Here is a 227,191-nt window from a genome sequence, read left to right as displayed (position 1 = left end):
TGCGCGGCGGCTCCGGCGGCGGGCCGATCTCCTCGAACTTGCGCAACCGGGTCCGGGCCGCTTGGTAACGGGAGGCCATGTCGTCGCTGCGCGCGGCGTACTGCTGCAGGTCCTGTACCAGCTTCCTGAGCTGGGCGTGCTTCTCGGCCCAGCGGCGGCGCAGTTCCTCGAACCGGGCGAACCGCTCCTGCCGTGCCTCGTGGAAGGAGCCGAAGCCGCCTCCGTGCACCCAGACGTCGGAGCCGGCCGGTCCCGGCTCCACCGCGACGATCCGCCCGGCTGCGCGGGCCAGCAGCTCCCGGTCGTGCGAGACGAACAGAACCGTCTTGCCGGTCTCGGCGAGCCGCTCCTCAAGCCATCGCTTGCCCGGTACGTCCAGATAGTTGTCGGGTTCGTCCAGCAGGAGGACCTCGTCCGGACCGCGCAGCAGCGCCTCCAGCACGAGCCGCTTCTGCTCACCACCCGACAGGGTGCGCACCTGGCGCCACTGCGCTTTCTCGTACGGCATCCCGAGCGCGGCCATGGTGCACATGTCCCATAGGGTCTCCGCCTCGTAGCCGCGCGCCTCCGCCCAGTCGGCGAGGGCCTGGGCGTACTTCATCTGGGCGGCCTCGTCGTCCACCGTCATCATGAGGGTTTCGGCCGCGTCGACGGCCCGGGCGGCCTGCTGGATGCGCGGCGGCGCCACCGACACCAGCAGATCGCGGACCGTGGTCTCGTCCCGCACCGAGCCGACGAACTGCCGCATCACCCCGACGCCGCCACTGGAAGTCACGGTGCCGCCGTGCGGCTTCAGCTCGCCGGACAGCAGGCGCAGCAGCGTAGTCTTGCCGGCGCCGTTCGCCCCGACCAGGGCCGCCACAGCTCCCTCGCCCACCCGGAACGACACGTTCCCGAGCAGCACCCGACCGTCGGGCAGGTAGTACTCGAGGTGAGAGGCCTCCAGATGTCCCATCTTTCCTGTGTCCTTGTCTGCTGTACGGATATGGCGTGGGTGCGCCGGCGCGCTGTGTGGGCGGGCGGCCCCCAACCACGGTGCCAGGCGGGCCTGGTCGACGGCTGCTCATTATTTTCCCGGCCGCCAGCGGCCGGGGCCCCGGAGCAACCGCTCAGGCGTTGTAGAGGTCCGGTTCCGCTGGATCGGGGTGGGTCGAGCCGGGGGTGCCGGCCGGGGCCGTGAACCGGTGGCGTACGGCGAAGGCGACGGCGGTGCCCGCCAGCAGGGCGGCGACCGCGGCGACGAAGGCCGCCCAGGTGCCGTAGGCGCCGACGAGGAGACCGCCGAGTTGAGCACCGACGGCGGTGCCGACGACGTTAACGGTGATGACCCAGGTGAATGCCTCGGTGATGGCGCCTGACGGGGCCGTGCGCGCGACGAGTTCGTACTGCACGACCGTCACCGGGGCATAGACCAGGCCGCCGAGGGCGAGGGCCAAGCCTATCGACCAGTTGTCCCAGGCGAGCAGGGGCAGTGCGGTGAGCGCGGACAGGAGGAGCAGGCCGATGGCGAGGGTGCGTTCGGCGGGCCAGTCCCGGGTACGGCTGCCATACCAGAGCCCGCCGACGACCCCGCCGACGCCCCAGGCACCGAAGATCAGCCCGACGCTGTCCGCGGAGCCGTGTTCCTCGGCAAAGGCGGGCAGGGCCAGGTTGAACACGCCCGTGGACACGGCCGCGCAGACCAGGACGGCCAGCAGCCGGACCAGGCCCGGCGAGCGCAGCGCGCCCAGCAGGTCGCTCTCGGTCTCCTCGGCGCGCCAGTTGCGCGAGGCTTGCGTGGTGGCGAAACCGATGGCACCCACGCCCGCCAGAACCCCGCCGACGACCAGGGCCGTGGCGGGGGTTCCCCAGAACAGTATGCCGCTGAGCAGCAGCGGTCCGCCGATGAAGAAGATCTCGCTGAGCACCGCCTCCAGGGAGAAGCCCGCCTCCCGGCCGCTGGTGGGCAGCGCGCTCCACAGCGACCGGACAGAGCCGCTGATCGGCGGGATCGTGGCGCCCGCGACGCTCACGCACACCAGCTGCGGGAGGCGGGCGTCAGGCGCCATGCACACCAGAGCGATCAGTGCCAGCGGGTGGACAACACCGGTAAGGAGGAGCAGGGGAGTTTGGCCGTGCACGTCGACGCGGCGGGCGACGATCGGCGCAAGCACCGCACCGCCCAGCGAGTAGCAGGCCAGCAGCAGGCCCGCGGAGCCGTAGCCCGTGCCGCGCGAGGTGGCGAACATTACAAGGGCGAGCGTGACCAGGAACAGCGGGAACCGACCGACGATGCTCCACAGCAGTGGAGCGCGCATGGCCTTGTCGCTCAGGACGCTGAGGAACCGGTTCCCGGCGGGCGGGGGCTTGGAGTCGGTTTCAGTGGACAGCTCTTCGGGCCTGCTGTCGGATACGGCGTGGGTCATGGCATTCTCTCGGTTCTTGTGGGGACGGTCCGCCGGGCAGGAAGGTGCCGTTCAGAGCGCGGCAACGACGGCGGCGATCTCCTTAGCGAACAGGATCTGTTCCGCCTCGTCGAGTTCCGGGGTGAGCGGTATGCACAGGGTGCGGCTCAGCCCGTCGCGAGTTGCGGCGAAACCGTCCCGGCTCAACGGCGCGTAACGGTCGTCGCCGTCGGCCAGGTTCCACGGGAACCCATCCGCGTACAGCGAGGCGCGGCCCGCCACCACCGGGTGCTCAGGCAGAAGGTACTTGTCCAGAGTCCAGCAGGGCAGCCCCCGTTCCTCCAGCCGCTCCATGGCCCGGTCTCGCAGATGCCGCGACTCCAGCAGCAGCCGCACGCTGGTCTTGACGTCACCAGGGCGCTTGGGGATCACGGTGACGTCCGAGCGCTCGCCGAGCGCCTCCAGCGTCAGGGCGTAGTGCCGCTCCAGCGAGGAGAGGATCTCGTCCAGCCGCCGGAACTGCTGGAGCTGTACGGCGGCCACGGCCTCGTTGGCACACAGGTTTTCGCCGTAGAACGCGCCGGGGTTCCAGCCCGGGTACTTGCCCTGCTCGCGGGCAGAGCCATGGTCGGTGTAGGAGCGCAAGACGTCCCAATGGGCGGGGTCGCGGACCACGACCAGGCCGCCCTCGCCGGAGGTGAGGATCTTGGCGTGGTGAAAGCTGAACGTGCCCGCATAGCCGACGGTGCCTGCGTGCCGTCCGTCCGTGTGGCGTCCGCCCATGGCCTGCGCGCTGTCCTCGATCAGGTACGGCACCCGCTCGGGCAGGTCGACGACGGTGCCCTCCATGTGCGCCACTACCACTCGCTCCGCGTCCGCGGGCAGCAGCGAGGCGTCCAGGCCGAACCGCTCATCGACGTCGACGAGGACCGGAACCAGTCCGCAGGACAGCACGGCACCGGCCACCGCGACGAACGTGACCGCCGGTATGTACACCGGGTCGCCGACCCGCGGTCGGGTGCCCATCAGCGCCACACGCAGCGCTTGTGTGCCATTCGGCACGGTCAGCGCCCGCCCCGCGCCGAGCCGTTCGGCCGCATACGCTTCCAGCAGGTCGGCGTTGCTCGGTGCAGGGGCGCTGTAGCGGAAGAGGACCTTGTTGTGGAGGGACCGGTGCAGTTCGGGGGTGTCCCCCAGGGAGAGGTAGTTGGCGCCGTAGGGGAAGGGACGCAGCATCAGCAGGCTTCCGTTCGAGGTGGGTGGACAGGGGCTGCGGGGAGAGGCCGCGTCAGAACGGGGCGAGCAGGAGCTGCCGGACCTGACGGGCGACACGCTGGGCGCCGCGCCGGTCGTCGCCGGCGTGCTCCAGTGCCCGGGAGATGCGGTTCCAGAGCAGGTCGGCACTTCGGACGGCACGGTCGGCCGAGGTGTCCGGTGCGTCCGCGTCGAGCACCTCGATGTCGGCCGCCTCCGTGATCCCGGCAAGCCGACCGGCCTGGTCCGCGTCCAGCGCCGGGAGCAGCAGCAGCGGGACCCGAGCGGCGTGCGCCTGGTTGACGGCGGTCAGCAGGGGCGAGGAGACCAGCAGCGACGCCTCGGCCAGCAGCCGCTCCGTGGCAGCCTCCTCGACCCCTACGACGGGCAGCGCGCCGGTGACCTCTCCGGCCGCGGACAGCAGGGCGGACCGCGCGGGCACCGGCGCGTCCAGGACCACGCCGAGCAGCGGTTTCCCGTCGTACCGTGCCGCTTCCGCGGCGGCGCGCAGGGCCGCGCCCGCCCGGGCGACGGCCGCGTGGTCGTCGGGGTGCAGATCCGGTGTGGACAACTGGACGACCGCGCCGCGCGCCGCACGCGCCCGGGCGGCCCGGGGCGGGGCGATCGTGCCGACGGTGTGCACGCCCTTGGCGCGCTGCCCGCCCAGCCAGCCCGGCCGGTGCAGGCAGCGGACGGCCGACGGCGGCCAGGCGTCGCCGGGCGGGGGACCACCGGAGGCGACGAATACGACTGGCACGCCGGAGGCGCTCAGGCGCGCGGCGAGCACCTCGTCGTCGCACACCACGGCGGCGCCGGGGGCCGGGCCTGTGTCCGGCTCACCGGTCAGCTCGACTTCGGTGAGGTGGGCGCTGACATGGCGCAACGCGGCCCGGGACTCCAGCGTGGGCCGGGCGGCGGCGAGCACGCGCAGCCGCGGCGGGGCGGGATGCGGGGCGGTGGTGGGTGAGGACATGGGTGGCTCCGGGCGCGGTCGGTTGCAGACGCGGGCGTGAGGGGAAAGCGGGGCCGTCAGTAGCTCCAGGCCGGTACGGCGCCCATGCGGGCAAGGTCGTCGCTGTAGCCGGCGGCGGTCGCGGAGCAGCCGCCGCACATCGTCGGACCCTGCTGCTTGAAGAGATCCGCGTGGGTGCGGAAGACCGGGCTGTCGAGCATGACCTTGCCGTCACCGGTGCGCAGCGGCGCGCCGCCGGGGCCCTCGTCCCCCTCCTTGTGCGGGAGGCAACTGCACGAGAACATCCGGCCGTTCTTGCCGTCCAGGTAGATCACGTCGTCGGTGACCAGACACAGCGGCTCCGATGCGCGCGGCGGCAGGGACTCCTCGAAGAAGGCCTTCTGCTCCTCGGGTGTCTCGCCGTAGAAGCGCTTGCCGAGCGGTACGAGCGTGGTGGTGGGGTCGGCGGTGTAGATGGGCTCGCAGGCGGCGATGACCTCCTCCGCCGACGGATAGTGGATCTCACGGTCCAGCTTGATCGCGGACAGCTCCCACTGCTGGACGCCGAGGTCGGTCAGCACCCGCTGCAGCTCGGGCATCTGCGCGAAGTTGTGCGGTCCCACGACGGAGTTGACGCGCGGGATGATCCCCAACTCCTTTGCCCGGCGCAGCCCTTCCAGACCGTTGTCGAACATGCCGGGAGAGCGGCGGTAGACGTCGTGGGTGGCGGCGGAGGAGCCGTCCAGGCTGACGATCACCTGGGCCAGCCCTGCGTCGGCGAGCCGGTCGACGAAGCGGGGCAGGAACATGCCGTTGGTGATCAGCGACATGCGCATGCCGTGCTCCGTGCCCAGGCGCACCAGTTCGACGACGTCCCGGTGCATCAGCGGCTCGCCGCCGGTGAAGCGGACGTAGCCCACCCCCTTCTCCACCGCCTCCGGCAGCAGTTCGGCGAAGTCCTCCGGGCTGAACCGGTAGGTGTCCCGGGACAGGGCGAACTCGCACATGAAGCAGTCGGCGTTGCATGCCTCCAGCACACGGATGAACAGATACCGGTGTCGTTCCTGCATGATCGGTCAGCCTTTCAGGAAGGGAGGTCGGCGGGGCGGTGACTGGTGCCGCGGCGTGCCGCGGTGGCCAGCACGATGTCGGCGACTTGGGCCGCGCCGCCGGTGCCGACCAGCCGGGCCAGGGCGGTCCATTGGCCTTGCTGCCGCTCGACCGCGGCGAGGCAGGCGCCGATGCGCTCGGTCAGGGCCGTGCGGACCGGCGCGGGGGTGCGGGCGGCGCGCGCGATCCCGCCGTAGATCAGTTCCAGGGCGGCATCCTCGCCGGGCGATCCATCGCCGTCTGCGACGTCACCGGGTGCCGTGACCAGGCGGGCGTCGAGCACCTCCTGGGCGCGGAACACCTCCTCGGGCCACTCGGCGACCGGCGCCTCGGTGGCCTGCGCGTAGAAGGAGGCGTTGAGGATCTGGCTGATGTTCTGCGGGGGCAGGCACACCACGGGCACCCCGCGCGTGCTGGTCTCCAGCAGCGTGGTCAGACCGGGGGAGGTGAGCAGGACGTCGGCCTCGGCGATCTCGGTCAGGAAGCCCTGGTGGCCGAGGGCGCCGCTTCGTACGTCGAGGCCCGCCGGAACGGTGATGCCGTCGAACATCCCCTCGGGCACGTTGCCGCACAGCGTGACCTGCCGGGTGCCCCACGCGGCGAGAGCGTCAAGCGCGGCCGGCACCGTCAGGGACAGGTAGGCGGAGGGATCGTCCAGCAGCGGTGACAGCAGGCCGCCCAGGCTGACCACCGCGCGGCGTTCGCCGGCCCGCCGCATCTCGCGGCCCGTCCGAACCGGCCCGGGGACAACCACTGACTCGACCCAGCGCAGGTTCTCCACACGGGCCAGCACGGGCCAGGCCGGACCCGGCAGCCCGGGAACCAGCTGCGCGCAGTAGGCGCTGGCTCGCAGCGGCAGGCTGTCCAGATCGTCCTTCGTCCACAGGAACGGCAGGCTGTCGACGAACACGACGGGGCAGCCGGCGTCCTCCAGCGCCGATGCAGCGGCCCGGTCCAGGACGCACACGGCGACGTCCAGGGACCGCTCGTCCACCAGGGCGCGCAGCGCCCGCGCATCCGTGAGGTCGACGTCGTGCCACTCTTCGACACCGTGGCCGCGCACGATCTCGCGGCCGAGCCGCGAGCCGAGCCCGACGAAGCGCACGCAGTCGCCGAGCTCCGCCCGCAGCGCGTGCACGATCGCACCGAGCTTTCCGGCGCTGCCCCAGCCGAACTCGACACCACAAAGGGCGACGGTCACGGCGGTGGGCGACTTGGCGCGGCCAGCGGCCGTGGCGAGTGTCCGCAGAAAATTCGTCATGCCGGCACCACCGTTTCCGCAGTGGCTGGCTCCGCCACGGGCGTGTCGGGGCCGTCCGTCGCGTGCCGGTGGTAGGCCAGGGCCGGGTCCAGCTCCGGTGCGCTCCACGGCCCCGGCCGGACGCCGAGACCGGCCGCCCAGTCCAGGGCGGTGCCGACCGCGCCGCCGAGGCCCTGCGCGGACCAGCTGCCGTCGAACGGCAGCTGCAGCACCGGGGAGATCTCGCCGAGTGCCGAAATCATCGGGCTGTAGGTGGTGCCGGGGTCGAGCAGCAGGGCGACGGGCTTGCGCAGCGCGGAGGCCCAGCCCAGTTCGAGCGCGACGCCCGTGGAGGGCGGGGTCCCCGGGTAGGCGAGCACCAGGTCGGCACACTGCATCGCGCGGAAGTCGGAGGGGACGCACTCCTGTGGGGGCAGACCCCACTCGCCCCACCCCTCGTTGTGGTGGGCGTTGAAGACTGCATGCCCGGCGTCGAGAAGTGCCTCACGCAAGGCCGACAGCCGCTGCCGCCACTGCGGACGGACCACGCCATCGGCCGGATCGATGAACTGCACGAACGGCGCGGCGAGAAAGACACGCAGGCCACCGGTGAGGCCGTCGCCGATGCGCCGGCCGGCTGCGGTGTGCGCCGCGGCAGCGGACGTAGGGGGCAGGGGAGTGGTGCCGCTCATGCCTGCTCACCCGCCTCGGTCAGCCGGTCATACTTCAGGGCATTACCGCGTGCCAGCTCCACCGGGTAACGCTGCTCGTTGAGGGCGAGCTTCTCGCGGGCGGCCGCGAGCAGGTCGATACCGGCCGAACGGGACAACCGCAGCAGATAGTTGAGGATGTCGGCCAGCTCGTGGGCGAGTTCGCGGCGGAACTCGGGGTCCTCGAAGGGGCGTGCCGCGGCCTCCTCCGGGGTGAGCCACTGCAGAAGCGCCAGCAGTTCCCCGCTCTCGCCGCCGAGGGCCATCGCCAGGTTCTTGGGGTTCTGGAAGGCGTCCCAGCCGCGTGCGGCTACGAAGGAGTGCAGTTCGACGGCGTACTGGTCCAGGTCACTCATGTGCGTCTCCGGTGCGGTGTGGCGCTGCGGGCAAGGTCAGGCCCCATTGAACGATGCAGGTGTCGGGGTGGTACGCGGCCGGCATCAGGCCCTCCAGGGACCAGCCGCGGCTCTGCATGAGCGCGGTGATGGCGGGATCCGGCGGCTGGTGGGTGTAGAGCTTGCGACCGAGCCCGCGGTACAAGTCGGGCAGCTGGTCCAGGAGCTGGGCGAGGACCGCTGGATGGTCCGCGCACAGCGGCATCAGCTTGACGGACAGGCCCTTCTTCGGGCCGGCGGCGGCCACTCCGCGCACGGTGTTCGTTTCGTCCACCGCCACATGGATGATCTTGAACTTCTGGTTGAGATCACCGTGGTGGCGCCGGTCATGCCCGGCAATCAGCGCGTCCACCCAGTCCGCGCTCACACCCCGGTACGCGGGCTGCATCGCGCGCAGCACGAGCTCACGTAGCCCGGGCGCGTCCTGTGGCCGGAACAGGCGGATGCGGGCGCCGCTCACGGCGCCGCTGTAGTCGTCCCCGGCGGGCTCCGTGCGCAGGGTCAGGTCCTTGTAGAGCATGTGCTCGGTGCTGTCCGACTTGTACTGGCCGGGCGCGCCGCCCGCCAGCACGAAGCCATGCCAGAGGAAGAAGTCGATCGCGGCGGTGTTGGCGGCGGCGACCGTGCAGTAGAGCTGCCGGGCGCCGGCCTCGCGGGCGAAGTCCTCCGCCGCGCGCAACAGGGTGGTGCCGAGTCTGGAGCGGCTGCGGTGCTCCGGCACGAGGATCAGCGGACTGATCTTCACCGTGCCCTGACGCTTGACCACCAGGTGCAGCACACCCAGCCGCTCGGCGTCGGGTGTGTCGTCCGAACACAGCATGAAGGTGCGCTGGGAGTGGGAGAAGTGGCCGAACGGGTCGCGTCCGGAGGCGAGATGCGCATCGAGGACGCGATCGGCGTGCGCGGCGTGGTCACCGTCGTAGAACAGGCTGAGCGTGCTGGTGAAGAGGGACCTGAGGAAGTCTCGGTCGCCCTCGCCGGCCGCGCGGATGCGCGGGGAACCGGCCTGGGGCGGCTCAGTCGTGGGCATGGGCGCGTGGGGCGGGGCTGTCACCGTGTGATCACCTTGGTCTGGGTCGCTGGGCTGCTGTCGCTGTTCACGCCAGGTGCCGTCCGGCCGAAAGGTCCCGCATGGCACGGGACTTGCGTATGTCCCGGGTCGGCACGGTCCTCTTCAGCCAGCGGTCCGTGCCATGGGACTCCGCATCGTGGTCGCGGTCTGCCGCGGGAACACACGCCCTGTCGTCACCGCGCGCCCGCTGCGGCGGGCGCCGAGACATCCGGGACAGGGCCTCGGCATGACCGCGGCTCGCTGGTTCATGGCAGGACGCTAGGCGCGATCGGACAAAGTTGTCAATCTTTTTCTGAACCTTGTCAAGCTTTGGCAATTGATCTAGCTTCGATCTGACCGAACGGCCGCACCGGCTTCCCGGGATTCCCGTTCCGAGCCGGTCCGACACACCTGCCAGCCTCCGGTGGGCCTACAAGCACCACCACATCGCATTCGGGGGAATGCTGCATGAAGCACGCTCGTCGTCGCACTACCACCGCCGTCCTCGCACTCGGGGTGGCAGCCGTCCACTCCGGCACCGAGGGCCGCACGGTCCAGGCCGCGCACGTGAGGATCGACTGGCCGTAACCTGCGGGGTTCGCTGCGAGGGTCTGCGCCCTGTGTGGTACGGCGTCGCGGCGCTGGCCTTGACCTTCAGGGCATCTGTGGTGACGGGCTGACCTGTGAGGAGCGTCCAGTGCGACGGGCTGTGGCCTGCGTGGTGGGCGGCTGGGGTTATTGCTCGTGATCCGAGGACGCGCGCCGGACAGCCGCAGCCGGCCCCCGCTCGCCGCGACGGGACCGCTCTGCGTGCCGACCTGGGACGGGGCGGGCCGCCGTGCGGCGTCCCACACCGGACGGAGCTGTCCGGGCGGGGCGTGTGCAGCCCGCAGTCCCGTTGACCGGCCCCGTTTGCCAGGTCGCCGCCGTCCCCTCACTGCCGGGGTTGCCAAGCGTTGACAACCCCTGTGTTCGCCACTGAAGATGGTCCCGTTCACCGGTGACCAACAGGCTCAGGGGTTGGCTAACAGGCTCAGGGATGGCTAAGTGCTCGAACAACCCGAGTTCGGACAGCTATTGAAGACCCTCCGGCAGGAGCGGGGCCTGTCCCAGGCCGAGGTTGCCCAGGGAGGCATGTCCACCGCGTATCTGTCACGCCTGGAGTCCGGGTCCCGGCGCCCAACCGCTATGGTGCTCGACCACCTCACCCGGCGACTGGGCGTGCCCGTGTCTGTTTTCCAGGGCATCCACACCTCGCTGCTGGGTCAGGCCCTCGCCTCCGCCAGTTCCTCGGATGATACCGACGACGCTATCCGCATGCTCGGCGAGGCCGTCCAGGCGGATAGCGGCGAGGATCTCTCCCTGCGCTGGCTGTCCCTGTGGAAGCTGGCCCAGCTGCACGCCAAGCGGGGCGAGCGCCAGCACGAACTCGCCGCGGCACGCGAACTCACCGAGCTTAGCGACCGCCTCGAGGTATCCACCCTCCAGGTGCGCTCCCGCACTCTCCTCGCCCGCTGTTTGCGTGCCGTCGGTGACATCGACGAGGCCCGCGACGTCGTCCAGAACGTCCTCCGTACCGCCGGCAGCGGGGCCGTCCCAGTGGCAGACACCCTCCGCACCCAACTGGTGCTCGTCTCACTCAAGGCGGAGTCGGGCCTGATCACGGAGGCGCGTCGGCTCGCCGACCAGCTGCTGGAACCGATCGACGTCCTGCCCCCCGTGCTGCGTGCCGAGGCCCTGTGGTCGGCCGCCAACGTACGCATCCGCCAGGGTGACTACCCGGGCGCCGCCCAGATGTTGCAGCGGGCCCTGACCGAAGTGCCCAGCCACGACGACCTGATGCTGCGGCTGCGGCTGGCCGCCTCTTCTTTGTACCTGCAGATGATCCCGCGCCGGGTCACCGAGGCCCAACAGTGGCTGACCGAGGCCGAACGCGCCTTGAGTCTCTTCGGAGGCCCGCTGCACCGCCAGGAGCTTCTCGTCATTAAGGCCCATCTCGCCTTTCAGCAGCGGGACTTGGTGCAGGCAAAGAGGTTGTGCGAACAGCTCACAGACGCCCTGCCGCAGCTGACCTTCCGCGACCGGATCCGGCTTGAGGTCCTCGCCCAACAGATCCGCATCCTCGAGGGCTACCGTGAAGTCGGCGTCCGCCGTATCGAGGAACTCGCCCAGGAGGCCCAGAGCGCCTCCAACGTCCACCTGGCCTCTGAGATCTGGCGCACACTGGCCGAGACCCTGGCCTGGGCCTCGGAGAGGCAGGCCGCCCCCAGCCTCCGGCAGCCCTCGAACTTCCACGAAGGAGTCACCCGCTGACGCAGTCCGCGCTCCACGCTGACGGGACGGCGGTCCCGGCCCCCTCCCCCTTCCTGACGGTGGACGACCCGGCCACGTACACCGCGGCGCAGGTGCTGTGCCACTGCGGTCGGCCCGCCGAGCGGTACACCCGCAGGGCCCTGGTGCCCACCGCACTCGACACCGAGTGCGTCATCTGCCCGCGCTGCGGGGACGTCTCCTTGCGCCTGCCCGGCGCGCCGACGGTGCTGGTCTACGCCGACGACGAGGGGCCCCAGGGCGGCACCCTCCGGGTACGGCTGGTGGTTCGCGGCGCCCGCACCGGCCCGCTGCGCCTCGGCGTCTACGTTCCGCGCTACCTGCGCGCCGACTGCGCGGTGGAGCCGGCCCTGCACAGGATCCGCGTCGCGCCCGATGAGGACCGTGAGGCCGAGTTCACTTTGAGTCTGTCCGCCGACACCTCGCCGCAGGCCTACTACCTGACCGCGTACGCCGTGCAGGATCTCGCCGTGACGATGGCACGCCGCCACTTCGGCGTCGTACCGAGCCGTCCCGGACGTGCGTGCCCCCGTCTTTCCACCTCGACCTAACGGAGCCCTACCAGTGCCTTGGCCAAGAGGCGCCAGATGTCGGCGGCGAGATCCACGCTGCCCTCGTCACGGGCGCTCGACGCCACTCGCTCGAGAGTCTCTGTACCTTCTGTGGTCTTTCCTTCACTGATGAGGAGTAGGCCCTCCAGCGCCGCCAATCGCGCTTTGTCACGGTAGGTAAGCAACAGCGTGGAGCCGTGAAGGGCTTGGTAGCCCGCCCTGGCGTCGGCCAACCGGCCTTCGTGGTAGGCCAGGTAGGCAAGGAGAAGCTCCATCTCCTGCCGGTACAGGGGGCTTCCGGTGATCCCGACCGCGTTGGAGACCTCGATGAGCCGGCGGCGCGCCATCTCGGTGTTGGGTGGAGACAGTTGCAGAAACAGGGAGGCGGTCGCGAGCCTGGCGCGGAGCCAGAGATTCGGATCGTGGTGAGTGGTGAGCAGTTGCAGCACTTCTTCCAGGTGCCGCTCCGCGGTCGCGTAGTCGCCCAGACGCACCCGGACGGTTGCCGACGCCCACAGTGCCTCGACCCGCAGGTCGAGCCTGTCGTTCGGGACGAGCTCGCGCAGTTCGTCCGCGTAGGACAGGGCAGTGGTGAGCTGTCCGTCCTCGGCCTCGATGGAGATCATCGTAATCAGAGCACCGGCGATCTCGGGCGCGTCCAGCGGCGTTCCGCGAGCGATCTCCAAGGCCCCTGTCGCGATCTCCCTTGCCCGACGCATCGCTCCTGTCGCCCGGAGGGAGCGGCCCAGCCGGGACCGGGCTCGGGACCTCAGATCATCGAGCCCCAGGTCATCACTGAGTGAGACGAGGCGTTCCAGATAGTCCTGTTCCTCTTCTCGGCATCCAGTCCGTCCTGACACATCAGCCAGCAGCCAAAGAGCCTGGGCGCGAAGCAGCGGGTCCTCCTCGGGGTCGAGGGCCCCCTGGTCCGCCAATGCCTCCACTGCCGCGTCCGACCCCGCGGAGGTCGCGGAGATGAGTGCCCGTGCAAGCGAACTGACTTCACCGGGCTCTCCTGAGAGCTCCTCCACAGTGATGTTCAGTCGCTGGGCGAGGTAGGCGACCATCTGCGCGGTGGGCGGCCTGGCGCCGGATTCCAGGCGGGAGAGATAACCCGGCGACATGCCTTCACCGGCAAGGGCCGCCTGTGACAGGTGTCGCTCGGTTCTCAGTTGCTTGAGGCGGCGCCCGAAGTCGGGCTGCTTCAGAGATTCCACGTTCCACTCGTCACATCGTTGCCAGGTTTGGCGAGGTATTGAAAATTTCTGGCACCACAGTCGTGCCGAGGGGGTCTGTACCCACTACTTTAGGACACACAGTGATGAAGCTTCGTACGCTCGCCACAGTGACCCTCCTCGCCGAGGGTGATCTGCACTTCGCCACCTGAGCCGAGGCCCGGCTGAGGCTCTGGCACGTTGAGCTGGACCCGCGAGATGATCTTGATCGCCTCGGGAGCCGCGCGGCATCGAGGTCGCCCACGAGACCGTCCGCCGCTGGTGCGCCAATCCAGCCAGGGGTACGCGAGCCGGTGCGCCGGCGCTGCCCGTGGCCGGGGGGCGAATGGCACCTGGACGAGGTCTTCGTCACGATCAACGGCAAGTTTCCCTCCAGGCACATCGTAGGCAAGCGAAGTTGTCAAGAGTTGACAACTTTTTGTCAACTGAAGCAACATCATCTCAGTGCCGAGGATCTCCCAGCTGTGCGGCCGGGGCTCCTTTCGGCTAGCGCAACTGTGGCAGGGCTCGACCGCTGCCGCTGGACCACAGGAGATACGGAGGAGGGTCTCGATTGTCAGCCCTTCATGCACACGTGGAGCACCGGACCATGGCAGACGCTGATCGGCGCGGCGCACCACCCCTGAACGGCCCGGGGCAGCCGGTCCCCAGGACCCTCGCCGACCACCTGGCGAAGTACGCTTCGCTCACACCCGACGCGCCGGCCATCCAGCATGGCGATGCCGTGCTGACCTACGCCGAGCTCGACGAACAGGCGACGCAGCTCGCGATCCGTCTGCGAGACCTAGGCGTCGCGCATGGAGCGCGGGTCGCGGTGGAGATCCCGCGCTCGATCGACCACTTCGTGGCGCTCCTGGCGATCTTCCGGGCGGGCGGGGCCCACGTCCCGATCGATCCGGGCCAGCCGGCCGAGCGCAGGCAGTCGATCGTCGAAGCCGCACAGGTCCACGTTCTCATTGGTCGAGGCCTGAGCGTTGAACGTCTGCCGGCGTTCGCGGCGGCGGCGCCCGATACGCGTGATCTCGCCTACGTCATCCACACTTCGGGCTCGACCGGAACGCCCAAAGGCGTGATGGTCAGCCACGAGGCGTTCCTCCACCACCTGACGAGGGTCCGGGACGTCTACGGTTGCCGCTCCGGCGACCGGATCCTGATGCTGGCAGGCCCGGTCTTCGACGTATCGCTCGAGCAGATCGGCCTCGCGGTCCTCAGCGGGGCCACGCTTATCCTGCCCGACGCCGATTTCTGGATGCCGCAGGAGATCCCCGACAGGATCGCGGAGCTGGGCATCACGGTGGTCGACATCTCTCCGGCCTACCTCCGCGAGACGCTCGCCCACGTGGAACGCCGCGATCCCCGGCTGCGCACCCTGCGGCTGCTGAACATCGGCAATGACGTCATCCGCTATGGGGACCTCCAAGAGTGGTTCGCCAAGGACGTTCCGGCGGATGTCATCTGCTGCTACGGGCCCACTGAGGGCACGATCACGGCCACGGTGTACCCGGTCACTCCGGCGATGGCTGAGGGCAAGGAGCCGTCAGCGTCGGTCCCGATCGGGTCGCCGCTCCCCGGGACCCGTGTCCATGTGCTGGACGAACAGCTGCACCCCGTCGAGGTCGGTGCTGTCGGGGAACTGTTCATTTCCGGGCCGCGAGTCGCCGCCGGCTATCTGAACCGCGCCGAGGAGACCGCCGCCCGCTTCCTGCACGATCCGTTCGCGGGTGACTCCGGTACCCGCATGTACCGGACCGGGGACATGGTCCGCAGGCGGTCGGACGGCGTTCTTGAGTTTCACGGCAGACGGGACGGCCAGGTCAAGATCCGTGGTTTCCGGGTCGAGCTCGGCGAGGTGGAGCACGCTCTGCGTACTCATCCGGGCGTCCGCGCGGCTCACGCTCAGGCCGAAAAGGACCGCGACGAGGTCGCGATCACGGCTTACGTCGTGGGAGAGGTGGATGTGCGGGAGCTCGCCGAGGACCTCCGCAAGCGGCTCCCGGGCCACATGGTCCCAGCGAAGTGGGCAACGCTCGACGCGCTGCCCTTCACGCCTGGGGGCAAGGTCGACCGGGCGGCGCTGCCCGCCGCCGGGCCTATCGTCGCCGACCCGAAGGGGGCCCGGTCCCTCTCTCGCACCGAAGCCGAGCTCTCGGACATCTGGGAGTCGCTGCTGGGCACTGCCCCGGCCACTGGGAAGGATGATTTCTTCGATCTCGGTGGCGATTCGCTGAAGATCGCACGTCTCAGTGCGCGAATCGGCGCGGTGTTCGGAGTCCGGGTTCCGCTGCGTCAACTCATGGAGCACAGCCGTCTGTCGGATCTCACGGAGCTCGTGGAGGACCTGGTACGGCGCGACTCTGCCCGTCCCGCCGCCAAGGAGACCTTCAAGACGCGTTCCGCAGCGTTCGACGTGACGATCTCGGTCAGCGATCCAAAATTCCTCGGGACGCCGATTGGTCACCGTCGCACCTGGATGCTGGAACGTTCTCTCAGCGAATTCCAGTCGGATCTGGAGCATCTGGACCGGCTCGTCGCGTCGCAGACACGCGGCGTCGACCGACCTGTCATCAACGGGGCCTGGGATCGGAGCGGAGCTCGATACACGCCCTCGCAGCTGGTCATCGAGGGCCAGGAGGTCATGCAGGACTGGGAGCGCCCGCTGATGCGGGCAATGGCGGCCCACGTCACCGAGAGCCGAGGGCACGTGCTGGAGGTGGGCTTCGGCATGGGAATCTCGGCCACCTTCATCCAGGAGTTCGGAGCAGCTTCCTACACGGTCATCGAGCCGAACGAAGACGTCACCGTCGCCTTCGAACGGTGGCGCGAAGGCTACCCGGACCGCGACATCCGGCTGGTTCGCGGGTTCTGGGACGAGGTGATCGACCAGCTCGGACAGTTCGACGCGATCTTCTTCGACACCTATCCGACCAACGAGCGCGAGTATCGCGACACGGTCGTGCACAGCACCAACTACGCGGAGAACTTCTTCGAGGCGGCCGCCGCCCATCTTCGGCCCGGAGGCGTCTTCTCCTACTACACCAACGAGATCGACACCGTCGGACGCTCCCACCAGCGCAGCTTGCTCAGGCATTTCTCCTCGTTCTCGGTGGAGGTGGTGCGCGATCTCGCGCCGCCGAGTGACTGCACCTACTGGTGGGCCGACTCGATGGTCGCCGTCAAAGCCGTTAAATGAGAGAGGCGGATACACGCATGCCCCCCAAGACACTCGTGACCTATGTGCTGAGCGAAGAAGACAACGAGGCGCTCGACGCTGTCATCCACGACATTGTACGAGCGGGGCACGACCCGAGGTCCGGTGACCTGTACGACCTTGCGTGGCGGTATCTGGCCGGCGTCCCCGCGGGTCTACGCGAGGCGCTGAGCGGTTTCCGCAACGCGGAGACCGGTAGCGCGTTCGCGATCCGAGGCTTCCGCCTGGACCCGGACGGGATCGAGCCAACCCCGGCGAGCTGGGCCGACCCCGACTCGTTGCGGAGAGAGGAACTCTTCCTCGCACTTACCGGTATGTGCCTCGGCGAGGTCTACGGTTGGTCGACCCTCCAGAACGGCAGTCTGATTCAGAACGTCCTGCCCCTGCCGGGCGTCGAGCACGAGCAGAGCGGCCACAGCAGTGACGTCCTGCTCGGGTGGCACACCGAGGACGCGTTCCATCCCTATCGGTGCGATTATGTCGGCCTGCTCGGCATCCGTAACCTCGACCGGGTCCCCACGACGGTCGCCTCGATTCGGGACATCGAGCTCAGCGAAGATGCCAAGAAGATCCTCTCCGAGCCCCGTTACGTGATCTATCCCGACACCGAGCATCTGGGTCAGACCCCAGACGACGGGGCCCATTTCGGCCTGTCAGAGATCCAGAAGCTGCGGGACAATCCGGAGCCCGTGGGCGTCCTCTTCGGTCACCCCGACGAGCCTTACCTGCGACTTGACCCCTTCTACATGACGACCTTCGGGACCGACCCCGAGGCCGAGGAGGCGCTCAAGGAGATCTGCGAGAAGCTCATGATCTCTGAGTACGACGTTGTTCTCGAGCCAGGCGACATCGTCTACGTCGACAACTTCACCGCGGTACACGGCCGACGTCCCTTCCGCGCGAGGTACGACGGACGTGACCGCTGGCTCAAGAAGCTTACGGTGACAAGGAACCTTCGCCCTTCGCGCGGTCTGCGTCGCTCATCCTCCTGCCGAGTGATCGGCTGAGGTAGGGGATCTGTGCTGCGAACGGGTGCATGAAATGCGGCGTCTGCGCTAGGGGCCAACTTCTGTCAGCTGTCGGGCGCACGGCACGTGCTCGGCGTGGGCAACGCAACGCCGAGCTCGGCATCTGGTCCTGCCCGCGACGAGGCCGAGGGTGGGAGATCGGGTCCGCCTCCCGGCGACGACGTTCGCCGCGACCGCAAGTGCGGTGCTCTCCTGCGGTTTGATCCCGTCTGTCGATGTTGACGATAGGTTCCTGGTGGATACCAACCTGCTCTCGGGCGGCGCCGAGCGTGTGATCGTGGTCCATCTCGACGGCAGGGTCGTCGGCATTTCCCATGTCCGCTGCGTCATTCAGGACTGCGCCCAGGCCATGGGCGCAGTCCACCCAGACAGTGCCATAGCCGGCACCAAGGGTTTCGCAGGAGTCTGCAGCTTTACCACTCCAAGTTGCTCACTTCGGGACAGTGCGGACTGGCGCATGTCCGTGAGACCGCGGACTGGAAGACCATGCGCAACCACCACGACCACTGCTCGCAGCAGTTGCCGGCAAGGCGACTCGAAGCTGGACGTGCGCAGCGTCACGCCGACCGCCGAACACCGCGACGGATTCCTTCGGCTTCTGGAAGAACGATCCATTCCGACATTTACGCTCGATCGGTACTTCCTCCCCGACCACCCTGTCCTCAGAGACCGCAAGTCGCTCTACTCCGACAGCTTCCCCTGGAACCTCGTCGAGGGCGACTTATGCGCGATCTCCCGTGACGGATTCCGCCCGGACCAGGGACCCACTGGCCCCAACGTTCAGCATCCCGGTCGCACCCCGTGCTCGTCCGAAGAACAGATCCACTTCAGCGGCCTCGTCCGCTCCGTCCTCTCCGGAGAGAAGTCATGCGTCCCTGTCTCCTGCTCGTCGATGGCCGACCGGGCACCTTCACCGATCATGTCCTGAGCCGAGACGATCTCGACCTCGTGCTCTTGAGGTTCGAAGAACACCTCTCCTCACTGCCCACTGACCACCTGCTGCGCACGGCGGACATCCCCACGTTCACCATCGCCGCCGACGCCGACATCCGGCGGGAGGCTGAACGCTACCTCACTTGGGTGGCGGGGCTCCCGGCACGACCAGCCCACTTCTGCAACCCACAGGAGCCCCTACAGGAGATCTCCCAGCGGTTCGCCGGCCTCGTTGGCCTGCCGCACCTCGACGCCGAGCAGGTCGCCTGGGTCCGGGACAAGACCGCAATGAAGCGGCGGTTCCGGGAAATCGGCATCCCCTGTGCGGAGTTCTCTGAGGTCGCGGATGGCGACGAAGTCCTCGGCTTCGCTGCCGCGCACGGATGGCCACTCATCCTCAAGCCGGTTGATGGCTGGTCATCTATCGATACCTACAAGCTCAACGACGAGCACGATCTCGCGAGGCTCCTTCCACTGCCTCCCTCACGGCGGTGGATGGTGGAGGAGTTCCTCACTGGACGCGAGTACCAGTTGTGCGCTCTCGTCGCTCACGGACGGGTCCTCGACACCTACGTCTCGTGGACGCCGTGCGCGCTGCTGGAGACCATCTACGGCGGCATCAACGGCTCCATCAGCCTCGGCGTCGACAATGAACTGGGCATCGACGAGAAGGAACTGGTTCAGCGCATCGTCGACGGTATGCGCATCGACCACGGCTACCTGCACATGGAGTTCTTTCGATCAGACGACGGCGGCATCCACATGAGCGAGGTGGGAGCCAGGCTCGCCGGCTGCGAGCTGCCCTCCAACCATGGGTTCGCCCGAAACTTCGACATGATGGCTGCGACACTCGACACATACCTGGGCCGCGTGCCATCACTGGAATACTCGACGCCGCGCTGTGCCGGAGACCTGTTGCTCCCCTACAAGCCAGGTCGCGTCGTCAAGGTCACGCCCCTGGAGACGTTGCTCTCAATGCCCGGGGTGGTTCACGGCCGGATGCATATCGCGATCGGCGACGACCTGTCGGATCAGCGGGCCTCCCACGCATCCTCCGGTTACGTGCAGATAGTCGGCCCGTCACGTCAGATCGTGGAGGACCGGATGAACGGGGTCTTGGACGCCTTCGAACTGGTGACGGAGGACGTGTCATGAAGGCCTCCGCTTATGGTCGTCTCTTCGCGAGACCGAAGATCAGGACCGCGATGTTCTGATCGTTCGTCGGGTGCCTCCCCCCTTCCTGATGTCACTCGGGATCGCCCTGTTCATGACGGCTAATGGGGGTCCTACGCGCTCGCTGGGCTGACGCTGGCCGTTTACACCATCGCTCGAATGCTTCTTACATTGCCCGACCAGGCAAGGTTGATGTTTGATGACAATCCTCACGAATAATAAATTCAGCGATGAAGCCTCACGGCGTCCATCAGATTCCGGGCCTCTCAGGTCGCACTGGAATTCCTTCGCCTGCTCGACGATCGCGAACTCCAGGCCATTCTGCGGCCTCGTAATCGCCTAGACGAAATAGCGATGCATGCCTGACAGCACTGCACACCCGCTGAGGTCGCAATCGTCGGAGCAGGGTTTATCGGCGGTGATTCACTCGGAGATGGAAGAGATGGTGGGAAGTTGAGAATTCGTCGCGCTCCGCGGACCTCGTCGGAGGTCTGGTTCCGCTGCCCCCGGCCCATACCCGGTGCCCAGGCGCGGCTCGTCTGTTTCGCGCACGCGGGCGGCTCTGCCGCGGCCTTCCACTCCTGGACCATGGGACCCGACGTCGAGGTGGTCGGTGTCCAGTATCCGGGTCGGGCCGATCGTTTCCGAGAACCATTTCCCGAGAATCTGGAACGGCTCGGCCGCGAAGTCGGCGAAGCGATCGCCACGCTGGACGAGCGCCCGACGGCCCTGTTCGGTCACAGCATGGGCGCTCTGGTTGCCTACGAGGCGGCTCGTTATCTTGAGGAGATCGGTCAGGCACCCGTTCATCTGTTCGCCTCGGCGTGCCGTTCGCCGCAGATCGCCGAAAGCAGACCACCTATCGCAGGGCTGGACGACGAGACCCTCGCCGCAGAACTGATGAAGATGGGAGGCACCGATGCTCTGGTCCTAGAGGATCTGGAGCTGCGCGATCTGGTCTTGCCCTATACCCGTGCAGACTTCACTCTGCTTGAGGCTTACGCGCCATCGGCGGAACCACTCGCAGTGACACCGGTTCTGGCGCTCAGCGCAATTGCCGACCCTTACGCGACCGGCGCGGAGATGGCCGGATGGTCGGAGGCCACGCAAGCCGGGTGCCGGATGGAGAGGTTCGCCGGAGACCACTTCTATCTGGTTCCGAGGCAGGAGGAGGTGCTCGCCATGCTCCGCGTCGCCCTGGGGGTGTAGGAGGGCCGGGGCAGAGCGGCAAGGGGAGGCTCCCTTGGAGGACTTCCTTATGCGGCTCGGACGCAGTACAACCGCCCTGTTGGACTCAGCTGATGATGACATCGCCCCGTTCTCGTAGGCCGTCGCCAGTGAGGCTGGCCAGCAGGAATGACTCTGGATCGCGTGCTAACCGTTCCCTTCAGGGGGCCTGAACAAGACATGTCCCGAAGGATGCCGATGCCACCGGCTCCGGGTCTTGACCTGGGCGGCGGGAAAATCGTCAAGATCACGCGGGAAACAGCAGGATCTGTGACCCGGACCGTGCAGGACAGGCGGGTTTCGTCGGTGCCCCTAGCGGGCGCCCCGAAGGGGCGCATTTAAGGGGCGCGGGGAACTGCGCGAGCAACCCAGCACGGTTCGCAGACGAACGGGGACCCCCGGAGGGTTTAGGGAAGGGGTGGGGTGGGGGCCAGGTAGTAGGTCTCGGTCGACGCGTCGTAGGCGTACAGCTCCCCGTACCGCCCCCAGTCCGTCGCCGTCTCCAGCTGCCCCTCCACCTGCTCACTCGTGAAGTGGTGCGAGAGGAGATCCCGGAAAAAGCCCCGCCGGAGCGTCGGCGTGCGCGTCAGGCTCGTCGTCAGCAGAGACACCAGCGGCACCGCCACCGCCGCCTCCGCGAACAGCCGCTTCGACTCCTGCACGTCCGCCCGGGCGAACGCCGAGCCCAGGGGGGTCAGGGACAGCTCCGCGCCCTCCACCTCGGCCAGACCGAGAAGCTCCAGCGCGTCGATCTGCGGCAGCAGGTCGTCCACCTCCAGGCCGAGCCCGTCCGCCAGATCCGCCACGTCCGAGCGATCGGCCTCGTGCTGGGCGAGGATCTCGGCCAGGCCGGAGAGGCCGTCCACCGACGCCGGGGGCAGCGGCGTGCTGCCCAGGGCGCTGCGGCCGGACAGCCTCGGCGCGTCCTTCGGGCGGCCCGTCATGACCCGGTAGACCTCGTCCACCAGATCCAGGAACCCCGCCGACCGGCGGTCCCGCGGCCGAGGCAGGTCCACCGCGAAGGCCGACCGGATCGTCCCGTACGGCCGCGCCCCCAGCACCACCACCCGGTCCGCCATCAGCACGGCCTCCTCGATGTTGTGCGTGACCAGCACGACCGCCCGGGTCGGGAACTGGCCCGACTCCCACAGCTCCATCAGCTCGCCGCGCAGGTTCTCCGCCGTCAGCACGTCCAGCGCCGAGAACGGCTCGTCCATCATCAGCACGTCCGGCTCGACCACCAGCGCCCGCGCGAAGCCGACCCGCTGGCGCATCCCGCCGGAGAGCTCCTTGGGGTACGCGTTCTCGAAGCCGTCCAGGCCGATCAGGTCGATGGCCTGGACGGCGGCCCTCGCCCGCTCCTTCCGCCCGATCCCCTTCGCCTCCAATCCCAGCTCCACGTTCTGCCGGACCGTGAGCCACGGCAGCAGCGCGAAGGTCTGGAAGACCATCGCCGTACCGGGGTTGGCCCCGGTCAGCGGCTCGCCCCGGTACGCGACCGTCCCCGAGCTCGCCGGGACCAGCCCCGCCAGGCACCGCAGCAGCGTCGACTTGCCCGACCCCGACTTCCCGAGCAGCGCGACGACCTCGCCCGCCCGCACCTCCAGGTCGATCCCGCCGAGCACGGGCAGCTCCCCGTCGGCCCCCGCGTACGCCTTCGTCAACCCGTGAGCGCTGAGCAGCACTTCTCCGGGAGCGGATGCGGTCATCTCGTAGGCCTCCTCAAGGTTTTCAGAGCGTGTAGCGCCGCTGCGCCACCCCGTGCAGCCGCCGCCACACCAGCCGGTTCAGCACCACCACGTACAGGCTCATCACCGCCACCCCCGCGATCAGCCGCGGGTGGTCGCCGGTCTCGGTGGCGTGGAAGACGTACGCGCCCAGGCCCGTCGCCGTCAGCGTCGTGCCGCCGAAGGTGACGACCTCGGAGACGATCGAGGCGTTCCAGGCGCCGCCGGACGCGGTGACGCCGCCGGTGACGTACGCGGGGAAGATCCCCGGGAGGATCAGCCGCCGCCAGCGCTGCCACCCGCGTACGCCCAGGTCGTCCATCGCCTCGCGCAGGTCGGACGGGATCGCCATGGCGCCCGCGACGGTGTTGAACAGGACGTACCACTGCGCGCCGAGCGCCATCAGCGCGACGCAGCCGATGTTCATGTCCACGCCGGTGCGCAGGAAGACCCACATGGCCAGCGGGAAGAGGAAGTTGGCGGGGAAGCTCGCCAGGACCTGGACGACGGGCTGGGCGATCCGGGCGAGCCGGGGCGAGAACCCGATCCGCACCCCGACCGGCACCCACACCAGCGTCGCCGCGATCACCACGACGGCGACCCGGGCGAGCGTCGCGAGCCCGAGCAGCAGCGGCTCGCCGAACACCCCGAGCCCGGTCCGCTCGTGGAGGTAGCGCAGCAGGCCGTACAGCCCCCAGCCGACGAGCGCGAGCAGGACCGCGCCGAAGAGCAGGTCGCCCGCGCGGCGGCGGGCCGGGTCGTGGACGAGCGGCCGGTCGTCGCGCCCGAACACGCGGGCGCCGCGCCCGACGGCGTCCCGCAGCGGACGGCTCCAACGCCCGATCGCCGTCGGCACGTTGGAGCGGCGCAGGAGGTCGAGCACGACCGACCGCTGGACCTCGCTCGCCTCGGACTGCTCGTTCTTGAACTTCTCCACCCAGGCGGTGAGCGGCCGCCAGAAGAGGAAGTTCACGCCGACGACCATGACGGCCGTGGTGGCGATGGCCCAGCCGATCTTCCCGAGGTCGCCCCGGGCGATCGCGGCACCGGCGTACGAGCCGACGCCGGGCAGCGAGTAGGCGCGGTTGCCGACGCTGATCGCCTCCGAGGCGACCAGGAAGAACCAGCCGCCCGCGAAGCTCATCATCGCGTTCCAGACGAGGTCGATCGCGCCGGACGGCAGCTCCACGCGCCAGAACCGCATCCACCGGGTGAACCCGAACGACCGTGACACCTCGTCGAGTTCGCGGGGGAGGGCGGTGAGCGTCCGGTAGAAGGAGAACGTCATGTTCCAGGCCTGCGAGGTGAAGATCGCGAAGACCGACGCGCATTCGAGGCCGAGTACGGAGCCGGGGAAGAGGGCGATGAACCCGGTGACGGCGACGGTCAGGAACCCGAGCACGGGCACGGACTGCAGGATGTCGAGCGCGGGGATCAGCACCCGCTCCAGACGGCGGCTCTTGGCGGCGGCGTACGCGTACACGAAGGTGAAGCAGACCGAGAGCCCCAGCGCGGCGAACATCCGCAGCAGCGAGCGGGCCGCGTCGTACGGCAGCCGCGCCGGGTCGGTGTCGGCGGTGGCCACGTCGGCGGGGTCGAAGGTGACGGTGGCGCCCTTGCCGGCCCGCAGGACGAGATAGCCGAGCACCAGGACGGCTGCGGCGACCACGAGGTCGGTCCAGAGGGAGCGGGACCGGCGGGCGAGTGGATTCATCGGGAGAACCGTACGGACGGGGAGGATCAGCTCGGAGTGGAACACACCGGCCGCTTCTGGGCGGCAGCCTGGCACATTATTGCGCACATACGCAACTACGGCCCGGGGCGGGGGCTCCCGGGCCGTAGTCGTGTGGCTGTGGGCTCAGACGGTGTACTCGTCCGCGACGGCCAGCGCCTCGTCGAGGACCGCGAGGCCTTCCTTGGCCTCGGCCTCGGTGATGTTGCAGGGCGGGACGACGTGGGTGCGGTTCATGTTGATGAAGGGCCAGAGGCCGTTCTTCTTGCAGGCGGCGCCGAAGGCGGCCATGGGGGCGGCGTCGGCGCCGGAGGCGTTGTACGGGACGAGCGGCTCGCGCGTCTCCTGGCTCTTGACCAGCTCAAGGGCCCAGAAGACCCCGGTGCCGCGCACTTCGCCGACGGAGGGGTGGCGGGCGGCGAGCTCGCGCAGCCCCGGCTCCAGGACGGTGGAGCCGATGTGGGCGGCCTGGTCGACGATGCCCTCGTCCTCCATGACGTTGATGGTGGCGACGGCGGCGGCGCAGGCGAGGGGGTGCCCGGAGTAGGTGAGCCCGCCGGGGAAGGGCCGCTTGTCGAAGGTGGCGGCGATCTCGGCGGAGATGGCGACGCCGCCGAGGGGTACGTACCCGGAGTTGACGCCCTTGGCGAAGGTCATGAGGTCGGGCGTGACGCCGTACAGATCGGCGGCGAACCAGGACCCGGTCCGCCCGAACCCGGACATGACTTCATCCAGGACGAGGACGATCCCGTACCGGTCGCAGATCTCGCGGACGCCGGCGAGGTAGCCGGGGGGCGGGGTCATGATGCCGGCGGTGCCGGGGACGGTCTCCAGGATGATGGCGGCGATGGTGCCGGGGCCCTCGAAGGCGATGGTGTCTTCGAGGTGGGTGAGGGCGCGGGCGCACTCCTCTTCCTGGGTGGTGGAGTAGAACGCCGACCGGTAGAGGAACGGCGCCCAGAAGCGGACGACGCCCGCCGAGCCGGTGTCGGAGGCCCAGCGGCGCGGGTCGCCGGTCAGGTTGATGGCCTGGGAGGTGGCCCCGTGATACGAGCGGTACGCGCTCATCACCTTGTGGCGGCCGGTGTGCAGCCTGGCCAGCCGGACGGCGTTCTCGACGGCCTCGGCGCCGCCGTTCGTGAAGAAGATCTTGTCCAGGTCGCCGGGGGTGCGCTCGGCGATGAGGCGTGCGGCCTCGGAGCGGGCCTCGACGGCGAAGGCGGGCGCGAAGGTGGCGAGCTTCCCGGCCTGCTCCTGGATGGCGGCGACGACCTTGGGGTGCTGGTAGCCGATGTTGGTGAAGACGAGGCCGCTGGTGAAGTCGAGGTAGCGGTTTCCGTCGTAGTCCCAGAAGTACGAACCCTCCGCGCCGGCGACGGCGAGCGGGTCGATCAGGCCCTGGGCGGACCAGGAGTGGAACACGTGCGCGCGGTCGGCGGCCTTCACGGCCGCGCCGGTCCGGGGGTCGGGTTCGACATGAGGGGTCATGGGGCCAGGGTAAGGAGTGGCAGGTGGGGGTGGGGATGGCCAGGTTGTATGGCGTGGGGCGCGGGGCTCGGCAGGTTGTCGGGTCCCACAGGCCCGCCCAGCGCGGCTCCATAGCCTCCGCCGTGCGAGTTCCGCCGCCTCGATCTCGTCATCGCCCGTCTCGATAAGCATCCGGGTGGATTTCTTCGCCCGCTCGGCTGTACCGACATCATCGGCACGGAGCAGATCACCTTTTTTCCATAAGGTCCGTGAAGCACGACCCTGACAGGTGCATTCCCGTGATGAATCATCACAAGGAGAAAATCCATGCGCTCTCCCCTTCGCACTCTCGCGGTGTCGGTTTCCCTGGTCTCAGCGGTGCTCGCCCTGCCGATCGCCGCCGGCTCTGCTTTCGCCGCCGCGCCGCACAGCACAGGGGCGGACACGGCGGAACCCCTACCGTGCCCGCCGTCTTGGGCCACGGAGTTCGGCCCCGAGTGGACGGCCAATGACCCGAATCAGCAGTGCGACGACGGGATCAACCCGGGCAACCCCAAGGCCAAGCCCCCCGTGCCCCCGAGTCCGGACCGGCAGACCTTCTTCCGCAACGGGACGAAGGCTCCTCGCGCCGAGGAGTTCTACGTCGTCAATGAGGGGAACTGCAAGGTCGTCGTGGTGGCGCTGCCCGAATCCCTTGCCAATACCGCCAACGCCAACGACCTCAAGAAGGCGGTAAAGGCGGCTTCGCTGGAGTTCTCGCCCAGCACGGATGCCGACGGCAAACCCAAACCCGAGACCGGCGCGCTGGAGGTTCCCGTCGGCGGAACCCTGCAAGCCTTCTGCGCCGACATGAAGAACGGCACGTGCAAGTTCCATGTCAAGGTGAAGTAGGCCCCACCTCACCGGGCACAACCGCCTCGAAGCCACGGCCACCACAGGAATCCGCGGACCACGACTCGCCGGTGCGCACTATCCTCACCCCGTTGATGCTCGTTCGATCGGGGGAGGCGGCGGGCCGTATGGAGCGACTGGGGAGCGGGGATCCGCTGGGGATCGGTGCGTATCGGCTGCTCGCGCGGCTCGGTGCGGGCGGGATGGGGCGGGTGTACCTCGCCCGGTCCGACCGGGGGCGTACGGTCGCGGTCAAGCTCGTGCACCGGGAGCTCGCCGAGCGCGAGGAGTTCCGCGCCCGGTTCCGGCAGGAGGTGCGGGCGGCCCGCCGCGTCGGCGGCGACTGGACCGCGCCGGTCCTGGACGCCGACACCGAGGCGGCCGTGCCGTGGGTGGCCACGGGGTATGTGGCCGGGCCCAGCCTCCAGACGGTCGTGTCCGGGGCGGGGGCCGGGACGGCCTCGGCCGAGAACGGAGCGGCCGGGGACGGCGGGCACGCGGCAGCCCGGGCCGACCGGGGCCCCGACCTCCACGGCCCCCTCCCCGAACGCTCCGTACGCATCCTCGCCCGCGGCCTCGCCCACGCCCTCCAGGACATCCACACCGCCGGGCTGATCCACCGCGACCTCAAGCCCTCCAACGTCCTGATCACCATCGACGGCCCCCGCGTCATCGACTTCGGCATAGCCCGGGCACTCGAAACCGTCACCGACGGCGGTCTCACCCGCACCGGCGCACTCGTCGGCTCGCCCGGCTTCATGGCCCCCGAGCAGGTCCGCGGCGACCGGATCACGCCCGCGTGCGACGTCTTCTGCCTCGGGTCGGTCCTGGCGTACGCGGCGAGCGGGAAGCTTCCCTTCGGCGGGAGCGACAGCGGCGTGCACGCGCTGATGTTCCGGATCGCGCAGGAGCCGCCGGAGCTGGACGGGGTGCCGGAGTCGCTGCGCGAGCTCGTACGCGACTGTCTGCACAAGACCCCCGAGGCCCGGCCCGCGCTCGCCGCGATCCTGGAGCGGCTCGGCCCCGAGGACGCGTCGTCGGGCCCGTGGCTCCCCGCCCCCCTGGTCGCCGAACTCGGCAGCCACGCCGTGCAGTTGCTGGACGTGGAGAACCCGGAGGGCGGCACGGCCCAGACCCCGGCCCCACCCCCGATGCCCGCGCTCCCGCCGGTCACCCCGACCCCGACGGTGGTCTCCCCCAACGGGACGGGATCGGGCCTCGCGCGCCCCGGATACGCCGCCCCCGCGCCCCCGCCCTGGGCCAACGGCGGCCAGCCCGCCCCCGCCCACAGCTACCCGTACCAGCAGCCGCACGCCGCATACGGCTACCCGCACCCGAACCCCACCTACGGTTACGGCCCGCCCCCGCCCCCCGAGGAGCCGCCGCGCCGCAGCGCCAAGTCGACGATCGCGCTGATCGCGGTCGCGCTGGTGGTGGCGATCGGCGCGGGCGGTGCGGTGTACGCGTACATGAACGACCCGTTGGAGAAGAAGGACGGCAAGGCGGCGAGCCCCTCAGCCACCAAGTCGCCCTCCAGCACACCCAGTTCGGGCGACAGTGAAAGTCCGTCCGCCTCCCCCAGCGCGAGCGCCCCCGGCGACATCCCCCGGAAGTACCTCGGCGCCTGGTCCGGCACGATCGACAACGACTCCGGCCGCAACAACCGCCACCTGGTCATCCGGCCCGGCAAGGTCGGCGACCAGGTCATGACACTCACGGCGGACGGCCCGCTGGACGGCGGCGGCACCTACCACTGCATCTTCCGCGCGTCCCTCACCGCGACCCCGCCCACCCCCGACGCCCCGCTCCGCCTCGGCCCCTCCACGGTCGAGTCCGGCCCGACCACCTCCTGCTCCCCGGGCGCGTCCACTACCCTCACGGTCCTCCCGGACGGCCGCCTGCGCCGCCAGAACGACGACACGGGCGAGCAGTTGACGTACGACAAGGTGCCGGAGGCGCAGTAGGCCCGCGCCTCCGACAGCCGATCACCGCGTCACACCGTCACCGGTGCGTCGATTCACCGGCCCCATAGGACGATCTTGGACGCCCTTGTCGGGCGCGAGGATCTGCTGCGCGACCGTGCGGAGCAGCAGCGTGTGGACGAACCGGTCCGCCGCCGTCGGCGGGCAGCGCCACGACAGCGGCCAAGTCGCGCCCCGCAGCGCCGGTACGGGTACGTAACTGATCCTCCCCGCCGCCGAATTGAACCGCGTCACGCCCGGCGGCCAGCTGCGGTGGGCGGTGCTGCGGGGCGCCACGAGGAAGTACACCCCGCGCCGCCCGGACGCCTCCGCCACGATCGGGCCCGGGTCGCCGCCCGTCATCTGCTCCAGCGCGTCCGCGATCCGCCGCCCGGCGTCACCGTCCACCCGTACGGCGTCGAATTGCACGCCCGCTTTTCGGAGCCGGAACCCGGAATCCGGAATCCAGTCCGGTACGGAATCGAGGTTTACGACGCGGCTTCGTGTATCCACGAAGACAGCTTCGCCCTGTCCCGCTAGCGTTTTCCATGACCGCACCGAGGGCGTCGCGCATGCGTTGATCTGCGTGAACTCCCTTCGTATGCAGTTGAATTCGGCGGGGCTGAGTTGAGACCGGTTGAGTCCGGTCGAGTCGAAATCGGTGGTCGAAAATGGCACGAGCGGAGAACAAGGAAACCGCAGGTCCGGTGGCCCGGATGGTCGCGGAGGTGGCGCGCACGCTGCGTCTGAGGAGGGGGTGGACGCAGGAACAACTGGGTCATGTATTGGGATTTTCCGCCGCGGCGGTGAGCGCGATGGAGACCCTCGCCCAGCCCGCGAGCGACGAGATGCTGGTGAAGCTGGAGGAGGTACTAGGGGAGGGCCTGGGGATCTTCGAGGGCGCCCGGAAGTACATGCGCCTGGAGAAGTATCCGGTGCAGTTCCAGAACTACTCGCTGCTGGAGCAGGAGGCGGTGGTGTTGCGGTTGTACTCAACCTTCGTCATCCACGGACTCTTCCAGACCGAGGCATACGCGCGGGCGCTCATCGGGGGAGGCTATCCGCCCCTGTCGGAGGAGCGGGTGGAAGAGCTGGTCGAGGCGAGGATGGCGCGGCGAGCGCTGTTCGACCGGGAGCCCACCGCGCTGGTCGAGGTGGTGCTGGAGGAGTCGGTACTCCGGCGAACGATCGGGAACGAAGAGGTCATGCGTGACCAGATGCGGCACCTGGCAGAGTGCGCCCAAAGGCGTAACGTGACACTCCAGGTCCTCCCGTTGGACGTCGGGCTCAGCAGCGAGCACGCGGGCGACAACGGCGGCATGACACTCGTGGAGACGCCCGAGCACGACCATCTCGTATACCTGGAGATCCAGTACGAGAGCTTGCTGATCACTGACCCTGCGAAGGTGAGTACTTTCGCTCAGCGCTATGCGAAGATCCGGGCACAGGCCCTGGGTCCTCGTGAATCGCTGGGTCTCATCCAGCAGTTGGCAGGAGAGCACAGATGAGCAACACCCTGCGGTGGTTCAAGTCCAGCTACAGCGACAGTAGCGGCGGCGAATGCGTGGAGGTGGCAGTCGAGTGGCGCAAGTCCTCGTACAGCAGCGACAGCGGCGGCGAGTGCGTCGAGGTAGCCACCTGCCCCCACGCCATCCACGTCCGGGACTCCAAACTGTCCGAGGGCGGCCCCACCTTCGAGGTCGCCCCGGACGCCTGGGCTCAGTTCGTCGGCTGGGCCGCCTGAGCGGCGGTCATGCTCGGGACGAGTTCGCGGAACGGGTCCGCCGACTCCGTACCCGACCTGCCGAACGGCGCGTCGAAGCTCCAGACCAGGAACAGCAGGAAGACGATCAGCCCGCTGAAGACACCGGCGAGCAGCAACTCCCTTGCCGAGCGGCGGATCTGGAGCGTGAAGATCAGCCCGATCGTCACCACGGCCCCGGCGACGAGGCCGAACCAGACGACCCCCGGCAGCGTGGACCCGGCGCTGTCGAGCCGCGTGTGCCGGGCGTCGTCGGCGGTGGCGATCTGGTCGAGCAGCGGCTGATAGGCCTGTGCCTGGAGGTCGTTGGCGGGCGCGCGGTGGGTGACGTCGGTGCGTACGGCCGCGAGCAGCGCGGCCCCGTCCGGCGACGGCTCCTGGCCCTGGACCAGGAGAGGCCATTCGGCCGACACGGTGTGGGCGGCGTACGCGCCGATCTCGCCCCGGATGCGGTCGCGCACGGCGGGCGGGTAGACGTCCACCCGCTGGCCGACCTCGTACAGCGCCTGGGCCTCGCGCTGCACGGAGTCCTCGGCCGCGCCCCGCGCCTCCCACACGCCCGCGATCGCGAGGCCGAGCACGATGGCGTACACGACGCCGACCATCATCACCATGTACTCGATGACGTCGGGCGTCTCACTGGGGTCCTCGGCGTCGGCCACGCGGCGGTGGCGCAGGACGGTGACGGTGAGGACGACGGCGCAGACGAGCACCAACGCGGCGACGAGTACTAGCCATTGCGACACGGGCGGGCTCCGGAACGGGATCGGGGGCGGAGGATTGCGGCGGCCAGGACGGCGGGGGTGGTGACGACGAGCATCAGCGTGACCGTGGAGAACCCGGCGGGGGCGGGGCGCTCGTGCGCGGTGGAGCGGTACGGGTGCGCGAGGCGGTGCACGGCCGCCGGATGAGCGGGGGCTTTCGCGACGGGCTGGGGCACGGGCACCACCGGCGGCCGCACCGGTTCCGGCGGGCGCGGGCGGGACGTCGGTACGCCGATCTGGGGCGGGGGCGCGAGCGCCCCGGGGGCGGGGCGGTCGGGGCGGGCCGCCGGCCGTACCACGGGAGGCGCGGCCACCCTCGGCGGGACGGGGCCCACCGGGCACTGCCCGGTGTCCGCGTACAGCTGCGCGGTGAGCGGGTTCAGTGCCACGGTCAGGCCGAGGCAGAGGAGCAGCTGACGGGTGATCACACCTGGCAGAACGATCACTCGGCCCCCGCGATACGGCCCCTGGGACCCCGGTTTGCCTGCGGGCCGGTGGGGGCTGGTCGCGCAGTTCCCCGCGCCCCTTATCGGCCCGGTCTTCGTCTGCAGGTAGTGGTGGGTTGCTCGCGCAGTTCCCCGCGCCCCTGAGATGCGCCCCTCCGGGGCACCCAGGGGATGCCGCGTAGCGGCATTTAAGGGGCGCGGGGAACTGCGCGAGCAACCCCCACCGGCCCGCAGACAAACACCGGGCCCGATCACCTGTCGCGCCCACCCCCGCTGTGCCACCATCCCGTCATGGAAGATCTGGCGGCGGGCGATCCGTCCCATATCGGTCCGTTCCGGCTGCTCGGAAGACTCGGGGCCGGAGGGATGGGGCGGGTCTATCTGGCCCGGTCGGCGGGTGGGCGTACGGTCGCGGTCAAGCTCGTGCGGGAGGAGTACGCGCACCGGAGAGAGTTCCGCGCGCGGTTCGCCCGTGAGGTGGCGGCCGCACGGCGCGTGGGCGGAGAGTGGACCGCGCACGTCCTGGACGCGGACATGGAGGCCGAGATCCCCTGGGTCGCGACGGCGTACGTGGCCGGGCCCAGCCTCCACGACGTCGTGGGGCGGGACTTCGGGCCGCTGCCGGAGCCGTCGCTGCTCGTGCTCGCCAACCGGCTCGCGCTCGCGCTGCACGCCATCCACGGCGCGGGCCTTGTCCACCGCGATCTGAAGCCGTCCAACATCCTGCTCGCCGTGGACGGGCCGCGCGTCATCGACTTCGGGATCTCGCGCGCGCTGGACGCGGTGGCTCAGAGCGCGCTGACGGCCACCGGGGCCGTCATCGGGTCGCCGGGGTTCATGTCGCCCGAGCAGGTACGCGGGGAGCGGGTCACCGAGGCGAGCGACGTGTTCTGCCTGGGCGCGGTGCTGGCGTACGCGGCGACGGGGCGAGTGCCGTTCGGCGTGCCCGACGTCGGGCACGCCGCGCTGATGTTCCGCATCGCGCACGACGAGCCGGACCTGGCGGGCGTGCCGGGTGCGCTGCTCCCGCTCGTACGCGCCTGTCTGCACAAGGACGCCGACCGGCGGCCCGCACCGGGGCTGATCGCCACGCGGACGGAGGCCGAGCTGCCCGCGCACGGGTGGCTGCCGGCGGGTCTGCTCGCCCAACTCGCCCGTCGCAGCGCACAGTTGCTGGACGCGGACACCCCGCGCACGGTCGTGCGGCCCCCGGCGTACCGGCCGCCCGTCCCGGAGCGCCCCCCGAACCTCCGCCACGAGCCACCGACGGGCTACCCGACCGGGCAGGCTCGGCCGGCCGGGCGCAGCTGGGGCGCGCGCCCCGCGCCCCGCCGCCGGCGCCGGCTCGCCGTCGCCGCCCTCGTATTGATCGCCCTCGCCGCCCTCGGCTGGTTCGTCGTACGCCCGCTCATCGGCCATGTCCTCGACGGCGACTCCGACAGTGCCTCCCCGTCCCCCTCCCTTGGCTCCCCCACCTTCGATTTCACCGGCGTCTGGGAGGGGTCCAGCTCGGGCTCGGCCATCCGCATGGCGGTCGCCGGGGACCAGCCCCGCGACGGCGTCGTGATCGACATCCTCGACGACACGCGGATGTGCGGCGGGGGGACGAACGTCCTGAGCCGGAAGGGTCCCGTGCTGAAGTTGAGCGCGTTCTCGTCCTCGGCGCACGAGATCCAGTCGCCCGGGAAGAGCCTGGGCGGCCGGGGCGGCTGCGAGCTCATCGAGGAGCAGAGCCTCGAAGCCGAGCCGGACGGCACGGTCCTCTGGTCGGCCGGAAGCCAGTACACCGCGATGCTGAAGCGGGCCGAGCACCCCGACTCGGCCGTGCCCAGCGGCTTCCTCGGCAGGTGGACGCGCACGCGCGGGGCGCCCGACGCGGACAGCCTGTTCGTCACCGTCACGCAAGGGGCGCTCGGCAAGGCCCTGGTCCGCGTGGACGGGACGACTGGCGGCAGGTCCTGCACGTGGAGGGCCGTCCTGTTCAGGGTGCGCGACGAGACGCGACTCGACGTCGCCCCGCTCCAGTTGGACCGCGGCAGGTCCTCGGGCGCCTGCGCCGACGGCACTCCGCGCACGTACCGGCTGCAGGACGGCACGCTGTGGCAGGAGCCCTCAGGCGACGAGAAGCAGTACGTGGCCTTCGCCCGGACCACCTGACGGACCGACCAGCCGCCCCCTTGCGGGGACTTGAGGCGAGCATGACGATTGACGGCATGTCGCAGCAGCCCACCGGAAGCAACAGCGGAAGCAGCGCAAGCAGAGGCACCGCCCGGCGTACGGTCCTGGCGGCGGCCACGGCCGGGGCGGCGGTGCTCGGGGTGCCCACGGCGTCCGCCGCCGACGGGCGGCGGCCGCCCGGCACCGCCCAGCATCCCCCGCCCGAACTCCGCGCGCTCCTGCGGGAGATCGACCCCGGCCGCATCGAGGCGACCGTCCGCAAGCTGGTGTCGTTCGGGACCCGGCACACCCTCTCCGCGCAGGACGATCCCGTGCGGGGCGTCGGGGCGGCGCGGGACTGGATCGCCGCCGAACTGCGCTCGTACGCGGCGGGGTCGCAGGGGCGGATGAGCGTCGAGCTGCAGTCGTACGTCCAGCCGCCCGCGAACCGCATCCCCGTGCCCACCCGCATCACCAATGTCGTCGCCACCCTGCGCGGCTCGGTCACCCCGGAACGCGTCTACGTCGTCTCCGGGCACTACGACTCGCGCAACAGCGACCCCATGAACGCCACCGCCGACGCACCCGGCGCCGACGACGACGCCTCGGGAGTCGCCGTCGTCCTGGAGCTCGCCCGGGTGATGGCGGGCCGGCGGCCCGCCACGACCGTCGTCTTCGCGGCGGTCGCGGGCGAGGAGCAGGGGCTGTACGGATCGCGCCACATGGCGCAGGTCCTCAAGAGCCGGAACGCCGATGTCCAGGGCATGTTCACCAATGACATCGTCGGCAGTCCGACCGCCGAGGACGGCACCCGCGACCCGCACACGATCCGGCTCTTCGCCGAGGGCGTGCCCACGGCCGAGACGCCCGAGGAGGCCGCCGTGCGGCGGTCGGTCGGCGGCGAGAACGACTCGCCCTCGCGGCAGCTGGCCCGGTTCGTCCGCGACACCGCCGACAACGACGCCACCGGGATGCGGGTGCGGGTGGTCCACCGGCGCGACCGCTATCTGCGCAGCGGGGACCACATCCCGTTCCTGGAACAGGGGTACCCGGCGGCCCGGTTCACCGAGCCCGCCGAGGACTACGCCCATCAGCACCAGGACGTGCGGGTCGTGGACGGGAAGCAGTACGGCGATCTGCCCGAGTTCTGCGACTTCGGATTCATCGCACGCGTCGCCCGGGTCAACGCCGCCGCACTGTGGACCCTCGCCCAGGCCCCCGGGACCCCGCGCGGCGTCAAGATCGTCACCAGCGCGCTCGGCAACTCCACCGAGCTGGTGTGGCAGCGCGGCCCGGAGCCGGACATCGCCGGGTACGAGGTGGTGTGGCGCGAGACGACCGCGCCCGAGTGGACCCATGTGCTGCGCGTCGGGGACGTCACGCGGTGCACGGTCCCGCTCTCCAAGGACAACGTGTTCTTCGGGGTGCGGGCCGTCGGCCGCGCCGGGCCGCGCAGCCCGGTCGCGTTTCCGGTGCCGCAGGCCTGACGGCCCTGACGACGGCGAAGGGGCCGCCGGTACGGGTGGATCCGTAACGACGGCCCCTTCGCCGGCGCGTCCTACAGGAACGAGTTGATCTCGATCGTCTCGGTCCGGCCGGGGCCGACGCCGATCGCGGAGATCGGCGCGCCCGACATCTCCTCCAGCGCCTTCACGTACGCCTGCGCGTTCTTCGGCAGGTCGGAGAAGGTCTGGGCCTTGGTGATGTCCTCGGACCAGCCCGGCAGCATCTCGTAGATCGGCTTCGCGTGGTGGAAGTCGGTCTGGGAGTACGGGAGCTCCTCGACGCGCTTGCCGTCGATCTCGTACGCCACGCAGACCGGGATCTGCTCCCAGCCGGTGAGGACGTCGAGCTTGGTGAGGAAGAAGTCCGTCAGACCGTTGACCCGGGTCGCGTAACGGGCGATCACCGCGTCGAACCAGCCGCAGCGGCGGTCACGGCCGGTGGTCACACCGCGCTCGCCGCCGATGCGGCGCAGGTCCTCGCCGTCCTGGTCGAACAGCTCGGTCGGGAACGGGCCCGCGCCGACGCGCGTCGTGTAGGCCTTGAGGATGCCGATGACGCGGCTGATCTTCGTGGGGCCCACGCCCGCGCCCGTGCAGGCGCCGCCCGCGGTCGGGTTCGACGAGGTCACGAAGGGGTACGTGCCGTGGTCGACGTCGAGGAGCGTGCCCTGGCCGCCCTCGAAGAGGACGACCTTGCCGTCGTCGATCGCGTTGTTGAGGATCAGCGTCGTGTCGGCGACGAACGGCTTGATCTGCTCCGCGTACTGGAGCATCTCTTCGACGATCTTGCCGGACTCGATGGCGCGCCGGTTGAAGACCTTGGCGAGGAGCTGGTTCTTGCCCTCCAGCGCCGCCTCGACCTTCTGCTCAAGGATCGACTCGTCGTACAGGTCCTGGACGCGGATGCCGACGCGGTTGATCTTGTCCGCGTAGGTCGGGCCGATGCCGCGACCGGTGGTGCCGATCTTGCGGGAGCCGAGGAACCGTTCCGTCACCTTGTCGAGGGTGACGTTGTACGGCGTGATCAGGTGAGCGTTACCGCTGATGAGCAGCTTGGACGTGTCGACGCCGCGCTCGTTCAGCCCGCTCAGCTCGGAGAGCAGGACCGCCGGGTCGACGACGACTCCGTTGCCGATGACCGGGGTACACCCCGGCGAGAGGATCCCGGAAGGGAGAAGATGCAGCGCGTACTTCTGGTCGCCGACGACGACCGTGTGGCCGGCGTTGTTGCCGCCCTGGTAGCGCACTACATAGTCAACGGATCCACCGAGGAGGTCGGTGGCCTTTCCCTTGCCCTCGTCACCCCACTGAGCACCGAGCAGCACAAGTGCGGGCACAGGCGTACACCCCTTCCGGGCGGGGCATGTCCAAGGTCAGGGGCTTGTCGCCGCCTCACCAATGTGCCCCGGAATAGACGAAGCCCCTGGCGCAATAGCGCAAGGGGCTCTTGCACAAAGATGCTACCCGAGGAAGGACCGAAGTGTCGGCTGCCGACCAGCTACTGGTGGTCATCGACCCGGTCGCCCGCCGTATCGACGGCGAGTCCGTACGGATCGCGAAAGATGTGCTGTGTGCGGGTGCACAGGCGAAAATATGCTGGCCGGAGGGGGTGGAGGAGTTCTCCCGTGCCCTCGCGCGAAGAGGTGCGCGGCGGCTCGTGGTGGTGGGTGACGACCGGGCGCTGCTACGTGCTGTGACGTTGCTGCAGCGGGAACGTGAGCGTGATGTCTGCGGCCCGGCTCTGGCGGTGGTGCCCGTGGGCACCGCCCCTCTGGTGGAACTTGCCAGGTCACTGGGGGTGCCGACGGGGGCGGTGGCGGCGGCGCGGGCGGTCCTGGACGGGTCCCCGCACCGGCTCGACCTGCTGGTCGACGACAGCGGGGGTGTGGTCCTCGGCGACCTGTGCATCCCGGCTGCGCCGCCAGCTGTGCGGGCTGCTGTCCCCACCGTCTGGGATACGTGCCGTTCGCTCGTCCGCACGCTGGTGCGGGCGCCGGTGCCTGCGGCTGTCGCCCACCGGTTGCGGGTCGAGGCGGACGGGGTGCTCCTGTCCGACCTCGACCGCCCGGTCGCGGGGGTGTCGGTCGGGTCCGGGGACGGGGTGGCGCATGTGGTGGTGTCGCGGGGGGTGGGGGTGCCGGGGGTGCGGGTGCGGGCGCGGGAGGTGACGGTGTCCGGCGATGGCTTCCGCTACCGGGCGGGGCAGGTGGTGGCGGGCCCGGTCCGCACGCGGACGTGGACGGCGGGAACGTGGACGCTGACACTGCCGTCCCCCACGCCACCGGTTGCCTGACCCCTCCGGGGGCTCCCCCACCCCGCCCCTTCCCGAAACCCTCCGGGGGTGGGCGGGCGCGGAGGCGGCCCCCGTCGCGGGGCCTGCGGCCCCTGCACCCTGGCCCTGTTCGTCTGCGGACCGTATGTGGCTGGTCGCGCAGTTCCCCGCGCCCCTAACCACCTAGGGGCGCGGGGAACTGCGCGAGCAACCCAGCACGGTCCGCAGACGAACCGGGGCCCGGGGCGCAGCCCCGAAAGCGGGGTGCAGGGGCCGCAGGCCCCGCCAGGGGGTCCGGGGGCGCAGCCCCCGGGAAACCACCCTTACCCCCACCCACCCCCGGAGGGTTTAGGGAAGGGGCGGGGAGGGGGCTGACCGGGCCGCTCAGGCCACCAGCTCCGGCTCCGGCTCCGGCTCAGCCGTCCGCTTCGGGTCCCGCATCAGCAGCGCCGCCAAGACCGCCGCCACCAGCACCCCGACCCCGCTCACCGCGAACGTCGTCGACATCGACGAGGTGAAGGCCTCGTGAGCCGTCCGTACCAACGACGGGTCACCACTCGCCAGCGCCCCCGCGATCGAGTGCCGAGCCGCATCCGGCGCGTCCGACGGCATCTCCCCCGCGAACCCACTCGACAGCATCGACCCAAGGATCGCGATCCCCAACGCCGTCCCCGCCTGCTGGATCGTGTCGTTCAGCGCCGACCCCACCCCCGCCTTCTCCGCCGGAATCGTCCCCATCAGCGCACCGACCGCCGCCGGCATCGCCAGCCCCGCCCCGAGGCCGAGCAGACCGAGGGCGATCGCCGGGACGGTGAAGCCGGAGGACGCGGTCACCGTGGTGAGGAGCGCGAAGGACGAGGACATCGTCAGCATCCCCGCCACGATCAGCCACCGGTTACCGAGACGGGCGGCGGCCTGCGCCCCCACCGTGTTGCCGACCAGCGCCGTCACCGCCAGCGGCACGAACGCCAGGCCCGCCTTGACCGGCGAGTAGCCGAGGACGAACTGGAGGTACTGGGTGAGGACGAGCAGCAGCCCACCCGTACCGATCTGGACGAGCGCCAGCGACACCGAACCGCCGCTGAAGTTGCGGTGCTTGAACAGGACCAGCGGCACCATCGGCGCGGAGGTGGTGTTCTCCCAGACCACGAAACCGGTGAGGGCCACGACCGCGACCGCCAGCGTCACCAGCGAGCGGGCGCCGAACGCCCCGTGCTGCGGGATCTCGATGATCCACCAGATCAGCGCGGTCATCCCCGCCGCCGACAGCACCGCGCCCAGCGGATCCGGCTTCTGCCACGGCGCCTTCGACTCCGGCATGAGCAGCAGCCCCGCGAGGATCGCCAGCGCCACGACCGGGATGTTGATGAAGAAGATCGAGTGCCAGGAGAAGTGGTCGATCAGTACGCCGCCCAGCACCGGGCTGCCGACCAGACCGAGCATCGACACCGAACCCCACGCCGCCATCGCCTTGCCGCGCTCCTCCTCGTCGAAGACGGTGATCAGGATCGACAACGTCGAGGGCATGATCAGCGCGCCGCCCACACCCATCGCGACTCGTACAGCTATGACCTCGCCGGGATTCGTGCAGAACACCGCCGCCAGCGACGCCGCCCCGAAGAGCAGCAGGCCGATGATCATCACCTTGCGGCGGCCGAAGCGGTCACCGAGGCTGCCGGAGGTGAGCAGCAGGCCCGCGAACACCAGGATGTAGGAGTCGAGGATCCACTGCGTGTCCTGGGCGCTCGCGCCGAGGTCCTCCGTCATCGACGGCACCGCCACCGTCAGCGCCATGCTGTCGATCACCAGCACCAGCGAGCTGAGGCACAGCACGATCAGGATCCACCAGCGGCGTGGGTTGCGGGTTTCCATGGTTCTTCCTCTCGGCTGCGCACATCATTCCGTCAATGCGCACACTGTACGCAGACGCATACAGCGTGCGCAACCATCTATCCCTGTACGCTGGATGCGAACGTCGTACGCACGTACCGCCGCGAAGGAGTGTCATGGCCGCCAGGACCACCAAGGCGAACCCGATTCCGTCCGTCTGGGCCCGCCGGACGCGCGAAGCCGACCAGCCCGCGCTCAGCCGGGCCGCGATCGTCCGCGAGGCGGTCGTGATGCTGGACGCCGACGGCATCGAGGCGCTCAGCATGCGCAAGCTCGGCGCCCGGCTGAACGCGGGCGCGACCTCCCTCTACCGGCACGTCGCCACCAAGGACGAGCTGATGGAGCTCGCGGTGGACGAGGTGTTCGGGGAGATCGTCGTACCCCCCGCCGACAGCGCCGACTGGCGGGCGGCCACCACCGAGGCCGCCCGGTCCTTCCGCGCGACGGCCCTGCGCCACCGCTGGCTGGCCTCGGTCCTCGGCCAGGCGGGCCTCGCCTATCTGGGCCCCAACCTGATGTCGTTCTCCGAGCGGCTCGCCGCCCTCTTCGCGGGCGCCGGGTTCCCCGAGCCGGAGCGCGCGATCGAGACGGTCCTGTCGTACGTGATCGGGATGAGCACCACGGAGGCGGCGTGGCTCACCACGGTCGCCCGCTCCGGCGAGTCCGAGGCGGACTTCATCGCCCGCCTCATGCCCGCCGCGCAGCGGGCGGCGGCCGACCACGAGCACCTGGCCGAGGCGTACGCGGCGGAGGTCGTGGACCCGGCCGGGCTGCGCGACGGCAAGTTCGCGTACGGGTTGGAGGTCGTCCTGGACGGCCTCGCGCTGAGGCGCCCGGAGGCGCCCTAGACCTCTACCTCAAGACCGGTGAGGCCCCGGATCACGTACCCCGGCTTCCAGCGCGGCTCGGCGAGCAGGCGCATGCGCGGGGCCTCGCGCAGCAACAGGCCGAACGACACGGCCAGTTCGAGGCGGGCCAGGGGGGCGCCGAGGCAGTAGTGGATGCCCGCGCCGAAGCTGACGTGCCGGTTGTCGGCGGCGGGACGGCGTACGTCGAAGGTGTCCGGGTCCGCGAACGCGGCCGGGTCCCGGTTGGCGGACCCGAAGAGCAGCGCGACCTCGGAGCCGCGCGGGATCGTCGTCCCCCCGACCTCGATGTCGTCGAGCACCCACCGTTCGAAGAGCTGCAACGGGGTGTCGTAGCGCAGCAGTTCCTCGACGGCGCCGGGAAGGAGCTTCTCGGGTTCGGCGCGCAGCAGGGCCAGCTGCTCGGGGTGGCGGAAGAGCGTCCACCACCCGTTGGCCGTGGTGTTGACGGTGGCCTCGTGGCCCGCGTTGAGGAGCAGGACGCAGGTGGAGACCATCTCTTGCTCGGTGAGGCGGGTGCCGTCGGTGTCGTGGACGGCGATGAGGGCGGAGACGAGGTCGGGGGCGGGTGCGTGGCGCCGGTCTTGGATCAACTCCCTCAGATAGGCCGAGAATTCGACCGCCGCCGTGACCGCGCGGGCGGCGGTGTCCTCGTCCGGGTTGAGCTCGTACATCCCGCAGATGTCGGCCGACCAGGGCCGCAGGAGGTGCCGGTCGGCTTCGGGGATGCCGAGCATCTCCGCGATCACGGTTACGGGGAGGGGCTCGGCCACGTCGGCGAGCAGGTCCCCGCCGCCGGACGCGACGAAGTCGCCCACGAGGCGGGTGGCGATGCGCTCGACGACGGGGGCGAGTTCCTCGACGCGGCGGGGGGTGAACGCCTTGGCCACGAGCCGCCGGATCCTGGTGTGATCCGGGCCTTCCAGATCCAGAATCCCCTGGTCGTTGAGGGTGTGGAACGGCTCGTGCACCGGGGGTGGGGGCGTGCGGCCGAACTCCTCGTGGGTGAAGCGGTGGAGGTAGGTGCGGCCGAGGCGGCGGTCCCTGAGGAGGGCGTCGACGTCGGTGTGGTGGGGGATCAGCCACTGGTTGGTGGGGGTGTGGTGGTGGGTGCGGGCCGCTGCGCGGAGCGCGGTGTAGGCGGGGTAGGGGTCGGCTACGAAGCCGGCGGAGCCGGGTTGGAAGGGGCTGCTGGTGTCCATGGGGTTCCTTTCCCCACCCCACCCCTTCCCGAAAGCCCTCTGGCGGGCGGCCGGGTTCTTCGCCTGCGGGCCGCATGTGGCTGGTCGCGCAGTTCCCCGCGCCCCTAACTGCCTAGGGGCGCGGGGAACTGCGCGAGCAACCCAGCACGGTCCGCAGACGAAAGAAGCGGGGTGCAGGGGCCGCAGGCCCCGCCCAGGGGTCCGGGGGCGTAGCCCCCGGGAGACCAGCTCAGCCCCCACCCACCCCCGGAGGGTTTAGGGAAGGGGCGGGGTGGGGCCTGGCTACGACGGGGATACCAGGCGGGACTCGTACGCGTACACCGCCGCCTGCGTGCGGTCCCGCAGGCCCAGCTTCACCAGCACCCGACTCACATGCGTCTTGATCGTCGACTCCGCCACCACCAACCGCTCCGCGATCTCCGCGTTGGAGAGGCCCTGGGCGATCAGGACCAGGACCTCCGTCTCGCGGTCCGTCAGCTCTTCGACCTGGACCGCGCCCACCGAACCCCGCCGCACCGGCACCGACCGCGCGAACTCCGTGATCAGACGCCGCGTCACCGACGGCGCGAGCAGCGCGTCGCCGGACGCCACCACCCGTACCCCCTCCGCCAGTTGACGCGCGGACGCGTCCTTGAGGAGGAACCCCGACGCCCCCGCCCGCAGCGCCTGGTACACGTACTCGTCGAGGTCGAAGGTCGTCAGCACCAGCACCCTCGCCGACGTGTCCGCCGCCACGATCTCCCGCGTCGCCTCGATCCCGTTCATCTCGGGCATCCGGATGTCCATCAGGACGACGTCCGGGCGGAGTTCGCGGACCTTGGCCACCGCCTCCCGGCCGTCGACCGCCTCGCCGATCACCTCGATGTCCCGCTGGGCGTTGAGCAGGACCGAGAAGCCCTCGCGGACCATCATCTGGTCGTCGACGATCAGTACGCGGATGCTCCCGTCGCTCATGCCTCCTCCGCCGTCGCCGCCGTCACCGGGATGAACACCGTCACCTCGTAACCGCCGCCCTCCTCCACCTCGCCCGCCGTCATCTCGCCCCCCAGCATCGCCACCCGCTCCCGCATCCCCGTGATCCCGTGCCCGCTGCCCGGCGACGCCGCGGCCGGGCCCGTCGGCGGGCCGTTGACCACGCGCAGGCCCACCCCGCCCAGCACATAGCCGACCTCCACCCGCGCGGCCGCGCCCGGCGCGTGCCGCAGGGCGTTGCTGAGGGCCTCCTGGATGATGCGGTACGCCGACAGCTCGACGCCCTGCGGGAGTTCGCGCACCGCGCCCGTGACCGCCTTGGTCACGTCGAGCCCGGCGTCGCGTACGTTCGCCAGGAGCCGGTCGAGGTCGGCGAGGGTGGGCTGGGGCGCGTCCGGCGCCTCGTAGTCCTCCGCGCGTACGACACCGAGCACGCGGCGCAGCTCCGTCAGCGCCGCCACCGCGTTCTCACGGATCGTCGCGAACGCCTGCGTCAGCTCCGGCGGCGGGTTCTCGACGCGGTACGGGGCCGCCTCGGCCTGGATGGCCACCACCGACATGTGGTGCGCGACCACGTCGTGCAGCTCGCGCGCGATGGTGGTGCGCTCTTCGAGCACGGCCCGCTTGTCGCGTTCGACGGCCGTGACCGACTGCTGGACGGTGATCTTCCGCTCCGCGTCCCGGCGGACGTTCACGACGACGGCGATGAGGAGCAGGATCGCGGACGTGACGGCCATCGGCCCGTCGTCCGTGCCGACGCCGCCGCGACCGGGAATCCCCATCACCGCGCCGAGCGCCAGCGTGAGGACCCACATCCACACGGCGGTACGCGGCCGGGTGCGCAGCGCCACCACCACCATCACGGCGAGCTGCGCGAGGAACGCGCCCGCCGGCCACGGCCAGCCGGAGAAGCCGCTGCCGCCCGGCCTGAGCACGCCCAGGAGCACCGTGCTCGCGCACATCGCCCACCAGGCGCCGACCGGCCGTATCAGGGTCATGGCGACGGGCGCCCCGACGAGCAGGCCCATCGCCGCCCACACGAGCATGTACGGGCCCCCGCCCGGGCTCCCGTCGGTGTACATGATCAGCGCGGCGCAGAGCGCGACGAAGAGCACGGCCGCGTGCGGGCTCCAGGCGGCGTACCCGCGCAGCCGGTCGGGCAGACGGCGGGTGAGCGGGCCGTCCGTCCGCATCGGCGGCAGCGGCCGGTAGGCGAAGGCGTCCCGGAACAGGTCCCGGCGGAGCCCGCCGAACGCGTCCATGGCGAGCAGGAACTCGGGGCTGCGCCCGCCGTTGCCCGGCGTGCTCCCCGGCGGCTCGGAGCTGAGGGTCTCGGTCACGTGCCCACGGTAGGCGGGGGCGGGCGGCCGGGGCGTCCCCTGCGGTACGGATCCGACGGGGTCCGCCTCAGGTACTACAGCCGGTCGTTCAGTACGCCAGCTGGGCGATCTCCTCGGCGACGACCGCGCAGGCGTCGGCGGCGGGGTCGATGAGGGGGAAGTGGCCGACGCCTTCGAGCAGGGTGAACCCGACGGTCTCCCCCGCCCGGGCGGCGGCGTCGACGTACGCCTCGGCCACGGCCTGCGGCACGACGATGTCGTCCCGGCCCTGGACGAGGGTGGTGGCGACGCCGGTGGGGAGGAGGACGGCGGGGTCGGCGGCGGCTGCGCGCACGCCCAACTGCTGCTTCCCACCGATGAGTTGTGCGACAGCCCCATCGCAGACGTCCAACGCCACCGCCGTGGTGAAGTCGGCGATGGGGGCGAGGGCGACGACGCCGCGGAGGGAGGCGGCGGCGGGGGTGTGCCACGGGGAGCCGGGCGGCAGCACGTGGCGGGCCGCGGCCCACAGGGCGAGGTGGCCGCCGGCGGAGTGCCCGGTGATCACGGTACGGCGGAGGTCGGCGGCAGGGAGGTGGGTGCGGGCGAGTTCGGGGAGGGCGTCGAGGGCGGCGGCCACGTCGTCGAAGGTGTCCGGCCACCGTCCGGCGACGGGTCCTCGGCCCTGTTGCGGCAGCAGGCCACCCCGCCGGTACTCGACGTTGGCCACGGCGAATCCGCGCCTGGCCAGGAAGTCCACGAACGGGGTGAGGTGCGCCCGGTCGTACCGCTCGCGCCAGGCGCCGCCGTGGAGGGCGACGACGAGGGGGGCGCCGTCGGCGTCGCCTCTGGGTGCGTAGAAGTCGACGACCTGGTCGGGGTGGGGGCCGTACGGGGCGGTGGTGTCCGGGGGGACGGGTGGATGCGAGAAGGCCGCGGCGGCTTCGGCGGCGTCCCTGGCGGCGGGGTCGTGCATGGGGTCACCTTCTCTTGCGCGGGTCGGACGCGGACGCTACCAGGGGGTTCGCGGCCCGGGCCGAGCTATCGGGCTGCGCCCCGGCGGGTTCCCCCACCCCGCCCCTTCCCGAAAGCCCTCAGCCGGGCGGCTGGTTCTTCAACTGCGGGCCGGTGGGGGCTGGTCGCGCAGTTCCCCGCGCCCCTAACTGCCTAGGGGCGCGGGGAACTGCGCGAGCAACCCAGCACGATCCGCAGCCGAACGGAGCGGGGTGCAGGGGCCGCAGGCCCCGCCCAGGGGTCCGGGGGCGCAGCCCCCGGGAGAACCACCTCCTCCCCCACCCACCCCCGGAGGGTTTAGGGAAGGGGCGGGGAGGGGCTAACCCAGCGCTGTCGACAGCGCGCGTGCCGCCCTCTCCGCGTCCCCGAACCCCACGTACAGCGGCGTGAAGCCGAAGCGGAGGACGTCGGGGCGGCGGTAGTCGCCGACGACGCCCGCCGCGATGAGCGCCGCCATCACCGACCCCGCATCGTCGCAACGGAGCGCGACCTGACTCCCCCGCTCCCCGTGCGCCACCGGAGTGACAGAAGCAACCCGCCCCGCCGGCACGTACGCCTCCACGCACTCCAGGAAGAAATCCGTCAGCGCCAGCGACTTCGCCCGGACGGACTCGATCGAGACGCCCGTCCAGACGTCGAGGGCCGACTCCAGGGCCAGCATGGACAGAATGTCCGGCGTGCCCACACGGCCCCGCACCGCACCCGAACCCGGCACGTACTCCGCCCGCATCCCGAAGGGATCCTCGTGCGAGTTCCAGCCGGGAAGGGGCGAGTCGAAGGACGACTGGTGGTCGCCCCGTACGTACAGGTACGCGGGCGAACCCGGCCCGCCGTTCAGGTACTTGTAGGTGCAGCCCACCGCGAAGTCCACCCCGTGCGCCTCCAGGCCCACCGGCAGCGCGCCCGCGCTGTGGCACAGGTCCCAGACCGTCAGCGCCCCCGCCGCGTGCGCGGCCGCGGTGATGCCGGGCAGGTCGTGCAGCCGGCCCGTGCGGTAGTCGACGTGGTTGACCAGGATCGCCGCCGTACGCGGACCGACCGCCGCGGCCATCTCGCCGGGCGCGACCGCCCGGACCGCCCGGCCCGTCATCCGCGCCGCGGACCCCGCCACGTACCCGTCCGTCGGGAACGTGGACTCGTCGACCAGGATCTCGTCGCGGTCGGAGGGCGCCAGGCGCACCGCCGCCACCAGGGCCTTGAAGACGTTCACACTCGTGGAGTCGCCCACCACGATCCGGCCGGGCTCCGCCCCGACCAGCGGCGCTATGCGGTCGCCGATCCGCTCCGGCGCCGTCCACCAGCCGCTCTCGTCCCAGGAGCGGATGCGCAGCTCGCCCCACTCATGGGCGATGACCTCCTGCATCCGCGCCGGAACATGGCGGGGCAGCGCGCCCAGCGAGTTGCCGTCGAGGTAGACGGTCGCCTCGTCGAGCGCGAACAGGTCGCGGTGCTTGGCGAGTTCGTCTGCGGCGTCCAGCGCCGCGGCCTTGCCGGCCAGTGCCTCAGACATGGCTGCGCGCCGTCCACAGCTCGGGGAACACGTTCTTCGCGGCGCGCTTCTCCAGCCAGGCCACGCCCGCCGAACCGCCCGTGCCGGTCTTCGCGCCCATCGCTCTCCTCGTCGCCACCAGATGGTCGTTGCGCCAGCGCCACACCAGCTCGCCCACATCGGTCAACGCCTCGCCCAGGCGCACGAGTTCCCCGTTCTGGTCCCCGGCGTAAAGTTCCGCCCAGACCGCCTCGACCTGCGGCGACGGCTCGTACCGCTGGGAGAGGTCGCGGTCGAGGACGGCGGCCGGGACGGCGTACCCGCGGCGCGCGAGCAGCGCGAGCACCTCGTCGTACACGCTCGGCTCCTGGAGCGCCTTCTCCAGCTCGGCGTGCGCGCGCGGCGCGCCCCGGTGCGGCACCAGCATGGACGCCGACTTCTCGCCGAGCAGGAACTCCATCCGGCGGTACATCGCCGACTGGAAGCCGGAGCCCTCGCCGAGGGCCGCGCGGTAGGAGTTGAACTGTGCCGGGGTCAGCTGCCCGAGCGGCGTCCAGGACGCGTTGAGCGCCTCCAGCTCGCGTACGGAACGCTTGAGCGCGTCCACGGCCACCGGCACCCGGTCCTCGCGCAACGCGCGCGTGGCGGTCTCCCACTCGTGGACGATCACGGTGAACCACAGCTCCATGACCTGGGTGGTGACCAGGAAGACCATCTCGCCGGGGTCGTCCGAGCGCAGCTGCTGGAGGTGGGTGAGGACGTCCGCCTGGACGTAGTCCTCGTAGGGCGTGGTGCCCGCGAAGTCCAGATTGGGGGCGGCGGCCGGGTCGATGGCTCCGGCGGCGTCAGCGGCTCCGGCGGTTTCTACCGGTTCGGACATCTTTGATGACATCGCTGTCTCCCTGATGTGTCCGGGTAGCGGTCCGCCCCTTCCTTCATCGGCATCGGAGCCCCGGTCCCCACCCGCATCATAAGCACGCCCGGCCCACCCTCGTCAGGGCGCGGAAAGTGGCTTACGGCACGGCCGGGCCGTCCACGAACGCGCCGCCCCTGGAGTACGGCCACGCGTTGGACTTGCAGCCCTTCAGGCCCTTGATCTGCTGCATCATCACCGGCGCGGCCCTGCCCTCGCCCGGGCAGTCCATGTGCTGGTGGAAGCCGATCATGTGGCCGATCTCGTGGTTGATGATCAGGTGCCGGTACTCGGCGGGCGGCCCGTCGTACTGCGGCGAGCCCTTCACCCACCGCTTGAGGTTGACCACGACACCGCCCGCGACCTCGCAGTTCAGCTCGCCGTGGGTGTCGCCGTTGACCGCGCAGAGCCGGTCCGTGGTGGCCGGGGTGGCGATCTTTATGGTCACGTCGGCGCTGTCACCGCCGGAGACCAGCTGGAACCGGCCACGTCCGTGCGCGGCCCAGCTGCGAGGGTGGGCGAGTATCGCCTGGATCTCGGTGGCGGCCTGGCGCGGCGAGACGTCGACGCCGTCCTCGACGAGCACCTTGTAGCGGCGCAGCGGTCCACCGGTGCCGACGGGGGCGCCGGAGGCGCGGGCGGGGGTGAAGGTGCCGGGCCCGGAGGCGGGAAGGTCACTGCCCTTCTTCCCCGAATCGCTCTCCTTGTCGCGCTTCTCGTCCTTCTTCTTCGAAGGCTTCGGGGACGGGGCGGCCGGGAGGGGGGCGCGGGAGCCGAGGGGGGTCTCGGCGGCGTACCCGGGCTCGGGGGTGTCGGTGTCGCCGCCGCGCCACTCGGCGAGTGCGGCGCCGCAGATGAGGGCGAGGCCGAGGAGGCCGCCTACGAGGAGGAGGGCGCGCGGGTGGCGCCGGGCCGAGCGTCTGCCACGGCTACGGGGTCGGGGGTGGCCATGGCCACGACGGGCTCCGTTGCGGGCTGCTCGCTTGCCCAAGACAGACTTCTCCCCTTGTCACGGCTGGAGTTGGGGGGAAGAGGTGTGGGGCCTCGTGCGCCAGCGCCGGATGCGATCCGCGGTTTTCGTTGAGTTGTCCGGTAATCGATGGTGCGTGCGATCGTACCGTCCGTACGGGAGTTGTCCGGACGGTACGAATCCGCGCAGGTCAGCTCAGCGTGTCGGCGGCGAGCGGCGAGGAGTCCCGCAGGAACGTGGTGCAGCGCTCGAACTCGGCCTGCTCGCCGATGGCTTGGGCGGCGCGGGCCAGCGCGTGCAGGGCGCGCAGGAAGCCGCGGTTGGGCTCGTGCTCCCACGGCACCGGGCCGTGGCCCTTCCAGCCGGCGCGGCGCAGCGAGTCGAGGCCGCGGTGGTAGCCGGTGCGGGCGTACGCGTACGACTCGACCGTGCGGCCCGCGTCGAACGCGTCGTCCGCGAGCTGGGCCCAGGCGAGGGAGGAGGTGGGGTACTTGGCGGCGACGTCGGCGGGGGCGGTGCCCTGCGCGAGCAGGTCGCGCGGTTCGGGGTCGTCGGGGAGGTGGGTCGGGGCGGGGCCGCCGAGGAGGTTCTCGTGAATGGACATGGGTCCAGTCTGCCGCGTCCGCTTCCCACCGGGGGTTCGGCCCCTCCCCGCCCCTTCCCGAAACCCTCCGGGGGTGGAGGTGGCTTTCCCGGGGGCTACGCCCCCGGACCTCCTTCGTCTGCGGGCCGGTGGGGGCTGGTCGCGCAGTTCCCCGCGCCCCTAAAAGCGCCCCTCCGGGGCGCCCCGGGGATGCCGCGCAGCGGCATTCAAGGGGCGCGGGGAACTGCGCGAGCAACCCACCACGGTCCGCAGACAAAGCACGGAGTCTGGGGGCGGAGCCCCCGCCCGGCCGCCCGCCAGAGGGCTTTAGGGAAGGGGCGGGGTGGGGTCAAACCCCCCGGTCGCGCTCCAGCGGGGGCGTCACCCCGCACGACACCCGGCACTCCGGATGGCACACCCCCACCGGCGGACGGCGGACCGTCAAGAACGCCAGCACCGCCCCCAGCACCAGCACCCCCGCACACACCGGCATCGCCCGCCGAAACGTGGACCCGAACTCCGCCGCCGAGCGGTAGGCCGACGGGGACATGCCCGCCACCAGGGGCAGCGCGGCCACCGCGATCAGCCCCGCCGCCCGCGCCGCCGCGTTGTTGATCCCGCTAGCCAGACCCGCCCGCCCCGCGTCCACCGACCCGAGCACGGTCGCGGTGAGCGGCGCGACCAGGGTGACCATGCCCAGGCCGAGGACGACGACCGCGGGGAGCACGTCACGTACGTACGAGGCGCCCTCGCCCACCCGCAGCATCAGCAGCATTCCGGCCGCGCACAGCAGCGGCCCCACCGTCAGCGGTATGCGCGGGCCGATCCGCTCGCCCAGCGCGCCCGAGCGGGCCGAGAGCAGGAGCATCAGGACCGTGGTGGGGAGCAGGGCGGCGCCGGCGCCCAGCGCCGAGTACCCCGCCACCACCTGGAGCTGGAGCGCCGCCAGGAAGAAGAAGCCGCCGAACGCCGCGTACACGCACACCGTCACCACGTTCACCGCCGTGAACTGGCGCGACGCGAAGATCTCCGGCGGCAGCATGGGGTCGGGCAGGCGGCGTTCCAGGCGGACGAAGGCCACGCCCAGCAGGAAACCCGCCACCGCCGCGCCCACCACCAGCGGCGACGCGCCCTGCCCGGGTGCCTCGATCAGCGCGTACGTCACCAGCGCGAGCGCCAGCGCCCCGAGCACCGCCCCGGTGACGTCGAACCGGGCCGTGTGCACGCGCGCGTCCTTGGACTCCGGTACGTGCCGCAGCGCCACCGGGACGCACAGCGCGGCGAGCGGGACGTTCAGCAGGAAGACCCAGCGCCAGCCGGGGCCGTCCACCAGCCAGCCGCCCAGGAACGGGCCGACGGCCGCCCCGACCCCGCCGAGCCCGGACCAGACGCCGACGGCCTTGGCCCGGTCGTCGGGGTGGAAGCTCGCCTGGATGAGGGCGAGGGAGCCGGGGGTGAGGAGCGCGCCGCCTATGCCCTGGAGGGCGCGGGCGGCGATCAGGATGCCCGCGTCGGGCGCGATGCCGCACAGCAGCGACCCGGCGGCGAACCAGACGACGCCGAAGACGAAGACCTTGCGGCGCCCGTACCGGTCGCCCAGCGCCCCGCCCAGCAGGATCAGCCCGGCGAGCGTGAGCATGTAGGCGTTGACCGTCCACTGGAGGACGGCCATGTCCGCGTCCAGGTCCGCCCCGATGCGCGGCAGGGCCACATTGACCACGGTCGAGTCGAGCATCGCCATCCCGGACCCGAGCACGGTCGTCAACAGCACCCACCGCCCGGCCGCCGTGCCCATCCGTACGCTCATGCATCCACTCTCGCCGAACACACGAGACCCGGCACCCCCCGAGCGGGGGAGGCCGGGCCTCGTGCGGGGGAGCGCGGGCGATGGGCCCGCGCGCCGCTACTTCAGCTTGGTGCCGGTCGAGCGCAGGTTCGCGCACGCCTCGGTGACGCGCTTGGCCATGCTCGCCTCGGCGAGCTTGCCCCAGGTGCGCGGGTCGTACGTCGACTTCTTGCCGACCTCGCCGTCGACCTTCAGGACGCCGTCGTAGTTGCGGAACATGTGGTCCGCGACCGGACGCGTGAAGGCGTACTGGGTGTCGGTGTCCAGGTTCATCTTCACGACGCCGTTCTCCAGCGCGGTCGCGATCTCCTGCTCGCTGGAGCCGGAGCCGCCGTGGAAGACGAAGTCGAACGGGGAGGCCTTGCCGTACTTCGCGGCGACGCCCTCCTGGAGGTCCTTGAGGAGCTCCGGACGCAGCACGACGTTGCCCGGCTTGTAGACGCCGTGGACGTTGCCGAAGGAGGCGGCCAGCAGGTAGCGGCCCTTCTCGCCCAGGCCCAGGGCCTCGGCGGTGCGCAGCGCGTCGTCGACGGTCGTGTACAGCTCGTCGTTGATCTCGTGGCTGACGCCGTCCTCCTCGCCGCCGGTCGGGGTGATCTCGACCTCAAGGATGATCTTGGCGGCGGCGGCCTTGGCGAGCAGCTCCTGGCCGATGGCCAGGTTGTCCGCGAGGGTCTCGGCGGAGCCGTCCCACATGTGCGACTGGAAGAGCGGGTTCAGGCCCTTGGCGACGCGCTCGGCCGAGACCTCCAGGAGCGGACGCACATAGCCGTCCAGCTTGTCCTTGGGGCAGTGGTCGGTGTGCAGCGCGACGGTGATGTCGTACTTGGCGGCGACGACGTGCGCGAACTCGGCCAGGGCGACCGCGCCGGTGACCATGTCCTTGTTGTACTGGCCACCCAGGAACTCGGCGCCGCCGGTGGAGATCTGGATGATGCCGTCGCTCTCGGCCTCCGCGAAGCCGCGCAGGGCAGCGTGCAGGGTCTGGGTCGAGGTCACGTTGATGGCCGGGTAGGCGAACTTGCCTGCCTTCGCCCGGTCGAGCATCTCGTTGTAGACCTCGGGGGTTGCGATGGGCATCTGTCCGCTCCTTGTGATGTGCGGGGTGTGCGATATGTGCTGGCCCTGACCTGGGGGCGACGTCATCGTCGCGGCCCATCTTTCCAGACTCTGCGCCCGGCTCCACCCTGCGGACGGACAAGGGGGCGGCTGTTTCACGTGAAACAGCCGCCCCCTCGGGGAAAGCACAGGTCAGAGCCGGTACGGGTGGGCTCAGGGACCTAGGTCACCACTTTCGGAGTGCCCGTCAGGCGATCTTGCCGGGTACCCCGGACCGGTTACGGCCGCACCGGCACTCCGGGCATTTCGCCCGTTGCGCCAGGTCCTCGTTACGCCAGGCCCAGGTCGCCCAGCCGGTACCCCGTGAGGTACGCCAGACCCGCCTCGGCGATCGCGTCGGCCGCGCCCCGGTCGACGATCGTGGCCACGGCGACGACCTCGCCGCCCGCCTCGCGCACCGCCTCGACGGCCGTCAGCGGCGAGCCGCCGGTGGTGGAGGTGTCCTCGACCACCAGGCAGCGGCGGCCCTTGACGTCCGTGCCCTCGATCCGGCGCTGCATGCCGTGCGCCTTCTGCGCCTTGCGCACGACGAAGGCGTCCAGGCGCTGTCCGCGCGCGGCCGAGGCGTGCAGCATCGACGTCGCCACCGGGTCGGCGCCCAGGGTCAGCCCGCCGACGCAGTCGAAGTCCAGGTCGGCGGTGAGGTCGAGCATGACCTGACCGACCAGCGGCGCGGCCTCGCCGTCCAGCGTGATCCGGCGCAGGTCGATGTAGTAGTCGGCTTCCCGACCCGACGAGAGGGTCACCTTGCCGTGCACCACGGCCTTGTCCTTGATCTGCTGGAGCAGGTCAGCGCGTACGTCAGTCATGTCCGCCAGCTTAAAGGCGCCGCCTCAAAGGCGCCGCCAGCTCCAGGTCGTCGCGAGCTCCAGCGGGTCCACCGGCGTCACGAGCCTGGGGAGCGTGTTGAGGCCGTTGGGCGGGCCGGACTGGGGCTCCACGCACACCGCCTCCTCCTGCTCGTCGTAGACGACCACCCACTCGCTGCGGCTGGTCACCTTCAGCTCCAGCTGCTCCGGCCAGGTGAGGGTGACGTCGACGCCGTCGGGCATGCCGAAGCAGTCGTCCCAGGGGCCGGGCAGCGGGTCGATGCGGCGGCCGGTGGGCAGGTGGTCGTCGCCGCGCTCCTCCTGCCAGGCGGGGGTGAACCCGAGCCGTACGTCCTCACCGCCCAGGTTCCGCAGGAACCACGGGTGCCAGCCGACCTGCGCGGGGAAGGAGTCACCGTACGTCTCGACGCCCATGGTGAGCGTCAGCGCGTTCTCGGACAGCTCGAAGATCTGGGTGACGCGACCGGTGTACGGCCAGGGCTCGGCCAGGTCGTACGTGAAGTGGGCCTCCGCGTGGCCGGACTCGGTCTCACCGGCGCGCACCCGCTTCCAGGCGGTGTCGCGGCCGGTGCCGTGGATGGCGTGCGGCGGGGAGTTCAGCGGCAGCTGGTACTTGGTGCCGCCGTTGCGGAACTCGCCGTGCTCGATGCGGCCGCACCAGGGGACCATCGGGAACGAGCCGTAGTGCTCGCCCTGGCGCAGCACTTCCGTACCGCCGATGCGCAGGCTCTCGATCCGGCACCCGAGGTCCGGACGGACCGTCAACTCGACGTCGCCGGCCGCCAGCCGGACACTCTTGTCGCTACTCACGCCCCCGACACTACTTGCGTCACCGCACGCGCCGGAGCGCGCGCCGCCGTGTTGGCCGGAGTGGTGCGGTCAGCGGCGGCGGCGCAGCGCGCGTCCGACCACCACGGCGGAGGCGAGCGCCAGGGCCGCGGCCGGGGCGACCCAGCGCAGGGTGGCCCCGCCGGCGCCCGCCGGGGCGGGCACCGGTGCGTACCGCCCGCGCGGCGGTGCGTGGTCGACCTCCTCGGCGCTGCGCCCGATCATGGTCCGCCGCGCGTGCGCGGCCTCGGCCGGTACGTAGTCGGCGTCCCCGGGAACGTCGAACTCCTCCTCCGCGAGCGGATCGAGCGAGGGCGGCGGGACGACGGCGTCGAAGACGGAGTGGCCCGGGCCTTCGTGGGGCGCGGCGTCTTCAGCGGGGCCGGTCTCCCCACCGCCGGCCTCGGCGGAGGCCGCCCCGGTCCCGGTCCCCGAAGCGGTCGGCCCGGCGGGGTCCGGCTCACCCGCGCCCTCGGCTGCCCGCGCGTCCCCGTCCCCGGCGGCCCCGGCCCCCTCGCCCCGGCCTCCCGCGTCCGCGGCGAGCGCCGCGCCGAAACGGTCCAGCAGGCGGGCGGCCGACGCCCTGGCCCCTTCCGGGGTCGCCGTGGCGACGCGGCCGTCCGCCGTCGCCGTGGCGGTGAAGGACAGGCGGGTGCCCTCGGGCTCGGGGGTCAGTCGGAGGGTGAGGGAGAGCTTCGCCTCGCCGGTGCCGCGCGCCTCCGTGCCCTCCGCCTCCACGCCGAACGTGTCCTCGTCGAGCTCGGTGATCCGCAGCGTGCCCCGGTAGGTGATCGTGTGCCCCTCGACACGGAGCTTCAGCCGTCCGGCCACCGGTGGCTCGCCCGCGTCCTGCTGCAGGCCGGGGACGCAGCGGGCGACCCTCGCCGGGTCCCGCAGCGTCTGGCGGAGTGACTGGACCTCAACCGGAACGAACACCTCATGCTCCATGGGAAACGAGCCTACTCAGGGGTGGCCGTCACGTCTGCGCAAACTGCGCGACGGGCGGCGGCGAACCCCCCTCATCCCGTATAGCGCGGGTGGACCAGCGTCGACGGGGGCAGCTCGGCCTGGGGGCGGGCGTCCGCCAGGGGCTCCAGCTCGGGGGCGAGCGGGGCCCCCGGGGGCCCGGTCGGCGAGGCCAGGACGAAGCCCCAGTCGTGCGGGGCCTTCGTGGCGTCCGAGGCGCGGTCGGGGCCCGCCGTGAAGCCCGTGAGGCGGCCCGTCGCGCGGTACGGCACGGTCCACAGGCCCGCCGCCCGTACCGTCGACTCCACCGTCCAGTACGTGTGCTCCCGCGTCGCGACCGGGCCCGCGTGCACCACGATCCGCCCGCCCGGCGCCAGCACCCGCGCGGCGAGGCCGAAGAACTCCTCCGAGTAGAGCTTGGTGCTCGGGGTGATGCCCGGGTCCGGCAGATCGGAGACCACCACGTCGAACGGCCCGGTCGAACGGCCGGGACCCCTCAGCCAGCCGAACGCGTCCGCGACCACCGGCCGCACCCGCCGGTCGTCGTACGCATGGCCGTTCAGCGCCGACAGGGCCGGGTCGTTGCGGGCCAAGTCGACTACGCCCGCGTCGAGTTCGACCAGGGTCACCGAGCGCACGCCCGGGTAGCGCAGCGCCTCGCGCGCGGCGAGGCCGTCCCCGCCGCCCAGGATCAGCACCCGCCCGTGCGGGCCCGAGCCCATCGCGGGGCCCACAAGGGCCGAGTGGTAGCGGTGCTCGTCGCGGCCGCTGACGCGCAGCCGCCCGTCGAGGAAGAGGTCGAGCGAGCCGCCGGGGCCGCCGGTGCGGCTGCCGGTGAGGACGATCTCCTGCACCCCGGTCTGCACCGCGACCCGCACCTGGCCCCCGTACACCGCGCGCCGCGCCGCCTGCTCGAAGGCGCCGACCAGTGCCGTGGTCGTCGCGAGCACCGCGAGGACCAGCACGTTCGCCGCGAAGAGCCACCACCGCGCGCGGGGGGTGAGATCGCGCCGGAACAGCCACAGCACCAGCGCGCCGCCCGCCACCGCGTTGACCGCGCCGGTCAGCAGGGCGCCCGTCAACTGGCCGAGCAGCGGCAGCAGCAGGAAGGGGAAGGCGAGGCCGCCGACGAGCGCTCCCACGTAGTCGGCGGCGAACAGGTCCGCGACCGTGCCGCCCGGGTCCTGCCGGGAGACGCGCTGGATCAGGGTCATCAGGAGCGGGATCTCGGCGCCGATGAGCACGCCGATCGCGAGCGAGAACGCCACCAGTGCGTACCGCGCGCCGCCGAGCCAGGCGAACGTCGCGTACAGGACCATCGCCGAGCAGCCGCCGACCAGGGCGAGGGCCGCCTCGATCAGGCCGAAGCCGACGGCGGCGTGCAGCCGCAGCCGTTTGGCGAGCAGGGAGCCGATGCCCATGGCGAAGACCATCACGGACAGCACGACGGAGGCCTGGGTGACCGAGTCGCCGATCAAGTACGAGGCGAGGGCGACCAGTTCGAGTTCGTACACGAGTCCGCAGGCCGCGCAGATGAACACGATGCCGAGCACGATGAACCGCGCGGTGCTGCGCCGGGGTGCCGGCGGCGGGATGCCACAGGGCAGGACGGACACAGACGGTTCGATCATGATGGGAACGCTACGTCACGACTCGCTGACATCTTGTCACCCACAAGAGTGCAACTCGCGCACTGCGGAGGGAATTACGGTCCCCGGAGTGGCGGTACACCCCCTCCTGCCTGCACGCATTCTCAGAGCGCGACGGGCGCCGCCATCCGGACACCGACCCTCGTACGGGTCACCACCAACTGCCCTTCCTGCGGGTACGCGTGCCAGGTCCGCCAGCGCACCTGGCCCTCGCCGCGCTGCGCGAGCATCGCGGTGAACGCGTGCGGCGAGCCGGGAAACGTCCCTGCAAGACCGTTGGGGTGGTCCGCGACCAGCGCGAGGAGCTCCTGGGCGCGCCCCGCGAACGAGCCCCCGGACAGCGTCTCCACCCGCGCGGCGAACTCGTACTCCCACTCCCCGAGACGTTTCGCCACCCCGAGGGGCAGCGGCGTGCTGCTGCCGGGCATACAGGCGACGGTCTCCGAACAGGAGCCCTGCTCCTCTTCGAGGAGGACCTGGTGGGAGGCGCCGAGAAGCCTCAACTGGACCTTTGCGCCGGACAGTTCGAGGTTGAGGACGGCCAGCGCGGGCAGCGGCTCCCGGCCCAGAGCCCAGGCGAGGTCACTGGCACGCGTGTCGGTGTAGACGGTCTTGAGAGTCGTGAGCATGGGTGGGCTCCGCAAAAACACACATGTGGAGGGTGGACGACCGGGGTCACCCCGGAACCGGTGCGAGGGAAGGGGGGACCGCCCGCTCAGGTCCGCCCGGTGGGGGTCCGTGGGCTGCGTTCTCAACAGCGAGGGAATCATGAAGTGCGGGGCGCGCACAGCGTTTTTACCCAACTTGACGGGGTTTCCATCCCCTGGGATGCAACACGGTTCAACTGTTCAACCCGAGGGTGCACGTAAAGGCGCCCGGCGGGTGTCTGCCCGCCGGGCGCGCGGAAGGGGCGTGCGGGCGGAATCGGCTGCCCCGTGTCAGCCGCGACCGCCGCGCACCGTCAGCTGGAACCGCCGCAGCCGCCGCCCCCGCAGGACGAACCGCCCCCGCAGGATGAGTGGCCACCGCCGCACGAGTGGCCGCCGTGGTGGCCGTGACCACCACCGCTGCCGCCGCCGTCACCGGCCCACCAGGACCCGGAGGAGGAGCCGCCCGAGCCGGACGAGCGGCCCGATCCGGACGAATACCACCCCCGCCGCCACTTGGCGTTGCTTCCCCTGGTCAACCTGCCGACGACGTACCAGATCAGTACCAGCACGGCCCCCGCGACGACATATCCCATCTCCCCCACCGTCCTTCGTTCTTCTCTCGTGCGTGACAGGGGGATGCCCTCGGTCATCGCGCGCGAAAGCAGACTTGAGCAACTCCAGAGGTTCCGCGCAGGATGGCGGCCATGACCTCCAGCGCGCGCCCCCTCCTGAACCGCCGCCTCGCCGAGTTCGGCACCACGATCTTCGCCGAGATGTCCGCCCTCGCGGCGGCGACCGGAGCCATCAACCTCGGCCAGGGCTTCCCCGACACCGACGGCCCCGAGGAGGTGCGCGAGGCCGCCGTGCGGGCGCTGCGCGACGGGCGCGGCAACCAGTACCCGCCGGGCCCGGGCGTCCCCGAGCTGCGCACCGCGATCGCCGACCACCAGCGGCGGCGCTACGGGCTCGCCCTCGACCCGGACCGCGAGGTGCTGGTGACGGCGGGCGCCACCGAGGCGATCGCGGCCGCGCTGCTGGCCCTGGTGGAGCCGGGGGACGAGGTGATCGCCCTGGAGCCGTACTACGACTCGTACGCGGCCTGCATCGCCATGGCGGGCGGCACCCGCGTCCCGGTGACGCTGCGGCCCGAGGACGGCCGCTATGTCCTCGACCTCGACGAGCTGCGCGCCGCCGTCACCCCGCGCACCCGCCTCATCCTGCTCAACACCCCGCACAACCCCACCGGAACCGTGCTCACGCGCGCGGAGCTGACGGCGATCGCCGAGCTGGCGTGCGAGCGGGACCTGCTGGTGGTGACCGACGAGGTGTACGAGCACCTGGTCCTCGACGGCGAGCACGTGCCGATCGCGACGCTGCCGGGGATGCGGGAGCGCACGCTGACGATCGGCTCGGCGGGCAAGACGTTCTCGTTCACCGGCTGGAAGGTCGGCTGGGCCACCGGCGCGCCCGACCTTGTCGCGGCCGTCCGCTCGGCCAAGCAGTTCCTCACCTACGTGGCCTCCGGGCCCTTCCAGTACGCGGTCGCCGAGGCGCTGGCGCTGCCCGACGCCTACTTCACCGCGCTCCGCGACGACCTGCGGGCCAAGCGGGACCTGCTGAGCGAGGGCCTGGCGGCGGCGGGCTTCGGGGTGTACCGCCCGGCGGGCACGTACTTCGTCACCACCGACATCCGCCCGCTGGGCGGGGAGCTCTCGCACGGCGGCGACGGCTTCGCCTTCTGCCGGGCGCTGCCGGAGCGCTGCGGGGTGGTGGCGATTCCCAACGCCGTCTTCTACGACCACCGGGACGCGGGCGCGCCTTTCGTCCGATTTGCCTTCTGCAAGAGGGAGAGTGTGCTCGAAGAGGCCGTCTCCCGGCTGAAGGCGCTCGCGGGCTGAGCTCGCGGGGCAGGCCCGCGGGACCGACTACGCGCGCGCCCGGAGGTGCCCCCTGTCCGCCGAGATCACCGCCCGCGTACGCCGGTCCGGCGCCGCCCTGGCCACGCCGCGAAGGCTGACCGCGCTGCGCCGGGCGGCCCCCGCGCTGGGGCTGTTCGCCGCCGCCCGGCTCACCGGGATGCTGTGCCTGGCGGGGTGGGCCTGGCACCTGGGGCGCTCGCCGCGCGCGCTGCTCGCGACGACGTGGGACGCCGACTGGTACATCAAGATCGCGGCGAACGGCTACGGGCGGACGCTGTACTGGCCGGGCGGGGTGGTCCAGAGCGACCTGGCGTTCTTCCCCCTCTACCCGAGCCTGCTGCGGGCGGTGAGGACAGCGCTGCCGGTGGCGGGCGGCACGGCCGGGCTGCTGGTCTCCTGGACGGCGGCGGCCGCGGCGGCGTGGGGGATCTACGCGGTCGGCGACCGCCTGGCGGGCCGCCGCACGGCGACCGCCCTCGTCCTGCTGTGGGGCCTGCTGCCGCACTCCATCGTGCTGTCGATGGCGTACACCGAGCCGGTGATGACGGCACTGGCCGCCTGGGCGCTGTGGGCGGTCCTGGAGCGGCGCTGGCTGTGGGCGGGCGCGCTGGCGGCCCTGGCGGGCCTCTCGCGGCCGAACGCGGTCGCGGTGGCCGCTGCGGTCACGGCGGCGGCCGCGGCGGCGCTGTGGCGCGGCGGGCGGCCCGTACGGGGGGACTGGCGGGTGTGGGCGGCGGGGCTCGCGGCGCCGCTCGGCTGGTGCGGATACGTCCTGTCGGTCGGCGCCCGAAAAGGTGATCCGCTGCGCGGCTACTTCGCGGTCCAGGCCGACTGGACGTCGAGGTACGACTTCGGCCGCGGCTCGCTGCGCTTCGTACGGAAGCTGGCGACGGGGCCGTACGACCTCGGCTACACGATGGCGTTCATGATCACGGCGGCGGCGCTGCTCCTGTTCGCCCTGTTCCTGCTGGAGCGGCCGCCCCTGCCCGTGCTCGTCTACACGGCGGTGCTGGTCGTGATCACGGTCGGCGGCTCGGGCTTCTTCGAGTCGAAGCCGAGGTTCCTGCTCCCGGCCTTCCCGCTGCTGCTGCCGCTGGCGGCCGCGCTGACGAAAGCCCGGCCGAGGGCGGCGGTCACGGTGACCGCGGCCCTGGCCGGGCTGTCGTTCGCGTACGGGGCGTATCTGCTGACGCTGGCCCCGATGGCGCTGTGACTCAGGCGTCGTCGCCGGGGGCGTCGCCCTCGTCGTCGCCCTCGGCGTCCTTCTCCAGGCCGAGCTGCTCCACGAGCCACTTGTCGAACTCGATCGAGGCGCGGACCCAGCTGACGGTCGACGACACGAAGTGCTCCAGGGCGACGCCGGTGCCGATGAGCATCTGCGCCTCACCGATGAGCCGGACGGCGCCGTCGTCGTGGGTGTGCGTGTAGACCTTCGGCCACAGGGTGCGGCGGTTCCAGTCGTCGATCGTCTCCAGCAGCGAGAGCTTGTCGTCGATGCTGTGCGGGCGGTCGTAGAAGGTCCGCACCGAGAAGACCTGCTGGTCCTCCTCGCCGCGGAACATGAAGTACGTGCGGAACTCCTCCCACGGCGCGGCGAGGTCGCCCTCGTCGTCCACGACGTACTTGAGCTCCATCTGCTCCAGGAGCTGCTTGACCAGGTCCTGGTCGGGTACGACGGGCCCGGCCGGTCCACCGGTGGGCTGCGGGCCGGGCTGAGCCCCGAAATTCGGAATCGAGGACGGGTCGATGCTCATCGTGAATCTTCCTTCGTACGGTTCCGGTCATCCTCCCCCATGCCGGGCGGGGGCTGGCAACCCCCGCCACGGGTATCCGCTGACGGCTGACCGAATCCCCTCACCTGTGGCGCAGGTGCGTCAGCGCTTCGTCATGCGATCGGTGAGACACCACACCCCGGTGGAGGGATTGAGCAGGTGGTCCGTACCGGTGGGGTCCAGCTTCCGGGCCCGCCCGGCGGCCTCCTTATGGCGGCCTTGGTAGACGGCGAAATCGAGCCGGGTCTTGTCGTACCCCGGCAGGTGTTTCTGCAGGTGGGGCAGGAGCTGTTTGTACGTGGCGGCGTAGGCGCGGTGCTCCGTGAAGTGCAGCAGGAGCCAGAGCTCGAAGCACGGGTTGGACACGGCGGCCCTGATGCCGCAGCGCCGGGCGGCGGTGACGGCCTCGGGGACATCGGCGTACTGGTCCACGTCGAAGACGCACCACACCTCGTCGTAACCGCCCCGGTTCAGGTCACGCTGCTGACGGGCGTACGCGACGAGCTGCGTCGGGGAGCAGGCCTTGCCCCGGACCACGAGGGAGATCGCGGGGTTGCGCAGGTGGTCCCGTAACCCCTGCAAGTACTGGCGCTCGGTCTCCTTGCCGCCGCAGACGATCAGCAGGGTGCGGGACGACTGGCGGACCGGGCCGCGCCGACGGCCCGATCCCTCACGCGGGAACTGCCTTGCCATGCGCCCCCCAGTACTTCCTGACCATGTCCTCGAAGGCGGTCTCGGGCAGCAGCGGCACGGCGCCGTAGCTGCCGGCCAGGTAGCGCCGCTCGAAGTTCTCGCCCTTGCGCGGCTTGAAGTCGCTCAGCGGATAGAGCTCGGAGGCACCCGTCTTCGGGGCCTTCTCCACGAACCAGACCTGGTCCCGGCGCAGGACCTGCTCACCGAGCATGGTGCCGAGGAGGGAGGCGTCATGGGTGGTGAAGACGAGCTGGGCGCCGAGGGGGTTGAGCTCGGGGTTCTGGAAGAGGGAGAGGAGCTTGGCGGTGAGCAGGGGGTGGAGGCTGACGTCGATCTCGTCGACCCACAGGGAGGTTCCGTCCAAAATGGCCCGGAGCGCCATCGTCACCAGGTTCAACCAGGTCTTGGTCCCGGCCGACTCCGCGGCGGCGGGCAGCAGGAACTCCTCGTCCCCCACTTTGTGGACGAACTGAAGCGACCCCGAGGCCGCGTCCATCAAGGCCGTTTCGACCTCGTCCTGCGGGGCCCGGCCGTCCCGGAAGCGCAGCTTTCTGCCGAACTCGCTCTTCTCCGGGCTGCGCCGGATCCCGTGCACCCCGAGGTCGGCCGCCGTCAGGACGTCCGTCCCGACCGGCAAGCCCTCCTCGTCGAGGACCTGGTAGATCCAAGTGAGCACCGCCCCGGCCTGAGTGAAGAACTGGCGGTCGGAGTCCCCCACGACCCGGCGCCCCTCGGTCAGCGCTCTCCATACCGCCCCCAACTGCTCGTGCGACGCCTGTGCGGCGGCGGAGAGGTAGAGGCTGTTCGGCCGCACAGTCCGCTCGATGGCGACCCGCTCGCCGGTCAGCGTCGCGCCGTACGTCATCGCGGTGCCATCGCGCTCGAAGAGGACGCGCTTGCGCCCCTTGGGGTAGCTGTACAACCACTCCTCGGCCACGGCGGTGTCGGTCACAGCGAATCCGTACACGTACCGCACGCCGTCGAGAAGGATGTCCACCGCGTACGACGACCGCTCGTGACGGCTCGCGTGGTCGAGAAGGAACGGCCGCCTTGGTACGTCCGCCCCGGGCAGCCAGCGCGCCTGTGAATCGCGCACGGCGCGACCGAAGAACTCGAACGCGTCCACCATCGTCGACTTCCCCGACGCGTTCGCGCCGTAGATCGCCGCCACCGTCACCGCCGGCCGCTCGTCCTCGTAAGCCGGTACGAAGTTCAGTTCCTGCGGTTCACGCAGAGAGCCGTGGTTGGCGACACGGAAGCTCAACAGCACGTGCTACCACCTCCAAAACCCGCTTGTGAACAAGTGAATTGCAGGATTATGGCTCTGCTTGATCCTAGTCCCCGTTCGCGAACAGGAACAGGCCTGCCACCCGCGAGGGTGACAGGCCTGTCGGGGGCCCGGTCCGCCGGGCTACAGCGTCTTCCCCGTCGCCGCCCCCACGATCAGCCCGTCCCCGAACCGGTCGACGCGGACCGTGTCGCCGTCCTTGACCTCGCCCGCCAGGATCTCCTTGGCGAGGCGGTCGCCGATGGCGGTCTGGATGAGGCGGCGCAGGGGGCGGGCGCCGTAGGCCGGGTCGTTGCCCTCGTCGGCCAGCCAGGCCAGGGCCTCGGGGGTGACCTCCAGGGCGAGGCGGCGGTCGGCCAGGCGCTTGGCCAGGCGGGCGATCTGGAGCTCCGCGATGTGCGCCAGCTCGTCCTTGGTGAGGGCCGAGAAGACCACCAGGTCGTCCAGGCGGTTGAGGAACTCCGGCTTGAAGCTCGCCCTCACCACCTCCAGGACCTGCTGTTTCTTCTCGTCCTCGGAGGTCAGGGGCTCTACCAGGTACTGGCTGCCCAGGTTCGACGTCAGCACCAGGATCGTGTTGCGGAAGTCGACCGTGCGGCCCTGGCCGTCGGTGAGGCGGCCGTCGTCGAGGACCTGGAGCAGGACGTCGAAGACCTCCGGGTGCGCCTTCTCGACCTCGTCGAGCAGGACCACGCTGTACGGGCGGCGGCGGACCGCCTCGGTGAGCTGGCCGCCCTCCTCGTACCCGACGTATCCGGGCGGGGCGCCGACCAGACGGGCCACGCTGTGCTTCTCGCCGTACTCCGACATGTCGATGCGGACCATCGCCCGCTCGTCGTCGAAGAGGAAGTCCGCCAGCGCCTTCGCGAGTTCTGTCTTGCCCACGCCCGTCGGGCCGAGGAAGAGGAACGAGCCCGTCGGGCGGTCGGGGTCCGCGATGCCCGCCCTCGTACGCCGGACCGCGTCCGAGACCGCGCGGACCGCCTCGCCCTGGCCGATCAGGCGGCGGCCCAGCTCGTCCTCCATGCGCAGCAGCTTCTGCGTCTCGCCCTCCAGCAGGCGCCCGGCGGGAATGCCGGTCCAGGCGCCGACCACGTCCGCGATGTCGTCCGCTCCGACCTCGTCCTTGACCATGGTGTCTTTGGCGGCCTCCTGCTCGGCCTCGGACGCCTCCTCCAGCTCGCGCTCCAGGGTCGGGATCTCGCCGTACAGCAGCTTGGAGGCGGTGTCGAAGTCGCCGTCGCGCTGGGCGCGCTCGGCCTGGCCGCGCAGGTCGTCGAGGCGCTCCTTGAGCTCGCCGACCCGGTTCAGGCCCTCCTTCTCCTTCTCCCAGCGGGCGGTGAGGCCGCGCAGGTCCTCCTCCTTGTCGGCGAGGTCGCGGCGGATCTTCTCCAGGCGCTCCTTGCTCGCCGCGTCCGTCTCCTTGGAGAGCGCGAGTTCCTCCATACGGAGGCGGTCCACCGACCGCTGGAGCTCGTCGATCTCCACGGGGGACGAGTCGATCTCCATGCGCAGGCGCGAGGCCGCCTCGTCGACCAGGTCGATCGCCTTGTCGGGCAGGAAACGGGAGGTGATGTACCGGTCGGACAGGGTCGCGGCCGCCACCAGCGCGCTGTCCGCGATCTGCACCTTGTGGTGCGCCTCGTACCGCCCCTTGAGGCCGCGCAGGATCGCGATGGTGTCCTCGACCGTGGGCTCGGCGACCAGGACCTGCTGGAAGCGGCGCTCCAGGGCCGGGTCCTTCTCGATGCGCTCGCGGTACTCGTCGAGCGTGGTGGCGCCCACCATCCGCAGCTCGCCCCGGGCCAGCATCGGCTTGAGCATGTTGCCCGCGTCCATGGCCGAGTCGCCGCCGGCGCCCGCGCCGACGACCGTGTGCAGCTCGTCGATGAACGTGACGATCTGGCCGTCGCTCGCCTTGATCTCGGACAGGACGGTCTTCAGGCGCTCCTCGAACTCGCCCCGGTACTTCGCCCCGGCCACCATCGCGCCGAGGTCCAGCGAGACCAGCCGCTTGTTCTTCAGGGACTCCGGGACGTCGCCCTTCACGATCCGCTGGGCCAGGCCCTCCACGACCGCGGTCTTGCCGACGCCGGGCTCGCCGATGAGCACCGGGTTGTTCTTGGTGCGCCGGGAGAGCACCTGCACCACCCGGCGGATCTCCTGGTCCCGGCCGATGACCGGGTCGAGCTTGCCCTCGCGGGCCGCGGCCGTGAAGTCCGTGCCGAACTTCTCCAGGGCCTTGTACTGGCCCTCGGGGTCGGGGGTGGTCACCCGCCGTCCTCCTCGTACTGTCTCGAATGCCTCAAGGAGCTTCTTCGCCGTGGCGCCCTGCCGGTCGAGCAGCTCGCCGGTCCGGCCGCCCTTGGCGGCCAGGCCGATGAGCAGGTGCTCGGTGGAGAGGTACTCGTCGCCCAGCTCCTTGGCGCGCCGTGCGGCGTCGGCGATGACGGCCAGCAGTTCACGGTCGGGCTGCGGCGGGGCGACCGTGGACCCGGTCACGCTGGGCAGCGCGGCGAGCAGCCGCTCCGCCCCGGACCTCACGGCCGCCTGGTCGGCGTCGACGGCCGCCAGCAGGTCGACGATGTTCTCGTTGTCCTCGCCCGTGAGGAGGGCGAGGAGCAGATGCGCGGGCGTCAGGTCCGGGTGTCCGTCGGACACGGCCCGGTTGCTGGCCGCGTTGATCGCGTCCCGGCTCTTGTTGGTCAGCTCGGCGTCCACGTGCGGTCTCTCCTCCTCGGCGTAGGGGTCCGAACTCCATGACTCGTCCAGCGTACATAAAGTTGAGCCCATTCCGCTCAAGGTACGCCGGACGTGTTCGGCGTAGGTTTCGGCGCATGACCACGACCACGGAGCCGGCCGCCGCCCCGGCCACCCGCACCCGTACCCCTCTGGACCCCCGGCGGCCCGACGCGGCCTATCTCAGCTTCTGGCGCGAGCGGCACTTGTGCACGCTGACGACCCCGCGCCCGGACGGCAGCCCGCACCTGGTGCCGGTGGGGGTCACGTACGACCCGGAGGCCGGGGTCGCCCGGGTGATCGCCAACAGGTCGAGCAAGAAGGTCATGAACGTGCTGGCCGCGGGTCCCGACGGGGCGCGCGTCGCGGTCTGCCAGGTGGACGGGCGCCGCTGGGCGACTCTTGAGGGCCGGGCGTACGTGCGTACGGAGCCGGGGCCGATCGCCGAGGCGGTGGCGCGGTACGCCGAGCGGTACGGGCGGGTGCCGCGCGAGAACCCGGACCGGGTGCTGATCGAGATCGTCCTGGAGCGGGCGATGGGCAAGGGCTGAGAGGGTTCCGACCGTGCGGGCGCAGCACAGCGGCGCCACCGTGTTCAGGTCCACGATGGCGCCGCTGTGTGGGGGAAGCGCCTGAGCGATTTACAACGACGGGGGAATCGCTTCAGGCGCTGCGGGGGGTGGCGGTAGATGACTCGGGGTCGAACAGCTGGTGGTCACGCTGGTCCAGATTGACGAACACCATGCCGTACCTCACGGCACAGCGAATCGGCTGCGGCGCCCCTCGTGGCCGGCGGAGGCACCGGTAGGCACGGACGTCTTCGTCGTCCTCACGCGCGACCAGGATCGGCTCGCCGAACAGGGTGACCATCAACGAATCGCCACGGTGGGGAATCGCCGTGACGAGGTCGATGAAGTGCCACCCCGAGCGGTAGGCCGTGGCCATCTCGCGCCGGAAGACCCGGTCGTCCGGCGGGAGGCTCATGCGCCGACACCCGCGGGCGCGACCTCCCAGGTGGGCTCCACCGGAGCCGCCAGGACCCGCGTCACCGGCTTGTGCTCCCAGGTGGGCTCTCCCGGAGCCGCTACCGTTCCGTGGGACGGCTTGCTCTCCCACGTGGGTTCCCCACTCGCGGCGAGAGCGCAAAGAGCAGCCGTGACAACGGCTATAGCGCTGAGTGCTCGAACCATCCTGCTCATGGCCGATCTCCACCTCTTTATGATCATTCCCTCCCCCCGCGCATAAGACGATGGCTCACTCTGAGCGCTTCCACCAGCGAGGCCAGGCATCATGTTCCTGTAATTCAGGAGTATGAGGGGGGTGTAATCCGGTTGTATCAGGGGCACTTCGGACATAGCCATGGCCCTACAGACCTGTGCGAGATGGGCAAGACCCTCTACGCCACCGCGTTGCGTACCGGCGGAATAACTCGCACGGAAGCCCAGGCCGCTCCCTGTCTCATCGATCTCGCGCTGCTGCGACCCGATGCGGACGACGCGGAGCAGCTGCGGCCCGTCCCTCCCTCCGTCGTCCTGAACCAGCTCGTGCAGCCGCTCGAACGCGAGATTCAGGAGCGCAGGAAGCTGTCGATGTCGCTGGCCAGCACTTTCGAGCCATTCATGGCCATCACCAGCGAAGACGCGGCAAGCACCCATGCGATCACGGTCCTTGAGGGGCTCGAACTCATCAACGCGACGCTGGACCGCGTCATCGACGAGTGCACCAAGGAGCTGCTGACCATCCAGCCCGGCAGCGGACGCAGACCCGAGACCCTGGAGTCGGGCCTGCGGCGGGTCCAGCCGCTGCTCGACCGGGGCGTCGACATGCGCACCCTCTACCAGCACACCGCCCGCCACCACTCCGCGACGATCGGCTACGTGGAGCGCATCGCGCCGTACGGGCTTGAGGTGCGCACGCTGGAAGAGATCATCGACCGGCTGATCATCGTGGACCGGCGGGTCGCCTTCATCCCCGCGCGCAGCGACCGCCGGGTCGCGCTCGAACTGCGGCACGAGGGCCTGGTGCAGTATCTGGTCGGCGTCTTCGACCAGTTCTGGCTGCACGCGGTGCCGTGGGAGGAGGAAGTCGCGTACTCCCTCAAGGCGGAGGGCATCACGGGCGTCCAGCGCTCCATCGCCAAGCTGCTGGTGGAGGGGCACGTGGACGACTCGATCGCACGGCGGCTCGGTATGAACGTACGCACCTGCCGCGCGCACATCGCCAAACTGAACGCCGCTCTCGGCAGCGGCAGCCGGGCCCAGCTCGGCTACCTCATCGCCCAGTCCGGAATTCTGGAGCAGGACAACTGAACGCGCTTCCCACCCACGAGCCCGAAGAGCCGCTCGTGGAGTTCGACTCCGTCGCCGGTGCCGTGACCGTCTCCGGCGACGGTCTCCCCCGCGTCGAGCTGCGCCGCACCGGCGGCGAGCCCGACGCGCACACGCCCGTCGGGACCCGCGCCGCCGACCGGCTCGCACTCACCGTCGACGGCGAACCGGCCGGACTCGACATCGCCAAGGGGCGTCTGACGCGGCGCTCCTACCGGGTCGACGCCAGGTGCGGCGACGTCCGCTACCGGCTGGTCCCCGACTCGTTCGCGGGCAGCCGGCTGCTGCGCGACGGCCGCCGCCTCGGCACGCTCCAGTGCGACGGGGACGGGCGCGTCGACGCGGAGTGGCGCGAGAACGCGGGGGCGCTGCCGCTGGATGTGAGTGTCGGGTACGCGCTGGCCGCCGGGTTCGGTACGGGGGCGCAGCCGATGTGGATGACGGCGACGGAGATCGTGGCGGATCTGCTGAACTGACCAGCCCGGGGTTTGTCTGCGGGCCGTCTGTGGCTGGTCGCGCAGTTCCCCGCGCCCCTGAGATGCGCCCCTCCGGGGCGCCCAGGGGATTGCCGCGCAGCGGCACTTAAGGGGCGCGGGGAACTGCGCGACCAGCCCCCACCGAGCCGCAGACGAACACCGGGCCCGCCTACACCTGCGGGTGGCTCCCAGGTGGCTCCTCGTCGTCCGCGGCTCGGCCGCGCGCGCGGCCGCGCGGGCGGTGCGGCATCAGGTCCCTGCCGCGCGCCTCGCCGGTGCCGACGATCGGCAGGGGGTGCCCGGCGCGCCCGTCGGGGGACTGGGGGAACTGCAACAGCCGCCCGGGAGCGGGTGGTTGACCGGCCTCGGGATGCCCGGCCGCCTCCCGCCCGCCGTCGCGACCGGCGTACGCGTCCGCCTCCGGCCCGGCCCGCTGCGGTCCGTCGCCGGCAGGTCCGGACTCCACCGCCCGGCGGCCGACCCGGGCGTGCTCCTCCCAGCCCTCCCGGAACCAGCGGAGCTGCTCGCGCTGGAGCTCGTCGTCGGTGAGGACGCGTACGCCGTCGAGGCCGGCCTGCCGGACCTTCTCGCCCAGCTCGATCAGCAGGCCGCCCAACACCTGGGCCAGTCCGTCCTGTTCGGCCCCTGATCCGTCGCCGTCCGCCATCCCCGCCCTCCTTCACGCCCCCGGGCTGCCGGCCCCCTCGCCGCTCTCCGGCAGGAACGCCTTCGTCACGCGCACGAAGAGCTCCCGCAGTTCGGGAGGCACCCCCATGCGCCGGGCGGCCTCCTCGGGGCCGAGCGGCTGATGGCCATCCTGGTCCTGCCCGCCCCGGCTCACGGCAATCGGCAGATCGTCCTCGGAGAGCCGCCCCGACCGGATGAGCATGTCCCGCAGCGGTACGCCGAGCACGGCCGCCAGTCTGCGCATGGTCTCCAGGTCCGGCATGCTCTGGCGCTGCAACAGCCTGCTGACGGCGGCCCGGTGGACCCCGGCGTCGTCCGCGAGCTTCGACTTGCCGCCGCCGCGCGGACTGTCGATGTCGTAGTTCCGCAGCCGCATCAGGCGCTCGATCCAGGCGGCGAACTCGTCGAGCCCGCCCGCGTGGCCGCGGCCGCCGTCGCCGCGGTAGCCCTGCTCGTTGCGGGCGCCGGCCCGTGCGCTCGAACCCATGTGGTCGCTCTCCCTCGTCGCGGGGAACAGCGTACTCCCGGCGCACTCGCGTGCCAGTAGGTGCGCGCTCGCACGCAGAAGTCGCTTGCGTACGCGCACGCACCGTGTCACCCTGATCACGCGTTCGCAATTTGCCGAACTCGCGTTCCCATACGTGGGGAGGGGTTTGCACGTGCCCGCACACATGACCGCTCCGAAGACACCCTTGACCTCGGACTTATCCCGCTCGGCGGACGACCTCGACTGGCGCAGGGCCGCCGCCTGCGTAAACCTTCCACAGCGCTCCGTATTCACCCGTGTTCCCTCCGAGGCGGAACCGGTATTGCGAGCATGCAACCAGTGTCCCATCCGCAGGCAGTGCGAAGTGGTCGTCGACCCCGCGCACACCTTCTTCGACGGGGTGAGCGGCGGACGGCTCTGGCGCAACGGCCGCGAGGTCAAACGGACGGTGCGCACGTCCCGGCAGGCGGGGCGATGACCACCGAGGACGCGGGCGCGGTGTGGCTGGAGTCGCTGGCCCGCCGGTTCCCCGACCTCCTCGCGGAGCTGGCCCCTTCCCCGGCCGGCCCGCGCGAGCGGCGCGGCGGCTCCGCGCGCTCCGCCACCGCCCCGATCCGGCTGCACATCTCCGACGCCGTGCGGGACATCACCGACGGCGTGGTCGAGCTGGAGGAGGCGGTACGGGAGCGGCTCTGCCTGCGTCCGGCGGCCCCGGCCCCGGTGGTGGCCCGGCTGCGCCGCGTCGCCGGACTCCTCGACCGCGTACGGGAGTTGCCCGACCTCGCCGAGCACGTCACGGAGGAGACCCGGCGCATGGCCCGGCGCTGCGCCCGCGAGCTCGGGGACCCCGAGCAGATGATCCGGCTCGACGGACGCTGCCCCGCGTGCGGCTCGGTGTCGCTGCGCATCTTCCCGGAGCGCGGCGCCGTGCTCTGTGTGAACCCGGTCTGCCGCCATGTCGTGGAGACGGCCCTGGAGGAGGCCTCGTGAGCACGTGCCTGGTCTCGGGCGAGCTCGCCGCCACCGAGGTCGCCGTCTCGCCCGCGACCATCCGCAAATGGGTCCAGCTGGGCCATCTGAAGTCCGCGGGCCGCCAGGGGCGCAGGCTGCTGTACCGGCTCGAAGACGTATTCGCGGCGGAGCGTTCCGTACATCGCGACGAGATCGCATAAGGATTCCTTCCATAATCCCCATGGCCTCACCCGTCCCAGGGTGGGGCCATTTCCCATGCGGGCACACCGGCCCCAAACGGCCCTGGAGAAAGTCTGGTTGCGGAATCGGCGACCATGGATCACACTTGATGCAGCGGCAGAGCTGCGCCCGCATCCGGGGCGACGGGTCTGCCGTTTCGTATGGGCGCCTCCTGTCGGCGCTCCCTGGTCGCGCTCTTGTCGCGAAGATCGCATTCCGCCAATCCAACGGCGGAACACCGCAGTTGCACACCCTGGCGCATTAACCACCCGTACACCCGGCACACCGTCGACGCCCCTCACCCCCGTGGCTACGTTTTTCGCTCTCATTCGAGCAATTCACGCCAAGGGGAGCCCGAAATGGCGAGGACGGCGAGAACGACGCGAACGGACAGCGCGGAATCCCGCATTCACGGATGGCTGGTGCGGCACAGCATTGCCTTCCTGCGCCTCAGCATGGGCGCGGTCCTGCTCGGTTTCGGATTTCTCAAATACTTCCCGGACCTGAGTCCGGCCCAGGGGCTCGTCGTCGCCACGCTGCACCGGCTGACGGCGGGCCTGGTGCCGGACGTGGTGTCCGGAAGGGCAGCGATGGACTGCGTCGCCACCCTGGAGTGCTCCATCGGGCTGCTGCTCCTCGTCGGGCGGTGGATGCGCCCGACGGTCGCCCTGCTCCTGGTCCACCTCGTCGGCATCCTCACCCCGGTGCTCGTGCTGCCCGGGCGGATGTTCGGCGGGCCGCACCACATGCCCACCCTCGAAGGCCAGTACGTCCTCAAGGACGTGATCCTGCTCGCCGCCGGGCTCGTCATCGCCACCACGGTCCGCGGCAGTGCTCTGACCGTCCGCCAGCAAGCGCTGGACGGCAGCCCGGCCGGCGCCACCCGCGGCACGCCGGAGGGCATCCCGAAAGGAAACTAACCAATGGATCAGATCCTGTTCTGGAACGCGGTCGCCCTGGAGGCCGACCGAACGGCCCACACCACGGGCGCCCCCGCCGAAGCCGGCACCCGCGGCCCGTGCGGCGCCTCACGGGCGCTGGCGATGACCCATCTCGCCATGCACGACGCCTACTTCGGCATCCACCCCGGCCACGACTGCTACCTGGGCGGCTCGCTGCCCCAGGCCCCGGTCGGCGCCTCCTCCGACGCGGCGATCGCGGCCGCCGCGCACGCCACCCTCAGCGCCCTCTACCCGACCCAGAAGGACTACTTCAACGCCCAGCACCGGGCCGCCGGGCTCCCCGGCGGCCAGGGGACCAGTGACGGCCACGCCTTCGGCCTGCGGGTCGCCGGGGTGCTCCAGTCGCTGCGCAGGAACGACCCCGGCCTCGGCGACGACGGCTACGTGTACTCGGTCGACCACCTGCACCACCGGCCCGACCCGGTCGACCCGGGCCAGAGCCCGTACGCCGCGTTCTACGGCGCCCGCGCGCACCTGTTCGCGGCCACCACCCGCCACCACCTGGACGCCCCGCCGCGGCCGGGCACCCCGAAGTACCAGGCGGGGCTGCGCCAGGTGCGCGCCAAGGGCATCGCGCCGCATCTGATGGGCGCGCTGCCGGAGGACCTGAGGGCGAGCCGCCGCACCCAGCAGGAGACCCTCGTCGGCACGTTCTGGGCGTACGACGGGGTCGTCGGCCTGGGCACGCCGCCGCGCCTCTACAACCAGATCGTCCGCAAGGTCGCCGAGGCCCAGCACAACGACACCGCCAAGAACGCCCGGCTGTTCGCGCTGCTCAACACGGCCATGGCGGACGCGGGCATCCTGGCCTGGTACGACAAGTACTTCTACGACCTGTGGCGCCCGGTCGTCGGCGTCCGCGAGCACGACGCCTCCGCGGGCCCGGCCGGCACCGGCTCCGCCGCCCTGAGCACGGACGCCGACCCCGAGTGGCTGCCGCTGGGCGCGCCCAACACCAACAACCCCGGCGGCAAGGTCAACCGGACGCCGAACTTCCCGTCGTACCCCTCGGGCCACGCCACGTTCGGCGCGGCCGCATTCCAGTCGGTGCGGCGCTTCTACCACCAGGGGAATTACGGTCCCGACAAACTGGCCGAGGGTCTGGAATTCGTCTCCGACGAACTCAACGGAACCAGCACCGACCCCAATGGGATCGCCCGGACCCGGGTGGTCCGCACATTCCCCGGCGGGCTCTGGGACATGATCCGCGAGAACAGCGTCAGCCGGGTGTTCCTCGGCGTGCACTGGAACTACGACGGCTGGGTCCCCAACGCCTCCGGCGACATGGACCTGAATCTGAACGTCGGCGGTGTCCGGCTCGGCCTCGACATCGCGAACGACATCGCCGCGCACGGCCTGCGGGCCTCGCGCGCGGCCGGCCCCGCGGCCTAGCCCGCCCCGGGCGAATGAACTTTCTTCCCCGCGGCCGCAGGCCGCATTCCAGGAAACCCGGCACGGAAACGGAAAAGGAATCCACTGTGGAAACGAATGAGACCGTCGATGCGGTGACCGAGCTCGGATCCGGTCACTGCGGTGACAACCCGCCCCCGGCCACGTCCCGGCGCGGCGGCTTCGTCTACGTCATGAGCAACCAGGAGACCGGCAACTCGGTGACCGTGTTCACCCGTGACGTCTACGGCAACCTGACCCGCAAGGGCACCTACCCCACCGGCGGCCTCGGCGTCGGCCGCAGCTACGACCTGGAGGACGCCTCCGACGCGCTGATCTCGCAGGGTTCGCTGACCATCAGCGAGGACAAGCGGTTCCTCTTCGGCGTCGACGCGGGCAGCGACGAGGTCTCCTCGCTGGCCATCGAGGGCGAGCGGCTGCGCCTGGTCAGCCGGGTCCCCTCCGGCGGCGTGCGCCCGGTCAGCCTCACCGTGCACGGCAACCTGCTGTACGCGGTGAACGCGACGGACGCCGCCATCGCCGGGTTCACCATCGGCGACGACGGCCGGCTGACCCCGATCGAGGGCTCCCGCCAGTACCTCTCCGGCGGCGCGGCCGCGGGCCCCTCGCAGATCACCTTCACGCCCGACGGCACCCAGCTGGTGGCCACCGAGCGCCAGACCAACGTCATCGACGTCTTCCCCGTCGACGCCTACGGCCGGGCCGGGACCCCGGTGCGCAACGACTCGCACGGCCTCGCGCCCTTCTCCGCCACCTTCCACGGCGACTTCCTGCTGGTCACGGAGATCGTGGGCGGCCGCAACTTCCTTGGCTCGATGTCCACGTACCGGGTCAACCGGGACGGCACCCTGCGGGTGATCAGCGGCTCGGCCGACACCACCGAGGCCACCACCTGCTGGACCGTGAACAGCACCCTCGACCCGACCGTCATCTACGCGGCGAGCGCCCAGAGCGGCACCATCGCCGGGTACCGCATCAACGAGAACGGCGAGCTCACGCTCTTCCCGCCGGACGGCCACATCGCCACCGCGCGCGACCAGCACGCCACCCAGGACATGGCGATCAGTGAGGACGGCCTCTATCTGTACGTGATCGTCGCCGGGTTCGACGAGAAGATCGCCGACCCCCGGCTGCCGAATTACGCCGAGGGCACCCCGTACAGCAACAAGATGTCGATCGGCGCCTGGCGCATCGAGGCGAACGCCGGGCTGACCCCGCTGCGCGGCTTCGGCGTCCAGGACGACCCGCCGCGAGTGATCTCCACCGGCGTCCTGGCCCCGAGCATGGGCGGGCTGGCTCCGGGTTCGGAGGGCTTGGTAGCCATCTGACACTGATTGACCGCTGAAGCCTGATTACGCGTCGTGGTCCACGGCCGTCCCGCGAACGCCGGCCGTGGACCGCACTTCGCACGTTCTACGACGCCAGGACCGCCAGGTCCAGCCGCCGCAACCGATCCGGGTCGGCCCGCAGCGTGATCTCGGTGATCAGCCCGTCCACCAGGGTGAACCCGATGACGACCTTGAGGCACCCGGCCGGGGCCCACACCGCCCCCACCGTGCCCTCCACCAACGCCAGTTGAGCGGTATGGGCACGCCCCTTGAACGTCCCGGCCACCGCAAGCGCCCCCCGCACCTCGCCCATCGCACCGACCTCCACGGTCGCGCGGTCGGCCCGCACCACCACATCGGGGTCGAGCAGTTCGAGCAGCGCGTCGAAGTCGCCCGCGCGCGAGGCGGCGAAGAAGGCGTCGACGACCTCCCGCTGGCGGGCCAGATCCGCGTCCGGCACCGGCGCGGACTCCTGCACCCGGCGCCGCGCACGGCTCGCCAGCTGCCGGGTGGCGACCGTGGAACGCCCCACCACCGCGGCGATCTCGTCGAACGGCACCATGAACATGTCGTGCAGCACGAAGGCGATCCGCTCGGCGGGCGCCAGCGTGTTCAGGACGACCAGCATCGCCAGGCCCACCGAGTCCACGAGCAGCACCTCGTGCTCGGGGTCGCCCGGCTCCTCGTGCCCGCGCGCGTGGACCGGCACGGGCTCGTCGTACAGCAGCTCGCGCCGTGAGTCGCGCGAGCGCAGCATGTCCAGGCACACCCGTCCCACGACGGTGGTGAGCCAGCCGCCGAGGTTCTTCACACAGCTCGCATCCGTGCGGCTGAGCCGCAGCCACGCCTCCTGGACGGCGTCGTCCGCCTCGCTGAGGTTGCCGAGTATCCGGTAGGCGACGGCCCGCAAGTGGGTCCGGTTGGCCTCGAACCGCTCCGCCAGCCGGTCGCCCTCGTCCACGTTCACGGTCACTTCTTCCCCTGCCTCACCCGAAGAGGTGACACCGACTGTATCCGCTGTCCCGCCCCGCGGGTACGGCGATCCGACTCCCAACTGCGTTACGGATCAGGACATTTGATGGAGGTTCCATGGCCGTACCACCCGCATCATCCGCACCCGGTGTCACCCGGGTCGACGCGGCCCGCGCCCAGCGCCTGGAAGCGCTCGGCCGCGCCTGGGCCTTCGAACTGGGCGGCGAGGTCTTCGAGCTGCCCCGGGAGTTCACCCGGGAGAGCGCCCGCAGGCTGCGCGCGCTCGGCGGCGACGACCTCGGCGCCTCGCTCGAACTGCTCCTGGGCGAGGCGCAGTCCGCACGGCTGCGCCGCCACCGCCCCTCGCCCCACGACATCGAGGCGGTCCTCGCGTCCTGGGGCCGGGACACCGGGCTCGGCCTGGGGGAAGGCTGCGCCTCGGCGTGTACGTGGACGACAACGCCGAGGCGCTCGAAGCCGCGCTGCTGCGCCACTACGGCGTGGACCTCCTGGACTGGCACCGCGGCCGGCTCTCGTCCCGCCGCCTCGCCGTCCTGATCAGACACCTACCGAAGGAGCCGTCATGGTGAGCAGCGGCCAAGCCGAAGGGGTCGCGATCGAGCTCGAACGACTGCGGCGCGCGGTGGAGGTCGGATTCGCCACCACCCGGGGCGACCTGGCGCTGCTGCTCCAGCGCGCCGACCAGACCGACAAGACCCTCGGCGAACACGACGACCGCCTGGACGCCCTGGAACGCGCCCGCTGGCCACTGCCGTCGCTGGCGGCGCTGACGTCGATCGCCGCACTGGTGGTGACCTTGTGGCAGGGCACGGGCCATTGAGCGGGGTGGCGGCCCGAAGGGCCGTATCAAGGGGCGCGGGGAACTGCGCGACCAGCCCAGTACGGCCCGCAGCCAAACGACCGCGCGTCAGTCCGTCGGCCTCTTGGGCCGCCACACCACCAGCGCGCTGGTCTGCTGCACATCCTGGTACGGCACCAAGTCGCGCCGGTACGACGCGTGGACCTGGGCCTCGCGCTGCCGCATCGCGGCCGCCGCCCCGTCCACCGCCGACGAGAGCTCGGCGACGCGCTGCTGGAGCGCGGCCACCTGGTTCTCCAGCTCGATGATGCGCTTGATGCCCGCCAGGTTGATGCCCTCGTCCTGCGACAGCGCCTGCACCGTACGGAGCAGTTCGATGTCGCGGGCCGAGTAGCGCCGGCCGCGCCCGGCCGTGCGGTCGGGCGAGACCAGGCCGAGGCGGTCGTACTGCCGGAGGGTCTGCGGGTGCAGACCGGAGAGCTGAGCGGCGACCGAGATGACGTACACCGGCGATTCGTCGGTCAGTTCGTACGGATTGCGTCGTCGGCCGTCCATCTCATGCTCCCTTCGCGGCCTGGAACAGTTCTGCCCGCGGATCGTGCTCCGCAGTCGCCTCGCGGTACGCCTCCAGCGCGTCGCGCGCCTTGTCGTCGAGCTCCTTGGGCACCACGACCTCCACGGTGACCAGGAGGTCGCCGCGCGAGCCGTCCTTGCGGAGGGCGCCCTTGCCCCGGGCCCGCATCGTACGGCCGTTGGGCGTGCCCGCGGGGAGCTTCAGGGTGACCGGGGGCCCGCCGAGGGTCGGCACCTTCACCTCGCCGCCGAGCGCCGCCTCCACGAAGGTGACGGGCACGGTGACCGTGAGGTTGTCGTCCTTGCGGCCGAACACCGGGTGGCTGTCGACGTGGACGACCACATAGAGGTCGCCCGCAGGTCCCCCGCGCTCGCCCGCCGCGCCCTTGCCGCGCAGCCGGATCCGCTGGCCGTCGAAGACGCCCGCCGGGATCCTGACCTGCATGGTCCGCGACGACTTGGCGCGCCCGCTGCCCTTGCAGACGTCGCAGGGGTCCTGGGCGATCAGGCCCCGGCCCTTGCAGTCCACGCACGGGTCGGTGAGCGAGAAGCCGCCGCCGGTGCCGCGCGAGACCTGGCCGGTGCCGACGCACGTCGGGCACACCCGAGGCGTACCGTTTTTGTCGCCGGTGCCCGAACAGGCCTTGCAGGGGGCCTGGCTGGAGAGCCGGATCGGGACCGTGGCCCCGTCGACCGCCTCGGTGAAGCTGAGCGTCACCTCGGACTCCAGGTCCTGGCCGCGGCGCGGCTGGGTCCGGGTGCCCGTGCCCGTACCGCCCCGGTTGAAGAGGCCGCCGAACACGTCGCCCAGGCCGCCGCCGAAGCCGCCGCCACCGCCCGCCCCGCCCTGGGCGCCCCCGAAGAGGTCGCCCAGGTCGAAGTTGAAGCTGCCGCCTCCGGCACCGGGCCCGGCCCGGAAGCCGCCGTTGCCGAAGAGGGCGCGCGCCTCGTCGTACTCCTTGCGCTTCTTGGGGTCGCCGAGGATGTCGTTGGCCTCGGAGATCTCCTTGAAGCGCTCCTCCGCCTTGGCGTCGCCCTTGTTGGCGTCCGGGTGGAACTCGCGGGCGAGCTTGCGGTACGCCTTCTTGATCTCGGCCTCGGTGGCGTCCTTGGGGACGCCGAGGACCTTGTAGTAGTCCTTCTCGACGAAGTCCTTCGTGCTCATCGACGTCCCTCCTTCCGGACGGTCACTTCTTCCTCGACCGCTGCGTCAGCCCTTGTCCGGGCCACCGCTCTCCTCGTCGGCCTTGCCTTCCTTGCCCTCCTTCGCCGCGCCCGGCTGGGGCTCGGCGACGGCGACCCGGGCGGGGCGGATCGTGCGCTCGCCGATCCGGTACCCGGGCTGGAGGATCGCGACGCACGTCGTCTCGGTGACGTCCGGCGCGTAGCTGTGCATCAGGGCCTCGTGGACCGTCGGGTCGAAGGGCTCGCCCTCCTTGCCGAACTGCTGGAGGCCCATCTTCGCGGCGACCGTCTCCAGGGATTCGGCCACCGACTTGAAGCCGCCGGTCAGCTCGCCGTGCTCACGGGCCCGGCCGATGTCGTCGAGCACGGGCAGCAGCTCGGTCAGGAGGCCGGCGACGGCGATCTCCTTGACCGTGACGCGGTCGCGCTCCACGCGGCGGCGGTAGTTCTGGTACTCGGCCTGAAGGCGCTGGAGGTCCGCCGTGCGCTCGGAGAGCGCCGTCTGGGCCTGGTCCAGCTGTGCCGTCAGAGCGATCTCCTTGGCTGCGTCCCCGGCCGGGGCCGCCTTCTCCTCCTTGGAGGAGTCGGCGGCCTTCGGCTCGGCGTCTTCCTGTGTGCCGGAGGGGACGTCGGGCTTCTCCTCGAAGCCCGGGGTCTCCTCAGACATCAGGCCGCGCCGCCCTTCGCGTCACCGGGCTTCTCGTCGTCGACGATCTCGGCGTCGACGACGTCGTCCTCGGCCTTGGGGGCACCGGCGCCCGCGGCACCCTCGGCGCCGGCGGCACCCTGGGCGGCCTGCGCGTCCGCGTACATCGCCTGGCCGAGCTTCTGGGAGACGGCCGCGAGCTTCTCGGTCGCGGTGCGGATCTCCGCGGTGTCCTCGCCCTTGAGCTTTTCCTTCAGCTCGGTGACGGCGGTCTCGACCTCGGTCTTGACCTCGCCCGGGACCTTGTCCTCGTTGTCCTTGAGGAACTTCTCGGTCTGGTAGACGAGCTGCTCGCCCTGGTTGCGGGACTCGGCGGCCTCGCGGCGGCGGTGGTCCTCCTCCGCGTACTGCTCGGCCTCCTCGCGCATGCGGTTGACCTCGTCCTTCGGCAGCGAGGAGCCGCCGGTGACGGTCATCTTCTGCTCCTTGCCCGTGCCCAGGTCCTTCGCGGTCACGTGCATGATGCCGTTGGCGTCGATGTCGAAGGCGACCTCGATCTGCGGGACGCCGCGCGGGGCCGGCGGCAGACCCGTCAGCTCGAACATGCCGAGCTTCTTGTTGTACGCCGCGATCTCGCGCTCGCCCTGGTAGACCTGGATCTGCACGGACGGCTGGTTGTCCTCGGCCGTCGTGAAGATCTCGGAGCGCTTCGTCGGAATCGTGGTGTTCCGCTCGATGAGCTTGGTCATGATGCCGCCCTTGGTCTCGATGCCGAGGGACAGCGGGGTCACGTCGAGGAGCAGGACGTCCTTGACCTCACCCTTGAGGACACCGGCCTGCAGGGCGGCGCCGATGGCGACGACCTCGTCCGGGTTGACGCCCTTGTTGGCGTCCTTGCCGCCGGTCAGCTCGCGGACGAGCTCGGCGACGGCGGGCATACGGGTGGAGCCGCCGACGAGGACGACGTGGTCGATCTCGGAGAGCTGGATGCCCGCGTCCTTGATGACGTTGTGGAACGGGTGCTTGCAGCGCTCGAGGAGGTCGGCGGTCAGCTGCTGGAACTGAGCGCGCGTCAGCTTCTCGTCCAGGTGCAGCGGGCCCTCGGCCGAGGCCGTGATGTACGGCAGGTTGATCGAGGTCTCGGTGGACGAGGACAGCTCGATCTTCGCCTTCTCGGCGGCCTCGCGCAGGCGCTGGAGCGCCATCTTGTCCTTGGAGAGGTCCACGCCGTGGCCGGAGTGGAACTGCTTCACCAGGTAGTCGACGACGCGCTGGTCCCAGTCGTCACCACCGAGGTGGTTGTCACCGTTGGTGGCCTTCACCTCGACGACGCCGTCACCGATCTCCAGGAGCGACACGTCGAAGGTGCCGCCGCCGAGGTCGAAGACGAGAATGGTCTGGTCGTCCTTGTCGAGGCCGTAGGCCAGGGCGGCCGCGGTCGGCTCGTTGACGATGCGCAGGACGTTGAGGCCCGCGATCTCACCGGCCTCCTTCGTCGCCTGACGCTCGGAGTCGTTGAAGTACGCCGGGACGGTGATGACCGCGTCGGTCACCTTCTCGCCCAGGTACGCCTCGGCGTCGCGCTTCAGCTTCTGCAGGATGAAGGCGCTCATCTGCTGCGGGTTGAAGGTCTTGCCGTCGAGGTCGATCTTCCAGTCGGTGCCCATGTGGCGCTTGACCGAGCGGATGGTCCGGTCGACGTTGGTGACGGCCTGCCGCTTGGCGACCTCACCGACGAGGACCTCGCCGTTCTTGGCGAAGGCGACGACGGACGGCGTGGTCCTGGCGCCTTCGGCGTTGGTGATGACGGTGGGCTCGCCGCCTTCGAGAACGCTGACGACGGAGTTAGTCGTGCCCAGGTCGATGCCGACCGCACGTGCCATTTCGATTCCTCCAACTGACATCTTGAGTGGAACTGACTCAAGGATGCCTCACCTGTCCCGGGCGGTCAACAGAGCTGAGTCGGATCGGCTCAACTTTTATGGTGCGCTTAGGTGTGCCCGGTCTTCGTCTGCGGGCCGTCTGTGGCTGATCGCGCAGTTCCCCGCGCCCCTTAGGTAGTCGGCCGCAGCCGGAGAACTCAGCTCAGCCACAGGCTTTTAGGGGCGCGGGGAACTGCGCGAGCAACCCAGCACGGTCCGCAGACAAACGGTGGTTTTCAGGGGCGCGGGGAACTGCGCGACCAGCCACCCACGGTCCGCAGACGAACCGCGTCAAGCGGAGGGCGCCGCCTGCGCGGGAACCTGTTCAGACGGGTCCGGGGTGTCCTCCCGCAGCAGTACCAGCTCGCACTGGAGCAGGCGGCCGTCCCGCGGGTCCGCGAGCCCGGGACGAACCGACATCAGGGTCAGCCCCAGCTCCCCCCGCGCGAGAGCGAGCGTGTCGTCGAAGCCCGCCCCGCCCTCGTACAGCGGAACCAGCGCGGCGCCGGCCTGGATCCCGACGATCTCGTCCGCAAAAGAGCCCACCCCCCGCAGCACCTCCCGCTCGTACCCCTGCACCGCGAGCCGCACGAAGACCCGCTCGCCGGGGGCGGTGACGCCTTCCCACAGGCCGTCGAGCCGGTGCGCCTCGACGCTGCGCGTACCGGTGTACGCGGCGTGCGGCGCGGCCGCGCGGTGCCGGGGCAGCATCGGCAGCGCCGAGCTGCTCAGGCCCGCGTCGCCCGCGATGTTCAACATCAGCGGGCCGGTGCGGTCGGCGAGCGCGTACGGCAGGACCGACCAGTACGGGTCCTCGGCGGCCCGCAGCCGCAGCTCGGCGCGAGGTTCGCGGAGCGGCTCGAAGGAGACGATCCGGCCCTCGTAGCCGCAGCGCCGCAGCATCGTGCCGTACGCGCCGGAGTGCGCGCCGACGTCGAGGACGAGGTCGATCTCGTACCGCCGCAGCAGCCGGACCAGGCACGGCCCGTCGTCGACGGCCGGGGGCCGGGGTGTGCCGAGGCGGCGCAGGGTGGTGCGCGCGCGGTCCAGGAGGTCGTTGCTCACGCCGGTGCTCCTTCGCGGGCGGCGTCGGGGGCAGGTTCGGTACGCAGGGCCTCGTCGCCGTAGACCGGCACCTTCAGCAGCACCGCCACCGCGACCGCCGCGCCCAGCGCGAGCGGCAGCACGGCGGGCGGGGCGAGGCGGCCGTCGTGGACGAGCAGCGCGGTGACCGTCCCGGCGAGCGCGGCGAGCCCGAGGACGACCGCCGTGCCCTGCACGGTCAGGCCGCTGCGGCGCAGCCGGTGCGCGATGTGGTCGGCCGCGCCGTCGGCCAGCGCCCGCCCGGCGCGCCGCCGCGACACCAGGACCAGGACCGCGTCGGCCAGGACGACGGCGGTCAGGGCGAACAGGGAGGCGGCGGCCCGGGCCGGGTCGGCCTCGGTGTGGACGAGCACGGCGGCCGACGCGAGCAGGAACCCGGTGAAGAGCGAGCCGCAGTGGCCGAGCACGATCCGCGCGGGGTGCCAGTTGTGCAGCAGGAACCCGGTGAGCGAGGCGGCCAGGACGCTGAGCAGCAGGGCGAGCCCCGGCAGCGCGTCGGCGATGGCGCAGACGGCGAGCCCCAGCGCGGTCACCCCCGCCACCGTCCCCATCGCCCCGTCGGAGGCGTCGAGGAGGCTGAAGGCGTTGGTGACCAGCACGATCCACAGCACGGCGAGGGCCCCCGGGCCCGGCGAGAGCCCCGACGCCACGGCGACCACCACGGTGGCGGCGGCGGTCTGCACCCCGATCCTGACCCGGGCCCCGAGCGGGCGCAGGTCCCCGGCGAGGCCGAGCAGCGCCACGGCCCCGGCGGCGCCGATCAGTGGCCCCACCCCGTTCCCGAGCGCGGCGAGCCCGAGCACGGGACCGGCCCCGACCGCGCCGAGCGTGCCCACCGCGACCGCGATCCCGCCGAGGTTCGGGGTGCGGGCGGCGCGGGCGGCCCGGCCCCGGGCCCCGGCCCGCAGGGCGGCCGCGCGGAGCACCGGGGCCAGCAGCGCGGTGCAGAGCAGGGCGGCGACGGCAGCCGTGAGCCCGGACATCATGCGAACCAAGTTAGATTGTTATGTCCGTGTATGGGCTGAATAACACGATGGACATTTCAAAAGTGCCGAACCCTGTCCGACACTGGTCCCCGACCCTGGTCGGCGATCCGTCATCGACCCCGCTCACTGAGGGCCGCCTGAGCGACACAGATCACCGCGTGCGCGGCTACAGCGCCGCCGCATAAATGGGTACGCTCAGACGAGCTCGATAAGTTACTGCTTAGTAATCCCTGGCAGGCCCGAGGAGCCCCCACATGCAACTCGCCGCGATCGTTGTGTCGCTGGTCCTAATCGCGGTCGGCGTAGCGCTGTTCGGCCGTGCCGTCTGGCAGATCTACCGGTTCGTGCGGCTCGGCCAGCCGGTGCCCGCGGGCACCCGGACCGACGAACCCGTGCAGCGCACCGTGACCGTGGTCAAGGAGTTCCTCGGCCACACCCGGATGAACCGCTGGGGCATCGTCGGCGTCGCGCACTGGTTCGTGGCGGTGGGCTTCTTCTCGCTGCTGCTGACGATCGTCAACGCCATCGGCCAGCTCTTCCAGGCCGACTGGCTGATCCCGATCATCGGCGACTGGCTGCCGTACGAGATCTTCGTCGAGTTCCTCGGCCTGATGACGACGCTCGGCATCCTCACGTTGATCACCGTCCGCCAGCTGAGCAAGGCCGACAAGCCGGGCCGCAAGTCCCGGTTCGCGGGCTCCAACACCGGCCAGGCGTACTTCGTCGAGACGATCATCCTGATCGTCGGCGTCTGCATCATGACGCTGCGCGCCCTGGAGGGCGTCCAGCACCACGTCGACAGCTACGAGCCCGGGTTCTTCGCCTCGTACCCGCTGATCCTGGCCCTCAAGGGCCTGAGCCTGACGGCGATCCAGAACATCACCTACGCCGTCGCGGGCCTCAAGATCGCGGCGTCGTTCATCTGGATGATCACGGTCTCCCTCAAGACCGACATGGGCGTGGCCTGGCACCGCTTCCTCGGCTTCCCCAACATCTGGTTCAAGCGCGAGGCGGACGGCGACGTCGCCCTCGGCGCGCTCCAGCCGATGACCTCCGGCGGCAAGCCGATCGACTTCGAGGAGCCGGGCGACGACGACGTCTACGGCGTCTCCCAGATCGAGCACTTCTCCTGGAAGGGCATCCTCGACTTCTCCACCTGCACCGAGTGCGGCCGCTGCCAGTCGCAGTGCCCGGCCTGGAACACGGGCAAGCCGCTCTCGCCGAAGCTCCTGATCATGTCGCTGCGCGACCACGCGCACGCCAAGGCTCCGTACCTGCTGGCGGGCGGCGGCAAGGACATGGAGGGCAACGAGAAGGCGACGCCCGAGCAGCTGAAGGACGTTCCCGCGTCGGCCATCGCCGAGGCCGAGCGCCCGCTGATCGGCACCTTCGAGGAGAACGGCGTCATCGACCCGGACGTCCTGTGGTCCTGCACCACCTGCGGCGCCTGTGTCGAGCAGTGCCCGGTCGACATCGAGCACATCGACCACATCGTCGACATGCGCCGCTACCAGGTGATGATCGAGTCCGCGTTCCCGTCCGAGGCGGGCACGATGCTCAAGAACCTGGAGAAGAAGGGCAACCCCTGGGGGCTCGCCAAGAAGCAGCGCGTCGAGTGGACCAAGGAGGTCGACTTCGAGGTCCCGATCGTGGGCAAGGACGTCGAGGACCTGTCCGAGGTCGACTACCTGTACTGGGTCGGCTGCGCCGGCGCCCTGGAGGACCGCGCCAAGAAGACCACCAAGGCCTTCGCGGAGCTCCTGCACATGGCGGGCGTCAAGTTCGCCATCATGGGCGGCGACGAGAAGTGCACCGGCGACTCGCCGCGCCGCCTGGGCAACGAGCCGCTGTTCCAGCAGCTCGGCCAGGAGAACGTCGCCATGCTGAACATGGCGTTCGGCGAGGACGACGAAGACCCCGAGACGAAGAAGCCGAAGTCGTCGAAGAAGATCGTCGCGACCTGCCCGCACTGCTTCAACACGATCGCCAACGAGTACCCGCAGCTCGGCGGCGAGTACGAGGTCATCCACCACACCCAGCTGCTCCAGCACCTCATCGACGAGGGCAAGCTGATCCCGGTGACGCCGGTGGAGGGCCTGATCACCTACCACGACCCGTGCTACCTGGGCCGCCACAACAAGGTCTACACGCCCCCGCGCGAGATCATGTCGGCCGTCCCGGGCCTGCGCCAGCAGGAGATGCACCGCCACAAGGAGCGCGGCTTCTGCTGTGGCGCCGGTGGCGCGCGGATGTGGATGGAGGAGCGGATCGGCAAGCGCATCAACAACGAGCGCGTCGACGAGGCCCTCTCCCTCAACCCGGACATCGTCTCCACGGCCTGCCCGTTCTGCCTGGTCATGCTGACCGACTCGGTCAACGGCAAGAAGAACGACGGCCAGGCGAAGGAGTCGGTCCAGGTCGTGGACGTGGCACAGCTGCTCCTTGACTCGGTGAAGAAGCCGGTGGACGCGGACGCGGAGTCAGAGGCGGAGCCGGTCGCCCCCTAAGGGGCGCGGGGCTGTGACATTTGCGGCTCCGCCGCGTGGGCGCGACCAGCCACTGGCGGCCCGCAGACAAAGCACAAACACGGCTGTGGCCGGTCCTGCCCCCGAGGCAGCACCGGCCACAGCCGTTTTCCATGGGCGCGTCAGCGCTGCTGACCACGCCGGTGGTACAGGGCGAACCCAAGACCGGCCGCACCAGCCGCAGCCATTCCCCCACCCGCGGCGATGAGCGGCGCCTGGTTCCCGGAGCCACCGGAAACACCCTCGGCACCGGCCTTGACGCCGCCCTTGGGCACGACACCGGTCGCAGGCGCAACGGTCTTCTTCTGACCCTGGCCCTTGCCATCCACCACGTACTTCTCGATCAGCTTGCCGTGGAAGTCGTACACCCAGCTGTTGCCGCCGTGCTTGCCGTCGATGACGACGAACTTGTAGAAGCCCTTGCCCGCGTTGACGATCTTGTACGTCCAGCCGTCGTTCAGGGTCGACGGGTTCTTCAGATCGATCGAGCCGAGGAAGTTGCCGTTCGGCATGGAGATCTCGACGCGCGGCCCGTCGGTGGTCTTGATCAGCTTGGCGATGCGCCCGTCGGGCATCGTGATCCTGACGGAGGAGATGACCTTGGAGTCGGCCTTCTTCTCCTGCTTCTTCTCCGGCTTCTTGCCGTCGTCCTTCTTACCACCGTCGACCCACGAGGTGACCGTGCCGTCCGGGTTGAGGACCACGTGCAGACCGTTGTTCTCGCCGACCGCCTTGGAGCCGTTGGCCACGAGGGTGTCGAGCTTGCCGCCGTTCGCCCAGATCTCGGCCTCGTAGTGGTTCTGGCCGAGCTTGTAGACCTTGGCGACGGAGCCGTCGGCGAGCTTCACGGACTTCACGAAGGAGCGGACCTTGTCGGCGGTCTCGTCCTTCTTCGTGTCGTCCTTCTTCTCTTCCTTGGACTCGCCCTTCTTGGACTCGTCCTTCTTCTCGTCGTCCGTGCCGGGCAGAACCTGCGGCTTCTGCTCGTCCTTGGGCGTCTGCTCGTCCTGACCCTGGTTCTGGCCCTGGTCGGCCGGGCCCGGAGTGGAATCCGCAGCGAAGGCCGCGCCGGCCGGAAGGGCGAGGGCGGCGATGGCTCCGGTGGCGATGGCGGCGGTACGAATGGTGCGACGGGTGGCGCGCATATCGGTGGCTCTTCCTCGTAACTCGGCGATCTCGGTGTCGTGTTCGTCGTGTCTGTGGCCCTTTGTGGCGGCGACACCAAGAAAGTTACGAGGGGGATGTCTGGGTAATGCGTAGGCAATGTAACGGGCAACTGGTACTTGTCCTGCGGAAATGTAAATACCGCTAATTTCAACCAAAATGACACTCACCGCACCGGCCCGGCTACCCAGCGCTTAACCCTTGGCCCGCGATGCGGCATTCTGTGGCCCGTGATGAGGCCGGTGCGTATCCATAAAGCCGTGGCAGGAGTGGCCGCGCTGGTCGCCGCCGCCCTGTGGGGCGCGGCGGGGTGCGACTCCGCGTCCGCCCACCACCCCGCGCCCGGCGGCGCCACCACGGCCGCGGCCGCCGCAGCCGGGGGCGCGCCCCGGCCCGTACCGCACGGCCGGGGCAGCCACATCCCGTACGACTTCAACGGCGACGGCCACCGCGACCTCGTCGTCAACGACCTGGCCAAGGGCGACAGCCACGGCGACGACGCGGGCATCGCGGTCGTCTACGGCACCGGCTCCGGCCGCGCCCTCGACCCGGCCGCCCGCCAGGTCCTCACCACCCGCCGCGACGCGGCCCCGGTCGGCGGCGAGCCGCCCGCCACCTTCGACGCCGAGGCGGCGTGCGACCTGGACGGGGACGGGTTCGGCGATCTGATCGTCACGACCGACCCGCCGTACGACGGCATCGGCCGCCCGCCCGTGCCCCTCCAGGTCCTCTTCGGCGGCCCCGGCGGCCTCACCGGCCGCGCGGTCGTCCTCGGCATCCCCGAGCGGGCCCGGTACGGCAACGACTGGCCCGACCACCCCGTCTGCGGCGACTTCGACGGCGACGGCTCCACGGACCTCGCCGTCACCGCGACCGGCGGGCGCGTCAGCTTCCTGCGCGGCCCCTTCGCCCGCACCGGCGCCCCGCGCGCGGCGGGCGCCTCGCTGCCCGGGGGCGGGCCCGTCCTGGCCGCGCCGGAGCCGAGGGCGGACGCGAACGGGGACGGGTACGACGACCTGGTGGTGAGCGCGCCGGGCGCGCGGGCCCGGCTGCTGCTCGGCGGCCCGCGGGGCCCGGTGCGGCCGGGCGGCACCTACACGTACGCCCGGACGCCGAAGCTGCCCGCCACCGCCCTCCCGGGCGGCGGCCCGGCCCCCGTGACGGACGTCCTCCAGGTCGCGGACTTCACCGGCGACAAGGTGCCCGATGTGGCGGTACGCGTCCATCGGGGCGAGACGCGCGACCTGGTGGCGGTGTACGCGGGCGCGGGCGCCGGTGTACGGGAGAAACCGCTGGTCGGGTTCACGACGGCGGGCTGGGGCTGAGGCGCGCGGGGGCCTCCCGTGCGCCCCCCTCCGGGTCCCCCTAGGGGATGTCACAGCTCAGCCGCAAAGACGGCCGGTTCCCGGCCCCCCGGCTTGGCGACCCGTCAGAACAGGTACGTTCGAAGGCGTGGCAGGATTCAGGATGGGGCGCGGCCGGGACGACCGGAACCCGCGACGGCAACCGCAGCAGGGACAGGGACACGGCCGGCAACAGCAGTGGCCCGACCCCCAGCAGCAGCGCGCACAGCAGCAGTACGGGTACGGGCAGCAGCAGCCGTACCCGCAGCAGGGCGAGCCGGAGTACTTCGGCGACCCGTACGGCCAGGGCCAGGGCGGATACGACCAGGGCCGGCAGCCGTACGGGCAGGGGATGCCGCAGGGATACGCGCCCGCCCAGGACCCGTACGCCAACAACCCGGGCCACACCCAGGCCTTCAGCATCGGCGAGGACCCGTACGGCGCGGGGGCGACCTATCGCGCCGGTGCCGCCACGGCGCCGCCGTCCGGCCCCCGGCTGCGCTGGAAGGAACTGCTCAACGGCATCGTGATGCGGCCGGGGCCGACGTTCTGGCAGATGCGCGACTACCCCGTGTGGGGCCCGGCGCTCACCATCACGTTCCTCTACGGCCTGCTGGCGATCTTCGGCTTCGACAAGGCCCGCGCGGACGTCATCAACACGACGCTGTCGAAGGCCGTCCCGGTGGTCCTCACCACCGGCGTGGTCTTCGTCCTCGGCGGCATGATCCTCGGCGCGGTCACCCACACGATGGCCCGCCAGCTCGGCGGCGACGGCTCCTGGCAGCCGACCGTCGGCCTCTCCATGCTGATCATGTCCCTCACGGACGCGCCCCGGCTGCTGCTCGCCCTGTTCCTGGGCGGCGACAACGGCCTGGTGCAGGTGGTCGGCTGGGCGACCTGGCTGGCGGCGGGCGCGCTGTTCACGTCGATGGTGAGCAAGTCCCACGACCTACCCTGGCCCCGGGCCCTTGGCGCGAGCGCGATCCAGCTGGTGGCGCTGCTGAGCCTGATCAAGCTGGGCACGATCTAGCGGTCGCGGATACGCGAAGGGGCCCGGGGTTCGCATGAACCCCGGGCCCCTTCGCGTACGCACTTCTCCGGACTACGCGTCCAGAACCTGCCCCTCACGGCGTACGACGGGCGGCTCGACGCTCCACGGGAAGTTGATCCACTCGTCGGTGCGCTTCCACACGTACTCGCACTTCACCAGGGAGTGCGACTTCTCGTAGATCACGGCGCTGCGGACCTCGGCGACGTGGTCGACGCAGAAGTCGTGGACGAGCTTGAGGGTCTTGCCGGTGTCGGCGACGTCGTCCGTGATCAGGACCTTCTTGCCGGAGAAGTCGATCGCGTTGGGGACGGGCGCGAGCATGACGGGCATTTCGAGGGTGGTGCCCACGCCCGTGTAGAACTCCACGTTCACCAGGTGGATGTTCTTGCAGTCCAGGGCGTACGCCAGGCCGCCGGCGACGAAGACGCCGCCCCGGGCGATGGAGACGACGATGTCGGGCTCGTAGCCGTCGTCCGCGATGGTCTGCGCGAGGTCGCGGATGGCGCCCCCGAACTTCTCGTAGGTGAGGTTCTCTCGTACGTCGCTCATGTTCTCGCTGCCGCTCACACCTGGGTCCGATGGAAATTGAGGTACGACCGCGAGGCGGTCGGTCCGCGCTGGCCCTGGTACCGGGACCCGTACCGCTCCGAGCCGTACGGCGACTCGGCGGAGGAGGTCAGCCGGAAGAGGCACAGCTGCCCGATCTTCATGCCCGGCCAGAGCTTGATCGGGAGGGTCGCGAGGTTGGAGAGCTCCAGCGTCACGTGGCCCGAGAAGCCCGGGTCGATGAAGCCGGCCGTGGAGTGCGTGACCAGGCCGAGCCGCCCGAGCGAGCTCTTGCCCTCCAGGCGGGAGGCGAGGTCGTCGGGGAGGGAGATGACCTCGTAGGTCGAGGCGAGCACGAATTCACCCGGATGCAGGATGAAGGGCTCGTCGCCGTCCGGCTCGACGAGCCGGGTGAGGTCCGCCTGCTCGACGGCGGGGTCGATGTGCGGGTACCGGTGATTCTCGAACACCCGGAAGTAGCGGTCGAGCCGCACATCGATGCTGGATGGCTGGACCATGGATTCGTCGTACGGATCGATGCGGACGCGACCCGCGTCGATCTCGGCCCGGATGTCCTTGTCTGAGAGAAGCACGTCCCGAGGATACGCAGGGTGCGCGGGGCTGCCGTAATCGGACAGACCCGCGCGTGCCACCGCGTACCGGCTACTGCTGCTCGTCCGCCACCGGGACGGCGTGCCGCAGGCGGGCGCAGCGGGGGCACCGGAGCAGCCGGCCGGGCCCGATCCGCTCGGCCCCGAGCTGCTGCATCGGGAACGAATCGGCGGTGAAGACGTGCCCCTCGGCACAGCGGACGACGGTGCGCTCCAGCGAGTCCATCAAGTGGCTCAAGTCCCTTCCCCAAGAACAAGCATGGACGGAGAAACCACCACATTAAGGGATGAACGGGACGGCACTCCAGACGGCGCCCCGACGACGCGCCCCACCCGTGGACCCCCTGCACCGTACGCCCCAACTCCGGCCCCCGGCACCCGAATCCCGCCACCTCCACCCCCGCTTCACGCCACGTGGAACGCGAACGGCCCCCGGGCGGATACGCCGGGGGGCCGGCATGGGGTAGGGTGAGCAACGATGCGAATCCCCTTCGGGGGGATCGTTGCGCGAGTGTAGTTTAATGGTAGAACATGAGCTTCCCAAGCTCAGAGCGCGGGTTCGATTCCCGTCACTCGCTCCATAACAAAGGCCCTGGTCGGTGACTAGGGCCTTGTTTGTTGTCTGGACCAATTCAGGGCCGCGTGCCATTCGCGTGCCATAAGGCGCCGATTACCGCGACGAATCAGGGTGCGCAAGCCCCATTTCGGGGACCCAGCGCCGAGCCGTCTCGAATCTTGAGACGCATTTTCAGTGACCTGGATCACAGGCGCGCGGGTAGTGCCGGTGTCTGCACCTGCGAAGGACAAAAAAGGGTGGCCGCCGACGTGTCGTGTCGGCGGCCACCCCGTCTTCTAGCGGCGCCTGCCCGGCGGAGCGGCAGGTGAACCATCCGGCCGGTATGGCATGGGAGTTGGTGGGGGCGTCCGGGGCACGGGCTTCGCAGACGGAGGCGACTGGGTGAGCTCCTGGAGCTAGTCCGCGGTCTCGGCGCGTACCTCGGCCAACTGAGCGCGGGTGATCCCGTAGCGGAGGAAGTCCTCGTCCTTGAAGCGGGCGATGCGGGAGAGCATCCCGGCGAAGATCTGCGGGTCGAAGCCGTGGTCTTTCTGGGCGCCCAGGCTGAGGAGATGGGCACGGGTGTAGTGGCCGCTATGCAGGAGTGCGACGACGTCGATGAAGTCGCGGGCCTCCGCTCGGTCGAAGAGAGCCGTCACCTTGTTGGCTGCCACGTCGTCGCGATGCAGGACGGGGCCGATGGCCATCTCGACCGGTGGGTGCAGCCGGGGGTCCACCAGCAGCTCGACGAGGGTGGCCCGTTCGAGGTCGGCCTCGGGGTTGGTCGTCGGGTCGGTGACCAGGAGCTGTATGCGCGTCTCGCCCAGCTGCCTGACGGCGACCGCCAGGCCGGCGGACCTGTAGGCCTGGGCGACAAGCTCCACCGCCGGGGCGAGTTCGGCTCGCCGGTCCCAGGTGGTGAAGAGATCGACGTCATCGGAGAGCCGCTCCACCACACGGTGGGCGCGGACAGCCTGGCCGCCCCCGAGCGCGAAGCCGTGCTCGCGGGCCGCCTCCAGACCGATGCGGATCAGGCGCTGGTGCAGTTCGTCTTCCACTAAGCGGCGGCCGCCGCTCGCAGCTCGGGGAACCGGTTCTCCCACAGCGTCCGCAGTGCGGCAGGCAAGACCAGCACTGTCCACAGCCTGTGCAGCGTGCTGGCGTCGAGATACATCCGGAGATCCTCCGGGTCCTGGCTCTCGCGCAGTACTGTCTCGTACATCACGGCCACGTCGGCATCGTCGGTGAGGTCGAAGGGGCGGGGCGGGCCCCAGTCGAGTCGCTTGGGCAGGCAGACGGTGCCGCGCGTCACGCCGTTCAGCTCGTCGAGCGTCTCGGCGACGGCGTATCGCCGTGCTGACGCGAATCCCCAGGGCTGCCCGCTCATGTCTCCATGATGGCGCACCCCGCGCGGGACAGCAGCGGTTGTGCCAAGCCAGTAGCCGCCCTGCACGGTGAACAAGGTCGTCACGCTTCCTCCGCCTCCCTCGTGAAATTGTCGGTCGTCGCCTCGTCTCGGGAGCGGGGGACGAACGGGTGGATCGTCGCCCCTCCCGCTTCCTCCTGCTCGGCGACCTCGGCCTCTGCTTCCGCGCGCTGGCGACGGACGTCGACGTCGATGGCTCCGGCGAGTTTGCGCTGGTGCTTGCGCGTGGAGTGCTGGTAGATGAGCTGGGCGCGCTCCGATGAGTGGCCAGCGCGGACCATGAGGTCCTTCATCTTCGCGCCGGTATCGGCGGCGATGGTGTTGCCGGTGTGCCGCAGGTCGTAGAAACGGAAGCCCTCGTGCAGGCCGACCTGGTCGCGGGCCTTGCGCCACTTGCGGCCGAAGGTCGTGCCGCGCAGCCGGGCCCCACGCTCGCCGACGAAGACCAACCCCTCGGGGCCGGCCTCGGCGAACCATTCGAGGTGACGGCGCACATCCAGGTGCATGAAGCCGGGCAGCGCGATCTCCCGTTTCCCCGCGCGGGACTTGGGGTCGCCGATCACCCGGCGGCCGACGTTCAGCTCGGGCGCTGCCCTGCGTACATAGAGGGCACTGCCGTCCGGGGCGATGTCTTTGCGACGCAGCTCGGCCAGTTCCTCCGGCCGCATGGAGGCGAACGCGCCGAGCAGGACCATCAGCCGCCAGCGGATGCCGATCGCCTCGGCGACCGCGAAGACCTGCTCGACGGAGGCGACAGGGCGTTCGTCGGCTTCCTCTTTGCCCGCGCCGCGGATGCGGCAGGGGTTGCGGCGGATCATGTCGTCGTCGACGGCGGTCTCCATGACGGCCTTCAGCAGCCGGTACGCCTTGGCCACCTGCGTCTTGCCCGTGGCCTGGAGGCGCTCGGCCCGCCAGGTGCGGACCTTGGCGGGGCTGATGACGTTGACGTATTGCTGCCCGAACGTCGGGGCGAGGTGGAGCCGCAGCAGACGGCGGTACAGCTCGTCCGTCGTCGGCGCGACGCCGCGTTCGTCGATCCAGCGCTTGGCGTAGTCGGCGAACAGCACCTCGCCAGCTGTCGGGTCGAGCCAGTCGCCCCGCGACTGGTCGGCCTGCATCTGCGAGAGGAAAACCTCGGCGTCCTTCTTCGTCTCGTACGTCTCCGGCGCTGGGCGCAGGATCCCGTCCGTGCCGGGGTAGCGGGCCTGGTAGCGGCCGGAGGGCAGCTTGCGTATCGCGCCGAAGCTGCGGCGCGGCGCCTTCTGGCGCGGACGCCCCACTACGCCGCACGCCCGTAGCGGGAGCGCCGGGTGCGGACCGGCTCGACCGTCCGCTCCTCGATATAGGCGGCCAGAACGCTGTCGGCGATGCGGACGTGCTTGCCGACCTTGACGTAGCGGATGCGCCGCTCGGAGACGAGGCGCCGGATGAAGCGCTCTCCGACACCAAGGCGCTCGGCGGCCTCGACAACGCCGAGGAGACGGTCAGCCATGCGGGATCACCTCCTTCGCGGCGAGGAGGTACGGGAGAGCAGGGGGTGTGGCCGTTCGGCGCAAGGAGGTTCCTTCTCGGGCACGGCGAGGCGACTTCCGCAGATGCCGGGTGTTGATCGCTCAGATGCGGGCGAAGTGAAGTGGGCTGTGGCTCACGGGCGTTGGCGCACCCGGGTGCGAGCTGGCGGCCGGGCCGCTACGGGGCCTCGCTGAGGAGGTCGAGCGGGGAGACGCCGAGGGCGGCTGCGATGGCGACGAGGTCGTCGACATCGCAGCGGCGCTGCCTGCGCTCGATGCGGGACAGCATCGTGAAGGTCATCGGGCGGCCCAGCGCCGTCACGCGGTCGGCCAGCTGCCGCTGGCTGACACCGCCTGCGGCGCGGGTCCGTTCGATGGACCGGGCGGTTCGCTGCCCGGTCAGGCCGATTCCCAAAGGGATTTTGATCATGCCTATTTTGTAACTCTGGATTCCCGGTTTCGGAAACCGTGGATCCGCTGCTATATTCCGCGGCTTTGTTGTCAGGTCTCCTGCCGGACCAGTGCGCTGGGCGCAATATAGACCGGGATTCCCGGTTGGCGAAATCATCGGGGCGCGACGCGGGGCACTCCACCAGAACATCGACTCCGACCTGGCATGACGTCGGGCACGGAACCATGGATTGCCTGCCGTCCGAGTCTTACCGGTTGCCCCTTTTCGCCCCGTTGCAATGGCGGACTATTTCGCCAGCCGGGGATTCGGGCTTACTGTTTGGATCCCCCCGCAGGGACGTGTTCGCCGTCAGCTGTTTGATTTCCCGGCGAAATACTGGACTTGCGCGGGGCGGGTGTGGCTGTGTTGGCCATGCCCGAAAGCAAGCAGGCCCCCGGCGCGCCAACGCCGAGGGCCCAGAGTCCCCTACCGATATCGCCCGCATCTGAGCAATCAAGCGGTGGCGTCGCATGCCACCGGGTGAGGAACGTCTATGCCCCACAGTAGGGCCTGCACGGCACTACTCGCGCCCCTGTCCGCCCACTCCCCCGCGTCACCGGCCCTCGCCGCGAAGGCGGGGCGATAGGCGTGGCGCGGATCCGCACCATCAAGCCCGAAGCCTTCGAGTCCGAGGACCTCGCGAGCGTCTCGGTCACCGCGATGGTGACGTTCTTCGGACTGCTCACCCAGTCCGACGACGCCGGGCGCTTTCGCGACCATCCGGCGGTCATCGCCGGGCGGCTGTGGGCGCTGCGCCGCGAGCACACTCCCGCCGACGTCGCCGACGACCTGGAGCAGCTGGCCCAGGCGGGGCTGATCTGCCGCTACATCGGCTGCGACGGCAAGCGGTGGCTGCACATCGTCACATGGGACCGCCACCAGCGCATCAACCGGCCCTCCGACTCGCGACTGCCGCGCTGCCCGGCCCACGACGCCGTGAAGGCGTGCGGGGAATGCGAGCGCACCCAGTGCCCCGCCGCACACCGCGACCCGGCGCCTGCCGAAGGCACACCGGAGGCGTGCGACGCCGCCGAGTCCGCAGCCCTCTCGACGAGCGGCGAGGCGTCGGCGCCCCGCTTCGATATTGAGCTTGCGGCCTCCGAGAGCACCCACGCCGCAGCCGCCGACGCGCCCCAGACCTCCACCCCCGCTGTGACCCAGGCCACCAATCCCATGGTGACCCACGCCACCATTGTGGCGCCGAGTGTGACCCGGGCCACCACGATGCGTGTGACCCAGGCCACCATGCCGGTCGAGGTCGCGGCCGAAGCCGTTGCCGCACCCCTCGCCCCCGCGCCCACCGCCCCGGTTCCGCTGGATGATGAATCCGCAGGTCAGGGCCTTCCAGAGGATCAGGGCGTGGTGATCGGGGCCACATTCAGTGAGGCTTCACGTACTGGATCTAGGATCGTGGATCCTGGATCTTCCCGTAGGGGGCGCGCGGCGCCCGCGCCGCCTTCCGCTTCCGAGGGACAGCCGGGCGAGGCGGGTGCGGGTGAGTGGTCGGCCAAGCGGCTGATGAGCGAGTACATCCGCGCCTGCCCCGGCGGTCGCGCCCCGAAAGCGTTCCTCGGCCACCTCGGCAAGCAGATCCGGCTGCTGCTGGAGGAGGGCTACGGACCCGACGTGCTGCGCCCGGCCCTGGAGCGGCTGCGGGCCAAGGGCCTGCACCCCAGCGTGCTGCCCTCGCTGGTGAACGAGGTCCTAAACGCCGAGCCGGTCCTGGCGTCGTCCGGCTGGAGCACGTCGTCCGCCTCCGGCGCGGGGCCCTGGGGCCACGCCCCCTCCCCCACCACCGGGTACACGCCGTACCTCAACGCCAGCGAGCCGACCGGGATCTTCGGAGTCGCCCTGTGACCGCCCTCGCGGCTGGCCCGCGCACGAGCGGCGAGAGCCCGGCGATGGCCTGGATCGCCCGCAAGCTCGCCGAACGCAACATCACCCTCAACCCGACCACCCCCGAGGTGGACGCCCCGGAGCCGTCTCCGGCGCTGGAGGCCGCGCAGCTGCGCATCCCGATCGACTACCGCGACGCCCGCGTCTCGCACCCGCAGGTGGAGGCTGTGGCCGGTGCGGCGGTGGCGCCGGGCGATGATCCGCTGGCCCCGCAGTTCGGTGCGTCCGGGCGGCGCCGTATCGCCCACGGGCCCAGCCTGCTGCTGTGGGGTGACACCGGTGCGGGCAAGACCCACCAGGCGTACGCGGCGATCCGGTCCCTGACGGCGGCCGGGTGCGGTGTGCAATGGCAGGCGATCAAGGCCGCCGACCTGTACGGGCAGATGCGCCCCCGCAGCGGCACCGACCCCGAACCCCTGCTGCGCCGCATCATGCGCACCCCGCTGCTGCTCCTCGACGACCTCGGCGCCGCGAAAAACAGCGAGTGGACCGAGGAGATCAACTTCCGGCTGCTCAGCTGGCGGGCCGAGCACCACCTGCCGACGATCATCACCACCAACCTCGCCCCCGTCCGCACCGAGCGGACGGACCCGCGCCAGCCGGTGCTGCGCGCCAGGGTCGGCGACCGGATCCTGTCCCGCCTGTCGGGCATGTGCACCCCGGTCCATCTGGACGGCCCGGACCGCCGCTACCGCCCCGCCGCCTGACCGCCATCGCGCCCACGCGCCGCATCAACCCGGACCGGACCGAACCCGGACGGCAACCGGCGCCGGGCCGGACCACCGCACCGAACCCGGACCACGGCGAACCCGGACCGCATCCGACAACCCGGACCGAACTCGGACGGGACCGGACCCGGACCGGCCCATGGCGAACCCGGACGGGACGGAAACCGAAGGGAACCCGGACGGAGACGGGGATGGTCCGGTGCGCAGAACCCGGACGGAACCCGGACGGCTCCAGAAACAGGCCGGACGGCCCCACCGAACCCAGACGGCAACCCGGACGGCAGCGAACCCGGACCGGAGCCCGGACAACGCCTGGTGACCCGGACGACGGCGAACCCGGACGGCACCCGGAGCCAGGCCGGACCGCCGCACCGAACCCGGACAACAACCCGGACCGGAGCGAACCCGGACGCGAGCGGGGAACGGCCCCCCGGACGGGGCCGCGTCCGCGGACGGTGCGGGCGAAGGTCGCCGCCGGACGCCAGCGCCGCTCGGCAGCAGCGCCGCAAAAGCCAGCGCCCGCCACGCCTTGGGCGTGAGACAGGACATGGCCCGCGCCCTGTCCCGCCACTACGCCCGCTGCCTCATCTGCAACTGACCTCCACCCCCCATTGATAGGGCCCGAACCACCCGATGAACAACGCAACAACGCCCGGCTCGCCGAGCCCATACCAGCCCAGGACGCAAGCCGAATCCCTTGCTATGGACGGCAGTTCTCCGAACGGCATCGCGCTCCCAAGCGGAGCAAGTTATCCCTTTGGAGACTCCACCCTCGGCGGAGTCTCCAAAGGGTCCCCCGCCCCTGGAGGGCAGGGCCTCGTCCGGCGCCGGGGGACGCTGGACGAGGAGGCTGCGACCGGGGGCGGACCGCAGAGGGGAGAAGACCAGCAACCCGCCGCGCCGACGCGCAGCGCATCGTCGTCTGCGTCGTCGCGTGCGCGCCGACGCTCCTACCAGCGCCGCCAGCGTCCCCATGTGCGCACCACGCGTCTGAGCGACGACGAACTCGCCCGCATCACCGCCGCTGCCGCGGCTGCGGGTGTCACCGTCGCCGGCTTCCTGGCCCGCGCCGCCCTTGATGCGGCCCGTGATCTCGACCGCGCTGCCGCTGCAGTGGCGGGTGAACGCGAGCTGGTCGCGGAGCTGTTCGCCGCCCGCCGTCACCTCGGCCACGTCGGCAACAACCTCAACCAGCTGGCCCGGGCCATCAACTCCGGTGACCGCCCCGCCGATGCCCACCTCGACGCCGTCCTTGATTCCGTGCAGCGGGCCACCGCCCACGTCCAGGCCGCCACCGACCAGCTCGTCGACCACCACCCCGACCAGCACACTGGGGCACGTGCCGACCGGGGCGGGTGCGGGACTCAGCGGTTCAGGTCCCGGTACTCCTCCAGCATGCGGAGCCCAGGGGCCAGGAAGTTCCGCGTCCCAGAGCAACGCTGCTCATCAGGAAGCACCCATGTGTGCCAACACGACAAGCAGCAGACCACCCGCACATGCTCCGGATCAGTCTCGGCGCTGCTACCGCATCGTGGGCACCTCTGCATTGGGTCTCCCTACGCCGACAAGTCGAACTCGCCCAGCTTGGCACCGCCCAGGAAGTCGGTCCACTCAACCGCTGTGAACTCAACCGTCCGGCCAGTCTCCGAGTTACGGACGGCCACCTTGCCGGGGATGTTGGTCGCCACCTCGACACAGCGTCGGTCGTTCGGGTCGTACTTGCACACGCTCGACGTGTGGAACTCGAATTCAGGTCGCTCAGCCATCGTGCGTTTCCTTCCTCCGAAGAACGGGGAATCGGTCCCCGCACCGTCGTGAACTTGCTGGCCCGCCCGGCCGTCTCCGCCTCACGGGGCGTGCGACCGGGCGGGGGCTTACCCCGAACCCCCGGCTGGGGCGGGACCACTCGTGACAGTTGGTCTCACCGGGGGTCGGGAGTCTCAGACTTCGCCGTCCTTGGAGTACTTGCGGCGGGGCATGTTGCGGGCAAGCGGGTTGCGCGGGATGTAGACCACACCTGAGCGCACGTCCAGCGCACCGCCGCACTTGGTCCACCAGCCCTCGGGAGAGTCCGCGTACGGGCCGTCAGGGTCGTCTACGAGGTTCACGAGCACCGGGGTCGGTAACGAGCATGCGGGCTGCCTGTGCAGCCTCTCAGGGATAGTCGTCACCTCAGCCCCTCCGGCTCGTTCGCCGGGCGGAACGCGCCGGTCTCCCACGTTTCCCCGCCGTCCGGCGGTGCCAGCGTGACCATGCGTGTGTCACCGTCCCACGCAACAGCCTTCCCGAGCCGCCCGCCCGCCGTGTCCTTGACCAGCACGCCGGGGGCGGGAACCCACGGAGGTCCGGGTACCACTGCCCACATCAGAGCGACCCCACGGGACGCGTCCATACCTGCGCCTGCCACGTCTCCGCATCGGTCGGCGACCGCAACGCGGCAGGGTCTACCGCCCACTCGGCACCACCACCCGGCGGAACCAGGTACGCGACCCCCTCGAACAGCTTGCTTACCTCACCGATCCGGCCGCTCGTCGTGTCCACCGCGTACGCGCCCGTGGTGGGGGTCCAGTGGTCAGCCATGGTCTCTCGCCGTCCCCTCGCGTGGTCGTGCCGGGATCGTCCCGCTCGGCAGCGGGACCACGTAGGGGCATCCCTAGGGGCAAGTCGCCACCGCGTCCCCGTTCGCCATCCGTCTAGGGGCAGCCGTAGGGGCAAGATGGGCCCATGGCCATCGGGGAACTGATCACAGACCTTCGGAAGGCTCGCGGGTGGAGCCAGGGGCGGCTAGCGTCGGCGATCAACGACACCTTCGGAACGAACCTCGACCGGGAGTATGTGAGCCGTTGGGAGCGTTCCAAGGTCACGCCCGGCCCGTTCTACCTGCGGTGCCTGTCCGCAGTCCTCGACGTGCCCCTAGCAGTGCTTGAGGGTGAAGTGAAGCGCCGTACGTTCCTGACCGATGCGGCCGGAGCCGCCATAGCCCCTGTCGTGGCCTCGGACCTGCTGTCCGCAGGGTTCGCCGCCCGCCTGTCCGGCGGTCCCACAGCGGATGCCTGGGAGGCCAAGCTGGCCACGTACGGCACCGAGTACATGAGCCTGGGCGCCGCCGACATCCAGCGGCGGGTCAGCGCGGAACTGGTCACCGTGCAACAGCAGCTCGACACACCCCAACTCTGGTCTGCGGCCTCCCGGTTGATGACCTTGTACGCCAAAACGTTTCCGGGATCGGACGGCTCCAAGGCCGTCCACTGGTACCGCATGGCAGCCAAGGCCGTCGACCACTCTGGAGACGAGGCGGCACGCGTGTGGGTCCGGGGCCGCGCGGCCATCGCCCTGGGGTACGAGGGGGCGTCCCTCGGCGTTGCTGACATGCTGGCCGATCAGGCAATGGCGATCAGCGACAAGCCCTCGCTCGGGCTGCTGAACGCCATCTTCGGCAAGGCCCACGCGGCAGCGATCCGAGGAGACCACGACACAGCGCGGAGACTCATCGAGCAAGGTCGACGAGTCTTCGACAAGACGGGTTCGTACGAGCAAACCAGCGACTACGCCGTGCCCTGGTGGCGAGTCAACGTGTTCATCTCACTGCTTGCCGCCCGGCTCGGGGACGAGAAGACGGCCGTAGCGGCGCAGGACGCAGCACGGACAGAACTGCCCCCCACGCTGCCTCGATTCGCCACGCACCTTGCAATGCATCGCGGGCTGATGATCGCTCGGTCCGGGGACAGCACGGGAGGGGTGGCCTACTCGCGGGCCGCTCTGGAAGCCCTGCCCCCTGAAAAGCACTCCTTGACCCTCCGGCTCCTCATGGCAGAGGTAGAGGGCCGGCCGATGCACTGAGCGTGCGGCCACTGGGAGCCACCAGGCCACCTCCTCAGGTCGGGCAGCGCAGAGTTGGAGCAGGGGGATCGGAGCAGCGGTGCCCAGAACCCGGTTGAGCGCAGCCATCTGGACGTCGGCTGAACGCTCCTCCTGTTGCCGCCGACAGCCCGGCCAGGTGGTAGGTGATCCGCCGTCACTATCGGAGTGGTGACATCGCTCAACCCGCCTGCAGACGGCGATCGCGGCCCTTGTCGTAGCGCAGCCGGTCAATCAAGGGGCGGGGTGCAGAGCGGTGTGGGCGAGGATGGCGAGTTGGATGCGGTTGCTAGTGCCGGTCTTGAGGCGCAGGCGGCGCAGGTAGGTGTCGACGGTGTGGGGGCTCAGCTGCATGCGGCGGGCGATCACGTGGTCGGTGGAGCCCTGGGTGAGGTGTGTGAGGAGTTCCTTCTCGCGGGCGGTGAAAGCGGGCAACGGTGCAGTGTGAGCGGTCATGGCTGGCCTCCGTGTGCTGGTGGGTGTCGCAGGCGGCTGACAGGGCTGGTCGAGGGGTCACGGCCCCCAGCCGTTGCCGCTGCCGCCGTCGTTGCAGACTTGCTGCGGTCCTGACGGCAGGGCGCCGAACTCCTTCAGGAGGGCAAGGTCCTCCGGGCTGAACCGCTTCACGTACTCCTCGGCCGTGACCCAGTGGCATCGGGTCAGGGCATTGCCCTCGGCATGGGCGGCGGCCGGGGCGCCCAGGGCGAGCAGGGCCGCGGTCACGGCGGTGAGGGCGAGGCGCTTCAGCTTCACGAGGACTCCGTTGGTCGGTCGGGTGAGGAGAGGGCCCCGGAAACCGGCGGAACGGCCGGCGGGGACGTGTTCAGCATGGCCGCCGCCGAGCCCCTGCACCACATGTCCCACCTGTCACTAAAGTTGCGTGGCAGTAAGAGGAGCGGGGGACGAAGTGGACAAAGAGCTTCATCTCGGGATGTTGTCGGGCGTCGGTGGGGAAGCGGATCGGGAGGTCTACCAGTGGGTGGCCGAGCACCGCCGTCTCGACGCGGGGGCCGCGGCCGAGGCCCTCGGTCTGGACACGGCGGATGCGGCTGCCGCGATGGAGCGGCTGGTGGCGGCCCGGCTCGTCCAGGTCGACCCGGAGGAGCCCGGGACCGGGTATGCCGTAGCTCCCGAGGTGGCGGCCGTGCAACTGGCCGCTCCGGTGGAGGAGGAGATCCGGGCCCGCCAGCAGCAGCTCCTGCAGATGCGTCGGCAGTTGCAGCAGTTCACCTCCGCCTACCAGCGCGGGGTACAGGCCGCGGGCGGTGCGCTGGAGGTCGTCTCCGGCATGCACACGGTGCGCACCCTCATGACCCGGGCCGCCTCGGCCTGCCGCAGTGAGGTCTTCACCTGTCAGCCCGCGGGCGGCTTCCGCACCCCCGAGACCCTGCGCGACACGCTGGAGCGCGACCGGCCCCTGCTGGACCGGGGTGTCCGGCTGCGGGTCCTGCACCCCCACACGTCCCGCTTCCACGCCCCCACCCAGGCGTACGTCGCCGCCGCAACCGAGCTCGGCGCCGAGCACCGCACCGCGCACGAACTGTTCGGCCGACTCGTCGTGTACGACCGCGAGACGGCCTTCCTCCCCCTGAGCGATGGCAGCTGGGGCGCGGTGGTGGTCCGCGAACCGCACACCGTCGCCTACCTGTGCGAGCTGTTCGAGCAGGCCTGGGAGCAGGCCGCCGTGTTCGCGGACGCCGCCAGCCAGGGCCTGGAACAGGTCGCCCGCGAGATCGACCAGACCATCCTGCGGCTGCTGGGCGCGGGCCTGAAGGACGAGGCCATCGCGCGCCGCCTGGGCATGTCCCTGCGCACAGCCCGGCGCCATATCGCCGACATCATGGACCGCCTCGGAGCCGACAGCCGCTTCCAGGCCGGAGCGGCCGCCGCCCGAACCGGTCTCCTCGACCCCGACCCGCAGGACTCGATCGCTCCCTGAGCCGCGCTGAACCGGCCCTGCAGGTCTGCTACTGACGTTCACATGCAGATGGCGATCTCTGGAAATCGCAGTCCTTGATCGCCTTCACCCCAGACCTGCTCGCTCAAGTTCCCCACCAGCTCCGGCGTGCCGACCCCCGAGACGTGGCGGCCACGGTGACGGGGCCAATGCATGCACTCGGACGGGAGTGGGGTCGTGGGCTTAGCCGCGCCCCCTGGTCCCTCCACACCCCGCGAACCGGCTCCCCAGCCCTGTTGTCAGCCCGCCGCCGCCACCCATCAACTCACTTTTGCTGCCTGCCTGTTGCTGGCCCATACATGCCTAGGTGGTGACCGGACCGAGAGGCGGAAATCCGGGACCTGGTGACCGGGACCCCAGGTGCGGGGACGGAATCTCGCGGATTTTCCCACTGCTTCCCGGCGCGCAGGATTCTTCCTGTCAGCACGAACATCACGGGCCCAACCGCCGAACGGCATCCTTGGGGCCGCGACAGGAAGGAGGCGCCGGATGGGGCCCACGACTCAGGCTCCCGAGAAACCGCAGGAGATCTTCGTCCAGGAAATCGCCCTGTTCCTCTCGGTCCACCTCGGACGCGCTCCGGGCCTGCTGTGGCCCGAACACGAACCTTCCGCCCCCTACGACGCTGAATCCACGCTGCCCGCCGCCCTCGCCCACCACCTGGGCCGGGACGTAAGCGTCCTGACCAGCCCCACCGGCGCCCCGCACCGTCCTCACGCCGCCCCGACCGCACAGGACGTACTGGCCTACCAGCTCGACGGGGCCGACACCTGGCACATCACCCCGCCAGCCGGAAACCCGTTGACCCTGCGCCTGCGCACCGGGGAAATGCTGTATGCCCCGGCCGGATCCCACGTCACCACGCAGCCACTGCCCGGGTCCCGGACCCTGGTGCTCGCTCTCGGCCCCGCCCTTTGAACACGGGGCGAGCCGAGCCCCCGCCGGTCTCCTCGGCCCCGATCCGACCAGCGGCGGCCACCACGCCACCGCACCCCCGACCGCGCGACGGTCGCCGGCCCTTCGGCGCCCGCCTCAACGGCCAGAGCCGATCCACAAACACCCCGCCCGGGCGCTTCGCCGCGCCCGGCAGCCTCTGCGTATCGCCAATGGAGAAGACCATGCCCGAGAACTCCACCGTTCCCCGCCCGTCCCGCCGACCGACGGCGATCCGGACCGCCGCCGCCACCATCACCGCCATGATCGGCCTGTCCATGGTGCCCGCACTCGCGACCACGGCCTACGCGGACGGCCCGGACTGCGACCAGGGCGCCTTCTGCGTGTGGGAGGACGCCGACTTCCAGGGACGCAAGTTCACTGGGACCGGCGACGGCCAAGCCTGGTTCACCGGGGGAGCGTCCTGGCTAAACGACGTGGTGAGCTCGGCGAAGAACAACACCGGCAAGTGGGTCGGCGTCTACGAGGACATCGGACCGCAGAAGATCATCAGCTGCTTCCCGCCCAACACCCAGCTCGCGAACTTCCGGGACAGCAAGCTGGGCGACGCCAACGACAAGGCCTCCGCGTACGTCATCGGCAACAGCGAACAGGACGCGTGCGGCATCGCGACACAGGCCACCAGAAAGATCAACTGCGACGAGGCCAAGCAGGACCCCGGCGTATCGGCGTCCGTCGGCAGCGGGTTCGCGCCCGGCAGCAGCGGCAACGCCAGCAACCTGGCCCTGTCTGCGCTAAGCATGCTCCAGGACGCATACCGCACGAAGGCCCAGCGTGGCGCAACCGTCCAGAAGCTGGTCGAGGGCGCATCCCGGGCGCAGCCCGGGCTCAACATCATGGTCTACGACGTCAAGCACGACCCTGACGACAGAGACCCCAACAAGCCGCGCTGGATCGACTCGCTCACCGGAGTCCACGAGGTGGGCGACGTGCTGTACTGCAACCAGTGGGACGGCACCATCCATACGTACCGGATCTGGGCCTTCGAGGGCGGTGAGTTCACCAACCAGTCCGACGGCGGCTGGATCAACTGGGGCTTCTACGGCCGCTTCACCCGCATGAACCCCGACGGTTCGGCCAACTCCGAAAGCGGCTCCCGGGTCCGTTTCTACCCGCAGGCCAACGGCACCCCGCGCTCGATCAACGGCATCAGCCCCGACTTCGGGACCGCCGGAGGCGGCACCGGCACCAGCGGCGGCTCGACCGGCGGCACGTCCGGCGCCTCGAACCGGCCGGCACACGGCCAGGTCGCGGCCCTGACAGCCGCCAACGGCCTGGCCGTCGACCTGGCACAGGGCAGCACCACCCCGGGCACCAGGGTCCAGGCCTATGGCAAGAACAACTCCGACGCCCAGAAGTGGGCGTTCTGGGACAAGGGCAACGGCAACTGGCTGATCGAGACCAACTTCCGTGGCGGCATGGTGATCGACCGCGATGTCAACTCCAACCGCACCGGCCTGTGGAAGACGGCAGAGGGCGCCACCAACCAGCTCTGGCAGTTCGCGGACGCGGGCAACGGCTGGGCCCAGATCCGCAACAGCCGCGACGGGAACTGCCTGACAGCCGACACTGCCGGGCAGGCGCTCGCAGTGCAGAGCTGCGATGGCAGTGACCACCAGAAGTTCCGGCTCGGCTGACCGCAGGGGAAGAACGGGACACCCCACTGGGATCTTTCCAGCGGGGTGTCCCCCTCGACCAGTTCCCCTCACGACCCCACCAGGTGTCCGCGCCAGCACCGTCGGCAGACACAGCACACGACCTCCCGGTCTGGCACATGAGCTGCCTGTCGCACGGTGGGGCCCGCATGCATCCGGGCCTGTACATCAACGGCGACCAGCGCGCGATCGAACCGTGCACTGGCGCCGACAACGCCCCAACTGCCCTCTCTCGCTACCTCATCCTCCCCCTTCGGCCAAAGGAATCCCCATGACCAAGACCCTGCCCCGCCTCGGCCTGACCGTTGCCGCCCTTGCCGCAGCAGCCACCGCCCTCCTCAACCCCGCCCTCACCCACCACGGCAACAACGATCACCACAGCAGCGCCATAACCCGCCCCCTCTGCAACGACGTCAAGGCCGCCGGCTGCCTCCACGAGGACTAACCCTCGGTATCCCCGGTACAGCAAGGCCCGCCGCAGCACCCCTGCGGCGGGCCTCACCCATGCCCGGTACCAACCCTGGACCCGTTCAAGACCGGTGGCGAAGGAGTACAGGAAGGGCAGGTCGGCATCGCATGCGAGGTTCAGCCGGCGGTAGCAGTCGACCAGGCCCGCCCCGGTGTCCAGGAGCTGGTGAACCTGGTACAGGCATTCACGGGTGGCCGCGGCCCGTCGGACGGCGACGGGCCGGTCTTGGCCCAGCAGGCGTTTTGCGCGGCGACTTCCCTCCAAGCCGCCTCGGCCAGGCCGTGCCACAGGCTCCGTCGATCCATCCACTGCGCGATGGCGGGGGCAGCGTCGGTGACGGCCTGGGCGAAGTCCGAGGCCACGTCCACCAGGGCACGTATGGAGGATGCCCTGGCCGCGCCGAGAGCGGTCACTGGCTCCGTGTCGACTGCAGCGAGGCGGCCACGACCCCCACCACTCGGAAAGAGGGGATCGCCCTCGCCGAGATGCTCCAGGCCGTCGGCCGCGGCTGGTACAGCGAGCTGGCCCCGCTCCTTCGGCAGCACGCGGAGGAACTGACCAGGGTCCGCCCTCCCAGCCCGGCTCCGGCTCCGTCCACCCCCTGGCCAGTGGATCCCATCCAGGCCCCGATGCTTCCCCATCATTGGGGCCCAGGGGCATCAACTCCGCCCCGTCCTTGGCCTGACGGTGTGCTCAGCTGCGAGTGGTGGGCAGCCATCCGTTCTGGACGGCGTGGGCACCGGCCTGGAAGCGGCTGCGGGCGCCGAGGGCGTCTATGAGCTCGGCGGCGATGCGGCGAGCGGTCCGGGGGGAGACCCCGAGACGTTTGGCGATGGCCTCGTCGGTCAGTCCCTGCAGAAGCAGGTGGAGTGTCTCGCGGTGCTGGCGGGTCAGCCCGTCCATGTCGCGTTCCGCCACGGTGCCCAGGGGGGTCGCTGCCTGCCAGATACTCTCGAAAAGCGCGCACAGGGCGGCGATGGTGCCTTTGTAGCTGAGCACCACCGCACCGGCGTGGGCGTCGTCGGTGTCCAGGGGCAGCACGGCCTCGCGCCGGTCCGAAATGATCATCCGGATCGGCAGGGTGGGGGTGGTGCGGACCTGCCCGCCGCGCTGGTGGAGCCAGTCCACGTGGTCGCGGGTGGGCTGGTGGTTACGGACACTGTCGAGGTAGACGGTGCGCATGGCTATGCCGCGGTCGAGAAGTTCGACGTTGGGGCGACGGCTGGCCTCCAGGTCGCTGGCCGTGTGCGCACCACCGGGCGCGAAAGTCATCATTTCGTGGCGGGTGTCGGCAGCCATCCGCGCCAGTCGGTCGCGGATCTCCTCCGGCCCGTGCAGGCTCTCGACGCCGGCAGCGCTGTACGGCCGCAGCGCGGAGCACTCGGCGATCAGTTGCGCGGCGGCTGCCCGGGAAGCGGCCACCCTCTGCTGATGGGCTGCCAGTTCGGCCTGCTGGCGAGCCAGCTCGGCCTGCTGGCGGGCCAGCAGCAGCTCCATGGCGTCTTCCGGGTTCAGCGGCCGGAACCCGGCGTCCTTCTGGCCCGAGGGCCTGACCAGGGCGAGGGCGCTCAGGCGGTCCAGGCAATTGCGCAGTGCCGTCTCATCAAGGGCAAGACGGTGGGCAAGTTCGCCCACCCCGTCCTTGGGGTGGGCGAGCAGGGCGCGGTAGACGCGTTCGGCCTCATTGTCGAGGCCCAGGAGCTCAAGCATGGAGATATCCCACAGTAGTGGCACAAGTTTGACCGGGGAAAAATCATAAGCGCCCGGGCATGTCTCCTGGTCAGTTCCTGTTCCTGCATAAACAGGCCCCGCCTGCTGTCTGTACGAAGGAATGCGCGCTGCCCACGATGGCTGCATGTATCTCGTGCATGTCCGACTCCGTGCCCCGGATCACACCGGTCTCCCCCCTGACGCAGCGCAGCTGTTCCTGAGCCAGGCCCGTGAGGGTGAGGGCGTGGAACACATCAGCGTCCACACCGACGGTCTGGAGGAGCCGGTCGTGGGGGTCTACCTCACGGCTGCCTCGCTGGCGGATGCGGAGCGCACAGCGGTGCTCGTCTGCCACCGGGCCCTTCTCGCGTGCTCCTCGCTGGCCGGCCTGTCCGTGCTGGCCTGCGGGGCCGCTCTGGTCCCCGAGTACTGGGACGGGCTCCTGGAGTGCGGTGGACGGGATATGCAGTTGCAGGATCCGTCCACCAGAAGTCCCTTCCACCCGTTCTGATGACGCAGCAGAGTAAGGGCATCGGCAGGAAGGAACCGGCCGACACCCGGGGGCCCGCGAAAGCGTCCCGGGATGCAACCACCGCGATTCACCCCGGGGGGAACCCAATGTCCGTGCTCGCCATCCGCGTCGTCAGGACCACCGCCGCCGCATTCCTCGCCGTCGGCGCACTGAGCCTGGCCCATTCGGCCACCGCGGACACCACCACGGAATCGCGCCGTGCCGTTGCCGCCGACCCGGTGACCCCTCCTCTCCACCTGGTCCTCGACCCGACGAGCCGTCCCGGGGACAACAAGCACCCGGTCGACGTCACCTGGGGTCACTGAAACTCCGCCGCGGGTGCGGGCCCCGGGACAGGGCCCTGCCGCACAGGCCCCGGACGGATCCCTCCCGCTTAGTCACAGCCCGCCGGGTGCTGCCCACCCGATACCCGCCCCGCTGTTGCCCGTACTTCCGCTTCCCCCCCCCGAACTGAGGGTCACCATGCTTCGCAGTCTCATTGCCACCGTTGGCGCACTGGCCGTTGCTGTCCGCTCCTTCACTTCCGCGGGCGAACAGTCCTCCGCGCACGGCAGCGGATCGTCGGATGTCACCGCGCTGGCCCGGCCGGCCGGTGATGTGCCGCTCTGCTGCTGACCCCACATGACTTTGCGGCGGGCGCGGGCATCCCGTATCGCCGAAACACCGCACCGGGGCGCCGCAGTCGCGCCGTACCCCGGTATGCACGGCCCGCCCTGAACGAGAGCGTGCGCATCCGGCGTGTGCCGACGCCGCCGGATCCTTCTCCCACGGCCGACACCAGAGGCCGACAGGGCCCTGCCGCCGAAGGAAACCGGGACCCTCTACTCCTCGTTTCCCCATCTTTCTTTCCCACCAGCTTGCCAACCGCCGAATACCCGGCCAGCCACTACAGGCATGCCCGGCGAACTATCGGCTTCCGTCGCTGTGCGACTTGAACGCACCGACAGAACAGAGAACTTGGAGGACGCATGGCGGCCAAGATGAAGCATTCGCCGGACCATGAGGACGAGTCCTACGACGTTGTCCAGCACCAGGACCCGGGCCAGAACTGCCTGACTCCGGTCATCCAGCTCCCCGCAGATGCCGCCCTCGCCGTTGTCAGCGCCCTGACCGGGATGGTGCGGGAAGCGCACAGGCAGGAGCGGACCGACCCCACGCCGCCCGGCGCCCTCAAGCGGGCGCAGGAGTTCGAGGAGGGCGACGTCTTTATGATCGAACCTCCTTTCGAGGGGTTCGTCTCGGGCCGATACCTGATGGACTTCTACGACGTCCGGGACCGGAACATATGCTCCCGTATGCACATCCACACGGGGTCTCGGTTCGTACGCATGATGACGGGCCCCGACACCACCATCAGGGTCTCCAGCCTGGCACCGGTCGATGTGCACCCCTCACCGACCTGGAGCGGCGGCCCTCTTGAGGCCTTCACCGACCTGCTCCCGGATGTCCCGGCCCCGCACGTCCGCCAGCGGCACAACGTCATCGTGCCCCCGAACTCGTGGGTCGACATGCAGGTGCCCTGCGGGGTCTCGCACCAGTTCAACGCCGTGGGCCCGAACGCTGTTGTCGATTCGGTGCACCCGGAGGAGTCTCTTGAGACCCTGCGGGAGGGTATGTCCGGCTACAAGATGATGGCGCAGACGATCTTCCTGGCGAAGGAGAGGAACGCGGCGCTGACCTGCCTTGAGACGCGGGGGGCATCGGTGAGTGCTGGCATCGCGAACTGACCCTGCAGACGCGTTCCGTCGGCCGACGGAGTCCGCACCACCCTCGGGACTGTTGCGGCCGCCCGGAACGACGACCAGCACACCCTCTTATCGGGTGGTGGGGACCGAGCCGCCGGGAAGGCGGGGGTGCGTCGCGAGGAGGCCGCCCCGGTGGCCCATGCAGCGCATGCCCTGCCGGTATGCCCACACCGCCCGCTCCTCCTGTCCCGAGCGCTCCAGAACCTCGGCGAGCTCCGCCCAGGCGAAAGCCGCCTGGCGTCCGGCCTCGGACGCCTCCAGCGTCAGCGCGCCCCGCTCGTAGGCGGCCCGGGCCGCTTCCTCGTCGCCCAGCTCCAGCTGAGCGGCGGCCAGCACCAGCAGGGTCCGGGCTGTTTCCAGGCGGTGGCTGGAGCCCAGCAGGTCCAGGGCCCGCCGGGCGTGGCCGACGGCCGCATCGGGGCGGCCCGAAAGCAGCTCAGCACGCGCCAGCGCCGTCTCGCAGTAGGCGAGGTCGACGGTGCTTCCCTGGCTGGCCAGGGTGTCGGCGCTCTGCCGCAGCAGTTCCTTGGCGGTGTCCACGTCCGGGGTGTCCGTCTGGAGGAGGACACCGGCGTAGGCGTTGCGCAGCCGGGCGAGCGCGCGGTGGTTGTCGCTCTCGGAATAGATCGCCAGGGCTTGGCGGATCAGTTCGAGAGCGTCACCGGAGCGACCGTTGCGGTGGGCGGCCACACTGGCGTTCCAGTAGACGGCGCCCAGCGCCTTGGGGTCGCTCACTTCTCTGGCCTGCTCGATGCCGAGGGCCGCGAGGTAGGCCGCACGGTGCAGGTCGCCGCGCTCGACGTGCAGCCCGATGAGGGTCGAGACGAGCTCGATGCCGACCACCGTGGGGGCGAGGTTGAGGTCCTGGACGTGCGACAGGGTGGTTTCAGCGAGGTCGATGGCGTGGGAGAGGTCGCCGAGCTCCCGGTAGCAGCGGCACAGTGCCACCACGACGGAGAGTTCCGGGACACGGCTGTGGGGATGCCGTGCCGCGGTACGCAGCGCCTCGTAGCGCACGGCGGCCTCCTCCAGGCGGCCGCTGTGTTCGAGTGCGCGGGCGGCCCCGAGCTCCGCGGCTTCCTCGGTCACCCGGTCACTGTCCGCCGAAGCCTTCTCCCGAAGGGCCTCGAAACCGCGCAGGGCTCCTTCCGGGTCACCGCTGCGCAGCAGCATCTCCGCGTAGTGGAGCTCCAGTTCAAGGTCATCCGCCCCAGGCTCCTCGATGAAGCCCAGCAGACCGGCCGGATCGCAGGACAGGCGTTGGGCCAGCTGTTCCAGAACGGCGGCCGAGGGATTGCGCTTGCCCGCTTCGAGCAGGGAGACATAGCTGGGCGACAGGTCGTCGCCCGCCAGGTCGGCCTGGGACATCCCGGCTTCCCGACGCAGCTGCCGGATCCGGGATCCGAGCCCTTTCAGATCTACCACGACCACACCTCCGTGACTCGCGACGAAGACTAACACTTGACAACCCGAGTCAAGCTGCCGGGCGGGCCCGGAGGAGCCGGGCTCATCCCTGTTTCACCGCACTGATCAGGGCATAGCCGAACCGTCCGGTCCTGAGGTTCCGTCCCGAGTCCCGGGCCAGGCGTTCGGTGAAGAAGCGGCGGTAGGTATCGGCACTGCCACAGTCGCTCGTCCGCAGCTTCTGCGCGCGGGAGGGGAGTAGGTCCAGGGCGCGTACGACGTCCTGGGTGATGTCGCGCTGCCCTGTCACCTGAAGGCCGGCCGCTGCCGCCCCGACACCGGGCGACGGTGCCGCCCGGTCCCACTCGTCGGCGAGCAGCAGATGCCCGCCCGGGCGCAGCACGCGGGCGGTCTCGGTCAGGAACCGGTCCGGGTCCGTGAAGCAGTGCATCGACTCCACGGACAGCACTGCGTCGAAGTGTGCGTCGGGGTACGGCAGGAACTCGGCCTCCCCCCGGCGGAAGGAGAGGCCCGGCTCGCGGTGCGTGCGGCGGGCGAACTCCACGTTCGCCGGCGTGCTGTCCAAACCGACGATCGAGCGCGGACGATACGCGCGGGCCACGAGCGCGGTCCCGCCCCCGCGCCCGGCACCGACGTCGAGCACGTCGGTGTCCGCCAGGAGAGCCTGCCCAGCCGTCAGGTGGTAGAGCCGGGCGGCGGACTCCCAGACGGGGCTGGGCGGGATCGGCAGTGCGGGCGGCGTGGGGAGGCCGTCGTCGTACCCCATGTTCATAAAGGTGAACCAGGAGTCCGGGTACAGCACCGTCATGACGTGGTACTTGGCGCGGTACAGCTCCGCAGGGCCGCCTCCGGAGGCGGGGACGGGGTCGGGGTCGAGAGAGGACGCTGCGAGGACGCGCTCGGCGACCGCCCGGCAGACCTCGGGCGAGGGGTGCTGTGCGCCGGGAGTATGCGCGGCGATGTGCTCCGCCGCGCGGCGCCACCGGGCGGCCTCGTCCGTGGGGGCGGGGAACCAGGTGAGCGCATCGAACAGGTGCAGCGTCTGCTGTGCGTCGAGGGGGGCGAAGGGACGGGTGGCGGGGGGCCGGTTCATCGGGGTCTCTCCTGCTCGGTCTAGATCAGGAAGTCGTTGCCCGTACGGCGCAGCCGCCGGGTCTGGATGCGTAGCCCGACTGCCGCCGCGGACACCCACAGCAGTCCTATGAGGGATTCCATCCCCGCCGGGCGGAGCACCTCGGCAAGACCGGCTCCGTCGTGCAGCGCCCGCAGGGCCGTGATGCCGTGGGTCAACGGCAGTACGGAACCCACCAGCGCCCGGAGCCCGTCGGGCGGCAGCGGAGCGAGGACCCCGCTCAGGGCGAGCAGCAGGTACGAGCCGAAGTTCGTCAGGAACACATCGGCGCGCCGCCCGACGGCCACGACGGCGAGAGCCAGGCCGAAACCGCTGGTGGTGACCGCAGTCAGGGCGTAGAGCGGCAGGGCGGCGGACAGATCGGCCAGCAGACCCGGGTCGGCGGTGAGCAAGGCGACCAAGGGGACGGCGAGCAGGGCGGAAGCAAGGCCTTCGGCCGCGTACACCAGCCACCGTGCCGCCACGACGGCGAGCAGCGGGAGCCCGGTCATGCGCAGCCGGTACAGCGTGCCCTGGACCCGCTCGTTGATCAGCACGTCCGGGGCCTTGATCACGGTCGCATTCACGACGTTGAAGGCCGATGCCCCGATGCCCGCGGCCAGCGCACCGTCCGGTCCGCCGACGGCACGGCCCAGCACGGTGAGGAAGAGGACCTGGAGCAGGGCGCGGGGGGCCACTGTTCCGAGGAGGATCCTGGGCGGGTATTCGACCAGGTACTCCCGGGCTCCGAGCCGGCCGGTCGTGGCCAGTGCGGGCATGAGGTCAGAAGATCTCAAGGTTTCCCTCCTCGCGGGCGCGGTGCAGGACCCGCCGGAACGCGAGGCGCGCGGCGGCGGCGTAGAGCAGCCCAGTCGCGGGCAGCGCGAGCCAGGCCGCAGTCGCGGAAGGCTGTCCGGCGGCGGCGTCGGTGAGCAGCACGCTGAGCCAGTGCAGGCTCAGGCCGCCCGCGAACGGGCGGATCCAGCTGGGCAGTTCGGTGAGTGGTATGAGCAGTCCGCCGATGACGAAGACCGGATAGACCAGTACCTCCGCCACCCGTATCGCCGCACGGGTCAGCAGGAACAGGCACGCCACGAGCAGGCCGAGCGGGATGGTCGCGGCCAGACCCATCACCAGGGCGGCGGTGAACGCCGCGGGGTCGGCGATGTGCACGCGGTGGCCGCTGAGTGCGGCGGCGGACGAGACGGAGAGCATGATGACGCCGACGGAGAGCGTGGTGGCGGCGATGGTCTTGCCGACCAGGACCGGCCCGAGCCCGCCCGGGCGGGAGCAGACGGCGGGGAGGGTCCCGCTCCAGAACTCCTTGCGCAGCACCATTCCCGAGTGCCACAGCGTGGCTGTCCAGGCGGCGAGGACGCCGCTGCCGAGGACGAGCGCGTCGGCGTCCAGGCGGCCCGTGCGGTTGGCTGCCAGGGTGAGGGTGACGTAGGTGGCGGGCTGGACGGCCGCTCCGACCAGCACGCTCAGCCACGAGATGCCGCGCAGCTGCAGGCGGAAGGCGGCGGCGGACACACGCCAGGGAGCCGGCAGGGGAAGTGCACTCATGAGGCGGCCCGCACGTCGTCGGCGAGTTCCTTGAACACCTGCTGAAGGCCGGAAGGCGTGACCCGCACATCGGTGATCTGCTGGTCCGGCCACAGGTCGGCGAGCTGGCGCAGCGAGTCGGGTGTCCAGGCGCGCACGTGCAGGTCCCACGACCACGTGGAGGCGTCCTGGCGCAGCTCTCCGACGTGGGTGAGCGAATGCAGGGAGACCGGCGGTCTCGCCGGGGCGGCGCCGCGACCGGTCAGGGTGACCACGGCGGCGGTCTTGGCCCGCTCCAGCAGCCGGGGCAGGGGCAGGTCGTGCAGGACGCGACCACCGTGCAGGACCACCGCTCGCTCCGCGAGCTGCTCGATGTCGTGCAGGTAGTGGCTGGTGAGCAGGATGGCGGTGCCCTCCTGCTGCATGTGGGAGACGGCGGTTCTGATGTTCTCCGCCTCCGCGGGGTCCAGCCCGACCGTCGGTTCGTCCAGGAGCAGCAGCTCGGGACGGGTGACCATGCCGATGGCAAGGTGGAGGCGCTGGCGCATGCCCTTGGAGTAGGTCTCGACGGGGCGGTCGGCTGCGGCGGTGAGGCCGACGAATTCCACTGCCCGGTCGCAACGGCGCCTGAGTTCAGGGTCTTTGAGGCCGGTGAGTGTGGCGAAGAAGCGCAGGTTGTCGCGGGCCGAGAGGCGCAGGTACAGGCCGCGCTCGCCACCCAGCACCAGGGAGAGGCGGCGCTGTGCCTCGCGGGGCTGCCGGACGACGTCGTGCCCGCAGACGTGCACCGTGCCGGTGGTGGGCAGTAGCAGGGTCGAGACGATCTTCAGCAGAGTGCTCTTGCCCGCGCCGTTCAGCCCGAGCAGGCCGACGAGTTCGCCGGGCCTCACAGTCAGATCCACCCCCTTGAGCGCCTGGACGGTGCCGTGGCGCCCGGGGAAGGAGCGCGTCAGCCCGGTGACCGTCAGTACTGCCGGGGTCTGTTCAGTTCCGGTTGTCATTCGGGGGTCCTCATCATCGCTGGGCGGACAACGAGTCGGGCTGCCACCGAGCCGTGCTCGGTGGCAGCCCGATCTGATCAGGACCGTCAGATGGTCTCGGCCATCATGGCCGCGCCCAGGACCATGTCGAGCTCGTCGTTGCTGAACAGCTCGGTGATCTCACGGTAGATGCTCATAGCATTATCTCCTCATTTATCAGGGCCTTCCCTGTCCGGCCCTTGTGACTCACACTCTACGCAGCTCAGTCATGTCGAGTCAACAACATCAGTCAATTTCATTTTCTTGGGCGACTCCGGGGGCTGCAGGGGCGGCGGCCAGGGTGTTCAGGTTCGCCGTATCGCGGCCACTGACCAGCTGCACGGCATGGCCGGGGAAGTGCGGCCGCACCCGCACGGCGGGCACGGTGAACCGCACCGCCAGGCCGAGCCGTTCGGCGCCCGACAGGTTGGGCCCGGAGGCGTGCAGCGCACGGTCGGTAAAGGCCACGCACTGCCCGGGGCGCAGAGGGACGGCGACCGCACCCGAGGCGTCCACCGCACCGTCGTCGACCAGCAGCGTGGCCCGGCGTCCGGATCCGGGCGCGGCCGGCAGGACGGCCCGGGTGCGCGGTATGAACCGCAGGCACCCGTTGTCCTCGGACACCTCGCTGATGGCGATCCAGAAGGTGAAGGCGAGCGGCGGCTCCAGTCCGTACTCGTCACCGGGGGCGAAGACCCCGCCCCAGTCCTGGTGCCATCGGAAGTCCGGACCGCCGGGGGCCTTGGCGATGAAGGTCGACCTCCACAACACCAGGTCCTCGCCGTAGAGCGACCGGGCCGCGGACAGCAGGGCGGGGTGGGTGCACAGGCGGTGGACCGCGGGCGAGTCAAGGTGGCGCGACTCGACATAGGGCACGGGCGAGCCGCCGTTGCGGGGGGCCATCAGGTCGGCCAGCCTGCCCCGGGACTGCTCGGCGTCCGGTGAGGGCGCCCGCCCCGGCGTCCGCAGCACCGCCTCCAGCTCCGCGCGGAGCGCGGCCATCTCCTCCGGGGTCATCAAGGTGAGGGGGCCGAGGAAGCCCTGGTCGCGAAAGAGGTCGCGGTTCCGTTCGTCCAGTGGCAGACGGATCGTCATGGATGGTCCTCCGTGGGTCCAGGCCCCAAGGGCTGCTGCCCCTGTTGGCGACATACTGGCGAACGTAAGCCATGACACAGATAGTGACAAGCTTGACTGAATCGATGACTACTCATTCCCCCGAGGCCACACCACCCCCCGAACCAGACGGAGCGAGGGCAGCCCTTGACGGTCATGGATGAATATTGACAAGAGAAATTGACTAAAATAGTGTCACTCATGACTACGGGTCGGGGGCCGGTTCGGCCTCTGGTCCGGCGCCCGAATACGAGTTCCCGACCCTGAGAGGCCTGTCATGACGCTCCGCGGCGACGAAAACCGCCGACTCACCGAAGTCGGACCAGGAACCGCCATGGGCGCCCTCCTCGGCCACTACTGGATGCCGGTGGCCGTGGCCCAGGGCTGGGAGCCCGGCCAGGTCCGGCCGGTCGAACTGCTCGGGCGCCGCTTCGCCCTGTTCCGTCAGACGGACGGCTCCTGGTCGATGCTGGACGAGCGCTGCCCGCACCGGAGCGCCTCACTGGCGTACGGCATGGTGGAGGAAGGGGGCATCCGCTGCCCCTACCACGGCTGGCTCTTCAACGGCGTCGGCAAGTGTCTCGACCAGCCCAACGAGGACCCGGCGCTCGGATTCAAGGACCGGGTCTCCCAGCCCGCCTATCCGGTCCGCGAACAGGGCGGCCTGGTCTTCGCCTACCTCGGGCCGAACCCCGCCCCCGAACTGCCCCGGTTCGACCTCCTGGAGGAGGCCGACGTCGAGATCCGCATCCGGACCGCGGTGATCCCCTGCAACTGGCTGCAGATCGTGGAGAACGGGCTCGACCCCGCCCACCTGGAGTGGCTGCACGGCCACTTCGCCAACTACCAGTCCCAGCAGTCGGGCGGCAACCAGCTGTACGACGTCGCCCACCACGAAGAACTCGGCTTTGACACCAACGAGTTGGGCATCGTCAAGCGCCGCAGGCTCCTGGGGCAGGACACCGAGGAGGAGGACTGGAGCGTGGGACAGCTGGTGCTCTTCCCCCTCGGCATGTACGTCGCCGGCCGCTCCTTCCGCTCCCTGCAGTTCCGCGTCCCCCTGGACGACACGCGCACCTGGCACATCTGGTACGAGGTGCACCGGGGCGGAAACGCGCAGCCGGGCACCGTGCGGGTATCGGAAGCCGAGATCTTCCACCCCGACGGCAGCTTCAACCTCGACACCATCGACGGCCAGGACGTCATGGCCTGGGTCACCCAGGGCCCGATCGCCGACCGCACCCGTGAACGGCTCGGTCAGGCCGACCGCGGCATCACCCTCCTGCGCCGCCTGCTCCTCGAACAGCTGACGGCCGTCGAACAGCAGCGCCGCCCCCGCTGGTCGGACCTGGGCGCCGACGTCATCACGATGCCGCGCAGGTCGAAGAGCCGACCCATCCTCACCGATCTGCCCGCCAGCTGAGCCGGACCGCACCCACGCCGCCCACCTGCCCTTCCCCGCCGAGGAGAACCACCGTGACCCTGGACGCTCTGCCCGCCTCCCCACCGCACGACCGCACACGAGGAACAGCGCTCCCCGTGCCCGTGCCTGACGGCCCCGCCCACCTCCCGCTGCGCTGGGACGGCGGTGAGACCCCCTTCGTCCTGTGGCACTTCGACTTCGGCGGCGACCGCTGGACCGCCGTCTACACCGGCGACATCCACTCCGGCGAGCCGGTCCCGCTGCGCATCGAGTCGGCGTGCGTCTTCGGCCACGTCCTGCGCTCCGCCCAGTGCGACTGCGGCTACCAGCTGGAGCAGGCCATGGACAGCTTCGCCCGCAACGGCCGGGGCCTGCTCCTGTACGGCATCGACCAGGATGCCCGCGGCCTCGGAATCGCCGCGCACTACGCCATCTACGCGATGCGCCAGCAGGAGAACCTCGACACCGACGCCGTATACGCACGCCTGGACGCACCGGTCGACGCCCGCTCCTACGAACCCGTCGTCGCCATCCTGCGCCACCTGGGCATCTCCGCCGTCCAGCTGCTGAGCAACAACCTGCGCCGCGAGGCATTCCTGCGGGAATCGGGCTTCGACGTGGAACTCGCCCCGCTCGAAGCCCCGCTGGACATCCACAACATGAGCACTCTGATGCTGGAGAAGGAGGACCTCGCCTACCGCTGGTCCTTCGAGACCCACGCGGACTGGCTTGAGCCCCTCCAGGAATCCGTCGCGCAGTTCCCCGACCGCTCCGTGGCCTGCGCGGCCCTACCGGGTGGCGGCACGGCCGGCACACCGCTGGCCCGGGCCGACGACGACGGCGACTGGAACCTGGCTCACCGGCTGGCCACCGCGATGCCCACCACCATTCCTGCCGGAACCCTGGTCGTCTACCTCACCGACCTTCCGCGCGCCGACGACCTGGCGGTGTACGCCGCCCTCGGGGCCGCCGCCGTCGTCGTACCGTTCGCCGACCTGCCCGCCCCCCTGCGTGAGGCCGCCGCCGCCGAGGGCATCAAGCTGGTGGACTGGGAGCGCCGCAACGCCTACCGGACGGACCGCCCCCAGTGGCGCCTTGAGCACCGGTCGGCCGGCATCGACATCTACCGCCGCGGCGACCGCCTGCGCTGCGTGGCGGCCCCGGCGGACGGGGACGGTGCGCGCATCGCGCTCAAGGCGCTGCGGGAGACCTTCCGTACGCAGCCCGGCACTTTCGGCACCGTCACCCGCTCCGGCTCCGACGCTTCCTGGTTCGAGCTCGCCCCGTCCCCCGGCGCCGAAGACTCCGCCCTGGCCGCCGTGCTCAGCACCGCGTCGGGCGCACGGGCGGGACGATGACCGGCACCACCGCTGCCGTCAGCCGGGCCAGTGGACTGACGACGACCCGTCCGGACGCCCTGCGCGTCGACACCGCGGCAGCAGCCCCGCCCGACATGCGCCGCTTCGCGACGATGAACCCCTTCCACTTCGATCCGACCTGGCGCATCCCGGTCCCGGGCCTCGCCGCGGTCTCCCACTCCGTCGAGAGTGTCTGGCAGGCGCTCAGGATCGTCGACGGCGTGACCGACCTCGCCATGCTCGAACAGCCCGCCGCCAAACGACCGGCAGAGCACCTGCGCGGCGACGGCTTCGACTACGCCCGCTCGACCCTCAGTCACGCCGGCACACCGCTCGACCTGGTCACCGCGCGCTACGCCATCTACCTGCCCACCTACCTCTACCTGCTCGACCGGCTCGTGCCCGACAGCGTGCTGCACGAGATCCGCACCGCCCTCGACGCCGGCCGGGACGTCGTCTTCTACGACTGGGACGACAACACCGACATCGAGGACCCCCGGAGCTCCTTCAGCCACTCGGCCGTCCTGGCCTCCTGGTTCGGCGGCCGGATCGAGCAGGACTTCCTCGACCGCCGCCGCGGCTGGCACCCGCCCCACGCGGCTCCCTACCTGTCCGACCCCCTCCCCCTCGACCGCTATCACCGGTTCCACCAGCACTGAAAGGTTGCGGGCCATGCATCTCCCCCAACGACTCGCCGGCTCCCTGTACTGGCAGGAACAGCGGCTGCGCGGCCGAGCCGGTGTCCGCGAACGGCTCCAGTGGCTGCGCGCCAACCAGGAGCGGACCCCGGCCGAGATCGACGAGCTCCAGTTCGACAAGCTCCGGGCCATGGTGCGCCACGCCTACCGCACCGTTCCGTACTACCGGCGCGTCATGGACGAGCGCGGCATCCGCGACCTGGAGTCCTTGGCCGACCTGCGCAAGCTCCCCCTGCTCACCCGCGACGTGCTGATCCGGGAACAGGACAACCTGGTCTCCTCGCAGGCCGACCGGGCAACCCTGCAGACCAACTACTCCTCCGGCTCGACCGGACGGCGGGCCCAGTTCCAGCAGGACGCCGACTTCCGGATGTGGATGCGCGCCCACCAGCTGCGGACGTACGAGTGGTGCAGCGGCTGGCAACTGGGCGACCCGTTCGTCCTGCTATGGGGATCGGAGATCTACTGGTCCTTCAAGCAACTGGCCGACCGGACCGAGAACCTGCTCACCAACCGCAGGGAATTCAACACCTTCAAGCTCTCCCCCCAGCTGGTGACCGACGTCACCGACAAGCTCGTACGCTTCCAGCCGGCGCTCGTCAGCACCTACTCCAACGCCATGCACCTCATCGCCAAGGAGGCCGAGCGGCGCTCCCTGCGTATCCCGGGGCTGCGGGCCGTCCAGGGCACCTCGGAGCCGCTGCCGCCCGCACTGCGCGAGACCATAGGCCGGGTGCTGGAATGCGACGTCTACGACAAGTACGGCATGCGCGAGACCAATATCGTCTCCCATGAACAGCCCGGTGGCGGGCCCATGCTGATCCAGTCGGAGAACGTCTTCGTCGAGTTCCTCGACGAAGACGGCGAACCCTGCCCGGACGGCACGACCGGCCGGATGGTCATCACCACGCTGAACAACCACTCGATGCCGCTGCTGCGCTACGAGACCAGCGACCTGGCCGCGCCGCTGCCCCGCACCGCCGTCGCGAACCTGCCCTACCCGGCCATGACCTCCGTTGCGGGCCGCCTCCAGGACCTGATCCTGACCCCTGGCGGTGACCACGTCGACGCCTACCTCTTCTCCTACCTCTTCATGCGCTTCCCCGAAGTCCACTGGTTCCAGGTCGTCCAGAGCGAGCCGCACCGACTGCAGGTGAAGGTCTACGCGCCGGGCGGGCTCAGCCGCCGGACCGTGGAGACCCTCACCGAACGCATCCACCACCACACCGGGTACCCCTTCGTCCTGGACTTCGAGACCCTCGACCAGATGCCGGAGTCCTCCACGGGCAAGTTCCGGTTGTGCGTCTCGGAGCTGGGCGCCGCGGCCACCGCCGGGAGCAGCCGTGCGTGAGATGGCCCCCTCCGGCATCCTCCCCTGGGGCGACGATGCCCTGCCGGCCCCGCCTGCGCCCACCGCCCCCGCACTCGCCTGGGAACCGGCACGCAGCGGTACGAAGGTGCGAGCCGTCGTCGATTCGATACAGCCCCACCAAGAAGGCTTCGACCTCGGCCGGTTCGCCACCTGGCTGCGCGACGCCGACGTCCTGGACCAGGCACCCATCGAACTGCCCGGCGCCACCGTCACCCTCCCCTACGGCGCGCGGATCATCCGCCGGTTCAACGAGATCGTCGAACGCGCCGGCGAGCAGGCCGGTTTCGAAGAGTACGACTACCCGGTGCTGGTCCCGGACTCGGTCCTCGAACCCACCCGCAAGCTCCTCCCGCTGAAGGGCTCTCTGCTCTACGCGGGCAGCGACGACGACTGGGACGCCGGACGCCGACGCATGGTGCTCACCCCCACCGGCGAGGGCGCCGTCTACACCCACTGGGCGAAGATGGTCCGCAGCAGGAACGACCTGCCGATCCGCGCATACCGCAAGGCCCGCTACTTCCGGCCCGCACGCGCGGGACGCAGCGTCTTCCGGGCGATCGAAGCCCAGGACATCTACGAGTTCCAGGCCTGCTACCCGGACAGGGCCACCGCCCGCCAGGGGTTCACGCAAGCCATCGACATGGCCCGCCGCGTCGGCACGGCCCTGCACGTACCGGTCCTGTGGTCCACACGCCCCCCGTGGACCAACAACACCCAGGTCTCCGACACCACCATCGGCGGCGACGTGCCCCTGCCGCACGGCGCGACACTCCAGGTCGGCTGCCTCTACGACCAGGCCCAGCGGTTCTCCTCGCTCTACGACGTCGGATTCCGCGAGAACGGCGAACGACTCCACACCCACCACATCACCGCGGCCCTCACCCGCCGCCTGGTGCTCACCCACCTGATGCTGGGCATGGACAGCGAAGGAGAACTGCTGCTCCACCCCGACCTCGCGCCCGTGCAGGTAGCACTCACCCTCACCGGCGGCTCCCCGGACGAGCGGGCCGGGGCCGAGCGCCTCGTCGCGCAGCTGGCCGACCGGGGCGTGCGCTGCGACCTGCGTGTCGAAGAGGACCGCAGAGCCGTGGGCCCCCTCCACCGGCGCTGGCGCCGCCAGGGCGTGCCGCTGCGGATCTACCTCCAGCCCCGCCGGGACGAGCAGGACCGCACCCGTGCGGTGGTGGTGCGCGCCGACACCCGCGAAGAGGCCGTGCTGCTGCCCGACCGCCTTGAGGACCTGGCCGGCCTGCTGCCGGCGGCGCTGGCAGAGGTCGGAGTCGGATACCGGCGGCGTGCCTGGGGCTTCGCCCAACGGCAGTGCCGCTCGGCGGATGCCACCACCGTGCAGGGCATCCTCGCCGAACGCGCCGTCGCCGTCGCCCCGCTGGCCGCCACGGAAACGGCCGTCGGGACGGTGGCGGGCTGGAGGCTGGGCGAGGTGCTCGGCTTCCGGCACGCACCCGAACCCGCCCCCTGCGTCGTCACGGGCCGGCCCACCACGACCGTCGCCTACATCTCCCCCCGGACGTAACGGCCATGAGCGAGAACCAGCAGCCCGCGGCGGAGAAGGTAAGGGTCGTCGTCCTCACGGGCGCACCGGGGGCGGGCAAGACCGAGACAGGGCGCCGTCTGGTGCGCCGCTACCGGGTCCCGGCCGCCCTCATCGACACCGACGCCATCGGCGATGTCTACCCCTGGCAGGCCGACGAGCGGCTGTACGCGGTGCTGGGTCGCAATCTGAGGGCGTGTCTGGACACGTACCTGGAGTGGGGAGCCCGGGTCGTCGTGGTCAGCGGCGTCCTGCTGCCGGGGCGCACTCTCGACCAGTTCGCCGACCTGCTGGCAGATGCCCGCCTGGAGTGGGTCTTCTACGGCCTGCGGGCCCGCCCGGAGGACCTGGCCGCACGGATCCTCGCGGACACCAAGGTCCAGGAGGCCGACGGACGGCTGTCCTGGAGCCACTTGGACGCGGAGGTCGCCGGTGTGCCGGGAATACGGAACGTGGCGACGCACACTCTGACCCTGGACGAGGTCGTGGACCGCATCGCCGCGTCCGAGGCCGCTGACCTGCCCATGGGGACGGTCACCCCGGCCACCGGCCGGGTCCGGCCCGCACCGGATGCACGTGTGCCGCAGGACGAGGTCCTGCGCGTGTGCGGCGCGGCTCTGGAAGAAGCGGGATTCCCGGCGGACGTGGCCTTCGACACCGCCGCCGAACTGATCGCCGCCGAAGCGGACGGCCAGGCATCGCACGGGCTGCTGCGCGTCCCCGAGTACGTCGCCGCGGCCGCCGCGGGCGAGTTGTCGCCGACCGCCCGGCCCACGGTGCACCGCACCAGCGCCCGGTCCGTCGTGCTGGACGGGCAGCGGGCGCCAGGCACCCTGGTGCGCCGGCACCTGGTGGCCGAGCTCGGCCGAGCCGAGGCAGGCGGGCCCGTCGTCGTGGGGCTGCGCGGTTCAGGACACCTGGGGCGGCTGGCGCCGCTGGCCCGGGAGGTCGCAGCTCGCGGGCTCGTCCTGCTGGGGTTCGTCAACTTCTGCGGCGCAGGCCGCAAGGTGGCCCCCGCGGGCGGCACCGACGGACGCTGGGCCACCAATCCCGTGGTGCTGGCCTGCCCTGCACCGCCGGGGCCGCCGCTGGTCGTGGACATGAGCACCAGCGCGACCGCCGAGGGAGCCGTCCGATCCGCACTGCTGTCAGGAAAGTCCCTGCCGCCGGGCCTGCTGATCGGTACCGATGGTCATCCGGTCACCGACCCACGTCTGCTGTACAGCGACCCGCCCCGGGCGGCACTCGCGCCCCTGGGAGGTATCGCAAGCCACAAGGGGCACGCGCTGGCCGCCATGGTGGAGACGCTGGCCGGTGCCGTGGCCGGGGCCGGCCACGCGGCCGCCCCTCTGGGACCGGGCAACGGCGGCCTGTTCGTCGCCTTCCGTGCCGACGCCCTCGGCACCAGCACCGCCGCCATCGGCACGGCCGTGGCCGAGCTGGAGCGCCATCTGCTCGATACCCCCACGGCCGGTGACGGGGCGCCTCCCCGACTGCCGGGGCGCTCTGCGCGCCCCTCCCCCCGGCACGGTGACCTGGCCGTACCCGGCGGGCTGTGGCAGCAGATCCAGGAACTCGCCGCACGGGCACCCGCACTGACGTGACCGTGTGGGCGCGGCCCAACAGCCCCACCCTGCTCTGATCCTTTCCCCTGCGTACCCCCTCTCTCTGCGAGTTCAGGAGCACCTCATGCCCGACCCCGTCCGCCACCCCCTGCTGGCGCCGGGCCCCAGCCTGTCCCGGGCTGCCACCGGCACGCCCGGCCCCGCGCTGGGACTGTTCCTGCTGAGCGGCAACAGCATGATCGCTGAGCTGTGCGGCACGTTGCCCCTCGACTGGGTCGTGCTCGACATGGAAGCGTCGCCCATGTCAGGGCCGGACGCCCTGCACATGCTCCAGGCCCTCACCGGCTCGTCCTGCACCCCGCTCGTGCGGGTGTCCAGACTGGACCATCACCTGATCGAACATGCGCTGGACCTCGGAGCGGCGGGTGTCATGGTTCCCAAGGTGGACACCCCGGCCCAGGCGGAGGAAGCGGCTGCCGCCTGCCGTTTCCCGCCCGAAGGACGGCGCGGTATCAACCCCGTACGAGCCTCCGGCTACTTCGCCGATGTGGCGGGCTATCTCGCGACCGCCAACGCGGCGACCTCTTGTGTGGTCCAGATCGAATCGGCCCAGGCACTGGAAAACGTCGAGGCGATAGCCGCTGTTCCAGGCGTGGACGCACTGTTCCTGGGGATGGGCGACCTGGCTTGCGACCTCGGACAGCCCGGCGTCATGACGGGCCCGGCGATGGACACCGCGCGTGCGGCCGTGCTGCGTGCCGCCCAGGAGCACGGAAAGCTCGCGGGCATCTTCGCCTACACACCCGAACTCGCCCGGCAGTATGCCGACGAGGGGTTCAAGCTGATCGCGTTCGGCAACGAGATCAAGCTGCTGCGCGACGCCGTCGTGGCGGGCCTCGACGGGCTGCGAGGTCCCGGCCTGGAGGCGCCCCGCTAGCCGGTGATGACCTCACGGGAAAGGGGGGAGGGGGGAAGACCAATTGGTCTTCCCCCCTCCCCCCTTTCCCGTCGATGCTCCACAGGCCGCCGAAGGAACGATTCAGCGGCGGGCGGTGACGCGCTCGACGAGCTGGTTGTGCACGTCGTCCAGCGGAATGTCCTCGCGCTCGCCCGTGGCCCGGTCGACCACCTCCACCAGGCCTTCTGCCAGGCCGCGGGCACCGACGGTGACGCGGTAGGGGATGCCGGCCAGCTCCACGTCCCGGAGTTTGACCCCGAGCCGGTCGCGGCGGTCGTCGAGCACGGCATCCACGCCGGCCGCGCGCAGCTGCTCGTACAGCTTCGCGGCGGCCTCGGTGACAACAGGGTCCGTGTGCTGGGCGATGACGACCGCGACCTCGAAGGGTGCGACCGCCACAGGCCAGACGATGCCGGACTCGTCGTGGTGGCACTCGACGATCGCGCCGATGGCCCGCTCCACACCGATGCCGTAGCTTCCCATGACCAGGGGAGCACGCCGGCCGTCGGTGTCCGTCACGAAGGCACCGTAGATCTCGCTGTAGGTGGTGCCCAGCTTGAAGATGTGCCCCACCTCGACGGTCCGTTCGACCATGAGCGGGCGACCGCACTCGGGACAGCCGTCACCTGCTACGACCTCGCGCAGGTCGGCCCAGTGCGTCACCGAGACGTCCCGTGCAAGGTCCACGCCCCGCAGGTGTTCGACGTCCGTGCTGCCGGCCGTCACCAGGTCGCGCCGTCCCCGCAGGGCTTCGTCGGCGACGACCCGCAGTCCAGCGACCCCCACCGGCCCCAGCGCGCCCGGTTCCGCACCTGCGGAGCCGAGCGCCTCAGCGACCTCCTCGGAGCTGGCAGGCCGGGTGCCAACGGCACCCAGCGCATCGGCCAGCTTCTGCGGCACAAGCGTGTGGTCGGCGCGCAGCAGCACCATGGTGACCTGGTCGTCGACCATTTCGAACCGGGTCGTGACCTGCCGGTCGAGCGGAATGCCGTAGGCAAGCGCCAGCTCCGCGGCATCCGCGGCATCCGGTGTCGCGAATGGCTCGGGAGCCGCCGGCGCGGGACCTTCCTCGGCCTCGGACAGCCGGGAGGTCGCCTTCTCCACGTTCGCGGCGTAATCACCCGTGGGGCAGTGCACGATGAGGTCTTCACCCGCCGGCGAGGGGCACATGAACTCCACGGACACCTTGCCGCCCATGGTCCCGCTCGATGCCTGGACCGGGACGGCGGGGATGCCCAGCCGCTGGAAGATCCGCACATAGGCGTCCCTGTGCAGCGCGAAGGAACGGTCCAGCCCGGCAGTGTCGGTGTCGAAGCTGTACGAGTCCTTCATCGTGAACTCGCGGGTGCGGATCAGACCGGACTTCGGCCGGGGCTCGTCGCGGAACTTCGTCTGGAACTGGTACCAGGTCTGGGGGAGTTGGCGGTACGAGCGCAGTTCCGGCGCCAGGTTCGCGAAGATCTCCTCGTGGGTCATGCCCAGGGCCAGATCAGCGCCCTTGCGGTCCCGCACGCGGAACATCTCATCGCCCATCGAGGTCCACCGCCCGCTCTGTTGCCAGATCTCGGCCGGGTGGACGGTCGGCAGGAGGAACTCCTGTGCACCGATACGTTCCATCTCCTCGCGAATGATCGCCATGACCTTCGCCCGGACACGGACCGCCGCAGGAAGCAGCGAGTAGTGGCCTGCCATCAGCTGCCGGATGTATCCGGCCCGAACGAGCAGACGGTGGCTCACCGCGTCCGCCTCGGCGGGATCGTCACGCAGGGTGGGAACGTGCAGTTGGGACCAGCGCATGGGGCCCTTTCTCAGTACGTGTGATCTATTCGGATGACCGCAATGCGATGCGATCGGTGGATGCGGGGACCGCGCCCCGAGGCGTCGGTCCCCGGCGGCCGCGGTCAGTGGCCGCGGACGGTGAAGGGAGCGGCAGCCCGCCGGTCCCCGGTCAGCTCCAGGTGCAGCTCGCACGTACCGTCTGCCGTCATGGCCCGCAGCTCGGGAGAACTGTCCAGCACCGCTTCGCGGACGCGGCTGGACAGCTGACCGGTCAGCTCCGGGAACAGGTGAGGGGCGAAGGCCGTGACGCAGGTCAGCTCGACGCGGGGACGGGCCCCCTCGTTGCCCGGGCGGAACTTCACCGAGGCGAGTGGGGCCGACCCGGGCAGGGCGTCGTAGGGCGCGATGGACGCGTGCATGACGCCACGGGCCAGTTCGGGGAACCCTTCCAGCGCCTCGCGCAGCGGAATCGGGCGGAAGGCCAGCACCTGCCGTCCCTGGTGTTCGACCAGAGCGGTATGGGCCTGTCGGCCGAGCAGGGCGACGGACACCTCCCCCGGTTCGCAGGGGCTCTCAGCCGCCTCGACCACGTCCCCGGTGTCGTACCGGATGAACGGCTGGTACTGCGAGAACGGGTGGAGCTCGGTGAGCACGAGCCGTCCCACTCCCGACGTCACCGGATGCCGCCCGTCCAGGGAGACCACCTGCGGGACGACGTGGACATCGAAGTGGAACAGTTCGCAACGAGCACACCGGGTCGCGCCCCCGGCAACCTCCGAGAGGCTGTACCGGTGCACGATCCGCGCACCGGGGAAGGTCGCGGCAAGGAAGTCGCGGTGGCCGTCGGTCAGGTAGTCGGCCAGCGCCGTGACGGTGCGGGGCCGCAGGCGGTCCGCAAGACCCGCCTCCGTGACCGCGTGGGCCAGGACGACCAGGTCGTCGGGAGTTCCGCTGAGCTGCACCAGCGGATCGTCCAGGTCGGGGAAGAGCCGGGGGCGCCGCAACAGGCCGAGTGCCTTGTCCAGATCGCGGGCGGACAACAGTCCCAGAGTGACAGAGCGTTCTACAGCGAGCGCTCCGATGGAATTCCCGTGATGCCGTTTGGAAATGGTCGACAGGTGCACGATCGGGCGGGTCTCGTCCGTCCGTTCACGGGCCCGTGCGTTGAGGTTCGCCAGGAGGTCGGCGAGCGCTTGCACCTCCTCGGCGCACCGGTAGCGGGTGAAGGGGTGCCCGGTCGTGCCGCTGCTGTGCATGAGCACGGAAGGAGTGCGGTCGGGGTGGCGCACCGCAGCCATACCGCCTGCCGGTTCGTACTTCCCGGTCAGGGGGAAATCGGCGAGTGCAGCCGTGGTGGCCGCCTCGGCAACGGGCAGCCCGGCCCACAGTTCCCGGTAGTACGGAACCTGGTGGGCGTGCTCAAGGGTGCCTGGAATCAGCTTGTCGCGTATGCGGGTCTTGGCCCCCGAGACAGCACGTTCAGTTGACATGACACAGATCTTGACAGTCACCATGACTTGCAGTCAAGATGCGTTGTCAATACTGGTTTCCTTTCTTTCCTGAGTATGGAGAAACGTTTCATGACTTCAGCAGGACTGGTCGATCTGATCGGGGAGACGGAAAGCTTCCTGCAGGAGCACTGGCGCCGCCGGCCCGCAGTCCTGCCCGGCGGCCCCGGCCCCACCGGCGTGCTCACCTTGGAGGAGGTCGATGCTGCCCTGGCCGCAGGCGTGCTCCACGCGCCCTACGTCGAGATGGTCCGAACCGACCGGATCATCCCGCTCAGCGCGTACACCCGCAGCCGCTCCGTGAACCGGGTCACCCGCCCCGGCTACGCCGACGCGACCGCGATTCGGGCCCAGCTCGACGCCGGAGGCACCCTCATCCTGCGGTGCGTGGAACAGTGGCACGCCGGGACCGCAGAATTCGCCCGTCGGCTCGGGGAGGACCTGGGACGCAAGGTCGAGGCATTCTTCTTCGTCACGCCCCCCGGCGCACAGGGACTGCGCCTGCACCGCGACGATGCCGACGTGTTCGTGGTCCAGCTGAACGGTTCCAAGCAGTGGTACATCCATGCGGGCCCCGAGGACGCGCGCTGGAACCCGGGCCCGACCCCCGAGACGGGCCCGCCGCTTCTGTCGCCGCTCCTGGAAGAAGGACAGGTGATGTACATTCCGCGCGGCTTCGCCCATCGCGCCACCGGTGACACGGGCCTGTCGGTCCATCTGTCCTTCACGGTCCGCGACATCGGCGTGCAGGACCTGACCCGATCGGCCCAGAGCCTCCTGCTGGGCAAGACCCCCACCGGCCAGCGCCCGATCGACGAGGCGGGACTGCTGGCCGCTGCGGACAAACTGCTCAAGGATCTCGCTTCGGAGCTTCCCGGGCTCACCGCCGAGCGGCTCGTCGCCGCCGCGCGCCAGGCTCAGCGGGATGAGGTCTCCACACAGCAGTCCCCCGGCCTCCACCTGCTCGCCCAGTCCTTGGGCGAAGGGGAGGCCTGACGCCGCGCGGCGTGCTGGACTGCCGCGTCCCGCAGTGGAAGCCGCGGCTGCGAGGTGGCCCTGATCACCGGGTCTGCCGCCCTGGCCGCCGATGCCCGGCTGATGCACCCGCAGACACCGGCCCGGCACACCCGGGCACTGCTGGGCCGGGGCGCCCTCGGTGCCGACGGGAACCGGTGCGGGCCTCCCCACCGCCCGTCGGCGTGCGACCCGGCTCAGTACGTGACGGTGATCCTCCGCGCCGGACCGTCCACCCGGATCGCACCGCCCACCGGCAGTACCAGCTGCGGGTCGGTGTGGCCGAAGTCCACGTCGAAGACGACGGTCAGCTCGGGAGCGTACGCGTCGAGGGCACGCAGCACGGCTGCCCGCTGCTCCGCACGGTAGAGGGCACCGGCCTCCCGATCCAGCGGGCGGGCGAAGGACCAGCTCTTGGCGCGTCCCATCAGCAGCGCGCCGAACCTCTCCAGCAGCCCGCGCTCACCCATACCGCGCAGGATCCGGTACACCTCCTCCGCCTCGGGCATCTCCTCGGAGGTCTCCAGGAACAGCACCCGGCCCGTATACGCGTCGGGCGGCAGGATCTCCCGGTCGGCCATGAGCAGCCACGACAGCACCTCGATGTTGCCGCCCCAGCCCGGCCCCTCGACCACCCGGTCCGCCCGGTACCAGCTCCAACCCCCGCCCGGCACGGTCTCCGGCTCGCCCGCGAACGACTCCGGGTCCTCCCAGGGCAGGTCGACGTCCCGGTACGCGGCGGCCGGGACGAGTTCGTAGGGGCCGTGCGAGAAGAGCGCGGCGCGCAGCGAGTCCACCGTGAGCGGGTGCGGTGCGCCGGGGCGGCCGAGCTCGGTCATCACCGAGGCACCGTGGTAAGCGACAACGCCCGCGTTGTGCAGGGCGAGCAGCAGATTGGTGTTGTCGCTGAACCCGAAGAACGGCTTGGGGTTCGCCCGCAGCAGGTCGCGGTCGAGGTGACGCAGCACAGTGATCTGGTCGTCGCCGCCGATGCTCGCCATCACCGCCGCGATCGTCGGATCCGCGAACGCCGCGTGCAGATCGGCCGCGCGCGCCTCGGGCGACGCCCCGGCCGCACGCGTCGTGGGGTACTCCACCGGCTCCAGCCCGAACTCCTCGCGCAGCCTGCGCAGCCCCAGCTCGTAGGGCAGCGGGAAGAGCGCGGGCAGCCCGGCCGACGGGGACACGATCGCGATCCGATCGCCCGGACGTGGCTTGGCGGGGTAGCGGGGTGTCATCACCGGCGGATGGTACGGCGCGGGGGAGGCTCTGACAAAGCTGTCGCGTGAACGGAATCCGCCTCAACAGCCATCGACACAGCCGCAAACACCAGACGGTCCCGGCCTCCCTGGCTGCTTGAGCACCTCGAACCCCGCCCCCCCCCAGAACACCCCGGCCCAATCAAGCACTCACCCCGTGCCACTACATGCCAGCCAGGCCGGTAAACAGCGGTCATCACGGGTGCGCCCCCGCTCTGCCGATCACCCCGCACCTAAGGCGTTTACGCAGGTCAAACGGCACAGTCGCCCCAAGCCCCACGCGATTCCCAAGCTCAGAGCGCGGGTTCGATTCCCGTCACTCGCTCCAGCTTTAACCCCCAGGTCAGCGGCCTGGGGGTTGTTTGTTGTCCAGACCGATTCGGCCGTTGCCCGAAGGCGGGCGTACGCGGCCGCACGGCTAAGGTGATCCGCAGGCAGCGAGGGCGCTGGGCAGCCGGCAGGAGGTGACGCATGGGGGCAGCCGACCCCATGGCGGTGAGGGTCCCGGTCGGCGAAGACTCCCGTCTGTGGACCAGCCGGTCGACCAGCCGCAAAGTACTGCTGGTGGCGCACAACGTCACCTCTGCCGGACGCCTCCTGGACATCCTGCCGCTGTTCCATGACGACTTCCGCGTACAGCTGCTGGTGACCTCCACCGAGTCCTCGGCGTTCCGGGCGGGACTCCCCGAGCTGTTCGCCGAGCTGGAACTGCCCGTGCTGCCGTGGGAGCAGGCCCGGTCCCTGCCGGTCGACCTGGCGGTCTCCGCCAGCTTCGGGGGACAACTCCACGCGATTCAAGGCAAGTTGAGCGTTCTGTCGCATGGTGCGGGATACACTAAGAAGCTGGCCAGGCCGGGAGCCGGGAGCCGGGAGCCGGGAGCCGGGAGCCGGGAGCCGACGTTCGGGCTGTCGTCGGAGTGGCTCCTCGCGGACGGCGAGACGTTCGTGGACGGTCTCGTCCTGTCCCACCCCGAGCAGTTGGCGCGATTGCGCCGCGCGTGCCCCGAGGCCGAGAAGGCGGCGGTACTGGCCGGAGACCCTTGCTTCGACCGGATGCTGGCCGCCCGCCCCTACCGCGAACGGTTCAGGCGCTCCCTGGGCGTACGCCGCGGGCAGCGGCTCGTCGTACTGAACTCCACCTGGAACCCGGAGGGCTTCTTCGGGAACGGCGGCGGGCAGGACGTCCTGCCGAGCCTGCTCCCGCGCCTCACGGCCGAGTTGCCGGCCGACGAGTACCGACTGGCGGCGGTCCTCCACCCGAACATCTGGTACGGGCACGGCCCGGGGCAGATCCGGGCCTGGCTGGACCAGGCCCGGCGTAGCGGACTGGCCCTGATCGACCCCGTGCATGCCTGGCGGCAGGCCCTCATGGCCGCGGACGTCGTTCTGGGTGACTTCGGCGCCGTCTCCTACTACGCCGCGGCTCTGGGCCTCCCCGTGATGCTGGCGGCTGCCGCACAGGACAGGCTGGACCCCGACGCGCCGCTCGCGTCGTTCGTACGGAACGCACCACGACTCGATCCGCACGCCCTCCTGCGGGAGCAGGTCGAGAAGGTGCTGGCCGAGCACCGCCCGCTCACCGCGCCGGCCGAGTTCGCCACCTCGGCTCCCGGAGCCTCGGCAGCCCTGCTGCGGAGGCACTTCTACACGTTGATGGACCTTCCGGAGCCCACGGCTCCGGCACTTCTGGAACCACTGCCGCTGCCGGCGTACGACCCGCCACGACGCACCGCCCCCCTGCACGTGTGGGCACGTGTCCGGGGGTCGGAGGTCGTGATCGAGCGCTCCACGGGACGCCCGTACCGGGTCGACGGGGACGCGCACCTCGCCGTCCACGAGGACGGCTTGGACCCCGGCAGCCTGGAGCAGGCCGATGTGATCACGCGTGACGGGCAGCCGGACGATCCCCGACTCGGTGGTCCGGAAGTCTGGACCGCCGAGGTGCTGCGCCGGTATCCGCACTGCCCGGTCGCCGCGTACGTGACAGGTCCGCACACCTGCACCGTCCGGGCCCGGGACCACGGCGTGTTCCGTCTGACGGCCGGAACGGGGGCGGACGCCGACCCGGCGGCGTACGCGTCCTCGCTCGCCGCGTGGCTCGCCGTGGGCGCCACGGTGCCACCTGGCGGGATCACGCTCCGGATGCACGCGGCGGGCGGCGTGCATCCGGTGGTGGTGGAGCCGGTGGTGGAGCCGGAACTACCCGGCGACCTCGCAGCGCAGCCGTAGGACGGCCAGGTACCCCAGGTGCGGGACCGCGGTCGGCGGGAGGAGGCGTTCGGCCTCGGTGATCCTCGCCAGTGCCCCGGTGTTCTCGCCCGCGTCGTGCAAGGTCTCGGCCAGGTCCGTGAGGGCGCGGGCCTTGTTGTACGCCTCTCCCCGCTCTTCGAAGAATTCCGCCGCGGCTGTCAGCAGGACGCGCGACTCGTCGAACCGTCCCATGCCGCGCAGCGCCCGCCCCCGGTGGCGCCGGGACAGGGCGAGGGCGCGCGGCAGGTCCTCCGCGCCTTCCTGACCGGGCGTGATCCTGCCGTAGACGGCTTCCGCCTCGACGAACCGCTCGTACGCCGTCTCGTACCGCCAGCGGTAGAGGTTCAGCAGGCCCTTCAGCTCCACACAGGACGCCTCGCCACGGAGGTGCCCGGCCTCGCGCTCGGCCCTGGTGGCGGCATCCGCCTCCCGGTCCGCCTCCTCCCACCGGCCCAGCTCGCCCAGGCAGTGGGCGAGCTGGAAGTGCAGCGCGCCCGCGATCCGGGATCCCGGCCGGTGCTCGTCGGCGCAGCGGGCCGCGACGCGGAGCGCCGGCAGGACTTCGTCCCAGTGGCCGGCCTTGAGGTGGAGGGGCCAGAGGGCTCCCGCCAGGCGCAGCGCGGTGGTGGTGTGCCCGTACTCCCGGGCCAGGAGCACGGCACGGACAAGGTTGCCCACCTCGGCCGCCAGCGCCGCCACGCCTTCCGCTTCGCTGCGGTACGCCGCCCCGCGTGGGGGCGCCGGCTCGGTTCGCCAGCTCTGGGGAAGAGCCGCGTGGGCCGCGTGGAGCGCTCGGTTCAGCAGGGCCTCCAGGGTTCGGGCGACCGCTGTGGAGCACTCGGGGATCCCGTGCTCCGATCCCGCCGTGTCCGCCAGATAGCGGCGCACCTCGGGCCGGAACCGGTAGCGCTCGTCGGGCAGGGGCTCCAGGAGCTGGGCGGCCGCCGCTTCGGCCAGCAGCTGAGCGGCCTCTTCCTCGGCGACACCCGCCGCGGCAGCGGCGAGGTGGGCGGTGACGGACGGCCAGCCGCCCAGGGCCGTCAACCGGCAGAGCCGAGCCGTCTCCGGACGGACGCGGCGACAGCCGGCCCGGGCGATGGCGCGCACCGGATCGCTCCCCGGCGCCTGGGTCGCCGGGGCCGGGAACTCCAGCTCCGTGTCCTCCTCCAGCAGGCGCATCGCCGTCGTCCTGAGGGCGAAGGCGTTGCCCGCGCAGTGGGCCAGTACGTCCGGCATCCGCGGCCTGGCACGCGCGATCCTCTCCCGGCCGGCGATCTTCCCCATCATCTTCAGCGCGTCCCGGTCGCTCAGCCGGGGCACGGGCACGAGCTCCGCTTCCAGAGGGAAGGACGAACCGGACACGACGACCAGCAGGAAGACCTCGGGGGTGGCCGGAACGAGACCGCGGACCTGCGCGATCGAGGACACGTGGTCGATCACCACCATCGCCCGGCGACCGGCGGTGAGCCGCCGATAGAGCTGTTCCCGACCCGCCTCGGTGGGCGGAATCCGGTCGTGTGCGACATGCATCCGCCGGAGCAGGCGCAGCAGGACGGCCGCCGGAGTCGGCCCGAGTTCTCCGGAGCCGTCGCGGAGATCGACGTAGAACTGTCCGTCGGGGAACCGGGCCTGGGAGGTGGCACCGAAGCGCAGGGCCGCCTCGGTGGTGCCGATCCCCGCAGGGCCGTACAGCAGCGCGACCCGTGGCCGGCCTCCGGCGGGGCGGGTCGCCTCTCGTCTCAATTGCCGGAGGATCTCGTCGCGGTCGGTGAAGTGCCGCGTAGCGGGAGGAAGTCCGGCCCCGACAGGCAGTTCCGCCCCGGGCTGCGGGAAACTCCGCAGGAGCAGTGACCACTCCTCGACCTGCCGTGGGTCGTCACCCAGACGGGCATGTACGTGCGCCGCCAGCGACTCCCAGTCCTCGCGACTGGCCGGCAGCGGGGTTTCCCGTCCGGTCGCCCTTCTCGCGAGCGCGCCCGTCGACAGCAGCAGTTGCTTGCCCATCTCGCCGGCCGCGCCGTTGCCCACCGCGGTGAGGAAGGAGGCCAGCGCACCGACCGCCACGATCTCCAGCATTTCGGCGCCTCCCCGGGTCCCCCGATCCGCCACTGGCCGGACTGTATCCCCGTGCCACCGGCTCGCGGAAACATTTCGGACAGCAGGAATCGGCTCTGTCTTCTTTGCTGTCCGGGTCTTCTTCGCTGTCCGGGCCGCGCTGTGTAAGGAGTGGTAGGTACACTCGCTGCATGAGTAAGAAGGACGCACTGACCCGGGCCGCGGCCGATCTGCTCTGGGAGCGGGGGTACACCGGTACGAGCCCGGCCATGATCCTGGAGCGCGCGCAGGCCGGGCAGGGGAGCATGTACCACCACTTCTCCGGCAAGGCGGAGCTCGCGGTGGCTGCCATGGTCCAGATGAGCGATCAGCTCCGGTCCCGTACGGAGGATGCGCTGGCCGGTGAAGGGCCGGCCGTCGCGCGGATCAACGCCTTTCTCGACCTGGAGCGGGACCCGCTCGCCGGGTGCCGGATCGGACGTCTGACGCAGGATCACGACGTCGTCAACGACGACACCTTGCGCGCGCCCGCCGCGGAGTTCTTCACCTGGGTCGAGGGGCGTCTGGCGGCCGTGCTCGCGGACGGCGTACGCACCGGTGAGCTGCGGCCCGACACCCACCCCGACGTGATGGCGTCGCTGATCATCGCGGCGGTGCAGGGCGGGTACACCCTGGCCCGCGCCCATCAGGACCCGGCGGCGTTCCGGCAGGCGATCGACGGGGTCAAGCAGGTCGTGGCGAATCTCGCGGCCGACGCCGGGCGGGGCTGACGCCGGCGTCCGGGCGGGGCCCGACGTGTCCGCGCGCCACGAGGACGCAGGCCCCCGCGGCCGATCCGGCGGCCGTCAGCGCCCACCAGGCGGCGTCCGGGCCCAGCTGGAACAGCAGTCCGCACATCAACGGTCCGGTGGCCGCCCCCAGGGACACGCCCATCTGGCTGTACGCCGTTGCCCGTTGCTCCTGCCCGGCGTAGGGAAGGGCGATGGCGTAGTGCAGCAGGCCCGCCCAGCCCCAGCCGCCGCCGTACGCGAGCAGGGCGCCCACAGTGATCGCGCCCAGTCCGGGCCGGGTCAGGAGCGCGGTACCCGCCGCGCCCGTCAGGAACAGCCCCGTCAAGGCCGCCCAGGCGACCTGGGGCACCCTGCCGACCAGCCACCCCATGGCCAGGCGGACGGCGATGTTCAGCGCGGCGCCCGCGGTCGCCACCGCTCCGGCGGCCGACAGGGACACCCCTCGTGTCGTCAGCGCGAGCACCAGGAAGCCGCCCAGGCCGTTCCCCACCATGGCGCCGAAGAAGCCGGCGCAGCTGAGGGCCACGAGAAAGGTCCCCACGCGCAGTGGGGCACCGCGGTCCCGTGTCGCCGCCGGGTGCCGCGCACCCGAGTGGCCGGGCCGTATGCCGTGCCGCATGCCCTGCCGTACGAGGAAAACGCCGCCCGCGCCGCACAGCACAGCCGTCCCGGCGAACACCAGCCGCCAGCCGCCTGCTCCCGCCAGCATGGGCATCGCCACGCTGGCGAGCAGCGTGGCGGTCGGCACCGCGGCCTGCTTCAGGCCGAAGGCGAACGCGCGCAGCCGGGGCGCGCACCGCCGCATGAGCAGCGCGTTGGTGTGGGGCTGGGTGTAGCCGTAGGCGTAGCCCCCGACTGCCGAGCTGATCCACAGGCCCACGGCCGGAGCCACCGCCGCGGTGAGCAGCCCCAGGCAGGTGGCGAACAGCGCGATGGACAGGGTGCGTTCCACCACCGGCGGCAGCGCGGCCCGTCTGCTGACGAAGGCGCCCGACAGGGACGCCAGCCAGTACACGGCCAGGACGGCCCCCATCCGCACCGGGCTCCAGCCGAGCTCGGCGCAGATCAGGCCGTTCGCGGCGCCGGGCAGGAACACGGGCAGCGAGGTGAGGACGGTGACCGCCGCGACGCGCGAGGCGGTGGACAGCCCCGCCTGTGGACGGATCGCCCCGGCAGCCGTTTCACGCCCCTCCGTACGGACGAGCACGCTCACGACGCATTCACCTCGACCCTGCCCGCGGACCGTACCGCCCCGCAACCGAGCAACTCCCGGGCGACCGCGTCCGCGTCGCCCAGCGACACGGAGTCGACTCCCGGCCGTACGCCCGCGGCCGTCGCCCAGTGCACGCCCTCCGTGGGGATGCCGAGCGCGAACCTGCGGGGGTGGGCCCGCCCGTACGCGTCCAGGAGGCGGCTCGGCCGCTCCGTCACCGCGAGCGCCCCGGTCTCGTAAGGGACGCCGTCCGGGTTGGGCAGGCGGTACGGCGTGGCCCGGCCCGTGTCGAGGAGGCCCCGGAGCAGCGGATCGGCGGTCGCGCGGACGTCCGGGTCCTGGATGCGGGCCTCGATGAGGGTGGTGACGTGCACCGGCGGCCCCGGCACCACGGACGAGATGAGAAAGCCGGATGACGCCCCGGGCGTCGCTCGCATCCCCGGCCCCACCGGCTCCAGAACACCCGCGCGGATCAGTGCGGCCATCTCCGCGATGCGGCACCGGGGCGGGCCTATGGAGAGCGCGGCGTTGAACGGCGAGTACCAGCCGGTCAGTTCATCGCGGTAGGAGTCCCCGGTGAGCCCCGCGTGATCGACCACCTGGCGTATCTCGTTCCGCAGGTCGCGCAGGGCGTCGAGAGCGGATTTCACCGGATCCCCGACATTGCCTCCGCGTGCGCGCGCGACATCGCGTTCCAGGTGTTCCACGAGCCAGTGGGTGAACTCCCTTGGCCCGCGCAGCGCTTGCCCGCCATAAGGAGTCTCCACGGTCTCCCAGCTCCAGCGGTCGCGCTCCTCGATTCCGTGGCGCCGCAGCAGTTTCTCGTCCAGCGGGCTGCCCGCGCGGCCCAGCAGACAGCACCGCAGGAATTCCTCTACGGCCTCGCCCGATTCACCGCGCTGCCGGAGAAGCGTCCGGTAATAGACGATCTCGACCTCCCGCGCGATCAGCGGCCATACGTCCCTACGGAAGCGGACATCGCCGTGCGAGGCGGCGCGTTCCCGCAGCGCGGCGATCGTCCGTGCCGTGAGCAGCACCGGCTCGTGGCGTTCGCCCAGGCCCTTCTGGTTGTCACCGCGTGCCCGGTACGGGACGCCCCGGCGGGAGCCCGCGTACAGGCGCGGCTCCCGGCCCGAGGCGCGGTAGTCGAGGCGGCCGTCCGCGCGCTCCTCGAACACGCCGCCACGGCCCTGGGTGAGCAGCGCCAAGTAGTCGAAGAAGGTGAGCCCGAGACCGCGCAGGGCCACCGGCTCCCCGGGAGCGATCGCGTCGAGGTCCACGTCGGCGGGGTTGCCCGGCCTGATGTGGCGCGCCGCCGGGCCGGGCGCGGGCACCGCCGGAACGTGGCCCTGGGCGAGGACCACGGCGTCGAGCAGCAGGCGGTCGCCGCCCGCCAGCCGCAGCACCTGCCGCGCACCCTGCTCGCCCAGCTCGACCGCCGTGTCCCGGTGGACCCGTACCGTCACGTGTCGCGGCGCGGTCTCCACCGTCCGCCGGAAGGCCCACCGGAGGTACCGCCCGTACAGGGCGCGTGTGGGGTACGAGTTCGGGCCGAGCGCCCGCGCCTGCGCGACGACGTCGTCCGGGTATCCCTCGGCCTCGCCGACGACGGCGAGCAGGGTCGCCCACTCATACAGGTTGGGTCCCGGCACCACCGGGCCGGCGCAGGAGACGCTCGCGTCGGTGAACACCGTGATCTGCTCCGCGACCGTGTTCATCAGCAGGTGCGCGGACTGGTCCGTCCGCCAGACCCTGCCCGCACCCGCCGGGGCCGGGTCGATGGCGTGCACGGTCACCGGACGGGCCCCGGGATCCACCGCCGCGTTGGCGCACAGCCGCTCCAGGACGGTGAGTCCACGCGGCCCCATCCCCACGATGCCGACGCTGAGCCGACCGTTCAACGAGAGCCCCACTTCTTCTGTTGTCTTCTGCTCGGGCAGTTGCCGATCCTAAGCCGACGGCAAATCCATCAATGCGTGGCGCGAACGATTGATTCATATGACACATAGATCCATTCATGCGCTCGCCGAATAAGTGGGCCGCTCAGCCTATTTCCCACCTCGCAATTCCTCCGGATAGCTTTTCGAACGGCGAGCGAGGGTTGCCCACAGGCCGGGTTCCACCTGGCCGCGCGGGCGTGGAGAAGCAGAAATGCGCGGGAGCCTCCACGCTCGCGCCACCCCCGTCAACCGGCGGTCTGTCCCGTCGGGGCCCAGCCGCCGTCCCCCACTTTCCGCCTTCCGGACGGAGAATCCTCATGGGTGATTCCACCCCCATCAAGTACAAGCCCTACAACCGGTCGTCGATCAAAAAGGCGCCGCAATGGGAGCGCATACCGCACGACCTGCGCGAAGCGGTCGACGTCGTCTCCCACGTCCTGCCGTTCAGGACCAACCAGTACGTGCTCGACGAACTCATCGACTGGGACCGCATCCCCGACGACCCGATCTACCGGCTCAACTTCCCGCACCAGAGCATGCTCGACCCGGACGACTTCGCGACCCTGCGCGATCTCCTGCGGTCGGGTGACAAGCAGCAGCTGGCCAAGCAGATCCACGTGGTCCGCTCGCGGATGAACCCGCACCCGGCCGGCCAGCTGACGCACAACGTGCCGGAGCTGGACGGCGAGGTCGTCCCCGGAATCCAGCACAAGTACGCCCAGACGGTCCTCTTCTTCCCGAGCGCCGGTCAGACGTGCCACGCCTACTGCACCTTCTGCTTCCGCTGGCCGCAGTTCGTCGGGGAGGACGACCTGCACTTCGCGGCCCGGGACGCGGCGGGGCTCGCCGCCTACCTCAAGCGGCACCCCGAGGTCACCGACGTCCTGATCACCGGCGGCGACCCCATGATCATGCGCACGGCCAATCTGGAGCGCTACCTCGAACCGCTCCTGGTGCCCGAGCTGGCCCACGTCCAGAACATCAGGATCGGCACGAAGGCCGTGGGCTACTGGCCGCAGCGCTTCGTCAGCGACGTGGACGCCGACGACCTGCTGCGCCTGTTCGAGCGCGTCGTGGGCGCGGGCAAGCACCTCGCGCTGATGGGCCACTACAACCACCCGGCCGAGCTGCGCCCCGCCATCGCACAGGACGCCCTGCGCCGCATCACCGCGACCGGTGCCGTCGTGCGCATGCAGTCCCCCGTGCTGCGGCACATCAACGACGACCCGGCCGCCTGGCACGAGCTCTGGACCACGGGCGTGAAGCTGGGCGCCATCCCGTACTACATGTTCGTCGAGCGGGACACCGGCGCGCGCTCCTACTTCGAGCTGCCGCTGGTCGAGGCGTACGACATCTTCCGCACGGCCTACGCGGGCGTCTCCGGCCTTTCGCGCACCGTGCGCGGGCCGTCGATGAGCGCGTTCCCCGGCAAGGTCCTCATCGACGGCGTGCCGACGATCCGGGGCGAGAAGGTCTTCGCCCTGCAACTCCTCCAGGCGCGTCGCGGCGGCCTCGTCCGGCAGCCCTTCTACGCCAAGTTCGACCCCGCCGCGACCTGGTTCGACCAGCTCGAACCCGCCTTCGGCGAGGCCAGGTTCCCCTTCGAGGAGGAGCCGTCCGCCGACGGCCCGTCCGTGCTCGGCAAGCCGCTCGACCTCGTGGGGGCGTGAGGGGCATGGCCGAGGACACGCATCCGGTGTACGAGGTCCTGGCGCTCCGGTTCGGTACGCACGCCGACCGGCCCGCGCGGGACAACTTCCTTGTCGACGAGGGCCAGTTCACCCCGGGCAGCGACATGCCCATGGACTTCTACCTCTGGGTGATCCGCGACGACCGGCACTTCCTGCTCGTGGACACCGGGTTCAACGAGGAGATGGCGCGGCGCCGGGGACGCACCCTGTTCCGCAGCCCCGTCGACGCGCTGGCCGATCTCGGCGTGGCGGCCGAGGACGTCTCGGACGTGGTCATCACGCACATGCACTACGACCACGCGGGCAACCTGGACCGGTTCCCGCACGCCCGGATCCATCTGCAGGAGGACGAACTCCGCTTCTGCACCGGGCCCGCTATGCGCCACCACGTCGTCCGCAAGCCCTTCGAGCCGGTCAACGTGAAGACGGCGGTCCAGGGTCTTTTCGAGGACCAGCTCGTCCTGCACCGCGGGGAAGCCGAGATCATCCCCGGCGTGACGGTGCATCAGGTTCCGGGACACACGCCGGGCACCCAGGTGGTCCGGGTCCCCACCGCGCGGGGCTGGGTCGTGCTGGCGAGCGACGCCACGCATCTGTGGGCGAACATCCGGCTGCGCAGCCCGTTCCCCATCCTCGACCACCTCACGCCGATGCTGGAGGGGTACGAGAGGATCGAGGCGCTGGCGGACGGCGACGACCACATCATCCCCGGCCACGACCCCCAGGTGGCCCGGCGGTTCCCGCCGCTCCCGGGGGCGCCCGACTGGGTCCGCCTCCACGAGCCCGCGCTCGACGGCCTGGAGGCCGCCGCGGCGGCCGGTGGAGCGGTCCGATGACGGCGCTCCAGGTGGCCGTCGTCGGTGTGGGCCCGCGCGGCCTGAGCGTTCTCCAGCGGATCTCCGAACTCGCGGACCAGCTGCCCGAAGGGCGCACGCTGGACGTGCACCTCATCGACCCCGGCGACGGCGGCCAGGGCACGCACTCCGCACGTCAGCCCTCCCACCTGCTGACCAACACCGTCGCCAGCCAGGTGACGATGTTCGCCGACGCCCGGGGCCCCTCGTTCACCGAGTGGGCGCAGTCCGCCGGGTACCGGGAGTTCGACGGCGCGTACCACCCGACCGGGGGCGAATCCGGCGAGCCGCTGGGCGAACACGCCTATCTGCCCCGGCAGATCCTCGGCGCCTACCTCAGCTGGGTGTTCGACCAGACGGTCGGCTCCCTGCCGCCGCAGGTGCGGGTGGTCCACCACCGCGACCGGGCCGTGGACATCGAGCAGACGGACGGCGACCGCTTCGTCGTCCACCTGGAGAAGGGCTTCGCCCTCACCGGCGACTACGTCTTCCTCACCACCGGACACTGCGAGCGGATCCCGACCCAAGAGGACCTCGCGTACGAGGAGTTCGCCCGGGACAACGCCGACCGCAACCCGTCGCTCGCGTACTGCTCCACTCCCTATCCGGTCGAACGGCTCCAGGCGATCGACCCGGGCTCGACCGTCGCGGTCCAGGGATTCGGACTGACCGCGCACGACGTCATCTCCGAACTCACGGTCGGCCGCGGCGGTACGTTCCACGGCTCCGGCCACGCCATGGAGTACCGCCCCTCGGGACGCGAGCCCGAGATCCTCCTCTTCTCCCGCCAGTGCCTGCCCTTCAGCGCGCGCGGGGTGAACCAGAAGGGGATCACCGGAGCACACCGGCCGCGGTTCTTCACCAAGGAAGCGGTACGGCGGGCGCGGGAGCGGGCGGCACAGCGCGGCGACTCCCGGCTCGACTTCACCGAAGACGTCCTTCCGCTCCTGCTGCGCGAGATGGGCTACGCCTATCGCGCCGCGCAGGAGCAGCGCTCGATTCCGCCCGAGGAGTACGAGCTCACCGCGGCCGACCGCCGCGTGGTCGAGGAGATCCTCGACCCGCTGGGCGGCCGGGACTTCGCGAACCAGGGCGCGTTCACCAAGTTCTTCGTGGACTACGTCGAAAGCGACCTGGAGCACGCGGAGCTGGGCAACACGACGAGCCCCCTGAAGGCCGCCACCGACGTCATCCGCGACACCCGGGCGAGTCTGCGGGAGGCGGTCGAGTTCTCCGGGCTGACGCCCGCGTCCCACCGGACCTTCAACGCCACGTACGTGCCGGTCATGAACCGGGTCTCGTTCGGCCCGCCCCGGCACCGCAACTACCAGCTCCTGGCGCTGCTGCGGGCCGGGATCGTGGACCTGGCCGGCGGTCCCGGGGGGCGGCTGGTGCTCGACCGGGACGCGGCGCGGTTCGCCGTCCGCACCGACTACCCGGACGGCCCCGAGATCCGCCACGCCGACGCCCTGGTCGTCGCCCGGCTCGACGCGTTCCACCCCGAGCACGACAGGTCGCCGCTGGTCAACGGACTCCTGGGGCGCGGCCTCGTCCGCCCTTACGCGAACGGCCCGTTCGAGCCGGGCGGGCTCGACATCGACGAGCAGGGCCGGCCGATCACAGCGGCGGGCGAGCCGCTCCGCACCGCATGGGCGGTCGGCTATCTCGTCGAGGGGCCGCGGTTCTACACCCACGCGCTGCCGCGCCAGGGAATGACCTCGCAGTTCACCCTCGACGCCGACGCCGCCGTACGCGGCATGGTCGGGCACATCCAGCACCTGTACGACACCAGCCAGGAGGACGAGCATGCCGGTGCGGAGCGGAAGTCAGTTTCCCTACCCGGAATTTCGTAAGCGCCATGTGCAGGACCGGCCCGACCCGGTCGTATGGCCGTGGGAGACCCTGGCCAAGGAAATCGAAGCGGCCGAGCACACGGAATACGGCACGGTCACGCTGGCCGCGCCCGGGGGCGACCACGAGGTCATTCCGGGGACGTCGATGACCTTCCAGTCCGTACGGCCCGGTGACCGCACCACGCCGCACACGCATTCCTGGTGGCATCTCTATTTCGTACGGTCCGGATCGGGCGTCCTCGTATTCGACGAGACCGACGAGACGGTCGCCCTCGGCGACGGCGACATCGTGCTGATTCCGGCGTGGCACGTCCACCACTTCGAGAACCACGGGGCGGACACGGATCTGCTGCTGCTCAACATGTCGAACCTGCCGCAAATGGCCGGTCTGCACAACAAGTTCTCCAAAGAAAACGCATAACAGCACACGCATCAGGAGGCGGACATGGCGGACATGTTCAAGCGCATCGACCACATCGGTGTGGTCGTCGACGACATCACCGAAGCGAGGGCGTTCCTGGAAAGCCTGGGAATGCGGCTGGAACGGGCCGAGGAAGTACCGGCCCGGAACGTGAAGATCGCGTTCTACCACTGCGGGGACGGCCGGATCGAGCTCATCGAGCCCACGACTCCGGAGGCCCGGCAGCGCAGGCTGGGCGACGGCAACCAGGCCCGCCTTGAGCACATCGGCGTCGAGGTCGACGACGTGTCCCAGATGATGCGGGCGGTCCAGGGCCTCGGCATCGAGCTCACCACCGGCGAGCCCGTCCCGGTCGGCCCGAACCTCAACGCGTGGACGGAGCCCGGGACTTCGAACGGGATCCAGTTCCAGCTGGTCCAGCGGGACGCCGTCCAGTAGGCCGGTGAGCGGTCTGCGGCGCCTCACGTTGCGGACTGTACATACTAGTAGCTACAGTCCTGGATGTGGATTCCTTGAAGACGTCTCCTGCACATGACCAAGCGCGAGCCGGGACCGAGCAAGGCGCATCCAGACCGGACGGGCGCCGGCCGACCTGGCTGCTGATCTCCCTGCTCGGCGGCATGTTCCTCGGGAACGTGGACATCGCCGTCGTCAACGTCGCGATCCCCTCGATCCGCGATCGCCTGCACGCGTCCGGCGGTGAACTGGAACTCATCGTTTCCGGATACACGCTCGCGTACGCGATGTTGCTGATCACCGGGGCACGGCTGGGGGAGGTGCGCGGGCGGCGCCGGACCTACCTGTTCGGGCTCGCCGTCTTCACGCTGTCCTCGCTCGCGTGCGGGCTCGCACCCGACAGCACCACCCTGGTGGGCGCCCGGGTCGTGCAGGGGCTCGGCGCCGCGCTGATGGTGTCGCAGGTCCTGACGGGCATTCAGGTCAACTTCGAGGGCGCCGCGCGCCGACGGGCCCTGGGCACCTACACCGGTGTCCTCGGCATGAGTTCCGTCATCGGACAGGCGCTCGGCGGCGTCCTGGTGTCGGCCGACATCCTGGGCATGGGCTGGCGCCCCATCTTCCTGATCAACGTGCCGATCGGCATCGCCCTGTTCCTCACCTCGTACACCTTCCTGCCCGCCGACGAGAGCACGGGGCAGAAGAAGTTGGACCTGCGGGGCGTCGGGCTGCTTTCGCTCGCCCTGTTCCTGCTGGTGACACCGCTGGTGCTGGGGCAGGACGAGGGCTGGCCGCTGTGGACGTGGCTCTGCCTCATCGCGTCCGTGCCGGTCTTCGCCCTGTTCGTCGGGGTGGAGCGGGGCATCGCGCGGCGCGGCGGCGACCCGTTGATGAACGTCGCGCTGCTCGCCCGCAGGCAGATCGCGCTGGCCCTGGTGTCCCAAGGTGCCACCCGGGCCGGTTACTTCGCGCTGCTTTTCGTCCTCGCGATCTACCTTCAGCAGGGGCTCGGGAAGAGCGCGGTCTACGCGGGCCTGATCCCCATCGCGTGGGTGGCGACGTTCGCCCTGGTCGGGCCTGTCCTCGGCCGGACCGGGCCGCGCATCCGAAAGCTCGCGGCCCCCGTCGGCGGCCTGCTGATGGCGGTCGCCTTCGCCGGTGTGGCGGCGGGCGGGCAGAGCACCGGCTGGCTGATCGTCCTCCTCGGCATCGGGGGCGTCGGCTACGGCGCGGCGTTCAGCGGGACGCTGGCCCGCCTGACGGATTCCGTCGAAGCCCGGTACGCGCCGGATGTGAGCGGCCTGTTCAACACGACGCTCCAGGTCGGCGGAACCATGGGTGTGGCGGTGTTCGGGACCGTATATCTGGGTCTCGTCGAAGGGAACGGCGATCCGCGGGACGCCTTCAGTACGACCAACGCGGTTCTGGCGATCGTGTCACTCGCCGCGTCCGCGCTGATCGCGCTCGCGGGAAAGGCCGAGACGGCCAAGGCCGCGCAGAGCTGATATCGCATCACTGCTCACCACGTAAAAAGCATGAATCGAAAAGAAATGGAGTTCGTACTGTGGATGTCATCCGTCACCCCGGAGACGCGATCAAGGGGCCCGAGGACCGCTTCTTCGGTGATGTGTGGCTGTGGCCGCGCATCGGCGCCACCGCCAACACCGAAGTGCGGAACGTGCTGTTCACGCCCGGCTCCCGCAGCGCCTGGCACCGGCACCCCGCGGGACAGGTCCTGCACGTCACCGAGGGTGTGGGAGTCGTGGGGTACCGGGGCGGCGAGCGCCAGGAGATCAGGGCGGGCGACACGGTCGTCTGCCACCCGGGCGAAGAGCACTGGCACGGCGCGGGCCCGAACACGTTCATGACGCACATAGCCGTCACGGACGGGCCCACCGAATGGAAGGAACACGTGACGGACGCGGAGTACCGGGACTGAAGCCCGGACGGGCGGCGCGTCGGTGCGGGACCTGGTCTCCCGCACCGACGCGCCGCCGAGAGCCCGGACTTCGCCGTTCCCTCCGTGAGGTTCGATTACTCCCCGATGACCCTTGGGGACCCTTGGGAGAAATGACTCAGGTACCGTGCGCGCCCACAACCAAGTGCCGTCCGACGCTGTAAAGGGTCCCTTCGCGGCATTACATATGCTGCTGTCCATGAGTATCGAGCTGCATCACTTGCGCGGGTTTCTGGCCTTGGCAGACGAGAAGCATTTCACCCGGGCCGCGAAGCGGATGAACGTGTCCCAGCCGACGCTCAGTCGCAACATCCGACGCCTGGAGGAACTGGTCGGCCGACGCCTCCTGGAACGGACCACGCGCCAGGTGGCCCTCACCCCGGCCGGTGAGGATCTCTATGACCAACTCCGCGTCATCATCCCCCGGTTGGAGGCCGCGCTGCGGCCCGAAGCCCACGAGGACGTGTTTCGCGTGGGGTTCGCCTGGGGCTTTCCCACGGGATGGACGCAGGAGGTCATCGCCTCGTTCGAAGCGGAGACCGGGATGTCGGTACGCGTCCACCGCCATGACGCGAAGCTCGCGGGAGTGGACCGCGGCGACGCCGACCTGGCGATCCTCAGGGGGCGCATAGACGCCGCCAACATGAGGTCCGTCACCTTGCTGCGAGAACGACGGATCGTGGCGGTGTCGACGCGCTCGGAACTCGCCGGGCAGGAGGAGATCCGCTGGCAGGAGATCGCCGACCACCGGCTCGTGCTCAACGAGGTGAGCGGGACGACCGACTTGGCCGACTGGCCGTCGGACCGCCGCCCCAGTGTCTCGGTCGTCTGCCGCAATTTCGACGAGTGGCTGGAGGCCGTCGCCTCGAACAAAGGCGTGGGCGTGGTGCCGGAGTTCGTCGGACGCCAGCACATCCACCCCTTCGTCTCGTTCCTCACGGTCCCCGACGCCCCGCGCGTACCCCTCAACCTGGTCTATCCGCAGCAGGGCGGACACCCGCTGATACGGCGGTTCGTGGCGATGGCCCAGGCGGCGGTCGGTACGACTGATTGAGGACTGCGCCCGGCCCCCGCCCGGGCCTCAGCCCTCCGCCCCTTCACCCCGCTCCCACCCCTGCCCCCGCAGCACCCCCGCCACATCCGGTGCCCGGTAGTGGTCGCCCTTGAGGACCTTGCCGTCGGCTCGGAGGAGGGGGACGCCGTCGGGGCCCAGTTTGGTCATGTTGGCGCGGTGGATCTCCGCGATGACCGCGTCCAGGTCGATGCCGTGGACCAGGGCCGTGCCGTACGCCACGTACACGACGTCCGCCAGTTCGTGGGCCAGGTGGTCCAGGGGGCCCTCGACCGAGACCTCCGCCGCCTCGGCCGCCTCCTCGACCAGGAGGTCGCGGCGGTGGGCGGCGAGGTCCGGGGGGACCTCCGTGGGAGTCGTACGGGCGTCCAGGCCGAACGTGGTGTGGAATTCCCGGACCAGGCGGGCCGGGGACGCCGGGCTCTGCCGGTCTGCTGTGGTTCCTTGCGCGGGGGTGCTCATTCGCCCCAGTTTACTTTTCCTGGGTCACGCTTAACTCGGCTCCCCCGTACGCCCGTTGCGCCCTCGTCGGGATCGGGTGGCTGTGCATCTGCTATCGACGCGATCCGCAGCGGAGGTGGGCGGCTGCGTACGCACGTACGCATGCGCTATCGGCGGGGCGACTGTCCTTGACGCCTGACTCGGTGTCATAATGTATGGGTAGCCCTTCGTGCATCCCCCGTCGCGAAGGGCTACATCTATGTGCGAGCACAGCCGTATGCACACCTTGCCCGGTTTCGGGCATGGCGGGGCCTTCACACGGGCAAGGGACTCCCCTCGTGGCCCCCTGCCCGTGTTTTTTCGAGTTAACAGTGGCGTAGAGTATTTGTGCAAGCCCAGTTCTGACCAGACGGGGTGGGGATCCGATGGAAGACACTCCTGAGCTGACGACCCTTCAGCAGAAGGTCGCCTACATGGTCGAGAAGACCTTTCCCGGCGAGAACGTCTCGGGGCGCGCGTTCTCCGACCTGGTGAAGGAGCGCGGCGGGCACCTCTCCCACAGCTACTTCTCCAACATCCTCGCGGGCAAGGTCACCCACCCCTCCGAGGACATCCTCAAGGCGCTCGGGCTCGGCTTCGGTGTCGACTGGCGGTTCTTCAAGGAGGAGTCCGAGGTCGTCGACGACGTCGTGGCCGGACTCCAGTTCCTCGCCAAGCGGCGTACGGGCGAGATCAGCGGCATCGCGGGGCGCGGGCTCGACGACGACGGCCTCTCCGCCGAGCTCCTCCAGTTCGCCCTGTCGCTCCTCGAAGAGAAGAAGGACAGCGGGGCCGACTCCTAGCGTCGCCTCTTCGACTCCTAGCGGTGCCTCTTCGACTCCTCGCCCCGCCGCACCCCCCGTATTCACTCCCGTTCGTTAAGATGCGCCGATCGATCGCATGTCCATACGCACGAACGCGTGACTACGCCCCGAGGGACCCAGAGGCTTCCATGTCCATGCGCGAGCTGCGGAGAGAGTGCGAGGCCGGGCTCGCCGACCTGCCGATCCCCGCCCCGTTCAGCATCGAGGGCCTGGTCGCGAACATGGAGCAGGCCCGCGGCCGCACCATCGTGCTGCGGGAGCTGCCCGACCGGCTGGCGCGGGTCAACGCCGCCTGCGGGCTCCGGCTCAAGGCCGGGAACACCAGCTTCGTCCTCTACCGCAAGCGCCCCACCGACTACCAGACCCAGCACGTCATCCTCCACGAGCTGTGCCACGAGTGGTTCGACCACGGCACCAGCCTGGACGCCGACGCGCTGGGGGCCCTGCTGCCGATGTTCGACACCTCGCTCATCCAGCGCGTCGTCAGCTCCGGCGCCACCGTCCAGGCCCGCGCCCAGTACGACACCCACGACGAGCGCGTCGCCGAGTTCGGGGCCTCCCTCATCCCCCGGATGGCCATGGACGTGACCAGCGACGACATGGTCGGGCGGCTCGCCAACTCGCTCTCCCGGCCGGTCGCCCACCGCCGCCGCGGCCTGAACATCTTTCGCAGAGACTGAATCCCCCGCGGCCCCCACCCAAGGCCGCCGAAACCCGCCCCCGTTCCTGCCCCCGAGGAATCCCCCCGAATGACTCCGCTCGACCTCGCCGGCTATCTCATAGCCGCGCTGATGACCGCCGTCGCCCTGTGGCGCATGCCCGCCGCCCTGTGGGGCGACGAGGAGGACAAGCGCCGGCGCGCCCTGTGGGGCTGTTACGCCGGGTTCGCCGTCGCCCTGTGGACCAAGACCAAGTTCGTACGGATCACACTGAACGACAGTGAGGTCACCGACCTCGCCGTCCTCATCAAGCACTACACCGCCACCATCGCCATCCTGGCGATCCTCAGCTACATCGTGGCGATCTACGGCCACTTCCCGGACGAGGGCGCGATCCCCCGGCACGTGCGGTTCGCGCGGACCGTGCAGCGGGTCGCCGCCAAGGCGTCCGCGGCCACGCTGATCCTGCTGACCGTGCTGTTCTTCACGGTCGTGGACCGTTCCGTCCCCTCCGACCGGTTCGTCTCGGACCACGCGGGGCAGTGGGGCGCGACGCTCTACATGAGCGTGTTCTACCTGTACTTGGGCGCCTCCTCGGCCGTCTGCGCCTACCAGTGGGCGCTGGCCACCGGCAACGCGCAGGCGCGGCACCTGCGCGTCGGGCTCGGCATGATGACGTTCGCCATGTTCATCGGCGTGGCCTACACCCTCAGCCGGACGCTGTTCCTGTGGGTGAGCGTGATCGACCAGCCGAGCAAGTCGTTCGCGCGGCACTTCGACGAGATCACCGAGGCCTCGCAGATCGTGCTGTTCGCGTTCTTCGCGCTGGGCGCGTCCATCCCCGCGTTCAGCAAGGGCTGGCGCCGGGTGCGGCTGTGGCGGGCGCAGGCGCGGCTGCACCCGCTCTGGTACGAGCTGATGACGGCCTTCCCGGACCAGCCGTTCGAGCCGCCGGCGCCGCTGCTGCGCGAGCTGACGCGCTTCGACACCCCGGCCGACCTGCGGATCGACCGGTGGGCCGCGGACATCGCGGACGCGGTGGAGAAGCTGCGCCACTACGTGCCGGACGAGCTCCTGGACGCCGCCAAGCGGGCCGCCGGGTCCGAGGCGGCCGGGCCGCTCGCCGACGCGCACTGGATCAAGGCCGCGCTCGCCGCCAAGGCCGACGGCGCCGCCGCGGGCCGGGCCGCGGCCATCGAGTCGCAGCACGCCACGGACCAGGACGGCGAGGTCGCCTGGCTGGTGCGGGTGGCCGCCGCGTACAAGACGATTCCGCACGACCGCGCCCGTCAGGTCCTGGCCTCGACGCGGCCCCAGGCCCAGGAGACCTCCGCGTGACCCCCACCATCGAGAGCCGCACCACCGGGCTCGACGACCCCGCCCGGCGCCCCGTCGCCCTCGCCGTCACCAACGTCCTCCAGCCCCGCAACTGCCTCCTCGTCGGCATGCTCGGCATCGGGCTCGCGGCGGCGGGCGACTGGACCGGGCTGCTGTGGGGTCTCCTCGGCGCGCTGTGCGCGGGGCTGATCCCGGCCGGGTACATCGAGTGGGAGCGGGGGCGCGGCACCTGGGGCGACCGGCACGTGGTCGACCGTACGAAGCGGGCGCCGATCTTCTTCGTCATCCTCGGCTCGATCGGCACCGGCTCGCTGGTCATGGTCCTCGGGGACGCGCCCGTCGGCATCCTCGCGGCGATGCTGGGGCTGTGGGTGATGACGATCGGGCTGCTCGCGGTGAACACGGTCTGGAAGATCTCGGTGGACGCGTCCGTCGCGTCGGCGGTGGTCGCGCTGCTCGCGGCGGTCCAGCACGAGGCGCGCTGGCTGTTCCTGTACGCCCTGACCGTCGCGGTCTGCTGGTCCCGTGTGGCCCTGAGCTATCACACGGTGGCGCAGACGGTCGCGGGCGCGGCGCTTGGGGCGGCGACGGCGTCGGCGTTCCTGTTCGTCTGAGGCCGGGCCCGCTGCGCGGCGGCTTGTTCGTCGTCTGCGGCCCGGCGGGAGCTGGTCGCGCAGTTCCCCGCGCCCCTAAAATCGTCGGTCGTCTGCGGGCCGTCCCCAACTGGTCGCGCAGTTCCCCGCGCCCCTTAGATGCCGCTGCGCGGCAATCCCCGGGGCGGCCCGGAGGGGCGCTTTCAGGGGCGCGGGGAACTGCGCGGCCAGCCCGCCACGGTCCGCAGACGAAGCACCCGGCTGCCCGCCAGAGGGCTTTCGGGAAGGGGCGGGGTGGGGGCCCTCACATATGGATCGGGCCCGCGTCCCCGCCCTCCGTCGGGTGCGGGTGGGGCGGGCCCTTGCGGTACAGGATCACCGTGACCAGAAGCCCCAGCGCGAAGAAGCCCGCCGACCACCAGTACGCCGTCGCGTAGCTCTGCAGCTGGGCCTTCGCCAGGACCTGCGGCGTCGGCTGCTTGCCGACCAGATAGCTGCTGGCGGCGCTCGTGGCCAGGGTGTTCAGGAGCGACGTACCCACCGAACCACCCACCTGCTGGCTGGTGTTGACCATCGCGGAGGCCACACCCGCGTCGTGCGCGGCGACCCCCGCCGTGGCCAGGTTCATCGCCGGGGCGAAGATCAGACCCATACCGGCGCCCAGCACCAGCAGCGGCGGCAGGACATGCGCGGCGTACGTGCTGTCGACGTCCAGGGCCGTCATCCACACCAGCCCCGCCGCGCCAAGACCCATGCCCAGCGGCACGATCGGTTTGGCACCCATCTTGGGCACGAAGTTGTTCTGGGCGATCACCGAGGTCGCGATCATGATCACAACCATGGGGATGAAGGCGAGTCCGGTCTTGACGGGCGAGTAGCGAAGGATCTGTTGCAGGTAGTACGTGAGGAACAGGAACACGCCGAACATCCCGGCGCCGGAGATGAACATGCCGAGGAAGGACGCTCCTCGGTCCCGGTCGAGGACCACACGGAGCGGCAACAGCGGGTGCTCGGCGCGCAGTTGCCACCGCACGAACGCGATCAGCAGGACTCCACCCGCCGCCAGGAAACCCCAGGTCTGGACCGAACTCCAGGAGTGCTTCTCGGCGTTGGAGAAGCCGTAGACGATGCAGAACAGGCCCGCCGAGACGAGGACCGTGCCGGGGATGTCCAGTTTCGGGCGGTCGGCCGGGGCTCCCGGGTGGAGCAGGCGCAGGGCGCCGAGGAAGGCGATCGCCGCGAAGATGAGGTTCACGTACAGGCACCAGCGCCAGTTGAGGTACTCGGTGAGCAGTCCGCCGAGCAGCAGGCCCACCGCGCCGCCGGTGCCCGCGATGGCGCCGTAGATCCCGAAGGCCTTGGCGCGCTCCCTCGGGTCGGTGAACGTCGTGGTGAGCAGGGAGAGCGCGGCCGGTGCGAGCAGCGCGCCGAAGACGCCCTGGAGGGCGCGGGCGATGACGAGGACCGTGAAGCTGGGCGCCGCGCCGCCGATCGCGGAGGCCACCGCGAAGCCGATCAGACCGGTCAGGAAGACGGCCTTGCGGCCCACCAGGTCGGCGATGCGGCCGCCGAGCAGCAGGAGCGAGCCGAAGGCCAGGGCGTACGCGGTGACGATCCACTGGCGGTTGCCGTCGCTGAAGCCGAGATCGCTCTGCGCGGAGGGCAGAGCGATGTTCACGATGGTGGCGTCGAGCACCACCATCAGCTGGGCGACGCCGATGACCGCGAGGACCAGCCAGCGGTGTTCGTGGGCGGCGCCGGGATGGGCGGTGCGACCGGCGGCAGCGGCGGCGGCCGTGGCCGCGCCCCCGCCGCGCAGGGGCTGTCCGTCGGAACTCGCCCCGGCCGCTGCGGCACTCTCCTCCGGTGCCGAAGCGGCCGCTATCCGTTCCGCCCTGCCCTCTTCGACGGCGTCCTTGGTGTGGCGACCCATGGCATACGTCTCCTTACGAGGGGATACGCGGCCCTTCCTCACGCTAAGGGGAGGTTCGGCGTTCCGCCACGCGAGTGACATGGGGGGTAAACAGGTCGCAAAGGGGTCTACCGGACGCGAACGTCCCGTCGCGGGGAGCAACCGCGCGACGTTACGGCATCGCGGGCGGCCGCGCCCCGGACACGCCGGGCTCCGGACCCAACAACCGGAATCGCAGGGCCACTTCGAGGTCGAAGCGGGCGTCCGGGTCGTCGAGCGCGGACCCGAAGAGCTTCTCGATGCGGTGCAGCCGCTGGCGTACGGTCTGCGGGTGCAGCGCGAGCCGATCCGCCACCTCGGGAGCACTGCCCCGATGGGACTGCAACCACACCAGGAGCGTGGTGGCGAGCAGCTCGGGCAGCCGCTCCTCGCAGCGGGCGCCGGCGGACGGGCTCCGCGCCTCCTCCACCCTCGTGGAGGTACGGGCGTCCCTGACGGGGCCGGAGGAAAGCGTCCTGTCCCCCCTCCGTCAGGAGGTCCGCGCGGCGCGAGCGATCGCGTCCCCCGCCACCTAGCCCACCCGCCCACCCGTTCGGCGGGGTTGCGTCGGCCCGGGCCTCTCGTGGGTGGCCGCCCACCGTCGGCTTGCGCGGCGCGCGTGCGGCGGCCCGCTTCGCGGAGTGGGGCGCTCCTTCGTCTGCGGCCCGGTGGGGGCTGAGCGCGCAGTTCCCCGCGCCCCTAAAAGCGCCCCTCCGGGCCGCCCCCCAGGATGCCGCGCAGCGGCATTCAAGGGGCGCGGGGAACTGCGCGACCAGCCCCCACCGATCCGCACGCACCCGACAGCCCCGCCCGCCCCCGCCGAGCCGGTACGCGGCCTGGAGCGCGTCGAGGCTGCGGCCCTCCGCGAACTCGCCGCGCCCGAGCACCCAGTAGACCCGCCACCGGTCCTCGCCCCGCTCGGCGGCCGGGGCCGCGCCGCCCTCCACGAGGTCCGCGAATTCGGCCAGCGCGGTTTCCACCCCGCGCTGTATTCCGTATCCGAAATTCCCGTCCAGCGGTCGGGAGAATTCCGGTACGTGCAGTCGTATCTGCCGGATCACCTCGGCCGCCGTGGAGCGCTGTCCCTTATCGCAGCTCCATGGCGAGAGAACTCGGCAGAGCAACCCATGGTCCGGCCATCACTGAAGCCCTCCTCGAAGCCCTCGCCGAAACCCTCCTCATCCGAGAAGTGCGATTATGAGCGCTTGTTACTCACCAGTCAACGGTCGTGACGTGCCAGGTTACTGGCCCGTTACCGCTCGTCACAGCGGGATACGCTCACGCGCGTGACAAGTTCCCGCAGCCCGTGCACAAATCTCTGGCATATCTCTGCGGACTTGACGGAGTGCGACTGAGATCCATTGCCTACCGTCGGAATCCGGCCGTACTTTCAGCTGGTCGAATTCCAGAACAAGGGACGGTACTGGATATGAGATTTTCCCGAATTTCCCGGGCCTGTGCGAGTGCCGCACTCGCAGCCGCGGGACTCATGGCGCTGAGCACGGCCCCGGCCAAGGCGGCCGAGACCGATACGGCCGGGTCGACCGCGACCCGCCCGGTGGAGACCCACTTCGGCATCGGATTCCTCGCCGGTCTCCTCAAACCCACCGAGGCGCCGCCCGGCGCCAACGACTGGTCCTGCCGCTCCACGGCCCACCCCACCCCGGTGGTCCTGGTGCACGGCACGGCGGAGAACATGAACCTCAACTGGCGCGGAGCCGCGCCGCTGCTCGCCAACAACGGCTACTGCGTCTTCGCCTTCAACTACGGCGGCAAGACGCCCACTTCACCGCTCCAGGGCATGGAGAGGATCGAGGACGGCGCGGCCACGATGGCCGCCTTCGTCGACAAGGTGCGGGCCGCGACGGGCGCGCCGAAGGTCGACGTCGTCGCCCACTCGCAGGGCGGCCTGGTCACGCGGTACTACGCCAACCACCTCGGCGGCGCGGCCAAGGTCGGCAAGCTGGTGTCACTGGGCACGCCGAACCAGGGCACGACACTGTCCGGGCTGACCGAGTTCGGCCGCGTGCTCCGACTCCTCGCGCCCGCCAACGAGTTCGTGGTCGGCCCGGCCTGCCCCGCGTGCGTCCAGCAGGAAGTCGGCTCGGACTTCCTCAAGACACTCAACGCGGACGGCGGTACGGCGCCGGGGGTGACCTACACGAACATCGCGACGAAGTTCGACCAGGTCACGACCCCGTACACCTCGACGTTCCTGCCCGCCGGGCCGCACGTCACCAACATCACGGTGCAGGACCAGTGCGTCCTCGACGCCACGGACCACACGGAGATCTCCTACGACCCGATCGCGCTCACGCACGTACTGAACGCGCTCGACCCGGCACACCCCCGCTCGATCCCGTGCCAGCTGGTGCTCCCGGTCACGGGCCCGCTGCTCTGACCCTCAGAGACTGCGCACGAAGGCGCTGAAGGCGGCGGGGCCGACGACGAAGGCCCCGCCGTCCGGGTTCTTGGAGTCGCGGACGGCGATGCGGTGGGGTTGGGCGGCGATTTCGACGCACTGGCCGCCGGTGTCGGAGCTGTACGACGCCTTCTGCCAGACGGCAGCCCCGAGGGGCGCGCACTCGACGCACTGGCCGCCAGCATCGCCGCTGTACGACGACTTACGCCACTGGGCGCCCGGCAGGTACTGGTTGGTCCCCATAACGCTCCTCCATTACGCGGGCGATCAAGTCCGCCGAATCCTCCACGGAGAGCGCGGCGGCCTGCAAGTGATCGTAACGGAGTGAACCCTGCTTGAAAGCTTGCGGGTTGGCCGTCATATGGCCACTCACGAAGTCCTCGGTGTAGACGAGATCCGGGTCGTCGTCGAACCGCAGGAGGTTGAACGAACCCTGTAGCCCGGCATGCGCTCCGGCCGCGAAGGGCAGGATCTGCACCTTCACCCAGTCCCGCTTCCTGTGCAGGTGCAGCAGGTGCTCCAGTTGCTCCCGCATGACCTTTCGACCGCCCATCTCCTGGTGCAGCGCAGCCTCACCCATGACCACCCAGGCCAATGGCGGATTTTCACGGTCCAGGATCCGCTGACGCTCCATACGAGCCTCCACGCGGGCATCGATGTCACCGTCGTCGCGTGCGCCGAGCACGGCACGCGCGTAGTCCTCGGTCTGCAACAGACCATCCACCAACTGGGCCTGGAACGAGGAAATGTAGGCCGCCCGTACCTCCATCTCCGCGTACTGCTGGAACCACGACGGCAGCTGGCTCCGCAGCACCAGCCCCACCAGCCGCGCGAAGAACCCCTCCGTGAGGAGCGCGGCATCCAACCGTTCGGAGATGTCCCGCGTCGGGACTTTCCGCGCCGTTTCGATCTGGCCGATCAACGACGCCGCGCAGAAGATGCAGCTCCCGAGCTGCTCCTGCGTCATTCCGGCTCCCTCGCGCTTGCGGCGCAGCTCGGAACCGTAATAATCCAGCGGCGAGGCGCTGGGATCGAGGTCTCGGATGTTGACCATGACGAAGGGTCACCCCCAACCGCACGCAGTGGACAGATTTTTCTGCCCCTACCGACCGTAACCAGATCACCGCACTCTGGTGGCGTGAATCACGCAACTCACCCTTCCGAGGCGCAAGTTGGGGGTCGCTACGGCATGAACATCACCGTGGGCGACCACTCGGCCCGGCATCTGCGCCGCATCCTGCGCTGGTATCTGGTCAACTGGTCCATGACCGCCGTGGCCGACGCGGCCGAACTCGCGCTGACCGAGCTGACGGCCAACGTCGTACGCCATGTGCCCGGCCGCCACTGCCATGTCCTGATACTGGCCAGACCGTCCGGAGTGCGCGTCGAGCTGACGGACGACTGCGCCGAGCTGCCGCACGCCCCCGCCCGTACCGACGAACTCGCCGAGTCCGGGCGGGGGTTGCTGATCGTGGCGGCGGTGACGGACCGGTGGGGGGTGCTGCCGCACTCGTGGGGCGGGAAGACGGTGTGGTTCGAGTGCGACCGGCCCGGGGCGCGCTGAGCGGACGGACCCGGCCGACCGGTCTCGGTCGGCCGGGCTTCGGTCAGGATGCCTTGGCGCGCCGGGGCCCATCGGACAGACCCGGCCAGTTGTCGCCGAGGGACAGGACGGGGATGTTGCCGCCCCACGTCTCGACCTTGTCCTCCTGCACGTTGTAGCGCAGGTAGTCGCTGCCCTTGAAGAAGTACACGGAGTCCCTCGAACCCGGCACAACGGCGGCGGCGGTGAACCCGTTCTCGAACCCGGTGCCCTTCAGGCCCGGCCAGTGGTCGGCCAGCGACAGGACGCCGGTGTCACCGCCCCACTTCTCGACCTTGTCCTCCTGCACGTTGTAGCGCAGGTAGTCGCTGCCCTTGAAGAGGTACACGGAGTCCCTCGAACCCGGAACGACGGTGGCGGCGGTGAACCCGTTCTCGAACCCGGTGCCCTTCAGGCCCGGCCAGTGGTCGGCCAGCGACAGGACGCCGGTGTCACCGCCCCACTTCTCGACCTTGTCCTCCTGCACGTTGTAGCGCAGGTACTTGCTGCCCTTGAAGAGGTACACGGAGTCCCACGAACCCGGTACTTCCACCGCGGCGTCGATGCCGGTCTCGAACCCGGTGCCCTTCAGGCCCGGCCAGTGGTCGGCCAGCGACAGCAGCTTCCCGCCCTCGCCCCACTTGTCGACCGTGTCGTTCCCGGTGTTGTAGCGCACGTAGCCGTCGCCCTTGAACAAGTACAGGTCCGACTTCGATCCCGGGACGGCTACTGCGCCATCGATGCCCTTCTCGAACGGCGTGTCCTGGAGGGGGTTGCGGCAGCCGAGGCTCCCCGCTTGGCCGGACTCACTGCAGTCCGCGGTCACCGGAACGACCTTGAGGGTGAGCTTCGGATAGGCGGCGATCCCCCCGCTACCGCCCACGTAGAAGGCCAGGCCCCGCTTCTTGCCGTCCGCCGGAATGGCCCGGACGTTGCGCAGCGCCGCCTCGTTGGGCAAATTCCTCGGCGCCTCCCTGACCGAGGTCAGCGTGCCCGAGCCCCAGTTGGGATCCCAGGAACCTGAGGATCCATCCACCCTGCCGATGCCGTACTGGACGCGATAGTGGCTGAACTTCAGGCCGCTCTGGTACTCCGGCAGGGCGCACCAGACCTGGACCTCATCCGGTGACCTCACGGGCGCGCCATTGGCGTCCGCCCTCACGGTGCCGGCCTTGGCATCCACGGTGCACTCCTCGGGGTACTCCATACTCACCCTGGACGCCGTGGCCGCCCAGGGGCTTCCCATCTCGATCTCTCTGCTCTTGAGCCGGTCCGGGGCGCCGGTGGGGGGCAGGTACTTCTTCTTCTCCTTGTCGGAGACCGGGTTCTTGGATTCGAAGTCCTTGCCCGCCTGGCAGATGTAGTCCCGACCGGACTCGTCCTTGCAACCGAGGACCCAGCCCATGCCGACGACGGCGTCGGTGACCTGCCCGCCCTGCACGAGAGTCGGCTTGTCCTGGCCCTTGTCCCGCTTCCAGATGTCGGAGACGGTCTTGAGCCTGTAGTAGACAGCGCGGGCCTCGATATCACGCTTCGGGGTCACCGTGATGGTGTTGGTGACATCGAACTTGACCGATTTATCCGTGACGACGCTGGGGGACTTGAGGTCCGGGACAAGCGCGTTGACGACGCTCTCGCCGAGATCCCCGCCGAACTTCTTCGCGGCGGCCTTCGCCACCATCGTCAGGCCGCCGACCACCCGGTCCCGCCACGGACCCACCCCGTCGTCGTCGACGCCGGTCTGCATGGCCTCGGTCACCTTGCCTTCCCGGCCCAGGCTGAGGACCTGCCGGGCGCCGGGGGTGAGGCGCTGGGGCGGCGCAGCGTTCTGAAGGTAGAAGCCATGCTCCTGGTAGAACGGCAGCACGTACTGATAGGTCAGCCCGCTGGCGGGCGTGTCCTTGGGGTCCTCCACGGTCCTGCCGTTGCCCGGCTCCCACTCGGCGGGCATACCGCCGTCGGCGAAAGCGTCCACGGGCCCGAGCGCGGCTATCAGACCGCCGGCGACCACGGCGGTCACCCATCTCGCTGCTGTTGTCTTCAACTCTCCTCGATTCTCTTCCAGGACACGACGAACGGATCGTCCGCTGGCCTCCCCCGACGCATGCCCCAATACGATCATGAAGGGAATGCAAGATCAAAACCATGTAAAGCAATGCAACATTCAACTGACACCTTCCATTGCAAGGAAGATGGCTGGTTTTAGCGGAAGCCGCCCATCGCGGCGCGCACCTCGTCGAGAGTGGTCTCGGCGATGGCGTTGGCGCGCTTGTTCCCCTCGCGGAGGACCTCGTGTACGTACGAGAGGTCCTGCGCGTACTCGGCCCGGCGGGCCCGCATCGGCGCGAGGTAGGTGTTGACGGCCTCGGTGACTTGCTGCTTGAGCACGGCGGCGCCGCCGTCCCCGATCTCGGTGGCGACGTCGTGCGGGTCGCGGTCCTGGCAGAGGGCGGCGAGCTGGAGCAGGCCGGAGACGCCGGGGCGGTTGGCCGGGTCGTACGTGATGCGGCGGTCCGCGTCGGTGGTCGCGCGGCGGATGAGCGCGGCGGTCTCGTCGGCGGTGGCGGAGAGGGGGACGGAGTTGGAGCGGGACTTGCTCATCTTCGTACCGTCCGTGCCGAGGAGCAGGGGCGCGGCGGAGAGCAGGGCCTCGGGCTCGGGGAAGACGTGCCCGTAACGGTCGTTGAAGCGGCGGGCGATCGTACGGGTGACTTCGAGGTGGGGGACCTGGTCCTGGCCGACGGGGACGACGTCGGCCTTGCAGAAGAGGATGTCGGCGGCCTGGTGGACCGGATACGTGAACATCAGCCCGCTGACGGCGGATTGGCGCGAGTGCGCGATCTCGTCCTTGACGGTGGGGTTGCGGCCGAGCTCGGCGACGGAGACGAGGCTGAGGAAGGGGAGGAGGAGCTGGTTGAGGGCGGGGACGGCGCTGTGGGTGAAGACGGTCGCGCGGGCGGGGTCGATGCCGGCGGCGAGGTAGTCGAGGACGAGGCCGTGGGTGTGGTCGGTGAGGTTGTCGGCGAGGTCGCGGTCGGTGATCACCTGGTAGTCGGCGATGACGAGGAGGACGTCGATGCCCTCGTTCTGGAGGCGGACGCGGTTCTGGAGGGTGCCGAAGTAGTGGCCGAGGTGGAGGGGGCCGGTGGGGCGGTCGCCGGTGAGCAGACGGGTCATTGGGCTGGGCCTCTCTGGGTGGCGGGCGTCTGGGACGGCCGGTCCGGTCCAGAGGGATCCGGGCATGCGAAAGGGCCGTCCATGTCGAACGGCCCTCGATGGCGTGCAGGTGTCGTGGCCGCTCCTTAGGAGGAGCGCCACCAGCGGAGATTGCTGACACGGTGCACGGGGGAAGTCATGGGGTGATGGTAACGGGACGGGGTCCGGGGCGGCGGGCTATTTGTGGGCGTGATCGCCGACGTAGAAGAGCAGCCAGACGAATCCGGCGAAGAGGTGCGTGCCGAAGATGTAGAAACCGGCGCGGAGGGCGATGCCGCGCTCTTTGCTCTTCTCGGTGTCCTCGGCGTCCTCGGCCACGGGGGCGCTCCTTCTGGTCGGTGTCCTTTCAGGGTACGGGGCCGTCCACCACCCCACTGGCCGCTTGTGCGTCACATCACGGTGACCGGCGGTCGGGGCGCTCCCTACGATGCGTGAGAGATGCAGCTATCCCCCGTGCACCTCTTGCCTTGTTGCCTTGTTGCCCTGTTCAAGGAGACGGATCCCGTGACCACAGGCGTTGCCGCTCGCGAGAGCTACTACGAGCGGACGGGCGAGCGCTCCTACAAGCCCACGGCCCACGCCGGGGGCGCGTGGAGCCCCGATGAACAGCACTTCAGTCCGGTGTCCGGGCTCGTCGTGCACGCCCTCGACCGGCACCTGGCGACGCGACCGGGGAATCTCGTGCTCGCGCGGATCAGCTACGACATCCTCGGCCGCATCGCACTCGACGAGTGCGAGATCACCGTGGAGACGGTTCGGCCCGGCCGGACCATCGAGCTCCTTGAGGCGACCGTGGTCATCGGCGGCCGTCCGGTCGTCCGCGCGCGGGCCTGGCTGCTGGCGTCCCTGGACACCTCTGCCGTCGCCGACAGCCCACACGAGCGGCTCGCCGCCCCCGAGGAGCTCGCTCCCTGGGTGATGAGCGAGGGGTGGGACGGGGGCTACGTCTCGTCCATCGAGGTCCGCCGGACGCCTCCGGTCCGCAAGGGGCGTACGTCGGCCTGGATCTCCTCGCCCGTCGACCTGGTCGCGGGCGAGCCGAGCAGTGCCCTCGCCTCGTACATCGCGCTCGTGGACACCGCGAACGGCATCGCCGTCCAGCAGGACCCGACGGCGTGGATGTTCCCGAACCTCGACCTGACGATCCATCTGCACCGGCAGCCGGAAGGGCCGTGGACCGGGCTGGACACCACCGTCACCTTCGGCCCGTCGGGGCAGGGGCTGACCAGCAGCGTCCTGCACGACGTCCACGGGCCCGTCGGCCACGCCGAACAGATCCTCACGGTCCGCCCGCTGGCGGGTGGCTGAGCGGGCCCGGCGTTTGTCTGCGGGCCGGTGGGGGCTGAGCGCGCAGTTCCCCGCGCCCCTTTTCGGCCCGGAGTTCGTCTGCGGGCTGTGGTGGGTTGCTCGCGCAGTTCCCCGCGCCCCTAAAAATGCCGCTGCGCGGCATCCCGGGGGGCGGCCCGGAGGGGCGCTTTTAGGGGCGCGGGGAACTGCGCGACCAGCCCCCACCGGCCCGCAGGCGAAGAGGAACCCACTCCGCGAAGCGGGCCACCACACGCGCCGGCGGACGCCGGCGGTGGGTGGCCACCCACGAGAGGCCCGGGCCGACGCAACCCCGCCGAACGGGCGGGCGGGTTACTCCCGCGTGTAGAACACGTAGAACGCCGCCGCCATCATGCCCCCGCCCAGCAGCGCCCCCATCATCGACGCCCCGAACACACTCTCGCCCGACTGGGCGTACAGGAACCCCGTCCCCGCCCCGAACAACGTTCCGAACGCCGCCGCCCGCAGCTCCCGCGGCAGGCGGCCCTGGATCATCAGCAGGCCCAGGCCGAGCGCAGCGATCACCGCCCCGGACACCAGCCCGAGCGCGATGTTCGCGCCGGTGACCTCGCCGCCCCGGCGGTTGATGGACGCGGCCCAGAAGCCGTAGAAGACGCCGATGACCACCGGCAGGGCGATCAGCGCAGGGGGCAGGCCGAACCGGGCGGCCAAGCCGGACGAAGGGCCCGGCCGGGACGACGCCGATCCCGTCGGCATCGCTGCGTGTGCGGACATGGCGCAACTCCTTCCACTTCCCCCATACAGCCCACACCCGCGCGCCCTGCCCGGCAACCCGGGGTTGGCTGGACCCGTGCGCTCCTCCGTCACCGCCGCCGGCCTCGGCATCGCCGCGGGCGGGCTCGGGCTGCGCGCCCTGGTCGCCCTCGGCCGCGTCCTCACCCTCGCCGACCTCCCGCCCCACGCCGACCCCGGCACCGCCGCCGCCGTCTACGACACCCTCACCGAGGCCCTGTGCGGCGCCGCCTGGGGCGCGGTCGCCGCCGGTCTCGCCCTGGCCCTCACGGCCTGGCTCACCAGCCGCGTACGGCGAGCTCCGCCAGCCGACGAAGGGCCACGTCAAGCACCGGCCGTGGCGGCGACGCCAGACCCACCCTGACCGCGTCCGGCGCCGAAGCCGCGCCCACCGCGAACGCCGACCCCGGCGTCACCGCGATCCCCAGCTCCTCCGCGGCCACCGCCGCGAACGTCTCCGCCCGCCACGGCGACGGCAGCTCCCACCAGCAGTAGTACGAGCACGGGTCCGTACGAATCGCGAAGTCCCCCAGATACCCCGCCACCAGCGCGTGCCGCGCCCCCGCCTCCACCCGCTTCGCCGCCGTCACCGCCTCCACCGTCCCGTCCTCCACCCACCGCACCGCCGCCTCCAGGTTGAACCGGCCCGCCGTCCACGCCCCGGACCGCAGCGCCCGCGCGACCTCCTCCCCGTACGCCTCGGGGACGCTCAGGAACCCCACCGTCAGCCCCGGCGCCAGCCGCTTCGACAGGCTGTCCACGAGCACGGTCCGCTCCGGCGCGTACGCCGCCAGCGGCGCGGGCGTATCCCCGGCGGCCAGGAACGCCCACGTCGTGTCCTCCACCGCCGGCAGATCCAACTCCCGTAGCACCAACGCCAGTTCCTCGCGTCGCGCGCCCGGCATCGTCAGCGACAGCGGGTTGTGCAGCGTCGGCTGTACGTACACCGCGCTCAGCGGCGTACGCCGGTGCGCTGCCTCCAGCGCCGACGGCAGCAGCCCCGACCCGTCCGTCCCGATCGGCACCAAAGTGATCCCCAGCCGCTCCGCCACCGCCTTGACCAGCGGATACGTCAGCTCCTCCACCCCCACCCGGCCCCCGGGCCGCACCAGCGCCGACAGCGCCGCCGCGATCGCGGCGCGGCCGTTGGCCGCGAACAGCAGGCCGTCCGGGTCCGGGCTCCAGCCGGGGCGGGCCAGCACCCGGGCCGCCGCCGTCCGCGCCTCGGGCGTGCCGTCCGCCGCCGCCGGGCGGGTGGCCTCCAGGAGGACGTCCGGGCGGGCCAGGCCCGCGAGCCCGCGCGCCATCAGCTCCGACTGGCCGTCCGCCACGGGGTAGTTGAGCTCCAGGTTCACCGGCGTGCGGCCGCTGTCCTCCGCGAGCACCGACCCGGGGTGCGGCGGCGCCGCCCGGACGAACGTGCCGCGCCCCACCTCCCCCACCACCAGGCCCCGCCGCACCAGCTCCCCGTACGCCCGGATCGCCGTCGAGACCGCCACCCGGTGGCGGCGCGCGAACGTCCGCTGGGGCGGCAGCCGGTCGCCCGGGCGCAGCCTCCCGTCGGCTATCGCCTTCGCCACCCCGTCCGCCAGCCGCCGGTAGTCCACCCCGAACCTCCAGAACATTGCACCGAGAGCAAAGATCTTATTGCACCGACCAGTTGGGCCCGCCTAGCCTCCTGACATGCCCACCACCTACACCGACCGAGGCACGGGCGACGCCCTGCTCCTGGTCCACGGCCATCCCTTCGACCGCACGATGTGGGACCCCCAGATCGAGGAGTTCGCGCGTACGCACCGGGTCGTCGCCCCCGATCTGCGCGGCTACGGCAGCGCGCCCGTCACCCCCGGCACCACCCTCCTGTCGGACTTCGCCGAGGACGTCCGCGCGCTCGCCGACCGGCTCGGCATCGCGCGCTTCGCGCTCGGCGGGCTCTCCATGGGCGGCCAGATCGTCATGGAGTGCTATCGGCTCTTCCCCGAGCGGATCAGCAGCCTGATCCTCGCGGACACCTTCCCCGCCGCCGAGACCCCGGCCGGGCGCACCGCCCGCCGCGAGATGGCCGACCGGCTCGTACGCGAGGGCATGAAGCCGTACGCGGACGAGGTGCTGGAGAAGATGGTGGCGCCTTACGCGGACCCGGACGTCAAGGCGCACGTGTACCGGATGATGACCGCCACCGACCCCGAAGGCGCCGCCGCCGCGCTGCGCGGGCGCGCCGAGCGGCCCGACTACCGCGAGCTGCTCACCACCGTCACCGTCCCCACCCTGGTCGTCGTGGGGCGCGACGACACGTACACGCCGGTCGCGGACGCCGAGGCGATGCACGCGGCGGTCCCCGGATCCACCCTCGTCGTCGTGGAGTCGGCGGCCCATCTGCCCAATCTGGAGCGGCCCGCCGAGTTCAACACGGCCCTGCGCGCCCATCTGACGGGCTGACAGCGCGCACCGGCGGATACTTGAGGGCGGAACGGCCTGTCGAACCGTCGACCGGGAGGGTCCCTTGGACGCCCTTGGCACCGCACCGCCCTGGCCCGCCACGGACGCGGCGGCGGGGCCGCCCGGGGAGCGGGGGCACCCGTGGCGCCGGGCGAGCGCGGTGCTGGGCGGCCTTGTGCTCGCCGGGGTCAGCGCGGTCGTCGGGTGCCGGGCCGCGGACTCCGACGGGGTCACGCCCGTGCCGCAGCTGCTCGCCTTCCTGCCGTGGCTGCTGGTGCCGGGCGGCGCCGGGCTCGTCCTGGCCGCGTTCGGGCGGTGGCGGCTCGGGATGGCGTGGGCGCTCGTCGTGCTCGCGGTGACCGCCTGGTACACCCAGCCGTACGGCGCCGAGACCACCCGCCCGCACGGCCGCCCCCTCGGCCAGCTGCGCGTCCTGACCTCCAACACCGAATTCGGCTGGGCGACGGACGACTTGATCGCGGCGGTCCGGCGCGAGAAGCCGGACTTCGTCTTCGTCGAGGAGTGCGCGTTCGTCTGCGCGGACGCGCTGGAGCAGCGGGTGGCGAAGGCGGACTACCCGTACCGCAACGTCGTACGCGAGGACGGCTCGGCCGGGTCCGCGATCCTCAGCAAGTACCCGCTCACGGCGGCCCCCACGATCCCCTCCGAGATGGCCATGCCGGGCGCGGTGGCACGGGTGGCGGGCCGCAACGTACGGCTCCAGCTCGCGCATCCGGAGCCCCCGCTGCCGGGGCAGGAGGGCACGTGGCGGCGGGAGCTGCGGCGGGTGCGGGACTTCGCGGTGTCGGCGAAGGGAGAGGCGGTGATCGTCGCCGGGGACTTCAACGCCGGCCAGGACCACGCCGCCTTCCGGTCGGTCCTGAAGGCGGGCGCCCTGCACGACAGCGCCCGGATCGCGGGCAAGTCCCGTACGTACTCCTGGCCCGCCGACCGCACCACGCCGCTGCGCACCCAGATCGACCATGTACTGGTCAGCGGCGACGACTTCACGGTCAGGTCGGCGCAGTTCCTGACCCTGCGCGGGACCGACCACCGGGCGCTCGTCGTCGACCTCGAACTGTTCGAGGGCTAGGCCGGACGGAGGGTGTCCCCGGGGTGCGGGCGGCGCGCTCCTGGGTGAGGATCGGACCGTCCGGGAGCCCGGTTGGCAGGGGGGCCGAGCAGGAGGTCGTACGCGTATGCGCGCTGTCGCGGTCCAGGCCTTCGGGGCCACACCGGAGGTCATCCATGTCCCCAAGCCCTCGCCGGGCCCCGGCGAGGTCCTGGTGAAGATCGACTACGCCGCCCTCAACCCGTTCGACTGGCAGGTCGCCGACGGCCTCCTCGACGGCCGGGCCCCGCACGTCTTCCCGCTGGTCCTGGGCCTCGACTTCGCCGGCCGCGTGGACGTGGTCGGGCCGGGCGAGAACCGGTTCGTGGTGGGCGACGCGGTGTACGGGCAGGCGGGGCGGCCGCCGGTGGGGACCGGCACGTACACGGAGTACGTGACGATGCCGCACGACTCGACGATCGCGGGCGTGCCGGACGGGCTCGCGCTGCGGGCGGCCGCGGCGCTGCCGACGGCCGGGATGACCGCGCTCCAGATCCTGCGCACGGGCGTAGCCCTGGAACCGGGCGACTCGTTGCTCCTGGTGGGCGCGGCGGGCGGGGTCGGCAGCGCGCTGACTCAACTGGCGGCGGCGCGGGACCTGCGGGTCATCGCGGTGGTGCGGGGCGACGAGCGGGAGCGGATGCGGGCGCTGGGCGCGGCGGTCGCGATCGACTCCACGGAGGAGTCGGTACGGGAGGCGTGCGCGCGGGCGGTGCCGGGCGGGGTGGACGCGGTGGTCGACCTGGTGTCGGCCGACACGGAGGCCTTCGACGCGTACGCGTCGCTGATGCGCCCGGGTGGCGCCGCGCTGAGCACCCGGGGCGCGGCCCCGCCCGGGAAGGGCGTGAACTTCCGGCTCACCGCGTCGGGAGCACTGCTCGACGCGCTGGCCGCGGCGGCACTGGCGGGCGAGGTGCACGTGCCGGTGGACGCGGAGTACCCGTTGGAGAAGGCACCGGAGGCGTTGGAGCGGAACCGGGTGGGTGGGGCGCGGGGGAAGACGCTGTTCGTGCCGTAGGAGTCGCCGCTCGGCGGGAATCTTTATCCACAGGTTGTGGATAAAGATTCCTCTGACGGACGCGCTCGCCTGCGGGCCGGTGGGGGCTGGCCGCGCAGTTCCCCGCGCCCCTAACCCCCCAGGGGCGCGGGGAACTGCGCGACCAGCCCACCACCGGCCCGCAGACAAAGACCGGGCAAGATCCATTGTGCCGAGGCCCGCCCAAAAGGTCCCATTCAGCCTGATCGCATACTGATCCCATGGGTGCACAGCTCGACGTGGACAAGGGCCCGGGCGACCGGGGACGGGTGCGGCTGGCGCCGCCGCAGTGGCTGGTCAGCGGGCTGCGCCCGCAGAGCACGCCGATCGTGTGGCCCGCAGTCGCCCGCGCCGGCGTCGCCCTCGCGGCCCCGCTCGCCGTGGGCTTCGCCACCGACCAGCCGACGTACGGCGCGCTGGTGTCGATGGGCGCCCTGTCCGGGGTCATCGGGGACACGGCCGACGCGTACCGCATGCGGGTCTTCAACATCGCCGTACCGCAGCTGTTCGGCGCGATCGGCGTCACGCTCGGCACCCTGGTGTACGGGGACGGCTGGCTCGCCGTCATCGCGCTCACCCTGGTGGCGCTGGTCTCCGGAATGATCTCGTCCATCGGCGCGGTGGCCTCGGTCTCCGGGCTGCTGCTCCTGCTGAACGCGGTGGTCGGGGCCGGGCTTCCGATGCCGTCGCCGTGGTGGAAGGCGCCGCTGCTGCTCACCCTCGGCGGCCTGTTCGTCCTCCTGCTCACCCTGCTCGGCTGGCCGCTGCGCAACCGGGTCCCGGAGCGGGCCGCCGTCGCCGCGACCTACCGTTCCGTGGCCGAGCTGCTCGAAGCGGCGGGCACACCGGCGTACGACGCCAAGCGGCAGGCGGTCACGCAGTCGCTCAACACGGCGTACGACCTGGTGCTCGCGCGCCGCACCCGCGACCACGGACGGCGCAGCCCGCTGGTACGCCTGCTCGCGCAGCTGAACGTGGTGATCCCGCTGGTGGAGGCGGCCCCGGCGGCACACCTGCGGGGCCGTCCCCTGCCTCCCGAAATCCCTTCAGCCGTACGGGATTTGGCGACGGCGGTCGAACAGGCACGGACGGGACCGGTCCCGGACCTGGCGCTCCCGGAGCCGACCACGCCGTCGGAGCGGGCGGTGGACGCGGCGCTGCGGCACGCGGCGGTGGTGGTGCACAAGCCGGATCCCGACCCGTACAACGTCGACGACCGGCTCGGGCGCCCGGCGGCGCTGCGGATCCGGCTGCGGCGGGGCGCGCGCAACGTGCTGTTCTCGCAGGCGTCCTGGCGGTACGGGCTGCGGCTCGCGCTCTGCATCGGGCTAGCCCAGGCGCTGGTGTCGCTGGTGGCGGTGCCGCGCTCGTACTGGGTGGCGCTGACCGTCACGTTCGTCCTCAAGCCGGACTTCGGGTCGGTGTTCTCGCGGGCGGTGCTGCGGGCGCTCGGCACGGCGGTGGGGCTGGTGACGGCGGCGGCGGTGCTCGCGGAGGTGCCGCGGGGGTGGTGGGACGTGCCGGTGATGGTGGTGCTCGCGGCGCTGATCCCGGCGTTCTCGGCAAAGGGGTACGCCTTCCAGACGGCGGCGATCACGCCGGTGATCCTGCTGCTGTCGGACGTCCTGAACCACCAGGGCTTCGCGCTGGTCCTGCCGCGACTGTGGGACAGCCTGATCGGCTGCGGGATCTCGCTGGTGGCGGGGTATCTGCTGTGGCCGGAGAGCTGGCACACGCGGATCGGGGACCGGCTGGCGGACGCGGTGGGGGAGGCGGCGGGGTACGTGGAGTGCGCGTTCGCTTCCGCGGGGCCGGACCAGGCGGAACGGGTGCGGCGGCGCCGCCGCATCTACCGGGACCTGTCGGTGGTCCGGTCCGAGTTCCAGCGGGCGCTGACCGAGCCGCCGCCGACGGGGGCGCGGGCGGCGGCGTGGTGGCCGCTGGTGGTGGCGGTGGAGCGGATCGTGGACGCGACGACGGCGGCGCGGGTGCGGGTGAACCACGGGGCGGCGGCGCCGCTTCCTTCGGAGGTGGCGGAGGTTTCCCGCGAGCTGCGGGCGCTGGCGGACGGGCTCCGCGCCTCCTCCACCCTCGTGGAGGTACGGGCGTCCCTGACGGGGCCGGAGGAAAGCGTCCTGGCCCCCCTCCGCCAGGAGGTCCGCGCGGCCCGAGCGATCGCGTCCCCACGCTGACCCACCCGCCCGCCCGTTCAGCGGGGTTGCATCGCCCGGGCCTCTCGTGGATGGCCACCCACCGTCGGCGTCCGCCCGCGCGTGCGTGATGTGCCCTGCGGCGGGCCTCTTTCCCACCCGCCCGCCCCTGCAAGGGGTTGCGATGGACCGGGCCTCTGGTGGGTGGCCACCGCCACCGGCGCCCGCCCGCGCGTGCAGCGGCCCGCTTCGCGGAGTGGGTTCCTCTTTGGCTGCGGGCCGGTGGGGGCTGGTCGCGCAGTTCCCCGCGCCCCTTAAATGCCGCTGCGCGGCAATCCCCTGGGCGGCCCGAAGGGGCGCATCTCAGGGGCGCGGGGAACTGCGCGAGCAACCCAACACAGCCCGCAGACAAACACCGGCCCAAGAAGGGGCGCGGGGAACTGCGCGACCAGCCGCCCACGGTCCGCAGACGACCCGAGGGGCGGGCGGGTGGGAAAGAGGCCTGCCGCAGGCGGGCGCACCACGCACGCGCGGGCGGACGCCGATGGCGGTGGCCACCCGCCAGAGGCCCGGGCTTCACCAACCCCGCCGAACGGGCGGGCGGGTGGGCAGGGTGCGGGATCGGTCAGAACAGGGGCAGCTGGCCCGGGAACCGGGGGAGTTCGAAGCCGTCCAGGGTTCGTTGGCCCGGCGCCGCCGGGGCCCGCCGCTTGGAGCCGGGGCAGAGCGTCAGCTCCCCGCCGCCCGACGTGCGCGTGCGCGGATCGTGGCGCACGTACCTGCCCGCCACCACGGCCACGGCACGGCCGCACGACGGACACGGACGGCGGGGAGAGACACTCGGCATGCGTTCATGCTGCCAGAGGGGTCCGACACCCAGCGGCCCCACCTGCCCGCACGACACCCGGGTCGCCCGGCCGCATGCCGAGTCAGAAGCGGGACTCGGGACGAGCCCCGCCCCGTACCCCTTACGCCGCCGGCTTGAACGCCGTCGCCAGGCCGTTCTGCCACAGGGTGTTCACCCGCGACCGCTCCCGGCTGTTCGGGTACGCGTTCGTGCACGACGTGCCCGGGCCGCCGCCGGACATCAGCTCGCTGCACGGGCCCGAGTAGTGGTCCGGCAGACCGAGGACGTGGCCGGTCTCGTGGGCGACCACGCGGACCGAGTAGTACTGCTGGTTCTGCCGGTAGTCGAGGAAGATGTAGCCGTTGCCGTGCCCGTCCGTGGACGCGTACGAGCCGTTCGGGTCGTTGCCCTCGTAGTACGAGAAGTCCGCGCCGGAGGAGGACTCGGCGAGGCGGACGTTCTGCACCGAGGAGTTCCAGATCTGCGTGGACTGCGATATCTGGGAGCGGAAGCTCGGCGCGTTGCGGGTGCTGTAGTAGACCGTGACGGACGCCGCCAGCGGGTCGGCGGCCCGCTTCTTGGCCACCGACTTCATCACCGCGTCGTAGAACGCCTTGTTGTTGGAGGCTTCCTTCGCCGAACCCGCGTACGTCGAGCTCTGCGCGTACGCGGAAGTGGTGGTGGAAGGCGCCGCCGCCGTCGCGGGGATCGCGCCGAGGCCGGCGAGCGCCAGACCCAGCGCGGTGGACAGGACGACAGTCCTCTGGTGTCTCATGGGAGGCTCCTGGTCGTTCTCGTGGGGGTGGCCCCGGTGGGTTGCCGGGACCAGGGCGAGTGTCGGGGAGCCGGGTGCGCGCGGGGATGATGGCAACCGGCGATAACTCGGCGTTATCGGCAGGGAATCGGCCGTCTAGTCGGGACATGACAATCCCTTTACCCTCGGGCCATGGAGCTCGACGTGAGGCACCTCCGCGCCCTCTGCGCGATCGCCGACACCGGCAGTCTGCACAGGGCCGCGCGACAGTTGGGAACCAGCCAGCCGGCCCTGACCACCCAACTCCGGCGCATCGAGCACTCACTGGGCGGACTGCTCTTCTGCCGCGAGCGCACCGGCTGCCGCCCGACCCCCCTCGGCCAGACCGTCCTCAGCCGCGCCCGCCCCCTGCTCGCCGGGATGGACGCGCTGGTCACCGAGGTGCGGGCGGTCGTCGACGGGGTGGACGGGCGACCCCGCCTTCGCATCGGCTCGACCGCCAGCCGCGCCATCCCCGGCTGGCTGCGCCGGCTGCGCGAGCGCCTGCCCGGCACCGAGACCCAGCTCCACGTCGCCGTCTCCGCGGGCGCCCTGCTCGGCCTGGTCGCGGCGGGCGAGCTCGACGTGGCCTTCGTCCACCAGGTGGAGGGCTGCCCGCTGCGGGTGCCGGACGGGCTCGACGTACGCGTACTCGTCGAGCGCGAACCCCAGTTCATCTCGCTCGCCGTCGACCACCCGGCCGCCGAGGACGAGGTGGTGGACCTCGCCGACCTGGCGGGCGACCGGTGGATGGTCGACCCCAGCGTGGACGGCGAGTGGGACGGGCTGCGGCGCGTGTTCGCCGCCGCCGGGCTCAACCCCCGTGTGCTGCACGGCGATTACCTCACCGCCGCCTCCCTGGTCGCCACCGGCGAGGTCGTCACCCCCTGCCAGCCGACCTCCCGCCCGCGCCCGGACATGGCGATCCGGCCGCTGCGCGGCGACCCCCTGGCCGTACGGCTGCTGCTCGCCGCGCGGACGGGGGCGTACGAGGAGGCGCTGTACGGGACGGTCCACTCCGCGCTCGACGCGGCGTACTGGGAGGCGGCCCGGATGTCCGCGCCCTACCGCGCGTGGCTGGCGGGACCGCTGCGGATCCCGGCGCCTCGGCCCTGCCTGCGGGCCGGTGGGGGCTGAGCGCGCAGTTCCCCGCGCCCCTAAAAGCGTCGTTCGTCTGCGGACCGTGCTGGGTTGCTCGCGCAGTTCCCCGCACCCCCAAAAAAGCCTGTGGCTGAGCTGGGGTCTCCGGCTGCGGCCGACTACCTCAGGGGCGCGGGGAACTGCGCGACCAGCCACCCACCGGCCCGCAGACAAACACCGGCATCCGGGATGGTGTCGCGGCCATTACGATGCACGCGATCTCCAACACCCGCCCGCGGGAACGGAGTTCCGACATACCGCCATATGTCGCGTCGCGCAGCAAAGGACGGCCATGAACAGCAGAAGCCGCACCGACAGAGGGCTCCGCTCCAACGCCCTCGGCACGTTCGACACCGTCGTCATGGCCGTCGCGGGCAGCGCGCCCGCGTACTCGCTGGCCGCCACCACCGCCGTACTGACCGGGGCCGTCGGCCTCGCCGGACCCGCCGCGCTGCTCTACTGCGCGATACCCATGCTCGGCATCGTCCTCGCCTTCGGGCGCCTGGGCCGCATCGACGTCAACGCGGGCGCCGCCTACTCCTGGGTGGCCCGGACCCTGCACCCCTTCCTCGGCTTCATGAGCGGCTGGGCGCTGGTCGTGGCCGCCACCATCTTCATGGTCGCCGGATCGCTGCCCGCCGGGCAGATGACCCTCGCCCTCTTCGACCCCGAGCTCGCCCGCCACACCGCGCTCGCCACCGCCACCGGCGCCGGCTGGTTCCTGCTGATGCTCGCCGTGGTGCTCGGCGGCGCCCGGCTCTCCGCCCGCGCCCAGGTGATCGTCTCCGGCGTGGAGCTCGCGATCCTCGTCGTCTTCGCCGTCGGCGCGCTCCTGCACCACGGCGGCGCCGCCCCCTTCGACTGGTCCTGGCTGGGCTTCGGCCACTTCGACGGTCTGCGCGGCTTCGCCTCCGGCACCCTGATCGCCGCGTTCTACTACTGGGGCTGGGACGTCACCAGCAACCTCAGCGAAGAGACCCGCGACAGCCGCCGCACCGCGGGGCTCGCCGCCCTCGTCGGCCTCGCCGTGGTCTTCCTGCTCTTCGTCGGCTTCACCGTCGCCGTCAACATGACGCTGACGCCGGGCGCGATCCAGCAGCACGAGTCCAACGTCCTGGCCGTGCTCGGCGAGACCATCTGGCCCGGCGTCGGCGGCAAGCTCATGGTGCTCGCCGTGGTCCTCTCCACGATCGCCACCCTGGAGACCACGCTGCTCCAGGTCACCCGCTCGCTGTTCGCGATGGGCCGCGACCGTACGCTGCCCGCCGCGCTCGGCACCGTGCACCGCCGCTGGAACACGCCCTGGGTCGCCGTCGTGGTGGTCGGCGTCGTCGCCCTCGGCCTGTTCGTCGCCTCCAACGCGCTGGGCTCGGTCGAGGACATCATGGCCGACGCGCTCGCCGCGATCGGCCTCCAGACCACGTTCTACTACGGCCTCGCGGGCCTGGCCGCGGTCGTCGCGTACCGGAGCACGCTGACCGAGTCGGTGGGCTCCTTCGTCTTCGGCGGGCTGTGGCCCGCGCTCGGCGCGCTCTTCATGTTCTGCGTCTTCGTCGCCTCCCTCACCCAGCTCAGCGGCGCCGCGATCGCCATCGGCCTCGGCGGCCTCGCCGCCGGGCTCGCCCCGATGCTCTGGTACTGGCGGCGCGGCAGCGCCTACTACCGGCCCGCCGCGCTCGACGCGGGCCGGGCCATCGCCGTCGACGAGGTGTACGCCTCCTCGGGCGCGGGCCGCCCCGAGTACGCGGGCGCGGCACTGCCCACCGACTTCTGACCGCCGGAGCCCGACCCACCGACCAGAGAGGGGTCTTGATGGCCGCTGCCCGCCGCCGCTCCCCGGCCGTCCGCTTCGACCCGGACCTCGGCGACCGCCCGCTCGCCACCGCCCGGCACGACATCGTGATCGGGCGCTGGCAGGGCGTACGGGACCTGCTGCGGGCGACCGGCGACAACTGGCCGCTGCGCACCCACCGGATCCGGCTGCTCGCGCCCGCCGTCGCGGGCTCCACCGTCGTGGAGGCGTGGCGAGCCGCCGAGCCCGACAGCGCGGACGCGGCCGTGCTGCGGGCCGCCACCGAAGTCGTCCGCGTCTTCAACCGGGCCATCGCGGCCGGTCGCGGCGCCGTGCCCGACCGGGACCGCCTGGACGTGGCGGTGATGGCCTGTCTGGGCGCGGCGGACGCGCACCCCGCCGACCCGATGCCGTGGGCGTCGCTGCTCACGGTGGCGCGGCTGTACGAGGGCGGGGTGGGGCGGCGCGATCTGCGCGGCTGGTGGGACGAGTTGCGCCGCCGCGACCCGTACCACGTGGAGGGCCATGTGCAGATGCTGCGCTACTTCTCGGCCCGCTGGCACGGGACGCACGGCACGATGTACGACTTCGCCCGGGACGCGGCGGGCGCGGCGCCCGAGGGCGCGGCGCTGCCGGTCCTCGTGCAGATCGCCCGGGTGGAGGAGTACCGGTACGCCGCCGAGGGCGCCAAGGGGCAGCCGGTGCGGGGGTTCGGGCAGCACTGGAGCGGCGAGCTGGCGGTGACCGAGCTGCGCCGCACCTACGACCGCTGGCTCGGCGGCCGCCCGCCCGGCCCGGTGCCGCTCGCGGAGGCGGCCGAGCTCAACTACCTGGCGCACGCCGCGTGCTGCGCGGGGCTGAGCCTGGAGGCGCGTTCCCTGGTGGGGCTGCTGGGGGAGCGGGCGGCGCGGGTGCCGTGGGTGTACACGGGCGATCCGGAGCAGCAGATCGCGCGGTGGCGGATGCCGTCGGGGACGTAACCGGTACGGCGTCGTCCGCCCCCTGCCGAGGTTGACCGGATCGGATCGCTAACCTTACGTGTCCACGCTAGTGGTCCCGCTCACGCGGCGTGGATATGTAACGCCATATAACGCATATCGCACCCAACTCATGCGAAAGGCCTCGCCCATGGGCATTCGGAGCTTGCTGCGCAAAGTGTTCGGACGCGATCGCGACGCGGAGCGCGCCGACCTGACGGCGGCTCCGGCGGAGGAGTCGGCTCCGGCCGCGGCCTCCGTGCCGGCCCCCGCCGAGGAGTCCGCACCGGCCGCGTCCGCGACCCCGACCGTGCCGGCCCCGGCCCGGCGCGACCTCTCCCCCGCGGAGGAGCTGGTCGCGGCGGCGTTCGACGCGACCCCGTCGCGCCCGGCGGTCCCGTCGCCGGCGCGTCCGGCGGAGGACGCGTCCCCGGCCGAGCCGTCGGCCCCGGCCCCCGCGTCGGTTCCGGGCGGCTCCGATGTCCCGCAGCCGCGGGGGGAGTCGCCGCTGGCGGAGCGCGGTCCGGCGGAGCCGGAGGTTGAGGCTGTGGTGGAGGCCGTCGAGCCCGAGCCCGTCGTGGAGGCCGAACCGGTCCCGGCCGAGCCGGAGCCTGTGGCGGCCGAGGCCGAGCCGGTGGCCGTCGTGGCTGACCCCGAGCCTGTACAGGCCGAGGCCGAGCCGGAACCGGAGCCCGAGCCGCAGGTCGTGGAGCCGGAGCCCGTCGCTGCTGTGGTCGAGCCGGACCCCGAGCCCGTGGCCGTCGTGGCGGAGCCCGAGCCGGAGCCGCAGGCCGTGGAGGCAGCCACGGACGCCGAGCCCGAGCCCGTGCAGCCCGCCGCCAAGGCAGCCGTCACCCTCCCCCGTATCAAGTCCCGCGCCCCCGGCCTCGTCGAGCACTACAAGGCCGCCGGGGCACAGCTGCGCAAGGCCGGGCTGGTCGGGGCGCGGGCCAAGGTGTACCTCGTGCTCGACCGGTCCGGGTCGATGCGGCCGTACTACAAGGACGGCAGCGCCCAGCAGCTCGCCGAACGGGCGCTCGCGCTCGCCGCGCACCTCGACGAGGACGCCGCCGTCCACACGGTGTTCTTCTCGACCGAGCTCGACGGCACGGCCGACCTGTCGCTCACCTCGTACGAGAACGTCGTCGACGACGCGCACGCGGCGCTCGGCCGCATGGGGCGCACCAGCTACCACTCCGCTGTCGAGGCGGTCGTGGAGCACTTCGAGAAGAGCCAGTACGACGGGCCCGCGCTCGTGGTCTTCCAGACCGACGGTGCGCCGGATGCCAAGGTGGCGGCTCGGCAGGCGCTCGCCGACGCGGCGGGCAAGGATCTGTTCTGGCAGTTCGTGGCGTTCGGTGAGGACGACAGCAAGGCGTTCGACTTCTTGCGGAAGCTGGACGCGCCGAACGCCGCGTTCTTCCACGCCGGGCCCGTTCCCCGCGAGCTCGCGGACCCCGCGCTCTACGCCGGGCTCGTCGGCGGGTTCTCCCGGCGGTAGGCGCCCCCTTTTCGGCCCGGTGTTTGTCTGCGGGCCGGTGGGGGCTGGTCGCGCAGTTCCCCGCGCCCCTTATCGGCCCGGTGTTCGTCTGCGGATTGTGGTGGGTTGCTCGCGCAGTTCCCCGCGCCCCTAAAGGACTATGGCTGAGCTGGATTCTCCGGCTGCGGCCTACTACCTAAGGGGCGCGGGGAACTGCGCGACCAGCCACCCACGGTCCGCAGACGAACGAGGGCTTTAGGGGCGCGGCAGTGACACCGTCACTGCCAAGCCCCCCTGCGGCAGCGGTGCCGCCACCGCCGTCCCCCCGTGCGCCTGCGCGATCGAGCGCACGATCGACAGGCCCAGGCCCGCCCCAGGGCCCATTCGATCCCGGCCCTCCCCCCTCCGGAACGGCTCGAACAGCGCGGGCACCTCGGCAAGGGCCACCTCCACCCCGCCGGGGTTGGACACCGTCAACCCCCCATCGGAGACGGCCACTTCGACCCTGCCATCCACACGGTGGTACGCCGCCGCGTTGGCCAGCAGGTTCGCGGTGAGGCGGGCCAGGAGCGCCCGGTTTCCGGACACGCACGTCGACGGCACCCCCGTGACCGTCGCGCGCGGGTACCGGGCCGCCTCCTCCCGTACCACCTCCGCCAGATCCACCTCCTCCCGCTCCGCCAGGCCCCGCTCGCTGCGGGCCAGCATCAGCAGGCCCTCGATCAGGGCCTCGCTGCGGCGGTTGTTGTCGAGCAGGGTCGCGCGGGTACGGGCGAGGTCGTCCGGCGTCGGGTCGTCCAGGCCGATCTGGATCGCCGCCCGCTGGGTGGCCAGCGGGGTGCGCAGCTCGTGCGAGGCGTTGGCGATGAACCGCCGCTGGCTGTCGAACGCCTTCTCCAGGCGGCCGAGCAGGTCGTCGATCGTGTCGCCGAGCTCCTTGAGCTCGTCGTCGGGCCCCGCCGCCCCGATCCGCTCGTGCAGGTTGTCCGCCGAGAGGCGCTTCGCCCGCTCGGTCATCACATGGACCGGCCGCAGCAGCCGCCCCGCCGTGTACCAGCCGACCGCCACCGCCAGGAACGCCACTCCCAGCAGCGCCATCGACGACCACACCGCGTTCTGCCGCCAGGCCGCGTCGCTCACGTCCTCGCTCAGCTGGCGTACGGTCAGCGGCGCGAGCACCGGCCCCTGCGTCCCGCGCGCCTCCTCGAAGGGCTGGTCGAGCCGGACCGTGGTCGCCCGGGTCGCGATGGTGGCCGCCTGCTCCTGCGTACCGGCCCGGGACAGCAGGTTCACCACCCCGAGCAGCACCGCCCCGAGCACCAGGAAGACCGCGCCGAAGACCAGCGCGACCCGGGTGCGGATCACAGGGCGTACCCGACGCCCTGGACGGTACGGATCAGGGCGGGCTCGCCGATCTTGCCGCGCAGTTTGCTGAGGCAGACGCGGACCGCGCCGGTGAAGGGGTCCGCGTTGGCGTCCCAGGCCCGCTCCAGGAGCTCCTCGGCCGACACCGTCCCGCCGTCCGCCTCCAGCAGGATCTGCAGGACCGCGAACTCCTTCGGGGAGAGGTCGAGCGAACGGCCCTCGCGGTCCGCCGTGCGCCGTACGGTGTCGAGCCGCAGCCCGAGCCGCTCCAGGACCGGCGGCACCGGCCGGGCGCTGCGCCGCCGCAGCGCCCGCACCCGCGAGACCAGCTCGGGGAAGTCGAACGGCTTGCCCAGATAGTCGTCGGCCCCCAGATCGAGGCCCTCCACGCGGTCCTCGGCGGCCGCGGACGCGGTGAGCATCAGGATCCTCGTGCGGGCCGAGGAGGCGACCAGGCGGCGGGCCACGTCGTCGCCGTGCACCCGGGGCAGATCGCGGTCCAGGACGACGACGTCGTAGTCGTGCAGCCCCAGGTAAGCGAGCGCCGCGTCGCCGCTGTAGACGGTGTCGACGGCGAAACCGGCCCGCCGCAGCCCGGTCGCGACCAGCTCCGCGAGGACCTCCTCGTCCTCGGCGACCAGTACCCGCATGCTCTGTTCCCCTTGCCGTTCCCCGTCCACGTACGCGCCCCCTCTCCTCCCAGGATGCGTCCTTCGTACGGGAACGGATGTTTCGCGGACCTCTCCACCGGCCGCCGCGGGTTTATGCGGGTGAGTGGATCGTCCCGCGGCCGTTAGGATTTCGACCATGGCGGCCACTGGATCCGAGAAGCAGGGGGCGAAGGCGTTCTACGTCTCGACCCCCATTTACTACGTCAACGACGCTCCTCACCTGGGCCACGCCTACACGACCGTCGCAGGCGACGTGCTCACGCGCTGGCACCGTCAGCGCGGCGAGAAGGTGTGGTACCTCACCGGCACGGACGAGCACGGTCAGAAGATCATGCGCACGGCCGACGCGAACGGGGTCACCCCGCAGGAGTGGTGCGACAAGCTCGTCGAGGAGGCCTGGCGGCCCCTCTGGGAGCACCTGGAGATCGCGAACGACGACTTCATCCGCACGACGGAGAAGCGGCACACCGACCGTGTGCAGGAGTTCGTCCAGGACCTGTACGACAAGGGCGAGATCTACAAGGGCGGCTACGAGGGCCCGTACTGCGTGGGCTGCGAGGAGTACAAGCTCCCCGGCGACCTCATCGAGGCGGAGGACGGCACCAAGCTGTGCCCGGTCCACAAGAAGCCGGTGGAGATCCTCAAGGAGGAGAACTACTTCTTCAAGCTCTCCGAGTACGGCCCGAAGCTCCTGGAGTTCTACGAGGCGAACCCGGACTTCATCCAGCCCGAGTCGGCCCGCAACGAGGTCCTGAACTTCGTGAAGCAGGGCCTGCAGGACCTGTCGATCTCGCGGTCGGCCTTCGACTGGGGCGTCCCGATCCCGTGGGACGACAAGCACGTCATCTACGTGTGGGTCGACGCCCTCCTGAACTACGCCACGGCCGTCGGCTACGGCGCGAACCAGGAGAAGTTCGAGGAGACGTTCCCGGCCAATGTGCACCTGGTCGGGAAGGACATCCTCCGCTTCCACGCGGTGATCTGGCCCGCGATGCTGATGGCCAACGGACTGCCCGTGCCGGGCCAGGTCTTCGGGCACGGCTGGCTGATGGTCGGCGGCGAGAAGATGTCCAAGTCGAGCCTGACCGGCATCAAGCCGCAGGACCTGACCTCGCACTTCGGCGTCGACGCCTACCGCTGGTACTTCCTGCGCGCCATCGCCTTCGGCCAGGACGGCTCGTTCTCCTGGGAGGACTTCACCGCCCGGTACACCTCGGAGCTCGCCAACGACTACGGCAACCTCGCCTCGCGCGTGGCGGCCATGGTCGGCAAGTACTTCGGTGGCACGCTCCCGGCCGCGACCGCCTCCGGCCCGGCCGAGCAGGCCATCGCCGACGGCCTGACCAGGGCCGTCACCGAGGCCGACCGGAAGATCGGCGAGGAGCTGGACTTCCAGGGCGGCATCCTGGCGGTCTTCGACTTCGTGAAGCAGGTCAACGGCTACATCACGGAGCAGGAGCCGTGGAAGGTGGCCAAGGACGAGTCCGAGGAGGGCCGCGCCCGCCTCGCGACCATCCTCTACACGGCCGCCGAGGCGCTGCGCGCCGTCGCCGTCCTGCTGAACCCCGTCATGCCGGACACCTCGCAGAAGCTGTGGGACTCCCTCGGCGCCGAGGCCGCCCACCTCGGGCCGCTGGCGGACCAGCGGGTCCAGGACGCGGCCCGCTGGGGCCAGCTCCCGGTCGGCGCGACGGTGACGAAGGGCGCGGTCCTCTTCCCGCGTCTGGAAGAGAAGCCCGCGTAGTCCTTGCGCGGAGGTGAAGGGCCCGGAACCGGACAGGTTCCGGGCCCTTCGCATGTCCTCGGCTGTTGCGGGCCGCGTTCTGTGCGCGCACGCTGCACGTGAAGGGGTACGTGCATGAGGGGGTGCGCGCCGTGACGAGAAGTACCGATCAGCAGCGGGCCGAGGAAGAGGCCCAACGCCGCGAAGAGCTCATACGCAAGGTCCGCGAGGCGAACCACCAGAGCCTGAGTCGCCCCACGGGCCCCCCGTCCCCGGATTTACCACCCGGGGACGAGGACTGAGGGCGGGCGAAGGGAGTCAGCGGGACAGGGCCGCCGCGTCCCCCATCACGACCACCGGGGTGCGCGCCGGATCCAGCGTTCGCAGCAGCTGCCGCATCCGCTCCCGGGGCAGCGCCACACAGCCGTGCGTCGGGCCGCCGTGGTCGACGTGCAGCCAGATCCCGCCGCCCCGCTCGGCGCCGAGCGGGCGGGTCCAGTCCAGCGGGGTGGTGCCGGGCTTGCGGTTGTAGTTGACCGCGACCACGTAGTCGAAGGACCCGGCGAGCGGCTCGCCCTCGACGCCGGTGCCGTCTGCGGTGAAGGCGGACCTGTGGTCGTACGGCAGCCGGGTGCCGGGGTCGGCGAGGCGGCCGCCCGCGTCGGTGAGGCCGAACACCCCGACGGGCGAGCGCAGATCGCCCAGGTGGTGCTCGGCGGTCCAGCCGCGCGCCGCGTTGCGGGCGGGCCAGGGCCCGTCGGCGGGCAGCCAGCCCCGGACCGGGTCGCGGGTGTAGAGGACGGCGGTGGCCCGGCTGGCGTCGGCTCCCTCACCGGTGACGACGAGCGCCTGGGTGCTGGCGGCGGGGATGCGGGCGCGGGTGGCGTGGCCGAGCGCGGGTATCTCGCGGGGGCGGACGGGTTCGGGCGCGGCCCGCCCGGCGTGCGCGCCGCCGGCGGCGTCGGTGACGGAGTCGGTGCTCACGTCCGCGAGCGTGCCGGGGCCGTCGCCCGCGTCGCGGACGCCCTCGCCGCTGTGGCCGCACCCGGTGAGCAGCAGCGCCGCCAGCGCGAGGGCGACCGAGGCACTTCGGGCGCAACGGACGGACATGGCGGAGCCTCTCTTCGCGGGTCGGTCGGTGGCGGGGGCGGTCACCGACCCCTCCCCTTGGGGGCGGGGGACTCGGTGGGCGGGGCGAGGTCGTAGGTCGCGCTGTCCAGGAGCGCGCTGACCTCGGCGGCCCGCCGGTCGGACCCGGTGCCGTTGACGCACAGGGCGGCGTACAGCGCCGTCGTGGAGTCCGCCGTCGCGCGCGTGGTGGTGTAGTACGCGGTGGCCCCCAGCTGCCGGCAGCCCGGCGGCACGTCCCGGGCGCGTTCCATGGGCGTCCCCGCCGGCAGCGCCTCCTTACCGTCCCTGCCGCCCGGCAGCCCCCACAGCGAGAGCAGCAGGCCCCCGGGGGCCAGCCGCTCCACCGGCTCGCACGCCACACCGGACCCGTCGGGCTTCTTCAGCTCCGAGCAGGCCTCGTCGTACGGCCGCAGCGGCTGCGCGGCCACATAGCCGGACGGCAGGGTCTTGGTCTTCTGCGCGACCCCGTCGGGCAGCCGCAGCGCGGCCCAGGACGCGGGCAGCCGCAGCACCAGACCGCCGAGCTCGGGGAAGGAGACCCGCACCCCGGCGGGTTCGGTCACCGCCTTCGGGGACGCGGCGGGGGGCGCCTTCTCCGGCTCGGTGCGCAGCGCGTCCGGCAGCAGCGCGCCGGCCGCCACCAGCGAGACCACCGCGACGGCCGCGCCCCCGGCGGCCCTGCGCCGTCTGCGCCGCGCCAGCCGCTCGCGCACCTTGTCCAGGCGGGTCGCTGGGACGGGCAGCCGGGGCACGGCCCGCTCCAGCAGGACCCGCAGCACCCGCTCGTCGTCGTGCGGCCCCGGGGAGCCGGGGAAACGGTCGTCAGTCACGGCGCTCCTCGATCAGTACGGGCAGCAGCCCCCGCAGGGTGCGCAGCGCCTTGGCGGCCTGGCTCTTGACCGTGCCCGGGGCGCAGCCGAGCACGGCCGCCGCGTCCTCGACACTCAGGTCCTCGAAGTAGCGCAGCACCACGACCGCGCGCTGGCGGGCGGGCAGCGCGCGGACGGCCGCCGCCAGCGACTGCTCCAGGTCCACGCCCTCGTACGCGTCGAACTGCCCGGCGGCGTCCGGGAGTTCGCCGTGCGGGACCTCGCCCCGCCAGCGGCGCCGCCACCAGGAGGTGTAGGTGGTCACCAGCGTCTTGCGCAGATACGCCTCGGGGTGGTCGTCGGCTATCCGGTGCCACTTCGGCCAGACCTTGGCGAGCGCGGTCTGGAGCAGGTCCTCCGCCAGGTGCGCGTCGCCGGTCAGCAGCCAGGCCACCCGCAGCAGCCGGGGGCCCCGGGCGGCGACGAACTCCTCGAATCCGTCGGGTCCGTCGGGGGCCATCGTCGTGTCCTCGTCTGTCTGTCCGGGCTCTCACACCTGTCGAACGCGGTGGGGTGCGGGACGGGTTGCCCCGGACACGAAGAAGGGCCCGGATCCGTGGTGGATCCGGGCCCTTCGCCGTACGAGGAGTGCGTTCGTCTGCGGGGCGCCCAAGGGGATTGCCGCGCAGCGGCATCCTTAGGGGCGCGGGGAACTGCGCGAGCAACCACGCACCACCCGCAGACGAACCCCGGGCTTACTTCTCCGCGCCCTTGGCCGCGACCGGCTTGCGGAGCTGGATGTTGAGCTCGCGCAGACGCGACTCCTCCAGCTCGCTGGGCGCGCCCATCATCAGGTCCTGCGCGTTGCCGTTCAGCGGGAAGGCGATCGTCTCGCGGATGTTGGGCTCGTCCGCGAGCAGCATCACGATGCGGTCGACGCCCGGGGCGATGCCGCCGTGCGGCGGGGCGCCGAGGCGGAACGCCTTGAGCATGCCGGAGAACTCGCGCTCCACGGTCTCCCGGTCGTAGCCCGCGACCTCGAACGCCTTGAACATGATGTCGGGCTCGTGGTTGCGGATCGCGCCGGAGGACAGCTCGATGCCGTTGCAGACGATGTCGTACTGCCAGCCCAGGACGTCCAGCGGGTCCTGGGTCTGAAGGGCCTCCAGACCGCCCTGCGGCATCGAGAAGGGGTTGTGCGAGAAGTCGATCTTGCCGGTCTCCTCGTCCTTCTCGTACATCGGGAAGTCGACGATCCAGCAGAACCGGAAGACGCCCTCCTCGAAGTGGCCGGCACGCTTGGCGGCCTCGACGCGGACCGCGCCCATGATCTTGGAGACCTCGTCGTACTCGCCCGCGCCGAAGAACACGGCGTGACCGGCCGCCAGGCCCAGGCGCTCGGTGAGGACCTTGACGTTCTCCTCGGTGAGGAACTTGGCGATCGGGCCCGCGAACGTGCCGTCCTCGCCGACGCGGATCCAGGCCAGGCCCTTGGCGCCGTGCTCCACCGCGTACTCGCCCAGGCCGTCGAAGAACTTGCGGGACTGGCCCGCGACGTCCGGCACCGGCAGCGCGCGCACGTGCTTGCCCGCGAACGCCTTGAACTCCGAGCCCTCGAAGACGTCGGTGATGTCGACGAGTTCGAGCTTGGCGCGCAGGTCCGGCTTGTCGTTGCCGTACTTCAGCATCGACTCGCGGAACGGGATGCGCGGGAACGGCGAGGTGACGTGGCGGCCGCCGCCGAACTCCTCGAACAGCTCGGTCATGAGCTTCTCGACCGGCTGGAAGACGTCCTCCTGCTCGACGAAGGACATCTCGATGTCGAGCTGGTAGAACTCGCCCGGCGAGCGGTCCGCGCGGGCGTCCTCGTCGCGGAAGCAGGGCGCGATCTGGAAGTAGCGGTCGAAGCCCGAGATCATCAGCAGCTGCTTGAACTGCTGGGGGGCCTGCGGCAGCGCGTAGAACTTGCCGGGGTTCAGGCGGGACGGGACGACGAAGTCGCGGGCGCCCTCGGGGGAGGTCGCGGCGAGGATCGGGGTCGCCATCTCGTTGAAGCCGAGCGCGGTCATCTTGTGGCGCATCGCCGAGATGACGGCCGAGCGCAGCATGATGTTGCGGTGCATGCGCTCGCGGCGCAGGTCGAGGAAGCGGTACTCCAGGCGCCGCTCCTCGTTGACGCCGTCCTCGGCGTTGATCGTGAACGGCAGCGGTCCTGCCGCGCCGAGCACCTCGACCTCGCCGACCTCGATCTCGACCTCGCCGGTCGGCAGGTCCGCGTTCACGTTCTCCGCGCCGCGCGAGACGACCTTGCCGTCGATCCGGACGACGGTCTCCTTGGAGAGCTTGTCCAGGACCTCGGCGCCGGCCGTGCCGGGGCGGGCGACGAGCTGCGTGATGCCGTAGTGGTCGCGCAGATCGATGAAGAGGATGCCGCCCAGGTCTCGGCGATTGTGCAGCCAGCCGCTCAGCCGGACGTCGGCGTCGACGTCGGAGGCGCGGAGCTCGCCGCAGGTGTGGGACCTGTACCGATGCATTTCTTCATCCAGTTCTTCGCGTGACAGGCGGGAAACAGTCCCTCCAGGTTACCGGCCGGGCCGAACACCTCTCGCCGGTATAAAACCGGCTGCCTAGAGTGGGGATCATGCGCACCGAGGACGTCCTGGCTGCGATCGCCACCGGGCTGTGGCGCTGGGACAACGCGTCCGGAACGGTCACGCTCGACGCCGAGGCCGCCCGCCTGCTCGGCCTGCCCCCCGAGCGGGCCGAGCTCACCGAGGCCGCCGTGCGCTCCCGCTTCCACCCGGTCGACTGGAACGAGGTCGACCAGATCGTGGCCCTGGCGCTCGCGGAGGGCACCCTCGCCGAGGCCCGGATGCGGATCATGGACGAGAACGGCCGGGTGCTGCGTACGGTACGGAGCCGCTCCAAACCGCTGCGCAAGGAGAGCGCCGACGGCCTGGACTACGTGCTGGTCGGCACCCTCCAGGAGGTCGCGGAGCCGCAGCCCGGCGCCACCGCCGCGCACACCTCCATCACCGGCGACTGGCGCCGCTCCCGGGAGGCGTTCCTGCTCGACGCGGGCCGCGCGCTGGCCGAGGCCCGCTCCACGGCCGAGGTGCTGCGGGTGGCGGCCTCCCTGTCCATGCCGGGCTTCTCGCCGGACGGGCTCGCCGTCTTCGGCGTGGCGGGCGACCGCCTCTCGATCATCGGCCACCACGGGCACAACCCGGGCGACGACGGCCCCTTCGCGGACATGCAGCTGGACACGGACTACCCGGCCGCCGACGTCGTACGGACCGGCCGGGCCATCTACCTCCCCAGCCCCGAGGAGTACCGCCGCCGCTACCCGGCCACCTGGCCGCTCGCCCGGCGCTTCGACCGCCAGTCCTGGGCGTTCCTGCCGCTGATCGTGGCCGGCCGGACCATGGGCACCTGGATGGCGGCCTTCAAGCACCAGGTGGCGTTCACGCCCGACGAGCGCTCGGTCCTGACGACGGTGGCGCGCATGCTGGCCCAGGCGCTGGCGCGGGCGGGCGAGGCCGAGTCCGAGCGGGAGCTGTCGCTGGGCCTCCAGCGCTCGATGATGCCGACGCTCGGCCCCGAGATCCCGGGGATGACGGTGGCCGCGCGCTATGTGCCGACCGGCGGCGGGCTCCAGGTGGGCGGCGACTGGTACGACATGATCCCGCTGCCGTCAGGCAGATTCGCCCTGGTCATCGGCGATGTCCAGGGCCACGACGTACGGTCGGCGGGCCTGATGGGCCAGCTCCGCATCGCCCTGCGGGCGTACGCGAGCGAGGGCCACCGCCCCGACGCGGTCCTCTCGCGCGCCTCGCGCTTCCTGTACGGGATCACCGAGTCGTACGGGGAGTCGTACGCGGGGGACGACGACCACCCGCGCTTCGCGACCTGCCTCTACATCGAGGTCGACCCGGCGACCGGCACGCTCGACATCGCCCGGGCCGGGCACCCGGACCCGGTGATCCGCACGGCCGAGGGCACGGCGCTGATCCGCCAGACGGCGGGCGGCCTCCCCCTGGGCATCGAGGCGGACTCGGACTACCCCACCACCCGTCTGGTCCTGGAGCCGGGCGAGACGATGATGATCTGCACGGACGGCCTGATCGAGACCGGCGGCCACGACATGGCCTCGGGCTGGACGCGGCTGCGCCCGGTCCTGGAGGAGGACACCGGGGACGGCCTGGAGAAGCTGGCGGACGCGCTGGTCCAGGCGGTGCACGGCCCCTCCTCGCACCACACGGTGGGCCCGCTGGCCGACCGGCGCGAGGACGACATCGCGGTGCTGCTGCTGTGCCGCAACAGCGACGTGTGCGGCTGCGGGACGGTCCCGGGCGCCGGGGCCCTCCCGGCCCGCCGCACCGCCCTGACCGTCGCCCAGGCCGAGCCGCACCGCATCGCGGGGGTGCGCCGCGAGCTGCGCGAGCTGCTGCACGACTGGGCGGACGAGGAGCAGGTGGACGCGGCGGAGCTGATGGTCTCCGAGATGGTCACCAACGTCCTGGTCCACACGGACGGCGACGCGCTCCTGGTCGCGGAGGCCACCGGCACGCCGGGCACGCGCTCGCTGCGGGTGGAGGTGGCCGACGCCAGCGACGACCTGCCGCACAAGCGCCGCCCCGGCGAGATGGCGTCCAGCGGGCGGGGCCTGGTGCTGATGGAGATGCTCGCGGACCGCTGGGGGGTCGACCCCAGGGGCGAGGGCAAGTCGATCTGGTTCGAGCTCTACGAGGGGGCGGACGGGTCGGACGGGGGTTCCTCGGAGGCGTAACGCTTCCGCAGCTCGCCGAGTACGCCGAACCCGGCGGCGGCGACGGGCACGGCGAGCAGCATCCCGAGCAGCCCGGCGACGCTGGCCCCGGCGGTGATGGCGATCATGACCATCGCGGGATGCATCTGCACGGTCCGGCTCTGGATGACGGGTTGCAGGATGTGCCCTTCCAACTGCTGTACGGCGAGGACGACCCCGAGCGTCCAGAGCGCGATGCCGAGCCCCCGGTCGGCGAGCGCCACCAGGACGGCGACGGCGCCGGAGACGAAGGCGCCGAGGTAGGGGATGTAGGCGCCGATGAAGACGAGCGCGCCGAGGCCGACGGCGCCGGGGACGCGGAGGATCAGCAGCCCGACGGTGATGCAGAGGGCGTCGATGAGGGCGATGATCGTGGTTCCCCGCATGAACCCTTCGACGGCCTCGAAGGCGCGCCGGGCCATGGCCTCGACGACGGGCCCGCTGCCGCGAGGGGCGAGGGAGTGGGCGAGATGGACGGCCCGATCGGAGTCCTTGAGGAAAAAGAACGTCAGAAGCAGAGAGAGAACACCGGTGGCGATGAGCGAGCCGACGATGCTGAGGCCGGTGAGCAGCCCCGAGGCGGCGGTGGCGCCGAACTTCCCGAGGAGCTTCTTGGCGTTGTCGGCGACGCTGGACACGCCGTCGCCGCTGGCGACCCCGAAGTGATCGGCGAGCCACTGCCCGGCTTGTCGCAGGGACTCGATGATCTGATCGCCCGTGTCGATGAGGGCGCTGACGACGACGTACCCGGCGCCGCCGACGACGGCGACGAGGGCGACGCAGGTGAGTCCCGCGGCGAGGGACCGCTTCATCCGCAGCTTCAGCAGCTGCCGGAAGACGGGCCCGAGGAGGGCCGTGCCGAGCAGGGCGAGCAGTACGGGGGTGACGGCGGTCTTGAACACCACGCACAGCCAGATGGCGACGGCGGCGACACCGGTGACGAGCAGCACGACGACGCACCAGGCGGCGACGCGGCGGGCGGGCTCGGGGAGAAGTGGCTTGGCGCTGTCCACCCGCCCAGCGCACCACGCCCGGTCCCCCCACGCCCGCGGGACGCGCCCGCCCGGGTGCCGGCCTTTTTTGGCCCGGGGTTCGTCTGCGGGTGAGTGGTGGGTTGCTCGCGCAGTTCCCCGCGCCCCTCAAATGCCGCTGCGCGGCATCCCCGGGGCGCCCCGCAGGGGCGCACTTTTAGGGGCGCGGGGAACTGCGCGCTCAGCCCCCACCGGCCCGCAGCCGAACGGGGTCCAGGGGCGCAGCCCCCCGGCCGCCCGCCAGAGGGCTTTCGGGAAGGGGCGGGGTGGGGAAACCCTCACATGCCGTGGACCGCCGGGATCGTCCCCAACCGCCCCTGCTGGAAGTCGTCGAACGCCTTCTGCAGCTCCTCGCGCGTGTTCATCACGAACGGCCCGTAGTGCGCCATCGGCTCACGGATCGGGCGGCCACCGAGCAGCACGACCTCCAGATCCGGCGTATGCCCGTCCTGCTTCTCGTCCGCACGGACGGTGAGCGAGTCGCCCTCGCCGAAGACCGCCGTCTGGCCCATGTGGACGGGACGACGGGCCGTACCCACCGACCCCCGCCCCGCCAGCACGTACGCCAGCCCGTTGAAGTCCGACCGCCAGGGCAGCGTGACCTCCGCGCCCGGACGGATCGTCGCGTGGATCATCGTGATGGGGGTGTGGGTGATGCCCGGCCCCTCGTGGCCGTCCAGCGAGCCCGCGATCACGCGCAGCAGCGCACCCCCGTCCGGCGAGGTGAGCAGCTGGACCTGGCCGCCCCGGATGTCCTGGTAGCGCGGGTCCATCATCTTGTCCGCCGCCGGCAGGTTCACCCACAGCTGGAGGCCGTGGAAGAGCCCGCCCGAGGTGACCAGGGACTCCGGCGGCGCCTCGATGTGGAGCAGGCCGGACCCGGCCGTCATCCACTGCGTGTCGCCGTTCATGATCGTGCCGCCGCCACCGTTGCTGTCCTGGTGGACGAAGGTCCCGTCGATCAGGTACGTCACCGTCTCGAAGCCCCGGTGCGGGTGCCACGGCGTGCCCTTGGGCTCGCCCGGCGCGTACTCCACCTCACCCATCTGGTCCATCATGATGAACGGGTCCAGGTACTGGTAGTTGATCCCGGCGAACGCGCGCCGCACCGGGAACCCCTCCCCCTCGAAGCCGGCCGGCGCCGTGCTGACGGCGAGCACGGGACGCGGCACCGCACCCTCCGGCGCGGCCACGCGCGGCAGGGTCAACGGGTTTTCGACGGTCACTGCAGGCATGGGACGGCCCTCCTCGCGGGATGCTCAGCATCCAAAGTAGTTGAATGGTGAACAGTCGGCAAGGCATGGCCATTCCCGGAGGGGTCCCACACCCGCCGCGCAAGGGGTTCCGGGGGCGCCCACCCCCGTAAAATCGGCCGGAAATCGGCCGCGACAGGCTCAGCCGGCCCGAGCCGCCTCAGCCGTACATCCGCCGCATCGCGAAGTCCACCATCTGCTCGACCGCCTTCGCGTCGAACACCATCCGGTGGTCGCCCTCCATGTCGAGGACGAAGCCGTACCCGGTCGGGAGCAGGTCGATGACCTCCGCGCCGGTGATCACGAAGTACTTGGACTCCTTGCCCGCGTACCGCCGCAGCTCCTTGAGCGACGTGAACATCGGGATGACCGGCTGCTGGGTGTTGTGCAGGGCCAGGAAGCCGGGGTTGTCGCCGCGCGGGCAGTAGACCTTCGAGCCCGCGAAGATCTGCTGGAAGTCCTCGGCCGAGAGCGAGCCCGTGGTGAACGCCCGCACCGCGTCCGCGAGCGAGGGCGGCGACGGCTCGGGGTACAGCGGCTGCTCCCCGTAGGAAGGCTGCTGCGGCTGGGCGTACTGCTGCTGAGCACCCTGGTTCTGGTCGTAGCCGTACATGGGCGCAAGAGTAGTGCGCCACATATGGGCCCAGAGGGGTTGCGTCTTATTACCGACGGGTAGCATCATCGTAGCTACTTGCTGGTAGAGATGTAACCGATCCTGCTTACGGAGCCGTCGCCATGGGGCACTACAAGTCGAATCTCCGCGACATCGAGTTCAACCTCTTCGAGGTCCTCGGACGCGACAAGCTGTACGGCACCGGCCCGTTCGCCGAGATGGACGTCGACACCGCCAAGACCATCCTCGACGAGATCGCGCGTCTCGCCGAGAACGAGCTGGCCGACTCCTTCGCCGACGCCGACCGCAACCCGCCGGTGTTCGACCCGGAGACCAACACCGCGCCGGTCCCGGCGTCCTTCAAGAGCTCCTACAAGGCGTTCATGGACAGCGAGTACTGGCGCCTGGGCCTGCCGGAGGAGATCGGCGGCACCGTTTCGCCGCGCTCCCTCATCTGGGCCTACGCCGAGCTGCTCCTGGGCGCCAACCCGGCCATCTGGATGTACTCCTCGGGTCCGGCCTTCGCGGGCATCCTCTTCGAGGAGGGCAACGAGGCGCAGAAGAAGGTCGCCGAGATCGCCGTCGAGAAGCGCTGGGGCTCCACGATGGTGCTGACCGAGCCGGACGCCGGTTCGGACGTCGGCGCCGGCCGCACCAAGGCCGTGCAGCAGGAGGACGGCTCCTGGCACATCGAGGGCGTGAAGCGCTTCATCACCTCCGGTGAGCACGACATGGAGGAGAACATCCTCCACTACGTCCTCGCCCGCCCCGAGGGCCACGGCCCCGGCACCAAGGGCCTCTCCCTCTTCCTGGTCCCGAAGTTCCACTTCGACTGGGAGACCGGCGAGCTGGGCGAGCGCAACGGCGTGTACGCGACGAACGTCGAGCACAAGATGGGCCTCAAGGCCTCCAACACGTGCGAGATGACCTTCGGCGACCAGCACCCCGCCAAGGGCTGGCTGATCGGCGACAAGCACGACGGCATCCGCCAGATGTTCATGATCATCGAGTTCGCCCGCATGATGGTCGGCACGAAGGCCATCGCGACGCTCTCGACGGGTTACCTCAACGCCCTTGAGTACGCCAAGGAGCGCGTCCAGGGCTCGGACCTGTCCCAGTTCATGGACAAGACCGCGCCCAAGGTGACGATCACTCACCACCCGGACGTGCGCCGCTCCCTGATGACGCAGAAGGCGTACGCCGAGGGCATGCGCTCCCTCGTGCTCTACACCGCCGCCGTCCAGGACGCGATCCAGGTCAAGGAGGCCGCGGGCGAGGACGCGAAGTCCCTCGTCGGCCTGAACGACCTGCTGCTGCCGATCGTGAAGGGCTACGGCTCGGAGAAGTCGTACGAGAAGCTCTCGCACGAGTCGCTCCAGACCTTCGGCGGGTCCGGGTACCTGCAGGAGTACCCGATCGAGCAGTACATCCGCGACGCCAAGATCGACACCCTCTACGAGGGCACCACGGCGATCCAGGGCCAGGACTTCTTCTTCCGGAAGATCGTCCGCGACCAGGGCGCCTCGCTCAACCTCCTCTCCGAGGAGATCAAGAAGTTCCTCGCCGAGCAGTCGGGCCACGGGGAGCTGGGCGGCGCGCTGGACTCGCTGGCCAAGGCCGCGGTGGACCTGGAGGCGATCGTCGGCACGATGATCACCGACCTGACCGCCACCGGCGAGGACGTCAAGAACATCTACAAGGTGGGCCTCAACACCACCCGCCTGCTGATGGCGTCCGGTGACGTCGTCGTCGGCTACCTGCTCCTCAAGAGCGCTGCCGTCGCCGCCGAGAAGCTGCCGACCGCCTCCGGCAAGGACGTCGCCTTCTACACCGGCAAGATCGCCGCCGCGAAGTTCTTCGCCGCGAACGTCCTGCCGGGCGTCGGCACCGCCCGCGCGCTGGCCGAGACCGTCGACAACTCCCTGATGGAGCTCGACGAGGCCGCCTTCTAGACCGTCCCCCGGCCTCCTTCCAGGCCGCCGGACGTAGGGCCCGCTTCCCGCTGGGGAAGCGGGCCCTTGTCTGTCGGTGCCCCTGGTTAAGGTGAACGCATGAGCACACCCTCCCGCTTCGACCGCGGACACACCGACGACCTGATGTCCTTCCTCGCGGCGAGCCCGTCGCCGTACCACGCGGTGGCGAACGCGGCCGCGCGGCTGGAGAAGGCCGGCTTCCAGCAGGTGCGGGAGACGGACGCGTGGGACGCCACCAGCGGCGGGAAGTACGTGCTGCGGGGCGGCGCGATCATCGCGTGGTACGTGCCGGAGGGCGCGGCGGCGCACACCCCGTTCCGGATCGTGGGCGCGCACACCGACTCGCCCAACCTGCGGGTCAAGCCGCTGCCGGACACGGGGGCGTACGGCTGGCGCCAGATCGCCGTCGAGGTCTACGGCGGGACGCTCCTGAACACCTGGCTGGACCGGGACCTGGGCCTGGCGGGCCGCCTGACGCTGCGCGACGGATCGAACGTCCTGGTGAACGTGGACCGCGCGCTGCTGCGCGTCCCCCAACTGGCGATCCACCTCGACCGCTCGGCCAACGACGGCCTCAAGCTGGACCGGCAGAAGCACCTCCAGCCGATCTGGGGCCTCGGGGACGTCGCCGAGGGCGACCTCATCCGCTTCCTGGAGCAGGAGGCGGGGCTCGCCGAGGGCGAGGTCACCGGGTGGGACCTGATGGTGCACTCGATCGAGCCGCCGTCGTACCTGGGCCGGGACAAGGAGCTCCTCGCCGGGCCCCGGATGGACAACCTGATCTCGGTGCACGCGGGCGCGGCGGCGCTGGCGGCGTCCGCTTCCTCGGAGCTGCCGTACATCCCGGTCCTGGCGGCCTTCGACCACGAGGAGAACGGCTCGCAGGCGGACACGGGCGCGGACGGGCCGCTGCTCGGCACGGTCCTGGAGCGTTCGGTGTTCGCGCGGGGCGGGACGTACGAGGACAAGGCGCGCGCCTTCGCGGGCACGGTGTGCCTGTCCTCCGACACCGGCCACGCCATCCACCCCAACTACGCGGAGCGCCACGACCCGACGCACCACCCGCGCGCCAACGGCGGCCCGATCCTGAAGGTGAACGTCAACCAGCGTTACGCGACGGACGGTTCGGGCCGGGCGGTGTTCGCGGCGGCCTGCGAGCGGGCGGGGGTGCCGTGGCAGCACTTCGTGTCCAACAACGCGATGCCGTGCGGGACGACGATCGGCCCGATCACCGCGGCCCGCCACGGCATCCAGACGGTCGACATCGGGGTGGCGATCCTGTCGATGCACAGCGCGCGCGAACTGTGCGGGGCGGACGACCCGTACCTGCTGGCGAACGCGCTGCTGTCGTTCTTGCAGGGCTGATCCCCCACCCCGCCCCTTCCCGAAGGCCCTCTGGCGGGCGGCCGGGTGGTGGGTCGAGGCGGGCTGCCGGGGGCTGCGCCCCGGACCCCCTTGCTTCGTCTGCGGACCGTGGAGGGTTGCTCGCGCAGTTCCCCGCGCCCCTATAGGGGCGCCCCGCAGGGGCGCTTCAGGGGCGCGGGGAACTGCGCGACCAGCCACAGACGGTCCGCAGACGAACGAAGCGGGGTGCAGGGGCCGCAGGCCCCGCGGCCGCAGGCCCCGCGACGGGGTCCGGGGCGTAGCCCCGGGAGAGCCACCTCCACCCCCACCCACACCCCCGGAGGGTTTAGGGAAGGGGCGGGGCGGGGCTCAAGCGTCCAGGCCCGCCAGGACCAGCGGCAAGCGTGACGTCGCCCCCGGCACCAACCGCACCGGCACCCCCCAGTCCTGCTGGTGCACATGACACGCCGGGTACTCGTTCGACGGGTCGTCGTCGCAGGACGCCGCCATCGCGGAGACATGGAGGACGCCCTCCGCCACCGACGGGTTCAGCGTCAGCTCACGGGACAGGTCCGTCCCCGTCCCGTCCCCGGACACCAGCAGCTCCGCCGGCGTCGAGGACACGATCAGCCGCGTCGACGGGCCGTAGCGCGTGTCCAGCTTCTGGCCGGACGGCGCCTGGAAGACCACGTCCAGGCGGAGCGTGCCGGGCGAAACCTCCGTCGCCGCCCGCTGCGTACGGTGCGCCACCGCGTCCACCCGTACCGCCGCTTCCGGCAGCCGCAGCCGCGTCAGCCGGTGCCGAGCGGACTCGACCACCACGATGTCGTCCCCGACGAGCACCGCGTCGCTCGGCTCGCGCAGGTCCGTGGCGAGCGTGGTGACCTCCCCGGACGCCGGGTCGTAGCGGCGCAGCGCGTGGTTGTACGTGTCGGACAGCGCCACCGAACCGTCCGGCAGGACCGTCACGCCCAGCGGGTGCTGGAGCAGCGCCTGCCCCGCCTCCCCGTCCCGGTGCCCGAAGTCGAAGAGCCCGGTCCCGACCGCCGTGCCCACCACGTAACCCGAACCGTCGCGGGACACGTACCGCAGCGCCGAGTTCTCCGAGTCGGCCACCCACAGCCGGTCCCCGTCGGCCGCGAGGCCCGACGGCTGCGCGAACCACGCCTCGGCGGCCGGGCCGTCGACCAGGCCCTCCTGCGTCGTCCCGGCCGCGACCTCGACCGTGCCCGCCTCCGGGTCGTACGTCCACAGCTGGTGCACCCCGGCCATGGCGATCCACACCTTGCCCTGCCACCAGGCGACGTCCCACGGCGAGGAGAGGTCCACCTCAAGGGCGGGCCCGGACGTGGGCGAGCCCTGCCACCACTGCTTGCCGGTGCCCGCGACCCGTACCACCGCACCCGTCTCCGGGTCGAAGACCCGCAGCGCGTGGTTGACCGTGTCCGCGACGATCACGCGGCCGTCCGGCAGCAGCGCGAGACCCTGCGGCTCCTTGAACTCGCCGTCGCCGATCCGGCGCACCACCGTCTCGCCGTCCGGCTCCAGCTCCACCAGCTGGTGCCGCGTCGAGTCGGAGACCAGGAAGGTGCCCGAGCCGGGCAGCAGCACGGCCTTGCCGGGGAAGCGCAGGTCGGTCGCCTCCGGCTCCGGCGGCACGTACGGCCCGTCGCCGCGCCGCAGCGTCCCCTTCGCCGTGTGCTCGGCCTCCAGCTCCTCCACCAGCTTCGCGATGGCGTGAGCATGCCCCTCGCCCGCGTGCTGGCCGACGATGTACCCCTCGGGGTCGATCACGACGAGCGTGGGCCAGGCCCGTACCGCGTACTGCTTCCAGGTCGCCAGCTCCGGGTCGTCCAGGACCGGGTGGTGCACCTGGTAGCGCTCCACGGCGTCGACGACGGCCTGGTGGTCGGCCTCGTGCACGAACTTCGGCGAGTGCACCCCGATGATCACCACGGTGTCGCGGTGCTTCTCCTCCAGCTCCCGCAGCTCGTCCAGGACGTGCAGGCAGTTGATGCAGCAGAACGTCCAGAAATCGAGGATGACGATCCTCCCCCGCAGGTCGGCGAGGGTGTACTGCTGATCACCGGTGTTCAGCCAGCCGCCCTTGCCGATCAGCTCGGGGGCGCGGACACGGGCACGGCGGGGCGCGGGGGCGGGCGCCGGGGCGGCATCGTTCATGCTTCAAGCTTGCCACCCGCCCATGAACACCAGGTCACGCCTGCACGACACGGCCGGCTGTCCGCTGACGGGATCCGCTCCACCACGGCGACTTCCGATGGCTCACGCCACGCCCCCGGCGAACGTCACGCCCCCGGCGTCCGCATCCCCAGCCGCCGGTCCTTCAGCGCCGGGAACTGCTCCCGCACCGCCGCCACCTTCTCCTCGTCCAGCTCGACCGTGAGGACCTCCTCGTCCTCGCCCGCCTCCGCCAGGACCTCGCCCCACGGGTCGACCACGATGCTGTGGCCCGCCTGCGGGACGCCCGCGTGGCTGCCGCCGGTGCCGCAGGCCAGGACGTACGCCTGGTTCTCGACCGCGCGCGCCCGCGCGAGCAGCGTCCAGTGCGCCAGGCGCCGGGCGGGCCAGCCGGCCGGGATCACGAAGGTCTGGGCGCCCGCGTCGACCAGGCCCCGGAACAGCTCGGGGAAGCGCAGGTCGTAGCAGGTCGCCAGGCCCAGCGTGGTCCCCGGCAGCGCGACCGTGACCAGGTCGGCGCCCGCGCTCATCAGCACCGCCTCGCCCTGGTCGAAGCCGAAGCGGTGGATCTTCCGGTAAGTGGCCGTCAGTTCGCCCTCGGGCGAGAAGACCAGGGAGGTGTTGTAGAGGCCGCCGTCCGCGCCGCGCTCGGGGATGGAGCCCGCGTGCAGCCAGACGCCCGCGTCCCGCGCGGCCTTTGACATGGCCTCATGCGTCGGTCCGTCAGCCGCCCGTTCCGCCTCGGCCGCGAAGCTCTCGTACGCGAAGGCGCCCACGGTCCACAGCTCCGGCAGCACCACGAGGTCGGCGCCCGACTGCTCGCGTACCAGCGAAGCCGCCCGCTGCCTGCGGGAATCGACCGATTCCTGGGGGTCTACACCGAATTGGATGAGGGAGGCGCGCACACTACCACCGTCCTGGCATTCGAGTTGTCAACACGGGCCTACGATCGTCACACGAAAGCACTGCCGGGGTGCCTTTCGGCAGCGTAACTTAACTGCCACAGCGCCCAGCCCGCGTACGTACAGAACCGCCGAGGGGTCCCGTGACCGTCCATCCCAGCCTCCAGACCTACGCCGACGCCTGGACCCACTCCATCGAGGCGATAACCGAGCTGGTGATGCCGCTCGTCGAGGGGGAGTGGAACCGCGCCACGCCGTGCCCGGCCTGGTCGGTGCGCGACATCGTGTCGCACATCATCGGGATGGAGTGCGAACAGCTCGGCGACCCGCGCCCGATCCACACCCTGCCGCGCGATCTCTACCACGTACAGAGTGAGTTCGCGCGCTACATGGAGATGCAGGTCGATGTGCGCCGGCACCACACCGCGCCGGAGATGACCTCGGAGCTGGAGTACACGGTCATCCGCCGGGCGCGGCAGCTGCGCAACGAGAACCGGGCCCCCGACACCATGGTCCGTGCCCCGCTCGGCGCCGAGCAGACCCTGGAACTGGCGCTGCGGATGCGGGCGTTCGACGTGTGGGTGCACGAGCAGGACCTGCGGTGGGCGCTGGGCAAGCCGGGCAACCTCGACTCGCCGGGCGCGTACGTCGCCCGCGACATCCTGCTGCACACCCTGCCGAGAGTCGTCGCCAAGGACGCGGGCGCCCCGCCGAACTCGGCGGTCGTCTTCGACATCCACGGGCCGGTCGAGTTCCTGCGTACGGTACGGGTCGACGCCGACGGGCACGGCACCATCGACGGCGCGCCCTCGCTCGGCCCGCTCGCCACGATCGCGCTGGACTGGGAGACGTTCGTACGCCTGGCCTGCGGCCGGGTGCGCCCGCACGCCGTCGCGGACCGGGTGAAGACCGAGGGCGACCAGGAGCTGGCGGCGGCGATCCTGCGGGACTTCGCGGTGACGCCGTAAGGAACCGCCGTACCGATCACGCCGGTACGTGCACCGCCTCCACCCTGCTCGCCACCAGGCGTTCCCGCTCGCGGTGCGCTGCGCGGCCGCGCAGCCGCAGGATCTGGGTGATGCCCAGCGCCTGAAGGACGAACACCGAGGCGAACGCGATCCGGTAGTCGTCGCCGGTCGCGTCGAGCAGCACGCCCACCGCGAGCAGCGTCGTCATCGAGGCGGTGAAACCACCCATGTTGACGATTCCGGAGGCCGTGCCCTGCCGCTCCGGCGGGTTGGCCGGGCGGGCGAAGTCGAACCCGATCATCGAGGCCGGGCCGCACGCGCCGAGCACCACGCAGAGGGTGATCAGCAGCCACATCGGCGTGTGCGGCGCCGGGTAGGCGATGGCGGCGGCCCACAGCGCGGCGGTCGCCCCGACCGTGCCGAGGGCGAGCGGTGCGCGGGCCGCGTGGTGGCGGGCGATGACCTGCCCGAACACCAGGCCCACCACCATGTTGGAGAGCACGACCAGGGTCAGCAGCTCGCCGGCCGTCCCCCGCGCGTGCCCCTGCGCCTCGACCAGGTACGGCATCCCCCACAGCAGCAGGAACACCATGGCCGGGAACTGCGTGGTGAAGTGCACCCACATCCCCAGGCGCGTCCCCGGCTCGCGCCAGGACTGGGCGATCTGGCGGCGTACGTAGGCGGCCCCGGCGTGCGTGACGGGCGCGGGCTCGTGGCCCTCGGGGTGGTCGCGCAGGAACAGGAGCAGCAGGACGAGGACGACCACTCCGGCGAGCGAGCTGCCCGCGAAGGTCTGCGTCCAGCCGATCCCGTGCAGCGAGCGGGAGATGACGACGGTGGAGACCAGGTTGCCCGCCATCCCGAAGAGCGCCGCGACCTGGGCTATCAGCGGGCCGCGCCGGGCGGGGAACCAGCGCGAGCCGAGCCGCAGGACGCTGATGAACGTCATCGCGTCGCCGCAGCCGAGCAGGGCGCGGGAGGCGAGGGCGGTGCCGTACGAGGGCGAGAGCGCGAAGCCGAGCTGCCCGGCCGTGAAGAGCACGACGCCCAGGGTGAGCACCTTCTTGGTGCCGAGGCGGTCGACCATGAGGCCGACGGGTATCTGCATGCCCGCGTAGACGAGCAGCTGGAGTATGGAGAAGGTGGACAGCGCCGAGGCGTTGACGTCGAAGCGGTCGGCGGCGTCGAGCCCGGCGACGCCGAGGCTGGTGCGGAAGATGACGGCGACGAAGTAGACGCCGACGCCGATGCCCCAGACGAGGGCGGCGCGGCGCCCTCCTGGAGGGTCACCGGGGAGGGAGGCGCTCGCCCCTGATGCGGTCGGGCTCATCGCTCCTCACCCCGGACCAGGACCTTGACCCAGCTCAGGTGCTGGCGCACACAGTGCGCGGCGCGCTCGGCGTCCCCGGCCCGGATGGCCTCCAGCATCTCCTCGTGCTCGGCGATGTTCTTGGCGATCCGGTCGGGCTGGGCGTGCATCACGGCGACGCCCATCCGCAGCTGCCGGTCGCGCATCTGGTCGTAGAGCCGGGAGAGGATCTCGTTCCCGGCGTTGCGGACGATCTCGGCGTGGAAGCAGCGGTCGGTGACGGCGACGGCGGCGAGGTCGCCGGCCGCCGCGTTCGCCTTCTGCTCCTCCAGGAGCTCTTCGAGCCGTGCGATCAGCCGCCCGGGCGCGGGGACGGCCCTGCGGACGGCGAACTCCTCGACGAGCAGCCGGGTTTCGACCACGTCGGCGGTCTCCTGCGCGGAGACGGCGAGGACGAGGGCGCCCTTCTTGGGGTAGAGCCGGATGAGCCCTTCCACTTCGAGCTTCAGCAGCGCCTCGCGCACGGGCGTGCGCGACACCCCGACGGCCTCGGCCAGCTCGCCCTCGGTGAGGAGCGTCCCGCCCTCGTACCGCCGGTCGAGTACGGCCTGCTTGACGTGCATGTAGACGCGGTCGGCTGCGGCCGGCCGCTTGGCGGGGGCTGGGGCGGGCGTGACGGCGGAGGCGGGAGCGGACGACATGCGCACAGGATAGATACAACGGGTGTACGTCAGAAAGGGGCGTCCGGATGCCGGAACGCCCCTGGTCCGCTTCAGCGCACGGCAGTGCCCCCGGACGCCAGTGCGTCCGGGGGCACGTGCACGCGCTTACGCCCAGGTGATCAGCCGCTTGGGCTGCTCCAGGATCGCCGCCACATCGGCCAGCACCTTGGAGCCCAGCTCGCCGTCGACCAGGCGGTGGTCGAAGGACAGCGCCAGCGTGGTGACCTGGCGGGGCTTCACCTTGCCCTTGTGGACCCACGGCTGGAGCTTGATCGCACCGACCGCGAGGATCGCGGACTCGCCCGGGTTCAGGATCGGGGTGCCCGTGTCGACGCCGAACACGCCCACATTGGTGATGGTGACCGTACCGCCCTGCATCGCCGCCGGGGACGTCTTGCCCTCGCGGGCCGTCGACACCAAGTCACCCAGGGACGCGGCCAGTTGCGGCAGCGTCTTGTCGTGGGCGTCCTTGATGTTCGGGACGATCAGACCGCGCGGGGTGGCGGCCGCGATGCCCAGGTTCACATAGTGCTTGAGGACGATCTCCTGCGCCGCCTCGTCCCACGACGCGTTGACGTCGGGGTTGCGCTTGATGGCGACGAGCAGGGCCTTGGCGATGAGCAGGAGCGGGTTGACCCGCAGCCCCGCCATCTCCTTGTCGCCCTTCAGCTCCTCGACCAGCTTCATCGTGCGCGTGACGTCGACCGTCACGAACTCGGTGACGTGCGGCGCGGTGAACGCCGAGCCGATCATCGCCTGCGCGGTCGCCTTCCGTACGCCCTTGATCGGGATACGGGTCTCGCGCGCGTCCGAGGAGACAACGGCCGCGACGGGCGCGGGAGTTGTTTCACGTGAAACAGGGGCCGGTTCGGCCACCGGGGCAGCCGCCGCGTGGACGTCCTCGCGGGTGATGACGCCGTCCGGGCCGGTCGGGACCACGGTCGCCAGGTCGATGCCCAGGTCCTTGGCCAGCTTGCGGACCGGCGGCTTCGCCAGCGGCCGGGCGACCGCCGGGGCGGCGCCGTGGCCGTTCAGCTCGGCCTGCACGGCGGCGGCCGCGGCCTGCTCGGGGACCGAAACCCCCTTGCGCGGACGGCGCTTGGTGGAGGACTCGGCGACGCCGTAGCCCACGAGGACCGGCTGGCGGCCCTTGGGCGCCTCGGGCTCGGCGGGCGCCTCGACGACAGGAGCCGGGGCGGGGACTGCTGCTTCGGCGACCGGCTCACCGGAGCCCGGGGCCACGTCCACCGAGATGATCACCTCGCCGACGTCGACCGTCGTGCCCTCGGGGAAGCGCAGCTCGTGCACCACCCCGTCGAACGGGATCGGCAGCTCGACGGCCGCCTTCGCCGTCTCCACCTCGCAGACGACCTGGCCGTCGGTGACGGTGTCACCGGGCTGGACGTACCACTTGAGGATCTCGGCCTCGGTGAGCCCCTCGCCGACGTCCGGCATCTTGAACTCGCGGAAGCGGACAGAAGTTTCAGTCATGGTCACGGGACTCCTCAGTACGCCAGCGAGCGGTCGACGGCGTCGAGCACCCGGTCCAGACCCGGCAGGTACTCCTCCTCCAGGCGCGCCGGCGGGTACGGGGCGTGGTAGCCGCCGACCCTGAGCACCGGTGCCTCCAGGTGGTAGAAGCTGCGCTCGGTGATCCGCGCGGCGATCTCCGCGCCCGCGCCGTAGAACACCGGCGCCTCGTGGACCACGACCAGACGGCCGGTCTTCTCGACCGACGCCTGGACCGCGTCGAAGTCGATCGGGGACATCGAGCGCAGGTCCAGGACCTCGACCGACTTGCCCTCCTCGGCGGCGGCCGCGGCCGCCTCCACGCAGACCTTCACCATCGGACCGTACGCCACCAGCGTCAGGTCCGAACCGGCCACGACCGTACGGGCCTTGTGCAGCGGGCCGGGGATGGCGTCGGTGTCGACGTCGCTCTTGTCCCAGTAGCGCCGCTTGGGCTCGAAGAAGATGATGGGGTCGTCGGACTGGATGGCCTGCTGCATCATCCAGTACGCGTCGGAGGCGTTGGAGGGCGAGACCACCTTGAGGCCCGGCACGTGCGCGAAGAGCGCCTCCGGGGACTCGCTGTGGTGCTCGACCGCGCCGATGCCGCCGCCGTAGGGGATGCGGACGACGACCGGGAGCTTGATCTTGCCGAGCGCGCGGGCGTGCATCTTCGCGAGCTGGGTGACGATCTGGTCGTACGCCGGGAAGACGAAGCCGTCGAACTGGATCTCCACGACCGGGCGGTAGCCGCGCAGGGCCAGGCCGATCGCGGTGCCGACGATGCCGGACTCGGCGAGCGGGGTGTCGATGACCCGGCCCTCGCCGAAGTCCTTCTGCAGCCCGTCGGTGACCCGGAAGACGCCGCCGAGCTTGCCGACGTCCTCACCCATGATCAGGACCTTGGGGTCGGTCTCCATCGCCTTGCGCAGCGACTCGTTGATCGCCTTCGCGATGGGAAGCTTCTGTACGGTCATGGCTACTTGCCCTCCCCCGCGGCGGAGCCGCCATCGGACTCAGTCGCGAACGACGCCTGGTAGGCCGCGAACTGGGCCCGCTCCTCGTCGACGAGCGCGTGCCCGTCGGCGTAGATGTTCTCGAAGATGGCCATCCGGTCCGGGTCGGGCATGGCGCGGACCGCCTCGCGGACCCGCTTGCCGAGCGTCTCGGACTCCTCCTCCAGGGAGGCGAAGAACGCCTCGTCGGCGTGCCCCTCGTTCTCCAGGTACGTCTTCAGCCGCAGGATCGGGTCCTTGGCCTCCCACGCCTCGCGCTCCTCGTCGGCCCGGTACTTCGTCGGGTCGTCGGAGGTGGTGTGCGCACCCATCCGGTACGTGAACGCCTCGACCAGGGTCGGGCCCTCGCCGCGCCGGGCCCGCTCCAGGGCGGACCGGGTCACGGCCAGACAGGCCAGCACGTCGTTGCCGTCGACCCGGACGCCGGGGAAGCCGTAGCCCTGGGCGCGCTGGTAGAGCGGCACCCGGGTCTGCCGCTCGGTCGGCTCCGAGATCGCCCACTGGTTGTTCTGGCAGAAGAACACGACCGGGGCGTTGTAGACGGCGGAGAAGGTGAACGACTCCGCGACGTCGCCCTGGCTGGAGGCGCCGTCACCGAAGTACGCGATCACGGCCGAGTCCGCGCCGTCCTTGGCCACGCCCATGGCGTAACCGGTCGCGTGCAGCGTCTGCGAGCCGATCACGATCGTGTACAGGTGGAAATTGTTGCTGTTGGGGTCCCAGCCGCCGTGGTTGACGCCACGGAACATGCCGAGCAGGTTGGTGGGGTCGACCCCACGGCACCAGGCCACACCGTGCTCGCGGTAGGTGGGGAACACGTAGTCGTCGTCGCGCAGGGCGCGGCCGGAGCCGATCTGGGCGGCCTCCTGGCCGAGCAGCGAGGCCCACAGGCCCAGCTCGCCCTGGCGCTGCAGTGCGGTGGCCTCGGCGTCGAAGCGCCGGGTCAGCACCATGTCGCGGTAGAGCCCGCGCAGCTCTTCGGGGGTCAGGTCAACGTCGTAGTCAGGGTGCTCGACCCGCTGGCCCTCGGGCGTCAGCAGCTGTACGAGCTGGGGGTCGGCGACAGCCTTCCCGGCGCTGCTACCGGTGCGCTTGCTGCTGCGTCGCGGTTTGCGCGCGGCAGTGCTCTCCACGGTCACGTGCGTGCTCCTCCGTCTGTCCGGCCCCCGGGTTCGCCGGTGTGGCCAGTTGCGGCTCCTCGCCTGCTTCCGGTCGCGGTGCACGGGGGTGGGTGCGCCTCACCGGGAACCAGGCGTGACAGGTGCCCCGGCGAGCGCCCTGTCATAGGCACGTTACCCAGTGCTGCGCATTACTGCGAAACCCCATTTGACCTGCGATTTTGCTTGGATTTCCAAGTAAATCGAGAAAGCGGGGAACAACCACTGGTCACAGCACTGATGACAGCCTTGCAGGCCGCCGGAACAACGGCACGTTATCCCGGTCACCTGCGGCACGGGAAGAGCGAATGTGTGAGACTGATTCCGTGCGCGAACCAGGCAAAATCACCGTATTCCTGCTCGACGACCACGAAGTGGTCCGCCGCGGCGTCCACGAAATGCTCTCCGTCGAGGAGGACATCGAGGTGGTCGGCGAGGCCGGCACCGCGGCGGATGCCCTGGTCAGGATCCCCGCGACGCGTCCGGACGTGGCGGTGCTCGACGTCCGGCTGCCGGACGGGAGCGGCGTGGAGGTCTGCCGCGAGATCCGCTCCCAGAACGAGGACATCAAATGCCTGATGCTGACCTCGTTCGCCGATGACGAGGCCCTCTTCGATGCGATCATGGCGGGTGCGTCCGGATATGTCCTGAAGGCGATCCGGGGCAGCGAACTCCTTTCGGCCGTACGGGACGTGGCGGCGGGCAAGTCCCTGCTCGACCCGGTCGCGACGGCCCGGGTCCTTGAGCGCCTGCGCGACGGCGGCACGGCCAAGGGCGACGACCGCCTGTCGAACCTCACCGAGCAGGAACGCAAGATCCTCGACCTGATCGGCGAGGGCCTCACGAACCGGGTGATCGGCGAGCGCCTGCACCTGGCGGAGAAGACGATCAAGAACTATGTGTCGTCGCTGCTGTCGAAACTGGGAATGGAGCGGCGCTCCCAGGCGGCGGCGTATGTGGCCCGCATCCAGGCGGAGCGCCAGTAGCCTCCGGGGCCCGGCCTTCGTCTGCGGGCCGTCTGTGGCTGGTCGCGCAGTTCCCCGCGCCCCTAGGTGGTTAGGGGCGCGGGGAACTGCGCGAGCAACCCACCACGGTCCGCAGACGAACACCGGCCCGATAAGGGGCGCGGGGAACTGCGCGACCAGCCCCCACCGGTCCGCAGACGAACGGGGTTCCAGGGGCGCAGCCCCATGGGGCGGTTCGGGACCTATGGCCCACGGAGTGGGGGCGCGCGGCACTGGTCGGGGGTGCGGCCCGGCGCGACAGTGGACCCATGTCCACCGAGGAGCGCCGAGCCATCGCCCTGCTCCGCAGGGTCCCGTACGGCCGTATAGCCACCAGCGTGCGCGCCCTCCCCTTCATCGCCCCCGCCCGCCACCTCGTGGTCGACGACCGCGTCGTCCTGCGCGTCCACGCCGGCCTCGGCTACCACCACGCCTGCCTCGGCAGCGTCGTGGCGTACGGCGCGGACAACCTGGGGGCGGACGACGGGGACCTCTGGTCCGTGCAGTTCACCGGGACCGCCGAGCCCTTCGACCCCACCCCCGACGAGCTCGAACTCTTCGGCCCGGCCCCGCACCACGTGGACGGCGAGCCCTTCGAGCCCGTCTATCTGCGGATCGAACCCCAGTTCGTAACCGTCCACTCGTTGGACTATTCCACAGAGCGACACCTGCGCCACGCCGCGTGATCTAACATCTGGCGCGTGCCGCGCTCATATGCAACCCCGCCCGTGAGGGACCTGCTGCGCCGATACGCCTCACTGGGCGAGCCGCTCACCTGCGAACCCGTCGCCCAGGGCCTCCTCAACCGCGGTTACCGCCTCGCCACCACCCGCGGCGAGTTCTTCCTCAAGCACCACCTCGACGGCGACCGCGAGGCCATCGCCCGCCAGCACGACGCCACCCGCCGCCTCCAGGCGCTCGGCGTGCCCGTCGCGCCCCCCGTACCGGACTCCGACGGCGACACCGTCGCCGTCCTCGGCGGCCGCTGCTACGCGCTGCACCCGTGGGTTGACGGCCGCCACCGCGACGGCGCCCAGCTCGGCGCCGTCGGCTCGCGGCGGCTCGGCGCGCTGCTCGGCCTCGTCCACATCTGCCTGGAGGAGGTGATGGAGGGGCGCGGGCCCGCCGCCGACCACCTCAGCGCCGACCCCGCCGACACCTTCGCCCTCATCGACGACCTGCTCGCCCGCGCCCGCCGGCGCCGCCCCCGCGACTCCTTCGACGAGCTCGCCGAACACCGGCTGCGCGAGCGCCGCCACCTCATCGAGCAGCACGCCCACCGCCGCCCGCCCCCGCAGACCACCGGCGGCTGGGTGCACGGCGACTTCCACCCGCTGAACCTGCTCTACCGCGGCAAGGAGCCCGCCGCGATCGTCGACTGGGACCGCCTGGGCGTCCAGCCCCGCGCGGAGGAGGCGGTACGGGCCGCCGTGATCTTCTTCGTACGCCCGGCCGGGGAACTGGAGCTGGACAAGGTGCGCGCGTACGCCCGCGCGTACCGGGGAGCCACCGGCGCGGACCCGGCGGAGCTCGCCGCGGCCGTCCACCGCGTGTGGTGGGAGCGGCTCAACGACTTCTGGATCCTGCGCTGGCGCTACCAGCTCCACGACCGAAGGGCCGACCCGCAGTTCCCCGCGGCGTCGGCCCTCGCGGTCTGGTGGACCCGTGAATACGAGGCGGTGTGCGAGGCGTTCGCGGGGTGAGGCGCGAACGCCCGGCGCCTCAGGGCGTCTTGGGCGTGCTGCCGCCGGCGCTCTGACCCGCGGTCGTCCCGGTCGTGGTGCCCTGGTTCGTCCCCGTGCTGGTGCCGGTGGTCGTCCCGGTGCTGGTGCCCGTGGTCGTACCGCCGTCGTTGCCGGTCGTCGTGCCCTGGTCCGTCGTGCCGGTCGTCGTCCCCTGGTCCGTGCCGGTCGTCGTGCCGGTCGTCGTCCCCTGGTCCGTGCCCGTGGTCGTGCCCTGGTCCGTGCCCGACGTCGTGCCCTGGTTCGTCGTGCCGCCTTCCGTCGTCCCGGACGTCGTGCCCTGGTTGGTGCCCGGCGACGGCGAGCGCTTCTTGCTGTGCTTGGGCGACGGCGTGTACGGCGGCGGGTTGTTGCCGCCGGTCGTCGACGTCTGGTCCTGGCCGCGGGTGGCCTGGTCGTCGGGGCTCGGCGACGTCTTCGACTCGTCGGACGGCGACGGGCTGTGGGAGACCGTCGGCTTCTTCGGCGTCTGACCGCCGTCCTTCTTGTTCGCCGCGTTGAGCGCGAACGCCACGCCCGCCGCGATCGCGATGATCGCGAGCACCACGAACAGGACGACCTTGCCCCGGCCGCCGCCCGACCGGCGCCCGTTGCCGTTGTAGCCGCCGTTGTTGTAGCCGCCCGAGCCGTAACCCCCGTCGTACCCGCCGTCGTCCGGGTTCATCGGCGGCAGGATCGGACCGCGGAACTGCGAGGTCTCCCCGTGCACGGGGTGGCCCATGGCACTGGTCGGCGCGGTCATGCCCATGGCGGGGGTGTGGGCGCCCTCGTGCATGACCTCGACCGGACCGGTGTTCCAGGTGCCGGTGTGGCCGCCCTGCGCCTGGAGCATCTGCAATCCGTACTGGACCAGGCCGCGCATCTCCTCGGCGGACTGGAAACGGTCGTCCGGGTCCTTGGCGAGAGAACGCATGACGAGGCCGTCGAGTTCCGGCGGCGCCACATCGGCCACCTGCGACGGCGGCACCGGGGTGTCCTGGACGTGCTGGTACACCACCGACAACGGTGTCTCACCGGTGAAGGGCGGGCGCAGCGCGAGCAGTTCGTACAGCAGGCAGCCCGTCGCGTACAGGTCGGAGCGGTGGTCGACGGCCTTGCCGAGCGCCTGCTCCGGCGAGAGGTACTGCGGCGTGCCCATGACCATGCCGGTCTGCGTCATCGTCGACTGCGCGCCGTGCAGGGCGCGCGCGATGCCGAAGTCCATCACCTTCACGGCGCCGGTGTGCGTGATGATCACGTTGGCGGGCTTGATGTCGCGGTGCACGATGCCGTGCTGGTGCGAGTACGCCAGCGCCTCAAGGACGCCGGAGACGATGATCAGCGCCTGCTCCGGCGGCGGTGCGTCCGCCTGGACCAGCAGGTCACGGATGGTGCGGCCCTCGACCAGCTCCATCACGATGTACGGGACGGTCTGGCCGCCCACCACGTCCTCGCCCGAGTCGTACACCGCCACCACCGCGTGGTGGTTGAGCCCGGCCACCGACTGCGCCTCGCGCGTGAAGCGGGCCTTGGAGACCGGGTCCTCGGCGAGGTCGGGACGGAGCAGCTTCACCGCGACGGTACGGCCCAGGCGTACGTCTTCGGCCGCGAAGACCTCCGCCATGCCGCCCCGGCCGAGCCGGTGCGTCAGCCGGTAGCGGCCGTCACCGACGAGTCCGCCGACCCACGACTCGTGGTCCTGCGCATCGGGCATCCCGGCGCCGTTTCCCTCGGGTTCGGGTGCCATCTGTCCTCGCCGTCGTGTCTGGCCGCGTCAGCGGTGGTTCCTTACGGTCTTACGGTTGTGCAGTAGTGCACGCTACAGCGTTCGTACAGGCCGCCGGTTCGGGATGGACCGGCCATCCAATCGGTTCCGCGTGTACCCATGCAAATTCCATGCGATTCCGGTAACGCTTACGAGACGCTTCTTGCGCGTACGGTCACGGAACGGGCACCCGGCTTGACGTGTCAGACCCCTCCGGCAGACTTGGCCCGGCTGCATCTCCCGGGGGACAACCCCCGGACCCCCGGCAGGACACCCGTCGGGGATCCCGCACGCCGCGCAGAACAGTGGACCACCGGCACCCAGGGGGATGCACAGTCATGAGCCAGGACGGCGCACAGGGCCGCTATGCGGGCGGGTCCATCGCGGGCGGGCGCTACCAGCTGCGCGACCTCCTCGGCGAAGGCGGCATGGCCTCGGTCTACCTGGCCTACGACGCCGCCCTCGACCGCCAGGTGGCGATCAAGACCCTGCACACCGAACTCGGCCGGGAACAGTCGTTCCGCGAGCGCTTCCGCCGCGAGGCCCAGGCCGTCGCCAAGCTCCAGCACACCAACATCGTGTCGGTCTTCGACACCGGTGAGGACGAGCTGGGCGGCGCGATGATGCCGTACATCGTCATGGAGTACGTGGAGGGCCAGCCGCTCGGCTCGGTGCTGCACACCGACATCCAGCAGTACGGCGCGATGCCCGCCGACAAGGCCCTCAAGATGACCGCCGACGTACTGGCGGCACTGGAGGTCAGCCACGAGATGGGCCTGGTCCACCGCGACATCAAGCCCGGCAACGTGATGGTGACCAAGCGCGGCGTGGTCAAGGTCATGGACTTCGGCATCGCGCGCGCCATGCAGTCCGGCGTCACCTCGATGACCCAGACCGGCATGGTCGTCGGCACCCCGCAGTACCTCTCGCCCGAGCAGGCGCTGGGCCGGGGCGTCGACGCCCGCTCCGACCTGTACTCGGTCGGCATCATGCTCTTCCAGCTGCTCACCGGCCGGATCCCGTTCGACGCCGACTCGCCGCTGGCGATCGCGTACGCACACGTCCAGGAGGAGCCGGTCGCGCCCTCCACGGTCAACCGGTCCATCCCGCCGGCCGTGGACGCGCTGGTGGCCCGCGCGCTGAAGAAGAACCCGAACGAGCGCTTCCCCAGCGCGGCCGCGATGCGCGACGAGATCGCCCGCATCTCCGCCAGCGGCCAGACCGGCGCGGCCCCGGTGATCACCGGCGGCGGCCCGGTCGCCAGCGGCCAGGGCGTCGGCTCGACGGTCTTCCCGCCGCTGGACGCCTCTGCCCAGCAGGGCTACCAGGGCAGCGTCCAGACCCCCTACCAGGCGAGCCCGTACGGCCCGCCGACGCCGGCTCCCACGCCGCAGCCGCAGCCCTCGTACGGCTACCCGCAGCAGCAGATGCAGCCGCAGGCACCGATGCCCGCGCAGCACACCCCGCCGCCGTACACGATCTCCCCGAGCGCTCCGACCGGCGGCGGTTCCTCTTCTTCGAACTCCTCGAAGAAGAACACCCCCGTGATCGTCGGCGCGGTCGCGGTGGCGGTCCTCGCGGTCGGCGGCCTGGTCACGGCGCTGATGCTGAACGGCGGCGACGAGTCGGACTCGGGCGGCGACAAGAAGGCCTCCGGCGAGAACGTCGCGGGCCACAAGGGCCCGGAGCGCAGCCGCACGCTGGACACGACCAAGTGCACCAGCCCGTCGAAGTCCGCCCTCGACCCGTCGAAGGTCCAGGCGCCCGACTTCACCTACAAGGACATCCTGTCGGTGAAGTCGTGCATCCAGGCGGCGGGCTGGAAGGTCAACACCGAGTCCGTGGACAACGGGCAGTGGGGCCAGGACACGGTGGTCACGCAGTTCCCGGCGGCGGGCGTCGACGTGGACCCGAAGGGAGCCCAGTTCACCCTGACGCTGTCGACGGGCAACCCGCCGCAGCAGTAGGGGACCCGGGCGGCGCGCACCCGGGTGACGCACCCGGGATGCCCGCTTTGTCGGCGCATGTGACGCTGTCCGTATGGCTTCAGGGCTCCGGGTCCGGACACTCGGCGTGGGCGCCGCGCTGGCGGGCCTGCTGCTGGTGACCCCGCCCGGCACGCTCGCGTACGCCGAGGACCCGCCGCCGTCCGCCGCCCCCCTGGACCAGCGTTTCGCGGGCAACCGGGCGGGGGAGGGCAGGGCCCGCCCGGGCCGCCCGCCGGGGACCCTCCCGTACGTACCGGACGAGTCGGCGCAGCCGATCGCCGACGCGTTCCGCTCGCCCCCGCCACCACCGCCGAGCGCCCAGCCGGTGGTGGCCCGCAAGGTTCAACCGTCCCGCCTGTCCACGACGTCGGACCTACGGGTCCACGTCCTGTCGATGGGCGCGGGCCTGACGTTGACGGGCCTGGGCCTGGGATTCCTGGCCCTGCGCCTACGCCGCCCCTGACGGATTTCCCTGTCCTGTCCGGGGGTGGATCACCTCTCCCCGGGGGCACAACGTGATGTGAGGCACGTGTGCGAGAGAATGGGCGGCATGGAGATGCCGAGGAACGAACAGTCGCCGGACAGCCCCCACATCCTGGTCGTCGGACAGGACGGCATGGCCATCGGCGGCGGTGACGACGAGTCGCGCGAGGTCCCGGTGACGGAGATGGTCGAACAGCCTGCCAAGGTCATGCGCATCGGCAGCATGATCAAACAGCTTCTGGAAGAAGTGCGCGCGGCTCCTCTGGACGAGGCGAGCCGCGTACGCCTGAAGGGCATCCACGCCTCCTCGGTCAAGGAACTGGAGGACGGTCTGGCTCCCGAGCTGGTGGAGGAGCTGGAACGCCTGTCCCTCCCCTTCACGGACGAGGCGATCCCCTCGGAAGCAGAACTCCGCATTGCCCAGGCCCAGTTGGTGGGCTGGCTGGAGGGCCTCTTCCACGGCATCCAGACGGCCCTGTTCGCCCAACAAATGGCAGCCCGAGCCCAACTGGAACAAATGCGCCGCGCCCTCCCGCCCGGCGCCCCTCACGACGACGAGGACGGGCCGGGGATCCGGTCGGGCCCGTACTTGTAGGAGTGTGCGGCGGGGCTGCCCTGTCGGCTTGATGGGCCGGGGGCGGCCCCGCGCTATGTGCGCGAGGGGGGTGCAGCCCCGCCGGGGTGCAGGTCCCGGGCCTCACGATCCCGCTAAGGGGCGCGGGGAACTGTGCGCCCAGCCCCCACCGGCCCGCACCCGACGAACACAGGCGGGGCGCAGGGGGCGCAGCCCCCGCCCAGGGGTCCGGGGACGGAGTCCCCGGGACACCCCCTTCCCGCACCCACCCACGCCCCCGGAGGGTTTAGGGGAGGGGCGGGGTGGGGCTCAAACCACCAGCAAAACCTTCCCCACGTGCTGCCCCGCCTCCAACACCCGATGCCCCTCCGCCGCAGAGGACATCCCCAGCACCCGATCCACAACCGGCCGCACCCGCCCCGCCTCAACCAGCGGCCACACATGCTCCCGAACCGCCGCCACGATCGCCGTCTTCTCCACCCCGGGCCGCCCCCGCAGCGTCGTCGCCGTCACCGCCCCCCGCTTCGCCATCAGCGCCCCGAGGTTGAGCTCACCCTTCACCCCGCCCTGCATCCCGATGACGGCCAGCCGCCCGTTGACCGCCAACGCCCGTACGTTCCGGTCGAGATACTTCGCCCCCATGATGTCGAGGATGACGTCCGCCCCCGCCCCGTCCGTCGCCTTGCGGACCTCCTCCACGAAGTCCTGCTCGCGGTAGTCGATCAGCACGTCCGCACCCAGCTCCGCGCACCGCGCCAGCTTCGCGGGCCCGCCCGCCGTGACGGCGACCCGCGCCCCCACCGCCTTGCCCAGCTGGATCGCCATCGTGCCGATCCCGCTCGCGCCCCCGTGCACCAACAGCGTCTCGCCGGGCCGCAGATGGGCCACCATGAACACGTTGGACCACACCGTCGCCACGGCCTCCGGCAGCGACGCCGCGACCGTCAGCTCCACCCCCTCCGGCACCGGCAGCAACTGCCCCACCGGCACCGCCACCTTCTCCGCGTACCCGCCACCGCTCAGCAGCGCGCACACCTCGTCGCCCACGGACCACCCGGACACCCCGGGCCCCAGCGCGACGATCCGCCCGGAGCACTCAAGGCCGGGATACGGCGACGCCCCCGGCGGCGGCTCGTAGAGCCCCTGCCGCTGCAACACATCCGCACGGTTGACGGCCGCCGCCGCCACCTCGACGAGGACCTCGCCCTCGCCCGCCACCGGATCGGGCACCTCGGCCCAGACCAGCGCTTCGGGACCACCCGGCTCAGGAATCGTGATCGCATGCATGCGGCCGACGCTACTCCGCCGCGCCCTCCGAGGCCGCCCCGCCCGCCCGTACGATCGTGATCAGCCGGTCCGTCAGCTGGAGCGGACTGGCCTGCGCGTCGTCGTAGGCGAGCAGCCGGTGGCCGCGCAGCACACTGACCGTGAGGTCCTCGGTCTCCCGGACCCCCCGCCCCACCTCGCTCTTCTTCACCGGCCGTTCGACGAGGTCGAGCCCGCTGCCCTGCTGGATCAGGTCCTCCATCACCGTGCCCGCGCTCGGGCTGAGCACGGACAGCCCGAGCAGCCGCCCGGCCGCGCTCGCGCTCGTGATCACCGCGTCCGCCCCGGACTGCCGCAGCAGCGGGGCGTTCTCCTCCTCCCGCACCGCCGCGACGATCTTCGCCCCCCGGTTGAGCTGGCGTGCCGTCAGCGTGACCAGCACCGCCGTGTCATCGCGCTGAGTCGCGATCACGACCTGCCGGGCCTTCTGCAACTCGGCGCGGAGCAGCACATCGCTGCGCGTCGCGTCCCCGATGACCCCGACGAACCCCTCCGCATTGGCGGTCTCGACCACCTTCGCGCTCGGGTCGACGACCACGACCTGCTCCTTCTTCAGCCCGGTCGCGCACAGCGTCTGGATCGCCGAACGGCCCTTCGTCCCGAAGCCGACGACGACGGTGTGGTCTCGCAAGTTCGCCCTCCAGCGGTTGAGCCGCCACTCCTCCCGGGTCCGCTCCGTGAGGACCTCGAGAGTCGTGCCGACCAAGATGATCAGAAAGAGCACGCGCAGCGGCGTCACCAGCAGGATGTTGCTGAGCCTGGCACTGTCGCTGTACGGGACGATGTCGCCGTAACCCGTCGTGGAGAGCGTGACGGTGGCGTAGTAGGCGGCGTCCAGCAGATCCAGCTTGCCGTTGGCGTTGTCGTGGTAGCCGGAACGGTCGATCCACACGATGAACGTGGTCAGCGCCAGCACACCGAGCGCTATCAACAGCCGCTTGCCGACCTGCCGCAGCGGCCGGTCGACCACCCGGCGCGGCAGCTTCACCCGCCGGGTGACCAGGTTCTCGCCCGCCTGCCGGGCGATCGCGTCTTGGCCGGGCAGTTTCACGTGAAACACCGTTCGGTGGTGCGGCAGTTGATGAGCAGGACGGGATGTTTCACGTGAAACGCCGTTCAGAAGTACGGGTATTGAGCATCGACGGACGTTGTTTCACGTGAAACACCGCGCGGATGTACGTGAGTTGAGCCTCGGCCGGGACGGTTTCACGTGAAACACCCTTCCCTCGCCCCCAGTTGCTCCCACGGCAGGTCCAGGACCTCGACCTCCTGACCGGCCCGCGCCCCGCCGGGCGGTACGACCGCCAGCCCGTCCGCCGCCGCGATCCCCCGCAGCATCGCCGGACCGTTGTAGTGCAGCGGCACGACCCGGTCGGCCCGGTGCACCACGGGCACGAGCCGGGTGTCGTACGGATGCCCGTGGACCTCGTCGCGCAGCGCGGCGGTGTACGGGCCGGTGGCCGCGGCGCCGCCCGCCCGCCCCGCGAGCTCCCGCAGCAGGGGCTCGGCGAGCGTGAGCAGCGCCGAGACGGCCGCGAGCGGGTTGCCCGGCAGCCCCACCAGGTGCTTCCCGGCGTCGATCCGGGCCAGCAGCATCGGATGCCCGGGGCGGACGGCGACCCCGTCCACCAGCAGCTCGGCCCCCACCGCCCGCAGCACGGGGTGCACATGGTCGACGGGCCCGGCCGCCGTGCCGCCGGTCGTCACCACCACGTCGGCCTCCGACCCGGTCACGGCCGCGAACAGCACCTCGGCGTCGTCCGTGAGCCGCCGCGTGGCGACGACCTCCGCGCCGAGCATCCGCAGCCAGGGCCCCAGCATGGGGCCGAGCGCGTCCCGGATCAGCCCTTCGTGCGGCAACCCCTCGGCCAGCAGTTCGTCGCCGAGGACGAAGATCTCGACGCGGGGCCGTGGCACGGTGCTCAGCCCGTCGTACCCGGCGGCCGCCGCCAGCCCCAGGACGGCCGGGGTGACCAGCGTGGACGCGGGCAGCAGCTGATCGCCGGAGCGGCACTCCTGCCCGCGCGGGCGGATGTCCTGCCCGGTGACGACCTCCCGCTCGGCGTGGAGCAGCGCCTTGGCCTCGTCCGCGCGGGCGTGCTCGCTGCGCAGGACGGCGGTCGCCTCGGCGGGGATGCGCGCCCCGGTGGCGATCCGTACCGCCTCGCCGTCCGCGAGGGGGGCGGGCGCGGCGTGCCCGGCGAGGATGCCGTCGGCCGCGCCCCGGATCCGCCAGGGCCCGGGGCCCGCGACGACCCAGCCGTCCATGGCGGAGGTGTCGAAGGACGGCAGGTCGGTGAGGGCGGCGAGGGGGGCGGCGAGGGTCTCGCCGAGGGCCTCGGCCAGCGGCACCCGATGGCTGCGGCGGGGCGCCGCCCGCCCGGCCGCGACGGCGATGTCCCTGGCCTGGTGCCAGGGCGCGGCGCGGTGGTGGGCACGGGCCCCCGGTGCGGGGCCGGGGGCGGGGACGGGAGCACTCACGAGGGCCAGCGCCTCCTCCACCCCGTCGTCGACGGGCGACACGAACGGCTCGGCGCCGGTCACGGGTTGAGCTCGTCCTTCTCTGCGGCCCACCGGTTGGCGAGGGCGGCGGCCTTGCGGGCCGCCTCGGCGACGTCGGCGCCCTCCCCGCCCGCCTTGGCGGCCGCGTAGCCGACCAGGAAGGTCGTGAGCGGCGCGGCGGGCCGGGCCACGCCATGGGCGGCGTCCCTGGCCAGGTCGAGCAGCACGCCGGTGTCGACGTCCAGGTCGATGCCGAGTTCGTCCTTGACTGCGGTGATCCATTCGTCCAGCACGTTCCCATGCTCCCTGATCCGGGCCCGGGCCGCCGCGATGTCCTCCCAGGTGTCGCAGTCGAACGAGGCGAGGGGCTGGGGGACGGGAAGGCGAGTGACGTCGAGTTCCCGGGTCAGCAGCCGCAGGGGAAGCCCGCCGAGGCCCCCGTGCTCGGCCGCGAGGAGGGCGAGTTCACGGCGGAGCGGCTCGGCCCGGTAGACGGCGACGAGCGGCTGCGCCCGCCCGCTCTCGTCAACGCACAGGACGCCTTCGCGTCCGCCCGTGCCGAGCGCGTCGAGCAGGCCCGCGACGGTGGGTTCGCCCAGGAAGGGAAGGTCGGCGGAGAGCGCCAGCACCGAGGGGGCGGTGGTCAGCCGCAGTCCCGCGTCGAGCGCGGCGAGGGGCCCACCGCCGGCCGGTTCCTCCCGCGTCCACACCACGGGCCGCGCCGTGGTCCGGCGCCCGCCGACCACCACGGTGACCCCGGCCCCGGCGCAGGCGCCGAGCACACGGTCGAGCAGCGCTCTGCCCCCCACCCGCACCCCGGGCTTGTCCGCCCCGCCGAGCCGCCGCGCGGCCCCTCCGGCGAGCACGATGGCGTCATAGGGGGTCGTCATCCCAGCAGTATGGGGCGCGCGGCTTACGAGGGGTATCGCCCGGGGTGCGAGGGGCATCGCGCCCCGGGGCGCCAGGGCATGGCACCTGAGGTACACACCTGGAGTACAAGCGCGTGAGGGGTACCGGCTCCCCGGCACCCCTACCCCGCTACAGCGACCGCAGCAGCACCGCCGGCTGCTCCACGCAGTCCGCCACGTACCGCAGGAAGCCGCCCGCCGTGCCTCCGTCGCACACCCGGTGGTCGAACGTCAGCGACAGCTGGACGACCTGACGCACCGCCAGCTCGCCCTGGTGCACCCACGGCTTGGGGACGATCCGGCCCACTCCGAGCATGGCCGCCTCGGGGTGGTTGATGATCGGTGTGGAACCGTCCACCCCGAACACCCCGTAGTTGTTCAGCGTGAAGGTGCCGCCGGTCAGGTCGCCGGGTGTCAGCGTCCCCGCACGGGCCGCCTCGGTCAGCCGCGCGAACTCCCCGCTGAGCGACGCCGCGCTGCGCGCCTGCGCGTCCCGGACGACCGGCACGACCAGACCCCGCTCGGTCTGGGCGGCGAAACCCAGGTGCACGGCGGGCAGCCGCACGATCTCCCGTGCCGCCGTGTCCACCGTCGAGTTGAGCTCGGGGTAGCGGTCGAGGGCGGCCGTGCAGATCCGGGCCAGCAGGGCCAGTACGGAGATCTTCGGGCCGCCCACCGCGTTCATCGCGGCCCGCGCCGCCATGAGTTCGGTGGCGTCCGCGTCGACCCAGCACGTCGCGTCCGGGATCTCGGTCCGGCTGCGCGCCAGCTTGTCGGCGACCGCACCCCGTATCCCGCGCAGCGGTATCCGCGTCCCGGCGGTGGCGGAACCGGCCGCCACCGGCCCGGGCCCGGCTGCCATCGCTGCCACCGGTTCGGCCTCTGCCCGCAGCGCCGACTCCACGTCGCAACGCAGGATCAGCCCGTCCGGCCCGGAACCGGTCAGCCCGCGCAGGTCCACCCCGTTCTCACGGGCCAGCTTCCGTACGAGGGGCGAGATGACAGCCACGGGGCCGTCAGCCATCGCAGCGGGCGCGGACCCGCCCGTGGCCGCCGCGGTGGCGGCGACGCGCGCGTGGCCGGGCGCGGCACCCGCCGGGGGCCCGGACGGCGTCACCGGTGCGGCGGCGGGCGGTGCGCCCACCGGTGCCGGGCGCACCCGGCGCCGCCGTCGCACGGCCTCGCCCGTGCCGTAGCCGACCAGCACATTGCCGGAGTACTCCGACGACTCGGCCTCGGCGGCCTCGGGCGTGGCGACGGCGACGGTCAGCAGGGGCGCGCCGACGGGCAGTTCCGTGCCCTCCTCGCCGAACCGGGCCGTCACCACGCCCCCGTAGGGGCACGGCACCTCCACCATCGCCTTGGCGGTCTCGACCTCGACCACCGGCTGGTCGATCGCCACGACGTCGCCCACCGCCACCAGCCAGCGCACGATCTCCGCCTCGGTGAGGCCCTCGCCGAGGTCCGGCAGCTTGAATTCCAGGACCTTGGGCATCAGCTCTCCGCCTCCCACTGCAGCCGCGCCACCGCGTCCAGGACCCGGTCCACGCCCGGCAGGTGGTGCTTCTCCAGCATCGGCGGCGGGTACGGGATGTCGAACCCGGCGACGCGCAGCACCGGCGCCTCCAGGTGGTGGAAGCAGCGCTCGGTGACCCGGGCCGCTATCTCGCCGCCGGGGCCGCCGAAGCCGGTCGACTCGTGGACGACGACCGCCCGGCCGGTGCGCCGCACCGAGGCGCACACCGTTTCGTCGTCGAAGGGCACGAGGGAGCGCAGGTCGACGACCTCCAGGTCCCAGCCCTCGGCCGTGGCCGCCTCGGCCGCCTCCAGGCAGACCGGGACGGACGGGCCGTAGGTGATCAGCGTGGCGCTGCGGCCGGGGCGGCGGACGACCGCCTTGCCGATCGGCGCCACCTCGGTGGGCGCGTCCGGCGACCACTCGGCCTTCGACCAGTAGAGCCGCTTGGGCTCCAGGAAGACGACCGGGTCGTCGGAGGCGATGGCCGCGCGCAGCAGCCCGTACGCGTCCTCGACGGTGGCGGGCGTCACCACGTGCAGCCCCGGGGTCGCCATGTAGTACGCCTCGGAGGAGTCGCTGTGGTGCTCCACACCGCCGATCCCGCCCCCGTACGGCACCCGCACCACCAGCGGCATGCCCATGGAGCCGCGCGTGCGGTTGCGCATCCGGGAGACATGGCTGATCAGCTGCTCGAACGCCGGGTAGGCGAACGCGTCGAACTGCATCTCCACCACGGGCCGCAGTCCGTACATCGCCATGCCGACCGCCGTGCCGAGGATCCCGGCCTCGGCGAGCGGGGTGTCGGTGCAGCGGTCCTCGCCGAACTCCTTGGCGAGTCCGTCGGTGATCCGGAAGACCCCGCCGAGCGTGCCCACGTCCTCTCCGAGGACATGGACCGAGGGGTCCTCGGCCATCGCGTCGCGCATGGCGCGCTGCAGCGCCTGCGCCATGGTGGCGGGCTTCGCCGCGACCGTGGTCATCGCTCCCCCTCGTCCTCGTGCGCCGCCAGCTCGGCCCGCAGCTGGGCCTCCTGTTCGCGCAGCTGGGCCGTCTTCTCGGCGTAGACGTGCGCGAAGAGGTCCATGGGGTCGAGCTCCGCGTCCGCGTTCATCCGCTCGCGCAGGGCGGCGGCCATCGTCTCCGCGGCCTCGGCCGCGGCCTTCTTCGCGCTGTCGTCGAGGAATCCGCGGCTGGTCAGCTCGGCCTCCAGGAGCCGGATCGGGTCGTGGTCGCGCCACGCCTCCACCTCGGCGTCCACCCGGTAGCGGGTGGCGTCGTCGGCGTTGGTGTGCGCCTCGATCCGGTACGTCACCGCCTCGATCAGCGTGGGGCCACCGCCGCGGCGGGCGCGCGCGACGGCGTCGGCCAGCACTTCGTGGACCGCCGCCGCGTCGTTGCCGTCGACCAGCCGGCCCGGCATCCCGTACCCGACGGCCTTGTGGGCGAGGGAGGGGGCCGCGGTCTGCTTGGCCAGCGGCACCGAGATCGCGAAGCCGTTGTTCTGCACGAGGAAGACGACCGGGGCCTGCCAGACGGCCGCGAAGTTCAGCGCCTCGTGGAAGTCGCCCTCGCTGGTGCCGCCGTCGCCGACCATGGCGAGCGCCACCACGTCGTCGCCCTTGAGGCGGGCGGCGTGCGCCAGGCCCACCGCGTGCGGGAGCTGGGTGGCCAGGGGCGTGCACAGGGGGGCGATGCGGTGCTCGTGCGGGTCGTATCCGGTGTGCCAGTCGCCGCGCAGCAGGGTAAGGGCCTGTACGGGGTCGAGTCCGCGGGCGACGGCGGCGAGGGTGTCCCGGTAGCTGGGGAAGAGCCAGTCCTGCTCCTGGAGCACCAGTGCGGCCGCGACCTCGCAGGCCTCCTGGCCGGTGGAGGACGGGTAGACCGCGAGGCGGCCCTGCTTGGTGAGGGCGGTGGCCTGCGCGTTGTACCGCCGGCCGCGGACCAGCTCCGCGTACAGCCGCAGCATCAGGGCGCGGTCGAGCGGCGCGTCCGTGCCGAGCACGCGGTACGGCTCGGGGTCCGGGAGCAGCGGGGCGGGGTCGGTGCGGGGCCTCCAGGCAGGGGGAGGGGTGGGCCGGTAGGCGGCGGCACCGGCACCGGGCAGCTCTTGGACCGTCATGACGAAGCACCTCCTCGTGGGAGCGGGAAGGAGGCACGACAGTGTGATGCGCCTCACCTACCGATTGTTCGGTCGAGAGCGCATTTTGGCTACAGGCACCGCGAGCCTGTGGACAAACGGTTCTGCACAGCCTGGGATAGAGACAGGTCGTCCATGCTAGGGAGGCGGGGGGACATGGCAGCTGAACAAATGGCCGACGAGGGCCAGGGCACCCAGAGCACGGCCGCGCGGCCGCTGGACGCCGTCGACCGCGACATCCTGCGCATGCTCCAGACCGACGGCCGCGCGTCGATACGCTCCGTGGCCGAGCGCGTGCACGTCTCCCGCGCCAACGCCTACGCCCGGATCAACCGGCTGCTGGACGACGGGGTGATCCGCGGCTTCACCGCGCGCGTGGACCACGAGAGGGCGGGCCAGGGCGCCTCCGCGTACATCACGCTCAAGATCGTGCAGAACTCGTGGCGCACGGTCCGCGAGCAGCTCCAGGCGCTGCCCGGAGCCGCGCACATCGCCCTGGTCAGCGGCGACTTCGACGTGCTGCTCCTGGTGCACTCGCCGGACAACCGGGCGCTGCGCGAACTGGTTTTGACCAAGCTCCAGTCGATCCCCGAGGTGCTGTCCACCCGGACCCTGCTGGTCTTCGAGGAGACCGACCTGGACCCGGGCCCCGGCACGCCGTAGGCGGGGCCGGCGCCGTCAGGTGCAGTGCTTCTTGAGGAAGGCCAGCACCGTGGACCAGTTCTTGGCGTCGTCCAGCAGCGCGACGCCGTGCTGGTACACGCCCTTGAGCTCGTAGAGCCGATTCTCGGGCGCCTTGGTGCTGGCCCGGCTCAGCTGGACGGCCGCGTCGCCGAAGGGGTTGTCGTCCGCGCCCGCCATGTAGAGCACCGGCGAGGTGAGCCCGGGGGCGGCCGCCAGGGCGTCGGTGGAGCCGTACTGGGTCGGTCCGGAGAGCGAGACGACGGCGTCGGGCCTCGGCTCCAGCACCGTGGCCGCCTTCAGGACGGCGGTGCCGCCCTTGGAGGCGCCCATCAGAAGCAGCTTCCAGGCGCCCTTGGCACGCAGATAGACGGCCGCCCCGTCGACCTCGGCGACCTCGGCACCTGGAAGCCCGCCCTGGCCTGCTCGGGCGTCAGACAGCCGAAGCCGTCGCCCTTCTTGAGCGGCACGCGCGCGTCACGGGTGGGTGCGCAGCCCGTCGAAGGCCAGGTGGACGACCGCCTCGGTGACCTGGGCGCGCTCGGCCTCCCCGTCGCGCTGCGGCCGGTACCACTCCACCAGGGAGTTGACCATGCCGAACAGCAGCCGGGTCGCCAGGCGTATGTCCATGTCGGAACGGAGGTCGCCGTCGGCCGCCGCGGCCTTGAGCAGGTCGGAGACGCACTGGTCGAACTCCCGGCGGCGCTCCATCGCCCAGCGCTCGGTCTTGGTGTTGCCGCGTACGCGCAGCAGCAGCGTGACGTACGGCAGCTCCGCCATCAGCACTTCGACCGTACGTCTGGTGACGTACTCGACCCGCTCGATCGCCCGCCCGCGCGTGGCGCCCGGCTCGTCCAGGACGGCGAACAGGCCGTCGATGGCGCGGCTGACGGCCCGCCGCAGCAGCTCCTCCTTGCCCGACACATGGTGGTAGATCGACGACTTGGAGATGCCGGCCGCCTTGGACAGGTGCTCCATGGACGTGCCGTCGTAGCCGCGCTCGTTGAAGACCCGCACGGCGACCGTGAGCAGGGTTTCGGGGGTGTACGTGTCGCGCTTGGCGGTGGTCATGAGGCGGTCTCCTCGCCGTTGCTGTACGACTGCCGGTAGAGGGCGAGCGAGGGCGCGTACCGCCCGGTGGGGCAGCGCTCGTGCATCGCCGACAGCAGGTCGTACGCCCAGTCCTGGCCGAGCCCGCGGCTCCACTCGACGGGTCCGAGCGGGTAGTTGACTCCGAGGCGCATCGCGGTGTCGACGTCCTCGGGCGTGGCGACGCCCCGGGCGACCGCGTCGGCTGCGAGGTCGGCGAGCATCGCGACGGTACGGGCGACGATCATGCCGGGGACGTCCCCGATGACGCTGACCTTCTTGCCGAGCTTCTGGAAGAGGCCCACGGCCTCGCTCACCGCGCGCGTGGAGGTGTCCTCGCTCGCCGAGAGCGCGATGCGGGTCGCGCCCCGGTAGTCGAGGGCGAGGTCGAAGTAGACGACGTCCGCGTACTCGACGGAGGTGCGCCCGTCGGCCGGGACGAGCTGGCCGTCGCCCGGCAGCCCGATGTAGGGGCCGCCCGACTCGACGGTCTGCACCTCGACGCCGGCCTCGCGCATCATCGCGACGAGCTCGGCGGCGGGGCCGAGGTCACCGACGACCGTGACGGCCGCGGGCGCGTCGGCGGGCTCGGCGGTGTGCGGCTCGGGCCGCACCGCGCCGTCCCCGTACGCGTACCAGCCGCGGCCGCTCTTGCGGCCGTGCAGGCCCGACTCGACCAGCCTGCGCTGGGCCAGCGACGGGGTGAACTTGGGGCTCTGGAAGAAGGACTCCCACACCGAGCGGGTCACGGCCTCGTTGACGTCCTGCCCGATGAGGTCGGTCAGCTCGAAGGGGCCCATGGCGAAGCCGCCGCTCTCGCGCAGGACGGCGTCGATGGTGGCGGGGTCGGCGCCGCGCTCCTCGTAGACGGCGAAGGCCTCCGCGTAGAAGGGCCTGGCGATGCGGTTGACCAGGAAGCCCGGGGTGTCGGCGCACCGCACCGGCGTCTTGCCCCACGCCTTCGCCGTCTCGTACGCGCGCGTGGCGGCCGCCTCCTCGGTCGCGAAGCCGGAGACGACCTCGACCAGGGGGAGCAGCGGCGCCGGGTTGAAGAAGTGCAGCCCGACGAAGCGGCCCGGGTGGCGCAGGGCGCCCGCGACAGCGGTGACGGACAGGGAGGAGGTGTTGGTGGCGAGCAGGCAGTCCTCGGCGACGATCTCCTCGATCGCCGTGAACAGCTCCCGCTTGACGTCGAGTTGTTCGAGGACCGCCTCGACGACCAGCGCGGCGTCCGCGAGTTCGGTCAGCTCCTCGGCCGGGTGCAGCCGGGCGAGCGCCGCGTCGCGCTCGGCCGATGCGATCCGGCCTTTCTCGACGAGCCGCTCCAGCCGGGCCGCGAGGGCCGCCGCGGCCTCCCTCGCCCGGCCCGGGACGGCGTCGTACAGCCGCACGGGGTGCCCGGCGACCAGGGCCACCTGGGCGATGCCCTGTCCCATGGTCCCGGTGCCGACGACGGCGACTACGCGGTCCGGCCCGACGGCGGAGCTCTGTTCGATGGCGGTCATGACGCGATCCTCCCCGATGAGTTGTCCACAGGTTCGACGGACCCCCTTGTCCCGACCGATCGTTCGGTTACTCTAACTCTGTCCGCCCGTCCCTGCCCAGCTCGACGAGGAGTAGGTCCGTATGGCCGCCCAGCTCAGCCCCCAGCAGCTCACCGAGACCCACCGGACCACGCTCGACCAGGCCCTGGAAGCGATCCGCACGCGTGCGTACTGGTCACCTCACCCCGAGCACCCCAAGGCGTACGAGAACGACGGCAAGGCCGCCTTCGACGCCCTGCTCGGCACCCGCCTCGACCTGGACCAGCCCGGCACCGACGACTGGACGGGAGCGGAAATCTCCCCGTACGGGACCGAGTTGGGCATCACGTACCCGCACCCGGACCTGGAGGTGCTGCTGCCCGCGATGAAGGCCGGCATGGGCGCCTGGCGCGAGGCCGGGCCCGAGCTGCGCGCCCTGGTGTGCCTGGAGATCATCTCCCGCATCTCCGCCCGCACCCCGGAGCTGGCGCACGCGGTCATGCACACCAGCGGCCAGGCCTTCATGATGGCCTTCCAGGCGGGCGGCCCGCACGCCCAGGACCGCGGCCTGGAGGCGGTGGCGTACGCATACCAGGAGCAGACCCGCACCCCCTCGGACGCGGCGCACTGGTCCAAGCCGCAGGGCAAGCGCGACCCGCTGGAGCTCACCAAGACCTTCGTGCCCACCGCGCGCGGCATCGCCCTGATGATCGGCTGCAACACGTTCCCGACGTGGAACGGCTACCCGGGCCTGTTCGCCTCGCTGGCCACCGGCAACCCGGTCCTGGTCAAGCCGCACCCGCGCGCGGTGCTGCCGCTCGCCCTGACCGTCCAGATCGCGCGTACGGTCCTGGCGGAGGCGGGCTTCGACCCGAACCTGGTGGCGCTGGCCGCCGAGCGGCCCGGCGAGGGCATCGCCAAGACGCTGGCCGTCCGCCCCGAAATCAAGATCATCGACTACACGGGCTCGACGTCCTTCGGCGACTGGCTGGAAGCCAACGCCCGCCAGGCGCAGGTCTACACCGAGAAGGCCGGCGTCAACACCGTCGTGGTGGACTCCACCGACGACTACAAGGGCATGCTCTCCAACCTGGCCTTCTCGCTGTCCCTCTACAGCGGCCAGATGTGCACCACCCCGCAGAACCTGCTGATCCCCCGCGACGGCATCAGCACGGACGCGGGAGCCAAGTCCTACGACGAGGTGGTGGCCGACCTCGCCGCCTCGGTCGGCGGCCTGCTCGGCGACGACGCGCGCGCCAACGCGATCCTGGGCGCGCTGGTCAACCCGGACGTGAAGACCCGCCTGGAGGCCGCTGCCGGGCTCGGCGAAGTCGCCCTGCCCTCACGGGAGATCGCCAACCCCGACTTCCCGGACGCGGTGGTGCGCACCCCGGTGATCGTCAAGCTGGACGGCGCCAAGCCGGACGCCGAGGCGGCCTACCTCTCGGAGTGCTTCGGCCCGGTCTCGTTCGCCGTGGCGGTCGACTCCACGGCCGGCGCGGTGGAGCTGCTGCGCCGCACGGTCCGCGACAAGGGCGCCATGACGGTCGGCGCGTACACGACGTCGCAGGAGGTGGAGCGCGCGGTCGAGGACGTCTGCCTGGAGGAGTCCGCCCAGCTGTCGCTGAACCTGACGGGCGGGGTCTACGTCAACCAGACGGCCGCGTTCTCCGACTTCCACGGCTCGGGCGGCAACCCGGCGGCGAACGCGGCGCTGTGCGACGGCGCGTTCGTGGCCAACCGCTTCCGGGTGGTGGAGGTCCGCCGCCAGGCCTGACGCGCGCGTACCGGACCCGGCGGCTTCAGACCACCGGGTCCGGGATCGCGGCATAGCGCTGTACCCAGGCGTGCATCGCGATCGCGGCCGCCGCGCCCGCGTTGATCGACCTGGTCGAGCCGAACTGGGCGATCGAGCACACCGCAGAGGCGTGCTCGCGCGCCTGCTCGGTGAGCCCCGGCCCCTCCTGCCCGAACAGCAGCACACACCGCCGGGGCAGCACGGTGCGCTCCAGCGGCACGGCGCCCGGCAGATTGTCGATCCCGATGATCGGCAGCCCCTCGGCGGCCGCCCACGCCGTCAGCGACTCGGTGTCCGGGTGGTGGCGGACATGCTGGTAGCGGTCGGTGACCATCGCGCCGCGCCGGTTCCAGCGCCGCCGCCCCACAATGTGGATCTCCTTCGCCAGGAAGGCGTTGGCGGTCCGTACGACGGAGCCGATGTTGAAGTCGTGGCCCCAGTTCTCCACCGCCACGTGGAAGTCGTGGCGGCGGGTGTCCAGGTCCGCGACGATCGCCTCGCGCGTCCAGTAGCGGTAGGCGTCGACGACATTGCGCCGGTCGCCGTGCGCGAGCAGCTCCGGGTCGTACCGCTCCCCCTGCGGCCAGGGCAGCGGGTGCGGCCCGACGCCGACCTCGGGCGCGTAGCCCTCGTCGTACTGAAGCGGCTCCTCGGCCGGGGCCTCGGCGGAAGGGGAAGGGGAAGGGCTGGGACTGGTCTCGCTGCTCACGCCACGAGCGTACGGGGCCGCTGCTCCTCGTCCGTACGCCGCTGCGGTACCACCCGTGCCACCAGTCGCTGACGCAGCCGCCCGACACGGCCGCCCAGCCACCGCAGGAAGCCGGTGGGCAGGAACACCGCGTCCGCCGCGATCATCGCGAGCGAGAAGAACGGCAGCCCGAGCAGCAGGGCGATGCCCGCGTGCTCCATCATCATCGCCACCAGCAGGACGTTCTTGACCCGACGGTTGAAGAGCGTGAACGGGAACGCCACCTGGACGGCGACCGTTCCATAGGTGAGCAGCATGACGATCAGGCCGCTGCCGCCGAGGATGTCCGACAGGGCGGGCCAGGGCGAGAAGTAGTCCAGGTGCAGCGGGTAGTAGAGCGCGGTGCCGTCCTGCCAGCGCGAACCCTGGATCTTGTACCAGCCGGCGGTCGCGTAGATCAGACAGACCTCGGCCATGATCACGACCATGGTGGCGTTGTGCGCGAGGTTGGCGACGACATCGAGCAGGGCGCGCGGATCGCCCTGGGCGTACCGTCCGGCCGCCCACCACAGCGCCTGCACCACCCACAGACCCCAGAAGATCAGCAGCCAGCCCCCGCCGGCGTCGCCGAGCAGCGTGACGGCGACGAGGGCGACCCCGAGGACGGCCCACAGCACGGGCCCCACCCGGTCCGGCACCGGCTCGCCGGACAGAGCGGCGCGGGCGGCGGCCCGCTCGCGGCGCCGCGCGTCCAGCGACCAGACCTGGCCGCAGCGGGTGAGCACCAGATAGATCGCCATCAGATGGATGACGTTGTCACCGCCGTCCCCCATGAAGACGGACCGATTCTGCAGCGAAAGGACACCCACCATGAACAGCACGGACATGGTGCGGGTGCGCCACCCGAGCATCAGCAGCGCGCTGGAGAGCACGGCGACGGCGTACACGACCTCGAACCAGAGCGTGCTGTCCGTCCACAGCAGCGCTGTGAAGGCGTGGTTGCCGGAGACGAGCCGCTGGGCCATGTCCCAGCTCCACGGGCCGTCGGGGCCGTACAGCTCACGGCGGTGCGGCAGCTCGCGCAGCAGGAAGAGCAGCCAGGTCGCGGAGAAGCCGATACGGACGACGGCGCTCTGGTACGGCCCGAGCGCCGCGCCCGTGACCCGGCGCAGGGCCTGGGCGGGCTTGGACTCGGGGGCGGGGGCGGGGGCGGAGATATGAGGCGTGTGGGGTGCTTGGTGCTCAAGGGATGCGTGCCACCCCTGGGACTCAGGAGGTGTACGCGGCGCACGAGGCTGCTCGCCAGTCGCCTCGCTCGTCGTGCCCCTCGCCGACCCGCTCGCCACTTCGCTCATGGACTCACTCATCGACTCGCTCACCGGCCGGCCTCCGTCCGTGCGTCGGCGGAACCGGCGCCGGCCGGGAGATCGGCGGGGGTCACGGTCCACCAGGGGACGACCCGGTAGTACGGCCGGGTGTCGATCTTCTCGTCGCTCCACACCGGAGCCTTCACGGACGTCGTCACGGACCTGACCTGTACACGCTCGACGGTCCCGCCGTCGCGCCGCGCGCCGAGGCGGAGCATCACGATCCGGTGGATGTAGCGGTCGGAGAGCTCGCCGCGCAGGCCGTTGGGCTTGTTGTCGTCGGTGTGGGAGTTGATGAAGAACTCCCAGCCCCGGCGCAGCTCGTTCTGCTGGGTGTGGCTCGGCAGCGGGTTGCCGCGGATGCCGGAGCCGTCCCCGGCCGACAGGTCTATCCAGCCGGTCGTCTTGCGGTTCCCGTCCGCCATGCGGATCTCGGCGCGTGCCTGGACCGCGATGTTCTGCTGGAGTGGATTGGGAGCGAAGAGCTTCCAGTTCTGTTCGAACTCGGGATAGATCCAGTCGTCGACGACCTTGCCGTGCTGCTTGGTGACCGTGTTCGACGGCGCGACGTGCAGGAACACCATGGCGATGTGGACGACCCCCACGACGGCGACGCCGGCCAGCGCGAGCGCGGCCGCCACCTGGTACGGGAGCGAGAGTCCGGCGATACCGCGCCCGGGGACACCGGGAGCGGGGGACTCGTGAGCCGTGCGGACCCGGGAGGCGGGGGCGGGCGCGCCGGGCGCGGGGGCGGACGTGTTCGAGGCGCCGGGTGCGGGCGCGGCCGAGGCGCCGGGTGCGGAGGCGGGTGTGTCCGGCGCGCCGGTCGGGGTCACGTCTTCGCTGCTCGGAGCGGGTGCGGCGGCGCCAGGGGCGGTCTGCGGGCCGCCGTCGGCGGCGTCGGGCCCGGGCCGCGGGGCCTGCTCCTCCCCGCCCGGCACGTCCTTCTCGTCGTACGAATCCATCCCGCCCCGATCCCGGTCGGCTCCACTGGGTTATCCACAGGGTTGACACCCTACGGGCCGTCGACTCACCATTGAAGTCAATGAACCGAACGATCGGTCGGGAGTGAGTGGCCCGGCGGACGGCCCGGAATCGACAGCTCGGCAGGGGGCTCGGATGACGGCAGTGACCGCGGAGACCGGCACCAACAAGCACGGCTCACCAGCGGCGGACGAGAAGGACGCGTCGGCATACGCGGCGGCGTTCGACGCCGCCGTGGCCGCCGACGAGCGCATCGAGCCGCGCGACTGGATGCCCGAGGCCTACCGGGCCTCGCTGGTCCGCCAGATAGCGCAGCACGCCCACTCCGAGATCATCGGCATGCAGCCCGAGTCCAACTGGATCACCCGCGCGCCCTCACTGCGCCGCAAGGCGATCCTCATGGCGAAGGTGCAGGACGAAGCGGGCCACGGACTGTATCTGTACAGCGCGGCGGAAACCCTCGGCGTGAGCCGCGACGAGCTGCTCGACAAGCTCCACTCGGGCCGCCAGAAGTACTCGTCGATCTTCAACTACCCGACCTTGACCTGGGCCGACGTCGGCGCCATCGGCTGGCTCGTGGACGGCGCCGCCATCACCAACCAGGTCCCCCTCTGCCGCTGCTCCTACGGGCCGTACGCACGGGCGATGGTCCGCGTCTGCAAGGAGGAGTCCTTCCACCAGCGCCAGGGGTACGAGCTGCTCCTCGCCCTCTCCCAGGGCACCCCGGAGCAGCACGCGATGGCGCAGGACGCGGTGGACCGCTGGTGGTGGCCCTCGCTGATGATGTTCGGCCCGCCCGACGACGAGTCGTCCCACTCGGCGCAGTCCATGGCCTGGAAGATCAAGCGGCACTCGAACGACGAGCTGCGCCAGCGCTTCGTCGACATCTGCGTCCCCCAGGCCGAGGCGCTCGGCCTCACCCTCCCCGACCCCGACCTGCGGTGGAACGAGGAGCGGGGACACCACGACTTCGGGGCCATCGACTGGACCGAGTTCTGGGACGTCCTCAAGGGCAACGGGCCCTGCAACGAACAACGGCTCACCCAGCGCCGCCGCGCCCACGAAGAAGGCGCCTGGGTCCGCGACGCGGCAGCCGCGTACGCGGCCAAGCAGCACACGAACGGGGAGGCAACGGCATGACCGCACACGACTGGCCGCTGTGGGAGGTGTTCGTGCGCTCGCGCCGCGGGCTCTCCCACACCCACGCCGGAAGCCTGCACGCCCCGGACGCGCAGATGGCGCTGCGCAACGCGCGCGACCTGTACACCCGACGGTCCGAGGGCGTCTCCATCTGGGTGGTGCCCTCCACCGCCGTCACCGCCTCCTCCCCCGACGAGAAGGACTCCTTCTTCGAACCGGCCGGCGACAAGCCCTACCGCCACCCGACCTTCTACGAGATCCCGGAAGGGGTGAAGCACCTGTGACGACCCCGGCCCCGACTCCGACCTCGGAGAAGACGACGGACACGCCGACGGCCACGGCCGCACTGGCCCTCGGCGACGACGCGCTGGTGCTCTCGCACCGGCTGGGGGAGTGGGCCGGACACGCCCCCGTCCTCGAAGAGGAAGTGGCCCTCGCCAACATCGCGCTCGACCTGCTCGGCCAGGCCCGCGTCCTGCTCTCCCTCGCGGGCGACGAGGACGAACTGGCCTATCTGCGCGAGGAGCGGGCCTTCCGCAACCTCCAGCTGGTCGAACAGCCCAACGGCGACTTCGCCCACACCA

General features: G+C 71.1%; 204 protein-coding genes, 1 tRNA gene and 3 pseudogenes (2 of these 208 only partly in view). 91 read left to right on the top strand and 117 right to left on the bottom strand.

Annotated elements, in window-relative coordinates; translation table 11 throughout:
• The 9 genes from QIY60_RS14375 to QIY60_RS14335 form a co-directional block, all read right to left on the bottom strand.
• Positions 1-955, bottom strand: partial view of an ATP-binding cassette domain-containing protein gene (locus QIY60_RS14375; protein ID WP_283142790.1) — the 5' portion only. It extends 665 nt beyond the left edge of the window; only the first 955 of its 1,620 coding nucleotides appear in the window; the start codon lies at positions 953-955; the stop codon falls past the left edge of the window.
• 154 nt (positions 956-1,109) lie between these two features.
• Positions 1,110-2,405 (bottom strand): MFS transporter, encoded by a 1,296-nt coding sequence (locus QIY60_RS14370; RefSeq protein WP_283142789.1) that lies wholly within the window; start codon positions 2,403-2,405, stop codon positions 1,110-1,112.
• Between the two features lie 51 nt (positions 2,406-2,456).
• A complete protein-coding gene (locus QIY60_RS14365) occupies positions 2,457-3,620 on the bottom strand; it encodes a DegT/DnrJ/EryC1/StrS family aminotransferase (RefSeq protein ID WP_283142788.1) in 1,164 nt (387 codons plus the stop codon).
• A gap of 52 nt (positions 3,621-3,672) precedes the next feature.
• Positions 3,673-4,611, bottom strand: a complete 939-nt coding sequence (blsF, locus tag QIY60_RS14360) for a CGA synthase-related protein (protein WP_283142787.1) — start codon at positions 4,609-4,611, stop codon at positions 3,673-3,675.
• A gap of 56 nt (positions 4,612-4,667) precedes the next feature.
• Entirely contained in the window at positions 4,668-5,660 is a 993-nt protein-coding gene (gene blsE / locus QIY60_RS14355; protein WP_283142786.1) for a cytosylglucuronate decarboxylase, read from the bottom strand.
• Positions 5,661-5,674: 14 nt separating this feature from the next.
• Positions 5,675-6,961 carry a hydroxymethylcytosylglucuronate/cytosylglucuronate synthase gene (locus QIY60_RS14350; RefSeq protein ID WP_283142785.1) on the bottom strand — a complete coding sequence of 429 codons (1,287 nt, stop codon included), beginning with the start codon at positions 6,959-6,961 and terminating at the stop codon, positions 5,675-5,677.
• Positions 6,958-7,632 (bottom strand): nucleoside 2-deoxyribosyltransferase, encoded by a 675-nt coding sequence (locus QIY60_RS14345; RefSeq protein WP_283142784.1) that lies wholly within the window; start codon positions 7,630-7,632, stop codon positions 6,958-6,960. Before QIY60_RS14345 ends, QIY60_RS14350 begins: the two co-directional genes overlap by 4 nt.
• Positions 7,629-8,006 (bottom strand): nucleotide pyrophosphohydrolase, encoded by a 378-nt coding sequence (locus QIY60_RS14340; RefSeq protein ID WP_030958865.1) that lies wholly within the window; start codon positions 8,004-8,006, stop codon positions 7,629-7,631. The genes QIY60_RS14345 and QIY60_RS14340 overlap by 4 nt, the downstream gene beginning before the upstream one ends.
• Positions 7,999-9,075: a GNAT family N-acetyltransferase gene (locus QIY60_RS14335; RefSeq protein WP_283142783.1), complete on the bottom strand. Its 1,077-nt coding sequence runs from the start codon at positions 9,073-9,075 to the stop codon at positions 7,999-8,001. The genes QIY60_RS14340 and QIY60_RS14335 overlap by 8 nt, the downstream gene beginning before the upstream one ends.
• Before the next feature lie 1,068 nt (positions 9,076-10,143).
• Between QIY60_RS14335 and QIY60_RS14330 the strand changes: the two genes are divergently transcribed.
• The gene (locus QIY60_RS14330) at positions 10,144-11,409 is read left to right on the top strand and encodes a helix-turn-helix domain-containing protein (RefSeq protein ID WP_283142782.1); all 1,266 of its coding nucleotides are present in this window, start codon (positions 10,144-10,146) and stop codon (positions 11,407-11,409) included.
• Positions 11,410-11,468: 59 nt separating this feature from the next.
• Positions 11,469-11,978, top strand: coding sequence for a hypothetical protein (locus QIY60_RS14325; protein ID WP_283142781.1), 510 nt, complete (start codon positions 11,469-11,471; stop codon positions 11,976-11,978).
• Here the strand turns inward: QIY60_RS14325 and QIY60_RS14320 are convergent.
• Positions 11,975-13,195 (bottom strand): helix-turn-helix domain-containing protein, encoded by a 1,221-nt coding sequence (locus QIY60_RS14320; RefSeq protein ID WP_283142780.1) that lies wholly within the window; start codon positions 13,193-13,195, stop codon positions 11,975-11,977. The genes QIY60_RS14325 and QIY60_RS14320 overlap by 4 nt on opposite strands.
• A gap of 607 nt (positions 13,196-13,802) precedes the next feature.
• On the opposite strand from QIY60_RS14320, the gene QIY60_RS14315 reads away from it, so the two are divergent.
• The 4 genes from QIY60_RS14315 (at position 13,803) to QIY60_RS14300 (ending at position 20,764) form a co-directional block, all read left to right on the top strand.
• Positions 13,803-16,403, top strand: coding sequence for an amino acid adenylation domain-containing protein (locus tag QIY60_RS14315; protein WP_283142779.1), 2,601 nt, complete (start codon positions 13,803-13,805; stop codon positions 16,401-16,403).
• A 17-nt stretch (positions 16,404-16,420) separates the two neighbouring features.
• Complete coding sequence (gene gntD, locus QIY60_RS14310) at positions 16,421-17,428, top strand: guanitoxin biosynthesis L-enduracididine beta-hydroxylase GntD (protein WP_283142778.1); 1,008 nt, start codon at positions 16,421-16,423, stop codon at positions 17,426-17,428.
• An 888-nt stretch (positions 17,429-18,316) separates the two neighbouring features.
• Positions 18,317-19,537 (top strand): ATP-dependent carboxylate-amine ligase, encoded by a 1,221-nt coding sequence (locus QIY60_RS14305; protein WP_283142777.1) that lies wholly within the window; start codon positions 18,317-18,319, stop codon positions 19,535-19,537.
• Positions 19,538-20,008: 471 nt separating this feature from the next.
• Positions 20,009-20,764, top strand: a complete 756-nt coding sequence (locus tag QIY60_RS14300; RefSeq protein WP_283142776.1) for an alpha/beta fold hydrolase — start codon at positions 20,009-20,011, stop codon at positions 20,762-20,764.
• A gap of 425 nt (positions 20,765-21,189) precedes the next feature.
• Here QIY60_RS14300 and QIY60_RS14295 read toward each other — a convergent pair whose 3' ends face one another.
• The 3 genes from QIY60_RS14295 to QIY60_RS14285 form a co-directional block, all read right to left on the bottom strand.
• Positions 21,190-22,491: a nitrate/sulfonate/bicarbonate ABC transporter ATP-binding protein gene (locus tag QIY60_RS14295; RefSeq protein ID WP_283142775.1), complete on the bottom strand. Its 1,302-nt coding sequence runs from the start codon at positions 22,489-22,491 to the stop codon at positions 21,190-21,192.
• A gap of 22 nt (positions 22,492-22,513) precedes the next feature.
• The gene (locus QIY60_RS14290; protein ID WP_283142774.1) at positions 22,514-24,223 is read right to left on the bottom strand and encodes an ABC transporter permease subunit; all 1,710 of its coding nucleotides are present in this window, start codon (positions 24,221-24,223) and stop codon (positions 22,514-22,516) included.
• 144 nt (positions 24,224-24,367) lie between these two features.
• Complete coding sequence (locus tag QIY60_RS14285; protein ID WP_283142773.1) at positions 24,368-25,729, bottom strand: aspartate aminotransferase family protein; 1,362 nt, start codon at positions 25,727-25,729, stop codon at positions 24,368-24,370.
• A 306-nt stretch (positions 25,730-26,035) separates the two neighbouring features.
• Here QIY60_RS14285 and QIY60_RS14280 point away from each other — a divergent pair, with 306 nt between their 5' ends.
• Together QIY60_RS14280 and QIY60_RS14275 are read left to right on the top strand one after the other, a co-directional pair.
• The gene (locus tag QIY60_RS14280; RefSeq protein WP_283142772.1) at positions 26,036-26,599 is read left to right on the top strand and encodes a hypothetical protein; all 564 of its coding nucleotides are present in this window, start codon (positions 26,036-26,038) and stop codon (positions 26,597-26,599) included.
• A gap of 128 nt (positions 26,600-26,727) precedes the next feature.
• Positions 26,728-28,563: a serine/threonine-protein kinase gene (locus QIY60_RS14275; protein WP_283145924.1), complete on the top strand. Its 1,836-nt coding sequence runs from the start codon at positions 26,728-26,730 to the stop codon at positions 28,561-28,563.
• A gap of 21 nt (positions 28,564-28,584) precedes the next feature.
• On the opposite strand, the gene QIY60_RS14270 is transcribed toward QIY60_RS14275, so the two are convergent.
• Positions 28,585-29,073 carry a hypothetical protein gene (locus tag QIY60_RS14270; RefSeq protein ID WP_283142771.1) on the bottom strand — a complete coding sequence of 163 codons (489 nt, stop codon included), beginning with the start codon at positions 29,071-29,073 and terminating at the stop codon, positions 28,585-28,587.
• A gap of 158 nt (positions 29,074-29,231) precedes the next feature.
• On the opposite strand from QIY60_RS14270, the gene QIY60_RS14265 reads away from it, so the two are divergent.
• Entirely contained in the window at positions 29,232-30,068 is an 837-nt protein-coding gene (locus QIY60_RS14265; protein WP_283142770.1) for a helix-turn-helix transcriptional regulator, read from the top strand.
• A complete protein-coding gene (locus QIY60_RS14260) occupies positions 30,065-30,304 on the top strand; it encodes a DUF397 domain-containing protein (protein ID WP_283142769.1) in 240 nt (79 codons plus the stop codon). Before QIY60_RS14265 ends, QIY60_RS14260 begins: the two co-directional genes overlap by 4 nt.
• On the opposite strand, the gene QIY60_RS14255 is transcribed toward QIY60_RS14260, so the two are convergent.
• Positions 30,280-31,068: a DUF4239 domain-containing protein gene (locus tag QIY60_RS14255; RefSeq protein ID WP_283142768.1), complete on the bottom strand. Its 789-nt coding sequence runs from the start codon at positions 31,066-31,068 to the stop codon at positions 30,280-30,282. The genes QIY60_RS14260 and QIY60_RS14255 overlap by 25 nt on opposite strands.
• On the bottom strand, positions 31,053-31,514 hold the full coding sequence (locus QIY60_RS14250) for a hypothetical protein (protein WP_283142767.1): 462 nt from the start codon (positions 31,512-31,514) through the stop codon (positions 31,053-31,055). The genes QIY60_RS14255 and QIY60_RS14250 overlap by 16 nt, the downstream gene beginning before the upstream one ends.
• 309 nt (positions 31,515-31,823) lie before the next feature.
• Between QIY60_RS14250 and QIY60_RS14245 the strand changes: the two genes are divergently transcribed.
• Positions 31,824-33,689, top strand: a complete 1,866-nt coding sequence (locus QIY60_RS14245; protein WP_283142766.1) for a serine/threonine-protein kinase — start codon at positions 31,824-31,826, stop codon at positions 33,687-33,689.
• Positions 33,690-33,745: 56 nt separating this feature from the next.
• Positions 33,746-35,176, top strand: a complete 1,431-nt coding sequence (locus tag QIY60_RS14240) for a M20/M25/M40 family metallo-hydrolase (protein WP_283142765.1) — start codon at positions 33,746-33,748, stop codon at positions 35,174-35,176.
• 71 nt (positions 35,177-35,247) lie between these two features.
• Here the strand turns inward: QIY60_RS14240 and QIY60_RS14235 are convergent, their stop codons facing one another.
• Positions 35,248-36,531 carry an adenylosuccinate synthase gene (locus QIY60_RS14235; protein ID WP_283142764.1) on the bottom strand — a complete coding sequence of 428 codons (1,284 nt, stop codon included), beginning with the start codon at positions 36,529-36,531 and terminating at the stop codon, positions 35,248-35,250.
• A gap of 143 nt (positions 36,532-36,674) precedes the next feature.
• Between QIY60_RS14235 and QIY60_RS14230 the strand changes: the two genes are divergently transcribed.
• Positions 36,675-37,487, top strand: a complete 813-nt coding sequence (locus tag QIY60_RS14230; protein ID WP_283142763.1) for a diacylglycerol kinase family protein — start codon at positions 36,675-36,677, stop codon at positions 37,485-37,487.
• A 363-nt stretch (positions 37,488-37,850) separates the two neighbouring features.
• Here the strand turns inward: QIY60_RS14230 and QIY60_RS14225 are convergent, their stop codons facing one another.
• Entirely contained in the window at positions 37,851-39,338 is a 1,488-nt protein-coding gene (locus tag QIY60_RS14225) for an MFS transporter (protein ID WP_283142762.1), read from the bottom strand.
• A 134-nt stretch (positions 39,339-39,472) separates the two neighbouring features.
• Between QIY60_RS14225 and QIY60_RS14220 the strand changes: the two genes are divergently transcribed.
• Positions 39,473-40,204: a TetR/AcrR family transcriptional regulator C-terminal domain-containing protein gene (locus QIY60_RS14220; RefSeq protein WP_283142761.1), complete on the top strand. Its 732-nt coding sequence runs from the start codon at positions 39,473-39,475 to the stop codon at positions 40,202-40,204.
• Here the strand turns inward: QIY60_RS14220 and QIY60_RS14215 are convergent.
• From QIY60_RS14215 to QIY60_RS14140, 16 genes are all read right to left on the bottom strand, one after another.
• Positions 40,201-41,424, bottom strand: coding sequence for a cytochrome P450 (locus QIY60_RS14215; RefSeq protein ID WP_283142760.1), 1,224 nt, complete (start codon positions 41,422-41,424; stop codon positions 40,201-40,203). The two genes, QIY60_RS14220 and QIY60_RS14215, sit on opposite strands and share 4 nt — an antisense overlap.
• Positions 41,425-41,706: 282 nt before the next feature.
• Positions 41,707-42,378 (bottom strand): response regulator transcription factor, encoded by a 672-nt coding sequence (locus QIY60_RS14210; RefSeq protein ID WP_283142759.1) that lies wholly within the window; start codon positions 42,376-42,378, stop codon positions 41,707-41,709.
• Positions 42,375-43,658, bottom strand: coding sequence for a histidine kinase (locus QIY60_RS14205; protein ID WP_283145923.1), 1,284 nt, complete (start codon positions 43,656-43,658; stop codon positions 42,375-42,377). Before QIY60_RS14205 ends, QIY60_RS14210 begins: the two co-directional genes overlap by 4 nt.
• 166 nt (positions 43,659-43,824) lie before the next feature.
• Complete coding sequence (locus QIY60_RS14200; RefSeq protein ID WP_283142758.1) at positions 43,825-44,691, bottom strand: alpha/beta hydrolase; 867 nt, start codon at positions 44,689-44,691, stop codon at positions 43,825-43,827.
• Between the two features lie 357 nt (positions 44,692-45,048).
• Positions 45,049-46,239 (bottom strand): kynureninase, encoded by a 1,191-nt coding sequence (kynU, locus tag QIY60_RS14195; protein WP_283142757.1) that lies wholly within the window; start codon positions 46,237-46,239, stop codon positions 45,049-45,051.
• On the bottom strand, positions 46,232-47,110 hold the full coding sequence (locus QIY60_RS14190) for a tryptophan 2,3-dioxygenase family protein (RefSeq protein ID WP_283142756.1): 879 nt from the start codon (positions 47,108-47,110) through the stop codon (positions 46,232-46,234). The genes kynU and QIY60_RS14190 overlap by 8 nt, the downstream gene beginning before the upstream one ends.
• 121 nt (positions 47,111-47,231) lie before the next feature.
• Complete coding sequence (locus QIY60_RS14185) at positions 47,232-48,122, bottom strand: DUF3152 domain-containing protein (protein WP_283142755.1); 891 nt, start codon at positions 48,120-48,122, stop codon at positions 47,232-47,234.
• 169 nt (positions 48,123-48,291) lie between these two features.
• Positions 48,292-48,705 carry a DUF3151 domain-containing protein gene (locus QIY60_RS14180; RefSeq protein WP_283142754.1) on the bottom strand — a complete coding sequence of 138 codons (414 nt, stop codon included), beginning with the start codon at positions 48,703-48,705 and terminating at the stop codon, positions 48,292-48,294.
• A gap of 328 nt (positions 48,706-49,033) precedes the next feature.
• Complete coding sequence (locus QIY60_RS14175) at positions 49,034-50,491, bottom strand: MFS transporter (protein WP_283142753.1); 1,458 nt, start codon at positions 50,489-50,491, stop codon at positions 49,034-49,036.
• Positions 50,492-50,587: 96 nt separating this feature from the next.
• Positions 50,588-51,610 (bottom strand): class II fructose-bisphosphate aldolase, encoded by a 1,023-nt coding sequence (fbaA, locus tag QIY60_RS14170; RefSeq protein ID WP_283142752.1) that lies wholly within the window; start codon positions 51,608-51,610, stop codon positions 50,588-50,590.
• Positions 51,611-51,918: 308 nt separating this feature from the next.
• Positions 51,919-52,458 (bottom strand): orotate phosphoribosyltransferase, encoded by a 540-nt coding sequence (gene pyrE / locus QIY60_RS14165; protein WP_283142751.1) that lies wholly within the window; start codon positions 52,456-52,458, stop codon positions 51,919-51,921.
• A 24-nt stretch (positions 52,459-52,482) separates the two neighbouring features.
• Positions 52,483-53,289 carry an aldose 1-epimerase gene (locus tag QIY60_RS14160; RefSeq protein ID WP_283142750.1) on the bottom strand — a complete coding sequence of 269 codons (807 nt, stop codon included), beginning with the start codon at positions 53,287-53,289 and terminating at the stop codon, positions 52,483-52,485.
• Positions 53,290-53,358: 69 nt separating this feature from the next.
• Entirely contained in the window at positions 53,359-54,255 is an 897-nt protein-coding gene (locus QIY60_RS14155) for an SRPBCC domain-containing protein (protein WP_283142749.1), read from the bottom strand.
• Between the two features lie 71 nt (positions 54,256-54,326).
• A complete protein-coding gene (locus QIY60_RS14150) occupies positions 54,327-55,904 on the bottom strand; it encodes a polyamine aminopropyltransferase (RefSeq protein WP_283142748.1) in 1,578 nt (525 codons plus the stop codon).
• A 122-nt stretch (positions 55,905-56,026) separates the two neighbouring features.
• Positions 56,027-56,551 carry a DUF2617 family protein gene (locus QIY60_RS14145; RefSeq protein WP_283142747.1) on the bottom strand — a complete coding sequence of 175 codons (525 nt, stop codon included), beginning with the start codon at positions 56,549-56,551 and terminating at the stop codon, positions 56,027-56,029.
• 332 nt (positions 56,552-56,883) lie between these two features.
• Positions 56,884-57,165: a hypothetical protein gene (locus QIY60_RS14140; protein ID WP_283142746.1), complete on the bottom strand. Its 282-nt coding sequence runs from the start codon at positions 57,163-57,165 to the stop codon at positions 56,884-56,886.
• Positions 57,166-57,267: 102 nt separating this feature from the next.
• Here QIY60_RS14140 and QIY60_RS14135 point away from each other — a divergent pair, with 102 nt between their 5' ends.
• Both QIY60_RS14135 and QIY60_RS14130 read left to right on the top strand, forming a co-directional pair.
• Positions 57,268-58,470 (top strand): pyridoxal phosphate-dependent aminotransferase, encoded by a 1,203-nt coding sequence (locus tag QIY60_RS14135; protein WP_283142745.1) that lies wholly within the window; start codon positions 57,268-57,270, stop codon positions 58,468-58,470.
• A gap of 178 nt (positions 58,471-58,648) precedes the next feature.
• On the top strand, positions 58,649-59,704 hold the full coding sequence (locus QIY60_RS14130; protein ID WP_283142744.1) for a glycosyltransferase family 39 protein: 1,056 nt from the start codon (positions 58,649-58,651) through the stop codon (positions 59,702-59,704).
• A 1-nt stretch (position 59,705) separates the two neighbouring features.
• Here the strand turns inward: QIY60_RS14130 and QIY60_RS14125 are convergent, their stop codons facing one another.
• The 4 genes from QIY60_RS14125 to clpB form a co-directional block, all read right to left on the bottom strand.
• On the bottom strand, positions 59,706-60,245 hold the full coding sequence (locus QIY60_RS14125) for a YbjN domain-containing protein (RefSeq protein ID WP_283142743.1): 540 nt from the start codon (positions 60,243-60,245) through the stop codon (positions 59,706-59,708).
• Positions 60,246-60,365: 120 nt separating this feature from the next.
• Positions 60,366-60,956: an RloB family protein gene (locus QIY60_RS14120; protein ID WP_283142742.1), complete on the bottom strand. Its 591-nt coding sequence runs from the start codon at positions 60,954-60,956 to the stop codon at positions 60,366-60,368.
• Positions 60,934-62,226 carry an ATP-binding protein gene (locus QIY60_RS14115; RefSeq protein WP_283142741.1) on the bottom strand — a complete coding sequence of 431 codons (1,293 nt, stop codon included), beginning with the start codon at positions 62,224-62,226 and terminating at the stop codon, positions 60,934-60,936. Before QIY60_RS14115 ends, QIY60_RS14120 begins: the two co-directional genes overlap by 23 nt.
• Positions 62,227-62,367: 141 nt before the next feature.
• The gene (gene clpB, locus QIY60_RS14110) at positions 62,368-64,965 is read right to left on the bottom strand and encodes an ATP-dependent chaperone ClpB (RefSeq protein ID WP_283142740.1); all 2,598 of its coding nucleotides are present in this window, start codon (positions 64,963-64,965) and stop codon (positions 62,368-62,370) included.
• Positions 64,966-65,081: 116 nt separating this feature from the next.
• Here clpB and QIY60_RS14105 point away from each other — a divergent pair, with 116 nt between their 5' ends.
• On the top strand, positions 65,082-65,534 hold the full coding sequence (locus QIY60_RS14105; RefSeq protein ID WP_283142739.1) for a TIGR03618 family F420-dependent PPOX class oxidoreductase: 453 nt from the start codon (positions 65,082-65,084) through the stop codon (positions 65,532-65,534).
• A gap of 112 nt (positions 65,535-65,646) precedes the next feature.
• Here QIY60_RS14105 and QIY60_RS14100 read toward each other — a convergent pair whose 3' ends face one another.
• Positions 65,647-65,967, bottom strand: coding sequence for a (2Fe-2S)-binding protein (locus tag QIY60_RS14100; protein ID WP_283142738.1), 321 nt, complete (start codon positions 65,965-65,967; stop codon positions 65,647-65,649).
• A 398-nt stretch (positions 65,968-66,365) separates the two neighbouring features.
• Here QIY60_RS14100 and QIY60_RS14095 point away from each other — a divergent pair, with 398 nt between their 5' ends.
• Together QIY60_RS14095 and QIY60_RS14090 are read left to right on the top strand one after the other, a co-directional pair.
• Entirely contained in the window at positions 66,366-67,292 is a 927-nt protein-coding gene (locus tag QIY60_RS14095; RefSeq protein ID WP_283142737.1) for a helix-turn-helix transcriptional regulator, read from the top strand.
• Between the two features lie 35 nt (positions 67,293-67,327).
• Positions 67,328-67,786 carry a hypothetical protein gene (locus tag QIY60_RS14090; RefSeq protein WP_283142736.1) on the top strand — a complete coding sequence of 153 codons (459 nt, stop codon included), beginning with the start codon at positions 67,328-67,330 and terminating at the stop codon, positions 67,784-67,786.
• Positions 67,787-67,955: 169 nt separating this feature from the next.
• Here the strand turns inward: QIY60_RS14090 and QIY60_RS14085 are convergent, their stop codons facing one another.
• Together QIY60_RS14085 and QIY60_RS14080 are read right to left on the bottom strand one after the other, a co-directional pair.
• Entirely contained in the window at positions 67,956-68,453 is a 498-nt protein-coding gene (locus tag QIY60_RS14085) for a hypothetical protein (RefSeq protein WP_283142735.1), read from the bottom strand.
• Positions 68,454-68,465: 12 nt separating this feature from the next.
• Positions 68,466-68,849, bottom strand: coding sequence for a helix-turn-helix transcriptional regulator (locus tag QIY60_RS14080; RefSeq protein WP_283145922.1), 384 nt, complete (start codon positions 68,847-68,849; stop codon positions 68,466-68,468).
• Between the two features lie 585 nt (positions 68,850-69,434).
• On the opposite strand from QIY60_RS14080, the gene QIY60_RS14075 reads away from it, so the two are divergent.
• The 5 genes from QIY60_RS14075 (at position 69,435) to QIY60_RS14055 (ending at position 73,851) form a co-directional block, all read left to right on the top strand.
• Positions 69,435-69,950 (top strand): hypothetical protein, encoded by a 516-nt coding sequence (locus tag QIY60_RS14075; protein WP_349253918.1) that lies wholly within the window; start codon positions 69,435-69,437, stop codon positions 69,948-69,950.
• Positions 69,947-70,132, top strand: a complete 186-nt coding sequence (locus QIY60_RS14070; RefSeq protein ID WP_283142734.1) for a helix-turn-helix domain-containing protein — start codon at positions 69,947-69,949, stop codon at positions 70,130-70,132. Before QIY60_RS14075 ends, QIY60_RS14070 begins: the two co-directional genes overlap by 4 nt.
• A 441-nt stretch (positions 70,133-70,573) precedes the next feature.
• The gene (locus QIY60_RS14065) at positions 70,574-71,071 is read left to right on the top strand and encodes a DoxX family protein (RefSeq protein ID WP_283142733.1); all 498 of its coding nucleotides are present in this window, start codon (positions 70,574-70,576) and stop codon (positions 71,069-71,071) included.
• A 3-nt stretch (positions 71,072-71,074) separates the two neighbouring features.
• Complete coding sequence (locus tag QIY60_RS14060) at positions 71,075-72,505, top strand: vanadium-dependent haloperoxidase (protein ID WP_283142732.1); 1,431 nt, start codon at positions 71,075-71,077, stop codon at positions 72,503-72,505.
• Positions 72,506-72,591: 86 nt separating this feature from the next.
• On the top strand, positions 72,592-73,851 hold the full coding sequence (locus QIY60_RS14055; RefSeq protein WP_283142731.1) for a beta-propeller fold lactonase family protein: 1,260 nt from the start codon (positions 72,592-72,594) through the stop codon (positions 73,849-73,851).
• Positions 73,852-73,936: 85 nt separating this feature from the next.
• On the opposite strand, the gene QIY60_RS14050 is transcribed toward QIY60_RS14055, so the two are convergent.
• Positions 73,937-74,812: a sigma-70 family RNA polymerase sigma factor gene (locus tag QIY60_RS14050; RefSeq protein WP_283145921.1), complete on the bottom strand. Its 876-nt coding sequence runs from the start codon at positions 74,810-74,812 to the stop codon at positions 73,937-73,939.
• 128 nt (positions 74,813-74,940) lie between these two features.
• On the opposite strand from QIY60_RS14050, the gene QIY60_RS14045 reads away from it, so the two are divergent.
• Both QIY60_RS14045 and QIY60_RS14040 read left to right on the top strand, forming a co-directional pair.
• Positions 74,941-75,381, top strand: a complete 441-nt coding sequence (locus tag QIY60_RS14045; protein ID WP_349253992.1) for a hypothetical protein — start codon at positions 74,941-74,943, stop codon at positions 75,379-75,381.
• 25 nt (positions 75,382-75,406) lie between these two features.
• Positions 75,407-75,664, top strand: coding sequence for a hypothetical protein (locus QIY60_RS14040; RefSeq protein ID WP_283142730.1), 258 nt, complete (start codon positions 75,407-75,409; stop codon positions 75,662-75,664).
• A gap of 87 nt (positions 75,665-75,751) precedes the next feature.
• Here the strand turns inward: QIY60_RS14040 and QIY60_RS14035 are convergent, their stop codons facing one another.
• From QIY60_RS14035 to QIY60_RS14010, 6 genes are all read right to left on the bottom strand, one after another.
• Positions 75,752-76,198, bottom strand: coding sequence for a helix-turn-helix domain-containing protein (locus QIY60_RS14035; RefSeq protein ID WP_283142729.1), 447 nt, complete (start codon positions 76,196-76,198; stop codon positions 75,752-75,754).
• 1 nt (position 76,199) lies between these two features.
• A complete protein-coding gene (dnaJ, locus tag QIY60_RS14030; protein WP_283142728.1) occupies positions 76,200-77,381 on the bottom strand; it encodes a molecular chaperone DnaJ in 1,182 nt (393 codons plus the stop codon).
• Between the two features lie 45 nt (positions 77,382-77,426).
• Positions 77,427-78,068 carry a nucleotide exchange factor GrpE gene (gene grpE, locus QIY60_RS14025; RefSeq protein ID WP_283142727.1) on the bottom strand — a complete coding sequence of 214 codons (642 nt, stop codon included), beginning with the start codon at positions 78,066-78,068 and terminating at the stop codon, positions 77,427-77,429.
• Positions 78,068-79,930 (bottom strand): molecular chaperone DnaK, encoded by a 1,863-nt coding sequence (dnaK, locus tag QIY60_RS14020; protein ID WP_283142726.1) that lies wholly within the window; start codon positions 79,928-79,930, stop codon positions 78,068-78,070. Before dnaK ends, grpE begins: the two co-directional genes overlap by 1 nt.
• A 330-nt stretch (positions 79,931-80,260) precedes the next feature.
• Positions 80,261-81,034: an FkbM family methyltransferase gene (locus tag QIY60_RS14015; protein WP_283142725.1), complete on the bottom strand. Its 774-nt coding sequence runs from the start codon at positions 81,032-81,034 to the stop codon at positions 80,261-80,263.
• The gene (locus QIY60_RS14010; protein ID WP_283142724.1) at positions 81,031-82,059 is read right to left on the bottom strand and encodes an MraY family glycosyltransferase; all 1,029 of its coding nucleotides are present in this window, start codon (positions 82,057-82,059) and stop codon (positions 81,031-81,033) included. The genes QIY60_RS14015 and QIY60_RS14010 overlap by 4 nt, the downstream gene beginning before the upstream one ends.
• A gap of 254 nt (positions 82,060-82,313) precedes the next feature.
• Between QIY60_RS14010 and QIY60_RS14005 the strand changes: the two genes are divergently transcribed.
• Positions 82,314-84,566: a (Fe-S)-binding protein gene (locus QIY60_RS14005; protein WP_283142723.1), complete on the top strand. Its 2,253-nt coding sequence runs from the start codon at positions 82,314-82,316 to the stop codon at positions 84,564-84,566.
• 140 nt (positions 84,567-84,706) lie between these two features.
• Here the strand turns inward: QIY60_RS14005 and QIY60_RS14000 are convergent, their stop codons facing one another.
• Positions 84,707-85,729, bottom strand: a complete 1,023-nt coding sequence (locus QIY60_RS14000; RefSeq protein WP_283142722.1) for a hypothetical protein — start codon at positions 85,727-85,729, stop codon at positions 84,707-84,709.
• Positions 85,730-86,008: 279 nt separating this feature from the next.
• Between QIY60_RS14000 and QIY60_RS13995 the strand changes: the two genes are divergently transcribed.
• Together QIY60_RS13995 and QIY60_RS13990 are read left to right on the top strand one after the other, a co-directional pair.
• Entirely contained in the window at positions 86,009-87,073 is a 1,065-nt protein-coding gene (locus QIY60_RS13995) for a VCBS repeat-containing protein (protein WP_283142721.1), read from the top strand.
• Between the two features lie 127 nt (positions 87,074-87,200).
• Positions 87,201-88,121: a Yip1 family protein gene (locus tag QIY60_RS13990; RefSeq protein WP_283142720.1), complete on the top strand. Its 921-nt coding sequence runs from the start codon at positions 87,201-87,203 to the stop codon at positions 88,119-88,121.
• A 72-nt stretch (positions 88,122-88,193) separates the two neighbouring features.
• Here QIY60_RS13990 and QIY60_RS13985 read toward each other — a convergent pair whose 3' ends face one another.
• The 3 genes from QIY60_RS13985 to QIY60_RS13975 form a co-directional block, all read right to left on the bottom strand.
• Positions 88,194-88,691, bottom strand: coding sequence for a phosphoribosyltransferase (locus QIY60_RS13985; protein ID WP_101392481.1), 498 nt, complete (start codon positions 88,689-88,691; stop codon positions 88,194-88,196).
• Between the two features lie 14 nt (positions 88,692-88,705).
• Positions 88,706-89,281, bottom strand: a complete 576-nt coding sequence (dcd, locus tag QIY60_RS13980) for a dCTP deaminase (RefSeq protein WP_101389042.1) — start codon at positions 89,279-89,281, stop codon at positions 88,706-88,708.
• Positions 89,282-89,351: 70 nt separating this feature from the next.
• Positions 89,352-89,537 carry a hypothetical protein gene (locus QIY60_RS13975; RefSeq protein WP_283146149.1) on the bottom strand — a complete coding sequence of 62 codons (186 nt, stop codon included), beginning with the start codon at positions 89,535-89,537 and terminating at the stop codon, positions 89,352-89,354.
• Between the two features lie 269 nt (positions 89,538-89,806).
• On the opposite strand from QIY60_RS13975, the gene QIY60_RS13970 reads away from it, so the two are divergent.
• Positions 89,807-89,880: transfer RNA gene (locus QIY60_RS13970), tRNA-Gly, on the top strand.
• A 391-nt stretch (positions 89,881-90,271) separates the two neighbouring features.
• Here QIY60_RS13970 and QIY60_RS13965 read toward each other — a convergent pair.
• From QIY60_RS13965 to QIY60_RS13945, 5 genes are all read right to left on the bottom strand, one after another.
• Positions 90,272-90,913 carry a nucleotidyl transferase AbiEii/AbiGii toxin family protein gene (locus QIY60_RS13965; RefSeq protein ID WP_283142719.1) on the bottom strand — a complete coding sequence of 214 codons (642 nt, stop codon included), beginning with the start codon at positions 90,911-90,913 and terminating at the stop codon, positions 90,272-90,274.
• Positions 90,913-91,326 carry a hypothetical protein gene (locus QIY60_RS13960; protein ID WP_283142718.1) on the bottom strand — a complete coding sequence of 138 codons (414 nt, stop codon included), beginning with the start codon at positions 91,324-91,326 and terminating at the stop codon, positions 90,913-90,915. Before QIY60_RS13960 ends, QIY60_RS13965 begins: the two co-directional genes overlap by 1 nt.
• Positions 91,323-92,561, bottom strand: a complete 1,239-nt coding sequence (locus QIY60_RS13955; RefSeq protein WP_283142717.1) for a site-specific integrase — start codon at positions 92,559-92,561, stop codon at positions 91,323-91,325. The genes QIY60_RS13960 and QIY60_RS13955 overlap by 4 nt, the downstream gene beginning before the upstream one ends.
• On the bottom strand, positions 92,561-92,773 hold the full coding sequence (locus tag QIY60_RS13950) for a helix-turn-helix domain-containing protein (RefSeq protein ID WP_283142716.1): 213 nt from the start codon (positions 92,771-92,773) through the stop codon (positions 92,561-92,563). Before QIY60_RS13950 ends, QIY60_RS13955 begins: the two co-directional genes overlap by 1 nt.
• Positions 92,774-92,970: 197 nt before the next feature.
• Positions 92,971-93,222: a helix-turn-helix transcriptional regulator gene (locus QIY60_RS13945; RefSeq protein WP_283142715.1), complete on the bottom strand. Its 252-nt coding sequence runs from the start codon at positions 93,220-93,222 to the stop codon at positions 92,971-92,973.
• A gap of 609 nt (positions 93,223-93,831) precedes the next feature.
• On the opposite strand from QIY60_RS13945, the gene QIY60_RS13940 reads away from it, so the two are divergent.
• The 3 genes and pseudogenes from QIY60_RS13940 to mobC all read left to right on the top strand — a co-directional run.
• Entirely contained in the window at positions 93,832-95,100 is a 1,269-nt protein-coding gene (locus QIY60_RS13940; RefSeq protein WP_283142714.1) for a hypothetical protein, read from the top strand.
• Entirely contained in the window at positions 95,097-95,846 is a 750-nt protein-coding gene (locus QIY60_RS13935; RefSeq protein WP_349253917.1) for an ATP-binding protein, read from the top strand. Before QIY60_RS13940 ends, QIY60_RS13935 begins: the two co-directional genes overlap by 4 nt.
• Positions 95,847-96,500: 654 nt before the next feature.
• Positions 96,501-97,157, top strand: a pseudogene (gene mobC / locus QIY60_RS13930) (plasmid mobilization relaxosome protein MobC); the annotation flags it as partial.
• Positions 97,158-97,423: 266 nt separating this feature from the next.
• Here the strand turns inward: mobC and QIY60_RS13925 are convergent.
• From QIY60_RS13925 to QIY60_RS13915, 3 genes are all read right to left on the bottom strand, one after another.
• Positions 97,424-97,633, bottom strand: coding sequence for a DUF397 domain-containing protein (locus QIY60_RS13925; RefSeq protein ID WP_283142713.1), 210 nt, complete (start codon positions 97,631-97,633; stop codon positions 97,424-97,426).
• A 174-nt stretch (positions 97,634-97,807) separates the two neighbouring features.
• Positions 97,808-97,975 carry a hypothetical protein gene (locus QIY60_RS13920; RefSeq protein WP_283142712.1) on the bottom strand — a complete coding sequence of 56 codons (168 nt, stop codon included), beginning with the start codon at positions 97,973-97,975 and terminating at the stop codon, positions 97,808-97,810.
• A gap of 256 nt (positions 97,976-98,231) precedes the next feature.
• Complete coding sequence (locus QIY60_RS13915) at positions 98,232-98,447, bottom strand: hypothetical protein (RefSeq protein WP_283142711.1); 216 nt, start codon at positions 98,445-98,447, stop codon at positions 98,232-98,234.
• 144 nt (positions 98,448-98,591) lie between these two features.
• On the opposite strand from QIY60_RS13915, the gene QIY60_RS13910 reads away from it, so the two are divergent.
• Positions 98,592-99,707, top strand: coding sequence for a helix-turn-helix transcriptional regulator (locus QIY60_RS13910; RefSeq protein WP_283142710.1), 1,116 nt, complete (start codon positions 98,592-98,594; stop codon positions 99,705-99,707).
• 252 nt (positions 99,708-99,959) lie between these two features.
• Here the strand turns inward: QIY60_RS13910 and QIY60_RS13905 are convergent, their stop codons facing one another.
• Together QIY60_RS13905 and QIY60_RS13900 are read right to left on the bottom strand one after the other, a co-directional pair.
• A complete protein-coding gene (locus QIY60_RS13905) occupies positions 99,960-100,181 on the bottom strand; it encodes a helix-turn-helix transcriptional regulator (protein WP_283142709.1) in 222 nt (73 codons plus the stop codon).
• Positions 100,182-100,238: 57 nt separating this feature from the next.
• Positions 100,239-100,478, bottom strand: coding sequence for a hypothetical protein (locus QIY60_RS13900; RefSeq protein ID WP_283142708.1), 240 nt, complete (start codon positions 100,476-100,478; stop codon positions 100,239-100,241).
• A 154-nt stretch (positions 100,479-100,632) separates the two neighbouring features.
• Between QIY60_RS13900 and QIY60_RS13895 the strand changes: the two genes are divergently transcribed.
• The 4 genes from QIY60_RS13895 (at position 100,633) to QIY60_RS13880 (ending at position 104,736) form a co-directional block, all read left to right on the top strand.
• On the top strand, positions 100,633-101,664 hold the full coding sequence (locus QIY60_RS13895; RefSeq protein ID WP_283142707.1) for a LuxR C-terminal-related transcriptional regulator: 1,032 nt from the start codon (positions 100,633-100,635) through the stop codon (positions 101,662-101,664).
• Between the two features lie 507 nt (positions 101,665-102,171).
• Positions 102,172-102,600, top strand: coding sequence for a hypothetical protein (locus QIY60_RS13890; protein ID WP_283142706.1), 429 nt, complete (start codon positions 102,172-102,174; stop codon positions 102,598-102,600).
• 200 nt (positions 102,601-102,800) lie between these two features.
• The gene (locus QIY60_RS13885; RefSeq protein WP_283142705.1) at positions 102,801-104,273 is read left to right on the top strand and encodes an RICIN domain-containing protein; all 1,473 of its coding nucleotides are present in this window, start codon (positions 102,801-102,803) and stop codon (positions 104,271-104,273) included.
• 289 nt (positions 104,274-104,562) lie between these two features.
• A complete protein-coding gene (locus QIY60_RS13880; RefSeq protein WP_283142704.1) occupies positions 104,563-104,736 on the top strand; it encodes a hypothetical protein in 174 nt (57 codons plus the stop codon).
• Between the two features lie 717 nt (positions 104,737-105,453).
• Here QIY60_RS13880 and QIY60_RS13875 read toward each other — a convergent pair.
• On the bottom strand, positions 105,454-106,470 hold the full coding sequence (locus QIY60_RS13875; protein ID WP_283142703.1) for a LuxR family transcriptional regulator: 1,017 nt from the start codon (positions 106,468-106,470) through the stop codon (positions 105,454-105,456).
• Positions 106,471-106,714: 244 nt separating this feature from the next.
• On the opposite strand from QIY60_RS13875, the gene QIY60_RS13870 reads away from it, so the two are divergent.
• From QIY60_RS13870 to QIY60_RS13860, 3 genes are all read left to right on the top strand, one after another.
• A complete protein-coding gene (locus tag QIY60_RS13870; RefSeq protein ID WP_283142702.1) occupies positions 106,715-106,981 on the top strand; it encodes a hypothetical protein in 267 nt (88 codons plus the stop codon).
• A gap of 107 nt (positions 106,982-107,088) precedes the next feature.
• Complete coding sequence (locus QIY60_RS13865; RefSeq protein ID WP_283142701.1) at positions 107,089-107,307, top strand: hypothetical protein; 219 nt, start codon at positions 107,089-107,091, stop codon at positions 107,305-107,307.
• A 663-nt stretch (positions 107,308-107,970) separates the two neighbouring features.
• Positions 107,971-108,729: a hypothetical protein gene (locus QIY60_RS13860; protein WP_283142700.1), complete on the top strand. Its 759-nt coding sequence runs from the start codon at positions 107,971-107,973 to the stop codon at positions 108,727-108,729.
• Positions 108,730-108,816: 87 nt separating this feature from the next.
• Here QIY60_RS13860 and QIY60_RS13855 read toward each other — a convergent pair whose 3' ends face one another.
• From QIY60_RS13855 to QIY60_RS13830, 6 genes are all read right to left on the bottom strand, one after another.
• A complete protein-coding gene (locus QIY60_RS13855) occupies positions 108,817-110,172 on the bottom strand; it encodes a helix-turn-helix domain-containing protein (RefSeq protein ID WP_283142699.1) in 1,356 nt (451 codons plus the stop codon).
• Positions 110,173-110,254: 82 nt separating this feature from the next.
• Positions 110,255-111,265: a class I SAM-dependent methyltransferase gene (locus QIY60_RS13850; RefSeq protein ID WP_283142698.1), complete on the bottom strand. Its 1,011-nt coding sequence runs from the start codon at positions 111,263-111,265 to the stop codon at positions 110,255-110,257.
• A gap of 20 nt (positions 111,266-111,285) precedes the next feature.
• Complete coding sequence (locus tag QIY60_RS13845; RefSeq protein ID WP_283142697.1) at positions 111,286-112,080, bottom strand: ABC transporter permease; 795 nt, start codon at positions 112,078-112,080, stop codon at positions 111,286-111,288.
• A complete protein-coding gene (locus QIY60_RS13840) occupies positions 112,067-112,849 on the bottom strand; it encodes a hypothetical protein (RefSeq protein WP_283142696.1) in 783 nt (260 codons plus the stop codon). The genes QIY60_RS13845 and QIY60_RS13840 overlap by 14 nt, the downstream gene beginning before the upstream one ends.
• Complete coding sequence (locus tag QIY60_RS13835) at positions 112,846-113,829, bottom strand: ABC transporter ATP-binding protein (protein ID WP_283142695.1); 984 nt, start codon at positions 113,827-113,829, stop codon at positions 112,846-112,848. The genes QIY60_RS13840 and QIY60_RS13835 overlap by 4 nt, the downstream gene beginning before the upstream one ends.
• A 264-nt stretch (positions 113,830-114,093) precedes the next feature.
• Positions 114,094-114,942 carry a phytanoyl-CoA dioxygenase family protein gene (locus QIY60_RS13830; RefSeq protein WP_283142694.1) on the bottom strand — a complete coding sequence of 283 codons (849 nt, stop codon included), beginning with the start codon at positions 114,940-114,942 and terminating at the stop codon, positions 114,094-114,096.
• 295 nt (positions 114,943-115,237) lie between these two features.
• Between QIY60_RS13830 and QIY60_RS13825 the strand changes: the two genes are divergently transcribed.
• The 7 genes from QIY60_RS13825 (at position 115,238) to QIY60_RS13795 (ending at position 123,865) form a co-directional block, all read left to right on the top strand.
• Positions 115,238-116,383, top strand: a complete 1,146-nt coding sequence (locus tag QIY60_RS13825) for a Rieske 2Fe-2S domain-containing protein (RefSeq protein WP_283142693.1) — start codon at positions 115,238-115,240, stop codon at positions 116,381-116,383.
• A gap of 116 nt (positions 116,384-116,499) precedes the next feature.
• Complete coding sequence (locus QIY60_RS13820) at positions 116,500-117,741, top strand: hypothetical protein (protein WP_283142692.1); 1,242 nt, start codon at positions 116,500-116,502, stop codon at positions 117,739-117,741.
• Positions 117,738-118,400 (top strand): hypothetical protein, encoded by a 663-nt coding sequence (locus tag QIY60_RS13815; protein ID WP_283142691.1) that lies wholly within the window; start codon positions 117,738-117,740, stop codon positions 118,398-118,400. Before QIY60_RS13820 ends, QIY60_RS13815 begins: the two co-directional genes overlap by 4 nt.
• A gap of 13 nt (positions 118,401-118,413) precedes the next feature.
• Positions 118,414-119,790, top strand: a complete 1,377-nt coding sequence (locus QIY60_RS13810) for an AMP-binding protein (protein WP_283142690.1) — start codon at positions 118,414-118,416, stop codon at positions 119,788-119,790.
• Positions 119,783-121,345 (top strand): hypothetical protein, encoded by a 1,563-nt coding sequence (locus QIY60_RS13805; RefSeq protein WP_283142689.1) that lies wholly within the window; start codon positions 119,783-119,785, stop codon positions 121,343-121,345. Before QIY60_RS13810 ends, QIY60_RS13805 begins: the two co-directional genes overlap by 8 nt.
• 5 nt (positions 121,346-121,350) lie before the next feature.
• Complete coding sequence (locus tag QIY60_RS13800; protein WP_283142688.1) at positions 121,351-122,967, top strand: Ldh family oxidoreductase; 1,617 nt, start codon at positions 121,351-121,353, stop codon at positions 122,965-122,967.
• 85 nt (positions 122,968-123,052) lie between these two features.
• The gene (locus QIY60_RS13795; protein ID WP_283142687.1) at positions 123,053-123,865 is read left to right on the top strand and encodes an aldolase/citrate lyase family protein; all 813 of its coding nucleotides are present in this window, start codon (positions 123,053-123,055) and stop codon (positions 123,863-123,865) included.
• 102 nt (positions 123,866-123,967) lie between these two features.
• Here the strand turns inward: QIY60_RS13795 and QIY60_RS13790 are convergent, their stop codons facing one another.
• On the bottom strand, positions 123,968-125,683 hold the full coding sequence (locus QIY60_RS13790; RefSeq protein ID WP_283142686.1) for a proline--tRNA ligase: 1,716 nt from the start codon (positions 125,681-125,683) through the stop codon (positions 123,968-123,970).
• Positions 125,684-125,787: 104 nt separating this feature from the next.
• Positions 125,788-127,155, bottom strand: a complete 1,368-nt coding sequence (locus QIY60_RS13785) for a hypothetical protein (RefSeq protein ID WP_283142685.1) — start codon at positions 127,153-127,155, stop codon at positions 125,788-125,790.
• A 90-nt stretch (positions 127,156-127,245) separates the two neighbouring features.
• On the opposite strand from QIY60_RS13785, the gene QIY60_RS13780 reads away from it, so the two are divergent.
• A complete protein-coding gene (locus QIY60_RS13780) occupies positions 127,246-128,169 on the top strand; it encodes a cupin domain-containing protein (protein WP_283142684.1) in 924 nt (307 codons plus the stop codon).
• A 215-nt stretch (positions 128,170-128,384) separates the two neighbouring features.
• On the opposite strand, the gene QIY60_RS13775 is transcribed toward QIY60_RS13780, so the two are convergent.
• The gene (locus tag QIY60_RS13775) at positions 128,385-129,425 is read right to left on the bottom strand and encodes a S66 peptidase family protein (protein WP_283145919.1); all 1,041 of its coding nucleotides are present in this window, start codon (positions 129,423-129,425) and stop codon (positions 128,385-128,387) included.
• A gap of 492 nt (positions 129,426-129,917) precedes the next feature.
• Here QIY60_RS13775 and QIY60_RS13770 point away from each other — a divergent pair, with 492 nt between their 5' ends.
• Positions 129,918-131,675, top strand: a complete 1,758-nt coding sequence (locus QIY60_RS13770; RefSeq protein WP_283142683.1) for a hypothetical protein — start codon at positions 129,918-129,920, stop codon at positions 131,673-131,675.
• On the opposite strand, the gene QIY60_RS13765 is transcribed toward QIY60_RS13770, so the two are convergent.
• The gene (locus tag QIY60_RS13765; protein ID WP_283142682.1) at positions 131,646-133,772 is read right to left on the bottom strand and encodes an ATP-binding protein; all 2,127 of its coding nucleotides are present in this window, start codon (positions 133,770-133,772) and stop codon (positions 131,646-131,648) included. The two genes, QIY60_RS13770 and QIY60_RS13765, sit on opposite strands and share 30 nt — an antisense overlap.
• A gap of 170 nt (positions 133,773-133,942) precedes the next feature.
• Here QIY60_RS13765 and QIY60_RS13760 point away from each other — a divergent pair, with 170 nt between their 5' ends.
• Positions 133,943-134,521 carry a TetR/AcrR family transcriptional regulator gene (locus QIY60_RS13760; protein ID WP_283142681.1) on the top strand — a complete coding sequence of 193 codons (579 nt, stop codon included), beginning with the start codon at positions 133,943-133,945 and terminating at the stop codon, positions 134,519-134,521.
• Here QIY60_RS13760 and QIY60_RS13755 read toward each other — a convergent pair.
• Complete coding sequence (locus QIY60_RS13755) at positions 134,475-135,755, bottom strand: MFS transporter (protein ID WP_283142680.1); 1,281 nt, start codon at positions 135,753-135,755, stop codon at positions 134,475-134,477. The genes QIY60_RS13760 and QIY60_RS13755 overlap by 47 nt on opposite strands.
• The gene (locus tag QIY60_RS13750; protein WP_283142679.1) at positions 135,752-137,656 is read right to left on the bottom strand and encodes an FAD/NAD(P)-binding protein; all 1,905 of its coding nucleotides are present in this window, start codon (positions 137,654-137,656) and stop codon (positions 135,752-135,754) included. Before QIY60_RS13750 ends, QIY60_RS13755 begins: the two co-directional genes overlap by 4 nt.
• Before the next feature lie 356 nt (positions 137,657-138,012).
• On the opposite strand from QIY60_RS13750, the gene QIY60_RS13745 reads away from it, so the two are divergent.
• The 8 genes from QIY60_RS13745 to QIY60_RS13710 all read left to right on the top strand — a co-directional run bounded on the left by QIY60_RS13745 (position 138,013) and on the right by QIY60_RS13710 (position 145,981).
• The gene (locus QIY60_RS13745; RefSeq protein WP_283142678.1) at positions 138,013-139,365 is read left to right on the top strand and encodes a lysine 2,3-aminomutase; all 1,353 of its coding nucleotides are present in this window, start codon (positions 138,013-138,015) and stop codon (positions 139,363-139,365) included.
• Between the two features lie 5 nt (positions 139,366-139,370).
• Positions 139,371-140,222, top strand: a complete 852-nt coding sequence (locus tag QIY60_RS13740; protein WP_283142677.1) for an N-acyl homoserine lactonase family protein — start codon at positions 139,371-139,373, stop codon at positions 140,220-140,222.
• A complete protein-coding gene (locus QIY60_RS13735; protein ID WP_283142676.1) occupies positions 140,219-142,093 on the top strand; it encodes an FAD/NAD(P)-binding domain-containing protein in 1,875 nt (624 codons plus the stop codon). The genes QIY60_RS13740 and QIY60_RS13735 overlap by 4 nt, the downstream gene beginning before the upstream one ends.
• Positions 142,047-142,514, top strand: a complete 468-nt coding sequence (locus QIY60_RS13730) for a cupin domain-containing protein (RefSeq protein ID WP_283142675.1) — start codon at positions 142,047-142,049, stop codon at positions 142,512-142,514. Before QIY60_RS13735 ends, QIY60_RS13730 begins: the two co-directional genes overlap by 47 nt.
• Positions 142,515-142,538: 24 nt before the next feature.
• Positions 142,539-142,952, top strand: coding sequence for a VOC family protein (locus tag QIY60_RS13725; protein ID WP_283142674.1), 414 nt, complete (start codon positions 142,539-142,541; stop codon positions 142,950-142,952).
• Positions 142,953-143,017: 65 nt separating this feature from the next.
• Positions 143,018-144,475 (top strand): MFS transporter, encoded by a 1,458-nt coding sequence (locus tag QIY60_RS13720; RefSeq protein ID WP_283142673.1) that lies wholly within the window; start codon positions 143,018-143,020, stop codon positions 144,473-144,475.
• 59 nt (positions 144,476-144,534) lie between these two features.
• The gene (locus QIY60_RS13715; RefSeq protein ID WP_283142672.1) at positions 144,535-144,909 is read left to right on the top strand and encodes a cupin domain-containing protein; all 375 of its coding nucleotides are present in this window, start codon (positions 144,535-144,537) and stop codon (positions 144,907-144,909) included.
• 145 nt (positions 144,910-145,054) lie between these two features.
• Positions 145,055-145,981, top strand: a complete 927-nt coding sequence (locus tag QIY60_RS13710; protein WP_283142671.1) for a LysR family transcriptional regulator — start codon at positions 145,055-145,057, stop codon at positions 145,979-145,981.
• 27 nt (positions 145,982-146,008) lie between these two features.
• On the opposite strand, the gene QIY60_RS13705 is transcribed toward QIY60_RS13710, so the two are convergent.
• Entirely contained in the window at positions 146,009-146,461 is a 453-nt protein-coding gene (locus QIY60_RS13705; protein WP_283142670.1) for a MazG nucleotide pyrophosphohydrolase domain-containing protein, read from the bottom strand.
• A 331-nt stretch (positions 146,462-146,792) separates the two neighbouring features.
• Here QIY60_RS13705 and QIY60_RS13700 point away from each other — a divergent pair.
• The 4 genes and pseudogenes from QIY60_RS13700 (at position 146,793) to QIY60_RS13685 (ending at position 149,914) form a co-directional block, all read left to right on the top strand.
• A pseudogene (locus QIY60_RS13700) lies at positions 146,793-147,282 on the top strand (hypothetical protein).
• Between the two features lie 149 nt (positions 147,283-147,431).
• Positions 147,432-147,983: a toxin gene (locus QIY60_RS13695; protein ID WP_283142669.1), complete on the top strand. Its 552-nt coding sequence runs from the start codon at positions 147,432-147,434 to the stop codon at positions 147,981-147,983.
• Between the two features lie 69 nt (positions 147,984-148,052).
• A complete protein-coding gene (locus QIY60_RS13690; protein WP_283142668.1) occupies positions 148,053-149,300 on the top strand; it encodes an MAB_1171c family putative transporter in 1,248 nt (415 codons plus the stop codon).
• A gap of 8 nt (positions 149,301-149,308) precedes the next feature.
• Positions 149,309-149,914, top strand: coding sequence for a hypothetical protein (locus QIY60_RS13685; protein ID WP_283145918.1), 606 nt, complete (start codon positions 149,309-149,311; stop codon positions 149,912-149,914).
• 283 nt (positions 149,915-150,197) lie between these two features.
• On the opposite strand, the gene QIY60_RS13680 is transcribed toward QIY60_RS13685, so the two are convergent.
• Positions 150,198-151,826 carry an MFS transporter gene (locus QIY60_RS13680; protein WP_283142667.1) on the bottom strand — a complete coding sequence of 543 codons (1,629 nt, stop codon included), beginning with the start codon at positions 151,824-151,826 and terminating at the stop codon, positions 150,198-150,200.
• 151 nt (positions 151,827-151,977) lie between these two features.
• Positions 151,978-152,214: pseudogene (locus QIY60_RS13675) on the bottom strand (helix-turn-helix domain-containing protein); the annotation flags it as partial.
• A gap of 1,119 nt (positions 152,215-153,333) precedes the next feature.
• Here QIY60_RS13675 and QIY60_RS13670 point away from each other — a divergent pair.
• Positions 153,334-154,245: an alpha/beta fold hydrolase gene (locus QIY60_RS13670; RefSeq protein WP_283142666.1), complete on the top strand. Its 912-nt coding sequence runs from the start codon at positions 153,334-153,336 to the stop codon at positions 154,243-154,245.
• A 3-nt stretch (positions 154,246-154,248) separates the two neighbouring features.
• On the opposite strand, the gene QIY60_RS13665 is transcribed toward QIY60_RS13670, so the two are convergent.
• Together QIY60_RS13665 and QIY60_RS13660 are read right to left on the bottom strand one after the other, a co-directional pair.
• Positions 154,249-154,509 (bottom strand): DUF397 domain-containing protein, encoded by a 261-nt coding sequence (locus tag QIY60_RS13665; protein WP_283142665.1) that lies wholly within the window; start codon positions 154,507-154,509, stop codon positions 154,249-154,251.
• Positions 154,469-155,320: a helix-turn-helix transcriptional regulator gene (locus QIY60_RS13660; RefSeq protein WP_283142664.1), complete on the bottom strand. Its 852-nt coding sequence runs from the start codon at positions 155,318-155,320 to the stop codon at positions 154,469-154,471. The genes QIY60_RS13665 and QIY60_RS13660 overlap by 41 nt, the downstream gene beginning before the upstream one ends.
• A 135-nt stretch (positions 155,321-155,455) precedes the next feature.
• Here QIY60_RS13660 and QIY60_RS13655 point away from each other — a divergent pair, with 135 nt between their 5' ends.
• Positions 155,456-155,830, top strand: a complete 375-nt coding sequence (locus QIY60_RS13655; protein ID WP_283142663.1) for an ATP-binding protein — start codon at positions 155,456-155,458, stop codon at positions 155,828-155,830.
• Between the two features lie 43 nt (positions 155,831-155,873).
• On the opposite strand, the gene QIY60_RS13650 is transcribed toward QIY60_RS13655, so the two are convergent.
• From QIY60_RS13650 to QIY60_RS13640, 3 genes are all read right to left on the bottom strand, one after another.
• Positions 155,874-157,892 carry a hemopexin repeat-containing protein gene (locus tag QIY60_RS13650; protein ID WP_283142662.1) on the bottom strand — a complete coding sequence of 673 codons (2,019 nt, stop codon included), beginning with the start codon at positions 157,890-157,892 and terminating at the stop codon, positions 155,874-155,876.
• A gap of 158 nt (positions 157,893-158,050) precedes the next feature.
• Positions 158,051-159,025 (bottom strand): tryptophan--tRNA ligase, encoded by a 975-nt coding sequence (gene trpS, locus QIY60_RS13645; protein ID WP_283142661.1) that lies wholly within the window; start codon positions 159,023-159,025, stop codon positions 158,051-158,053.
• Positions 159,026-159,241: 216 nt separating this feature from the next.
• Positions 159,242-159,382: a DUF6126 family protein gene (locus QIY60_RS13640; protein ID WP_283142660.1), complete on the bottom strand. Its 141-nt coding sequence runs from the start codon at positions 159,380-159,382 to the stop codon at positions 159,242-159,244.
• A 186-nt stretch (positions 159,383-159,568) separates the two neighbouring features.
• On the opposite strand from QIY60_RS13640, the gene QIY60_RS13635 reads away from it, so the two are divergent.
• Positions 159,569-160,372 (top strand): thioesterase family protein, encoded by an 804-nt coding sequence (locus tag QIY60_RS13635; RefSeq protein WP_283142659.1) that lies wholly within the window; start codon positions 159,569-159,571, stop codon positions 160,370-160,372.
• Positions 160,373-160,702: 330 nt separating this feature from the next.
• On the opposite strand, the gene QIY60_RS13630 is transcribed toward QIY60_RS13635, so the two are convergent.
• Positions 160,703-161,125, bottom strand: a complete 423-nt coding sequence (locus tag QIY60_RS13630; RefSeq protein ID WP_283142658.1) for a hypothetical protein — start codon at positions 161,123-161,125, stop codon at positions 160,703-160,705.
• Positions 161,126-161,201: 76 nt separating this feature from the next.
• Between QIY60_RS13630 and QIY60_RS13625 the strand changes: the two genes are divergently transcribed.
• Positions 161,202-161,507 (top strand): hypothetical protein, encoded by a 306-nt coding sequence (locus tag QIY60_RS13625; protein ID WP_283142657.1) that lies wholly within the window; start codon positions 161,202-161,204, stop codon positions 161,505-161,507.
• Here the strand turns inward: QIY60_RS13625 and QIY60_RS13620 are convergent.
• Positions 161,422-162,768, bottom strand: a complete 1,347-nt coding sequence (locus QIY60_RS13620; protein ID WP_283142656.1) for a PLP-dependent aminotransferase family protein — start codon at positions 162,766-162,768, stop codon at positions 161,422-161,424. The genes QIY60_RS13625 and QIY60_RS13620 overlap by 86 nt on opposite strands.
• 58 nt (positions 162,769-162,826) lie before the next feature.
• Here QIY60_RS13620 and QIY60_RS13615 point away from each other — a divergent pair, with 58 nt between their 5' ends.
• The 4 genes from QIY60_RS13615 (at position 162,827) to QIY60_RS13600 (ending at position 167,921) form a co-directional block, all read left to right on the top strand.
• On the top strand, positions 162,827-163,582 hold the full coding sequence (locus tag QIY60_RS13615; RefSeq protein WP_283142655.1) for an alpha/beta fold hydrolase: 756 nt from the start codon (positions 162,827-162,829) through the stop codon (positions 163,580-163,582).
• Positions 163,583-163,646: 64 nt separating this feature from the next.
• Positions 163,647-164,675: an endonuclease/exonuclease/phosphatase family protein gene (locus QIY60_RS13610; protein ID WP_283142654.1), complete on the top strand. Its 1,029-nt coding sequence runs from the start codon at positions 163,647-163,649 to the stop codon at positions 164,673-164,675.
• Positions 164,676-164,781: 106 nt separating this feature from the next.
• On the top strand, positions 164,782-165,711 hold the full coding sequence (locus QIY60_RS13605; RefSeq protein ID WP_283142653.1) for an NADP-dependent oxidoreductase: 930 nt from the start codon (positions 164,782-164,784) through the stop codon (positions 165,709-165,711).
• A 239-nt stretch (positions 165,712-165,950) separates the two neighbouring features.
• Positions 165,951-167,921 carry an FUSC family protein gene (locus QIY60_RS13600; RefSeq protein WP_283142652.1) on the top strand — a complete coding sequence of 657 codons (1,971 nt, stop codon included), beginning with the start codon at positions 165,951-165,953 and terminating at the stop codon, positions 167,919-167,921.
• Positions 167,922-168,504: 583 nt separating this feature from the next.
• On the opposite strand, the gene QIY60_RS13595 is transcribed toward QIY60_RS13600, so the two are convergent.
• Positions 168,505-168,726: a hypothetical protein gene (locus QIY60_RS13595; RefSeq protein WP_283142651.1), complete on the bottom strand. Its 222-nt coding sequence runs from the start codon at positions 168,724-168,726 to the stop codon at positions 168,505-168,507.
• Between the two features lie 121 nt (positions 168,727-168,847).
• On the bottom strand, positions 168,848-169,501 hold the full coding sequence (gene snpA / locus QIY60_RS13590; protein ID WP_283142650.1) for a snapalysin: 654 nt from the start codon (positions 169,499-169,501) through the stop codon (positions 168,848-168,850).
• Between the two features lie 171 nt (positions 169,502-169,672).
• Between snpA and QIY60_RS13585 the strand changes: the two genes are divergently transcribed.
• The 4 genes from QIY60_RS13585 (at position 169,673) to QIY60_RS13570 (ending at position 174,929) form a co-directional block, all read left to right on the top strand.
• Positions 169,673-170,656: a LysR family transcriptional regulator gene (locus tag QIY60_RS13585; protein WP_283142649.1), complete on the top strand. Its 984-nt coding sequence runs from the start codon at positions 169,673-169,675 to the stop codon at positions 170,654-170,656.
• 295 nt (positions 170,657-170,951) lie between these two features.
• Positions 170,952-172,433: an APC family permease gene (locus tag QIY60_RS13580; protein ID WP_283142648.1), complete on the top strand. Its 1,482-nt coding sequence runs from the start codon at positions 170,952-170,954 to the stop codon at positions 172,431-172,433.
• 38 nt (positions 172,434-172,471) lie between these two features.
• Positions 172,472-173,431, top strand: coding sequence for a hypothetical protein (locus QIY60_RS13575; RefSeq protein WP_283142647.1), 960 nt, complete (start codon positions 172,472-172,474; stop codon positions 173,429-173,431).
• 175 nt (positions 173,432-173,606) lie between these two features.
• The gene (locus QIY60_RS13570; RefSeq protein WP_349253916.1) at positions 173,607-174,929 is read left to right on the top strand and encodes a VWA domain-containing protein; all 1,323 of its coding nucleotides are present in this window, start codon (positions 173,607-173,609) and stop codon (positions 174,927-174,929) included.
• Between the two features lie 234 nt (positions 174,930-175,163).
• On the opposite strand, the gene QIY60_RS13565 is transcribed toward QIY60_RS13570, so the two are convergent.
• Together QIY60_RS13565 and QIY60_RS13560 are read right to left on the bottom strand one after the other, a co-directional pair.
• Complete coding sequence (locus QIY60_RS13565) at positions 175,164-176,273, bottom strand: ATP-binding protein (RefSeq protein ID WP_283142645.1); 1,110 nt, start codon at positions 176,271-176,273, stop codon at positions 175,164-175,166.
• On the bottom strand, positions 176,270-176,923 hold the full coding sequence (locus QIY60_RS13560; protein ID WP_283142644.1) for a response regulator transcription factor: 654 nt from the start codon (positions 176,921-176,923) through the stop codon (positions 176,270-176,272). The genes QIY60_RS13565 and QIY60_RS13560 overlap by 4 nt, the downstream gene beginning before the upstream one ends.
• A 157-nt stretch (positions 176,924-177,080) precedes the next feature.
• Between QIY60_RS13560 and metG the strand changes: the two genes are divergently transcribed.
• Positions 177,081-178,688, top strand: coding sequence for a methionine--tRNA ligase (gene metG / locus QIY60_RS13555; protein WP_283142643.1), 1,608 nt, complete (start codon positions 177,081-177,083; stop codon positions 178,686-178,688).
• 297 nt (positions 178,689-178,985) lie between these two features.
• On the opposite strand, the gene QIY60_RS13550 is transcribed toward metG, so the two are convergent.
• The 4 genes from QIY60_RS13550 to aspS all read right to left on the bottom strand — a co-directional run bounded on the left by QIY60_RS13550 (position 178,986) and on the right by aspS (position 183,141).
• Positions 178,986-179,777, bottom strand: a complete 792-nt coding sequence (locus QIY60_RS13550) for a L,D-transpeptidase family protein (protein WP_283142642.1) — start codon at positions 179,775-179,777, stop codon at positions 178,986-178,988.
• A gap of 41 nt (positions 179,778-179,818) precedes the next feature.
• The gene (locus tag QIY60_RS13545) at positions 179,819-180,628 is read right to left on the bottom strand and encodes a hypothetical protein (RefSeq protein ID WP_283142641.1); all 810 of its coding nucleotides are present in this window, start codon (positions 180,626-180,628) and stop codon (positions 179,819-179,821) included.
• Positions 180,621-181,127 carry a SigE family RNA polymerase sigma factor gene (locus tag QIY60_RS13540; protein WP_283142640.1) on the bottom strand — a complete coding sequence of 169 codons (507 nt, stop codon included), beginning with the start codon at positions 181,125-181,127 and terminating at the stop codon, positions 180,621-180,623. The genes QIY60_RS13545 and QIY60_RS13540 overlap by 8 nt, the downstream gene beginning before the upstream one ends.
• 235 nt (positions 181,128-181,362) lie before the next feature.
• Positions 181,363-183,141, bottom strand: coding sequence for an aspartate--tRNA ligase (gene aspS, locus QIY60_RS13535; RefSeq protein WP_283142639.1), 1,779 nt, complete (start codon positions 183,139-183,141; stop codon positions 181,363-181,365).
• Between the two features lie 107 nt (positions 183,142-183,248).
• On the opposite strand from aspS, the gene QIY60_RS13530 reads away from it, so the two are divergent.
• A complete protein-coding gene (locus QIY60_RS13530) occupies positions 183,249-185,396 on the top strand; it encodes a SpoIIE family protein phosphatase (RefSeq protein WP_283142638.1) in 2,148 nt (715 codons plus the stop codon).
• Here QIY60_RS13530 and QIY60_RS13525 read toward each other — a convergent pair.
• From QIY60_RS13525 to QIY60_RS13515, 3 genes are all read right to left on the bottom strand, one after another.
• Complete coding sequence (locus tag QIY60_RS13525) at positions 185,351-186,427, bottom strand: AI-2E family transporter (RefSeq protein ID WP_283142637.1); 1,077 nt, start codon at positions 186,425-186,427, stop codon at positions 185,351-185,353. The genes QIY60_RS13530 and QIY60_RS13525 overlap by 46 nt on opposite strands.
• 296 nt (positions 186,428-186,723) lie before the next feature.
• On the bottom strand, positions 186,724-187,680 hold the full coding sequence (locus QIY60_RS13520) for a pirin family protein (RefSeq protein WP_283142636.1): 957 nt from the start codon (positions 187,678-187,680) through the stop codon (positions 186,724-186,726).
• A 178-nt stretch (positions 187,681-187,858) separates the two neighbouring features.
• Positions 187,859-188,311 (bottom strand): SseB family protein, encoded by a 453-nt coding sequence (locus QIY60_RS13515; protein ID WP_188276775.1) that lies wholly within the window; start codon positions 188,309-188,311, stop codon positions 187,859-187,861.
• A gap of 122 nt (positions 188,312-188,433) precedes the next feature.
• Between QIY60_RS13515 and QIY60_RS13510 the strand changes: the two genes are divergently transcribed.
• Complete coding sequence (locus QIY60_RS13510) at positions 188,434-190,263, top strand: acyl-CoA dehydrogenase (protein ID WP_283142635.1); 1,830 nt, start codon at positions 188,434-188,436, stop codon at positions 190,261-190,263.
• A gap of 99 nt (positions 190,264-190,362) precedes the next feature.
• Entirely contained in the window at positions 190,363-191,649 is a 1,287-nt protein-coding gene (locus tag QIY60_RS13505) for a M18 family aminopeptidase (RefSeq protein WP_283142634.1), read from the top strand.
• Between the two features lie 348 nt (positions 191,650-191,997).
• Here the strand turns inward: QIY60_RS13505 and QIY60_RS13500 are convergent, their stop codons facing one another.
• Positions 191,998-193,809 (bottom strand): NHL domain-containing thioredoxin family protein, encoded by a 1,812-nt coding sequence (locus QIY60_RS13500; RefSeq protein ID WP_283142633.1) that lies wholly within the window; start codon positions 193,807-193,809, stop codon positions 191,998-192,000.
• Between the two features lie 125 nt (positions 193,810-193,934).
• Complete coding sequence (locus QIY60_RS13495; protein ID WP_283142632.1) at positions 193,935-194,732, bottom strand: carbon-nitrogen family hydrolase; 798 nt, start codon at positions 194,730-194,732, stop codon at positions 193,935-193,937.
• 140 nt (positions 194,733-194,872) lie between these two features.
• Here QIY60_RS13495 and QIY60_RS13490 point away from each other — a divergent pair, with 140 nt between their 5' ends.
• Positions 194,873-195,697 carry a maleylpyruvate isomerase family mycothiol-dependent enzyme gene (locus QIY60_RS13490; protein ID WP_283142631.1) on the top strand — a complete coding sequence of 275 codons (825 nt, stop codon included), beginning with the start codon at positions 194,873-194,875 and terminating at the stop codon, positions 195,695-195,697.
• 16 nt (positions 195,698-195,713) lie between these two features.
• On the opposite strand, the gene QIY60_RS13485 is transcribed toward QIY60_RS13490, so the two are convergent.
• The 5 genes from QIY60_RS13485 to pdhA (QIY60_RS13465) all read right to left on the bottom strand — a co-directional run bounded on the left by QIY60_RS13485 (position 195,714) and on the right by pdhA (QIY60_RS13465) (position 201,392).
• Entirely contained in the window at positions 195,714-197,027 is a 1,314-nt protein-coding gene (locus QIY60_RS13485; protein ID WP_283142630.1) for an MFS transporter, read from the bottom strand.
• Positions 197,024-197,707, bottom strand: coding sequence for a GntR family transcriptional regulator (locus QIY60_RS13480; protein WP_283142629.1), 684 nt, complete (start codon positions 197,705-197,707; stop codon positions 197,024-197,026). The genes QIY60_RS13485 and QIY60_RS13480 overlap by 4 nt, the downstream gene beginning before the upstream one ends.
• Positions 197,708-197,833: 126 nt before the next feature.
• On the bottom strand, positions 197,834-199,219 hold the full coding sequence (locus QIY60_RS13475) for a dihydrolipoamide acetyltransferase family protein (protein WP_283142628.1): 1,386 nt from the start codon (positions 199,217-199,219) through the stop codon (positions 197,834-197,836).
• Positions 199,220-199,233: 14 nt separating this feature from the next.
• The gene (locus tag QIY60_RS13470) at positions 199,234-200,214 is read right to left on the bottom strand and encodes an alpha-ketoacid dehydrogenase subunit beta (protein ID WP_283142627.1); all 981 of its coding nucleotides are present in this window, start codon (positions 200,212-200,214) and stop codon (positions 199,234-199,236) included.
• A 2-nt stretch (positions 200,215-200,216) separates the two neighbouring features.
• The gene (gene pdhA / locus QIY60_RS13465) at positions 200,217-201,392 is read right to left on the bottom strand and encodes a pyruvate dehydrogenase (acetyl-transferring) E1 component subunit alpha (RefSeq protein WP_283142626.1); all 1,176 of its coding nucleotides are present in this window, start codon (positions 201,390-201,392) and stop codon (positions 200,217-200,219) included.
• A gap of 344 nt (positions 201,393-201,736) precedes the next feature.
• Here pdhA (QIY60_RS13465) and QIY60_RS13460 point away from each other — a divergent pair, with 344 nt between their 5' ends.
• The 3 genes from QIY60_RS13460 (at position 201,737) to QIY60_RS13450 (ending at position 204,117) form a co-directional block, all read left to right on the top strand.
• Complete coding sequence (locus tag QIY60_RS13460) at positions 201,737-202,396, top strand: response regulator transcription factor (protein WP_283142625.1); 660 nt, start codon at positions 201,737-201,739, stop codon at positions 202,394-202,396.
• A 287-nt stretch (positions 202,397-202,683) separates the two neighbouring features.
• Entirely contained in the window at positions 202,684-203,100 is a 417-nt protein-coding gene (locus tag QIY60_RS13455) for a pyridoxamine 5'-phosphate oxidase family protein (RefSeq protein WP_283142624.1), read from the top strand.
• Positions 203,101-203,115: 15 nt separating this feature from the next.
• Positions 203,116-204,117 (top strand): phosphotransferase, encoded by a 1,002-nt coding sequence (locus tag QIY60_RS13450; RefSeq protein ID WP_283142623.1) that lies wholly within the window; start codon positions 203,116-203,118, stop codon positions 204,115-204,117.
• Between the two features lie 19 nt (positions 204,118-204,136).
• Here QIY60_RS13450 and QIY60_RS13445 read toward each other — a convergent pair whose 3' ends face one another.
• Positions 204,137-205,882: a protein kinase gene (locus QIY60_RS13445; RefSeq protein ID WP_283142622.1), complete on the bottom strand. Its 1,746-nt coding sequence runs from the start codon at positions 205,880-205,882 to the stop codon at positions 204,137-204,139.
• A 356-nt stretch (positions 205,883-206,238) separates the two neighbouring features.
• On the opposite strand from QIY60_RS13445, the gene QIY60_RS13440 reads away from it, so the two are divergent.
• The 3 genes from QIY60_RS13440 to QIY60_RS13430 all read left to right on the top strand — a co-directional run bounded on the left by QIY60_RS13440 (position 206,239) and on the right by QIY60_RS13430 (position 208,966).
• Positions 206,239-207,867 (top strand): protein kinase, encoded by a 1,629-nt coding sequence (locus tag QIY60_RS13440; RefSeq protein WP_283142621.1) that lies wholly within the window; start codon positions 206,239-206,241, stop codon positions 207,865-207,867.
• Between the two features lie 73 nt (positions 207,868-207,940).
• Positions 207,941-208,351, top strand: a complete 411-nt coding sequence (locus tag QIY60_RS13435; protein ID WP_283142620.1) for a hypothetical protein — start codon at positions 207,941-207,943, stop codon at positions 208,349-208,351.
• An 87-nt stretch (positions 208,352-208,438) separates the two neighbouring features.
• On the top strand, positions 208,439-208,966 hold the full coding sequence (locus tag QIY60_RS13430; RefSeq protein WP_283142619.1) for a bacterial proteasome activator family protein: 528 nt from the start codon (positions 208,439-208,441) through the stop codon (positions 208,964-208,966).
• A 288-nt stretch (positions 208,967-209,254) separates the two neighbouring features.
• Here the strand turns inward: QIY60_RS13430 and QIY60_RS13425 are convergent, their stop codons facing one another.
• The 7 genes from QIY60_RS13425 to pdhA (QIY60_RS13395) form a co-directional block, all read right to left on the bottom strand.
• Positions 209,255-210,232 carry an NAD(P)H-quinone oxidoreductase gene (locus tag QIY60_RS13425; protein ID WP_283142618.1) on the bottom strand — a complete coding sequence of 326 codons (978 nt, stop codon included), beginning with the start codon at positions 210,230-210,232 and terminating at the stop codon, positions 209,255-209,257.
• Positions 210,233-210,242: 10 nt separating this feature from the next.
• Positions 210,243-211,322, bottom strand: a complete 1,080-nt coding sequence (locus tag QIY60_RS13420; protein ID WP_283142617.1) for a potassium channel family protein — start codon at positions 211,320-211,322, stop codon at positions 210,243-210,245.
• A 155-nt stretch (positions 211,323-211,477) separates the two neighbouring features.
• A complete protein-coding gene (locus QIY60_RS13415) occupies positions 211,478-212,761 on the bottom strand; it encodes a molybdopterin molybdotransferase MoeA (protein ID WP_283145917.1) in 1,284 nt (427 codons plus the stop codon).
• Between the two features lie 50 nt (positions 212,762-212,811).
• Positions 212,812-213,663 carry a DUF6457 domain-containing protein gene (locus QIY60_RS13410; RefSeq protein WP_283142616.1) on the bottom strand — a complete coding sequence of 284 codons (852 nt, stop codon included), beginning with the start codon at positions 213,661-213,663 and terminating at the stop codon, positions 212,812-212,814.
• A gap of 148 nt (positions 213,664-213,811) precedes the next feature.
• Positions 213,812-215,176: a dihydrolipoamide acetyltransferase family protein gene (locus QIY60_RS13405; RefSeq protein ID WP_283142615.1), complete on the bottom strand. Its 1,365-nt coding sequence runs from the start codon at positions 215,174-215,176 to the stop codon at positions 213,812-213,814.
• Positions 215,176-216,180: an alpha-ketoacid dehydrogenase subunit beta gene (locus QIY60_RS13400; protein ID WP_283142614.1), complete on the bottom strand. Its 1,005-nt coding sequence runs from the start codon at positions 216,178-216,180 to the stop codon at positions 215,176-215,178. The genes QIY60_RS13405 and QIY60_RS13400 overlap by 1 nt, the downstream gene beginning before the upstream one ends.
• Entirely contained in the window at positions 216,177-217,319 is a 1,143-nt protein-coding gene (gene pdhA / locus QIY60_RS13395; protein WP_283142613.1) for a pyruvate dehydrogenase (acetyl-transferring) E1 component subunit alpha, read from the bottom strand. The genes QIY60_RS13400 and pdhA (QIY60_RS13395) overlap by 4 nt, the downstream gene beginning before the upstream one ends.
• A gap of 174 nt (positions 217,320-217,493) precedes the next feature.
• On the opposite strand from pdhA (QIY60_RS13395), the gene QIY60_RS13390 reads away from it, so the two are divergent.
• The gene (locus tag QIY60_RS13390) at positions 217,494-218,000 is read left to right on the top strand and encodes an Lrp/AsnC family transcriptional regulator (RefSeq protein ID WP_283142612.1); all 507 of its coding nucleotides are present in this window, start codon (positions 217,494-217,496) and stop codon (positions 217,998-218,000) included.
• A 15-nt stretch (positions 218,001-218,015) separates the two neighbouring features.
• Here QIY60_RS13390 and QIY60_RS13385 read toward each other — a convergent pair whose 3' ends face one another.
• The 3 genes from QIY60_RS13385 to QIY60_RS13375 form a co-directional block, all read right to left on the bottom strand.
• Positions 218,016-218,351, bottom strand: coding sequence for a hypothetical protein (locus QIY60_RS13385; RefSeq protein WP_283142611.1), 336 nt, complete (start codon positions 218,349-218,351; stop codon positions 218,016-218,018).
• A 144-nt stretch (positions 218,352-218,495) separates the two neighbouring features.
• Complete coding sequence (locus QIY60_RS13380; protein ID WP_283142610.1) at positions 218,496-219,089, bottom strand: TetR/AcrR family transcriptional regulator; 594 nt, start codon at positions 219,087-219,089, stop codon at positions 218,496-218,498.
• Positions 219,086-220,612, bottom strand: a complete 1,527-nt coding sequence (locus tag QIY60_RS13375) for a 3-hydroxyacyl-CoA dehydrogenase (RefSeq protein WP_283142609.1) — start codon at positions 220,610-220,612, stop codon at positions 219,086-219,088. The genes QIY60_RS13380 and QIY60_RS13375 overlap by 4 nt, the downstream gene beginning before the upstream one ends.
• Before the next feature lie 121 nt (positions 220,613-220,733).
• Between QIY60_RS13375 and paaN the strand changes: the two genes are divergently transcribed.
• Entirely contained in the window at positions 220,734-222,407 is a 1,674-nt protein-coding gene (paaN, locus tag QIY60_RS13370) for a phenylacetic acid degradation protein PaaN (RefSeq protein ID WP_283142608.1), read from the top strand.
• Between the two features lie 25 nt (positions 222,408-222,432).
• Here the strand turns inward: paaN and QIY60_RS13365 are convergent, their stop codons facing one another.
• The 3 genes from QIY60_RS13365 to QIY60_RS13355 are packed head-to-tail and all read right to left on the bottom strand — an operon-like array spanning position 222,433 to position 225,448.
• The gene (locus QIY60_RS13365; protein ID WP_283142607.1) at positions 222,433-223,137 is read right to left on the bottom strand and encodes a TrmH family RNA methyltransferase; all 705 of its coding nucleotides are present in this window, start codon (positions 223,135-223,137) and stop codon (positions 222,433-222,435) included.
• Positions 223,134-224,471: an HTTM domain-containing protein gene (locus QIY60_RS13360; RefSeq protein WP_283142606.1), complete on the bottom strand. Its 1,338-nt coding sequence runs from the start codon at positions 224,469-224,471 to the stop codon at positions 223,134-223,136. Before QIY60_RS13360 ends, QIY60_RS13365 begins: the two co-directional genes overlap by 4 nt.
• Positions 224,472-224,491: 20 nt before the next feature.
• Complete coding sequence (locus QIY60_RS13355; RefSeq protein ID WP_283142605.1) at positions 224,492-225,448, bottom strand: DUF5819 family protein; 957 nt, start codon at positions 225,446-225,448, stop codon at positions 224,492-224,494.
• 154 nt (positions 225,449-225,602) lie between these two features.
• Between QIY60_RS13355 and paaA the strand changes: the two genes are divergently transcribed.
• The 3 genes in view from paaA to paaC are tightly spaced (each overlapping or abutting the next) and all read left to right on the top strand, a layout consistent with a single transcriptional unit that may run on beyond the window.
• Positions 225,603-226,607, top strand: coding sequence for a 1,2-phenylacetyl-CoA epoxidase subunit PaaA (gene paaA, locus QIY60_RS13350; RefSeq protein WP_283142604.1), 1,005 nt, complete (start codon positions 225,603-225,605; stop codon positions 226,605-226,607).
• Entirely contained in the window at positions 226,604-226,891 is a 288-nt protein-coding gene (gene paaB, locus QIY60_RS13345) for a 1,2-phenylacetyl-CoA epoxidase subunit PaaB (RefSeq protein WP_101389119.1), read from the top strand. The genes paaA and paaB overlap by 4 nt, the downstream gene beginning before the upstream one ends.
• Positions 226,888-227,191: the 5' portion of a 1,2-phenylacetyl-CoA epoxidase subunit PaaC gene (gene paaC / locus QIY60_RS13340; RefSeq protein ID WP_283142603.1), read on the top strand. It continues 452 nt past the right edge of the window; 304 of the gene's 756 nt are visible here — the first part of the coding sequence; its start codon is at positions 226,888-226,890; the stop codon falls past the right edge of the window. The genes paaB and paaC overlap by 4 nt, the downstream gene beginning before the upstream one ends.

Origin of the sequence: Streptomyces sp. BPTC-684, assembly GCF_030028635.1 — a bacterium.
Taxonomy (GTDB): Bacteria; Actinomycetota; Actinomycetes; order Streptomycetales; family Streptomycetaceae; genus Streptomyces; species Streptomyces noboritoensis.
The sequence above is the reverse complement of the archived record's forward strand: the minus strand, read 5'-3'. Positions and strand labels throughout refer to the sequence as shown.

What these genes read in the sequence shown, in the direction of transcription:
- QIY60_RS14370 (WP_283142789.1), bottom strand. Translation starts at nt 2,405, where the DNA reads ATGACCCACGCCGTATCCGACAGCAGGCCCGAAGAGCTGTCCACTGAA.
- QIY60_RS14365 (WP_283142788.1), bottom strand. Translation starts at nt 3,620, where the DNA reads ATGCTGCGTCCCTTCCCCTACGGCGCCAACTACCTCTCCCTGGGGGAC.
- blsF (WP_283142787.1), bottom strand. Translation starts at nt 4,611, where the DNA reads ATGTCCTCACCCACCACCGCCCCGCATCCCGCCCCGCCGCGGCTGCGC.
- blsE (WP_283142786.1), bottom strand. Translation starts at nt 5,660, where the DNA reads ATGCAGGAACGACACCGGTATCTGTTCATCCGTGTGCTGGAGGCATGC.
- QIY60_RS14350 (WP_283142785.1), bottom strand. Translation starts at nt 6,961, where the DNA reads ATGACGAATTTTCTGCGGACACTCGCCACGGCCGCTGGCCGCGCCAAG.
- QIY60_RS14345 (WP_283142784.1), bottom strand. Translation starts at nt 7,632, where the DNA reads ATGAGCGGCACCACTCCCCTGCCCCCTACGTCCGCTGCCGCGGCGCAC.
- QIY60_RS14340 (WP_030958865.1), bottom strand. Translation starts at nt 8,006, where the DNA reads ATGAGTGACCTGGACCAGTACGCCGTCGAACTGCACTCCTTCGTAGCC.
- QIY60_RS14335 (WP_283142783.1), bottom strand. Translation starts at nt 9,075, where the DNA reads ATGCCCACGACTGAGCCGCCCCAGGCCGGTTCCCCGCGCATCCGCGCG.
- QIY60_RS14315 (WP_283142779.1), top strand. Translation starts at nt 13,803, where the DNA reads ATGGCAGACGCTGATCGGCGCGGCGCACCACCCCTGAACGGCCCGGGG.
- gntD (WP_283142778.1), top strand. Translation starts at nt 16,421, where the DNA reads ATGCCCCCCAAGACACTCGTGACCTATGTGCTGAGCGAAGAAGACAAC.
- QIY60_RS14305 (WP_283142777.1), top strand. Translation starts at nt 18,317, where the DNA reads ATGCGTCCCTGTCTCCTGCTCGTCGATGGCCGACCGGGCACCTTCACC.
- QIY60_RS14295 (WP_283142775.1), bottom strand. Translation starts at nt 22,491, where the DNA reads ATGACCGCATCCGCTCCCGGAGAAGTGCTGCTCAGCGCTCACGGGTTG.
- QIY60_RS14290 (WP_283142774.1), bottom strand. Translation starts at nt 24,223, where the DNA reads ATGAATCCACTCGCCCGCCGGTCCCGCTCCCTCTGGACCGACCTCGTG.
- QIY60_RS14285 (WP_283142773.1), bottom strand. Translation starts at nt 25,729, where the DNA reads ATGACCCCTCATGTCGAACCCGACCCCCGGACCGGCGCGGCCGTGAAG.
- QIY60_RS14280 (WP_283142772.1), top strand. Translation starts at nt 26,036, where the DNA reads ATGCGCTCTCCCCTTCGCACTCTCGCGGTGTCGGTTTCCCTGGTCTCA.
- QIY60_RS14275 (WP_283145924.1), top strand. Translation starts at nt 26,728, where the DNA reads ATGGAGCGACTGGGGAGCGGGGATCCGCTGGGGATCGGTGCGTATCGG.
- QIY60_RS14265 (WP_283142770.1), top strand. Translation starts at nt 29,232, where the DNA reads ATGGCACGAGCGGAGAACAAGGAAACCGCAGGTCCGGTGGCCCGGATG.
- QIY60_RS14260 (WP_283142769.1), top strand. Translation starts at nt 30,065, where the DNA reads ATGAGCAACACCCTGCGGTGGTTCAAGTCCAGCTACAGCGACAGTAGC.
- QIY60_RS14245 (WP_283142766.1), top strand. Translation starts at nt 31,824, where the DNA reads ATGGAAGATCTGGCGGCGGGCGATCCGTCCCATATCGGTCCGTTCCGG.
- QIY60_RS14240 (WP_283142765.1), top strand. Translation starts at nt 33,746, where the DNA reads ATGTCGCAGCAGCCCACCGGAAGCAACAGCGGAAGCAGCGCAAGCAGA.
- QIY60_RS14225 (WP_283142762.1), bottom strand. Translation starts at nt 39,338, where the DNA reads ATGGAAACCCGCAACCCACGCCGCTGGTGGATCCTGATCGTGCTGTGC.
- QIY60_RS14220 (WP_283142761.1), top strand. Translation starts at nt 39,473, where the DNA reads ATGGCCGCCAGGACCACCAAGGCGAACCCGATTCCGTCCGTCTGGGCC.
- QIY60_RS14215 (WP_283142760.1), bottom strand. Translation starts at nt 41,424, where the DNA reads ATGGACACCAGCAGCCCCTTCCAACCCGGCTCCGCCGGCTTCGTAGCC.
- QIY60_RS14210 (WP_283142759.1), bottom strand. Translation starts at nt 42,378, where the DNA reads ATGAGCGACGGGAGCATCCGCGTACTGATCGTCGACGACCAGATGATG.
- QIY60_RS14205 (WP_283145923.1), bottom strand. Translation starts at nt 43,658, where the DNA reads ATGGACGCGTTCGGCGGGCTCCGCCGGGACCTGTTCCGGGACGCCTTC.
- QIY60_RS14200 (WP_283142758.1), bottom strand. Translation starts at nt 44,691, where the DNA reads ATGCACGACCCCGCCGCCAGGGACGCCGCCGAAGCCGCCGCGGCCTTC.
- kynU (WP_283142757.1), bottom strand. Translation starts at nt 46,239, where the DNA reads ATGTCTGAGGCACTGGCCGGCAAGGCCGCGGCGCTGGACGCCGCAGAC.
- QIY60_RS14190 (WP_283142756.1), bottom strand. Translation starts at nt 47,110, where the DNA reads ATGTCATCAAAGATGTCCGAACCGGTAGAAACCGCCGGAGCCGCTGAC.
- QIY60_RS14180 (WP_283142754.1), bottom strand. Translation starts at nt 48,705, where the DNA reads ATGTCCATTCACGAGAACCTCCTCGGCGGCCCCGCCCCGACCCACCTC.
- QIY60_RS14175 (WP_283142753.1), bottom strand. Translation starts at nt 50,491, where the DNA reads ATGAGCGTACGGATGGGCACGGCGGCCGGGCGGTGGGTGCTGTTGACG.
- fbaA (WP_283142752.1), bottom strand. Translation starts at nt 51,610, where the DNA reads ATGCCCATCGCAACCCCCGAGGTCTACAACGAGATGCTCGACCGGGCG.
- pyrE (WP_283142751.1), bottom strand. Translation starts at nt 52,458, where the DNA reads ATGACTGACGTACGCGCTGACCTGCTCCAGCAGATCAAGGACAAGGCC.
- QIY60_RS14155 (WP_283142749.1), bottom strand. Translation starts at nt 54,255, where the DNA reads ATGGAGCATGAGGTGTTCGTTCCGGTTGAGGTCCAGTCACTCCGCCAG.
- QIY60_RS14150 (WP_283142748.1), bottom strand. Translation starts at nt 55,904, where the DNA reads ATGATCGAACCGTCTGTGTCCGTCCTGCCCTGTGGCATCCCGCCGCCG.
- QIY60_RS14145 (WP_283142747.1), bottom strand. Translation starts at nt 56,551, where the DNA reads ATGCTCACGACTCTCAAGACCGTCTACACCGACACGCGTGCCAGTGAC.
- QIY60_RS14140 (WP_283142746.1), bottom strand. Translation starts at nt 57,165, where the DNA reads ATGGGATATGTCGTCGCGGGGGCCGTGCTGGTACTGATCTGGTACGTC.
- QIY60_RS14135 (WP_283142745.1), top strand. Translation starts at nt 57,268, where the DNA reads ATGGCGGCCATGACCTCCAGCGCGCGCCCCCTCCTGAACCGCCGCCTC.
- QIY60_RS14130 (WP_283142744.1), top strand. Translation starts at nt 58,649, where the DNA reads ATGCTGTGCCTGGCGGGGTGGGCCTGGCACCTGGGGCGCTCGCCGCGC.
- QIY60_RS14125 (WP_283142743.1), bottom strand. Translation starts at nt 60,245, where the DNA reads ATGAGCATCGACCCGTCCTCGATTCCGAATTTCGGGGCTCAGCCCGGC.
- QIY60_RS14120 (WP_283142742.1), bottom strand. Translation starts at nt 60,956, where the DNA reads ATGGCAAGGCAGTTCCCGCGTGAGGGATCGGGCCGTCGGCGCGGCCCG.
- QIY60_RS14105 (WP_283142739.1), top strand. Translation starts at nt 65,082, where the DNA reads ATGACCACGACCACGGAGCCGGCCGCCGCCCCGGCCACCCGCACCCGT.
- QIY60_RS14100 (WP_283142738.1), bottom strand. Translation starts at nt 65,967, where the DNA reads ATGAGCCTCCCGCCGGACGACCGGGTCTTCCGGCGCGAGATGGCCACG.
- QIY60_RS14095 (WP_283142737.1), top strand. Translation starts at nt 66,366, where the DNA reads ATGGGCAAGACCCTCTACGCCACCGCGTTGCGTACCGGCGGAATAACT.
- QIY60_RS14085 (WP_283142735.1), bottom strand. Translation starts at nt 68,453, where the DNA reads ATGGCGGACGGCGACGGATCAGGGGCCGAACAGGACGGACTGGCCCAG.
- QIY60_RS14080 (WP_283145922.1), bottom strand. Translation starts at nt 68,849, where the DNA reads ATGCGGCTGCGGAACTACGACATCGACAGTCCGCGCGGCGGCGGCAAG.
- QIY60_RS14075 (WP_349253918.1), top strand. Translation starts at nt 69,435, where the DNA reads ATGACCACCGAGGACGCGGGCGCGGTGTGGCTGGAGTCGCTGGCCCGC.
- QIY60_RS14060 (WP_283142732.1), top strand. Translation starts at nt 71,075, where the DNA reads ATGGATCAGATCCTGTTCTGGAACGCGGTCGCCCTGGAGGCCGACCGA.
- QIY60_RS14045 (WP_349253992.1), top strand. Translation starts at nt 74,941, where the DNA reads ATGGCCGTACCACCCGCATCATCCGCACCCGGTGTCACCCGGGTCGAC.
- QIY60_RS14040 (WP_283142730.1), top strand. Translation starts at nt 75,407, where the DNA reads ATGGTGAGCAGCGGCCAAGCCGAAGGGGTCGCGATCGAGCTCGAACGA.
- QIY60_RS14035 (WP_283142729.1), bottom strand. Translation starts at nt 76,198, where the DNA reads ATGGACGGCCGACGACGCAATCCGTACGAACTGACCGACGAATCGCCG.
- dnaJ (WP_283142728.1), bottom strand. Translation starts at nt 77,381, where the DNA reads ATGAGCACGAAGGACTTCGTCGAGAAGGACTACTACAAGGTCCTCGGC.
- grpE (WP_283142727.1), bottom strand. Translation starts at nt 78,068, where the DNA reads ATGTCTGAGGAGACCCCGGGCTTCGAGGAGAAGCCCGACGTCCCCTCC.
- dnaK (WP_283142726.1), bottom strand. Translation starts at nt 79,930, where the DNA reads ATGGCACGTGCGGTCGGCATCGACCTGGGCACGACTAACTCCGTCGTC.
- QIY60_RS14010 (WP_283142724.1), bottom strand. Translation starts at nt 82,059, where the DNA reads ATGATGTCCGGGCTCACGGCTGCCGTCGCCGCCCTGCTCTGCACCGCG.
- QIY60_RS14005 (WP_283142723.1), top strand. Translation starts at nt 82,314, where the DNA reads ATGCAACTCGCCGCGATCGTTGTGTCGCTGGTCCTAATCGCGGTCGGC.
- QIY60_RS14000 (WP_283142722.1), bottom strand. Translation starts at nt 85,729, where the DNA reads ATGCGCGCCACCCGTCGCACCATTCGTACCGCCGCCATCGCCACCGGA.
- QIY60_RS13985 (WP_101392481.1), bottom strand. Translation starts at nt 88,691, where the DNA reads ATGAGCGACGTACGAGAGAACCTCACCTACGAGAAGTTCGGGGGCGCC.
- QIY60_RS13950 (WP_283142716.1), bottom strand. Translation starts at nt 92,773, where the DNA reads ATGGCTGACCGTCTCCTCGGCGTTGTCGAGGCCGCCGAGCGCCTTGGT.
- QIY60_RS13945 (WP_283142715.1), bottom strand. Translation starts at nt 93,222, where the DNA reads ATGATCAAAATCCCTTTGGGAATCGGCCTGACCGGGCAGCGAACCGCC.
- QIY60_RS13925 (WP_283142713.1), bottom strand. Translation starts at nt 97,633, where the DNA reads ATGGCTGAGCGACCTGAATTCGAGTTCCACACGTCGAGCGTGTGCAAG.
- QIY60_RS13915 (WP_283142711.1), bottom strand. Translation starts at nt 98,447, where the DNA reads ATGGCTGACCACTGGACCCCCACCACGGGCGCGTACGCGGTGGACACG.
- QIY60_RS13910 (WP_283142710.1), top strand. Translation starts at nt 98,592, where the DNA reads ATGGCCATCGGGGAACTGATCACAGACCTTCGGAAGGCTCGCGGGTGG.
- QIY60_RS13905 (WP_283142709.1), bottom strand. Translation starts at nt 100,181, where the DNA reads ATGACCGCTCACACTGCACCGTTGCCCGCTTTCACCGCCCGCGAGAAG.
- QIY60_RS13890 (WP_283142706.1), top strand. Translation starts at nt 102,172, where the DNA reads ATGGGGCCCACGACTCAGGCTCCCGAGAAACCGCAGGAGATCTTCGTC.
- QIY60_RS13885 (WP_283142705.1), top strand. Translation starts at nt 102,801, where the DNA reads ATGCCCGAGAACTCCACCGTTCCCCGCCCGTCCCGCCGACCGACGGCG.
- QIY60_RS13880 (WP_283142704.1), top strand. Translation starts at nt 104,563, where the DNA reads ATGACCAAGACCCTGCCCCGCCTCGGCCTGACCGTTGCCGCCCTTGCC.
- QIY60_RS13875 (WP_283142703.1), bottom strand. Translation starts at nt 106,470, where the DNA reads ATGCTTGAGCTCCTGGGCCTCGACAATGAGGCCGAACGCGTCTACCGC.
- QIY60_RS13865 (WP_283142701.1), top strand. Translation starts at nt 107,089, where the DNA reads ATGTCCGTGCTCGCCATCCGCGTCGTCAGGACCACCGCCGCCGCATTC.
- QIY60_RS13860 (WP_283142700.1), top strand. Translation starts at nt 107,971, where the DNA reads ATGGCGGCCAAGATGAAGCATTCGCCGGACCATGAGGACGAGTCCTAC.
- QIY60_RS13850 (WP_283142698.1), bottom strand. Translation starts at nt 111,265, where the DNA reads ATGAACCGGCCCCCCGCCACCCGTCCCTTCGCCCCCCTCGACGCACAG.
- QIY60_RS13840 (WP_283142696.1), bottom strand. Translation starts at nt 112,849, where the DNA reads ATGAGTGCACTTCCCCTGCCGGCTCCCTGGCGTGTGTCCGCCGCCGCC.
- QIY60_RS13835 (WP_283142695.1), bottom strand. Translation starts at nt 113,829, where the DNA reads ATGACAACCGGAACTGAACAGACCCCGGCAGTACTGACGGTCACCGGG.
- QIY60_RS13830 (WP_283142694.1), bottom strand. Translation starts at nt 114,942, where the DNA reads ATGACGATCCGTCTGCCACTGGACGAACGGAACCGCGACCTCTTTCGC.
- QIY60_RS13825 (WP_283142693.1), top strand. Translation starts at nt 115,238, where the DNA reads ATGACGCTCCGCGGCGACGAAAACCGCCGACTCACCGAAGTCGGACCA.
- QIY60_RS13815 (WP_283142691.1), top strand. Translation starts at nt 117,738, where the DNA reads ATGACCGGCACCACCGCTGCCGTCAGCCGGGCCAGTGGACTGACGACG.
- QIY60_RS13810 (WP_283142690.1), top strand. Translation starts at nt 118,414, where the DNA reads ATGCATCTCCCCCAACGACTCGCCGGCTCCCTGTACTGGCAGGAACAG.
- QIY60_RS13800 (WP_283142688.1), top strand. Translation starts at nt 121,351, where the DNA reads ATGAGCGAGAACCAGCAGCCCGCGGCGGAGAAGGTAAGGGTCGTCGTC.
- QIY60_RS13795 (WP_283142687.1), top strand. Translation starts at nt 123,053, where the DNA reads ATGCCCGACCCCGTCCGCCACCCCCTGCTGGCGCCGGGCCCCAGCCTG.
- QIY60_RS13790 (WP_283142686.1), bottom strand. Translation starts at nt 125,683, where the DNA reads ATGCGCTGGTCCCAACTGCACGTTCCCACCCTGCGTGACGATCCCGCC.
- QIY60_RS13785 (WP_283142685.1), bottom strand. Translation starts at nt 127,155, where the DNA reads ATGTCAACTGAACGTGCTGTCTCGGGGGCCAAGACCCGCATACGCGAC.
- QIY60_RS13780 (WP_283142684.1), top strand. Translation starts at nt 127,246, where the DNA reads ATGACTTCAGCAGGACTGGTCGATCTGATCGGGGAGACGGAAAGCTTC.
- QIY60_RS13775 (WP_283145919.1), bottom strand. Translation starts at nt 129,425, where the DNA reads ATGACACCCCGCTACCCCGCCAAGCCACGTCCGGGCGATCGGATCGCG.
- QIY60_RS13770 (WP_283142683.1), top strand. Translation starts at nt 129,918, where the DNA reads ATGGGGGCAGCCGACCCCATGGCGGTGAGGGTCCCGGTCGGCGAAGAC.
- QIY60_RS13765 (WP_283142682.1), bottom strand. Translation starts at nt 133,772, where the DNA reads ATGCTGGAGATCGTGGCGGTCGGTGCGCTGGCCTCCTTCCTCACCGCG.
- QIY60_RS13760 (WP_283142681.1), top strand. Translation starts at nt 133,943, where the DNA reads ATGAGTAAGAAGGACGCACTGACCCGGGCCGCGGCCGATCTGCTCTGG.
- QIY60_RS13745 (WP_283142678.1), top strand. Translation starts at nt 138,013, where the DNA reads ATGGGTGATTCCACCCCCATCAAGTACAAGCCCTACAACCGGTCGTCG.
- QIY60_RS13740 (WP_283142677.1), top strand. Translation starts at nt 139,371, where the DNA reads ATGGCCGAGGACACGCATCCGGTGTACGAGGTCCTGGCGCTCCGGTTC.
- QIY60_RS13735 (WP_283142676.1), top strand. Translation starts at nt 140,219, where the DNA reads ATGACGGCGCTCCAGGTGGCCGTCGTCGGTGTGGGCCCGCGCGGCCTG.
- QIY60_RS13730 (WP_283142675.1), top strand. Translation starts at nt 142,047, where the DNA reads ATGCCGGTGCGGAGCGGAAGTCAGTTTCCCTACCCGGAATTTCGTAAG.
- QIY60_RS13725 (WP_283142674.1), top strand. Translation starts at nt 142,539, where the DNA reads ATGGCGGACATGTTCAAGCGCATCGACCACATCGGTGTGGTCGTCGAC.
- QIY60_RS13705 (WP_283142670.1), bottom strand. Translation starts at nt 146,461, where the DNA reads ATGAGCACCCCCGCGCAAGGAACCACAGCAGACCGGCAGAGCCCGGCG.
- QIY60_RS13695 (WP_283142669.1), top strand. Translation starts at nt 147,432, where the DNA reads ATGTCCATGCGCGAGCTGCGGAGAGAGTGCGAGGCCGGGCTCGCCGAC.
- QIY60_RS13690 (WP_283142668.1), top strand. Translation starts at nt 148,053, where the DNA reads ATGACTCCGCTCGACCTCGCCGGCTATCTCATAGCCGCGCTGATGACC.
- QIY60_RS13680 (WP_283142667.1), bottom strand. Translation starts at nt 151,826, where the DNA reads ATGGGTCGCCACACCAAGGACGCCGTCGAAGAGGGCAGGGCGGAACGG.
- QIY60_RS13670 (WP_283142666.1), top strand. Translation starts at nt 153,334, where the DNA reads ATGGCGCTGAGCACGGCCCCGGCCAAGGCGGCCGAGACCGATACGGCC.
- QIY60_RS13665 (WP_283142665.1), bottom strand. Translation starts at nt 154,509, where the DNA reads ATGGGGACCAACCAGTACCTGCCGGGCGCCCAGTGGCGTAAGTCGTCG.
- QIY60_RS13660 (WP_283142664.1), bottom strand. Translation starts at nt 155,320, where the DNA reads ATGGTCAACATCCGAGACCTCGATCCCAGCGCCTCGCCGCTGGATTAT.
- QIY60_RS13655 (WP_283142663.1), top strand. Translation starts at nt 155,456, where the DNA reads ATGAACATCACCGTGGGCGACCACTCGGCCCGGCATCTGCGCCGCATC.
- trpS (WP_283142661.1), bottom strand. Translation starts at nt 159,025, where the DNA reads ATGACCCGTCTGCTCACCGGCGACCGCCCCACCGGCCCCCTCCACCTC.
- QIY60_RS13630 (WP_283142658.1), bottom strand. Translation starts at nt 161,125, where the DNA reads ATGTCCGCACACGCAGCGATGCCGACGGGATCGGCGTCGTCCCGGCCG.
- QIY60_RS13620 (WP_283142656.1), bottom strand. Translation starts at nt 162,768, where the DNA reads ATGTTCTGGAGGTTCGGGGTGGACTACCGGCGGCTGGCGGACGGGGTG.
- QIY60_RS13615 (WP_283142655.1), top strand. Translation starts at nt 162,827, where the DNA reads ATGCCCACCACCTACACCGACCGAGGCACGGGCGACGCCCTGCTCCTG.
- QIY60_RS13605 (WP_283142653.1), top strand. Translation starts at nt 164,782, where the DNA reads ATGCGCGCTGTCGCGGTCCAGGCCTTCGGGGCCACACCGGAGGTCATC.
- QIY60_RS13600 (WP_283142652.1), top strand. Translation starts at nt 165,951, where the DNA reads ATGGGTGCACAGCTCGACGTGGACAAGGGCCCGGGCGACCGGGGACGG.
- QIY60_RS13595 (WP_283142651.1), bottom strand. Translation starts at nt 168,726, where the DNA reads ATGCCGAGTGTCTCTCCCCGCCGTCCGTGTCCGTCGTGCGGCCGTGCC.
- snpA (WP_283142650.1), bottom strand. Translation starts at nt 169,501, where the DNA reads ATGAGACACCAGAGGACTGTCGTCCTGTCCACCGCGCTGGGTCTGGCG.
- QIY60_RS13585 (WP_283142649.1), top strand. Translation starts at nt 169,673, where the DNA reads ATGGAGCTCGACGTGAGGCACCTCCGCGCCCTCTGCGCGATCGCCGAC.
- QIY60_RS13580 (WP_283142648.1), top strand. Translation starts at nt 170,952, where the DNA reads ATGAACAGCAGAAGCCGCACCGACAGAGGGCTCCGCTCCAACGCCCTC.
- QIY60_RS13575 (WP_283142647.1), top strand. Translation starts at nt 172,472, where the DNA reads ATGGCCGCTGCCCGCCGCCGCTCCCCGGCCGTCCGCTTCGACCCGGAC.
- QIY60_RS13560 (WP_283142644.1), bottom strand. Translation starts at nt 176,923, where the DNA reads ATGCGGGTACTGGTCGCCGAGGACGAGGAGGTCCTCGCGGAGCTGGTC.
- metG (WP_283142643.1), top strand. Translation starts at nt 177,081, where the DNA reads ATGGCGGCCACTGGATCCGAGAAGCAGGGGGCGAAGGCGTTCTACGTC.
- QIY60_RS13550 (WP_283142642.1), bottom strand. Translation starts at nt 179,777, where the DNA reads ATGTCCGTCCGTTGCGCCCGAAGTGCCTCGGTCGCCCTCGCGCTGGCG.
- QIY60_RS13540 (WP_283142640.1), bottom strand. Translation starts at nt 181,127, where the DNA reads ATGGCCCCCGACGGACCCGACGGATTCGAGGAGTTCGTCGCCGCCCGG.
- aspS (WP_283142639.1), bottom strand. Translation starts at nt 183,141, where the DNA reads ATGCATCGGTACAGGTCCCACACCTGCGGCGAGCTCCGCGCCTCCGAC.
- QIY60_RS13530 (WP_283142638.1), top strand. Translation starts at nt 183,249, where the DNA reads ATGCGCACCGAGGACGTCCTGGCTGCGATCGCCACCGGGCTGTGGCGC.
- QIY60_RS13520 (WP_283142636.1), bottom strand. Translation starts at nt 187,680, where the DNA reads ATGCCTGCAGTGACCGTCGAAAACCCGTTGACCCTGCCGCGCGTGGCC.
- QIY60_RS13515 (WP_188276775.1), bottom strand. Translation starts at nt 188,311, where the DNA reads ATGTACGGCTACGACCAGAACCAGGGTGCTCAGCAGCAGTACGCCCAG.
- QIY60_RS13510 (WP_283142635.1), top strand. Translation starts at nt 188,434, where the DNA reads ATGGGGCACTACAAGTCGAATCTCCGCGACATCGAGTTCAACCTCTTC.
- QIY60_RS13505 (WP_283142634.1), top strand. Translation starts at nt 190,363, where the DNA reads ATGAGCACACCCTCCCGCTTCGACCGCGGACACACCGACGACCTGATG.
- QIY60_RS13500 (WP_283142633.1), bottom strand. Translation starts at nt 193,809, where the DNA reads ATGAACGATGCCGCCCCGGCGCCCGCCCCCGCGCCCCGCCGTGCCCGT.
- QIY60_RS13485 (WP_283142630.1), bottom strand. Translation starts at nt 197,027, where the DNA reads ATGAGCCCGACCGCATCAGGGGCGAGCGCCTCCCTCCCCGGTGACCCT.
- QIY60_RS13480 (WP_283142629.1), bottom strand. Translation starts at nt 197,707, where the DNA reads ATGTCGTCCGCTCCCGCCTCCGCCGTCACGCCCGCCCCAGCCCCCGCC.
- QIY60_RS13475 (WP_283142628.1), bottom strand. Translation starts at nt 199,219, where the DNA reads ATGACTGAAACTTCTGTCCGCTTCCGCGAGTTCAAGATGCCGGACGTC.
- QIY60_RS13470 (WP_283142627.1), bottom strand. Translation starts at nt 200,214, where the DNA reads ATGACCGTACAGAAGCTTCCCATCGCGAAGGCGATCAACGAGTCGCTG.
- QIY60_RS13455 (WP_283142624.1), top strand. Translation starts at nt 202,684, where the DNA reads ATGTCCACCGAGGAGCGCCGAGCCATCGCCCTGCTCCGCAGGGTCCCG.
- QIY60_RS13445 (WP_283142622.1), bottom strand. Translation starts at nt 205,882, where the DNA reads ATGGCACCCGAACCCGAGGGAAACGGCGCCGGGATGCCCGATGCGCAG.
- QIY60_RS13440 (WP_283142621.1), top strand. Translation starts at nt 206,239, where the DNA reads ATGAGCCAGGACGGCGCACAGGGCCGCTATGCGGGCGGGTCCATCGCG.
- QIY60_RS13435 (WP_283142620.1), top strand. Translation starts at nt 207,941, where the DNA reads ATGGCTTCAGGGCTCCGGGTCCGGACACTCGGCGTGGGCGCCGCGCTG.
- QIY60_RS13430 (WP_283142619.1), top strand. Translation starts at nt 208,439, where the DNA reads ATGGAGATGCCGAGGAACGAACAGTCGCCGGACAGCCCCCACATCCTG.
- QIY60_RS13425 (WP_283142618.1), bottom strand. Translation starts at nt 210,232, where the DNA reads ATGCATGCGATCACGATTCCTGAGCCGGGTGGTCCCGAAGCGCTGGTC.
- QIY60_RS13410 (WP_283142616.1), bottom strand. Translation starts at nt 213,663, where the DNA reads ATGACGACCCCCTATGACGCCATCGTGCTCGCCGGAGGGGCCGCGCGG.
- QIY60_RS13405 (WP_283142615.1), bottom strand. Translation starts at nt 215,176, where the DNA reads ATGCCCAAGGTCCTGGAATTCAAGCTGCCGGACCTCGGCGAGGGCCTC.
- QIY60_RS13400 (WP_283142614.1), bottom strand. Translation starts at nt 216,180, where the DNA reads ATGACCACGGTCGCGGCGAAGCCCGCCACCATGGCGCAGGCGCTGCAG.
- pdhA (WP_283142613.1), bottom strand. Translation starts at nt 217,319, where the DNA reads ATGACGGTCCAAGAGCTGCCCGGTGCCGGTGCCGCCGCCTACCGGCCC.
- QIY60_RS13390 (WP_283142612.1), top strand. Translation starts at nt 217,494, where the DNA reads ATGGCAGCTGAACAAATGGCCGACGAGGGCCAGGGCACCCAGAGCACG.
- QIY60_RS13385 (WP_283142611.1), bottom strand. Translation starts at nt 218,351, where the DNA reads ATGGGCGCCTCCAAGGGCGGCACCGCCGTCCTGAAGGCGGCCACGGTG.
- QIY60_RS13380 (WP_283142610.1), bottom strand. Translation starts at nt 219,089, where the DNA reads ATGACCACCGCCAAGCGCGACACGTACACCCCCGAAACCCTGCTCACG.
- QIY60_RS13375 (WP_283142609.1), bottom strand. Translation starts at nt 220,612, where the DNA reads ATGACCGCCATCGAACAGAGCTCCGCCGTCGGGCCGGACCGCGTAGTC.
- paaN (WP_283142608.1), top strand. Translation starts at nt 220,734, where the DNA reads ATGGCCGCCCAGCTCAGCCCCCAGCAGCTCACCGAGACCCACCGGACC.
- QIY60_RS13360 (WP_283142606.1), bottom strand. Translation starts at nt 224,471, where the DNA reads ATGAGCGAAGTGGCGAGCGGGTCGGCGAGGGGCACGACGAGCGAGGCG.
- QIY60_RS13355 (WP_283142605.1), bottom strand. Translation starts at nt 225,448, where the DNA reads ATGGATTCGTACGACGAGAAGGACGTGCCGGGCGGGGAGGAGCAGGCC.
- paaA (WP_283142604.1), top strand. Translation starts at nt 225,603, where the DNA reads ATGACGGCAGTGACCGCGGAGACCGGCACCAACAAGCACGGCTCACCA.
- paaB (WP_101389119.1), top strand. Translation starts at nt 226,604, where the DNA reads ATGACCGCACACGACTGGCCGCTGTGGGAGGTGTTCGTGCGCTCGCGC.